The organism is Herbaspirillum sp. 1173 (assembly GCF_031455335.1).
Taxonomy (GTDB): domain Bacteria; phylum Pseudomonadota; class Gammaproteobacteria; order Burkholderiales; family Burkholderiaceae_D; genus Herbaspirillum; species Herbaspirillum huttiense.
Map to the genome: position 1 here is coordinate 172104 of NZ_JAVDSP010000004.1, position 228535 is coordinate 400638.

Sequence of the window (228535 nt, forward strand, 5' to 3'; positions counted from 1 at the left end):
AGCACAGGCCAGGCCGGCGGCCAGGCCCAGGCCTGCGATGAATTGAATCAACTGACGACGCTTCATGACTTTCCTTTCGAGCTTTGAGGTGGGCAGCGGATAGCTGCCGTTTTTTTGTAGTGAATGCGCTCAGCGGTGGCTGAGCTTGCGGACCAGCAGGTCTCCCAGGGATTGCACCAGCTGGACGAACACGATCAGGATCAGCACCACGGCCAGCATCACTTCCGGCAGGAAGCGCTGGTAGCCGTAGCGGATGCCCAGGTCGCCCAGGCCGCCGCCACCGATGGCACCGGCCATGGCCGAATAACCGACCAGGCTGACGAAGGTGATCGTGAGACCGGCGACGATACCAGCAAATGCTTCAGGCACCAAGACCTTGTAAATGATTTGCCAGGTGGTCGCACCCATGGCTTGCGCCGCTTCCACCAGGCCGTGATCGACTTCGCGCAGGGCGGTCTCGACCAGGCGCGCAATGAAGGGCGCGGCGGCGATGGTCAGCGGGACGATGGCAGCGGCCGTGCCGATGGAGGTGCCCACGAAGAAGCGCGTCATCGGGATCACCGCCACCAGCAGGATGATGAAGGGCGTCGAGCGCACCGCATTGACCAGCAGGCCGGCGATGCGGTTGAAGGCGACGTTGGGCAGCACGCCCTTGGATTCGGTGATGTGCAGGGCGATGCCGAGCGGAATGCCGAGCAGTGAGCCGACCACGCCCGAGATCACCACCATCATCAGCGTCTCGCCGAAGGAGCTGACGAACAGATCGATCAGTTCAGATGACATGGTTGAGCTCCTCGACGACCACGCCCTGCTCGCGCAGGTATTGCATGGCCTGGTTGATGTTGTCCTGGGTACCGTTGGCGAGGATCGCCAGCGAACCGAATGCCTGGCCCTGGATCTCGTCGATCTGGCCGTGCAGGATGTTGAAATTCAGGTTGAAGCGGCGCACCGCTTCCGACAGGTGCGGCTGGTCCACATCGTTGCCGGTGAAGGCGAAGCGGAACAGGTGGTCGGTGCCCTGGCCGACGTCGGCACGCGCCAGGCGCTCGCGCAGGCGGGCCAGCACGCCCTTGGGCAGCTCGTGGGCGATGACGTCGCCGATCAGCGCGCGGGTGACTTCATGGCGCGGCTGGCGGAACACCTCCAGCACTTCGCCCTGTTCGATCACCTGGCCGGCTTCCATCACGGCCACGCGGTCGCAGATCTGCTTGATGACTTCCATCTGGTGCGTGATCAGCACGATGGTCAGGCCCAGCTCCTTGTTGATCTTGCGCAGCAGTTCGAGGATGGAGCGGGTGGTTTCCGGGTCCAGCGCCGAGGTGGCTTCGTCCGAGAGCAGGACCTTGGGATCGTTGGCCAGAGCGCGGGCAATGCCCACGCGCTGCTTCTGGCCGCCGGAAATCTGTGCCGGATAGCGGTCGCGCAGGGCGGTCAGGCCCACCAGCTCCAGCAAGGGTTCGACCTTGGCGGCGATCTCCGACTTGCTCTTGCCGGCCAGTTCCAGCGGCAGCGCGATGTTGTCGTAGACGCTGCGCGAGGAGAGCAGGTTGAAGTGCTGGAAGATCATGCCGATGCCACGGCGCGCTTCGCGAAGTTGGGAGGACGACAGCGAGGTCAGGTCCTGGCCATCGAGGACGATACGTCCGGAAGTGGGACGATTCAGCAGGTTCAGGGTGCGCACCAGGGTGCTCTTGCCCGCGCCGCTGCGGCCGATGATGCCGAAGATCTCGCCCTTGCGGATCGACAAATCGACATTGCGCACCGCTTCGACATTGCCGAACCGCTGGGTGACAGCTTGTATTTCGATCATGATGGAAAAGAAGAATGGCAGCGGGCCCCCGGGTGCCGACGCCAGCGCGGCATCGTGGGACGCTGCGGGCGGGTCAGGACCTCAGGTCTCCACTGCCATCAATATTTTTATAAGAAGGCGCTATTTTAAGGCGGCAAGGTTATATAGGGAAAATAAATTTTCGCCTATGCATATAACCGGCGCGTCTTAGCATGCGGCGGGAACCCGCGTGCAGAGCGGCTTTGCGGGGCGATTTTCGCAGGGGAGCCGGTCCGGGGGAGCAGCGCTTGACTCGATGTTGAGCGAGAAAGTTGTCGAATAAGTTTTGTCGTTCACCTCATTTTTTCACTGAATGCCGTCCGTGACGGTGCCAGGGCTTATCTTCCTGAATTTTTTGTCCGGCGTGCTGCAGCGCGCCGGATCCAGCCCCGGAATCCTCCCCATGTATGCCTTTCCTGTCACTGACCTGGCCGAGCGCCTCGACGCGCTGCTGGAGCTGGCCGATATCGATGAAGTCATCCTCACCCGAGCGGGTGCCGGCAACCTGGTGCTGGTGCGCGAACCGGTCTGGCGCGGAGTGCAGGAAGCCCTGCACCTGCTGGGCAACGATCTCAATGCCGAACGCCTGCTGTGCAGCCTGTTGCAGCTGCGCGCCGAACTGCTGCCGCTGAAGGAGCAGCCTTGACCCCGCTCTGGATGACCCCGCTGGCGCGCGAGGACCTGGCCTGGTGGCGTCGCCATGACCGCCGGGTTGCGCGTCAATTACTTCATTTGATGCGACGGCTAAGTGAAGGGGCTTGCATTCCATCGGCCCGCCGGGTGGCTTTGCCCCTGCGCTTGCCCGGACTTTACGCGGTGCGCGTGCAGGGTGAACACCGGCTCGTCATCGAGTTGGTGGCGGGCCGGCTGGTGATTCATCAGTGCCGGTTTCATTACTGATGGGTAACAAAATGCGCTGACCTCTATGCGCGACATGAGTGGCTAGAAAACTACAGAAAAGTCTTATAAAGCATATCAATTCAAGGAATGATTCATTTGAGAAATAAAAGTCGGTTTAGATTTGCCGTGACTTCTTGATGTTTCTTTCAGAAGCCTGGGTGGTGCCCTCGTCGCAAGGTGATGTCCGCCCTCCAATCAACAGCAATCAAACCACTACGGAGTACTCTATGAAAAAGTCCATCCTGGCCCTGGCCGTGCTGGCTGCCTTCGGCGGCGCGGCGCACGCGCAGAGCAGCGTGACCATCTACGGTGCGGTCGACGCCAGCCTGTCCTACACCAACAAGATCTCCACCGGCGGCAAGGATACGGGCGGCCAGATGGCGCTCGATTCCGGCCTGATGAAGGGTTCGCGCCTGGGCGTCAAGGGCGTGGAAGACCTGGGCGGCGGTATCAAGGCGCTGTTCACCATCGAGAACGGTTTCAGTGTCGATACCGGCGACGCCGGTCAGAAGGGCGTGCTGTGGGGCCGTCAGGCGACCGTGGGCCTGTCGGGCAACTTCGGTACGGTGCTGGCCGGTCGCCAGAAGGATGTGTTGGATGACGTGGGCAGCATTACCTCCCCGGGCGACTTCGGTGGCGTGGTCAGCCGTGTTCATTCGCTGAACCTGGATCGTACCAACGGCGAGCGCGTCAACAACTCCATCCGCTACAACACCCCGAACTTCAACGGTTTCACCGGTAGCGTCATCTATGGCTTCGGTGAGCAAGCCGGCAATACCGGTGCCGGGCAGTCCTTCGGCCTGGGCGGTACCTATGCCAACGGTCCGCTGAACATCGGTCTGGGCTACTTCCAGAGCAAGATGGGCGGCAAGTCCGCCAGCGATGTCAACGGCGCGGCAGCCTGCAACGGTGGCGGCAAGTACGGCGATACCTGCCTGAAGACCTGGACCCTGGCTGCTGCCTATCAGTTCGGCCCGGCGCGTGTGTATGGTTCGTATTCGCGCGTGAAGCTGCCGCTGACGGCAGCGCGTCGCAGCTTCGATCCGAAGTTCGACAGCTTTGCCGCCTGGACCGACCCGAACAAGAAGATCGAGCGCTACGACGCTGTCGAGAAGGGCGACTACACCATCGGCGGTGCCAACAACGAGTCGAGCCAGACGCTGGACCTGGGCGTGAACTATCGGATCTCGCCGTCGCTGTCTTTGATCAGCAGCCTGCAATACACCCGTGCCAAGTTTGTCCGCACCAGCGATGGCCGCATGGTGCAGATCAACCTGACCTGCGTCGATAATTTGTAGCCAGTCAGGCAGTGAGTCGGTTGTCGATCATATTCGATTCCAGCCAGGCTCGACGGACCGTAGCTGGAGGTTGGTACTGATGTGCGCTATGCGGCCTGCGCTCGTTGTAGAACTGACGCCATCTTTCAATCAGCACTTTTGCCTCTGCCCGACTGCGGAACCACTCTCGGTTAAGCAGTTCGTCACGCAGTTTGCCATTGAAGCTTTCTACGAATCCGTTCTGCCATGGACTGCCCGGCGCAATGAAGGCTGGGCCAACGGAGGCATCCCGCAGCCAGCGCATGACCTTGGCCGCTGTGAACTCGGCTCCATTGTCCGACCGAACGTAGGCCGGCTTTTAATGTTATGACGCTTGCACAGATCTACCGTCGCAATCTCCTTGCTCTCTGCTTCTCGCAAGATGCTGATGATCTGTTCGTCCGTAAATCGCTTCTTCATTGAGTTCTCCTTGGCGTTAGCATAAAGAACTCACTTATCCGGTGGCTACAAAATTCGTCGCAGGTCAAACCTGGGTGCCAAGTATGACCTGTCCAAGCGCACTTCTACCTATGCCGTCATCCGCAACCTGCGTACGTCCGACATGTACAGCGTTGGCCTGGCCAGCGACCGCGTACCGGGTAGTGATCGCAGTCAGACCGGCATCAACGCCGGCCTGATCCACACCTTCTAAGTTCTGGCATTGCATCGGGCTCGTGGGAGCCCGATGTTTTGGCCCGCATCTGCAAGTTATTACCCCATGTAGCTCATACATAGTTTCAGTTTCAAGAGTGCGATAAAATTCCGGATAAAGATTAGTCGCAAAATCAACTCTGTTTTGTGTGCATAGATGTGGCGGTGTAACGCGGTAATAAACGTTACACCACCGTATCTGCGGCTGGTTTGGGCCAAGTGTAAGTTTCATTGCCGGTCCTTTGTGTGCACGCTGCGGGAGCGGGAAAATGATTTCCGCACTTAACTGGTACTAAAGGGGAAACCGGATGAATATGGAAGAAACAATCGATATCTCGATTGCTATGCGGAAATTGCACCGATTGCAGCTTGAAGAAGGTGATCTCGGTGCAGCGTACTGGCTATCAATATCCGAACTACTTCAGAGAACTAGCGACTACCGCAATCGAGCAATCGCAGCAGAACGAAAACTGCAGAAAATTCGCGAACTTCTTGAATAGCGGCCGTTTAGCCCACTAGGCACTCAACTATTCTAAAAATAATGCCGAAGAGTCGGTGTCGAATTGCATCCAAAGTTGGTCCATAGGACACAGTCCTCCTCAATACAGCGAGTAGGAGAGCGGAGTGATAGACACGATATTACTCGGGATCATTCGGCGCTGATACATCAAGAGATCGCGTCTCAATCAAGGAGATAGCCCCCAGGCTAGAGATCTCCCAACACACTGTTCGCCGCAACATTTGGTCCGAAGCCGTAGCCCTTCCTTCTACTCCAATAAGCAGTCACCGAGTTCGCTTGAACTGATGAAAAGATAAGGCCGCAGCTTCAAGTCGCGCTCGGCGCTAGTTCACAACGTCATCCTTGGCATATTTAAGCGGTTCGTTCGGAGTGAGTTTCAGGTGGAGAAAAATCGCTCTATTTCTGCTGATGAGCTACTAGTGGCAATTGGAATCATAATTGTTTGGGGCAAACGCCACATTATTGACGCACTAATTTGCGGGTAGCAAGTTAACGCGGCTCTATCGCGACAGCAATGTACGATATATCCATTTGTTGCTGAGCCGAACTCAACTGCTTATAAAATTTAATAGAAAATCTGGTCTACTTTGTTGTTGCTTCTAATGACCTCAAAAAAACAAATAGGGGAAAATGAAATTGGATAAAAAGATTTATCTACCAATCTGGCTAGAGGAACAAGCCTGGCAAAACGCAAATTCGCTACTGGCTAAGCCGATCTATGAAAAGATTGCTCAATTCATCGGCACTCACCTCGAACGCATTCAAAAGCCACGCACGTTAAGTTCGTCGCAAAATGCCCGGGCCCACGAGACTATCTTGATTTCAGGAGACCGCGGAACGGGTAAAAGCGCAGTACTCGCCAATCTACGGACATACCTGGAGCAGCAACAGCTGCCGTACGACAGGCTTTTGATATTAAATCCGGTAGATCCGACGCTTCTCGACTCCGATCACGATCTGCTATTGAACATCATTGTCGCCGCTATTATTCGCGACTCTGCTGTTTCGAAGAGACTTGATGACAATGACGATCATGTACAAGAATTCTATGCGAGCCTGCATAAGTTGGGGTCGGCTTTGGAAGTCGTCCAAACTCGTAGCGAAAAGTACGGGCTAGATCGCTTGCGGTCTTTCATGGGAAACCATGGGCTTGCAGATGAGATCCATAAGTTTTTCCATCAGACGCTAATACTGATGCAAAAAGATCTAATTATTCTTCCGATCGACGATGTCGATACGTCATTGAACCACGCGTTCGAAAATCTTGAAATCGTCAGAAAATATTTAGCAAGCAAATTAGTTCTACCAATCATCAGTGGCGATATCAAGCTTTACCATGAGGTGATCTGGAGAGATATGCACGGGCGGATGCTTAAAGAGAGTCGCGCGGAGGAATCAAACGCGATTCCAAAAGCAAAATCACTAGCTCAGGAATATGAAATTAAAGTTCTTCCATTATCCAGGCGATTGGCTATGCCTCGGATCGAAGAGTATCTGAAAAACAAGGACATCGTATTAGTTGATAACAGACCAAGAAAAGTACCGAAAGAATTGATGTCGCTTCCAAATTACATTGCTTGGATTGAGGCGCTGCTTAATGAACGGGTAAATGGTGTTGAAAATAGCCGTTTGACACTCCCGATTCGTAGTCTTCGTTTGTTGACGCAGGTGATCTCGACGACTCGCAATGAGATTCCCGAAATCTCAGACGCGTTACCAGACGACGCTGTTGCTATTCGTAGGTCGGTATTCATGCCAATAGAAATTCTATTGGAAATTAATGAGTTTTCGAACCAGCTCGCTAAGGCAAATTCTTCTTCACCTAGCGCGAAGCAGCGAATTCTAAATTTAGCTACCAAGTCATTATATATATTGGCGCAGAATGGCCCGAAGCAAGATCGGGCATCAATCCATCAGATATGGGCTCGCAATTTATCCGAGCACTTCAGGAGCCAGCACGATGCTGGTGCGCCATATTTGATTCTTTCAGCATGGCTCGCTTGGCTAGAACAAGGGCAGGATTCCAATGAGGATCTCCCCTATATCAAGATAATGGCCAATAGCCGAATTTTGAATCTGCCGCTATTTATGCCCACGATACAGCAGCCGTATGAAGAATTTGATCAGCAATACGAATTGAGATCGTCTTGGCGGAAACAAATCCCAGATCGATATGCACCGGAATCTTGGTTTTCCAAGTTGCCTGAACGCGCAATATTGCCGTATCCACTTCCAGAACTTGGCAGGCAAATGAGCTCTCTTGGCCAGTTTTCGCCGTCAAAAGATGACGCTCTAAGTGAGCGTGCGCAATTATTGCGACTAATTATGGTGCATCGGAATTTCTATTCACGAAGCGAAAAAACTGCAATGGTATTTTGCGGAAGACTATTTGAAATCGTTGTAAGCAGCTTTGTTCGCGATCTAACGAGGATAGAGCTTGCGACGATCCTAGATGATCATCCATTTTATTCCCTAACCATGCTTGCAAATACCAAGACGCTAGATTTTCATTCGGAAGAAGAAGAATTGCAGTCAACCACATCAGAACAATTGACTCGAGAAGATGAAAATCGGGCTCTACCCGATTACATAATTTCTGATCTTTTGACAAAAATACAAGCTTGGAGGAGGAAGAACAAACTCTCCATTCCACATCCTTGGATTTTCTATAACGTGATGAACAAATTCTTCAATCAAGTAGCGATCTTCAATCCTCGGGAAGCACGTAATAACGCGCCGGGCTCCATGCTTGAGATGGCCATCACAGCTTCGAAGGCATTCAACGCTCTATGGGCTACTTTCGGAAGTTTTGAGAAGGGACCGTTATTCGGCGTTGACACGACTATCGCATATCAAAATGTAGGCGCGGGAGAGTTTATCAAATCTCCGCTTTACTACATGAATGTGGCACCACTGGAACAATTGCCTCCCATTATGGGCTCATACACTCGTGCCTTAGCCACACACCCAATTCGCCAGTTAATCGCGAATGTTCGAGAAGAGCTATCTCCGCCCTCTGGGCCGGATACCGGAGTCTCCTCCAATAGACGGAGGGGACGTGGCGCAGCGTCGTAATGACTTCAATTTCTTTGAGAATTAGAGAGGCAGTAGTTGGCAACCCGAAAAAACATAATGGATAGAAACTCAGTCGTGATCCAAAGTACTTTCGGATAGGGGAATTACTATGCGTTCACTCTCACTCTACGAAATAGCATCTACCTCAGTCTTCTCAAGTGGATCTCTCATGGGAGTTCTGCAGGATGAGTTGTGCTCACATTTTCTTGCCACAAAAAAAGGCAAGGGAGATTTTTATAAAAACTGTTTGCACTCGTTGAGCAAAGATCTAGACACGATATTTGCACAAAGGATAAGGCTCAATGAGTTGTCCAGCATATATTCGTTGATCTGGCCTTCGACTATATTTTCAAACGGAAATATGCCATTACTCGATGACTTATTCGGCCGAAATTTTGAGACGGGAAATGGGCAGATAACAATCAATCCTGAGAGGATTCAGGACTTCGCTAATTTGAGCTCCCGTCTCGATCCTGCGGTCGTCGTCGGTTGGGGATTGGCAAAGAATTTATCTCAGCAAACCATGACTCTTGACGACATTCTGAATACGGCATTGAGTTCGCATGAAAGAATGTATCTCCCGCTATCTAGCGATCACAAGGTTTTGGCGGAGAATCACGTGCATCTAGGAGGAGCATATGGCATTGATTTATCATTCTTCAGTGGCATTTTCTCCCCAAACTTTTCCAGAGAGATATCGAGCGGATTTGAATCGCTTCGCCGGTGGTTGATAGAGTTATTCGGGTCAATTGATCCCACCAATAAAAGCGAGTCGGAGAATATCTTGAAAAAGGAATTTTCCGGTCGCTGGAGAAGTGATACGCCCTCCTTGCCGGATTGGAGCGGGTGGGCTAAACGTGCCGTAACGGGCGGTCACGCAGTTAGTTTTTCCAAAATTCGACGAGCCATTGCGATAGCTTGGAATCAAGAGGATGTCGATAGAGCTTGGCTAGGTATGTGGGTTTGGCTTTGGCTTTGCTACATGAGGACTACAAGTCGTCACATACGCATCGCGATAATGCTAGCGGTAATTACGATGATGAACGAGCGCAGTAAATTGATTATGCAAGGTGGGGGCCTTGCCCGCTTTATAAAAAATTTTCACAAGGCTTCCAGAAAACACGGAACGCCTGCTTTCCAAGAAAGGATGTCAGTCCGTCGGATCTTTGCAAATGAACGAGACGTCGCCGAGATAAAAGTTTCTTTTCATAATATCGAAAATCTGATACCGCAACTAACAGAAGCGATATCCCGTTTTCAATTAGAAAATCAAAATATGGGGCGCCTTGCCACAGTCTCAGAACAAGCTGCATCCCTAAGTCAGGCCGTTAATAGATGGCATTGTTGCGTTCATTTCTTCCGCATCAGAGACTATGCAGAAAATCCTGCGTTGATATTAGACGAGGCTCGTGAAATTGGTCGAAAACTCTCTTGTCGCCCGCAATGGAACCTTCCTGATGAACTTCTTCAGATGGATATGCCTTGGCTCAATTCGCGCCTCGGCGATTGGATCAGAGGTATCGATGTGGCAGGCGACGAGAATTTGATAAAAATTGAGTGCTTCTCTCCAGCCCTACGTATGCTCCGTGAGATTTTCTTTAAGCGAGATGAAAGTGGCCGGGAATATTACCCGATTCACTTTAGTTTGCATGCAGGAGAGGATTTTGCAGATATTCTCTCAGGCCTTCGCCATATCGATGAATCAGTCCAGTTCTGCAATATGACGAGGGGAGATAGATTAGGACATGCGCTTGCTCTGGGAATCGACCCTTTGGAGTGGGCGAACGGCAAGAAGAGCACGGTCTTAGATTTGGACGAACATGTCGACAATCTTGTTTGGTTGTGGAAATCCACTGCCGAGATGAAAATTGTTGACTTTGATGACGTCAAGTCGCTCATCGAAGAGCGCACCATGCTTCTTTTTAGGAAGTTGCCATGGATGATCGGATTCAGTGGAGAGGCGGCAGAGCAATGGACGATTGAAGATTTATCTCAAGAATGGGCTCTGCGTCGAAACTCGTTTGATCACTGGATAAGAATCTCAAAATCTGGATCGATTAATCCTATGGAAGACCACGTACTCGTTCCTGACGAAGACGTTCTTAATCAAGAAAATCGACGTGCATCCTCCTTGTTTTCGATGAGAGGGCGGTGGCTGCGAGATCGCTACCTCAAGGAACAAAAAGACTCTCGTAGCGCATCCGTCGCAATGATGCCCAAAGTATATGTTCGCTTTGCCGATGAGAGAGAGACACTAAGCTGCCGCGTTCAATTCAATGACCGCATAAATGATCTGATCGAAGACGTTTGCCATTCTCGGCAGCTGGAACTCCTTCATATTTTGCAAGACTCTCTTTATAGAAAATACGCTGCTGCGGGACTACAGATCGAAACAAATCCCACTTCAAACGTGTACATCGGCGAGTTCGATGGATACTCTCGGCATCCTATTTTCCGGTGGGAGAAACGAAACCCAAATAACACGGAATCGCATCAAGAAACGATTGCGAATGGTACAAATGCAATGAAGGTGACCGTCAACACAGACGATCCTGGCGTAATGCCGACGAATCTACGGCTTGAGTTTGCTCTTTTGAAAGAGGCGGCATGCCTTTCGGGGTTAAGCAGTGAAGAGGCACAGAGATGGATTTCAGAATTAGAATCTAGCGGACTGAACGAGTTCCAAGAAAAACATAAAGGCATGCGAACGTTTGTGCCCACAGAGGCCGCAGGTGCGCTGCTTGGACGTCACTAAAATGCCTGAGTCTGTTGGACGACGTCAACGGATTGGTAGGCTCTTTGTTTGCCAGAACTCTGTGGTTGAGTATATTTTTGAGTGCTGCAGTGTTTCGATGCGGCATGCTCGTGAAATCATTGCGGCCCGGCGACGAGAATACAATTCTGAAAGGCCGCATAGTTCTCTTGGGTACCTGACGCCGCAACAGTTTGCAGAGACTTTTTTAACCGCAGACTCCAAGTCGTTCTCGTACTAAATTGGGGAGCAGGTCAGCATAATCAGCGGCAGTATCACTCCGTGGCGCTGGACGCGCGCTGCGCGGCTCGCTCTGGGCCGGCCAGTGGGCACCGACTGGGAACTACAGCATGGCCTGGCTTTCGCGCACAATAGTCTCGCCAACGCCCTTAAACGGGCCGATCGGTTGGAACTGGCTGAGGCGCCTCCACCCCGGCGCCTAGCCGTTACATAGGTCGGTTTTGACTCAAATTTGCGTCAGGTGCCACCGCCCGCCCAGCCTGGCCCGAGGGCCCGCTCGACTGGAATAAAATCTGACGCGTTTCGACGCACGAAATTAGAACAATTTCAGCATTTAGGTCGGCACGCCCATGAGCCTTTCCAGTTCAGCTACTACCTCGCAGACCTGCTGGTAATAACGATAGATTCGCTCGTAGGTAATATCTGCTGACTGCCCATGAGCGATCGCATGTCTGAGCGAAATTACGCTATTGACCGCATCTTTTTTCTCGTCAATTAGAAATTCATCTATCGTTGTTTCCCAATTTTTATCAAAAGAACTGAAGAGTTTTTTTAGCTTTTCGGTAGTGAGATTTGTAACACGCTCTGTATCTTTTATGACGTAATTGGCAACAGATGGTGTTGCATGACTTCGGGCGTAATGTGCCGCAGCGTTTCTGATCGACTGCTCAAGGAAGCCCGAAACGAGTACACATAAATAGCGTGAAAAATGCGATCGCAATTCAATTTCAGCGTGATCAATTTCAGAAATGCGTTGGAATACAGCATCCAATTCGCTTTTTAATGAGAATGAACGCTTAGCCATTTAGATCTTGGAAAATGCGGCAATTGCTGCGCTAATTCGATTGCTCACTTGATCTTCGCGGGCAGTTGCTTTTCCAACCGCAGCTTGGTAGTTCTTATCGGCTAACAAAATTTCATACGCACGTGCAAAGTCTTCGGTTGCGATTTCTTGCCCTTGCGCTAGGCGCGTCGACAAACCGACCATGACCGAATCAAATACGGCTGCGTTAAATGCGGTCTTGATTCTGAATGCACGTCGGCCTAAAGCCTTTTCAATTAATTGCGTTGCTGACTGAAATGCTGTTTTCACCTCGTCAGCACTCTGAGCTATCAACGTTTGGTTATTCTGTGCGTACTTCGTTAAAAAATCCTTCATCGGACTCTGATAATGATCGCGCCAAAATCTCATTGCCAAAAATCGGAGTATTAATTCTTGGTCTTTCAAAGTTTTCGACGGAGGACCAAAGAGATTTCGCCAAGTAGGTTCCGTGTTCAAATCTCGGATTAAATTCATCAAAGGGCCTGGTACCAGCGCTACACGAATTTCGTGGGGTGATAGCTGTGTCCCTCCAGAATTAAGTCTCTCGAAGAGTGAATAAACGCTAGATAAATCCTGTGCGTTTTTTGTCTTACGAATTACGGTGGCATGAATAATCGAATCATCAAGGGTTCTTCGATTTTGTTCATCCATATCTTTATAAGTGAGACCCTTAAACTGAGGCTGAACATGCTCCAGGGAAAATTCGCGCTTATTGAAAATGCCAGAATAAAAAGCAGACAAGGTTAATAGTCGTTGCTGCCCGTCTAAAACGAGTAGTCTCTTATTACTTTGCTGAACAAGAAAAATTCCAGGTACCGGAAGGCCCAACAAAAGACTTTCGATGAATCGATCACACTGAATTTTCGACCAAACAAACTTACGTTGAAAGGCTTCAACATCTACGGCAAGATCACCGAATCGCGTTCCGGGTTGAGGTTGACGGCCTCAATGTGCGATCAGTTCGGCGTGTTGCCTTACCATCGCCGGGTTGCGCTGGCGGGTGTGTTGGTAAATCTCGTGGCGGGCTGCGAGGATTGCGATGTCTTCGCCTGCGTGGCGTCGGTGGTGCCACGGCAAGGAGCTGCAACAACGGCAGGCAATGCTTGGCGGCCTCTCCCGGTGGGTTGCCCCTAGAAGGCGCTGGCCGCGTTGCACATCAGGGCTGGCGGCACCACCGCCAGCCCTGACACACGCCTTGCCACCACACCTGCTGGAGGCAACGCATCTCGCAGATTGAGTGTGAACCGGCCCTAATCAAGCTAGTGATCTCGATTAGCGCGAGACAATCCAATATGCCTCGCGATTTCCAGTCGGGGCTTTTTTACCTTCTGAGCATCTCACTATTTAATCTGGTCGCCATACTCGGGATCTGGCCTAACCGGAGTGGGGCGATTTCACGAACCGGGCCACTATCCTCCAAATTTCCATTTGCTCTTCATCATATCTATGCGTTTCTACATAGTTGCTGCATGGAGCTATAGCTCAACAACATCAACCGTCGCGGGATGTTCCCTCGCCAACTATGTATGTTTAGGGTTCAAGAGCATTTGGATGCGGGTCTTTTTTTATGCAGAAACCTTTGTGAGGTCGATGCTCGGTCAACTCAGCTGCGCGAGCTCGGAGAGGAGGCCTTGCATTCCGGATCCGCTCCGATCGCCGCCCAACAAAAAACCCGCATCATCGCTGATGCGGGTTTTTTGCTTGCAGCACAGGCCATGCGATGCATGGCCTGCAGCCGGAAGGCCAATTACATCATGCCGTCCATGCCGCCCATGCCGCCCATACCACCCATGCCGCCAGGCAGGCCGGCCGGCTTGTCCTCGGTCACTTCGGCCACCAGGGCGTCGGTGGTCAGGATCAGGCTGGCCACGGAGGCAGCGTTTTGCAGGGCCGAACGGGTCACCTTGGCCGGATCCAGCACGCCCAGTTCCACCAGGTCACCGTAGGTGCCGTTGGAGGCGTTGTAGCCGAAGTTGCCCGAACCTTCCAGCACCTTGTTCACCACCACCGACGGCTCGTCGCCGGCGTTGAAGACGATCTGGCGCAGCGGCTCTTCGATGGCGCGCAGCACGATCTTGATACCGGCTTCCTGATCGGCGTTGTCGCCCTTCAAGTCCTTGACGTTGGCGCGAGCGCGCAGCAGGGCCACGCCACCGCCAGGCACGACGCCTTCTTCAACAGCAGCGCGGGTAGCGTGCAGGGCGTCTTCGACGCGGGCCTTCTTTTCCTTCATTTCGACTTCGGTGGCAGCGCCAACCTTGATCAGTGCAACACCGCCGGCCAGCTTGGCCACGCGCTCTTGCAGCTTTTCACGGTCGTAGTCGGAGGTCGCTTCGCCGATCTGGGTGCGGATCATTGCCACGCGAGCTTCGATGCCAGCGGCTTCGCCGTTGCCGTCGATGATGGTGGTGTTTTCCTTGCCGATTTCAACGCGCTTGGCTTGGCCCAGTTCAGCCAAGGTAGCCTTCTCCAGGGTCAGGCCGACTTCTTCGGCGATCACTTGGCCGCCGGTCAGGATGGCGATGTCTTCCAGCATGGCCTTGCGGCGGTCGCCGAAACCAGGAGCCTTGACGGCAGCGGTCTTCAGGATGCCACGGATGTTGTTGACCACCAGGGTAGCCAGGGCTTCGCCTTCGACGTCTTCAGCCACGATCAGCAGCGGACGGCCAGCCTTGGCGACTTGTTCCAGCACCGGCAGCAGGTCACGGATGTTGGAGATCTTCTTGTCGAACAGCAGGATGAAGGGATTGTCCAGAGCGACGATCTGCTTCTCTTGGTTGTTGATGAAGTACGGCGACAGGTAGCCACGGTCGAATTGCATACCTTCGACGATGTCCAGTTCGTTTTCCAGCGACTTGCCGTCTTCCACGGTGATGACGCCTTCCTTGCCGACCTTTTCCATGGCCTTGGCGATGATGTCGCCGATGTCCGCGTCGGAGTTGGCCGAGATCGAGCCGACTTGAGCGATTTCCTTGGAGGTGGTGGTGGGCTTGGCCAGGTTCTTCACTTCACCGACGATGGCGGTGACAGCCTTGTCGATACCGCGCTTCAGGTCGGTCGGGTTGAAGCCTGCGGCGACGTACTTGAAGCCTTCGCGCACGATGGCTTGAGCCAGCACGGTTGCGGTGGTGGTACCGTCACCGGCGTTGTCGGAGGTCTTGGAAGCGACTTCCTTGACCAGCTGGGCACCCATGTTTTCCAGCTTGTCCTTCAGTTCGATTTCCTTGGCGACGGAAACGCCGTCCTTGGTCACGGTCGGGGCGCCGAAGCTGCGCTCCAGCACGACGTTGCGGCCCTTGGGGCCCAGGGTGACCTTGACTGCGTTGGCCAGGATGTTGACGCCGTTGACGACCTTGGCGCGTGCTTCATCGCCGAAAATAACTTGCTTTGCTGCCATGTTGGATTCTCCAGAAATTCGGTTCAGTTCATGTCGCCGGGCTCGGGCCTGAAGATTCAGGGAGCACCGGCTGCTGTCTTGTTGCCGATGGCCTTCACGTTTTCTCTATCTATATAGAAGGAAAAGGAAGGCCGGATGCCGAATTACTTCTCGACGACGGCGAACAGGTCTTCTTCGCGCATGACCAGCAGTTCCTGGCCATCGATCTTCACGGCCTGGCCGGAGTACTTGCCGAACAGAACGCGGTCGCCGACCTTCACGGCCAGTTGGCGGACCTTGCCATCTTCCAGGATCTTGCCGTTGCCGACGGCCAGGACTTCGCCTTGGTCCGGCTTTTCGGTCGCTGCGTCAGGCAGAACGATACCGGAAGCAGTCTTGGTTTCCTGGTCGAGGCGCTTGACGATAACGCGATCGTGCAAAGGGCGAAGATTCATGAGAACTCCTTAATTTTCAATAAGTTAGCATTGATTGCGGCGATGCCTGCAACGGTTTTCTTCCAAATGCAGCAGACGTCACCGCATGAAAAAGGGGATTGCGCCCGGCGGCGCTGTTAGCACTCTGCCGTGACGAGTGCTAAGTATAGGGATGGGTTGGGGAATTTTCAAGGCGTCAATTGCCGTGTTTGCGCGCCTGGTCTGCGCAGCGGCACTCAAAAAAATTCGAGGTCAGTTAAGAGAAATGCAGGCATGGCTCTGAATATGTAAAAAATAGAATGCGAATCATTATTATTGCGGCTCTTTCGGATCAGTCCGGAAGAGCCTTTTTTTATAAGAAATGAACGGCGGAGGTTCGCCAGTATTTTTATTGGACCGAAATGCAATGAAGAACAATCAGGCCCCATTCAACCATGCACGCGATCTGCGTATCGCCACTTCAACCCTTGCCTCGCTCGTGATGCTCGGCTTCCCGCTGGCCGGCATGGCGCAGCAGTCCGCGGCGCCCGACGGGCCGACGGGGCTGGAACCGATCCAGGTCAGCAGCGATTGGCTCGGCACTGGCTTCGAGAGCAGCGTGAAGACCTATCCCGGTGCCCGCACCGTGGTCAAGAAGCAGGAGATCGACAGCACCGGCGCCGTCAGCATCGGCGAGGTGATGCGCCGCATTCCCGGCGTGCAGTCCAGCGACAGCGCCGGTAGCTCCGGCAGCGCGATCGCCTTGAACATCGGCGTGCGCGGACTGACCGGACGCTTTTCGCCGCGCTCCACCGTCCTGCTGGATGGCATCCCCTTGTCGGTGGCACCCTATGGCCAGCCCCAGCTTTCGTTTGCGCCCCTGAGCCTGAACAACATCGAATCGATCGATGTCATCCGTGGCGGCGGCGCGGTGCGCTTCGGCCCGCAGAACGTGGGCGGCATCATCAATTTCAAGACGCGCTCCATTCCGGCAGGCGAGGGTATCTCGGGTGATGCTTCGGTGCGCTACAACAGCTACGGCAAGGGCGGGGGCAATGCGCAGTACACCGCCTTCGCCGGCGGCCAGAGCGACAATGGCCTGGGCATGGCCTTCCTGTACTCGGGCCAGGACGGCAGCGGATGGCGCGACAAGAGCGATGAACATCTCAACGATTTTGCGCTGAAGATGCGCTACGAAATTTCCCCGCGTTCAGAACTCCACGCCAAGTTCAATTACTACGATGTGCTGAGCCGCACGCCGGGCGGCCTCACCACCGCGCAGTACGCCGCCGACCCGTTCCAGAACACCCGCCAGCGCGACAACTGGAGCGGTACCCGCAAAGGCTTCGACGTCGGTTACCTCAATACGCTGTCGGATCATCAGGAGCTGGAGATCCGGACCTACTTCAACCAGGCGACCCGCCAGAGCAGCTTGATCAACGTGACCGGCGTGCGCCTCTCGCATCAGCCGCGCAACTATGAAACGCTGGGCATCGAACCCCGCTACACGCAGCGATTCGCCTGGGGCGGCACTACGCACGATGTCACCGTGGGTTACCGCACCATCCGCGAGCGCGGGAATGACAACATCTACAACGAAGCGGTCCGCACCGGCGCGCTGAGCGGATTCACCCAGTTCCAGAACAGTACCGATGCCCATGCCGGCTACATCGACGACAAGATTGCATTCGGCAGATGGCGCATCACGCCGGGCCTGCGTTTCGAACAGGTGCGGTCAAGCCGCTACGAAATGGGCAAGAAGGATCCTTATGAAGTGGCCAACGACAAGCTGCTGCCCTCGATCAACCTGGCGTATCTGCTCACGGAGCAATTGACCCTGTTCAGCAACTACAACACCTCCTTCGGCGTGGTGCAGAATTCGCAACTCAACACCATGTCTTCCGCCAATCCGCTGTCGCCCGAACTGGCCCGGACGATGGAAGGCGGCATGCGCTGGAAGAGCGCACAGGCCTCCGCCGAAGCCACGGTGTTCCACATCAATTTTGACAACCAGATCGTGTCGGTGCAGGGAACGACGCCCAACGTCTTCCGCAACATCGGCCGCACCCAGCATGATGGCGTCGAACTGGCGATGGACTATGCCTTCGCTCCGGACAGCCCCCTGAAAGGCTGGTCGGTCTTCGCCAACTACACCTACACCCGCGCCCTGCAGAAGTCAGGCAGCAATCCAGGCAAGGACTTGCCGTTCTATGCACGCACGACCGATACGCTCGGGGTGCGCATGCAAACCGGTCCCTGGACGCTCAACCTGTCGACCACGCACCAGGGCCGACAGTTTGCCGATGAAGCCAACACCGTCGCCGAAAGCGCCGACGGCAGCATCGGAGAAATCCCGGGCGTGCGTCTCTGGAATGCGCAGGCGAGCTGGAAGGTGCCGGGCAAGAAGGGATTCGACCTCACCGCGGGCGTCAACAACCTGCTGGACCGGCGCTACTTCACCCGTACCGTGGATGGCAATCTGGGAAAGCTGGTCGGTGCGCCGCGGACCTTGTATGTCCAAGGACGTTACACATTCTGACCGTGCCGGGATGAATGAAATCGCGCACAGGCCACCGCGGCCATCGTTCATCTGGCCCTTCCGCAAGCAGGGTCCCGGATCCGGGGTCAAATGAAGAATAATTCCCGCAATACGAGAATTGATCCCCGGGAATGAGGCTGGCACCCCAATCCAGCCTCGTTACAAGTGCAGCTTTCTGCTATTTCCCCACCCTAATTGGTGCACTCCTTCGCATCCCGATTCAAAAAAGTGCATAAAACGTGCGATATGAATGAAGCGCCGCGTTGGCACGGAACTCGCTCTCCCAGCCGCACCATTACGGTGTATTCTGCCCGGCGGGGCGGTGTAATGGAGGAACTGCCCCGCCTGGCCTGGCGCTGCGGCCGGGCCGCTTGCCTGCTGTGGCTCCGTCCCTTTTTATCCGGGGATGCCCCTGGGGAAAGCGCCCGAGTGGCGATGCTGCAAGGCATGGCTCGGTTTTTGCAGTAGCAGAGTCCGCAAGCAAGAACCGGTCAGCGACTGGGAGGCGCTGCGGTGCTTTCCGATCAGGTTGCCGTCCACACGGTGGTCAGAATCGGTCAGCGCACATAACAAATGGCACAACGAACTGCGTTTTCAATCTTTCATTGGAAGTAATAGGAGCAATTCATGCAAAAAATCAAAATGATTCCTGTCGCTACGGCACTGGTGGCAGCGTTCTCGTTCGCAGGGGCAGCGCAGGCACAAGAAGTCATCAAGATCGGTCACGTCGCTCCTCTGACCGGTCCCAACGCGCACATCGGCAAGGACAATGAAAACGGTGCCCGCATGGCCGTGGACGAACTCAACGCCAAGGGCTTCGAGATCGGCGGCAAGAAGGTCACCTTCCAGCTGGTCCCCCAGGATGACGCTTCCGATCCGAAGCAAGCCACCACCGTGGCCCAGGCCCTGGTCGATGCCAAGGTCAAGGGCGTGGTCGGCCACATGAACTCCGGTACCACCATCCCGGCTTCCAAGATCTACTTCGACGCCGGCATCCCGCAAATCTCGCCCTCGGCGACCAACCCCAAGTACACCCAGCAAGGCTTCAACACCGCCTTCCGCGTGGTGGCCAACGATGGCCAGCTCGGTGGCGTCCTGGGCCGCTATGCCGTCAATGAACTGAAGGGCAAGAACGTGGCCGTCATCGACGACCGCACTGCCTACGGTCAAGGCGTGGCCGAAGAATTCCGCAAGAGCGCCCTGGCTGCCGGTGCCACCATCGTGGCTACCCAGTACACCACCGACAAGGCTACCGACTTCAACGCCATCCTGACCTCGGTCAAGTCCAAGAAGCCGGACCTGGTCTTCTTCGGCGGCATGGATGCCGTGGCCGGCCCGATGCTGCGCCAGATGGATCAGCTGGGCGTGTCTGCCAAGTTCATGGGCGGTGACGGTATCTGCACCACCGAACTGCCGAGCCTGGCCGGTGCTGGCCTGAAGGACAGCGAAGTGGTCTGTGCCGAAGCCGGTGGCGTGACCGAAGCAGGCAAGAAGCCGCTGGAAGACTTCAAGGCTGCCTACAAGAAGAAGTTCAACCAGGACGTCGTGATCTACGCACCGTACACCTACGATGCGCTGATGACCCTGGCTGACGCCATGAAGCAGGCCGGCTCGTCCGACCCCAAGGTCTACCTGCCGGTCCTGGCCAAGATCAAGCACAAGGGCGTCACCGGTGAAATCGCCTTCGACGCCAAGGGCGACATCCTGAACGGTACCCTGACCCTGTACACCTACAAGGGCGGCAAGCGTACCCTGCTGAGCGTGGTCAAGTAATTTGACATCAAGCTTCACCTCCGGGACCGTCACGGTTCCGGCGGGAGCAGCAGTGACAAGCCCCGGCCTTCGTGCCGGGGCTTTTTCTTTCATATCGACCAAAAACCGGGGCGACCCGCCGCCGCATTTACAGATTATAATGAGACACGTTCTCATTACATATTGCGGTCATGGCCGACCTCGCTCCCTCCCGTCCTCACGACATTGCTGGCATTTACACCGGGCATCACCGGTGGCTGCTGGGCTGGCTGCGCCGCCGTACCGACAATGCCGAGCTGGCGGCCGACCTGGCGCAGGATACCTTCGTGCGGATGATGGTCTCGCGCCGCGATTTCATCGTCGATGAAGTGCGCACCCTGCTGGCCACCATCGCGCGCGGCCTGATGATCGACCATTTCCGTCGCTGCGCGCTGGAAGCTGCCTTCCTGGAAATGCTGGCGCAGATGCCGCCCGAGCACCTGCCATCGCCCGAAGCGCAGCTGCTGGTGCTGGAAACCCTCAACGAAGTCGACGCCATGCTGGCCGGCTTGCCGCCCAAGGTGCGCAGCGCCTTCCTGCTGTCGCAGCTCGATGGCCTGGCCTATGCCGAGATCGCGGTGCGGCTGGAGGTGTCGCTGAGTTCGGTGCAGCAATACATGAAGCGCGCCTTCACCGCCTGCTACCGGCTGCAATATGGGCTCTGAGCGCACGGCCCCCAACGACGACATCGTCATGGCCGCCATCGACTGGATGGTGCGGCTGCAATCGGGCAGCGCCACCGATCACGAGCACGAAGCCTGCCGCCGCTGGCGTGCCGAACAGCCGCAGCACGAGCTGGCCTGGCAGCGGCTGCAGTCGCTCAGCGAGCGGGTCGCCACGCTGCCGCGCGCGCTGGCCCACGGCAGCATCGGTGCCAGCGAAGCCCGCACGCGCAACAACCGCCGCTTTGCGCTCAAGACCTTGTGCGTGGCGACCGGCGCGGGGCTGCTGGCGGCCAGTGCAGCACGATGGACGCCGTGGCAGGCCTGGATGGCCGGCTACACCACCCGCACCGGAGAGCGGCGCCGGATCACGCTCGCCGATGGCACCCTGCTGCAACTCAACAGCGCCACTGCCGTGGACGTCAGTTTCGACGAGCAGCAGCGCCTGATTCGCCTGTTTCGCGGCGAAGTGCTCATCACCACGGGACATGAAGAGCGCCCTTCCTATCGTCCCTTCCTCGTGCAGACACGGCTGGGGCAGGCGCGCGCACTGGGCACCCGCTTCCAGCTGCGCGATGCGGAGGAGGGCATGCGCCTTGCCGTTTATGAGGGCGCGGTGGAATTCCGTTCGCAAAATGAGAATGCACCTGTGCGCGTGGATGCGGGGCGTCAAGGGCTGTTCGATGCGCAAGGGCTGGTCGGCCGCCTCCTTGCCGCCAATGAACAGGCCATCGCCTGGACCGATGGTGTCATCGTGGCCGACCGCATGCCGCTGGGCCAACTGGTGGCCGAGCTGGATCGCTATCTCCCCGGCAAGCTGCGCTGTGATCCGGCGGTGGCCGGCCTGACCATCTCGGGCGTGTTTCCGCTCGACCAGCCGGCACGCATCCTGGCCGCGATTGCGCGGACCTTGCCGGTGCGGGTGGATTCCTTCACGGATTACTGGATCACCTTGCGGCCACGGACCGACACCTGAGGCCGGCATGGATATAAAACATTTTTAAAATTTTTCTGCAGGTTTTTGGATCTCGTTCGGTTTACCAGATAGCAAGCCCTCTGAAGCTCACCATCGAACGACATCCATGACCATCCGAACCTGCTTCCCCTCGCGTCCGACCCTGTCCCGACTGGCCATCCTGGCCGCCTTCGCCAGCCCCGTGGCCGGTGTGCAGGCGCAGGCCACCGATGCCCAGCGCCAGGCCTACGACATCCCCGCTGGTCCTCTCGACCAAAGCCTCAACAGCTTCGCCCGCCGTGCGGGCGTGCTGCTCTCTTTCGATCCGGCCATCACGCGCGACCGCCAGAGCGCGGGTCTTTCCGGCCGCTATACGGTAGCGGAAGGGTTTGCCGCGCTGCTCAACGGCACCCCGCTGCAAGCGATCCGCAACGCCGACGGCGGCTACACCGTCGCGGCACCGGCGGCCACCACCGGCAGCAATGCCAATGCCGTCCTGCCTACCGTCACGATCACCGAAAGTGCCGACCCCACCGCGCCCTACGCGGGTGGACTGGTCGCACGCGGCGGCAGCCTCGGTGTACTGGGCACGGCCAGCGTCATGGACACGCCCTTCAGCACCACCAACTACACCTCGCAAGGTATCGAGGATGTACAGGCGCGCGCCATCGGCGACGTCATCGCCAACGATGCCTCGGTGCGCAACACCAATGGCAATGGCGGTTTCGGCGACAGCTACCAGATTCGCGGCTTCACCATGTCGGCCAATGACGTGGCCTTCAATGGCCTGTATGGGATGGTGCCGCTCACGCGCATGCCCATCTCCATGGTCGAGCGCATCGAAGTGCTCAAGGGACCGGGCACGCTGATGTATGGCATGGGCCCGGCCGGCGGCGTGGGCGGGGCGGTCAACCTGATTCCCAAGCGTGCGCACGAAGATCCGATCTCCAGCGTTACGGCCACCTATCTTTCCAATTCGCAGTTCGGATTGAAGGCCGACCTCGGCCGCCGCTTCGGCGAGCAGCAGGAGTGGGGCATCCGCGTGAACGCGCTCTATGCCGATGGCAACACCGGCCTGTCCGGCAGCAACCAGCAGCAGAACATGGGCTCGGTCGGACTCGACTACAACGGCGGCCGCGTGCGCTGGAGTCTGGATGCCTACACCCAGCACGAAGATGCCCGCAACTTCCGTCCGCAATTCAGCATCAGCAGCCTGGTGATGCCGGAAGCGCCCTCGGGCAAGACCAACCTCTATCCCGGCACCACCCTGCAATCGGATGACAAGGCCGTCGCCACGCGCCTGGAATACGACATCAACGACTACCTGACCGCCTACGGTGCCGTCGGTTATCACGAGGCCACGTCCTCCCAGAGCTGGCCCAGCGCCACCATCCTCAATGCGGCCGGTGATACGGCGGCGCTCTACAACGGTTACTACGACCAGAAGGTCGTTTCCACTTCGGCCGACGTCGGCATGCGTGCTCGCTTCAACACCGGCGGCATCAAGCACACCGTGATGCTGGGCGTGAACATGCTGGATCAGCAGACCGATTACTTCTACCTCTCCGAGAGCAGCAGCGTCACCTCCAATCTGTATCGTCCGGTCGCCTTGCCCGCGGTCAGCGGCGCACGTGGCGAACCCACGCCGCAAAGCCAGATCCGCCTGACCAGCGTGGCGCTGACCGATACTCTGTCGCTGGCCGATGACCGCCTGCGCATCACCGCCGGCTTGCGTCGCCAGCAGGTGTATTCGCACAGCCTGGTGGATGCCACGCAGACCTCCAACAAGACCGCCATCTCGCCGGTGCTGGGCGTGGTCGTCAAGCCGGTGCAGAACGTTTCGCTGTATGCCAACTACACGGCGGCCCTGAGCGCAGGTGGGTTCACTTCGGCCAGCGACGGCAATCCCAACCAGCTCTTCCCGCCCTACAAGTCCAAGCAGGTGGAGACCGGAGCCAAAATTGACTGGGGCCGTATCACGACCACGGCGGCCGTATTTCAGATCGAACAGGCCAATGCCAGCACCACGCTGGTCAATGGCGTGAGCACCACCACCCAGGATGGCCGCAATCGCGTGCGCGGACTGGAACTGGCGGCCTATGGCGAACTGCAGCGCGGCCTGCGTTTCAATGCCAGCGGCACCTTCTTCAATGCCAAGCAGTACCACACCGACAATGGCACCAATGACGGCAAGGATGTCGGCGCGATCCCCAACAGCAACTTCAACCTGGGGCTGGATTGGGATGCGCCGTGGCTGCAGGGCCTGGCCTTGAATACGCGTGTCACCCGCACAGGTTCGATGTGGTACAGCAACGAGAACAAGCTCAAGGTGCCGGGCTGGACCCGCGTCGATATCGGTGCGCGCTACATCACCCGGGCGGCAGGGCAGGTCGTGACCTATCGCGCCAACATCGAGAACCTGTTCGACAAGAATTACTGGCTGATGCAGAACGGTTATGTGGGCACGTCATCGGGGCGGACACTGGTGCTGTCGGCGCAGGTCGATTTCTGATCTGAGTACGTCACTCACGCGCGTGAGGAATGCCTTGCTGCTGAAAAGCGGCAGGGCTTTTTTTTCAAGAAACGCTTAAAAGATTTAAATGATTTATCAGTTTTAAAATTGAGCCGATCAAAACCTGACGAGTCCATCAGGTTTCGATCAGGCCATTTTCTTGTCCATCTCGCGCGCACTTTCCAGAAACACCCGCCGCAACCATTCGATGCCCGGATCATTGGTGCGATAGCGATGCCACTGCATCATCTGATGCATCTCCGCCAGCGGCAGCGGACTTTCCTTGAGTACCACCGGCAATTGCGTGGCCAGCTTGCGCGCCAGCCGGCCATGCACGGTGGCGATGCGGTCGGTCCCCTGCACCAGCGCCACACAGGAGGCAAAGCTGAAGCTGGTGATCTCCACCCGCCGCGCAAAGCCCAGCTTGCTGGCCATCCACGCCTCCACCGAGGAGGCGTTGGCACCGGGCGGCACCATGACCACATGACCGGCCTCCATGTAGCGCTCCAGCGTCAGTTTGCCCTTGGCCAGCGGACTGTCGCGCCACACCACGCAGACGTGACGTTCGCGAAACACTTCCTCCGCCGGATGATCGGGCGTACAAAATTCCTGCGGCAGCACCAGCAGATCGACCTCTGCGCGATCCAGCGAACGGGTCGGATCCTGCACCTGCGGCATCAGCGCAAATCGGATCTGCGGCCCTTCGGCATGCGCGCGTGCGATCACGCGCGGGATCAGCACGTTGAGGCTGAAGTCGGAGACCGAGATGCGGAATTCCCGATGTGACTCCGCCGGGACGAAAGGGGGCTTGGCCGCGATCGATCCTTCGATACGCCGCAATACGTCATTGACCGCATCGCGCAGCACTTCGGCGCGCGGCGTGGCTTCCATGCGGCGGCCGACCTGGATCAGCAATTCGTCATCGAAATATTCGCGCAAGCGCGCCAGCGCATTGCTCATGGCGGACTGGCTCAGGTGGATCTTCTCGGCGGCGCGGCTGATGTTGAGTTCGGTCAGCAGCGCGTCGAGCGCGACCAGCAGATTGAGGTCGAGCTTGTTGAAACGCATTGGATAAGTCTCCGTTGTCGGGTGCCGGCCTTTCTTTTGTGCAAGGGTTGCAGGGCCGGTCATGTATTGATCCCGTCCATATCATGAATCAAAACAATCCATTTGATCAATATCAACCTCGACCTTAACCTTCATCCATCCGCTGCACGGCCTCGCAGAAGCATCCAAGAAAAGGCCGGCACGGCAAGCCGGTGGCGCCCTGCGCCATTGATCGGCCTGGCCCCGAGAAGACGCCGCGATGGCGAGACAACAAGCCAGGCAGGGTAGGAGACAAGGAGACAGAAGTGAAGAGAGGAACCGTACCAGCCCGGCGGCTGGGGAATCGTGCCGTCCTGGCCGTCGTGGCCATGATCGGGAGTGCCAGCATGCAGTCCGCGCAAGCCTTCGAAGGGGGCGTTTCGCCATTCCCCACCGGGTCCACCAGTGAATACATCGCCGCGCTGCCGCCCATCCCGGGCCTGTTCGCGGTAGAGCAGTTCAACTACAGCAGTGCCGACGGCCTGTACGACAACAAGGGCAACAAGCGCCCCATCCCCTTCAAGACCGATGTGTTCTCGGCCACCACGCGCCTGCTGACTTCCTATGGCGTCGAATGGATGGGCGCCAAGGTCTATTCGCAACTGGTGTTGCCGGTGGTCTCGCTGCATACCGAAGTGATGGGCCACGGCGAGAACCACAACGGCCTCTCCAACGTCACTGTCACGCCGCTGCTGCTGCGCTGGGATGTGGCCGCGCATACCAACGTCACCTTCGGCTTCGACTTCGCGCTCAAGACCGGTTCCTACGACCCCAATCGCACCAGTGTGGCGGTCGGCTACACCTCGTATCAGCCGGTGCTGGCGATCCGTCACAACGATCCCAACGGGCTGGACCTGGGTATCTCCAATCGCCTGCTCTTCAACGACAAGAACAGCGATACCAATTACCGCTCCGGCTCTGCCTACGTGGCGGACTTCATCGGTGGCTGGAACTTCGGCAAATGGAAAGTCGGCGTCACCGGTTCCTATCTGAACCAGTTCACCGATGACCGCCAGAACGGCACCGACATCACCGGCAACCGCACGCGCAGCTTCGCCATGGGGCCGACCGTGGCCTACAACGCCGGCACCTACAGCATCAACATGAACGTGCAGCGCGGCCTGTACGCCGCCAACACGGCCAAGAGCGATGCCATCTGGATCAACTTCGCCATGCCGCTGTGGATGGGAGGCCCGCACTGAGGCCGCGCAGCCGTCCATCCGTATCACTCATCATCAAAGGAGTTACACCATGTTCCGTTACTTCCCGACGAACTATGTCTGGAATCTTTCCGTCGATCTCGCCATCGAGATGGGCGCACGCATCGGCGAAATCGAAGCCATGTGCGCCCCCCTGCAGGAGGCGGCCAAACAGCCTGACGCCGAAGGCACCGCCGCCTTCCGCGCCACCTGGGCGGACATGGCAGAAAAGCTCTGCAGCCTGGCCGCCGAGGATGAAGCGCGCGGCCGGCTGCTCTCGGCCGGTGCCAAGTACAAGCGCGCGGCCAGCTACCTGCTGACCTGCGAACGCCTGCAGGGTCACGGTGCACCGGGCCGGCTTGAGCTGTATCGCCGCTTCCTGGAAGTGTTCCAGCGCGGCATCACGCTGGCCGGTGACAACTGCGAGCGCGTCGAGACTCCTTACGAAGGCAAGGTCATCTCGGGCCTTTATACCCGCGCGAACAATGTACAGGGGCCTGCCCCGATTCTGGTCCAGCTCAATGGCCTGGATTCGACCAAGGAAATGAAATACCTGGTCGGCCTGCCCGGCTGGCTGGCCGAGCGCGGGGTCTCGTCGCTGGTGATCGACCAGCCCGGCACCGGCGAAGCCCTGCGCCTGCACGGCATGACCGCACGTTTCGATGCCGAGCACTGGGCGCGCCACGTGGTGGACTGGCTGGAACAGCGCGACGATGTCGATGCCAGCCGCATCGGCTGTGAAGGCGTCTCGCTGGGCGGCTACTACTGCCCGCGCGTGGTGGCCATGGAGCCGCGCTTTGCCTGTGGTGTGGTGTGGGGTGCCAATCACGACTGGCGCGATGTACAGAAAAAGCGCCTGGAAAAAGAGGGCGATTTCCCCGTACCGCATTACTGGCAGCACGTCTGCTGGGTGTGGGGTGCCAAGGATATCGACGATTTCATGCGCATCGCCGAAGACGTGCATCTGGATGGCGTGGTCGAGAAGATCCGCGTGCCCTTCCTGGTCACCCACGGCGAGAAGGACACGCAGATTCCCCTGAAGTGGGCGCACCGCACCTACGAACAGCTGGTCAACAGTCCCAAGCGCGAATTGAAGATCTTCACCGACCGCGAAGGCGGCGCCCAGCACGCCAGCTTCGACAACTCCATCAACGCCGGCCATGTCATCGCCGATTGGGTGGCGGAGACCCTGGGCGGCCGCACCAAGCGCTGATGCGTTCCGTGCAGCAACGAAACACCGAGTCAATCACAAGGAAATCCGCATGAACATCATTGGACCCGATGCCCTGGTCTTTGGCGTGGACGATCTGCCCGCCTGCCGCCAGTACCTGCTCGACTATGGCCTCAAGGAGGGTGGTAACGACCGTTACGAAGCCCTCGACGGTACCGCCATCGTGCTGCGCGCCAAGGACGACGCCACGCTGCCGCCCCCCATGGGCACCGCCAGCCTGCTGCGCGAAACCGTCTATGGCGTGGCCGACGTCGCCACGCTGGATGCCATCGAAACCGAACTGCGCCGTGACCGCGAAGTCAGCCGCCGCGATGGCGTGGTGCGCAGCGTGGACGACATGGGCTTTGCGCTGGCCTTCCAGGTCACCGTGCGCCGTGCGCTCGACATCAAGTCGGAACGCGTCAACGGCCCCGGCGATGCCCAGCGCGCACCGAACCAGCTGGGCCTGCCCGCCGAGGGCGAAGCCCTGCCGCGCACGCTGTCGCACGTGGTGTATTTCGTGCCGGATGCGGCCAAGGCCGAGGCCTTCTATCAGCGCCTGGGTTTCGTCTGCACCGATCGCTTCACCGGCGTGGGTCCCTTCCTGCGTCCGGCCGGGACCCTGGATCACCACACGCTGTTCATGATCCAGACCCCGCCCTTCATGAAGGGCTGCGAACACTTCACCTTCCACATGGGCGGCCCGACCGAGGTGCTGCTGGCCGGCACCCGTTTCGTCGAAAAGGGTTATCAAAGCTTCTGGGGGCCGGGCCGCCATCGCTTCGGCAGCAACTGGTTCTGGTATTTCAATTCGCCGCTGGGCTGCCACGTCGAATACGACGCCGACATGGACCTGCACGACGATCAATGGGCCGCGCGCGAAGCACCGATGGGTGCCGATGCCTCGCAATTGTTCCTGTTCCAGTACCGCGAGAAGTGGGCACCGGGCGGCCCGCCGCCGCCTGGCGCAGCACACTGATTGCCGGGCATAGCGGGAGAGACAGCCATGTACCTGTGCCATGTTACGCAATTGCCCGAGGACGGCGCGCGCGGTTTCGATACCAGCGGGGCAGGGCAGGCCACCATCTTCCTGCTGCGCCGGGGCGACCAGGTACGGGCCTGGCAAGACAGCTGCCCGCACCACGGCACACCGCTGCCATGGCGGCGCGATGCCTATCTCGATGCCAGCGGGCAGCACGTGGTCTGTGCCGCCCATGGCGCATTGTTCGATCCGCTCACCGGCGTGTGCACGCTAGGCCCCTGCCTGGGCGACTCGCTCACGCCGGTGGCGCTGCGCATCGATGACGACGGCGGCCTGCACCTGGCCACCGGCGAAGACGATCCACTCATCAAGAAAAAGATTCAGGAGACACCATGACACTCGCAGCCCAACGCATCCTCATCATCGGCGGCGGTTTTTCCGGCGCATCGGCCGCCATTGACCTGCGCCGCCGTGGCGCCCAGGTCGACCTGGTGGAACTCGATCCCCAGTGGCGCAACTATGGTGCCGGCATCAGCCTCGGCCCGGCCACGCTGCGTGCGCTCAAGCAACTCGGGGTGCTCGATGCCTTCCTGCGCGAAGGCGCGGCCGGTGATGGGGTGCGCCTGTGCCTGCCGCACGGCCCGCAGATCGCCGAGCTGCCCACCCCTCGCCTGGCCTCGCCCGACGTACCCGGCGGCGGTGCCATCCTGCGTCCGGTACTGGCGCGCATCCTGGCCGATGCCACCCGCGCCTCGGGCACCGACGTGCGCCTGGGCTGCACTTTCACGGCGCTGCGTGAGATCGGCGACGAGGTCGAGGTCGACTTCACCGATGGCCAGACCCGCCGCTATGATCTGGTGATCGGTGCCGATGGCCTCTATTCCAAGCTGCGGGCCCATCTTTTCCCCAACGCACCCAAGCCGCGCTACAGCGGCCAGGCCGTGTGGCGCGCCATCCTGCCGCGTCCGGCGGAGATCACCACCTGCACCATGTGGATGGGGCCGCAAATCAAGCCCGGCGTCAATCCGGTGTCGAAAGACGAGATGTACCTCTTCGTCACCGAGCCGCGTCCGGTCAACGACCACGTCGATCCGGCCACCTTCGTGGCGCGCCTGCGCGGCCTGCTGGAAGACTTCAGCGCCCCGGTCTTGAAGACCATCCGCGACCAGCTCGACGACAACGCCCGCATCATCTTCCGCCCGCTGGAAGGCTTGCTGCTGCCGCGTCCGTGGTATCAGGGCCGCGTCGTGCTGATCGGTGATGCGGTGCATGCCACCACGCCGCACCTGGCCTCCGGTGCCTGCATCGGCATTGAGGATGCGCTGGTGCTGGCCGACGAACTGGCGCGCAACGGCAACGTATCGCTGGCCTTGTCGGCCTTCGAGGAACGCCGTTGGGAACGTTGCCGCATGGTGGTGGAGAACTCGGCCCGGCTGGGCGAGATCGAGGTCGGGGGCGGCGACAAGGACGAGCACTCGCGCATCATGCGCGAATCGCACGCGGCGCTGGTCCAGCCGATCTGATTTTTTTCATCAATATAAAAAATATAAACGATTAACGCTTAACGCTTCAGCAACCTGCGTACGACGCGAGGAGACAAGATGATCACGACCTATTCCAAGCGCGCCCTGGCTGCGCTGATGCTGGCGCACTGCGCCGGCATGATCGACCTGGTGGCGCTGCCGGTCTGGGTCGGCACGCTGGTGGCGCATTACCACTTCGATGCCCGCCAGGCGGGCCTCTTGGCCTCGCTCTTCCTGGGCGGCGCGGTGCTGGCCAGTGCCGTGCTGGCACCTCGCTTCGATCCCGAGACGGCACGCTGGAAGGCGGCAATCGGCTTCGGCCTCTCGGCCCTGTTGTTCGCCGTGGCGGCGCAGACCCAGCACTACCTGCTGCTGGCCTTGCTGCATGCGGCGTGCGGCATCACCACCGGGCTCTCGCTCAGTGTCACGCATGGCACCATCGCGCGCGGCAGCAATCCGCATCGCGGCTTTGCGCTGGTGGGTATCGCGCTGGGCTTGTTTGCCATCCTGTTCCTGGGCAGTGCGCCGCCGATCATCGCCAGCGTGGGTGGTCCTGCCTTGTTCTATCTCTTCGCGGGGGTGATGGCCATGGGTGCGCTGGCTTGTGCCCTGGCGTTTCCCCGTCCGGAGACGGATGGCCTGCCGCGTGTCGCCAAGCCGCGCGAGCCGGTGCCGCGCCAGGTCTGGTACGGCATTGCCGGCATCGCCTGCATGGGGCTGGTGCAATCGATGACCTTCAGTTTCCTGGAGCGCGTGGGCAGTGATCGCGGCTTCGGACTGGAAGCGGTCACCGGTGTGCTCATCGCGCTGGGCTTCGTCAACCTGCTGCCCGCACCGCTGGCCGCACTGCTGGAGAAGCGGCTGCCCGCCCGCAGCGTACTGATGGCCGGCCCGCTGGTGCAAGCGCTGCTGGTGGTGGTGATCATGAGTTCGTTGCGTTTTGCACCTTATGCGGCAGCGGCGTCAGTGTTTGCTGCCGTGATGATCTTCACGCACACCTTCGCCTTCGGCCTCATGGCCCGTCTGGACCGCAGCGGCCGTGCCATGGCTGCCACGCCCGCCATGCTGATGACGGGTGCGGCCATCGGCCCCATCCTCGGCGGCACGCTGGTGCAGGGCTGGGGCTATGGCAGCCTGGGTCCGGTGGCGGTGGTGCTGGGCGTGGGGGCATCGATCTGTTTCTCGCGGCTGCCGCGTGCAGTCGCCGTTCAACCTCAAGAGGCTCTGGCATGACCGCATCCCTGCAGACGCGTCGCCGTCATCGTTTCGTCGACCTGTCCATCTATCTTGAAAACGACGTGCTCTCCGACCCGCCCCCGCTGGCCCCGAAGATCACTTACCAGAAGCATGCCGACACCCTGCCCGAATTCATGGCCATGCTGCCCGGCACGCAGCCCGAGGATTATCCCGATGGCGAGGCCGCAGCGGCCGAATGGGTCACGCTGACCACGCACAACGGCACGCATCTGGATGCACCGTGGCATTTCCATTCCACGCAAGACGCAAAGAATGGCGGCGCGCGCCCCTCCATCACCATCGATGAAGTGCCGCTGGAATGGTGCTTCCAGGCTGGCGTGAAACTGGACTTCCGTCACTTCCCCGATGGCTACGTCGCCACCGCCGCCGATGTGGAGGCCGAACTCAAGCGCATCGGCCACGTGCTGCAGCCACTCGACATCGTCGTGGTCAATACCCGCGCCGGCTCGCGCTACGGTCACCGTGACTATCTCGGTGCCGGCTGCGGCATGGGTTACGAAGCCACCATGTACTTGCTCGAACGCGGCGTGCGCCTGACCGGCACTGATGCCTGGAGCTGGGACGCACCGTTCTCCTATACCGCGCAACGGGTAGCCGAGACCGGCGACAAGTCCCTGATCTGGGAAGGCCACAAGGCCGGCCGCGACATCGGTTACTGCCACCTGGAAAAACTGCACAACCTGGAAGCCCTGCCGGCGCATGGCTTCACCATCAGCTGCTTCCCGCACAAGATCCGTGGGGCCAGTGCCGGCTGGACGCGCGCGGTCGCGATCTTCGACGAAACCTGATACCCGCCGCCGCACGGACAGCCATCAGCAGATTCAAGCAATACAAGCGATTCAGACGATACAAGCGATTCAATGGAGCCCATGATGTCCTTCCCCCCGATACACCGCGTCGTCACCGGCCACGATGCGCAAGGCCGATCCATCATCAGCAGCGACGGTCCGCTGCCGACCGTGGTCGAAGTGGCCGCCATTCCCGGCACGCTGTTCCATGAGGTCTGGAGCACCAGCGCCACGCCCGCGCGCGTGGACAATGGCCCTGATCCCAGCCTGGGAGCACTGGTGCTGTCGCCCCCGGCGCGCGGCACACGCATGCGTTTCGTCGACATCCCGCCCGACACCGAGGAGTTTCTCGCCAGCGCCAACAGCAAGATGCACGAGGCCTTCAGCCAGATCGGCGAAGCTTCGGCATCCACCGTGCAGACCGACTCGCCCCATCCGCTCATGCACCGTACTGAATCGGTGGACTACGGCATCGTCATCGACGGCGAGATGACGCTGGTGCTGGATCGTGGCGAAGTCGCCCTGAAACCCGGCAGCGTGGTCGTGCAGCGTGGCACCAATCACGCCTGGGCCAATCGTTCCGGCAAGCCTTGCCGCATGCTGTTCATCCTGGTCGATGGCGAGTATGAGCCGGCCATTGCCGCCCAACTCGCCAAGGGAGCGTAAGCCATGAAGTTCGCCACCCTGCGCGACGGCACGCCTGATGGCGCGCTGGTACTGGTCGCGCGCAATGCCGCCACCGCCTTGCCGGTGCCGCAGATTGCGCGCACCCTGATCGATGCGCTGGCGCGCTGGGACGAGGTCACGCCCGCCCTGGCCGAGCGCTATCAGGCCCTCAATGAGGGCCGTGCCGATGGTGCCATCGCCTTCGATGCGCAGCTGTGCATGGCACCGCTGCCGCGTGCACCGCAATGGCTGGACGCGTCCGCCTTCCTCAATCACGGACGTTTGATGGAAGAAGCCTTCAAGACACCGCCGATTCCGTATTTCGATACCGTGCCCGTGATGTACCAGGGGGCCAGCGATGATTTCCTCGGACCGCATCAGGACGTACCGCTGCGGTCGGAAGCCGAAGGCATCGATTTCGAAGGCGAGTTCGGGGTGGTGGTCGGGCCGGTCGCCATGGGTGCGACACCGGACGAAGCCCTGCAGGCCGTGCGCCTGGTGGTGCAGCTCAATGACTGGAGCCTGCGCGCACTCGGCCCGCATGAGATGAAGACCGGTTTCGGCTTCCTGCAGGCCAAGCCCTCGACGGCCTTTGCCCCGATTGCCGTCACCCCCGATGAACTGGGCGATGCCTGGCACGATGGCCGCGTGCAGATGCGCTTGCAGGTGCAGTGGAATGGCGCGCGCTTTGGCGAACCGCACGGCGGTGAAATGAATTTTTCCTTCGGACAGCTGATCGCGCATGCGGCGCACAGCCGTCGCCTCACCGCGGGCTGCATCATTGGCTCGGGTACGGTCTCCAATGTGGCGCGCGCGGCCGGTTCAGCCTGCATCGCCGAGCGGCGCGTGATCGAGAAGATCGATCACGGCGAGATCCGTACCGGCTTCATGCATTTCGGCGATGAGGTGCGCATGCAGGCGCATTACGAGGATGGCCGTCCCGGTCCCTTCGGTATCGTTCAGCAACGCGTGGTGCAGGCAGCATGAGGGTCCTGGTCACTGGCGCGGGCGGCTTCATCGGCGCGATCCTGCTGCAGCTGCTGCAACAGGTGGGGCAGGTCGGCCAACAGCGTATTACGCGGCTGGCGGCGATGGATCGCACCTTGCCTTTGCTGCCCGAGTCCGTCGAATGCATCGAGGGTGAATTGCAGGATGCGCAGGTGCAGTCACGCCTGTCACAGTTCGGTGCCGATCTCTGCTTTCATCTGGCAGCGGTGCCGGGCGGTGCGGCCGAAGCCGATCCGGCCTTGAGCCGCCGCGTCAATCTGGATGCCACGCTGGATCTGTTCAACTTGCTGGCCGAAGGCAGGGCAAGGGGGAGTGCGCCGCCGGTGGTGGTGTATGCCAGCACCATCGCGGTATATGGCACGCCCCTGCCGGACCCGGTCACCCCGGCCACGCCCACGCGTCCGGCGCTGATTTATGGCGCGCACAAACGGGCTTGCGAAATCCTGCTGGCCGATGCCACGCGCCGTGGTGTGCTTGATGGCCGTTCGCTGCGCCTGCCGGGCATCGTGGCGCGTCCGCGTGCTGCCTCGGGATTGGTCTCGGCCTTCATGAGCGAGCTGTTGCATGCGCTGGCGGCGGGCGAGTCCGTGACGCTGCCGGTCGGACCGCAGGCCACTGCGTGGTGGATGTCGGCACAACGTTGTGCGGAGAACCTGCTGCATGCGGCGGTCATGGATCCGATGCTGGATACCGAGTGCCACATGGAACGCACCTGGGCCTTGCCCGTATTGCGGCTATCCATGCAGGAAGTGGTCGCAACGCTCTCGGCCTTGTATCGCGTGGATGGACCTGCGCTTGTGCGCTATGCCCCGCAAGAGCCGGTGGAGGCGGTGTTTGGCCGCTATCCCGTACTTGATGACCGCATCGCGCGCCGGCTTGGCTTGCGTGATGATGGTTCGCCTGCCGAACTGGTACGGCGCGCCTTGTCTCTCCATTCCTGATCTCTCCGGACGCGCAGTTGTGCTGCGCGTCCCGGCATTTGTGCTGCGCTGAATTATTTGCACGCCGGCCCTCCTTCCTGCCCTCAGGGCATATAGCTCCCCGCTGATCCATTGAGGACAATCAGTCCGTTTTCGTTGCCATACAGATTCATTGAGTTCACATCTCAGGGACTATTGGTGACTTTGCATCAATTAACATGATTTGCAACAGCCGAACGAATTCTTGTTTGGCGAGACTGTAAAGTTGGGTAAAATTGCCGCTCGGCATATTTTCCTTGTGGAAATGTCGCCGCAAACAGGCAGACGGACCATCAGGGGTGACAGGTCCGCACCCGTTCAGCACCGCCCGAACCACAACTAAAAATCATGAAACAAGATCCTCAGGGAGTCTTGCGGGGCCCTTCGCGCCCACGCAGGCTGGCGACCGCTTTGTCCTTCGCTTTCAGTCTTGGCCAGTGGGGCCTGGCGCACTACGCGCAGGCACAGACCGATCCGGCCACGCAGCAGTATCAGCGCGAGCAGCAGCGCGAACGCGCACTGCGCCGCCAGCAGGAAACCACACCGGACGTCCGCCTGCCCGCAGAGCCGGCCGCGCCCGCACTGCCGCTGCCTGCGCAGGAGACACCGTGCTATCCGATCCGGCGCGTGGAACTGCGGGGTGAGGAGGCTGCGCGTTTCGATTGGCTGCTCGGGGACGAGGCCTCAGTGGACGGGCGCTGCCTGGGCGTGCAAGGCATCAATGCCCTGATGACACGCCTGCAAAACGCCATCGTCGCGCGCGGCTACATCACCACGCGGGTGCTGGCCGAGCCGCAGGATCTCAACAGCGGCGTGCTGATGCTGACCTTGTTGCCGGGCCGCGTGCGGCAGATACGCTTCGCCGCCGATGCCGATCCACGCGGCACGCAATGGAATGCCTTGCCGGTCCGTCCCGGTGAGCTGCTCAACCTGCGCGACATCGAACAGGGTCTGGAAAATCTCAAGCGGGTCCCCACCGCCGAAGCCGACATCAAGCTTGAACCTGCGCAGGGCGAAGGCGCACTGCCCGGCCAGAGCGATCTGGTCATCAGTTACCGGCAGGCCTTTCCCTTGCGGCTGGCGGTCTCGGTCGACGACAGCGGCTCCGATGCCACCGGCAAATACCAGGGCAGCATTACCCTGTCCTATGACAATTGGTGGACCCTCAATGACCTGTTCTACGTCAGCGTCAACCATGATCTGGGCGGCGGCCATGCCGGCCCGCGCGGATCGCGCGGCAGCACCGTGCATTACTCGCTGCCCTTCGGCTACTGGAACCTGGGCTTCACCACCAGCAGCAGCGACTACCACCAGACCATCGCCGGCCTGACGCAGACCTATCTCTATCGCGGCCAGAGCGAGACCAGCGAAATCAAGCTCGCCCGCATGGTCTATCGCGATGCCTCGCGCAAGACGTCGGTCTCGGCCAAGGCCTTCCTGCGGCGTGCCAGCAATTTCGTCAACGATACCGAGATCGAGGTCCAGCGCCGCCGCACTGCCGGCTGGGAGCTGGGCGTGGCGCATCGTGAATTCATCGCCGATGGCGCGCTCGACCTGAGCCTGGCCTACCGGCGCGGCACCGGTGCATTCTCGGCCTTGCCGGCACCGGAAGACGTCTTCGGCGAAGGCAGCGCGCGTTTCTCGCTGGCCACGCTCGACCTCAACCTGAGCCAGCCCTTCAGCCTCGATGCGCCATGGGGACGACAGGCACTGCGCTACACGCTGGCCGCACGCGGCCAATGGAATGGTACCGCCCTGGCACCGCAGGAACGCTTCTCCATCGGCGGCCGTTACACCGTGCGCGGCTTCGATGGCGAGATGACCCTGCTCGCCGATCACGGCTGGTTCGTGCGCAATGAGCTGGCGGCCGCACTGGGCAGCAGCGGCCAGGAATTCTTCATCGGCCTCGACTACGGCGAAGTCGCCGGACCCTCGGCGCAACTGCTGGTTGGCAAGCACCTGGCGGGCGCCGTAGCGGGCCTGCGCGGCGGCTACAAGAGCCTGTCGTGGGAAGCCTTCGCCGGCACACCGGTTTCCAAACCTGAACGTCTTGAGACGGCCCGCCTCACGGCCGGCTTCTCCCTCACCTGGTCCTACTGATGCTCATGACACCCGCTCCCCGTTTCGAGATCCTCGCGCCGCGCCTGCTGGCGGGCGAATTCAACGAAGCCACCGCCTTCGGCTCGGCGGCCTGGCTGTGGCTGCATTCAGCGCGCCACCGCAATGTGCCGCTGCATACGCTCTCCACGCTGCTGCTGCCGGCGATCAAGGAAGGCCGCTTCGTGCTGGTCTCCGAGCGCGGCCAGCCGGTGTTCTACATGAGCTGGGCCGATCTCGACGAGGCGGCGGAAGCGCGCTACCTGCAGCACTCGCCGGAACAGATGCGGCAGGAAGACTGGAGCAGCGGCGAGCGCCTGTGGATCCTCGACTGGATTGCGCCCTTCGGCCACACCAAGCTGATGATGCAGCTGGTACGCAAGCGCCTGATGGCCACCCGCATCATGCGCACCCTCTATCACCGTGGCGCGGAGCGCGGCATGCGCATCATGGAGCTGCACGGCATGGCCGTTCATCCGCGCGAGGCGCGCGCCTGGTTCGCGTTGCATCCGCCTGCCACGCCTGCCATTGCCAGCGCCGCCGATCCTCTTGCCCTCTCTGCCTGAACCATGAACAAGCTCTGTTATCGCGTCATCTTCAACAAGACTCGCGGCCTGCTCATGGCCGTGTCGGAACTGGGCCGCAGCCATGGCGCGGCATCCGGTGCGGACGGCATGGCCACCAGTGCCGTGCCGCCGCTCAACGCTGCGCGCCTGCAGCCGCTGGCCTTCGCGGTGCTGGTACTGGCCGGCGCGCAACTGCTGACGCTCCCTGCCGCGCAGGCCCAGATCGTCGCCGATCCGTCGGCACCGCGCTCGCAACAGGCCGTGGTGGTGACCACCGCCAACGGCCTGCCGCAGGTCAACATCACCACGCCCAGCGCGGCAGGCGTGTCGCGCAATACGTACAGCCAGTTCGACGTCAACAAGCCGGGGGCCATCCTCAACAATGCCCGCAATGACGTGCAAACCAGACTGGGCGGCTGGATCCAGCGCAATCCCAACCTGGCCACCGGCACTGCGGGGGTGATCCTCAACGAGGTCAATTCGGCCAATCCCAGTTTCCTGCGCGGATACGTGGAAGTGGCTGGCGACCGTGCGCAGGTCATCATCGCCAATCCGTCCGGCGTGACCTGCGATGGCTGCGGTTTCATCAATGCCAGCCGCACCACGCTGACGACCGGCACGGCCATCATGAACAATGGCAATCTGGATGGATTCGTGGTCCGGCGCGGCACGGTCACGGTGCAAGGCGAGGGGCTGGACAGCAGCCAGTCCGACTACACCCACATCATCGCGCGCGCCGTCCGCATCAACGCCGGCCTCTGGAGCCGCGATATGCGCATTACCACCGGAGCCAACCGCGTCAATGCCGACAACCAGGTCGTCGAGAAACTCGACGGCGAAGGTGACACGCCCTCACTCTCCATCGACGTGGCGCAACTGGGCGGCATGTATGCCAACAAGATCGTGCTGGTCGGCACCGAAGCCGGTGTGGGCGTACGCAATGCCGGCACCATCGGCGCAGCCGCGGGCGAGGTGCGCATCAGCGTCGCCGGCCATATCGAAAACACCGGCAAGATCCAGTCCACGCAGACCGCCAGCATTGCGGCCACCAGCCTGGACAACCGTGGCGGCAAACTGCAGGCCACCAGCGATCTCGACGTGACACTGGGCAGCGGTGCCCTGGACAACCGGGCCGGCCTGCTCGATACCAGCGCCAACCTGCGCCTGCAGGCGGCCGGCATCGACAACCGCGACACCGGTGCCAGCGACCAGGGTCTCCATGGCGCGACCATCAGCGTGCAGGCACAGTCGCTCGACAACCAGCGCGGCAGCATGCTGGCCAGCCAGAGCCAGACCCTGCGCACCGAACGCAGCCTGGACAACAGCGGCGGCGTGATCTCCGCCGCCGGTGACCTCTCCATCAGCGGCAGCAATCTGGCACTCACCAATACGGGCGGCCAGATCCAGACCAATGCGGCATTGCAGGTACAGGCCGCCAGCATCAGCAATACGGGGACGAGCGGCGCTTCGCAAGGCCTGCTCGGCAAGCGCCTCACGCTTGATGCAGACGTGATCGACAACCGCCGTGGCAAGCTGCGCGCCGAGGAGGCGCTCGCCATCCGTGCCGCCACGTCCGTGGACAACAGTGCCGGCGCAATTTCTGCCAGTGCGGGTGTGAGCATTCAGGATCGCGTGGATGCGCCCCCGGCGCGCCGCCTCAGCGTGCGCAATGATGGCGGCCTGATCGAAACCGCCAACGCCCTGGACATCAAGGCGGCCGGCCTTTCCAACACTGACACCGGCGGCACCAGCCAGGGCCTGCGTGCCACCCGCATCAGCATTGATGCCGATCGCATCGACAATACGCGCGGTGCCATCCTCGCCAATGACAGCACCACCGTCAGCGCCAGCGGCAGCCTCGACAACAGTGCCGGCACCGTCTCGGCCGGCGGCGCACTGCGCATCGCCGACCGCAATGCCGACAGCGCCAGCGGCAACGGTGCGGTCAACAACAGCCGCAGCCTCGCCATCACCAATACCGGCGGCAAGCTCGATACCGGCACCACCAGCATCGATGCGGCTGCATTGGGCGGTGATGGCCAGGTATTGAGCCAGCAGGCCACGACCGTCAAACTGACCGGAGGGTTCAGCAACAGCGGCACGGTGCGCAGCAATGGCAGCATCGATATCGACAGTGGCGGCACGCTCGGCAACGACGGGCTGATACAGGCCGCAACGCTGCTCAGGATCAAGGCCCCTACCATCATGAACGGTGCGGGCGGCACGCTGGTCGGCAATCGCCTGCAGCTCAATGCCACTGATGCCCACACGTTGCTCAATCGCGGCCTCATCGACGCGCAGGAGACGGTGATCGTCACCCAGACCCTGCGCAACCTGGGAACCGGACGCATCTTCGGTGACCACGTCGCCATCGCTGCCACCACCGTGGACAACGAAGCTGAAACCGTCAATGGCGTCACATCCGCGCCGGTGATCGCCGCCCGTGACCGTCTCGACATCGGTGCAGAAAACGTCAACAACCGCGAACACGCCATGCTCTTTGCCGGTGGCGACAGATGAAACGTGCCGCCGGTCGCACCTCCGACGGACGGATGAAAGTATTGGCAGGGGCCTCCGCGGCACTTGCCGCGATGAATGGCTACGACGCGATAAAGAAGGGGGACGGACAGACGGTCTACACCAGAGACGCAGAGGGCAATATCACCGACAAGAAAGATGGCCAGATCGTGACCGGAGAAAAACCGGATGGAAATCTTGAGAGCCGGAATGCTAATGCTGCGGATAACCGAGCAGTCCGCGGTTCAGGCTGGCGATGGTGGTTTCCAGATCAACGTGGCTGACAATACCGACCTGAAGGGTGCCAAGATTGCCAGCAGCGTACAGGCGGAGAACAACGGAAAGAATGTCCTAAATACTGGCACCATCACAACCAGTGATATCCAGAATCGTGCTTCGGCCCAGGCGTCTACGAGTGGCGTTGGGCTTTCTACTGACATGATGAGCCAAGGAAGATACGGGGCAGCCAAGGCCGCGGTCAGTAATTTGATGAACAATGGTAGCGAGTCCGGCTCTTCTTCGGGCACTACCCGAAGCGCAGTTGGTATCGCAACGGTTACCGTCGGGAATAGCGAAAGGCAGCTGGCTCTTACAGGGAAAACAGCAGAACAGGCAGTCGCGGACCTCAATAGAGACACAGCCAATTCACATACTACTGCCGTAAAGCAGGATGTGCAGCCGCTGCAAGAAAAGGCAGAGGCTGGACGCATGATCAAGAATGAGTTCTTCAGGCAGATTACGGTTGATACTGATGCGGCTTATAAGTCCATGTTCAAGAAGGAGGCCAAGTTCTACAAGGTTACCTGTTCGGGAAGTGCCCGAGATTGCCTGAACAATCCTGAACTTATCGCCATGAAGGAAATTAGCAGCGACGATGCAAAGCGCGATGGTAGTGTCCTTGCCGTGAATGGCATCTTGAATGAAAAGGATCGCGCGGGACAACTCGCATATCAGAATGCGCCATTAGATGGTTCTGGGAACAAGCCGAAAGAAATTTCCTTGATGCATATTGCTCCGGCTGCTACTACGCTTGCCGAAGTTATTGTGGCTGGATATGAGAAACTTTTGTCTCCTATGTTGGGATACACAAATGCAGACATTACCTATGCTGAAACCTTGAAGGGAAGAGGGGGTAGTGAAACCTTGTCACTCGGTCATAGTAGAGGAACAATTGTGCAGCGGAATGCCTTCAATATAGCGGCCGATAACGGCTACGTTAACCCTAACCTTGTCGTAGAAGGCGTCGGTGGCGGTGTAGGTGCTCAAGACTATACAAATGCGGCCACTAGGGTCGTGACATCAGAAAGAAAAAATAAAATCAATTACACATATATGGCTAATGATCCTATACCAGTTATCGCCGCAGGAAATCCGGGTGATGTAATCGCTGCGCTTAAAGAATTCTATAACGTCATTGTTTCAAGCAATAGCGCACACAGTTGTTACGGAACAGGTGCGCGAGAATGTGCAAGTATCATGAACCCTGTCGCAAACGGACCTGTTCCTTCAAATCAGCAACCCGATCTGATACGTTCGTACAGGGGCGGCGTTCTGCTGACACCTTCAACTTCCCAGTCAAATCCATGAAAGAAATAACGTTTCAGCGCTTTTCAAAATTGTTTGGAGTAATTGTCCTATGCGTTGCCAGTGGTTGCACCATTCAGGAGCCCGGTGTTTATCGTGGTGGGCAACTTATACATCCAGCACCACTCGGAATTGAGGATCAGTATTCGTTCAGATTTGTTGATCGATGGAAAATCAGCCATCGTTGGCTCAGCGGGCCGACTCACCTCAGAGGATGTGCGGGATACCCGCTTAATCCTTTCAGGCGGCTGGGCGGATACGGGGAGCTAGGGGCCGAGATTAATGCTCCGATCGTTGAGAGAAATGGCCACTTGTCTTTTGTTGGTGAGCATAATCAGAAATGGACATTGAACGATTATCGCGAAGCTTTCTATGGTCTTGACGGATATGGCAAGTTCACGCGCTTCAGCGCATTATGTGGAGCGGCATTCTCCGACTCTTTGGATGCGATGGGGTTGTATATCGTAAAACCTGATCCAGCGAAAGGCACCGACCAGTGGGTCACTGACGCAAAGGAAGTCACGATCAATGGGCTTCGGTGGCGGCACAAGGAGATTCCAATTCAGGATTGGTCGGAGAGTAGGGAGAGTCTTTCTGGGCCAATTGAATTTTGGGTGCTTGAAATTCCAGAGACAAAGTACTGGTTGGCACTGCGGTTTTCCGCCACATCGTCAGCCAAGTTTGGCATGGGAGCCGACGCGTATCCGGAAAAACATCGGCGCTTGTTAGAGCTATTCCGTGAAATTGTGCAATCTGTGCGGCTAGAGCCAATCAGTCCTATCAACATTGATGGATTGGTCGGTCAGAAGTAGCGTAGCGATCGTCAATAGGATTAAAGATGCGCCGGTCTTGTCAGGTGTGCTTCTTTTTGCCGAATGCTGGCACAGCGCAGCGTGCCAGAGCATGCTGTCGGCTCGGATTATCTTCCGGTTTTCAGGTGAGAATGAATTTCTCGGTTTTGGCTGGTCGGACGGTCACTCAGCCTCCGCCTGCCACTTCTACATAATCGAGAGAAATGGCCGCGATGAACAAGGCGTCGAGGTAGAGTGGCAAGGTGGGCGCGCTGAGATCCGCATTGCCAATCTCGACCTGACGCTGCCCAATAATGCGCTCTTTCGCATCAATGCGGGTCCGGCGTAGCGCTTCCTGGTGCAGACTGATCCACAGTTCGTGGGCACGCGCAGCTGGCTGTCGTCGGATTCCATGTTGACAACAACTGCTCCGAAGCGAACCGGGTGTTGCTCAAGTTATCCTGCGTTAGGTAAAAAAAGTAAGGCTTAAAATGCTGCGATCACATGATGATGTCTTTGGTGATTTGGAGTATCAATATGGATGGACTCGCCCATATACCTATCCTCTTTTCGGGGATTTGATTAACGTTAAGTTGATCGTTCCATGCGACGTTGGAGCTGAGATAGAAGAAGAGCAGCGGGAGGCATTTCTAATTTTCGATAAAAAGAAAAGTCAATTGATGTTGTTGGCTGAACAGTATCTGTTCGATTATTACCAACGGATCTGCGACGAGTATCGCTCTATTGTCGGCGCGGAACTTTGTGACATGCGATGTCCAAAAATCGAGAATTCTTTGCAGCTAAAATCTCTGATAAGGCCAACGGAGATCGTGATTCAGCAATCGTTCGGTACGGGAGATAGAGTGGTCGGTGTGCTTTTTCAATGCATTTTGGAGCCGGAACTTGGCCTCGCCGTTAAGTTTGTTAATGAAGAGGTTGAAGAAGTGGGAACGCAAGATATTGTCCTGTAAATCGCATTCAATAAATTGCCGTCAACCCTCGTCGCAAGCCGAATCTGTTTCTAGTCACTAGTGGAAATTCTTCAATCCGTTCTAGGCATCATTGATGCCGAATTCGTCCTTTTGGGAGAAGTGATTTTTGCATGTATCTGAACATCGTTCTGCCGCAGAATCTTGGAACCCAACTTATGTTGGATCGTCGTCACATACCTTGCTTTTGCAAAATAGGGGGCAGCAAATTCGAGTTGTCATTTCATGATCCGTTGCCTGAGGCGACGGGGTTAATTTATGAATGGGATATAAAGAAAGTTGATCAGCGTGTTCCCGCTGGGGCTGGCGGAGCCTATACACATTACTGTTTTGCGACCGTGTCTCTAAAAAGAACTGATCGAAATCAGTACAAGATCATTGATCTCACATTTTTTAAAACCAGTTATCCTGGCTGGTTTCCGATCATCCAGGATGGTGAATGGGTAGAGCCAGTGTCGTTCCACACCCTCGAGGAACAGGCAGAAATCGCACGCATTGACGCGCTCTACCCGCCGGTGAAGCTGTCCAAAAAGCAGAGGCGACGCTTGCCCCGAGGCTCAACAGATTGAGCCCTGCATGACGAATCCGCCTCATTCCTGACAGCTCGCGAATCAATACGCGTCCATCCCGCACTCCTTCTCCACGCTGCTATTGGCGTAGTCGGCCACAGCGCCGGATCGAACTCCTGTGGTGCCTAAATCGTCATCCAGTATCGTTTGCATACGCCCTTCGTGAAAGCGAGTAATTGATGAAAGCGCTGAAAGATAGTGATTTAAGAGTTCTACAGAAGCAAGTGAACAACAATGCGCATCTGGAGACGACGGATCAGACGGGGCCTGGCAAGCGCATTGTCGGCTTCCGGGTCAACGGCTCGTCGCAGTTGCTGGGCTCCAAGTCGGCATGGCTCTATGTTTCCAGGAAAGACCTTTAAATATGTATTACCTAATTATTTGGGATAGACGGCTAGCCGCTACAGGTCAAGATGGATGCCTGAGGAAACTTGGGATACCAATCGATTTGGCGAAAATTTTTTTCCGATTGGAAAGTGGAAGTTTCCCAGTCCTTTCTCAACTAAGTTTTGACGACTACGATTTGTTTTCTGATACTCAGCTTGAATTGCTTATTCAAGAATTGCAGAATGTTCCGGCTACTGATCGATCCATCACTGATCAAATTCACTCAATGGTGCAGGTAATCCTCGATGCTAAGTCGTCAGGAAAAAGCATCTTATTTGATCCGTTTCGCAGAGACTAGTGTCCTGTCCCGCTGATACTTGAGCAAGTCGATGGAGCTTTTCGATGAATCAGATATGTTTGAGTGTGGGAGGGATTGTGTCCTGAGACGAATTTTGTAGCCACCGGCTAATCCAGTGGCGGACACGACTTGAGGATTAAATAATGGCGTGGAAAAAATTAGTTACGTTGGAAGACTGTGAGTACATCATGCATGGTGCAATTTTTCGGGTTAAAGGAGTATGGCCTTACGAAGAATTTGTCGATTTCATGTTGGTGGACATGGCGGATGATAGGACTAGACATGCTTTAGTCGTTTCGTCTGGCAGGAAGGCCGGCTTGGTTCTGGTGCGACTTCCCCTAGATTCAGGTTCTCCTACAGGGAACACTCTATCGAGAAAATGGCTCATCGAAAATTGGGGGAAATGGGTTTATCCGCAATGCTCGGTACAAGATGTTTTTTTTCTTCCACGCTACGAGGCTCAAGATCCTGAGTGAGTTCGGCTTAAAAATGCAATCCTTAGCATTGCAAATTGCTGGGGTAATCCCGTGTTCGTCATGAAACGTGGGAAATCACGGCACCAATCTCAACAACACCGGTCCGCTGGGCCGCCAGCGCGTGGTCTCGACCGGTTCGGCCAGCTACACCTACGTCAAGAGCCACACCTTCAGTGCAGATGATCGTCGCTATGACAATGCGCCGTATCAGTTGCAGGACATCGTCACCAACTTCCAGTTGGACATCACGCCGACCAGCGGAGCCGGACCTACTCGACAGAATTCGTTACTCGCGTTGGCATCGTCGGTATCGGGGGATTCGGTTGCGAGTGCGGCCAGCAAATTAAACAAGGAAGAAGGCTGAAATGAAAAAGGAAGAAAATTTGGATGTAGTGCAGGAGCTGTTTACCTCGCTGGCCAAAGATATAGGTTTATCAAGGGAAGAAATGATGGCTGAGAGTGGTAAACAATCCAGCTGGGCTCTTGACTATGGAATATCGCTTGATCAACAGTTCGGTAAGTATTTGGATAGACTAATTTTCTTATTCAGCCTATCTAAAAGAGCAAAGATGGAAAAAGATGATTTGGCAGCCTTTGCTGCTTTGCTAGGGGCTAGGTTGTATGCCCACAAGTTAATGAATCTCTTTGAAAATATTGAGGATGAAATTGATAAAGTCTTGTTCAGGGATGCCAGATTTATTTGGCCAGAAATTCCTGAAAACTACGATTTCCCCGACCATTACGGTGTTACTGGTTTTTGAAAACAATGAACTTGCAAAATTTGCTAACAGGAGAAGAAGATGAGATTGCTGCGGGGGCGGTTTTTCGAGTAAGGCGGAATGGCCGTACGAGGAAATTGTCGATTTTATGTTGCTTTATCTCCCTAGTGAGAGCAGTACGCACGCACTCATCGTTTGCACTGGGATGAAAGCAGGGCGAGTTTTGATAAAGTTACCTCCGGAGGCTGATTGCGGTGGCCGTGCTATCTCGAAAGATTGGTTAATTAGGAAATGGGATGAATGGGTCTATCCACAATGTGCGATAGAAGATGTTCTAGTTGCCAGGCGGTTCCGGGGCAACGGCTCGTCGCAGTTGCTGGACTCCAAGTCGGCATGGCTCTGTATTCCCAGGAAAGACCTTTTAAATATGTATTACCTAATTATTTGGGATAAATGGCTAGCCGCTACAGGTCAAGATGGATGCCTCAGGAAACTTGAGATACCAATCGACTTGGCGAAATTTTTTTTTCGATTGGAAAGTGGAAGTTTCCCAGTCCTTTCTCAACTAAGTTTTGACGACTACGATTTGTTTTCTGATACTCAGCTTGAATTGCTTATTCAAGAATTGCAGAATGTTCCGGCTACTGATCGATCCATCACTGATCAAATTAACTCAATGGTGCAAGTAATCCGCGATGCTAAGTCGTTAGGAAAAAGCATCTTATTTGATCCGTTTCGCAGAGACTAGTGTCCTGTCCCGCTGATACGTGAGCAAGTCGATGGAGCTTTTCGAGGATCGAGTCTGCGGTAGCGGTCCACTTGAACGGCTGGCAATTCGCGTTGTAGGGGGCGATACGCTGCACGAGTTGCTTGGCGCTGGTGAAGGATCTGCGGCGGATGGCCTTATCGGTGATTAGCGAGAAAAACCGTTCGACTTGATTAAGCCACGAACTGTATATCGGGATGAAATGCATATGCCAGCGTGGTCTGATGGCTAGCCAGGTCTTGATTTTCGGGTGGCTGTGAGTTGCGTAGTTGTCGCAGATGCAGTGAACGTCCAATTCGGCCGGATGCGCTACGAGATGCCGGACCATCTTGTCCGATTCGAGTTTTCAGACGATATGCGCGTCTACGCAGTGACCCTGATGCCTGAGCAGAATTCGTCGTTATAACGTAAAGCTGACGAGCATCGGCCGTATTGATAGCGACTGCTGTTTTGCCATGTCCTTGCAGATAAAGACCATGTATCTCACCATCCTCCTCCCTGACAACCTCAACACTGAATCGATGCTGCGCCAGCCGAATATCCCCTGCTTCTGCAAAAAGGGCGGCGGCAAGCTCGAACTGTCGTTTCACGATCCGTTGCCGGAAGCCACAGGCTTCATTCATGACTGGGATTCGGAGAAGATCGATCAGCGAGCACCCGCAGGCGGGGGAGGCGCCTATACGCACTATGGCTTTGCGATGGTGACGTTGCGGCGAATCGATAAGGACAATTACAACATCCTTGACCTATCCTTTTTTGAGACGAGCTATCCCGGCTGGTTTCCGATCATCCGGGATGGTGAATGGGCAGAGCCAGTGTCCTTCCACACCCCTGAGGAACTGGCAGAAATCGCGCGCATTGACGCGCTCTACCCGCCGGTGAAGCTGTCCAAAAAGCAGAGGCGACGCTTGCCCCGACGCTCAACAGATTGATCGATCCCTGCACGACGAATCCGCTTCACCCCACCCAGATCGCGAATCAACACCCGTCCATTTCCCCCTCATGCCACCCTTCCAGTACATCGCATCCCACCCCCACCTGCGCCCTCTTGAAGAACACTGGCAAAGCATCCGCGACGAATACCTGCAAGCCGCACATCGCGTCGTCGAGTGGCCGGAAAAAGATCTGCACAACGGCCTCTGGGATGTGCTCGGCGTGCATTACCCCGACCAGCGCATGCCCGGCGAAATGCTGTGCCCCGTTACGCACGCGATCGTGCGCCAGATTCCCGGGCTCTTCATGGCCGGGTTTTCCGTGCTGCGGCCGGGCGCGATGATCCTGCCGCACCGGGGAGCCGTCGAGGGAGTCTGGCGCGTACACCTGGGCCTGATCTGCCCACCGGGTGCCTGGCTGGAAGTGGAAGGACAACGCCACGTGGCGCGCGAAGGCAAGATCGTGGTGTTCGATGACCTGCGGATCCACGCCGCCGCCAATCAGGATGACAGCGACCGCGTCGTGCTCATCGTCGATGTCTGGAAAGACGGCCACAGCCCTTGAGCGCAAGCATCGCGCTCACGCCGCCAGGCCGAACTCCTCCAGCGTATAAGGCTGCCGCTGCTGCAGCACCTCGCGCAATTCCATCGCCTTGCTGAACAGCCAGCCCTGCGCATGAATCTGCGGTGCGATGCTGCGTATGAGCTGCAATTGCTCTTCCGTCTCGATGCCCTCGATGACCACCTTCAGCTCCAGCTCGGTGGCCAGGCGCAGCAGGTTGGGGACCACCGAGCGCAGCGGTGAACCGGTGCTCAAGGCACTGGTGAAAAGCCGGTCGATCTTGATGCCGTCGAACTGCGCATAGGACAGATGCGACAGATTGGCACTGCCGGTACCGAAGTCATCGATCCAGATCGCAAAGCCCGCCTGGCGCAACAGCTCGATGTTCTGTGTGAAAGTGGCCGAACGGATGTCGGCACGCTCGGTGACTTCCAGATGCAATTGCGGACGCAGGCCAGGCGTAGCCGCCGTCAGTTCGAGCGCGAATTCGATGAAGTCCGCATCCTCGATGTCGGCCACCTCGGTATTGACCGCCAGCACCAGCATCGGATCGGCCTGCAGCAGATCCTGCATCTCGCGCAGCGCACGCGCCAGTACCACCTTCGCGAGCGCCGTGCTGAGCCGGTTTTGCGCCGCCAGCGGGACGAAGATGTCCGGGCCGATCTCGGGTTCATCCGCCGGGCGCCAGCGCGCCAGCGCTTCGTATCCCTTCAGGCTCAGGTCGCGCACGCAGACGATGGGCTGGTACAGCAGCACGATCTCGTCATTGGCGATGCCCTCGCGCAGCTTCTCCACCACACCCTGATTGCGGCGCAGGCGCAGATGCATCAGGTAGGCCAGCGCACCCAGCAGGAAACTGCCCGCCAGCAGCGCCACAAAACTCAAGGGCTGGGCCAGCGCAAACCAGTGCAGGCGCGCGCTCGCCTGGGCGCACAGGGCCATGTCGCGGCTGCATTCGGTGATGTCGATGCCGGGCAGCAGGTCCATCGCGCCGGCCGGGTTGTAGCGCAGGCCGTCGCGCTCGGCATAGGTGTGCGTGCCGTTGCCGTTGGTGATGCGCAGCGATACATCCTGATAGAAACGATTGAGATCGAAGGTCGAGGGCGAGGCGATGGCCAGGCTGCGGTTCAGGGCCACCAGGTTGGTCTGGTAATGTGTCTGCAGCACTTCCTGATGGCTCCACACGCTGAAGCCGCCGCGCGCATGATAGTGCGGCTCAGGCAGGCGGGTGAGCTTGTCCAGTTTGCCCCACAGCGCCGTACAACGCACCACGCCCTGCTCGATGCGGCCCAGGTCGGCCACATAGCTGTTGGCATAGGTGATGTTGCGCAGGATGGTGAGGTCGCCCTCCGAGCACATCTCGAAGGGACTCGCTTCGGCCCGGCGCAGCGCATCGGCGGTGGCGCGTCCGGCGTCTTCCGCACGCTGCAAGGCCTGCATCGACGAGGCGTCGATGTGGCGGATCTCCGAAATGGTCAGCGCGAGCTGCGCCAGAAAGACGCCTCCGACCATGCTGGTGCAGGCCCAGAGGAGAATTTTCCAGGAGGAAACGCGCCGGAAGACTTTGCGATTCATTGCTGAGACAGTAATTATTTCGCGCAAGCTTAATTTAAAACCGCGTCTCCTTATTCGGTTTTTTTCGTTGGCGATTGTTTTGCATCGTGTTTTGCGACGATTTCCCAGCGCGCGGTAGAAACGCGCATCGCAAGTGATGCGCGCCATCCACGAATCTCGCCAGTCCTCGCTGCCACGCGGATTGGCTCACGCCATGCGCTATCGCGCCGGTCTCAGGAAGTGACCTTGACCGCGCGGCCGATGTAGAGGATGGGGCCGGTCGGACGGCCCGTGGGCGAGCCGGTACCCGGCTCCAGGGTGATCTCGAAGAGCTGGTCCGGCTGCAGCGGTGGCAGCTTGTCCAACGGGACTTCCTGGGTCTTGCCAGGCTTGACGATGCCCAGCGAGACCGGGCCGTTCCAGTTGGCCCCCTTGGTCCAGAATTGCAGCGCCTTCTCCTGCGGCACGGTCGCCACGCCCAGAGGGATCAGGTTGAGGCGGCCGCTGCCACCGGTCTGTACCACCCAGCCGGGGGCCTTGTCCTGCGGCGCCACCAGTACCACCATGTAGGCCGGCGCACGCGTCGGCGGCTCGGCACGCAGCATGAGCACGGCCAGCAGCACCGAGCAGGCCAGCGCCGCGCCGGTACTCCAGCGCCAGAATTGCACGCTCTCCCACCATGCATGCCAGCCGCCACGCTGACGTACCGGGGCCGGCATGGGCAGGCTGCGCTCGATGCGCTGCCACAGGCTGGCCGAGGGCTGCACCGGTTCGGCCAGTGCGGTCAGCGGATGCAGCTTGGTTTCCCATTCATCGACGGCGGCACGCAGTGCGCCGTCCGTGGCCAGGCGCTGCTCCACCGCCTGGCGCTGTGCGTGCGGCAGCGTCCCCAGCACGTACTGGGCCGCCAGCCATTGCAGTTCATCGTGTGATGCATTCATCCGATACACTCCCGCAGCGCGGCCAGGCCGCGCTTGATCCATGCCTTCACCGATCCCAGCGGCGCTTGCAGGCGCTCGGCGATTTCGCCATGGGTGCAGCCATCGACATAGGCGTAGACGATGCTGGCGCGTTTGGCATCGCTCAACTGGCCCAGGCACTCGTCCAGCCGGCCGAGGTCGGCTTGCCACTCGGGGGCATCCACGGCGGGCTCGGCGCGGTCGGCCAGTTCTTCCAGGTCATCACCGGCGGCGACTTCGTGCTGCATGGCGCGGATGCGATTGAGTGCCGTATGGCGTACTACCGTGTAGATCCACCCGCGTGCCGCTCCGCGCGCCGGGTCGAAGCTGGCGGCGCGGTTCCACAGATTGAGGAAGGCGTCATGCAGGACGTCCTCGGCCAGTGCGCGATCACGCACGATGCGCAAGGCCACCCCCAGCAGAGTGCGGCCCTCGTGTTCGTAAAGCGCCTGCAATGCACGGCGCTCGCCGCGCGCGCAGGCCAGCAGGGCGGCTTCATGATCGAAGGAGGCGGGGACGTCAGTCACGCGAAATCAGGCTCCGGGCGCAGGTTGCCCGGCCGGGACGTCCGGCCGGGGTGACCTGGATTATAGCGAGGTTATGGCCTGGATTACGCTCGCATCAGGAAGCCTTCCAGAAGATATAGTCGGCCTGATAGCCCACCTTCTGCTTGGCACCCGCCGAACCCATGTCGCAGCGATCAGCCGGTGCCACGCCACCCTTGGTGGCGACGCGCTGGATATAGGTCGTCTGCGTCATCGCACCCATGCCGGTAGCCGGATTGGCCTTGACCAGCTGATGCGGGATATTGCCGGTGCCAGCCGGGGCCACCGCGACCTGCGCACCGGTCACCTTGGAACCGTCGCTGCTCTCCCAGGTGGCCGGCGGGCCGTAGTAGCGGCCGACCTGCATGCCGCTGCGATCCTTGAGCACGGCATCGGGGCCGACGAAGGTCCATTCGAACTGGCCCGGCATGTCCTTCTTGGCGCGGCATTCATAGAGGATCTCACCCACGCCCACGGTCTGCAGGACCACCTTGTTGCCGGCCGGGACCTTGACGGCGTCCGGCAGGCTGTCCTGCGAATACATGGTTGACATGGGCGCGCAGGCCGCCAGCGTGAGGGCCGCGGCCAGGGGCAGGGCGATACGGAGGGAACGGGTAGACAGGATGGCAGTTTGCATGATGGGCTCCTTGTTTCTTGAAATGGATGGTCGTCTCGTGCAGCCCGCCGCCGCATGCGCGACAACGGGGCTGACATGAGGTACTACCCGCGAGGAGCCGATCTGGATGCAGTGATCTGAAAATATTTTTTAAAAAAGATGGACGGGAGAATTGGTGAGTATTTTTTAACGGGAAATTCTACTTCTCCCGCCGCAGCGCGAACACCGCACCCGCCAGCACGATGAAGCCGCCGATGATGGCTTTCTGCCAGGTACTGGGCACGCCGGCCAGGATCAGCACGTTGTTGATCAGGGTCACCAGCAGCACGCCCAGCAGGGTACCCACCACACTGCCATGGCCGCCCGTGATGCGCGCACCGCCCAGGACCACGGCGGCGATCACATCCAGCTCGCTGCCCACCAGGTCGAAGGGATTGGCCAGGCGCGTGCTGGAGACGTGCACGATGCCCGCCAGTCCGGACAGGAAACCGGCATAGCCGAACACGAACAGATGCACCGAACGCAATTTGTAGCCCAGCCGTTCGGCGATGGCCAGGCTGCCGCCCACGGCGTAGACGGCGCGCCCCATCAGGGTCTTGTTGAGCAGCCACCAGGTCAGCGCACTGGCCAGCACCAGCACCAGCACGGTGGCGGGCAGCACGGCGTGCAGGCCGCTGGCCGTGTCATGCCGCGCCAGGGCCAGCTTGCCGAACTGATCCATGGCATGCGGCACGTTCATGAAGAACACGGTCCCGACGAAGGTCAGCAGGATGCCGCGATAGAGATACTGGGTACCGATGGTGACGATCAGCGAGGGTGCCTTGAGCCAGTCCACCAGCAGCCCGTTGAGCACACCCAGCGCGGTGCCGCCAACCGCGCCGGCCAGCAGGATGACGGCGATGTGCGTCTCCGGGAAATACGTCATCACCACCTTGGTGATGGAATACATGGTGAGCGCCGCGATGGCCGCGAAGGAGACGTCGATGCCACCGGCGGCCAGCACGATCATCACGCCCAGCGCAAACAGGCCCAGCGTGGTGCAGGCGCGCACGATGTCGAACAGCACCGCCAGCTGGAAGAAGGCGGGATTGATCAGGGCCACCGTCACCACCACCAGCAGGATCAGGACGAAGGTGAACAGCGAAGGGTTTTTCTTGAGCAGCGCTCCCAGGCTGGCTGCCGCGCTGCGCGGGGGCAGGGCGGGACTGGTGTCGGTGTGGGCGTTCTGGCGGGTCAAAGTGCTTGCATCCATGCTCGGTTCTCAATGTTCGTGGCTTTGTTCGGAGACCAGGTCGTGCGCGAGGTCGCTCTCGGACAAGCCCTCCACCTCGAAGCGGCGCACGATGCGTCCGCGCTTCATCAGCAGCAGGTTGTCGCAGTTCTGCAGCAGCTCGGGCAGGTCGTCGCTGATGAGGATGACGCCCATGCCCTGTTTTGCCAGGTCCTGGATGATGCGGTAGATGATGTCCTTGGAACCCACATCCACGCCCACCGTCGGCCCGTGCAGGATCAGCACGCGCGGATTGATGGCCAGCCAGCGCCCGATCAGCACGCGCTGCTGGTTGCCGCCGGAGAGCGACTGCACCGGACGATCCACGTCCGGGGTGGCGATCTGCAATTGCCTGACCGTGTCCACCGAGAAGCGCTGGCAGGCCGCCGCATCGAGTGCGCCGAACTTGCCGCGCATCTTGCGCAGGATGGTGGTGATGATGTTGTCGCGAATCGATTTGTCGAGGAACAGGCCTTCGCTGATGCGATCCTCGGGTACGTAGCCGATGCCATGCGTGATCGCATCGCCGGGCGCGCGCAGCGACAGTCGCTGTCCGTCCAGCAGGATCTGTCCGCCATGCGCCGGTTCGACCCCGGCCAGCGCCAGGGCCAGTTCATTGCGGCCCGAATCAAGCAGGCCGGTGATGCCCAGGATCTCGCCTTCATGCAGCGTGAAGCTGACGTCCTCGAAGGCGGCGCGGCGCGTGAGGGCCGTGACTTCCAGGCGGGTCTTCTGCAATTGGGCGTCGACGCGATAGCGCTCCTCGCTCAACTGTTTGCCGGTCATCAGCTGGCCCAACTGGGCCTTGGTGAAGGTCTGGATCGGTCCTTGCGCGACTTTTTCTCCATCGCGGAAAACGATGGCCTGGCCGCCGATGGCAAAGCATTCATCGAGCTTGTGGCTCACGAACAGCACCGCCACGCCATTGGCGCGCAGGCCGTTGATGACCTTGACCAGCGCATCGACTTCCTTCTGGGTGAGCGAGGTGGTCGGTTCATCCATGATCACCATGCGCGCGCTGGTGGCAATCGCGCGGGCGATGGCGATCAACTGGCGGGTGGCGATGGGCAGCTCGTCCACGCGCGTATCGAGAAACGCCGCCGTGGCCGGCAGGTTGACCGCGCGCAGTGCGCGCGCCGCCGTGTCGTTCAGGGCGCCGCGATCGAACAGGCGTGCCAGCCGCCCCTGATGGCGCACCAGCTGGGCGCTCAGGGCAACGTTCTCGGCCACGCTCATGTTGGGCAGCAGCGAGAGATCCTGATACACCGTCTCGATGCCCAGCGACAGCGAGGCCAGCGGCGTGAGTTCGGCCACGCGTTCGCCCTGGATGAAGATTTCTCCTTCGCTGGGCGGCTGGGCCCCGGCGATGATCTTGATCATGGTGCTCTTGCCGCAGCCGTTCTCGCCCAGCAGGTGATAGATCTCGCCGGCGTGGATGGTGAGATCGATGCCGCGCAGGGCATGCACCCCGGCAAAGCGCTTGTGGATGCCCTGCAGCCGCAGGAATTCCTGGGCAGGCGCGCCGTCGGGGCGGGAAGTGTCTTGAGTGCTCATAGTCCAACGCGATGACGAAGGGCATCCGCCGTGGCCGGGATGATGATGCGGGCGCGCGGCGGATGTCCGGTGGGTCTGATCAGGCCGCGATCAGAACGCGTACTGCTTGTAGTTCTTCTTGTCCACTTCGACCCAGGCCTGGCCGGTGACGATCACGCCCACGCCCGGACCCTTCTTGACGCTGACCTTGTTGTAGCCGGGAATGCCCAGGTCCATGCCGTCGGTGATCTTCTTGCCCTGCACCAGCATCATGGCGGCCTTGTTCATGGCCAGGCCGGCATCCTTCGGATCCCAGAAGGCGATGCCACCCACGGCACCCGACTCCAGGAACTTGGCGGCTTCGCTCGGCAGGCCGGTGCCATAGACACAGACCTTGCCCTGCAGGCCGGCCTCTTCCACGGCGCGGCCGATACCCAGCACGTCGAGCGACGACGAACCCTGGAAGCCCTTGATGTCAGGATGCTTGCGCAGGATTTCCTTGGCCTTGGCGTAGGCCTTCTCGGCATCGTTGGCCGATTCGTTCTTGGCATCGACCAGGGTCATCTTGGGATACTTCTTGGCGGCATTGGAAGCGCCGCCATCGGCCCATTGCACCTGCGACTGGCTGCCCAGCGAACCGACCAGCGACGACCACTTGCCGGTCTCGCCCATGCAGGCGGCCAGGCGGTCATTCAGGCGGGCGCCATAGGCGGTGTTGTCGAAGGCTTCGATATCGACCAGAGTGTTCTTCTGGTTGTCGGCTTCATGGGTGACCACCTTGATGCCACGATCCAGGGCGCGCTTCAAGACCGGCTCCAGAGTGGGCGGATCCATCGACACCACGGCGATGGCATCGACCTTCTTGGCCACCAGGTCTTCCACCAGGCGTTGCTGCTGGGCGGCATCCGATTGGGCCGGGCCGATCTGGCGCGTGGTCACGCCGGGATTGGCGGCAGCGAATTCCTTGACGCCCACTTCCATGCGGTTGAACCAGCTGATGCCGGTGATCTTGACCACGGTGACGATATCGATGGGTTTGTTCTGCGCCTGCAGCGCGCTGGCAAAGCCGATGGCTGCCAGAGCCGAACCCAGTACGCAAGCCGATTTCTTGTTCATCATGTCTCCAGTTTCCCCACTATGTGGATGGATCTTGACAGGCGGGGTGCTGTTCAAGACTTGCGCAATTGCGCCTTTGAATTCGGGAAAAAATCACGCCAGCTGACCCGCGCCGAGGCCAGGAAACACAGCAGCAGCAAGCCCCAGGCGCAGTCGCGGAAGAAGTTGGAAATCTCCAGCAGGTTGAAGGTCGAGGACAGCAGCTGCAGCGCCAGCGCCGAGAAGAACAGGCAGACCATGCGCCCGTAGCCGCCTTGCGGACGGATGCCGGCCATCACCGCGATCAGGATGGCGATGAGCAGGTAGGAGTTGCCATAGTCGGCCTTCACGCTGGCAGTGCGTGCGGCGATGATGACGCCGGCCACCGAGGCCAGCACGCCGCTCAAGGTGTAAGTGGCAAAGCGCAGGCGATTCTGCGAGATGCCCGCGTAACGTGCTGCGCGCGCATTGGTGCCCAGCAGGTAGAGCTTGATGCCGAACAGGCTGTAGCGCATCAGCCAGCCCACGCCCAGCAGCAGCGCGACGAAGATGATGAAGGGGATCGGCACGCCCAGCACCGATTCATTGCCGATGGCCGAGATCGGATCGACCACGCTGATGCGCAGGCTGGAGCCATTGGTCAGCACCACGGCCAGTCCGGTGAAGATCATCTGCGTGCCCAGCGTACAGAGAATCGGCGTCAGATTGCCGCGCGAAATCAGCCAGCCGTTGAGTGCACCGCCCACCAGTCCGGTGACCAGTGCCACCGCGATGAAGCCCAGGGTGTAGGTCCACGGTGCCGCATCGGGCGCGGCCACCAGCAGCGGCATGGTGGCTGCGGCCACGACCCCGGCCAGATTGGCCAGGCCGATGCCGGAGAGATCGATGCCGCCATTGCCCGAGATCATCGCCAGCGCCACGCCGATGGCCAGCAGGCCCAGTTCAGGCAGCTGGCTGGCCATGGACTGGAAGTTGTAGAGGTCCAGGAAGTCGCCGCGCGAGAACACGGTGGCCACCAGCAGGATGGCCAGGTTGATGACCAGCAGGAACAGCAGTTGCGGGTCGGAGATCTTCAGTTTCATGGTCGGTTCACCTTGCGGGGGAATGTCATTGCGCCTGCGCCAGCGCACCGGCGTTGGCCTGCAGCAGAGCCAGCGCTTCCTGGCGGCTGGGCATGGACGGGGCGGTGCCGGGGCGGGTGACCGAAATGGCCGCCACCGCCGTGGCCAGCCGCGCGGCTTGTTCTGCGCTCATGCCTTCGGCCAGTCCGGCGGCGAACGCGCCGTTGAAGGCATCGCCCGCGCCAGCGGTCTCCACCACGGTGCCTGCGCACAGGGCCGGCAGATGCAGCGATTGCGAGCGGCTGTGCAGCAAGGCACCCTGCGCGCCCAGCGTGATGAGGGCGCAGCCCACGCCGCGTTCCAGCAGCACGTCGGCAGCACGGCGCGCATCGTCGACGGTGTGGATTTCGATACCGGTCAGCAGGGCCGCTTCATGTTCATTGGGGGTGATGAAATCGCACAGGCCATAGATCTGCGGCGGGAAGTCCAGCGCCGGGGCCGGGTTGAAGACGGTGGTGGTGCCCGCCGCCCTGGCGATCTGCAGGCCGGTGAGCGCAGCCTCGGGCGGCTGCTCCAGCTGGGTGACGAAGACACTGGCCGCTTCGATGGCCTGGTGTTCGCGTTCCACATCCTGGGTGGACAGTTGCGAGGCGGCACCCGGCACCACGATGATGGCATTGTCGCCGCTGGCATCGTTGACGTAGATGAAGGCTGCCCCGGTGGGTGCATCCTCGATCACGCGCACGTGCGGCGCGATGGTTTCCTGACGCCACAGCGAAAGCGCGAAGTCACCGAAGGAATCCTTGCCGATGGCCGAGATGAAGCGCACCGGCGCACCGACGCGCGCAGCGGCCACGGCCTGGTTGGAGCCCTTGCCGCCGGGGCCCATGGCGAAGCCGGTGCCGGCGATGGTCTGGCCCAGGCCGGGCATGCCCGGTGCGCGGAAAGCGAGGTCGGCCACGTAGATGCCCAGCACGGCCACGCCGGTCTTGTGCGAGAGGGAAGTCATGCTCACGCCTCCGGTGGCAATACACCTTTTTTGAGCAGGAAGCAGCCGTAGAAGCGGCGCTCGCCGGTGGCGATCACGCAATACGCTTTCTTGGCCGCTTCGTAAAAGGCGAAGCGCTCGATGGACCCGAGCGGACGTTCGCGGCCTTCAGCCTGGTTCACTTCCTGTTGCAGTTCCTGCTGTACCGGCGGGATGGTGGCGGGTTCGCCCATGATCTCCATGCGCCGCACCGGCTGCTCCACGGCATTGTCCAGCGGCAGCACCGAGAGGATGGCGCGCGCAGCTTCGGTGGTGCCCACGCCATCGATGCGCAGCACCTTGCCCAGCACCGTCTGGCGGGCCACCGAGTCGGCCGGGAAATTGGCGTCGCACAAGACCAGTTCGTCACCGTGCCCCATCGCGCGCAAGGCGTAGAGCACATCGGCATTCAATAAAGGATGCAGATTTTTAAGCATGTCGTCTCCTGTGGATTTTATAAGTATGCTTATAGAATAAATCTAAATCTTGTTGCTTGGGAGTCCTTGTTCAGCTTGATTGTTCACCGTAAAAAACTAATATTTCAAGATTTCATTTCTTTCGGTTTATTAGTCAGCATATCGTCAGGACTTCGTCAGGAAAACCGTATTGCGCTGAAGCACAAGGTTGTCATTCGCCATAAGGAATCCAGATGTTCTTGACGTGCGTGGCCTGGCGCAGATATTCGCTGCCTTCAGCTTGCGCAGCATCTTGCCAGTCGGTGACCTCGCCGTGATCCACGAAGCAGCGCTTGAGATTGCCGACGGACAGCCGCTCGGCCGTCGCCGAGAACTCGGCTGGTCCGCGTACCCACAGGGCATCGACCTCGTCATGCTCGGCCAGTACGGTGAGCAGCTCGGCGCTCTTGCCGGTGACGATGTTGATGACACCGCCGGGCAGGTCCGATGTATCAAGCACCTGATACAGATCGGTTGCCACGAGCGCTGCCTGCTGGCCGGGGACTACCACCACGCGGTTGCCCATGGCGATGAGCGGCGCCACCAGGCTGATGAAGGACAGCAGCGGCTGTTCTTCCGGACAGACCACGCCGACCACGCCGATGGCTTCCGGCATGGCCAGGGCCACGCCACGCAGGGGTGGCTGGTGCACGGCACCGTCGTACTTGTCGGCCCAGGCGCCATAGCTGAAGAGGCGCTTGATCGCGGCGTCCACTTCAGCCCGCGCGGCCTCGGTGGAGACCCCGGTGGTGAGGGCAATGCGGCGCGCGAATTCATCGGCGCGCGCTGACAGATTTTCCGCGATGTAATACAGCCCCTGGGCGCGGCGATGGGCAGTTGCGCTGCTCCAGCCACCGGCCTTGACGGCAGCGGCGACAGCATTGCGGATATCCTTGCGGTTGCCCAGGCCCACGTCTTCCAGACGTTCGCCACTGGCCGCGTGGCAAGCCGTGGAGACTTCGCCATCCGGACGGACCTGCTTGCCGCCGATGTAAAGCTTGGCGGTGCGGTCAACCAGGCCGCCTTGCAGCGGAGAGTCTTTGCGCGTGCCGGCCGGCGTGGCCGATGCAGTATTGCGTTGAGCGCGGTTCAGGCGATGGCGCGGCTTGAGGTATTCGTAGCAGCCTTCGCGTCCTCCTTCGCGGCCATAGCCGGATTCGCGCACGCCACCAAAACCGACGGCCGCATCGAACTGGTTGGTGCTGTTGATCCACACCACGCCCGCTTTCAGCTGCGGGGCCACGCCCAGGGCCAGGCCGATGGTCTCGCTCCAGACGCTGGCGGCCAGTCCATAGCGGCTGTTGTTGGCCAGTTGCACGGCTTCGTCGGGGGTGCGGAAACTCATCGCTACCAGCACCGGGCCAAAGATTTCCTCGGTGGCCACGGTGGCAGCGGGATGCACGCCGGTCAGCAGCGTGGGCGGATAGAAGCAGCCGCCGGGCGGCACATCGAGCGCCACCTGATGGCACTGCGCACCTTCACGCACACCCTGCTCGACCAGGCGGCGCACGCGTTCCAGCTGCACCGGGGAAATCAGCGCACCCATGTCGCTGCACTTGTCCAGCGGTGCGCCGACCTTGAGTTTTTCCATGCGTTTTTTCAGCCGCGCGATGAAGAGATCGTGGATGCCTTCCTGCACCAGCAAGCGGCTACCGGCACAGCAGACCTGCCCTTGGTTGAACCAGATCGCATCGACCACGCCTTCGATGGAGGCATCGATATCGGCATCATCGAAGACGATGAAGGGCGACTTGCCGCCCAGCTCCAGCGTCAGCGACTTGCCGCTGCCGGCGGTCTGTGCGCGGATCAGGCGGCCCACTTCGGTGGAGCCGGTGAAGGCGATTTTCTGGATGCCGGGATGCGCGACGATGGCCGCGCCCGTGCTGCCATCGCCGGTGACGATATTGAGCACGCCCGCTGGCAGCCCGGCCTGCTGTGCCAGTTCGGCAAAGAGCAGGGCCGTCAGCGAGGTGTCTTCGGCGGGTTTCAGGACCACCGTATTGCCCAGCGCCAGCGCCGGGGCGATCTTCCAGGCCAGCATCAGCAGCGGGAAATTCCACGGCACGATCTGACCGACCACGCCGACCGGAACATGATCAGGGAATTCGCTTTCCTGCAACTGCGCCCAGCCGGCGTAGTGATAGAAGTGGCGCGCCACCAGCGGTACGTCCACATCGCGTGATTCGCGCAGTGGTTTGCCGTTGTCCATGGTCTCCAGCACGGCCAGCAGGCGGGCGTGGCGTTGCACGGCGCGCGCCAGCGCATACAGGTGACGCGCACGGCCATGGCCGCCCAGCGCCTGCCAGCCGGCCAGCGCGGCCTGGGCGGCGTTGACGGCGGCATCCACATCCGCCGCCGAGCCTTGGGTGAGATGCGCCAGCCGCTTGCCGCTGGCCGGATCGAGATCTTCCAGCTGGCCGCCGGGCTGGGTGAAACGTCCCGCGATGAAGTGGCCGAACGAGGCCTCGTGGCTGGCCAGCCAGGCGCGGGCATCCTTGTCACTCTCGGGGGCGGGGCCGTAATCCATGGTGTCGAAATAGGTGGAAACGCTCATTGTGCTTGTCCGTGCAGGGTGGCTTAGCCGATGGCATGCCGGTTGAAGGCGGAGTAACGGCCGGTGACGTGGTGTTCCAGCTGGCGTTCGATATCGGCCAGCAGGCTGGAGGCTCCCACGCGGAACAGATCGGGTTGCAGCCAGTCGTCACCCAGTTCTTCCTTCATCAGCACCTGGTATTCGAGGACATCCTTGGCCGTGGCGACTCCCCCTGCGGGCTTGTAGCCGACCTGGATGCCGGTCATCTCCTGGTACTGGCGAATCATGCGCAGCATCACCAGCGAGACCAGCGGCGTGGCGTTGACGCTCTCCTTGCCGGTGGAGGTCTTGATGAAATCAGCGCCCGCCATCATGCAGACCATTGAGGCCTTGGCGACGTTGCGCAGGGTCTTCAGTTCGCCGGTGGCGAGGATGGCCTTGACGTGGGCGTCGCCACAGGCATGGCGGAAGTCGCGCATCTCGCGGTAGAGCGCTTCCCAATTGCCGGTGAGCACGTGTTCGCGAGTAATGACGATGTCGATTTCGGCGGCACCATCGCGCACCGAGGCTTCGATTTCCTTGAGCTTCAGGGCGTGCGGATTGAGACCTGCCGGAAAGCCCGTCGACACCGCCGCCACCGGAATATTCTTTCCTTCCAGCGCTTCCACTGCCGTCTTCACGAAGCGGTGATAGACGCACACCGCACCCGTGGTCAGCCCGCGTGCCTGCATGCCCAGCGCTTCCAGCAGATCGGCGCGCACCGGATTGGCGGCCTTGGCGCACAGGCGGCGCACGCGTTGCGGGGTATCGTCGCCGGACAGCGTGGTGAGATCGATGCAGGTGATGGCCTTGAGCAGCCAGGCGGCCTGCGCATCCTTCTTGACCGAGCGGCGGCCCTTCAAGGTGGCGACGCGCTTTTCGGCGGCGCTCAGGTTGATGCGCAAATGTTCGAAGGCGGCAGCGTCATAGGGCTGCACGCTGTTGCGCGGATGGCCGGCGGGCGCGCTATCCTCGCGCACGATGTCGGCCTCGCCCTGCGCACGGCGCAGGGAAGGGGTCTTGCTGGTCATGTTCATGGCTGCGTAACTTTTAGTTAATTACCGTAGGCTGATGCTTACGGGCAGTGTCTCTTCCATGTGCTGCTTGCGCTGGGTCAGGCTTGGCTCTTGCATGCATCGACGCCGTCCGCCGGCCTCGCTACAATGTGGCCCAACGCGCTAAATGTTTTGCAAATAACATTTAATGGCTGTAACGTTACATCCATAACTTTTAAGGCGCAACCTTTTTTTATCTGCAACATTTCCCGATCAGGAAAACGCCTCATGGCATCGATGACCCCGACGTCGACCGGAAAGCCGGTCCCTCAACCCACGCTGGGCGAACGCGCGCGCGCCCAGCGGCTGTCGCGCATGCAGGACATGATCCGCGAGCAGGGCCCGACACCACTGGCGCGCATTGCCGAAGTGCTGGGAGTGACGGTAATGACGGTGCGGCGCGACCTGGCTGCCGACGATTCGCCGCTGATCTGCCTCGGCGGCCACGTGCTGGAAAGCAGCCCCGGCGCTGGCGAGAACCGCTACTCGATCGACCGCGAAGCCGACCAGCACGCCCAGCGCAAGCGCCTGGCCTGCCAGCGCGCGGCGCAGCGGGTGCAGGAGGGGGACAGCATTTTCATCGACTGCGGCACCACCATGACGCATCTGGCGGAGGCCTTGCCGGTTGATATCGGCCTGAGCGTGATTTGTTATTCCCTGAACATTGCCAACATCGTCAGCCAGCGTCCCAATACGCAGGTGATCCTGCTGGGCGGGCTGTATCACCCGTCATCGGCCTCGTTTGCGTCCGAAGAGGGCGTGGCCTATCTCAAGCGGCTGGGCGTGAACAAGGCCTTCCTGTCGGCGGGCGGGGTGGATGCGCGGCGCGGCGTGAGCTGTTCCAACTTCCACGAAGTGCCGATCAAGCAGGCGGCCATTGCCAGCGCGGCGGAGTGCTACGTGGTGATCGACCAGAGCAAGCTGGGCCGTTTTCGTCCGGCCTTCTACAGCACGCTGGAAGTGTTTTCGGGGATCGTGGTGGGCGGGACGCCGGAACAGGATCAGCTGGACCTGTTCTCGGACTTTCCCATCGAGGTGGTGGCAGGCTGAGACCCGCCACCGGATTGATGCGCAGGCAGGTCAGTTGCGGGTGGCGATGGAAGGATAGTCGCCGCAGCCTTCCGGCCAGGGCGTGAGGATTTCATAGCCCTTGGCGGTGACCACCACCATGTGTTCCCACTGGGCCGACAGCGAGCCGTCAGCGGTCAGCACGGTCCAGCCGTCGTCGAGCTGGCGCGTGTGGCGCTTCCCGGCGTTCAACATCGGTTCGATGGTGAAGATCATGCCTTCCTTGAGCGGCAGGCCGCTGTTGCGCTGGCCGTAGTGCAGCACTTGCGGTTCATCGTGGTAGATGGTGCCGATGCCGTGGCCGCAATATTCACGCACCACCGAGAAGCCGTCGCGCTGGGCCACGGTCTGGATCGCGTGGCCGACATCGCCCAGGGTCGCGCCCGGCCGCACCGCGCGGATGCCCGCGCACATGGCCTCGTAGGTGGTGTTGACCAGCTTGCGTGCGGTGGCGTTGGGCGAACCCACGAAGTACATGCGGCTGCAGTCGCCGTACCAGCCATCCTTGATGACGGCGACGTCGATGTTGATGATGTCGCCATCCTTGAGCACCTGGCCGCCGGGGATGCCGTGGCAGATCACGTCGTTGACGGAACTGCAGATGGTCTTGGGGAAGCCGTGGTAGCCGATGTTGGCCGGAGTGGCCTGTTGCACCTTGACGATGTGGTCATGGCAGATGCGGTCCAGTTCGTCGGTGGTGACACCGGCCTTGACGTGCTCGGCCACGATATGCAGCACTTCGGCCGCCAGTTGCCCGGCCACGCGGGCCTGGGCGATTTCTGCGGCGTTGCGCAGCTTCACTTTTCTCATGCTTGTCTGTTCGGTGGGTGCCGCGCGGTGCGCAGCGGTCGTTCGGGCGACTATTTTAGCCGGGCTGGCAGGCGGCTGCCGCATCGGCACCCGGTAATGGCGATTTTTCGAGGCGCGGCGCAGACTTTTTTCCACAGCCGTGCTGACGCGGACTTGTCAGTAGAATCGATGCAGACCGCATGATTCATTCATCGCATTGATCAATCCAACAGCATTACCAACCAACACGAACCCATGGAACTGAGGCAACTGCGCCAATTCATCGCGCTGGCAGAAGAAAAAAGTTTTACCCGGGCGGCCACGCGCTGCCATGTGGTGCAATCGGCGCTGTCGTCCTCGATCCGCCTGCTGGAAGAAGAACTGGCGGCAGCGCTATTCGTGCGCACCACGCGCCGGGTGGAGCTGACGGCGGCCGGCGAGGCTTTCCTGGAGAGTGCCCGCCGTTCACTGGCGGCGCTGGAACAGGGGGCCACCAACGTGGCCGACGTCAATGCCATGCGGCGTGGCCGGCTGTCCATCGGCACGGTGCAGAGCCTGCCCTCCTTCGTCGATCTGCCGGCGCTGCTGGCGCGTTTCCACCGCCGCCATCCGGCGGTGGAGGTGCGGCTGTGCCAGGGCGCGGCCGGCGAACTGAATGAAAAGATCGATGCCCGCCAGCTGGACCTGGCCATCCTGCCCATCGAGGAGAGCGGGGAGGGTTTGCAGCAACACATCATCGCCTGCGACGAACTGGTGCTGGCCTGCCATCCCAGCCATCGTCTGTCCAAGGCGCGTTCGGTGACACTGGAACAACTGGCCGGCGAGGGCTTCGTCGATTTCGAAACCGGGCTGGGTACGCGTGCGCTGGTGGATCGCGGCTTCGCCGAGGCGGGCTTGCGGCGTCGCGTGGCCTTCGAGGTCAGTGATCTGGTGACCTTGCTTGATCTGGTCGGGCATGGACTGGGCGTCGCGCTGTTGCCGCGCGATCTGGTGCATGCACGGCGTGGCAAGCTGGCCAGCGTCAAGCTGCGCGGAGTGGAGCTGTGCTGGGAGCTGGTGGTCACGCACAAGACTGCGGCCCGCAATGGCGTGCTGGTGCTGGATGCGGCACCGGCAGCGTTTCTGGAGTTGTTGATGGAGCAGGCGCAGGCCCGGGAACAAAACTGAATCAGCGCCCCGGCAGCAGCGCCTGCTCCGCCAGCTCGGCCCATCCTTCCGGATGTTCGCTGGCCTGCATGGAGCGGGCAATGGCGTGGCAGCGTTGCGCCACGTCAGGCGCTGCCAGCAGGCGCGCCAGCGCTGCTTGCAGGCGTGCTGCGGAAAGGCGTTTGGCCGGAATGATCTCGCCCACCCCCAGCCGTCTGACCCGATAAGCATTGTCGAACTGATCGTAGGCAAACGGCACCACCAGCTGCGGTACGCCTGCCCGCAAGGCAGCGGCGGTGGTACCGATACCGCCGTGATGGACGATGGCGGCCACCTCCGGCAGCAGGGCATCGAAGCTCACATAGGACTGCCACAGCACGCCCTCGGGCAAGACTGCCGTCAGTTGTTCGCGATGCCGGGTCACCAGCAGTGCGCGGCGGCCCAGAGCCTGTGCAGCCCGTACAGCGCTGGCGAAGAACTGTGCGGCATGCTGGTGGCCGGAGCCTGGCGTAAAGACGATGGGTGCCGGACCAGCGTCGAGAAACTGCCGCATGGCCGGTGTCCAGTCCGATGGCGAAGACGATGCCGGAGGCGGAAATTGTCCGCTCAGGAAAGGCTGCGGCCAATCCGGCTGGACCGCGCCGAACCAGTTCGGGAACAATCCCAGCGATGCATCCGGTGCCTGCATCACGTGCGCAAAGAAATGCGCCACCGGCGGCAATCCCAGCCTGGCCCGCACGGCATTGAGCGCGGGCAGCGCGGGCGGATCGATCATCCAGCGGTGTGCCAGTGACCACAGGGTCTTGCGCCAGGGCAGCGGCAGCCAGCCGGGGACGGGCAGTGATCCCATGGCCAGCAGGTCATGGCTGCTGCACAGGTTGGAGGGGGCGAGATAGGTGGCGACGATGCGCAGTCCGGGACGCAGGCTGCGCGCAATGTCAGCCGCCGGGACCAGCAAGGGATGGCTGAGGATGACGCACTCTTCCTCGGCAGGCAATTGAGCCACCAGCTGGTGCAGGCAATCGATGTAGGGCGCGGCGGCCCGGCAGATCACCTGCCAGCCCCGGCGCTCATCCCACAGGTCCGGATTGGCCAGCACGGCCTGGAATTCTTCCACGCTGCCCAGGGGATGGCAGGACAGTCCCGCTTGCTCGAACAAGGCCGCATGAAAACGCGGCACCACCATCAGCACCCGATGTCCCCGCGCTTGCAGGCCGAGACCGAGCGAGAGGAAGGGCAGCATGTCGCCGGTGGTGCCGGTGGTGGCGAGGATCAGCAGGGGAGCAGGGCGGGCAGGCGCTGGCATGGGTGGTTTGGGGGCGAAATGAAGAAGGCTTCAGGGGTGCGCGCCACTGTAGCCGATTTCGCTTGCCCTCGCCGTCGTCAGATGAAGCGTTTGACCGCTCGAGGCCCGAACAGCGCCACCACCATCATCACCAGTGCCACCCCCACGAAGCTCACCCGCAGCCCCAGGTGCTCGGCCACGCCACCGATGCACACCGGTCCCAGCAGCATGCCGACGTAGGCGAAGCGCGCCACGGCGGCGATGCTCTCGGCGGCCGGCATGCCCGGTACGCGTGCTGCGGCCAAGAAGAAGATCGGCATCAGGTTGGCAATGCCCAGCCCGGCCAGCAGCAGGCCGGCCATGGTCGCCAGCGGTGTCGGCAAGGCCGCCGCCAGCGCGATGCCGGCAGCCCCTGCCACCCCGCTCCAGAGCAGCGTACGCAGGCCGCCGATGCGTGCACGGATGCGGTCGCCGGTCAGCCGCCCGGCCGCCATGCCGGTAGAAAACGCGGCGTAGCTGTAGCTGACCCAGGCGGCGGGCGACTGGGCGATGTCGCGCATGTACACGGCGGCCCAGTCATACATGCCGCCTTCGCACATGAGTGCCAGGAAGGAGATCACGCCCAGCACCAGGACCATGCGGCGGGCGGATTTGTCGGTGCCGGGCGTGCTCGCGGTTTCATCATGGACATCGTCGGGCAAGGCGAAGGGGCCGATGGACAAGGCCACCGACAGCGTCACCGCCGCCACCAGCGCGGCATGCGCCAGGGGCGACAGGCCGGGCAGGGCGCCCAGCGCCGAGCCGGCGATGCCGCCGATGCTGAACATGGCGTGCAGGGTGGACATGATGGGCCGGCTGCGGCCGTTTTCCACCAGCGCGGCCTGGACCGACATGGCCACGTCGAAGGCGGCCATGGCGCTGCCGAACACCAGCAGCAGCGCTACCAGCATCCAGAACTGCGGGGCCAGCGGGATCAGCAGCAGCGTGGCCGCGTAGAGCATGCCGGCCTGGCGCAGGGCGCGCGCGCTGCCCACGCGCGCGATCCACTTGCCGGACTGGCCCATGGTCAGCAGGGCACCGCCGGCCACCGCCAGCATGGCCAGCGACAGCACCGCATCCGACAGGGCGAAGCGATCCTTCACCGAGGGAATCAGGATGCCCCAGGTGGCGAAGGTGGCCCCGTTGACGAAGAACTGCGCCATGGTGGCACGGGTGGCGTTGCGGATGCGGTGCGGGTGGAAAGCGGGTGCGGATGAGCTGCCTGAATGCATGGAGAGGTCTGGCGAAAGTCAAAGATCGTCACTTTGCCAGTTTTTGATTCATTCGTTAAATGGATTATTCAGATCAGCTTGATCGATCCCACAGATGAATCACGCTGGCCCTCTGATGCCGAGCGCCCTCAGCCAGAGATCAATCTGGCCATAGGCATCTTGTTGCCATTGTTCAGGTGTACGTTCGCCGAGGACCTGCGACTGCTCGACGAAGTGGCGCACACAGGTAGGTCCGAAACCGTCGACGCTGTCGAATTTGCGGTCAATGAAACCGTAACCGGCTGCCGCGCTGGGATGCAGCAGCAGGGCGCGGCATTCTTCTGCAAGCACATCCGCCCCGCCCGGATAGTTGCGGATGCAGTAGTAGATGTCATAGGCATCCTTTTGCTTGTAGCGCCCTTCGATGGCGTGCCCTTTCATGGCCAGCAAGGCGGGGATCGAGCACACCGCGATCTCGACCCGATTGGTGCCGCCGGTCGGCATGGGTCCGCTGATGGCAACCCATTGATAGAAACGCAGTGCGAGATCGGCCCCATCGGCGCGCTGCACGGCGAAGTCGCTGATGAGCGGCGGGACGTTCTTGACGATCTCTGCATCGCGCGGCATGAGGAAGTCGACGATGATATCGATGGACGCGCCTTCGTCTTCGGTGGGAACTTGCCGCAGCAACTGGAAGCGGCGCAGGTCCCGGCGCTGCTGATATCCGTGTTCCTGCAAGGCTTCTACCAGCGTTGCGTATTCACCGTCACCCAGCGCTTCGGCATCAAGGCTGAGGTCAACGTCCACCGTGCCCACGTGCGGCATGTCGTCATTGCCCAGCAGCAGCCACGGAACCGCACCGCCGACGATGGCGAATTTGCCTTTGAAACTCCCGAGGATCTGACCGATTTCGATCAGGACTTTTTTGACTGCAGTACTTGTACGATCATCGTAATCAGTGGCGGATTGCGGTTCGCCGGGCGTCAGCTTTTCCATGTGAGCAATGTCTTTCGGAGATGGTCTGCGGCCTCCCGTCCGCGTTCGCCTGCGTGGTGCAGGTCTAGATAGGTTTGAATGGGACTGGTGCAGACCGCGCCGGGCGCGGGTTCCTGCGTGTCACGAAGAAGATCGGCGTCGTCAAGCAGGTTCACCATGACGTTCTCGCCTTTGGCCGCAGAGGACAGCTTCAGGGCGGACTGCAGTGATTCCAACCCGGCTTCGGTTGCCTGGAAATAATGGGTTCCGGTCCTGGCGTAGGGGGCCAGCCATTGCGCCGCCGAGAACGATGAAAATGCGGCTGCGGGGAGTTCGTCTTCCCGGTGACGGCGCATGGCGTGCCGTGCCGCCTGTTCAAAGGCGCTTCCGTGCAGGGGCGTGTAGAAAGCCAGACGCTCACCGGCAGGTGGTGTATAGGCATCCTGCCATTCATCCAGCAGGGCATCCGGTTCTGACAGGAACAGGCCACCCTCCGCCACCTGGGCCCATTCGCGCTCGAGCAGAGCCGTGCGCACATTGCTGACGTGGCCGAGGCTGACCGCCGCCGCCTGAGCCAATTCCATGACGCGCCAGGCGCGCTGCGGGTCGCGCAGCAACACCCGCAACACTTGCGCTGATTTCGGTTTGAACAAGGAGCGCAGTGCCCGTCGGTCGGCAACGGGTTTGCTGGCCACCTGCCGTTCGATGAAGATGCCGTCGAAGACCAGGCGGGCATTGCCTTCCAGATCCAGGAAGCCGGCTTCATGTTCACGGCACAGCGCCTGGGCATCGGGAGACAGGTAAGGGGCGATCAGGACGGGCGTGGCGTCCTTTGCGTGGTGCGACATGTAATCGCGCAGGGTCAGCAAGGCATGGCGCACATGGCGCGGTTGCCCCGAGGAATTGGCTTCGCACACCAATGCATGGCGTTTGCCTGCGACCTTGATCCGCGCCGTGAAATCGACGCCTGAATCCGCCATGGCGGTCTCGTGCTCGATGTCCAGCAACTTGAGCGCAGGCACCTGCAGCAGCAACGAGCGCAGGGCATGGGCTGCTTGGGTCTCAAACGATTTCATTGAATGATGTGTTTTCAGCATATGATGAAATTAGCACTTTCGATGAAATTGTCAACCCATGTTTTCAGTAAAGCGGTATATTTCAACATATGTTGAAATATGCGTTATTGGTGAAATATGCGCCGCTAATGTTCAGGCAGGATTATTGTTTGGCATCTCGGTAAACGCAAAAAAACCCGGCCAGCTTGCGCCGGACCGGGTTGAGGGACTACCGAGGAGGAAGTTTCGGCTTATCGCTTTACCATTCGGCAAAGCTGCCATCCTTGTGGCGCCAGATCGGGTTGCGCCAGCGGTGGCCGACTTCGGCGCGCTGACGGACATACTCTTCATTGATCTCGATGCCCAGGCCAGGGCCTTGCGGGATCTTCACGTAGCCGTCTTCATACGCGAACACGTTCTTGTCGCGGATGTAGTCCAGCAGGTCATTGCTTTCGTTGTAGTGAATGCCCAGGCTCTGCTCCTGGATGAAAGCGTTGTAGCTGCCGGCATCGACCTGCAGGCAGGAGGCCAGCGCGATCGGGCCCAGCGGGCAGTGCAGCGCCAGCGCCACGTCGTAGGCTTCGGCCATCATGGCGATCTTGCGGGTCTCGGTGATGCCGCCGGCGTGCGAGACGTCCGGCTGGATGATGTCCACATAGCCCTCGGAGAGGATGCGCTTGAAATCCCAGCGCGAATACAGGCGCTCGCCCAGGGCGATCGGGGTCGAGGTCAGGTGGGCGATTTCCTTCAGGGCTTCCGAGTTTTCCGACAGCACCGGCTCTTCGATGAACATCAGCTTGTACGGCTCCAGTTCCTTGATCAGGACCTTGGCCATGGGCTTGTGCACGCGGCCGTGGAAGTCCACGCCGATGCCCACGTTCGGGCCCACGGCTTCACGCACCGCTTGCACGTTGGCCAGGGTCAGTTCGATCTTGTCGTGGCTGTCGATGAATTGCAGTTCTTCGGTGCCGTTCATCTTCACGGCGGTGAAGCCACGGGCCACGGCGTTCTTGGCCGCTGCAGCGGTATCGGCCGGGCGGTCGCCGCCGATCCAGGAATAGACGCGAATCGAGTTGCGCACCGCGCCACCGAGCAACTGGTGCACCGGCACGCCCAGGGCCTTGCCCTTGATGTCCCACAGGGCCTGGTCGATACCGGCCAGGGCGCTCATGTGGATGGCGCCGCCGCGATAGAAACCGCCGCGATAGAGCACGGTCCAGTGGTCTTCGATGTTGCGCGGGTCCTTGCCGACCAGGTAGTCGGCCAGTTCGTCCACGGCTGCCGCGACGCTGTGCGCGCGGCCTTCCACGATGGGCTCGCCCCAGCCGACGATGCCTTCGTCAGTCTCGATCTTGAGGAAGCACCAGCGCGGGGGCACGATGAAGGTGGAGATCTTGGTGATTTTCATTGTTCGGTCCGGTTATGCGTTTAATCTGTCTGATCTATTGATCTGTTCTGTAGATGAATGATCGCGGTGCGATCGCTTACAACGATGAATCTGGTGTGCGGGAAATCAGCCCAGCGCCTTCCAGGCCGCCACGAAGGCCTGTGCACGCTGGCGCACTGCGTCGGCGGACAGGCTCGGCGTGTAGAGCGCCGATCCCAGGCCGAAGCCGGAGGCACCGGCCGCGCGGAAGACGGCCATGCCCTCGGGCGTGATGCCACCGACCGGCAGCAGCGCGATGTCGCGGGCGATCACGGCACGCCAGGCCTTGACCACCTGCGGACCCAGCTGTTCGGCCGGGAACATCTTGAGTACGTCAGCGCCGTTGTCCAGCGCCGCAAAAGCTTCGGTCACGGTGGCCACGCCCGGTGCGCTGTACAGGCCCGCATCGCGCGCGGCACGAATCACGGCGCCATCGCTGTGCGGCATGACGATCAGCTCGCCGCCGGCATTCTTGACGTCTTGCACCAGCGCGGGCTTCAGGACCGTACCGGCACCGACGATGCAGTCCGCCGGCAGGCTCTTGCGCAGGATGCTGATGCTGGCCAGCGGTTCGGGCGAATTCAGCGGGACTTCGATGATGCGGAAGCCGCTCTCGTAGAGGGCCGCGCCGATGGCTTCGGCTTCCTCGTTGCGCACGCCGCGCAGGATGGCAATCATGCCGGTGCTGCGCAGGGCGTCGTGGAATCGTTGGGAATGGGTGCTCATGGTCTTTTGTCCGGGTGCGTCGTAGGTGGTGCAGTAAAGGGGGCGATCAGGCCAGCAGGCCGGCGTGCTGCGCCAGGATCCACAGGCCCGCTTCGGTGGCGGCACCGGCCTCGGCGGCCGGGCCCAGTCCATACAGGTCCAGCGCCAGCTGGTAGCGGCGGCACAGGCCGGGGTCGCCGATCAGGACGATGGCCGGCGTGGTCGGATACAGATTCTTCAGGGCGGCGATCTCGTGGCCGATCAACAGGCCCGAGAGATAGTCGGGTTGCGCCTCGGCCGCCAGTTCACCGGTCAGGCCCAGGGTGCGGCTGCTGAAGATGTTGGAGAGCACGCCGCTCTTGCCTTGTGCGGTCCTGGCCACGCCGGCACCGCGCAGGAAAGCTTCGTCATCGGCCACCTCCGGTTTTTGCATGGTGCGGCCCAGGATGGTGTGGCCGCACAGCGCGCCATAGACTTCGCCGGTCATGAAAGTATCGAAATGTTCGATGCGGCCCTCGACCACGCGCACCCACTTCGAATGGGTGCCGGGCAGGCCGATCAGCAGCTCGCGCTCGGTACGGGTCTGCAGGGCACCGATGACCTGAGTCTCTTCGCCGCGCATCACATTGGGCAGGGCTCCGGCTTCCAGCAGGCCCGGCACGATCCACAGCGGACGGCCGAGGCCGGTGTCAACTTCGGTCAGCTGGCTGCCAATCAGCGCGGGGGCCAGCGGCACGTTCAGATAGGCGGCTTCACGCCAGCCCTGCTTGCTGCCGACCATGCCGGCCGCGATCAGAGGGGCGCCGGGCGCGGCCTTGAGCCAGTCGCCGCAGGCGGCTTCCAGCGCGGCACGGTAAGGCGCGTGGGCATCTTCGCCGTGGCCCACGGCCGGCAGGTTCATGATGCCCCAGGGATGGGCGCGGCGCTCCACCACCTGGCCGCTGCGATCGAAACGATAGCAGCGCAGCGAGGAGGTCCCCCAGTCGAGGGCAATCAGGGCGCAGTCTTGATTCAGTGCTTGGTTCATCGTCATTCTTTGCCGGCGTCAGCGCGCCAGGCTTGTCTGTTGGGTGGTGGCCTGGACTGGCTCCTGGGCGATCTCGCAGACCGTGAAGCGGGTCAGCAGCACCATGTCTTCTCCCGGTGCCAGCGCGATCAGGCCGGGCTGGTTCGGCTGGTGGAAGGCATCGATGGGATGCGTGACCGGTTCCAGGCAGAAATACGGCAGGCCATTGGGGCGGAACATCAGTACATAGCCGCTGCGATCCGTGGTGTGCATCTGCAGGCGCAGGCCGCGTGCCGGATCCTCGATCATGGCCAGACCGTCCCAGCCTTCGAAGCAGTTGTCGATCAGGCCGCCTTGCAGCGAGGCGGCGCGGTTGTAGTCCCAGCCGCTCGGCAGTTCCCGCGAGAAACCGGTGGGGATGCGGTCCGGCCCGGAGAGCCACACGCCGCGCGAACGGAATTGCAGGCGGGTTTGCGCGTCATGCAGGAAATAGGGATGCAGGCCCAGGCCGTAGGGCAAGGTCTCTTCGCCCGTATTGGTCACGCGCAATTCGATTTCCAGCGCGTTCTCGCGCAGGGTCAGCACCTGTCGCGCACGATAGACATAGGGGTTGCCGTCGCAGCGATGCGAATCCAGTTCCAGCGCCATGCGGTCGTCGGCCTGGGACACGATGGTCCAGGCCTGGCGCCAGCTGTCGCCGTGGATGGGATAGGGTTCGCCGGGACGATTGGGGCTCAGCGGATAATGCTTGCCGTTGAAATCGAAGCCGCCGCCGGTGATGCGGTTGGACCAGGGCAGCAGCGGGAAGCACGCGGTCGCGTACAGCTTTTCCGGGTCGGCACTCCAGGGGCGCAGCAGCGGCAGCCACTTGCGGTCACGCTGCCATTCCCAGCCGGCCAGTGCGCCGCCCAGCGTCGGCAGCACGTGCAGACGCTGGCGCCCTGACTGCAGGGTATGGATTTCCGGCAGCCCCTGGGAGCCTGCACGTTGGGCATCGCTTGCTCGGGATGGCATGGTGTCTCGTATCTTGTTATGGAGTGCTGCGTGCATCGTGGGCACGGGAACGCGTTGTCCATCGCGTCGTCCCCCTTGGGGCTGTCTGAAGTCGTCGGCAGGAAGAAGGAGTTGGCTCACGTGGGTTCGCGCCCGGTCTTCATGCAGTGCGCTTCAAAAAAATCTGGCTGATCCTATCACCGCACTCCGATAGGGAATAATGAAAAAATCATCGCAAACGATATCAAAAATGCGCGCCGTCCGCAGTGAGGCAGGCAGTGAGGCAGCATGCGTGGCCGGCATGCGCCAGCTCGATGCACAGGCGGGGCGCGCTGCCCCAACGATGTGCGAAACGATATCGAAAAACATTAAAAATTCATTGGATGCGAATTGGTCGCTTGCCTAATATGGAGCGCGAATCAAGGACGATCAGGGCTGTCCGCGATTCCAACCGCACCGCGCCGCTTCCAATTCATACCTACAAGTCCAACGCATTCCGGCGCAGCGCACCCCACGCATAGAACAAAGGGAAGTCCACAATTCCCTGTCAACGGAGACTGACAATGAATTCGAAGAGAAGAGCGCTTCTGGGCGCAGCCATTTGCATGAGCCTGGGCAGCGCCGTGAGCTTCCCCGCCTTTGCCGCCGACAAACCACTGACCATGGGCTTCTCCCAAGTGGGTGCCGAAAGTGAATGGCGCACCGCCAATACCGTATCGATCAAGGACGCCGCCAAGCAGGCCGGCGTCAACCTGAAATTCGCCGACGCCCAGCAGAAGCAGGAAAACCAGGTCAAGGCAATCCGCTCCTTCATCGCGCAAAAGGTCGACGTGATCGCCTTCTCGCCGGTGGTGGAATCGGGCTGGGAAACCGTGCTGCGTGAAGCCAAGGCCGCCAAGATTCCGGTCATCCTGACCGACCGCGCCGTCAACGTTTCTGACAAGTCGCTGTACGTCACCTTCATCGGTTCGGACTTCGTGGAAGAAGGCCGCCGCGCCGGCCGCTGGTTGCTGGACAAGGCCAAGTCCATGCCCGCCGGCGACATCAACATCGTCGAACTGCAAGGCACCGTCGGTTCGGCACCGGCCATCGACCGCAAGGCCGGTTTCGAGGAAGTCATCAAGAGCGAACCGCGCCTGAAGATCATCCGCTCGCAGACCGGCGACTTCACCCGCGCCAAGGGCAAGGAAGTGATGGAAGCCTTCCTCAAGGCCGAGGGCAAGAAGATCAACGTGCTCTACGCCCACAATGACGACATGGCCATCGGCGCCATCCAGGCCATCGAAGAAGCAGGCCTCAAGCCGGGCAAGGACATCACCATCATCTCCATTGATGGCGTCAAGGGTGCCTTCGAAGCCATGATGGCCGGCAAGCTCAATGTCACCGTCGAATGCAGCCCGCTGCTGGGCCCGCAACTGATGCAGATCGCCAAGGACATCAAGGCCGGCAAGGAAGTCCCCAAGCGCATCACCACCGAGGAAGGCATCTTCCCGGCCGAAGTGGCGGCCAAGGAATTCCCGAACCGCAAGTATTGATGCCTGCATGACGGCAGCGCGCGCACTGGATTGCCCAGGGCGCGCGCGGTGCTGGTGTGGCCTGATGGGAGTGCGCAAGACGGCGCGCGCCCATCAGGATTCCGATGCTTCTGATGGAGTTGCGATGACGATGTCTGTCGGGACGCAGGCGCGTCCCATGCTGGAATTGAGCGGTATCCACAAGGCATTCGCGGGCGTGAAGGCGCTCACCGATGTCGGCCTGCGGCTGTTCCCGGGGGAAGTGCATACCCTGATGGGACAGAATGGCGCAGGCAAGTCCACGCTGATCAAGGTCTTGACCGGCGTGCATGAACCCGATGCAGGCAAGATCGAACTGGATGGCCGCGCCATTGCGCCGGCCTCTACCCTGGAGGCGCAGTCGCTGGGCATCAGCACGGTCTACCAGGAAGTCAACCTGTGTCCCAATCTTTCCGTGGCCGAGAACATCTTCGTCGGCCGCTATCCCCGCCGTTTCGGCCGCATCGACTGGAAGAGCGTGCATGCACAGTCGAAGCAATTGCTGCAGCAGCTGCAGATCGACATCGATGTCGGCGCGCTGCTGTCGTCCTATCCGCTGGCGATCCAGCAGATGGTGGCGATCTCGCGTGCGCTCTCGGTCTCGGCCAAGGTGCTCATTCTCGATGAGCCGACCTCCAGCCTGGACGAAGCCGAGGTCCAGCAACTCTTCAAGGTGCTGCGCCGCCTGCGCGAGCAGGGGATGGCGATTCTTTTCGTGACCCACTTCCTGGACCAGACCTACGACATCTCGGATCGCATTACCGTGCTGCGCAATGGCGTGCGCGAGGGCGAATATCTGGTCGGCGATTTGTCGCGGCTGGACCTGGTCAACAAGATGGTCGGCGTGACCGCCGTCGATCACCGCAAGGTGGAAGCGGGTGCCGAGGCACTGGCTGCAGGGCTGTCGGCCGATGAAGCCGGCAAGGGCGAGGTCTTCCTGCAGGCGGATGGTTTCGGCCGGCGTGGCGTGCTGTCCCCGCAGGACCTGGAATTGCGGCGCGGTGAAGTCTTCGGCCTGTGCGGTCTGCTCGGTTCCGGACGGACCGAGATGGCGCGCCTGCTGTTCGGTGCCGACCGCGCCGATTGCGGGCAATTGCGCATCGAAGGCCGCAGCGTGAAGCTCGACAATCCGCGCGATGCGATCGCGGCGGGCATCGGTTTCTGTTCGGAGGATCGCAAGAAGGAGGGCGCGATCCTCGAACTCTCCGTGCGCGAAAACATCATCCTGGCGCTGCAGGCAAGGCAAGGGTTGTTCCGCGTGCTGCCGCGCAAGCGCCAGAACCAGATCGCCGCCGATTACGTCAAGTGGCTCGGCATCAAGACGGCCGACCTGGAAACGCCCATCGGTCTGCTCTCCGGCGGCAACCAGCAGAAGGCCTTGCTGGCGCGCTGGCTGGCCACCGATCCGGGCATGCTGATCCTGGATGAACCCACGCGCGGCATCGATGTGCGGGCCAAGCAGGAGATCATGGATTTCGTCATCGCCATGTGCCGCAAGGGCATGTCCATTCTTTTCATTTCCTCGGAGATTCCCGAGGTCCTGCGCTGCAGCGACCGCATGCTGGTGCTGCGTGACCGCCGCGCCTGCGGCGAGTACCGTCGCGGTGAGCTCGATGAGCAATCGGTCTTGCAGGTGATCGCGGGAGAGGCCGCATGAGTGCATCCATGGATTCCAAACTGATTCCCGACAGCGCCGCCAGCGGCAGCGCGCCGGTTTTTGCAGCACTGCTGCGTCACCCGCTGGTGCGTCCGCTGGCGGCGCTGGCCTTGCTGCTGCTGATCGATTTCCTGCTGGTGCCGGGCTTCTTCAAGCTGGAGATCAAGGATGGCCACCTGTATGGCGCACTGATCGACATCATCAACCGTGCCGCACCGCTGATGCTGGCAGCGCTCGGCATGACGCTGGTGATCGCCACGCGCGGGGTGGACATTTCGGTGGGCGCGGTGGTGGCCATCTCCGGTGCCGTTGCGGCCGTTCTCATCGGCGGCAAGATGGTGGTGGTCAATGGTGTCTCTGAATACGTCAGCAACGTGCCGATGGTGTGGGCCCTGTGCGCGGCGATGGGTGCGGCACTGCTGTGCGGAGCGTGGAACGGCTTGCTGGTGGCCGGTCTCGGACTGCAGCCCATCATCGCCACGCTGATCCTGATGGTGGCCGGACGCGGGCTGGCGCAACTGCTCACCGATGGCCAGATCGTGACGGTGTATTACAAGCCCTTCTTCTTCCTGGGCGGTGGCTACCTGTTCGGCTTGCCGTTCTCGCTCTACATCGCCGGGGCCATGTTCCTGCTGCTGGCATTGCTGATGAAGAAGACCGCGCTGGGCCTGTTCATCCAGTCGGTCGGCATCAATCCGGTGGCCTCGCGCCTGGCCGGCATCCGTACTGCCGCGCTGATCTTTTTCGTCTACATGTTCTGCAGCGCCTGCGCCGGGTTGGCGGGGTTGATGATCGCCTCCAACATCAAGAGCGCCGACGCCAACAACGCCGGCCTGCTGCTGGAACTGGATGCGATCCTGGCCGTGACCCTGGGCGGCACCTCGCTGGCCGGGGGCAAGTTCAGCCTGGTGGGCAGCGTCATCGGTGCGCTCATCATCCAGACGCTGACTTATACGATCTATTCGCTGGGGGTGCCGCCGGAAGTCAATATGGTGGTCAAGTCCATCGTGGTGTTCCTGGTCTGCCTGTCGCAGTCGCCGGAGTTCCGCCGCATGTTGAGGATGTCCAAATCATGATGCTTGCTTCTTCCTTGCGGCGCGCTTCGCACGCGCCGTGGTTCACCTCCATGGTTACGGTGGCGCTGCTGGTGCTGATGCTGGTCATCGGGGCGTTTGGCTACGATGGCTTCCTGTCGCCGCAGGTGATGCTGAACCTGCTGATCGACAATGCCTTCCTGCTGGTGGTGGCCATCGGCATGACCTTCGTCATCCTTTCCGGCGGCATTGACCTCTCGGTCGGGTCGGTGCTGGCGCTGACCACCATGGTGGCGGCTTTCCTGCTGCAGAACTGGCACTGGCCGCCGCTGCTGGTGATCGCGACCGTCCTGCTGATGGGCGCGGGCTTCGGTGCGGCGATGGGCGCGATGATCCATTACTTCAAACTGCAGGCCTTCATCGTCACCCTGGCAGGGATGTTCCTGGCGCGCGGACTGTGCTACCTCATCAGCATCAATTCCATCACCATCGATGAGCCACTGTTCGTGGAACTGTCGCAGTCGCGGCTGGAGTTCGGCGGACTGTTCATCTCGCCCAGCGTGGTCATCGCCCTGATCGTGCTGGCCGTGGCGATCTGGATGGCCCATGGCACCCGCTTCGGACGCGCCGTCTACGCCATCGGCGGCAGCGAGAGCTCGGCGCTGCTGATGGGCTTGCCGGTCGGACGCACCAAGGTTCTGGTGTATGCCTTCAGCGGATTCTGCGCATCGGTGGCGGGTGTGCTGTTCTCCTTCTACATGCTTTCGGGGTACGGGTTGCATGCGCAGGGTGTGGAACTGGACGCGATTGCGGCCGTGGTCATCGGCGGCACGCTCCTCACCGGCGGCTATGGTTACGTGGCGGGAACACTGACCGGCGTGCTCATCCTTGGCGTGATCCAGACCCTCATTGCCTTCGATGGCAGCCTCAGTTCGTGGTGGACCAAGATCTTCATTGGCGCGCTGCTGTTCGTCTTTTGCGTCGCGCAGCGTGTCATTTCCCTGGGAGCCCTGCGCGGCAAATCGGCCGGATCGGCGAAAGCCGCGCCAGCCGTGGCTTAGGCGGGATTTTTTAAGCTTAATTAAGATAACTTTACATAGAGGGAGTTATACCGAAAAACATATCCATTACGCTCAAAAAATCATTAGAAATGTATTGGTAAAGCAATTAATGTAGAGCCCGCAAAACAGTTGCTCTGCATGACATTCATCAGAAATCACGGCGCTGTTTTAGATAACTACAACACGCCATTCCAACAATGAGACTGGAGACTCGAAGCATGAAAATCAAATCCGTATTGAGCGGTATTGCCCTCGGCCTGGGCGTCACCCTGATGTCCATCAGCGCCCAAGTGAGCGCACAGAGCAAGCAGCTGGTCGGTGTGGCCATGCCCACCAAGTCTTCGGCACGCTGGATCGCTGACGGCAACAACATGGTCAAGGTCCTGAAGGAAAAGGGCTACCAGACCGACCTGCAATACGCGGAAGACGACATCCCCAACCAGCTGTCCCAGATCGAGAACATGCTGACCAAGGGCGCCAAGGTGCTGGTGATCGCCGCCATCGACGGCACCACCCTGACCGACGTGCTGCAGAAGGCCGCCGACAAGGGCGTCAAGGTCATCGCTTATGACCGCCTGATCCGTGGTTCCAAGAACGTCGACTACTACGCCACCTTCGACAACTTCCAGGTCGGCGTGCTGCAGGCACAATCGCTGGAAAAGGCCCTGGGCCTGAAGGAAGGCAAGGGTCCGTTCAACATCGAACTGTTCGGCGGTTCCTCGGACGACAACAACGCGTTCTTCTTCTACAACGGCGCCATGTCGGTCCTGAAGCCCTACATCGACAGCGGCAAGCTGGTGGTGCGTTCCAAGCAGATGGGCATGGACAAGGTTGCGACCCTGCGCTGGGATCCGGCTACCGCCCAAGCCCGTATGGACAACCTGCTGTCGGCCTTCTACACCAACGCCAAGGTCAACGCCGTGCTGTCCCCGTATGACGGCCTGTCCATCGGTATCCTGTCCTCGCTGCGCGGCGTCGGCTACGGCACCCCGCAACAGCCGTTCCCGTATGTCTCGGGTCAGGATGCGGAAGTGCCTTCGGTCAAGTCCATCATCCGTGGCGAACAGTACTCCACCATCTTCAAGGACACCCGCGAACTGGCCAAGGTTACCGTCGGTATGGTTGACGCCGTCCTGGGTGGCAAGCAACCCCAGATCAACGACACCAAGACCTACAACAACGGCGTGAAGGTTGTGCCTTCCTACCTGTTGAAGCCGGTCGTGGTCGACAAGTCGAACTGGAAGGAAATCCTGGTGGGCAGCGGTTACTACACCGAAGCACAACTGAAGTAATCCTTTGATGTAACACGCGGGCGGCCGGCATCTCCGGTGCCGCTGCCCGCAGCAAGATCGCAGTACCCAACAAGAACAATCAACACCGTAAGAAGAACAGCATGGTCCCGCTCTGTGCGGGACTAATTCTTTCAGGAAGTCGCGCTTGCCCCACCGCAACGCGCAAGAGACAAACAAGTCCGGCTACGTGATCCACGCAAGCCCGGCAAATGAGAGGTCAGCATCATGAGCAACATTCTGGAAATGCGCGGCATCGAGAAAAGCTTCCCGGGTGTGAAGGCGTTGAACAACGTCAACCTGGCCGTGCGCGAAGGCGAGATCCATGCGATCGTCGGTGAAAACGGCGCCGGCAAATCCACGCTGATGAAGGTGCTCTCGGGCGTCTACCCGCACGGCAGCTATTCCGGCGACATCGTCTACAAGGGTGAGGTGCGTGCCTTCAAGGATATCCGCGACAGCGAACACCTGGGCATCATCATCATCCACCAGGAGCTGGCGCTGGTGCCGCTGCTGTCGGTGATGGAAAACCTGTTCCTCGGCAACGAGCAAGCCCGCGGCGGCGTGATCGACTGGGAACAATCCTACGTGCGCGCCAAGGAACTGCTGGCCAAGGTCGGTCTGAAGGAATCCCCGCTGACCAAGGTTGGTGACCTCGGCGTGGGCAAGCAGCAGTTGATCGAGATCGCCAAGGCGCTCTCCAAGGAAGTCAAGCTGCTGATCCTGGACGAGCCGACCGCCAGCCTCAATGAAAGCGACTCCGATGCGCTGCTGGAACTGCTGCTGGAACTGAAGCGCCAGGGCATTGCCTCGATCCTGATCTCGCACAAGCTCAACGAAATTTCCAAGGTGGCTGATTCGATCACCGTGCTGCGCGACGGCACCACGGTCGATACCTTCGACTGCCGTGCTGAACCGATCAGCGAAGACCGCATCATCCAGCACATGGTCGGCCGCGAAATGGCCGACCGCTATCCGCAGCGCGATCCCAAGATCGGCGACGTGATTTTTGAAGTGCGCGACTGGCGTGTGCACCATCCGCTGCACTCGGATCGCCTGGCCATCAAGGACGTCAACATGACCGTGCGCGCTGGCGAGATCGTCGGCATCGCCGGGCTGATGGGTGCGGGCCGTACCGAGCTGGCCAAGAGCATCTTCGGCCGTGCCTACGGCAAGAAGATCACCGGCCAGGCCTTCCTGCACGGCAAGGAAGTGGACCTGTCCACCATCGAGAAGGCCATCGACAAGGGCATCGCCTACGTTACCGAAGACCGCAAGGGCGATGGCCTGGTGCTGGAAGAAGACATCAAGAAGAACATCTCGCTGGCCAACCTGGGCGGCGTTTCCGAACGCACCGTCATCGACGAAGCGCGCGAGTACAAGATCGCGGCCGATTTCAAGCAGCAGATGCGCATCCGCTGTTCCAGCGTGCTGCAGAAGGTGGTCAACCTCTCCGGCGGCAATCAGCAGAAGGTGGTGCTGTCGAAGTGGCTGTTCTCCCAGCCGGAAGTGCTGATCCTGGATGAACCCACGCGCGGCATCGACGTCGGTGCCAAGTTCGAGATCTACAACATCATCAGCAAGCTGGCGGCCGAGGGCAAGTGCATCATCATGATCTCCTCGGAAATGCCGGAACTGCTGGGCATGTGCGACCGCATCTACGTGATGAACGAAGGCCAGTTCGTGGGCCACCTGCCCAAGGCCGAAGCGACTCAGGAAAGCATCATGCGCGCCATCATGCGCAACAAGCGCATCGATGATCCGGGCCTGTCGCAAGCCGCCTGAACACCCATTATCAAGCCGGAGCCAAACCGGCAGCATCACCCATAAAGTCCATCAAGACCAGAGAGCACCCGAGGAGCAAGACAATGGAGAGCATTGACATGAGCAAGAAACCGGCCGTCGCCAGCGGCGCCGTCGAAAAGAAGGACTACGGCAGCTTCCTGAAGAACAACATGCGCGAATACGGCATGCTGATGTCGCTGGTGGCCATCATGGCCTTCTTCCAGATCATGACCGACGGCACGCTGATGCGTCCGCTGAACCTGACCAACCTGGTCCTGCAGAACAGCTACATCGTCATCATGGCGCTGGGCATGCTGATGGTGATCGTGGCCGGCCACATCGACCTGTCGGTGGGCTCGGTGGTGGGCCTGATCGGCGCACTGGCCGCCGTGCTGATGGTGGACTACGGCTGGGGCTTCGTGCCGGCCTCCATTGTCTGCCTGATCGCCGGCGCCCTGATCGGCGCAGCGCAGGGCTACTGGATCGCCTACTTCAAGATCCCGTCCTTCATCGTCACCCTGGCCGGCATGCTGGTCTTCAAGGGCATGGCGCTGGCACTGCTGCAAGGCCAATCCCTGGGCCCCTTCCCGCAGACCTTCCAGATGCTGTCCTCGGGCTTCATCCCTGAGCTGACCGACAACACCACCTTCCGCACCACCTCGCTGATCGTCGGCATCATTGCCGCCGTGGTGCTGATCCTGGTCAAGCTGCATGGCCGCCGCAAGCAGACCAAGCATGGCATGGAAGATGAACCGGCCATGTTCTTCCTGCTCAAGAACGGCGTCTTCGCCATCGCCATCATCGCCTTCAGCTACCTGCTGTCGACCTATCGCGGCATGCCCAACGTGCTGATCATCATGTTCGCGCTGATGGTGCTCTACACCTTCATCACCAGCCGTACCACCCTGGGCCGTCGCGTCTATGCCGTGGGCGGCAATGAAAAGGCGGCCAAGCTGTCGGGCATCAAGACCGAGCGCGTGTCCTTCTTCACCTTCGTCAACATGGGCGTGCTGGCGGCACTGGCCGGCCTGATCTTCGCAGCGCGTCTGAACACCGCCACCCCCAAGGCTGGCCTGGGCTTCGAACTGGACGTGATCGCAGCCTGCTTCATCGGCGGCGCATCGGCTTCCGGCGGCGTGGGCAAGGTCATGGGTGCAGTCATCGGCGCCTTCATCATGGGCGTGATGAACAACGGCATGTCCATCATGGGCATCGGCATCGACTACCAGCAGATGATCAAGGGCCTGGTCCTGCTGATGGCCGTCTGCTTCGACGTCTACAACAAGAACAAGTAATCCGGATCAAGCAAGGCGGGCCTGGCGCCCGCCTTTTGCATTCGGGTGCAAGCGTTTTTCGAGATCCTTCGTTTTCTGTCATTCGGGAATTCAACAATGAGTAGCGACAAAAAAGACAAGAGCCGCACCCTGCGCTCGGCCGGCTGGTTCGGTACCGCCGACAAGAACGGTTTCATGTACCGCAGCTGGATGAAGAACCAGGGCATCCCCGACCACGAGTTCCAGGGCAAGCCGGTCATCGGCATCTGCAACACCTGGTCGGAACTGACGCCCTGCAACGCCCACTTCCGCAAGATCGCCGAACACGTGCGTCGCGGCATCATCGAAGCCGGCGGCTTCCCGGTGGAATTCCCGGTGTTCTCCAACGGCGAATCCAACCTGCGCCCGACCGCCATGCTGACCCGCAACCTGGCCAGCATGGACGTGGAAGAATCGATCCGCGGCAATCCGATCGACGGCGTGGTGCTGCTGACCGGCTGCGACAAGACCACCCCGGCCCTGCTGATGGGCGCGGCCAGCTGCGACGTGCCGGCCATCGTCGTCACCGGCGGTCCGATGCTCAACGGCAAGCACCAGGGCCGCGACATCGGTTCCGGTACCGTGGTGTGGCAATTGTCGGAACAGGTCAAGGCCGGTGAAATCACGATCCACGACTTCATGGCGGCTGAGGCCGGCATGTCGCGTTCGGCCGGTACCTGCAACACCATGGGCACCGCCTCCACCATGGCCTGCATGGCCGAGTCGCTGGGCGTGTCGCTGCCGCACAATGCGGCGATTCCGGCCGTTGATGCGCGCCGCTATGTTCTCGCGCACTTGTCCGGCATGCGTATCGTCGACATGGTCTGGGAAGGCCTGACCCTGTCCAAGATCCTGACCCGCAAGGCCTTCGAGAATGCGATCCGCACCAACGCCGCCATCGGTGGTTCCACCAATGCCGTGATCCACCTGAAGGCCATTGCCGGCCGCATCGGTGTCGACCTGGAACTGGAAGACTGGACCCGCATCGGCCGTGGCACCCCGACCATCGTCGACCTGCAGCCCTCGGGCCGCTACCTGATGGAAGAGTTCTACTACGCCGGCGGCCTGCCTGCCGTGCTGCGCCGCATGGGCGAAGCCGACCTGCTGCCGCACAAGGATGCGCTGACCGTCAACGGCCAGACCATGTGGGACAACGTCAAGGATGCGCCGATCTACAACGATGAAGTGGTGCGCCCGCTGGCCAAGCCGCTGATCGAGGATGGCGGCATCTGCATCCTGCGCGGCAACCTGGCACCGCGCGGCGCCGTACTGAAGCCGTCGGCGGCTACGCCTGAACTGATGAAGCATCGCGGCCGCGCCGTGGTCTTCGAGGACTTCGCGCACTACAAGGAACGCATCAACGATCCTGATCTGGACGTCGATGCCAGCTGCGTGCTGGTGATGAAGAACGTCGGTCCCAAGGGTTATCCGGGCATGGCTGAAGTGGGCAACATGGGCTTGCCGCCCAAGGTGCTGGCTACCGGTGTGAAGGACATGGTCCGCATTTCGGATGCGCGCATGAGCGGTACCGCCTACGGCACCGTGATCCTGCACGTGGCGCCGGAAGCGGCTGCCGGCGGTCCGCTGGGCATCGTGCAGGATGGCGACTTCATCGAACTTGACGCCTATGCCGGCAAGCTGCAGCTGGACATCAGCGAAGAAGAGATGCAGCGCCGCCTGGCCGAACGCGCCAAGGTGCTGGCCGAACGCAAACCGGAGATGGCCGGCGGTTACCAGTCCCTGTACGTGGACCGCGTGCTGCAGGCTGACGAAGGCTGTGACTTCGACTTCCTGGTCGGTTGCCGTGGCGCGGCCGTGCCCAAGCACTCGCACTGATCTTCTTCCCGTCATCATGATGCCGGTGCCGCGCTGTGCGCGCGCACCGGCTTGCAAGGAAACCTCATGAGCAATACTCCCCAGAACGTGCAACTGGCGAACTTCCCCAGCCTCAAGGGCAAGCGCGTCTTCATCACCGGCGGCGGCACCGGCATCGGTGCCGCCATCGTCGAAGCGTTTGCGCAACAAGGTGCGCATGTGGCCTTCGTCGATATCGCCACCGAAGCCAGCGAAGCACTGTGCAATGACATCGCGGCAGCCGGTCACCCCAAGCCGCTGTTCCGTCATTGCGACCTGCGCGACATTCCCGCCTTCCAGGCGACCATCGCCGAGCTGCAAGGACAGCTGGGCGACTTCGACGTGCTGGTCAACAATGCCGCCAATGACCAGCGCCACAAGCTGGAAGAAGTGACGCTGGAATACTGGAACGACCGCATCGCCATCAACCAGCGTCCGTCCTTCTTCGCCGTGCAGTCGGTGGTGGAAGGCATGAAACGCCGTGGCGGCGGTTCCATCATCAACTTCAGCTCGATCAGCTGGCACCAGTCCGGTGGCGGCTTCCCGGTCTATACCACGGCCAAGGCCTCGACCCTGGGCCTGACCCGTGGCCTGGCGCGCGACCTCGGTCCGCACAAGATCCGCGTCAATACCGTGACACCGGGCTGGGTCATGACCGAACGCCAGATCAAGCTGTGGCTGGATGAAGAAGGCAAGAAGGCGATCGCGCGCAATCAATGCCTGCAGGGTGACCTGCTGCCCTGGCACCTGGCGCGCATGGTACTGTTCCTGGCGGCGGACGACAGCGCGATGTGTACCGCGCAGGAATTCATCGTCGACGCCGGATGGGTGTGAGCGGGTTGACGAAGCGCGTCTGCGCTGCGGACCAGAAAGAGTCGCCAAATGGCGACTCTTTTTTTTGCGCAAATTTTGCGCAAACGCCAAAAGAGTGTCGAAGCGGGAAGAGAAGTGAGGCCGTTTCAGAAAAAAGCTGTATGACAGCTTGAAAAAACTTAGTTTTTTACCTGCCTGAAGTGTTGTTTTTTTGCCGCGTTTTTTTAAAGTTTTGCGTCGCGTGAATTCAGTTTTGTTCCCGCGATTCCGGCCGTTTTCAGAGAGGCTTACGCTTCCTTACATTTCTTAATAAAACTCGGCGCAGGAAACCGACCCCGGCATGGCACATGCCCGGGCAGGCGGGGGAATCAGTAAATCATTTTCGCCACTTCGCGGATGGACTGCAGTACCAGGTTGGCCCCGGGCGAGAGCAGGTTGTCCTGGCGCGTGATGATGCCGAAGCCGGCCATGCGGCAGGGCAGTTCGATGGGCAGGATGTCCATCAGGCGGGCCTGGGTGTAGTAGCGCGCCACTTCGGTGGGCATGGCGTAGATGAAATCGGTCTGCTGCAGCAGGCTCGTGATGAACAGGATGGCGGTGGTGTCGACCACGTTGGAGGGCGGCGCCAGGCCTTGCTCGCGGAACATCTGGTCGCAGCGCGCGCGCAGGATGCTGCCCTTGGGGGCCATGATCCAGGCCTCGCCGGCGAGGTCGGCCAGGGTCAGGTCGGTGCGGGTGTGGAAGGGATGTCCCACCCGCGCCACGGCGCACACCGGCTCGTCGGCCAGCTCTTCATAGAGCAGGCCGCCACGGGCTTCCTCATCCAGGATGCGGCCGATGATGAAGTCCAGCTCGCCGTGCAGCAGGCGCGAGAGCAGGATGTTGCTGCTTTCCACTTCGACGCCGATGCGCAACATCGGGGCTTGTTCCTTGACCCGCGCGATGGCCGGCGGCAACAGGGCCATGCCGGGCGAGAGGATCACGCCCACATCGACCTGGCCGGACAGGCCGGACTTCAGGGCCACGATGTCCTCGTGCGCCTTGGACAGGCTGGTCAGGGCCATGCGCGCATGGCGGATCATGGCCTCGCCATAGATGGTGGGCCGCATGCCGCGCGGCAGGCGCTCGAACAGGGACACGCCCAGCATGTCTTCGAGGTCCTTGAGTTGCTTGGAAGCAGCCGGCTGCGTCATGTTCAGCTCGCTGGCGGCGCGGTGGATGTTGCGGGTGTCGTCGAGAGCGATCAGCAGCAGGAGCTGACGGGTCTTCAATCGCGCCCGCAGAAACCAGTTCGGGTCACTGTTTTTCATAAGTCTCCGGGGACGGTTTTCTAAATTTTTTCAATCGTTTTTTTATTAGGAATTGATGATATCAAATCGCATATCGGAATTGCTAAAGATTTCATTGGAAAGACATGAACTGAATACTTAGTATCTAGCCACATTCCGGGCTGTACAGGAGACAACCAGCACAGCAGCGGGATGAAAGAGAAGAAGGTCGGGCAGCATCAAAAACAACAAGTTGGGAGACTGTCAGGAGTCCGTCAGGATCCAGGGGTCTGAAGTGCAACGCTGCACGGCCAAGCCCACCGACGAAAAAAATTTTAAACGGCAATATCCACGGAGACTATTCATGAAGCAAGTGAAGCCATCCTTTATTGGAGCAAAGACCCTGTGCGCGCTCGCGCTGATGGGTGCGTTCTCGGCACAGGCGCAGGCGCAAAGCAGTGTCACCATCTACGGCCGTGTTGTGGCCGGCGTCGACTTCCTGACCAATGCCGGCGCCAACGGCACCGGTACTCGCTGGAGCGCTGCCAATAACCAATGGGGCACCAGCATGATCGGCTTCAAGGGCACGGAAGACCTGGGCGGCGGTACCAATGCCTTCTTCCTGCTGGAATCCGGTTTCAACTCGACCAAGGGCAGCTTCAACGGTTCTGATACCAGCAACGGTACCGCACTGTTCAATCGCCGTTCCTACGTCGGCCTGTCCTCGGCTTCCGCCGGTTCCATCAAGGTCGGCAAGAACCTGTTCATCAACAACGACATCTGGTACCTGGATCCGACCGGCCAACAAGCCATCGGTACTGCCAGCCTGGTCAACGGCCGCAACTGGCCGGGTGCATCGAACATCATCGAGTACAACAGCCCTGACATGGGCGGTTTCACCGTCGGCCTGCAGACCAGCCTGGGCGAAAAGCCGGGTTCGTTCAACGGTGGCGTGCCCAACGCTGGTTCCAGCGACGGCCGCAAGGACGGCATCTCGCTGGCCTACCAGAAGAACGGTCTGGAACTGCGCGTGATCTATGACACCGTGCGCGATGCGAACGGCAACTACAGCGACATCTGGAGCCACTCCAAGGAGCTGATCATCGGCGGTACCTACAAGTTCGACAAGCTGAAGATGTTCGCCGGCTGGGAAAACCTGCGCGCCAACGACGCTGTCGCCGGTGCTCCGGATCGTGCGAACCACTACTGGGTCGGCGCGAACTATGACGTGACCCCGCAATTCCAGCTGGTCGGCGCATGGTTCCACGTCAACGCCAACAACGCTTCGGTCAATGCGGCCGGCGTGGGCAACGGCGGTGGCACCTCCAACCTGTACATGGCTGGCGTGAACTACTTCCTGTCCAAGCGTACCCTGCTGTACGTTGACGTCGGTACCGTCCGCAACGGCACCGGTGCCAGCCACCAGCTGGAAAACGGCGGCAACCTGGGCGTGTCGGGCCTGAAGCAGACCGGCGGTTACTTCGGTATCGCCCACTCGTTCTGATGCAACGAACAGCAGTAATGTAATCCTTCCTGAGGTGGTCTTGATGTAGTTGAGGGTGGGCGCAAGCCCACCCTTTTTTGTCTTTGTGGCAGACGTTTCCGGTATCTGCCGCAGTCATGCCGAAAACAATTTATATTGTTTATCTTGTTTATTTCATTTTCTTGATTTGCAGGCGGAACCCCGATGAATGCGCAATTGCTGGTCGATGGACATCATGAACTGGGCGAAGGAGTACTCTGGTGCGAGCGCTCGCAGACGGTCTTCTGGACCGACATCCACGCCTCCCGCCTGTGGAACCATGATCCGGCCAGCGGTGCCACGCGCAGCTGGAGCATGCCGGAACGCCTGTGCTGCTTTGCCTTCACGGCCGATGCCCGGCGCCTGCTGATCGGGCTCGCATCGCGTCTGGCCTTCTTCGACCTGGACACCGGCAGCATCAGCCCGATCTGCCGCATCGAAGATGACCTGCCGACCACACGGCTCAACGATGGCCGTTGCGATCGCCAGGGCCGTTTCGTCTTCGGAACATTGAATGAGGACGCGGGCCGCGACCCCATCGCCAGCTTCTATCGTCTCAATGCCGACCTCAGCCTGGAGCGCCTGGCGCTGCCGGGCATCGCCATTTCCAACAGCATCTGCTTCAGCCTCGATGGCAAGCTGATGTATCACTGCGATTCCATGGCCGGCAAGATCATGGTGTGTGATTACGACACCGACAGCGGCGCGGTCAGCCATCAGCGCGTCTTCGCCGATCTGGCGCAGCAGCCGGGCGGCCCCGATGGGTCGACCGTCGATGCGGAGGGGTACCTGTGGAATGCCCAGTGGGGTGGTGCGCGCGTGGTGCGCTTCGCGCCCGATGGCAGCATTGACCGCATCGTCGAGGTGCCGACGGCGCAGCCGTCCTGCGTGGCCTTCGGCGGGGCGGCCTTCGATACCTTGTTCGTGACCACGGCGCACGAAGGCATGAGCGCCGAACAGCGCGCGCAAGACAAGCTGGCCGGTGGCTTGTTCAGCGTGCCGCATCCCGATGTGCGCGGCTTGCCTGAAGTGCGTTTCGCCGGCTGAGGCCGTCTGCGGCGTGGGGCTTTCGCTCCCCACGCCATCCTTTCATCGGGTCCGCTTCAGGACCCGAAACTCGAATCCCCCATCAGCCGCGACAGCCGTGCCGAGATTTCCTGAACGATGCCTTGCACCTCGTCCAGGCTGGGATTGACCTTCTTGTCGATGCGTTCGATATAGGGCACGTTCAAGGCCGCCAGCATGCGGTTGTTGGCCCCCATCACCGGATAGGACAGGTTGATCACGCCGCGGATCTGCCGGCTTTCCATGCGCGAGTGGCCGCGTTTGCGCGTGTCCTCGATCTGGCGCATCAGTTGCGCTGTCCCGATTTCCTGTTCGCCATCCATGCGCACGTGCGCGGCCAGCATGCTGGCGCGTTCGGCTTCATCGCGGAAGGCCAGCAACACGTGGCCGGATGCCGTGTCGGTCAGGCTCACCAGCGCCCCGACCTTCAGTCCGAAGGCCCAGCGTTCGGGACTGTCGACCTGCGCCACCACGATCACGCGGCCCGCTTCGTAGACCGTCAGGTGGGTGGACTGCATGGAGCGATTGGCCAGCTCGCGCATGTGGGGCAGGGCGGTGCTCACCAGCGAGCGGATCGGCTGATGATGATGGGCCAGCTCAAACAGTTTCAAAGAGAGCCGGTAATGGTCGTTGTCGGCCACCAGGTAACCGCGCTGTTCCAGCGTGACCACCATGCGGAAGATTTCATTGACGCTGCGTCCCAGTTGCCGCGAGATCTGGTTCAGGGTCAGCATCTGTTCCGAGCGACTCAGCAACTCCAGGATATCCAGGCCCTTGTCCAGCGCCGGCGCGGCGTAGCGCGTCTTGCCGGCAGCGCTGTCCTCTTCGTGGTCGGCGGCCGTCTGCACGGCGGGAGCCTCGGCGGGATTGAGTTTGCGGGTTCTGGGCATGGCGTTTTCCGGGTGCGACAGGGGACGATAGATCGCAAAAGCAGGCTTTTCTGGGGCCGGATTGTAGGGGATTTTGATGAAAAATCCATTTTATTCGTAAAATAATTTTTCATGCATGATCTCTTGACCTCGCCTCGTCATCCCAAAATCGATATCGGTCAGGTCGGAAACTTCATCGGACTGGCCCGGCAATGGGAGGATAATCAAGGTTATGCTCTGGCACTCACAGATGAAATGATATTTTACTTGTGAGAGAAAACAAAAGAGGGGCCTGGCCCCGGAGACGATCACCCCAGGCTGTCCGCCACGGATGGCCAGCCGATTGCGGCACGCCACCGCAGCGGCATCCACGCTAGAGACCGATGACCAAGATTACTGCCCTGCGCGTGCTGGACGTACGCTTCCCCACTTCGCAATCGCTGGATGGGTCGGATGCAATGAATCCGGATCCGGATTACTCCGCCGCCTACGTCATCCTCGATACCGACAATGAGCAACTGAAGGGCCACGGCCTGACCTTCACCATCGGTCGCGGCAACGAGATCTGTTGTGCCGCCATCCGCGCCATGGAGCACCTGGTGGTGGGCCTGGACCTGGACTGGATCGCCGCCGACATGGGCCGCTTCTGGCGTCACGTCACCTCTGACAGCCAGCTGCGCTGGATCGGCCCGGACAAGGGCGCGATCCACCTGGCCACCGGCGCAGTGGTCAATGCCGCCTGGGACCTGTGGGCCAAGGCGGCCGGCAAGCCGGTGTGGAAGCTGGTGGCCGACATGTCGCCCGAGGAACTGGTGCGCACCATCGATTTCCGCTACATCACCGATTGCATCACCCCCGACGAAGCGCTGGCCCTGCTGCGCGAAAAGGAAGCCGGCAAGGCCGAACGCCTGCGCATCCTGGAACAGGAAGGCTATCCCTGCTACACCACCTCGGCCGGCTGGCTGGGCTATGACGACGCCAAGCTGCGCCGCCTGTGCCAGGAAGCCATCGACCAGGGCTTCAATTACGTCAAGCTCAAGGTCGGCCGCGACCTGGAAGACGACAAGCGCCGCGTGCGCATCGCCCGCGAAGTGCTGGGCCCGGACCGCAATCTGATGATCGATGCCAACCAGGTGTGGGAAGTGGATCAGGCCATCGACTGGGTCAATGAATTGGCCTTTGCGCAACCCTGGTTCATCGAGGAGCCGACCAGCCCGGATGATGTGGAGGGCCATCGCAAGATCCGCGCCGGCATCGGCGCGGTCAAGGTCGCCACCGGCGAGATGTGCCAGAACCGCGTGCTGTTCAAGCAGTTCATCATGCGCGATGCCATCGATGTGGTGCAGATCGATTCCTGCCGTCTCGGTGGCGTCAATGAAATCCTGGCCGTCATGCTGATGGCCGCGAAATATGGCAAGGTAGTCTGCCCGCATGCGGGTGGCGTGGGCCTGTGCGAATATGTGCAGCACCTGTCGATGATCGACTACCTGTGCATCTCCGGCAGCAAGGAAGGGCGCGTGACCGAATACGTGGACCACCTGCACGAACACTTCGTCGATCCCTGCGTGATCCGCAATGCGGCCTACATGCCGCCCAGCCTGCCGGGGTTTTCGATCGAAATGAAGCCCGCTTCACTGGAGCAGTACCGCTTCCGGGGTTGAGACTGCATCCACCACGACAAGATGAACGAAAACGGAGACTGATGTGGATTTGAACCTGCAAGACAAGGTCGTCATCGTGACCGGCGGCGCCTCCGGCATCGGCGGCGCGATCAGCCTGCAACTGGCCGCCGAAGGCGCGATTCCCGTGGTGTTCGCGCGCAGCGAACCGGACCCGCAGTTCTGGACCCGCCTGACCGCCCTGCAGCCGCGCGCCGCGCTGTTCCAGCTGGAATTGCAGGACGAGGCGCGCTGCGGCGAGGCCGTGGCCGAGACCGTGCGCCGCTTTGGCCGTCTCGATGGCCTGGTCAACAATGCCGGGGTCAATGACAGCGTGGGCCTGGACGCGGGGCGCAATGAATTCGTCGCTTCGCTGGAACGCAACCTGATCCACTACTATGTGATGGCACATTACTGCGTGCCGCACCTGAAGGCCACGCGCGGCGCGATCCTGAACGTCTCTTCCAAGACGGCCCTCACCGGCCAGGGCAACACCAGCGGCTATTGCGCCTCCAAGGGCGCGCAACTGTCGCTGACCCGCGAATGGGCTGCCGCCTTGCGTGATGACGGCGTGCGCGTCAATGCACTGATTCCGGCGGAAGTGATGACCCCGCTCTACGAGAAGTGGATCGCCACTTTCGAGAATCCGCAGGAGAAGCTGGACGCCATCACCAGCAAGATCCCGCTCGGCAAGCGTTTCACGACCTCCGAGGAAATGGCCGACATGGCCGTGTTCCTGCTCTCGGGCCGCTCCTCGCATACCACCGGGCAATGGGTGTTCGTCGATGGGGGCTATACCCATCTCGACCGCGCCCTGACCTGAGGCCGCCATGCGTACCGTGCTGGCCCTCGATCTGAAGGATGATCCCGCGCTGATCGCCGAGTATGAACAGCACCATCAGCGCATCTGGCCCGAGATCGCCGCCCATTTGCGCCGACAGGGCGTGACCGCGATGGAGATCCATCGTCTCGGTACGCGCATGGTGATGGTGATGGAGACCGATGATGCGGTGTTCGACGCCGCCGCCATGGCAGCGGCCAGCGAGCGTGATCCCAAGGTGCAGGCGTGGGAAGCGTTGATGTGGCGCTTCCAGGCCGCGACACCCTGGACGCCGGCCGGAGAGAAGTGGGTGCCGATGACGCGCATCTTCGATCTGTCGGCGCAGGAAGACGGGAAAGATTAAGTTTCCATTGCAGCAAAGTTTAGTTTTTTGCAAATCGCTTTCTAAGTTTTTCGCAAGGCGGTACAGTAGGTAGCAGCAGGTAGCAGCAGGCAGCACGCAAGACCGTAGTCCCCGAACAGCAGCGACCGCAGAGTCGCGCAAACGATGGCCAGGACCTGTTCCGGCCAGCACTGCATCCGCATCCGAGGTGAGCATGCAACAAGAACACGAGACACAAGCCCGCGCAGCGGCATCGGCATCGGCATCCGCTACACCGCTGATCGCCCTGCGCAATGTCAGCAAGCGCTTTCCCGGCGTGCTGGCGCTGGACAATTGCCAGTTCGAACTGGTGGCCGGCGAAGTCCACGCCCTGATGGGCGAGAACGGTGCCGGCAAATCCACGCTGATGAAGATCCTCTCCGGCGTCTACCAGCGCGACAGCGGCGACATCCTGCTCGACGGCAAACCGGTGGAGATCGCCGAGCCGCGCCAGGCGCAGGCCTTGGGCATCGGCATCATCCATCAGGAACTGAACCTGATGAATCACCTGTCGGCCGCGCAGAACATCTTCATCGGCCGCGAGCCGCGCAAGGGTTTCGGCCTCATCATCGACGAAGAGCAACTGAACCGCCAGGCCGCCGCCATCTTCGCCCGCATGCGGCTCGACATGGATCCGCGCACGCCGGTCGGCGACCTGACCGTGGCGCGCCAGCAGATGGTGGAAATCGCCAAGGCGCTGTCCTTCGATTCGCGCGTGCTCATCATGGATGAACCGACCGCCGCGCTCAACAACGCCGAAATCGCCGAACTGTTCCGCATCATCCGCGACCTGCAGGCGCAGGGTGTGGGCATCGTCTACATCTCGCACAAGATGGACGAACTGCGCCAGATCGCCGATCGCGTCAGCGTCATGCGCGATGGCAAGTACATCGCCACCGTGCCGATGCAGGGTACCTCCATGGACACCATCATTTCCATGATGGTGGGCCGCGCGCTCGATGGCGAGCAACGCTTGCCGCCCGATACCTCCGGCAATGAAGTGGTGCTGGAAGTGCGCGGACTCAATCGCGGCCGCGCCATCCGCGATGTCAGCTTCAAATTGCGCCGGGGCGAGATCCTCGGTTTCGCCGGCCTCATGGGGGCGGGCCGCACGGAAGTGGCGCGCGCCATTTTCGGTGCCGATCCGCTGGAGTCGGGCGAGATCATCATCCACGGCGGCAAGGCCGTGATCCGCCAGCCGGCCGATGCGGTGGCGCATGGCATCGGCTACCTGTCGGAAGACCGCAAGCATTTCGGATTGGCCGTGGGCATGGACGTGCAGGCCAACATCGCGCTCTCCAGCATGGGACGTTTCACCAAGGCCGGCTTCATGGACCAGCGCGCGATTCGTGAAGTGGCGCAAGGCTACGTGCGCCAGCTGGCCATCAAGACCCCCTCGGTGGAACAGCAGGCGCGCCTGCTCTCCGGCGGCAACCAGCAGAAGATCGTGATTGCCAAGTGGCTGCTGCGCGACTGCGACATCCTGTTCTTCGATGAGCCCACGCGCGGCATCGACATCGGTGCCAAGAGCGAAATCTACAAGCTGCTTGATGCGCTGGCCGAGCAGGGCAAGGCCATCGTGATGATTTCCTCCGAGTTGCCCGAGGTGCTGCGCATGAGCCATCGCATCCTGGTGATGTGCGAGGGCCGCGTGACCGGTGAACTGGCGCGTGCCGATGCCACCCAGGAAAACATCATGCAACTGGCCACGCAGCGCGAATCGGCCGTGGCGCAATAAGCGCCACCGGGCCTCCAGACATTACAAGAGAGACAGACCGATCATGGCAAACCAAATCCACTCCGCCCCTTCCGCATCCACCATGGCCAATACCGCTTCCCCCTCGGGCCTGCGCGCCCGCCTGTTCAATCCGGCCGCACGCCAGAAGCTGCTGGCCTTTGCCAGCCTGCTGCTGATGATCCTGTTCTTCAGCTTCGCCTCGCCCAACTTCATGGAGGTGGACAACCTGGTCAGCATCCTGCAGTCCACCGCCGTCAACGGCGTGCTGGCCATTGCCTGCACCTACGTCATCATCACCTCCGGCATCGATCTGTCGGTGGGCACCATGATGACCTTCTGCGCCGTCATGGCCGGGGTGGTGCTGACCAACTGGGGCATGCCGCTGCCGTTGGGCATCGCTGCGGCGATCTTCTTCGGGGCGCTCTCGGGCTGGGTTTCCGGCATGGTGATCGCCAAGCTCAAGGTGCCGCCCTTCATCGCCACGCTGGGCATGATGATGCTGTTGAAGGGCCTGTCGCTGGTGATCTCCGGCACGCGCCCGATCTACTTCAACGATACCGAGGGCTTCTCGGCCATCGCCCAGGATTCGCTGATCGGTGACCTGATTCCCTCGCTGCCGATTCCCAATGCGGTGCTGATCCTGTTCATCGTCGCCATCGGTGCTTCCGTCATCCTCAACAAGACCGTGTTCGGCCGCTATACCTTTGCCCTGGGCAGCAATGAGGAAGCGCTGCGCCTGTCGGGCGTGAAGGTGGATTTCTGGAAGGTCGCGGTCTATACCTTCTCGGGAGCCATCTGCGGCATCGCCGGCCTGATCATCGCCTCCCGCCTGAATTCGGCGCAGCCTGCACTGGGCCAGGGTTACGAGCTGGATGCGATTGCCGCCGTGGTGATCGGCGGCACCTCGCTTTCGGGCGGGACCGGCACCATCCTCGGGACCATCATCGGCGCCTTCATCATGAGCGTGCTGGTCAACGGCCTGCGCATCATGTCGGTGGCGCAGGAGTGGCAGACGGTAGTGACCGGCGTGATCATCATCCTGGCCGTGTATCTTGACATCCTGCGCCGTCGCCGCCGCGCCTGAAATGATTTCTTCGTAGCAATGCAAGCCCCGCCGGAAGCGCCATTTCCGGCACTCCATCATCGATAACAAAAGGAGACGTACCGTGTTCAAGAACAAGTTACTGGCCGCTGCCCTGGGTCTGGCCTTCGCCGTCGGCACTTCGGCTGCGTACGCGCAGGAAGTGTATGTGCCGCTCATTTCCAAGGGCTTCCAGCACCAGTTCTGGCAGGCCGTGAAAGCCGGTGCCGACCAGGCCGGCAAGGATCTGAAGGTGAAGGTGACCTTCGAAGGTCCGGAAACCGAAGCCATGGTCGACAAGCAGATCGACATGCTCTCTGCCGCCCTGGCCAAGAAGCCGCAAGCCATCGGCTTTGCCGCGCTGGACAGCAAGGCAGCGATTCCGCTGCTGAAGAAGGCGCAAGCCGCCAAGATCCCGGTGGTCGCCTTTGACTCGGGCGTGGACAGCGACATCCCCGTCACCACCGCCACCACCGACAACCGTGCCGCTGCGGCGCTGGCGGCCGACAAGATGGCCGAGCTGATCGGCAAGGAAGGCGAAGTCGCCGTGGTGGCACACGACCAGACCAGCCGTACCGGCGTGGATCGCCGCGATGGCTTCCTGGAGCGCATCAAGGCCAACTATCCCAAGATCAAGGTGGTCAGCGTGCAATACGGCGCGGGCGACCAGCTGAAGTCGACCGAGGTCACCAAATCCATCCTGCAGGCCTATCCCAAGATCAAGGGCGTCTTCGGTACCAACGAAGGCTCGGCCATCGGCGTGGTCAATGGTGTCAAGGAGATGAAGCGCAAGATCATCATCATCGGCTATGACTCCGGCAAGCAGCAGAAGGATGCGATCCGCGACGGCCTGATGGCTGGTGCCATCACCCAGAACCCGGTGGGGATCGGCTACAAGACCGTGGAAGCGGCGGTCAAGGCGATCAAGGGCGAGAAGCTGCCCAAGGTCATCGATACCGGCTTCTACTGGTACGACAAGAGCAACATCGATGACCCCAAGATCAAGGAAGTGCTGTACGACTGATCCGGTCTGATGTTCTGTGGTTTCCCCGGAGTGATTCGGGGAAATCCTTAAGTTTCTGCTTTCCCGTTTCTAAGTTTTCATCCAGAAAAAACTAAGAGATGCGGAGACGCTTCATTCTCCTCCTCCCTCCCGAGACCGCGCCATGAAACCCCTTCGCATCGACGCCCATCAGCATTTCTGGCGCTATCGCGCCGACGACTATCCCTGGATCGGCAAGGGCATGGAGCTGCTGGCCTGTGATCGTCTGCCAGGGCAGCTGCATCCGGTGCTGGATGCCGAAGGGCTGCATGCCTCCATTGCGGTGCAGGCCCGCGTGGGACGTGAAGAAACCGGTTTCCTGCTGGACCTGGCGCGCGCTGATCGCCGCATCGCCGGCGTGGTGGGCTGGGAGGATCTGTCTTCGCCGCACCTGGCTGCCAACGTCGCGCAATGGGGACGGGACAAGCTGGTCGGCTTCCGTCATCAGATCCAGGATGAAGCCGACGTCACGGCCTTCGTCGAGGCCCCCGCCTTCAATGCCGGCATCAAGTGGCTGCAGCAGCAGGGCCTGGTGTATGACGTGCTGATCTACGCCAGGCAGATGGCCGAGGTGCAGGCCTTCTGTGCACGCCATGACCGCCACTGGCTGGTGCTGGATCACCTGGGCAAGCCGGCCCTCGTGGATTTCGGGCGAAGTGAAGCTTCCTTCAATGGATGGAAGCGCCAGCTGCGCGCACTGGCCGCCATGCCGCATGTGGCCTGCAAGTTGTCGGGGCTGGTCACCGAGGCGGATTGGCTGCGCGGATTGCGACAGAAGGATTACGACAATATTGCCCTGTGCCTGGATACGGCGCTGGAAGCCTTCGGGCCGCAGCGCCTGATGTTTGGCTCGGACTGGCCGGTGTGTCTGCTGGCTGCGTCCTATGCGACGGTGGCGGGCGTGGTCCGCGAGTGGGCGGCCACGCGCCTGTCGGCAGCGGAACAAGAGCAGCTATGGGGCGGGACCGCAGCGCGCTGCTACGGTTTGTAATACAGCAGAGCAGAAGAGGGCGGGTACCGCTGCTGGCCGCGGCGTGCCTGCCCTTTACTTCGTGAAGCCGTTGAAGGCCACGTGCAGCATGTATTTCACGATCTCGTCGCTGCTCATCTTGCTGAACTTCTGCAGGTAATCCACGGCCGGGTCACAGGTGCGGGCGTAGTAGCTGTACAACACCACATCACTGGGCAGGGCGGCATCGATCTCGCCGTTTTTCTGCGCCTCCTTCACCAGCTTTTCCAGTTGCCCGTTCAGCTTGAGCACGCGCATGACGTATTTCACGTTGCGCATGAGCATCTCGCGCACATGCGCGCTGGTCGAGGGCAGGAAGGGCAGACCCCCCTCCAGGCGCACCCGCAGCGCCCATTCCAGCATCGCTTCGAGCTTGCCGCGCGGGCTGGGAATCGGCTCCAGCTGCGCCAGCTGGTCGATCGCCCCGTCGACGAGACGGATCATGGTCTCGCCGATCAGCTCTTCCTTGGACTTGAAATGCTTGTACAGGCTGGGCTTGGAGATGCCCACTGCACCGGCCACGTCGTCCATGGTCATCAGGTCATAGCCCTTGCTGCCCAGTACGGACGTGGCGGCATCCAGGATGGCGTTCTCCCGTAATTTGTAGGCTTGGTCCTTGAAGCTCAGTTTGCCGAAAATACTCATTGGTAGCTTAAGTTACTAATTAGTAGATTTTATTTTTCTTTGGTAGTAATCTTAGCACCTAAATCAAGGATGAGAAGCAAATAAGCGGCGCAAGCGGCCAAAAAGGTCCGCGGCAAGCGCCGCCCCGGTCACCAAAGCAGCACGGGCCAGCAGGGCAGGGAAACATTCCCATGGACTGGCAACGGCAGAACTTCAATAACAAAGACATAGGCGGGCAAGTTTTCATGAATCCAAACGCAGCAGCCATCGAGCAGGGCACGGGACAGCGCATCGCCGTCATCGGGGCCGGTATTTCCGGCCTGGCGAGCGCCTACCTGCTGGCGCGCAAGCATCAGGTCGTGCTGTTCGAGTCCGCCCCGACGCTGGGCGGCCATGCCAATACCGTGGAGATCGCGCCGGAGGGCGTCCCCTTCCCGGTCGATACCGGGTTCCTGGTCTTCAATGACTGGACCTATCCCAACCTGATCGCGCTGTTCGAGGAGCTGAAGGTCGAGACCTACGATACCGACATGTCCTTCGGCGTCTCGATGGATGAAGGCAGTTTCGAATGGGCCGGCACCAATCTGGATACCGTCTTCGCCCAGCGCAAGCGGCTGCTGCAGCCGTCCTTCCTGGGCATGTTGCGTGACATCCTGCGCTTCAATCGTAGCGCGCACGCCAACCTTGCTGCCTGCGAGGGGCGTCCGGTGACCTTGCGGCAGTTGCTGGAAGAGGGCGGCTATGGCGTCCTGTTCGGTGATGCCTATCTGATCCCGATGGCGGCGGCGATCTGGTCCAGCTCGCCCTCGGACATTCTCGATTTCCCGGCGGCGACCTTCCTGCGCTTCTGCATCAATCACGGCCTGCTGCAGGTCAACAACCGTCCGCGCTGGCGCACCGTGCGCGGCGGTTCGCGCGAATACGTGCGCCGCATCGCCGCCACCCTTGACGATGTGCGCCTGGGCAGCCGCCTCATCAGCGTTACCCGCAACGAGCAGGGCGTGCTGGTGCGCAGTGGCGGTGCCGAGCCGCGCGAGGAACAGTTCGACGCGGTAGTCTTCGCCACCCACGCACCGCAGACCCTGGCGCTGCTGCAGGACGCCACCATCGAAGAACATCAGGTGCTGTCGGCCGTGCGTTATCAGGCCAATACCGCCTGGCTGCACAGCGACGTCTCGCTCATGCCGCAACTGGACAAGGTCTGGTCGGCCTGGAATTACCTTGGTTCGCGCCACAGCGATGGCAGCCGCGCGGTGTGCGTGAGCTACTGGCTCAACCGCCTGCAGGATCTGCCCTGCAAGACCGACATCGTGCTCACCCTGAATCCGCCCCAGCCACCCAACCCGGCGACGGTGATGGGGCGTTTCGATTACGAGCATCCGGTCTTCGACCAGCCCGCCATCGATGCCCAGCGCCGCCTGCCGGAGATCCAGGGCAAGCATCGTGCGTGGTTCGCCGGTGCGTGGACCGGTTACGGCTTCCATGAAGATGGCCTGAAATCCGCTCTGCGCGTGATCCGGGACTTCGGCGTGACGCCGGATTGGGCTGTGCTATGAGCACTTCGCTGACCTCCCGCACCGACGCGCCCGCGCTGTTGTTGAGCGGGCAGGTGATGCATCAGCGTTTGCGTCCGGTGCTGCACAAGTTCGTCTATCCGGTGTTCTGCGTGCGCCTCGATCTGGCGCGCCTCAACGAAGCGGGCAATGCCTGGTTCGGCGTGGATCGCCGCCGCCTGATGTGCGTGCGCACGCGCGACTATGGTCCGCGCGATGGCAGCGATCTCGCCAGCTGGGTGCGCGGTCATCTGCAACAGGCCGGGCTGCCGCACGATGGCGCGATCTGGCTGCAGACCTTTCCGAGGCTGTTCGGCTTCGTCTTCAATCCGGTCAGCTTCTTCCTGTGCCATGACCGTGAAGGTCAGCTGCGGGCGGTGCTGGCCGAGGTCAACAACACCTTTGGCGAGACCCAGCACTACCTGCTGTCGGCCCCCGGACAGGGCGTCATCGACGAGCACACGCGGCTGGTCTGCAACAAGCTCATGCATGTATCGCCCTTCTGCGAGGTGAGCGGTTTCTATCGTTTCCGCTTTCGCGACCAGGCACGGCATGAGGACGCGGGCGGGAATACCGCCTTCGTCGGCATCGACTATTACGACCACGGCCATCCGTCGGAAGTGGCGCAGGGTTTGCAACCCCTGATGCGCACCTCGGTCGGCGGCCATCTGCATCCCCTGACCGCGGCCACGGCCTTCGGCGCGCTGTGTGCGCAGCCGTTCCTGACGCTGGGCGTGGTCGTCCGTATCCACTGGCAGGCCTTGCTGTTGTGGCGCAAGCGCGTGCCCTGGTTCAGCAAGCCCGAGCGCGTCGCAGCCGCAGGTACTTCTTCTGGAAAGGAAACCCTATCGTGAACCGTATCCCCGCATTGCAGACCACCGGCCGCCGTGCCGGCCCGATTTCGGCCCGCCTGTTCCTGGCGATGCTGGAGCGCCTCAGCCACGGCCACCTGGAACTGATCACACCGCACGGCACCACGCTGACCTTCGGCGATCTGCGCCAGCCGCCCAGCGCGCAACTGCGCATCCTCGACTGGCGCGCCTGCGCTGCCATCCTGCGCGCCGGTGACATCGGTTTCGGCGAAGCCTACGGCAATGGCTGGGTGGAAACGCCCGACCTGGCCGCGCTGCTGCGCCTGGCCATGCGCAACCGTGCGATGCTCGCCAGCGCGGTCGAAGGCGGACGCCTGGCCTCGCTGTGGTACCGCCTGCGCCACCTGCTGCGCTCCAACACACGCAGCGGCAGCCGTCGCAACATCCATGCGCATTACGACCTGGGCAATGATTTCTATCGCCTGTGGCTGGACCCGACCATGACCTATTCGTCGGCCATCTTCACCGAGCCCTGCCAGAGCCTGGCCTCGGCGCAGGCCGCCAAGTATCAGCGCATCGTTGACCAGCTTGGCTTGCAGGCGGGCGATCGCGTGCTGGAAATCGGCTGCGGCTGGGGCGGCTTTGCCGAACATGCGGCGCGCCTGGGCATCCGTGTGCATGGCGTGACGATCTCGCCGTCGCAGCTGGCTTTTGGCCAGGAGCGCATGCGCCACCAGCAGCTCGATCATCTGGCGCATCTGGAACTGTGCGACTACCGCGATCTGGATGGGAAATACGATGCCATCGTGTCCATCGAAATGTTCGAAGCCGTCGGCGAGCGTTTCTGGCAGACGTATTTCGATACCGTGTCGGCCCGCCTGAAACCCGGTGGCCGTGCGCTGATCCAGTCGATCACCATCGATGAAGCGGTGTTCGAACGCTATCGCGACAGCGCCGACTTCATCCGCGAATTCATCTTCCCTGGCGGCATGCTGCCCAGCCATGAGCGCTTCTCGCGCTGCGCGCTGCGCGCCGGCCTGACCACGCGTGACCGCTTCCATTTCGGACGTGATTACGCCGAGACCCTGCGCCGCTGGAACGACGCCTTCCAGGCCCAGCGCGAGACCATCGCCGCGCAAGGTTTCGATGAGCGTTTCCGCCGCCTGTGGCAGCTGTATTACGTGTTCTGCGAAGTGGGCTTCGATGAAGGCCAGACCGATGTGGTGCAGTTCCTCTTGCAAAAGGAGTGAGTCATGAATGCCAAGCTGATGCGCACGGGCCTGCCCGCGCGGCTGTGGAAGGGGATCGCGCTGGCGCTGCTGGCGCTGGTGCTCGGTGGCTGCGCCTCGCAGCAGATATCGGACTACGCCGCCAAGACGCCGGTGTTCGATCCGGCGGTGTTCTTCAAGGGCCGCACTGAGGCCTGGGGCATGTTCCAGAAGCGCGGTGGCGAAGTGGCGCGGCGTTTCCATGTGGTCGTGACCGGTACCGTGGACGGCAACACGCTGACGCTGGACGAGCGTTTCCGCTATGACGACGGCGAGACCCAGACCCGCGTCTGGACCTTGGTGCGCCAGCCCGACAACAGCTGGCGCGGCCGTGCCGGTGACGTCATCGGCGAGGCCATCGGTCACACCGCCGGCAATGCCTTGCACTGGAATTACACGCTGCTGCTGCCGGTCAATGACAAGCAATACGAAGTCCAGATGGATGACTGGATGTACCAGATGGATGAACGCACCCTCATCAACCGCACCAGCATGAGCAAGTTTGGTGTGGAAGTGGGCCAGGTCACGTTGTTCTTCCGCAAGGAGGGTGTATGAATACCCAGTCCAAGCCCCTGCCCAAGGAGGCTGCCGGAGCCGCCGGCGAGCGTGCTCCGATCTCGCGCCCCGCCGTGTTGTTCGGCCCGATGAACCAGCCGGTCAGTGACCTGCGCGGCCTGCGCATCTGGCTGGTCGGTGCCTCCAGCGGCATTGGTGCCGAACTGGCGCGCCAGGCGCTGCAGGCAGGTGCCCGCGTGGCCTTGTCGGCGCGCCGTGCGGACGTATTGCAGGAGGTCGCGGCAGCCCACAAGAATGCCTTCATCGCGCCGCTGGATGTGCTTTGCCACGATGCCTGGCGCGACCAGCATGCGCGCATCGTTGAGGCCTTCGGCGGTGTTGACCTGCTGGTGTTCTGCGCGGCCAAGTATCGCCCGGAGCGCACATGGGAGGTTCAGGAGGAGGAAGCCGAGCACACCTTGCGCACCAACGTCGCCAGTGTGTATTCGGCGCTGGGTGCGGCGCTGCCCGACATGCTGGCACGTGGCAGCGGCGGCATCGCGCTGGTGGCCAGCGTGGCCGGCTATGTGGGGCTGCCGGGAGCGACCGTGTATGGTCCAGGAAAAGCGGCGCTGATCAATCTTGCGGAAATTCTTTATAGCGATTTGCGGCCCAAGGGATTGAACGTGTATCTGGTCAATCCGGGCTTCGTGAAGACCGACCTGACCGACAAGAACGACTTCCCCATGCCGGCCATCCAGACGCCGCAGCAGGCGGCCACCGCCATCTGGCGCGGAATCTCCGAAGGCCGCTTCGAGATCCACTTCCCACGGCGCTTCACGGCCTGGCTGAAGATACTGCGCCTGCTGCCGTTCCGGCTGCGCTTCATGCTGTTCCAGCGCTTCATGCTGAGCTGACCATGCAGCATCTTGACCGCTTGCTGGACTGGTATGGCGCGCTGGATCGCAGCAGCCTGGAACGGATTGGGGAATTTTATTCGCCGGAGGCTCTGTTCAAGGATCCTTTCAATGACATCAAGGGCCTGCGATCCATCCGCGCCATCTTTGCGCACATGTTCGAGACCACGGAGGATCCGCGCTTCGTGATTCTGGAACGCATGGGGCAGGGTGAGCAGGCCTTTGCCACCTGGCGTTTCGAGTTTCGGCTGAAGGGCCGCTTCTACACGGTGCTGGGGGCGACGCATTTCCGCTTCGATGCGGCGGGCCTGGTGACCGAGCATCGCGATTACTGGGATGCGGCTGAAGAGCTGTGGCAGAAATTGCCGGTCATTGGCGGGCCGGTGAAGTGGTTGCGGGGGAAGTTCAGGGCGACCACTTATTGATGGCGCGTCTGGTCTGTTCTGCCCGGAGCTGGCAACTTCTCAATGCCCCGTGTGTGGAAATTAATTCCACAATGCCGCCTGTCGATTCGCGTACCGGGTGCCAGTCAGGAACGGAATCAAGCGACTGACTGCAGGTCCGACTCTAAGGGCCATGCCGGATGCACCTACTGCGCGCTCTGCGGCAACTGCCGCAAGGCTTGCAATGAGGGCATCGCATTCCACGCCATCAAGGCCGCTTCCTGCTGCGGCCCATTGGCTTGCAACCATTGCGCCATGTCGTTGCCAGCCTGCTGCCCATAGATCCGATGTGAATGAATGAGGATGAAACCCGTCCCCTCCACCAGCACGAAGCGCGCGAAGACTGCCTCCAGAAAACCCGGATTGCCCAGCACTGCTGCGATGTAGTGTTCGGCGGGCCGGGTGTCGGAGCGGGGCAGCGAATTGATGCGGACCACCTTGCCCGCCGCCTGGTAGCGCTTGAGCACGAGGTTGGCAAGCTGCGCCAGTTTGTCGCCGTCGGTGGCCTGCTCGACGACATTGATGGTGACCATGTCGGTCCAGTGGTTCAAGTCCGTTTCCGCAGGTGGCGTAAATTCGTTCTGGCCATTCTTTGACCAGCGATGCACGTAGTTGACGTTGTCGAACGTCAATGCCTCAGCGCCGGCGGCCAGCGCCAGTGCAGGAATCAGGGTCAGGATCGCGGCGATGTTGCGCAGCGGGCGTAGCAGGAAAGTGGTTTGAGGCATGGCGAACTCCTTGTTCTTGCAGGAGGGAATTATAAGTTGACCGCCGCGCACTTGCCGTCAATCCGTCGTGCTCGGCGTCCAGAACGCCTGCTTCACGGCAGGCAAGGCCAGCAGACGTTCCACCAGCGCATCGAGTTCATCGCCATCCACGGAGGTCGCCGCCAGGGTGGCTTCGATTTCCACTTCATCCTCCGTAAAGGGCCGCACATCCAGTCCATGCGTAGGATGGCGGCTCTGTTCCAGCATGTCGGTGACGGCCATGAGCACGCGCTTCTGGTGCGCGCTTTCCACGATCAGGTGGATGGTGTTGGTCACTTCCACCGAAGGCACATCCAGCGGCTTGCGGTTGATGGTGTTGACCACCGGGCGCAGCAGGGTATTGGCGGCCAGCACGAAGATGGTGGCCAGGATCGCTTCCAGGATCAGGTCGGCCCCCGCCGCTGCTCCCACTGCGGCCGAGCCCCACAAGGTGGCCGCAGTATTGATGCCGCGCACATTGCCTTCCTCGCGCATGATCGCGCCCGCGCCAAGGAAGCCCACGCCCGAAACCACATAAGCCACCACATGCACCGCCCCTTCGTGACCGCCCATGCGATTGGCCATGTCGACGAAGACCGCCGCGCCCAGGGCCACCAGCACATTGGTGCGCAGGCCGGCAGTGCGTTGCCGGTACTGGCGTTCCAGCCCGATCAGGCCACCCAGGATGAAGGCGGCGGTGAGGCTGATCGAGGTATCGAGCAGGGATTCGAGATTGATGTTGGCGATGATTTGCATGGGACTTCCGGTACGTTCATGAGGCCGCACGAGGGCCGGGCTGCGCAATGGTGCGCGATGATGCCCCAGAAATGCAACAGGGACATGACAAATTCCGGATCATCCATTGCGCTTCTCGTCCCCTGCACGCGGCATCGACACGAACTACAATCGCCAATCCCGTGCGAGAGGTCGAATTTTCCGCGCGGCAAGATCACTTATCCACAAGGAGTTTCCATGAGCAGCAAAGTAGCCCTGATCACCGCCGCCGGCAGCGGCATGGGTGCCGCCGCCGCGCGCCGCCTGGCGGCCGATGGCTTCCAGGTCGGCATCCTGTCTTCCTCCGGCCGTGGCGAGGCGCTGGCCGCCGAGCTGGGCGGCATCGGCGTGACCGGCTCGAACCAGTCTGTGGACGACCTGCAGGCACTGGTCGACCAGGCCGTGGCCCGCTGGGGCCGCGTGGATGTGCTGGTCAACAGCGCCGGCCATGGTCCGCGCGCTCCCATCCTCGACATCACCGACGAAGACTGGCATCGCGGCATGGATACCTACCTGCTCAACGTCGTCCGTCCCACGCGCCTGGTGACGCCGCTGATGCAGGCGCAGGGTGGCGGGGCCATCATCAACATCTCGTCGGCCTGGGCCTTCGAACCCTCCGACATGTTCCCGACCTCGGCCGTATTTCGTGCCGGGCTGGCCGCGTTCACCAAGCTCTTCGCCGACAAGTACGCGCCGGAAAACATCCGCATCAACAACGTCCTGCCGGGCTGGATCGACAGCCTGCCACAACGTGAGGAACGCCGCGCCGGCGTGCCCATGCAGCGCTATGGCACCAGCGAGGAAGTGGCCGCGACCATCGCTTTCCTGGCTTCCTCCGGTGCGGGCTACATCACCGGCCAGAACATCAAGGTCGATGGCGGATTGATGCGTTCGGTGTAATACAGCCATCCCGACCGACACGACGGCCCTGCTTTGCAGGGCCGTTTTGCTGCGCGGCATCGTATTTCATTCTCCACCCCTTCTTGCGCAAAAAAGTATCAGTCCTTCCGCGCTGGTGATGTAGAAGCCGCAGCCAGAGGGGCACTAAGATGCAGCACATGATGAAAACTGACAACAGCGATTTGTCAGTTTCAATAAGGAAAATGCTCTCGATTGAGAGGAGACACGATGCAGCCCGACCTGGAACTGGTCCATATCCGCAAGGGCGAATCCTTTGCGGCATGGATGCACGGCTACCCCTTCCGTACCGTGCGCTGGCACTACCATCCGGAGTACGAGATCCACCTCGTGGTGGCGACCTCGGGACGTTTCTACGTCGGTGACCACATCGGCGACTTCGCGCCGGGCCAGCTCGTGATGACCGGCCCCAATCTTCCGCAGAACTGGATTTCCGACATCGGCCGCGATGAGGTGGTCCCCGTGCGCTCGCTGGTGATCCAGTTCCCCGAGCAGCTGGTGGATCAATGCGCCGCCAGCATCCCCGAGATGGAAGCCATCATGCCGCTGCTCGAACGCAGCCATCGCGGCCTGCTGTTCGATGCCGCCACCAGCGACACGGTGCGCCCGCTGATGCAGCGTCTGATCGACCAGCGCGGCTTGAAGCGCCTCGCCCTGTTCTGGGAAATCCTCGACGTACTGGCCAATTCGCCCGAGCCGGAAGTGCTGGCCAGTCTTTCCTACAAGCTCGACCTGTCGGGCGTGAACAGCAGCGGGCTCAACCGCGCCATCGCCTATCTGCGCGAACACCTCACCGATGACATCGGCGAACAGGACCTGGCCGACATGGTGGGGCAGAACCTGAGCACCTTCTCGCGCGCCTTCAAGCGCCACACGGGAACCACGCTGGTGCGCTACAAGAACCAGTTGCGCGTGGACCTGGCCTGTCTCGCGCTGCTCAACAATCCGGAAGCACGCATCACCGACATCTGCTACGAGACCGGGTTTTCCAATCTCTCCAATTTCAACCGCCACTTCCAGAAGATCAAGGGCATGTCGCCTTCGGAGTTTCGCAATACCTTTGCCAGCAACGGCCTCTTTGCCGCGACCGGGTAGCGTCGGACGCACGCCGTAAATCACTTAAATCATTTAAATCATTTAAAAATTTCCTCGCCAGGGAAAAACGCATTCAGGAAAGCCCCCGCTTTCCGGAACAGGACAGGTGTTGCCTGTCACTTCGCAACGAGCATGCCGGGTAATCCCGTCATCAAGCACACACCAACAACAATGGAGACTGCAATGAAGAAAGCACTGACCGCACTGGCCTTGTCCACCGCCACGCTGGTGGCATTCACCGCACCGGCGAGCGCCCAGGAACTGTCCAAGCTCAAGATCGGCATGAGCTTCCAGGAAATGAACAACCCGTATTTCGTCTCGATGAAAAAGGCCCTCGATGATGCGGCCAAGTCCTTCGGTGCCAAGGTCATCGTCACCGATGCTGCCCATAACGTGGCCAAGCAGATCGCCGACATCGAAGACATGCTGCAGCAGAACATCGACATCCTGCTCATCAACCCGACCGACTCCGCCGGCGTGGAAGCCGCAGTCAAAGCCGCCAAGGCGCGCAACGTGATCGTGGTGGCGGTCGATGCCAATGCCGCCGGTCCGGTGGACATGTTCGTCGGTTCCAAGAACAAGGATGCCGGCTACCAGTCCTGCCGCGCACTGGCCGATGCCATCGGTGGCAAGGGCGAAGTGGCGATCCTCGACGGCATTCCCGTGGTGCCGATCCTGCAGCGCGTGGAAGGCTGCAAGCAGGCCCTCGGTGAATACAAGGACATCAAGCTGGTGGCTACCCAGAACGGCCGCCAGGACCGCTCGGTGGCGCTGGGCGTGGTGGAAAATATGATCCAGTCGCGTCCCAACCTGAAGGGCATCTTCTCGGTCAATGACGGCGGTGCGATGGGCGCGCTGGCCGCCATCCAGGGCAGCGGCAAGGACATCAAGCTGACCTCGGTGGACGGTGCGCCGGAAGCCGTCAAGGCCATTGCCGATGGCGGCCCCTTCATCGAGACCACCGCGCAATTCCCGCGTGACCAGGTGCGCGTGGGACTGGCCATGGCGCTGGCCAAAAAGTGGGGCGCACGCGTGGTGCCCAAGGAAGTGCCCATCGACGTCATGCCGGTGACCAAGAAGAACGCGGCCGGCTTCAGCTGGTAAGCCGCTGGCGCGGCGGCCTTCGTCCGTCGCGCCTTCCTTTCCCTTGATGGAGGCAGCCATGCTCCAACTGACTGGTATCAAGAAAAACTTCGGCCCGGTGACGGTGCTGCGCGGCGTCGACCTGCAGGTGCGCGCCGGTGAAGTGCACGCCCTGCTGGGCGAGAACGGCGCGGGCAAGTCCACGCTGATGAAGATCCTGTGCGGCATCGTCACACCCGATGCGGGCGAGATCCGCATCGATGGACAGGCCTGCCGTTTTGCCAGCTATCACGAGGCCATCGCCGCCGGTGTCGGCGTGGTGTTCCAGGAATTCTCGCTGATCCCTTATCTGGATGCGGTGGACAACATGTTCCTGGCACGCGAGTTGCGCAGTCCGTTCGGCCTGCTGCAGCGTGCCGCCATGAAGCGCCGCGCGGCGCAGATCATCGCACAGCTGGGCGTGGAAATTCCGCTGGACGTACCGGTATGCAAGCTCTCGGTGGCGCAGCAGCAGTTCGTCGAGATCGCCAAAGCGCTGGCGCTTGATGCCCGCATCCTGGTGCTGGACGAACCGACCGCGACCCTCACGCCCGGTGAGGTCGAGCACCTGTTCAAGGTGATGCGCGGCCTGCGTGAGCAGGGCGTGGCGATCATCTTCATCTCGCACCACCTGGAAGAAATCTTCGAGATCTGCGACCGCATTACCGTGCTGCGCGATGGTGCGTACATCGGCAGCTGTGCCGTGAGTGAAGTGGACCAGGCGCGTCTGGTGGAGATGATGGTGGGGCGGCGCATCGAGAACTGCTTCCCGCCCAAGGCGACGGCCGTCCCTGCAAGCGACGTGGTGCTGGAAGTGCAGGCCTTGCAGCTCAAGCGCAATGGCCCGGTGTCACGTTTCCAGTTGCGGCGCGGCGAGATCCTGGGCTTTGCCGGCCTGGTCGGCTCGGGCCGCACCGAGACCGTGCTGGCCATGCTGGGCGCGCATCCGGCGGTGCAATGCAAGCTCTCCATGCACGGTGTGCCGCTGCGCTTTGCCGATCCGGCACAAGCTCTGCAAGCAGGCATCGGCCTGCTGCCGGAAAGCCGCAAGGAGCAGGGACTCATCACCAGCTTCCCCATCCTGCACAACATCTCGCTGAACAATTACGGCAAGTATCGCTTCGGCGGCCTGTTCCTAGATCGCCGCCGCGAAGCCGAAGCGACCCGCATCGCCATGCAGCGCGTGCGCGTGAAGGCGCCGGATGCGCATGCGCGGGTCGATACGCTGTCCGGCGGCAACCAGCAGAAGGTGGTGATCGCGCGCTGGATCAATCACAACATGCAGGTGCTGATTTTCGATGAACCCACACGCGGCATCGATGTAGGTGCCAAGGCCGAGATTTATCAGCTCATGCGCGAATTCACCGCGCAGGGCTATTCCATCATCATGATTTCTTCCGAGTTGCCGGAGGTGGTCGGCATGTCCGACCGGGTCTGCGTCTTCAAGGGCGGCGGCATCGTTGCCACCGTCGAAGGGGATGCCGTGACCGCCGAAGAAATCATGACCCATGCCACCACCGGGAGACTCCACCATGCAGCATGAAGCCAATACCCTGGGCAGCGCCCCCGTGCGCGCCTCATCGCAGGCGCGCTGGCGCGCCCTGATCCATTCACCGCTGGCACTGCCGCTGGCCGGGCTGGTCGTGGTCTCGCTCCTGATGGGGCTGGCCTCGGACAATTTCTTCACCGTCTCCAACTGGCTCAACGTGCTGCGCCAGGTGTCCATCGTCGGCATCCTCGCCGTGGGCATGACCTTCGTCATCCTCACCGGCGGCATCGATCTGTCGGTCGGTGCGGCCATGGCATTGGCCGGTACCTTGTCGGCCGGGCTGATCGTCAACAGCGGCCTGCCCGCGCCGGTCGCGCTGCTGGCCGGCATCGCACTGGCCGTAGGCATCGGCCTGCTCAACGGCGCACTGGTGGCCTGGGGCCGCATGCCGGCCATCATCGTCACGCTGGCCACCATGGGCGTGGCGCGCGGGGTCGGGCTGATCTACTCGGGCGGCTATCCGATCTCGGGTTTGCCGGGCTGGATCTCGTGGTTCGGCGTGGGCCGCATCGGCATGATCCCGGTGCCGGTGATCCTGATGCTGGTGGTCTATGCACTGGCCTGGGTGCTGCTGCAGCGTACGCCCTTCGGCCGCCATGTCTATGCCATCGGCGGCAACGAGATGGCGGCGCGTCTGTCGGGCGTGAAGACCACGCGCATCAAGCTGGCGGTGTACGCGATTTCCGGTTTCACCTCGGGCCTGGCCGCGATCATTTTGACGGGCCGCCTGATGTCGGGCCAGCCCAATGCGGGCGTGGGTTTTGAACTGGATGCGATTGCTGCCGTGGTGCTGGGTGGCACCGCCATCGCCGGTGGGCGCGGGCTGGTTGTGGGCACGCTCATCGGCGCGGTGCTGCTGGGCATCCTCAACAATGGCCTGAACCTGATGGGCATCAATCCCTACCTGCAGGACATCATTCGCGGCGTGATCATCCTGCTGGCCATCTATATCGCACGGGAATGGCGCTGAGCATTTCCATTCCTTTTTTTCATACTTGATTTCATTCACAAGGAGACAGAACATGCCCCAATCTCTCGCAGGCAAGATCGCCGTCATCACCGGTGCCGCCTCCGGCATCGGCCTGGCCACCACCGAAAAACTGCTGGCCAATGGCGTGACCGTGGTGATGGTGGACTGGAATGCCAAGGCCCTGGACGAACTGGCGGCCCGCCTCGGTCCGCAGGCCATCCCGCAGGTCACCAACCTGCTGGACGCCGACAGCTGCGCGGCGATGGTGCCGGAGATCCTGGCCAAGGTAGACCACATCGACATCCTCTATTGCAACGCCGGCACCTACATCGGCGGCGAGCTGGTCGATACCACGCCCGAGGCCATCGACAAGATGCTCAACCTCAACGTCAATGCGGTGATGAAGAACGTGCATGCCGTGGCACCGCACATGATCGCGCGCAAGACCGGCGACATCATCGTCACCTGCTCGGTGGCCGGGCATTTCCCGACTTACTGGGAGCCGGTCTATGCCGGTTCCAAATGGGCCGTCACCTGCTTCGTGCAGACCATGCGGCGCCAGATGATCCCGCATGGCGTGCGCGTCGGACAGGTCTCACCCGGCCCGGTGATCTCGGCGCTGCTGGCCGACTGGCCGGAAGAGAACCTGCGCAAGGCCAAGGAATCGGGCAGCCTGATCGAGCCCTCGGAGGTGGCCGATGCGATCGAGTACATGCTGACCCGCAACCGCAATGTGACCATCCGCGATATGCTCGTGCTCCCCACCAATTTCGATCGCGTGTGAGCAAGACAACGCGGCAGGTGGCCCTTTTCCAAACCAGCGAGGAAAGATGGAGACCTATCTGATCGGCATCGATGTCGGCACCGGCTCGGCCCGGGCCGGCGTATTTGATCGCAGCGGCAAGCTGTGTGGCAGTGCGAAACATGACATCGATCTCTTCCGCGACGAGCGCCGCGCGCGCGTCGAACAATCCAGTGCCCAGATCTGGGATGCGGTATGCCATGCGGTGCGCGGCGCCGTCGCCAGGGCCGGCATCGATCCGGAAAGCGTCACCGGCATCGGTGTGGATGCCACCTGTTCGCTGGTGGTGCAAGGCGCGCCGGCCGGCGTGGGCGATGCCGGCCATCCCGAGCGCGATGTGATCGTGTGGATGGATCACCGTGCGCTGGAGCAGGCGCAGCGCATCAATGCGGGCGCACATGCGGTGCTGTCCTATGTGGGCGGCGTGATTTCGCCGGAGATGGAAACGCCCAAGCTGCTGTGGTTGAAGGAGCATCTGCCGGAGGTCTATGACGGTGCTGCGCAGTTCTTCGATCTCACCGACTTCCTGACCTGGAAGGCGACGGGTTCGCTGCAGCGCTCGTCCTGCACCGTGACCTGCAAGTGGACCTATCTTGCCCATGAAGGGCGCTGGGATGCGGATTACTTCCGCCGCATCGGCCTGGGCGATCTGGCCGAGGAAGGCTTTGCACGCATCGGCCAGGAAGTGGTGTGGCCCGGTACCGCTTTGAATGGCGGCTTGTCGCCCGAGGCTGCGCAGCAATTGCAGTTGCGGCCCGGCATCGCGGTGGCGGCCGGACTGATCGATGCGCATGCGGGTGGCGTCGGCACGGTCGCCGCGCGCGGTGGTGCGGAGGATGCAGCGGCTTGCATGGCCTATGTGTTCGGTACATCGTCCTGCACCATGACCAGCAATGCCGAGGCAGTCTTCGTGCCCGGTGTGTGGGGCCCGTATTACAACGCCATGGCCCCCGGCATGTGGCTCAACGAAGGCGGACAGTCGGCCGCGGGTGCGGCCATCGATCATCTGCTGACGCTGCATCCGGCTACGCCGCAAGCGCGCCAGCTGGCCGCTGCCGAGGGAATGGAATTGCCGCAGTGGTTGGCCGCACGCGCGCTGGCCTCGGTGGCGCAGCCGGCGCAGGCAGTCTGGCTGGCGGGACAGATCAACGTGGTGCCGGAATTCCTCGGCAACCGTTCGCCGCTGGCCGATCCGCAGGCCCGTGCCGTGCTGCTGGGGCTGGGCATGGAACACGACATCGACAGCCTGGTGGCGCTCTACGTCGCCGGCTTGTGCAGCCTGGGGTATGGCCTGCGCCAGATCATCGAAGCGCAGGCGGCATGCGGTGTGCGCATCGCCAGCATTTCGGTCTCGGGCGGCGCGGGTACGCATCCGCTGACGCGCCAGCTGCTGGCCGATGCCACCGGCCTGCCGGTGGAAATCACCGCCTGTCCTGAGCCGGTGCTGCTGGGATCGGCCATGCTGGCGGCGGTCGCAGCGGGCACGCATGCCGATCTGCAGACCGCCATGGCATCCATGTCCAGCGTGGCCGGGCGCAATGCGCCGACAGGGGAGGCCATCGGCCGCCTGCATGAGGCGCGTTACCAGGCCTTTCTCAAGAGCCAGCAACTGGCGCGCGAGGTACGCGACAGCCTGGCCCCGCTGCTGGCGGCGCAGTCCGCGCCGGCCACAGCGTCTCACTGAATGGAGACAAGCAGATGGAATTTTCAGGAACATCGGTCATCATCACCGGGGCCGGCAAAGGCATAGGCCGCGCCTGCGCACGCTTGATGGCGCAGCGCGGTGCCGAGGTGATCGCCTTGTCGCGCACCGCCAGCGACCTGGCCAGCCTGCGCGAAGAAATCGGCTCACGCTCGGTGCAGGTCGACCTGGCCGATCCGGCCGCTGCCCGGCGCGCCATGGAGCAGGCCGGTACTGCGGACTTCCTCATCAACAGCGCCGGCATCAACGTTTTGCAATCCAGTACCGAGATGACCGATGCAGGCTATGAAGCCGTGCTGGGGGTGAACCTGCGCGCGGCCCTCATCACCTGCCAGTCCTTCGCCCGTGCGCGTATCGCGGCCGGTGGCGGCGGGGCCATCGTCAACATCACTTCCATTGCGGGCCATCGCGGCTTTGCCGAGCATCTGTGCTATGCCGCCTCCAAGGCCGGTCTGGAAGGGGCGACGCGGGTGCTGGCCAAGGAACTGGGCGCGCATGGCATCCGCGTCAATGCGGTCGCTCCCACCATCACCCTGACCGAACTGGCCGAGGCAGCCTGGAGCGATCCGGCCAAGTCGGCCCCGATGATGGTGCGCCATCCCTTGCAGCGCTTCGCCTCCGCCGAGGACGTGGCGCGCAGCATCGCCATGCTGCTGTCGGCGGATGCAGCCATGCTGACCGGGGCAGTGGTGCCGGTGGATGGCGGCTTCCTGGCGGTCTAGCGGTGCCTGCCATTACGTGCTTCAGACGCGACAAGGGCGACCCGAAGGCCGCCCTGGCGAAGCTGCTGCGGCCGTCGCCGCGCAAACTTGACGAAACTTGACGGGATCAGCGGCCGATCTGGTGACCGATCACACCGCCCACGGCGGCACCACCAGCCGTACCGATGCCGCTGCCACCGGTGAGGATGGCACCGCCGACGGCACCCACGGTGGCGCCGATGGCCGTGTTCTTGTCGCGGGTGCTCATGTTGCTGCAGCCGGTCATGGCGGTCAGCGCGATGGCAGTGACGGAAATGGCAGCGATCTTGTGAAGTGTTTTCATGATTTTTTCCTGATCGTAAATAAAGACTTGTTCCCGAAGTTTTTTGAATGAGGGTCCGGCTCGCGCATGCTGCCCGAGGGCGCCGTGCTTGCGAGAGCGGGTATGGCAATAGACCAGCTCGATCTCGAAAAGATTCGAGTTGCAACACGTTCTCTTACAGTTGTTACATACTCTGGCCTGCGCCGTACCAGCCCTTGGGAAGAGGGTGAGAGGGCGTGTAATTTTTACAATAATCGGACCAGAGAACCTCATGACTTTGACTTCAAGCCTGCGCCGGGCCGCCCGCCTGTTGCTCACCTCCGCCACGCTGCTGCTGGCGGCCGTTCCGCTGCACGCCGCCGAACCGCCCAAGCCGGTCGAAGGCAGCTGGGTGGCACCGCGCTTCCAGTTCCATAACGGCCAGACCCTGGACAACCTGCGCCTGCACTATGTCACCCTGGGCGAGCGCAGCAACCCCGCGGTACTGGTGCTGCACGGCACCTACCAGAGCGCCGGTGCGATGCTGTCCAAGGATTTCGGCGGCCAGCTCTTTGGCCCAGGCCAGCCGCTGGATGCCAGCAAGTACTTCATCATCATTCCGGACGGCATCGGCGTGGGCAAATCCACCAAGCCTTCGGACGGCCTGCGCGCGGCCTTCCCGCAATACAACTATGACGACATGGTGCTGGCGCAATACCGCATGCTGACCGAAGGCATGGGCATTTCGCATCTGCGCCTGATCATCGGCAATTCCATGGGCGGCATGCAGACCTGGATCTGGGGCGGCACCTATCCCGGCTTTGCCGATGGGCTGGTACCGATGGCCTCGCAGCCGAGCGAAATGGCCAGCCGCAACTGGATGATGCGGCGCATGCTGGTCGAATCCATCAAGCAGGACCCGGCCTGGAACAACGGCAACTACACCACCCAGCCGCCGTCGCTGCGCCTGGCCAACAACATGTTCGTCTTCGCCACCAATGGCGGCACGCTGGCCTACCAGGCCATCGCCGGCACCCATGCCCAGGCCGACAAGCTGGTCGATGAGCGCCTGGCCGCGCCGGTGACGGCGGATGCCAATGACTTCATCTACCAGTGGGGTTCCTCGGCCGACTACAACGCCGCGCCGGGTCTGTCGAAGATCAAGGTGCCGGTGCTGGCCATCAATTCCGCCGACGATGAACGCAACCCGCCCGAGACCGGCATCATGCAGGCCGCACTGAAGGACGTGCCGGGCGCACAGCTGCTGCTGATCCCGGCCAGCGCCGAGACGCGTGGCCATGGCACCACCGGCATGGCGCGCTTCTACGTGCGCGAGCTGACGCAGTTCATCCAGGGCCTGCCCGCCCGCTGACTCCGGAGCCAGTGATGCACAAGCGCAACGGGCGTGCCGGCCTGGTGCTGGCCGTGCTGCTGCTGGCCGCCGGGGTGCGGCCGGCGCAGGCCGGCACCGGCTACTACCTGGTCAGCGTCTATTCCGACCCCGGCCAGTGGACGCTGGATTACAAGTACTGGAACGCCAAGGCCAGCGTCGGCCCGCCGATCGGCTCGCCCGAGCTGGGGATCGCTTATGGCGTCAATTCGCGCTGGTACACCGAGCTGTATGGCGTGACCCAGCAGGATGCCGTGCAGGGCACGCAGATGCTGAGCATGAACTGGCAGAACGATGTCCTGCTCACGCAAGGGGAATATCCCTTCGACCTGGCCATCCACACTGATGTCGGCCAGTATCGCAACAGCCAGCGCGACGGCTATTCACTGGAGTGGGGGCCGGCGCTGCAAACCGAATGGTGGCGCACGCAGTTCAACGCCAACCTGTTCCTGCAGCGGGACTACCGCAGCCAGCAGAACGGGCCGACACAACTGGTCTATCAATGGCAGGTGCGTCAGCACTGGCGGCCCTGGTTCAACTTCGGGCTGCAGGGCTTCGGCGAGTTGGGACGATGGGATCACTGGGCCTCGCGCGATCAGCAGTCGCATCGCGCCGGACCGGCGCTGTTCGGCACGCTGCGCATGGGGCATCAGTTCGTGAAATACGAGGCCGCCTACCTGTTCGGTTCCAATGCCACCCTCAGTGCGCGTACCTTCACCATGCGGCTGCAAGTGGGCTTCTGACAGGCGCTCTGCGCCTTATCCTGCGGTGTAAAGTTCATATCCGCTCTTTCCCCGGTGCTTGACGTGATACATGGCGGCATCGGCCTGCTCCAGCAGGCGTGACAGGTCTTGCCCGTGGCTGGGATAAAGGCTGATGCCGATGCTGGCGCCCAGGACGAATTGCTGGTGCCCGACCTCGATGGGGGCCGCCAGTTTGGCCAGCAGCTTCTTGGCGATTTCCGGGGCCTGGTCCTGGCGTTCCAGCTGGGTGGCGATCACGGTGAATTCATCCCCGCCCAGGCGTGCGCAGATGTCGGTGCTGCGCACCGCTTCCTTGAGCCGCTGCGCCACGCACATGAGCACCTTGTCGCCGACCGCATGGCCGGCCTGGTCGTTGACGGGTTTGAAGTTGTCCAGATCGATGTAATACACCGCCACCAGATGATGCGGACGGGTGGCCAGCAGCAGCGCCTGGTCGAACAGGTTGTTCATGAAATGCTTGTTGTAGAGGCCGGTGAGCGGATCCTTGAAGGCCATTTTGAGGGCCTTGGCCTCGGCCTGGATCAGGCGGCGGTGGAACAGCGCCAGAATGGCCGTGAGCAGGCTCGTGTACTGCAGCGCTACCAGTGCCGTGCCCAGCAGGAAGCCGTAGCGCAGCCAGGGCGGATAGAAGTGTCCGATCAGCCCGCCGCTGGCCCAGTGCAGCGTCAGCGCAATACAGGCCGTGGCCATGCAGCGGCGGATCAGCGGCGGGCAGTCGAGTTTGTCGTGCAGGATCATCCACGACAGGCTGCCCAGCGCGAACACGTTGAAGAGGGCATAGCTGGTGCTCTTGATGAGCGGCAGCGCCAGCTGGTTGTCGGACCACAGCATCCACAGCCCGGCGGCGACTGCCGCCACTCCCACGGCGCGCACCAGCAGCGTTCTCTGCTGCAGATCGAAGAAGCGCACGAAGCCCATCACCAGCAGCACCTTTTCCAGGATGAGGAAACTGCCATACACCGGATTGGCCAGCGCCAGTTCACCCAGCGGCGTGAGATACAGCACCGCCAGCCGGCCCAGCAGGGCACAGCTGATGGCGGCGGCAAACCAGTTGGCACCGGGCGGTGTGCGCGGGATGCGCGCCGCCAGCAGGAACAGCGCGATGAAGACGCAATACACTCCGGCTCCGAAGGCGTGCACGATCTGATAATGCATAGCGTCCCCTTGCGCTTTGCTATCCGCCTGCCCCGGCAGGCTAGTCCCCTCTGGCGATCATAGCCAAGCGGAATGGGCGCGTACAGGGGGAAATGAAGGCTTCTTCACACATCCCTTCAGGCAATATTTCTGCTGCGCAAAATCGGGGTGAAAACGCAGGCCCCGTATGGCTCTCAGGCTAGCCGCGCCGCGCTGGGCGGATGGCCGATGATGCGCTTGAAAGCGCGACTGAACGATGCTTCCGAATCGTAGCCCAGCCGGTTGGCCACCACCGCCACCCGCAAGCCGTCGCGGGCGATCCAGTGGCGCGCCTGGAACATCTTGACGCGGGCCACGTACTTGGCCGGCGTCTCCCCCACCGTGGCCGAAAACTTCTCGATGAAGCTGGAACGGGAGGCCCCCATCAAGGCCGCCAGTTCATTGACCGACCAGTCGCGTTCCGGATGCTGGTGCACCGCCGCCAGCACCCGTCCGACCAGCGGGCAGCGTACTGCGGCGATCCAGCCACTGGCATCGCTGCAGGCACATTCCACCCAGCCACGGATGATGCTGGCGGCCAGCACGTCAGCCAGGCGCGCCAGGATGCCGCAGCCGCCGATGCGGTTGAGCGCCACTTCGCGCTCCATCGCATCGAGCAGGGCCAGCACCGCCGGATCGCGCTGGGCCAGGTCACAGGCGCGCATGGCCTCGGGCATCATCATCAAGAGCGGGTGCAGCGGGTCCAGGTTGAAGCGCAGCGTACCCGAGAACACCACGTGCGTCGGCGGCGCGGGGGCAGCATCGGATCGGGCATGCGCACTGTCATCGACCAGGAACAGATTGTCCGCCACCGCCTTGCGGGCCAGCTTGCCGATCTCCACCGTCGGCAGGGCGCGCGCACTGGCCAGCGCATGCGCCGAGCCGCGCGGCAGCAGTACCGCATCGCCCGCATTGAGCTGCAGCCAGTCGTCCTGGCCGACCTGCATCCAGCAACTGCCTTGGGCGATGAAGTGGAAGGTCGCCTCGCGCCGCGCCGGGAAGGCCACCGCCCAGGGCTCGTGCAGCACGTAGCGCGCGTACTCGACGCCATCGAGCCGCAGGCCCAGCAGGATTTCGGTCAGGGGATCGACGCCCTCGGCGGGACGCTCCTTGGGGGCGCACTCAGTGATTTCCGGGAGATTTGGACGAATAGTCATATCTTTGCGAAATATCGGCATGGAAAGTCCAGACATTTAACCATAGACTGCGCTACCCAGTCATGAAACGTCACAAGAAAGGTTTTCCCATGTCCAACCCCGGCATCATCGAGGCCCCGCTGACCGAGACGGCGGCCCCGGCCAGCGCCTCTGCGGCCCCTGCCCACAAGGCAGCGCAAGACCTCCCGGCCAACTGGAGCGGCATTGCCAGCCTGGCGCTGGGCGTCTTTAGCCTGGTCACCGCTGAATTCCTCCCCGCCAGCCTGCTGACGGCCATCGCCACCGACCTGCACGTCTCCGATGGCGCTGCCGGCCAGGCCGTCACGGCCACCGCCATCGTCGGTGCCGTGGCTGCGCCCAGCATCCCGCTGCTGACCCGCAACATCGATCGCAAGCGTGTGGTGCTGATGCTGACCCTGCTGCTGCTGGTTTCCAATCTCATGGCCGTGCTGGCCCCCAATCTGCCGGTTCTGCTGGTGGCGCGCGTGCTGCTGGGCGTGGCGCTGGGCGGCTTCTGGTCGATGGCGGCGGCGCTGGCCATGCGCCTGGTGCCGGATCACCTGTTCGCCCGGGCCATGTCGCTGATCCTCACCGGGGTCTCGGTGGCGACCGTGTGCGCAGCGCCCATCGGTGCATACATGGGCAACCTGTGGGGCTGGCGCAGCGCCTTCATTGCCGCCGGCGTGGTCAGCCTGGTGGCCTTCGCCATCCAGTGGATCGCGATTCCGCGCCTGCCGCCCAAGGACCATCCCAGCCTCAAGGTGCTGGCCGAACTGCTCGGCCGCAAGGATGTGCGGGTGGCGCTGATGGCGGTGCTGCTGGTGGTGTCCGGGCACTTTGCCGGCTTTACCTACATCCGCCCGCTGATGGAGCAGATCACCCACATGTCGGTGGCGACCATCTCGGCGGTGCTGCTGGGCTATGGCGTGGGCGGCTTCTTCGGCAACTTTGCCGGTGGCTTCATCGCCGAGCGCAGCGAACGCTATGCCATCGTCAGCGGCGGCACGCTCATCGCGCTGCTGGCGGCCTCCCTGTGGGTGGCCGGCAGTTCGCCGGTGGTGGCGGCCATCGCCATCACGCTGTGGGGCTTTGCCTTCGGTGCCTTCCCGGTGGGCTTTCAGACCTGGATCGTGCGCGCCGCGCCGGACCATGCCGAAGGCGCGGGCGGCCTGATGGTGGCGGCGTTCCAGGTGGCCATTGCCAGCGGCGCGATCGGCGGCGGCGTGCTGGTGGACCATGTGGGCGCGCTGGGCGGACCGATCTTCGCCGTCGTCGCCATCAGTCTCGGCACCTTGCTGACCCTGCGCTACGGCCCGCGTGGCGGCGCTGCGCCGGTCGCGGGCAATGCGCATTTCTGAACGGATGCGCCGGATCCCCTGATCCGGCGTCGGCACCTGACGGCTTTCGGCTCTTGCCGGAAGCCGTTTTCATTTCCGCCGCATTATTCCTCCCTGTGCAATAAAGAAGTGCCGACGGTACGGATTCTCTTCATCCGCGCTTGGCTCCACACTGGCATCACGGTCAAGGAACACCTTCCTGACCGAGCCAACCTACCAGGAGCCATGTCATGAAGATCCATCATTTCCCATTGTCCGGCCACGCCCATCGTGCCGTCCTGTTCGCTTCCCTCCTGGGCCTGCAGGCCGAGCTGATCGAAGTCAACCTGGCCGCTGGCGCCCACAAGCAGCCGGCCTTCCTCGCCCTGAATCCCTTCGGCCAGGTGCCGGTGCTGGAAGATGGGGATGTCGTTATCGCCGACTCCAACGCCATCCTGGTTTACCTGGCCAAGAAGGCGGGCCGCCCCGACTGGCTGCCCGAGGATGCCCAGGGTGCCGCCAACGTGCAGCGCTGGCTGTCGGTGGCCGCTGGTGAGCTGGCCTATGGTCCGGCTGCCGCACGCCTCATTACCGTGTTCGGCGCCCGTTTCAATCCGGAAGAAGTGATCCAGCGCGCCCACCTGCTGCTGGGTCGCATGGAACAGCATCTGGCAAACCGCGCATGGCTGGCCGCCGATCACCCGACCATCGCCGATGTGGCTGTCTACAGCTACCTGGTGGCGGCACCCGAAGGCAATGTCGACCTGAGCGGCTACCCGTCGGTGCTGCGCCTGCTGCAAGGGATCGAGGCACTGCCGGGCTTTGTGCCCTTCCCGAGGACGGCTGCGGGTCTGCGCGCGGCGCAGGCCTGAGTTTTCCAATAGTCACGTCATCCCGCGCCGCGTGTTTGCAGTTTCTTTTCGAGAGGTCCGCCATGAGTGCATCCCCCAAGTCCCCCGTCTGGCATGCCGGCGAGAAGCAGCTGCAAGCGCAACTCGGCGTGGCCGACAAGATGGAATCCGTAGGCCAGCGCGTGATACGCGACTTCATGCCCGAGCAGCACCGCGATTTCTACGGCCAGTTGCCCTTCATCGTGCTGGGCAGTGTCGATCCGTCGGGCGATGCGTGGGCGACGTTCCTTGAAGGCCATCCCGGCTTCCTGGCCTCGCCTGCGCCGACCCAGCTGGACATGCACGCCCATCCCGCGCCCGAAGACCCGGCCGCCGCTGGCATGGCCGCAGGGGCGCCGGTCGGCCTGCTCGGCATCGAGATGCACACGCGCCGCCGCAATCGCATGAATGGTGTGCTCGCACCGCTGGCCGACGGATGGCGCGTGCAGGTGGACCAGAGCTTCGGCAATTGCCCGCGCTACATCCAGCTGCGCGACTATTCCTTTGCCCGTGAGCCGGCCGAAGCGCACACCGGGCAGGGCGAGACGCTGTCCGCACTGGACGCACCGGCCCTGGCCTTGATCGCCGGCGCCGATGCCTTCTTCGTGGCCACCTATGCCGACCTGGAAGGGCGGCGCCAGGTGGATGTCTCCCATCGGGGCGGCAAGCCGGGGTTCGTCCGGGTCGATGCAGAGTGCGTGCTGACCGTGCCGGACTTCAACGGCAACCTGTTCTTTTCGACCCTGGGCAACATCGTGCTCAACGGCCGTGCGGGTTTGCTTTTTGTGGACTATGCCTCGGGCGATGTCTTGCAGATGACCGGGCAGGCCGAGGTGATCCTCGATTCCCCCGAGATCGCCGCCTTCGAGGGCGCCGAGCGCCTGTGGACTTTCCGTCCGCAGCGCATCGTGCGCCGCCGTGCGGCGCTGGCCTTGCGCTGGGCCTTCCAGGCGCAAGCCTTTTCGCCCTATGCGCTGATGACGGGGGACTGGCAGCAAGCCGCCGAGCGCCTGCGCGCCCAATCCCTGGCGGGCCAGTGGCGCAGCCTGAAGGTGGCGCGCATCGTGCAGGAAAGCGAGACCATCCGCTCCTTCCACCTGGTGGCCGACGATGGCGCCGGGCTGCTGCCGGCGTTGCCTGGCCAGCACCTGCCGATCCGGGTGCGTACCGAGGCCGGGGCCGCGCCTTTGATCCGCACCTACACCCTGTCGTCGGCACCGCATGAGGGGCATTACCGCATCAGCGTCAAGCGCGAGGGCGTGGTATCACAGTACCTGCATGCGCAGCTGCGCGAGGGCGACCGCATCGAGGCGCGTGCCCCGGCGGGAGACTTCACGCTCGATACCGCCACGGACAGACCGGTGGTGCTGCTGGCCGGTGGCGTGGGCATTACGCCGATGATGGCCATGCTGCGCCATATCGTTCAGGAAGGAGTGCGCCGCCAGCGCATGCGCCCGGCCATCTTGTTTCATGCCGCACGCACGCTGGGCGAGCGCGCTTTCGACGCCGAGCTGGCCGAGCTGGTGGCGGCCTCGCGCGGTGCGGTGAGACTGGTTCGCGTACTCAGTGACACCACCGGCGCGCGTGAGGGCGACGCGTTCGATGCCGCCGGCCGTATCGACATGAACCTGCTCTCGCGCAGCCTGCCGTTTGGCGATTACGAGTTCTACCTGTGCGGTCCGGGCGGCTTCATGCAGGGGCTCTACGACGGCTTGCGCGGCTTCGGCATCAGCGATGAGCGCATCCATGCCGAAGCCTTTGGTCCGGCCTCGCTCGCCCGCACCGGCAACACCGTCGCGGCGGCAGTGCCGCTGGCACCGGTGGCGGACACGGCTGTCCCGGTGATCTTCATGGAAAGCCTCAAGGAAGCCCGCTGGACGCCGGATTCCGGCAGCTTGCTGGAGCTGGCCGAAGCACGCGGCCTGTCGCCGGAGTTCAGTTGCCGCGAAGGCCACTGCGGCAGCTGCCGCACCCGCTTACTGGCCGGGGAAGTGACTTACCTGAAGCCGCCGCAGGCCAGCGTGGGCGAAGGCGAAGTGCTGCTGTGCTGTGCGCGCCCGGCCAAGCCCTCCGGAACCGATGCACCGCGCCTGGAACTGGCGCTGTGAGGGTGATATGAAGGCCTTGGCAAGTCCTCCGTCCTGATGCCGCTGAAGAGGGCATAATGCGACCTTCTCCGACAGGCAGGGAAGGAAGGCTCATGGACCGATGGCTGGCAATGCGAATCTTCGTGCAAGTGGCCGAGACCGCCAGTTTCGCCAAGGCGGCGAGGCAGATGCAGTTGAGTGCGCCGGTGGTCACCCGCACCGTGGCGGGGCTGGAAGAACTGGTCGGTGCACGGCTGCTGGTACGCACCACGCGTTCGGTCAAGACCACTGAAGCCGGGGCGCGCTATCTGGAAGACTGCCGTCGCATCCTCGCTGAAATCGCCGAAGCCGAAGCGGCTGCGGCCGGCCATTACGACCAGCCCTCGGGCACGCTGTCGGTGACGGCGGCCTTGCTGTTCGGACAGTTGCATGTGCTGCCCATCGTTACCGAATATCTCGATCTCTATCCGGGCATGCGGGCGCGCACTTTCTTCGTGGATCGGCCGGTCAACATCGTGGAAGAGGGCATGGATGTGGCGGTGCGCATCGGCCATCTGCCTGATTCGGGATTCACGGCCATCCAGGTCGGTTCGGTCAGCCGCGTGATCTGTGCCTCGCCCGACTATCTGCGCCAGCATGGCACGCCGGCTGCACCCGCCGATCTCAAGCAGCATCGCATCGTCACGTCCACCAGCGCCTGGGCTTCGCCGGAGTGGCGCTTTGCCGACGGCCAGCGCGTGGTGGTCGATGCGGCGCTGCAGACCAATACCAATGAAGCCGCCATCAGTACCGCCCGCCAGGGCTGGGGATTGACGCGCGTGCTGGCCTATCAGGTGGCGGCCGACTTGCAGGCCGGGCGCTTGCAGCGGGTCATGCGCGAGTTCGAAGAGCCGCCGCTGCCGATCCACGTGCTCTATCCGGAAGGGCGGCGCTCACCGGCCAAGGTGCGCGCCTTCATCGACCTGGCGGTGAGCCGCCTGCGGGCGCATCCTGCGTTCCACTGAGCGCAGCCGGGTTCATCCGTAATACGCAGGGTTGCGTACCGAAATACGCAGGGGGCGGTCCAACTGTCGCGTCCACGCTGCGTAGGTCTGGTCAGCGACCAGGCGCAGGGCGGCGATGCGTTCGGGCAGATGATCGAGGATCTGTGCCTGGCTTTGCGCAGCCGGGCCGTGTGCGCACAGCAGTTCGTCGCGTCCGGCCGCACACCAGTTGCGCACGCTCTCTTCGGTCACTTCCAGATGGCCCTGGAAACCCCATTGCTTGCCGCGCATGAATCCCTTGTTGAGGCAATGGCTGCCATACATGGTGCGCACCGCGCCGGTGGGAATTTCAAAGGTGTCGTAATGCCAGTTGAAGATGGTGACCTGGCGTGCCAGTCCCATGCGCTGCTGTGCTGGCGGCGTGACCCAGACCGGGCTCCAGCCGATGTTGGCGCAGAGGTTGCGGCTGACCTGCGCCCCCATGGCACGGGCCAGCAGCTGGGCACCGAAGCAGTGGCCCAGCACCGGCACGTCGCGGGCCAGGGCATCTTGCAGGAGGGCGTGTTCGGCATGGATCCAGGGCAGGTCTTCATTGACGCTGTGGTCGCTGCCCAGCGTGACGATGCCGGAAAACTGGCTGGCATCGCGCGGGGCATCGCCTTCTGCGGCGGGATGGAACAGGCGATAGGGCAGGGCGTGTTGTTCCAGATGATCCAGCAGGACACCGGGGCCCTGGGTGCTTTCATGCTGGAGGATGGCGATCGGTCTCATAAACGGGGGACGGGCTTGGGCCGGTCCGTAGTGGAGGAGACGTCAATGTAGGATGGGTGGCGTAAACGGCGGGTTGTATTTTTAATTGGGGGCGTAAACATCCTGTAAAGCCGCTGACCTGATCAAGGACGGGCAGGCCACACGGGAGCACTCATCGTGAAGAACGATGGTGTCGTTAAAATGACTTGTATGCGTAGTCATTTCGTTGCATGGTGTGAAAAGTTTTTGATCCAGGCCGTCGTCGTTTCATGAAGAGGTGATCCATGCAAGGCAACCCAGTATCCAAGACGGAATTCAAGGCCAAGGCGCTGGAATATTTCCGCCAGGTGGAAGCCTCCGGGGAAAGCGTAGTGGTGACCGACCACGGCAAGCCCACCGTGGAAGTCCGTCCGTTTCGGGCAGCCGAGCGTGCGCCGCTGATTATCCTGGCGGGCTCGGTATTACGTTACGAAGACCCTACTGAGCCGCTCGATGTGGTGTGGGAGGCGGGCCAATGATCGTTCTCGATACGCATGCCAAAGTTCGCGCCTACCCGCACGTCAAGACCATCTCGCAAAAAGGCCGCCATGATGGCGGCCTTCGACATGTGTGCCATGCAGCGGACGCTCTTAGATCCCCCCCATACACAAATACTTCACGACCAGGTAATCATCAATCCCGAAGTGCGACCCTTCGCGCCCCAGTCCCGACTGCTTGACGCCGCCGAACGGCGCGACCTCATTGGAGATCAGCCCGGTATTGATGCCCACCATGCCCGACTCCAGCCCTTCTGCCACACGCCAGATGCGGCCGATGTCGCGTGAATAGAAATAGCTGGCCAGCCCGAATTCGGTATCGTTGGCCAGGGCCACCGCTTCCTCATCGGTCTTGAAACGGAACAGCGGCGCCATCGGACCAAAGGTCTCTTCGCGGGCCACCTGCATGGCCGGTGTCACATCGGCCAGCACGGTCGGCTCGAAGAAGCTGTGGCCCAGCGCATGGCGCTTGCCGCCCAGCAGCACGCGGGCTCCCTTGCTGACCGCATCGGCGATATGCTGCTCCACCTTCTTGACGGCCTGCTCGTTGATCAGCGGACCTTGCGTCACACCGTTCTCCATGCCATCACCGACCTTCAGTTTCTTGACCGCTTCCACCAGCTTGGCAGCAAAGGCGTCATACACCCCATCCTGCACGTAGAGCCGGTTGGCGCACACGCAGGTCTGGCCGGCATTGCGGTACTTGGAGGCAATCGCACCTTCCACGGCGGCATCCAGGTCGGCATCGTCAAAGACGATGAAGGGCGCATTGCCGCCCAGTTCCAGCGAGAGTTTCTTGATGCTGGATGCACTCTGTTCCATCAGCAGCTTGCCCACGCCCGTGGAACCGGTGAAGCTGATCTTGCGCACGATGGGGTTGGAGGTCATCTCGCCGCCGATGTCCTTGGCACTGCCGGTGACCACGCTGAACACGCCGGCCGGAATGCCGGCGCGTTCGGCCAGCACGGCCAGCGCCAGTGCCGAGAAGGGCGTGGCTTCAGCGGGTTTCAAGACCATCGGGCAGCCGGCGGCGAGCGCCGGACCGGCCTTGCGGGTAATCATTGCAGCGGGGAAATTCCACGGCGTGATCGCCGCGCAGACGCCGATGGCTTCCTTGATGACCACGATGCGGTTCGACGGCGAGGGCGAAGGAATGGTGTCGCCATAGGTACGCTTGCCTTCCTCGGCAAACCATTCGATGAAGGAAGCGGCATAGCCGATCTCGCCCTTGGCCTCGGCCAGCGGCTTGCCCTGCTCGGCCGTCATGATCAGCGCCAGGTCGTCGGCATTGGCCATCATCAGCTCATACCAGCGGCGCAGGATGACGCTGCGTTCCTTGGCGGTCTTCTTCTTCCACGCTGGCCAGGCGGCGTTGGCGGCTTCGATGGCGCGGCGGGTCTCGGCCGCACCCATCATGGGCACGCTGCCCAGCAGGCTGCCGTTGGCCGGGTTGTAGACCTCGTGCTTGCCAGCGTGGTCGGCATCGCACCACTGGCCGTTGAGATAGGCCTGCTGGCGCAGCAGGGAAGGATCTTTGAGTTGTTGCAGCATGTCGGGTCTCCGTAAAAGTGGGGGGAGCAGGCTCAGAAGCGCGCGGCCGCCTTGTTGCGCCCGCGCAGCCATTCCAGGGCCAGCAGCAGGCAGGTCGAAAACAGAATCAGGATCGTCGCCAGGGCGGCGATGGTCGGGCTGATGTTGTCCTTGATGCCGGCAAACATCTGGCGCGGCAAGGTGGCTTGCTCAGGCCCGGCCACGAACAAGGTCAGAACCACTTCGTCGAAAGAAGTTGCAAAAGCGAACAAAGCCCCCGAGATCAGCCCCGGCGCGATCACCGGCAAGGTGATGCGGAAGAAAGTGCGCAGCGGACTGGCCCCCAGGCTCAGGCTGGCCCGCACCAGGTTGTGATTGAAGCCCTGCAGTGTGGCCAGCACCGTCGTGACCACGAAAGGCGCACCCAGCGCGGCATGCGCCAGGATCAGGCCGAGGTAGCTGTCGGACAGGCCAATGCGGGCAAAGAACAGATACACCCCCACGCCGACCACCACCACCGGCACGATCATGGGCGAGATCAGGATCGCCATCAGGATGCCCTTGCCGCGAAAGTCCGACTTGTTCAGTCCGACGGCGGCCAGCGTGCCCAGTACGGTCGCGATGACGGTGGCCGCCGGTGCGACGATGAAACTGTTCTTGGCGGCACGCACCCATTCATCGGAGCTGAACAGGTTCTCGTACCAGCGCAGCGAGAAGCCCTTGATGGGATACATCAGGAAACTGCTGTCAGAGAACGACAGCGGGATCATCACCAGGATGGGCGAGAGCAGGAACAGCAGCACCAGCAGGTTGAAGCCGCGCGAGGCAAAGAACCAGGCGCGTTCCACCAGCGAGGTGTAGGGCGGGAAGAGAGGCGGTTTGTTCATGGCGTACTCCTTGGATTCTTCAATGGCTCAGCTGATGCCCACATCGACCTTGGCAAAGCGGCGATAGACGCCATACAGCACCAGGGTCGCCGCCAGCAGCAGGGCACCCAGCGCGCAGGCCATGCCCCAGTTGATGGTGGTGTTGATGAAGTAGGCGATGAAGTAGCTCACCATCTGTTCATTCGGTCCGCCCAGCAGCGCCGGGGTGATGTAGTAGCCGCCGGCCATGATGAAGACCAGCAGCACGCCCGCACCGATGCCCGGATAAGTCTGCGGCACATACACGCGCCAGAAGGCGGCGAAGGGATGGCTGCCCAGCGAGACGGCGGCCTTCAGGTAAGTGGGCGGCACCGATTTCATGACGCTGTAGAGCGGCAGGATCATGAAGGGCAGGAGGATGTGCGTCATCGAGATATAGACCCCGACGCGATTGAATACCAGCTCCAGCGGCGACTGCGTGAGACCGGCCAGCATCAGCGCCTTGTTCACCAGTCCTTCGGATTGCAGCAGCACGATCCACGCGGCCACGCGCACCAGGATCGAGGTCCAGAAGGGAATCAGCACCAGGATCATCAACAGGTTGGCGCGGCGCTCCTGCATGGTGGAGAGCCAGTAGGCCAGCGGATAGGCCAGCAGCAGGGTGATGAGGGTGACCACTGCGCTCATCCACAGCGTGCGGCCGAAGATGGTGCGGTAGATCGCCGATTCAGGGGCGGCCGCTTCGATGTCGCCGAAGACGTTCTGGCGCAGGTCCAGCGAGGCCAGCAGATAGTAGGGGGAATAGACCGAGCCGTTCTGGGCGATCACGCGCCACACGTCCGGCTGGCCCCATTGTGCATTGAGGGCGATGATGGCCTCGCGCGCGGCGGCGGGGCTCAAGGCTTTGCCATCGGCATCGCGCAGCGGCATGGCACGCGCAGTGCCCATCACCAGCGAGCGCGAACCGGACAATTCGATATTGAGACGGCGCGCCAGGTTGCCGGCGGTGGTGTCTTCCTTGGCGCGGGCCAGATCTTCCGCGAGGGCTGAAAACGCCTGATCGGGCAGAGCCGATTTGCGATCCCACTTCGACAGTACCGCCACGGTCTGCGGCAGGGTAGCGGCCACTTCCGGATTCTCGATGGCGCGCTGCAGGAGGGCCACGATGGGGGCCACGAAGGTCAGCAGCAGGAAGATCGCCAGCGGTGCGATCAGGGCCAGCGCACCCAGGCGCTTGCGGGTCTGGGCGGCGCGCAGTTCGCGCTTGAGTTGCTGCGGATCAGGTTCGGCCAGGGGCATGGCGGCGGCGGAGCGGGTGGCGATGGTGGTCATGTCTCGGGTGTCCGGTGGCAGCGGAATTCAAGGCAGCGATCCCGCCGGTGAAGGCGGGATCGCTGTCGTTACGGCGTGCAGGCTTACTTGGCGATCCAGGCAGCGAAGCGCTGTTCCAGCTCTTCACCGTGGTCGGTCCAGAACTGCAGGCTCAGCTGCACCGCATCCTTGGCATTGGCCGGCGAGGTCGGCAGGTTGCCCAGGGTCTTGGCATCCAGTAGCTTCAAGGCAGCCTTGTTGACCGGGCCGTAGGCGATGTTGTTGGCGTAGACCTTCTGGTTCTCCGGCTGGCTGACGAAGTTGATGAACTTCTCGGCCAGTGCCTTGTTCGGCGAACCCTTCGGGATCACCCAGTAATCCAGGGTGTAGACGCTGCCGGCCCACACCACCTTCAGGTTCTTGCCTTCGCGCTGGGCGGCATCGATGCGGCCGTTGTAGGCGTTGGCCATGACCACGTCACCCGAGGCCAGGAACTGCGCCGGCAGGGCACCGGCATCCCACCACTGGATGTTGGGTTTCAGTTGATCCAGCTTCTTGAAGGCGCGATCCACGCCTTCCTTGGTGGCCAGGACCTTGTAGACATCCTTGGTCGGCACGCCGTCGGCCATGAGCGCGAACTCCAGGTTGTACTGAGCGCTCTTCTTCATGCCGCGCTTGCCGGGATACTTCTTGGTGTCCCAGAAATCGGCCCAGCCGGTCGGTGCGGTCTTGAGCTTGTCGGCGTTGTAGGCCAGCACGGTGGACCAGACGAAGGCACCCATGCCGCATTCGCTGACCGTGGCTTCGGGGATGTAGTCATCCTTCTTGATGGTCTTGGCCAGGTCGAGCTTCTCGATCAAGCCATCATCACAGGCGCGGGTCAGGTCGCCGCCGTCGATTTCCACCACGTCCCAGCTGACCTTCCTGGTCTCGACCATGGCCTTGACCTTGGCCAGTTCGCCGTTGAATTCGGCGGTCACGACCTTGGTGCCGGTGCTCTTCTGGAAGGGCTCGACGTAGGCCACCTTCTGGGCGTTGCCATTGGCACCGCCGAAATTGACCAGGGTCAGTTCCGCGGCGGAAGCCGCGCCGGAAAACAGCAGGCCCAGGAAGAGCGGGGACAGCAGGGCAGGTGTCAGGCGTTTCATTGTTGTTCCTCGTTGGTTATCGTGCGTGTTGACTGTGTTGAACTAAGGTAGAGCCGAGCGGCAATCTGAGTTGCCTCGCTCATCAAGCGGTACTGCATAACATCAGGTGCGACAAAAGAACAAAAACGGAATAACTCAAAAAACTAAGTAAACGGGGAGTGTGGAGAAATCAGAGGAAGCAGCGCAGACGATCCTGCGCCACATGCAGGACCACGCTGCTGCCCTCGCTCAGTCCCGCCAGTGCCGGGTCGGAGAGGGAGAGCTTGACGAAGCAGTCTTCCTGCCCCGTCACCGTGCATCGCACGCGCACGTGATCCCCAAAATAGATCAGCCCGGCGATGGTGGCGCGGATGCTGTTGGGTTCGGCACTGCCGCCTGCGGCCAGGCGGATGCGTTCCGGGCGTACGCAGGCGGTGATGCTTTGTCCGGCATGGGCGCGATGCACGTTCAGGCCGGTCACCACCGTGCCATCGGCCAGGCGCACCGTACAGTGTTCGCCCTGGACCGATTCCACGCTGCCCTTGAGACGGTTGTTGTCGCCGATGAAGTTGGCGACGAATTGATTGTCCGGATATTCGTAGAGCTCGGTGACCGGGGCCAGTTGCTGGATCACGCCCTGGTCGAAGACGGCCACGCGGTCCGACATGGTGAGCGCTTCGCTCTGGTCGTGGGTGACGTAGACGAAGGTCACTCCGAGGCGCTTGTGCAGGGCCTTGAGTTCGAGCTGCATGTGTTCGCGCAATTGCTTGTCGAGCGCGCCCAGCGGTTCATCCATCAGCACCAGTTGCGGATCGAACACCAGCGTGCGCGCCAGCGCCACGCGCTGCTGCTGGCCACCGGAGAGCTGGGTCGGATAACGGTCGCCGAATTTGCCCATCTGCACCATGTCCAGCGCCTGCTTGACCTTGGCTTCGCGGGTGGCGCGATCCATCTTGCGCACCGACAGCGGATAGGCCACGTTCTGCGCGATGGTCATGTGCGGGAACAGCGCATAGTTCTGGAACACCATGCCGATGTTGCGCTTGTGCGGCGGCACGCGATTGAGCAACTGGCCATCGAGGCGGATCTCGCCGCCGGTCGGAAATTCGAAACCGGCCAGCATCATCAGGCAGGTGGTCTTGCCGGAGCCGGACGGACCCAGCAGGGTCAAAAATTCACCGCGACGAATGTCGAGATCCAGATTCTTGACGATCAGGTTTTCGCCATCGTAGGTTTTCTTCACGCCGCAGAACTGCACCAGCACGTCATTGCCGCTGCCGGCGGCCGGCGCGTGTGCTTGCGCCGCTTGCTTCATTGCATAAGCTGCCATCATCGATCCTCTCTTGTACGCGGGGCCGCAGACTTGGTGCGGCCCGTCTTCCCTGTTCTGAAAGCTGCCTTGCAATGCAAGACTCAGGCCAGCTTGATCGCCTTGGCCAGGATGCCCAGCGCCTCATCCATGACGGTATCGGGAATCGTCAGAGGGAACAAGAAGCGGATCACGTTGCCGTAGCTCCCGCAGGTCAGCAGCAGCAAACCATTGTTCAACGCATGTTGCTGGACCTTCTTGGTGTAGTCCGCATCCGGCTTGCCGGTGACGGGATCGGCAAACTCCACCGCCACCATCGCGCCGACACCGCGCACTTCGGCGATCTGCGGCACGGCCGAACGCAATTCCTTCAGGTGCTCCTGCAGCTTGTCACCGAGGCGTTGGCCGCGGGCGACCAGCTTTTCTTCTTCCATCACATCCAGCACTGCCAGCGCCGAGGCGACGGCCAGCGGGTTGCCGGCATAGGTGCCGCCCAGGCCGCCAGGGGCGGGCGCATCCATGATCTCGGCGCGGCCGTTGACGGCCGACAGCGGCATGCCACCGGCCAGGCTTTTCGCCATGGTCATCATGTCGGGCAGGACGTCGTAATGTTCCATCGCAAATAATTTACCGGTACGGCCGTAACCGGACTGCACTTCGTCGGCGATCAGCAGGATGCCGTGCTCGTCGCAGATGGCGCGCAGGCCGCGCATGAAGTCGGCCGGGGCGGCATAGAAACCGCCTTCGCCCTGTACCGGTTCGAGGATGATGGCGGCCACGCGCTTGGCTTCGATGTCGCTCTTGAAGAGGCCGTGGACCGCGTCCAGTGCGTCTTCGGTGGTGATGCCGTGCAGGGCGCTGGGGTAGGGCGCATGGAACACGTCGCCGGGGAAGGGACCGAAGCCCAGCTTGTAAGGCGCGACCTTGCCGGTGAGCGCCATGCCCATCATGGTCCGGCCATGGAAGCCGCCAGCGAAGGCGATCACGCCGGGACGGCCGGTGTGGGCGCGGGCGATCTTGATGGCGTTTTCCACGGCTTCGGCGCCGGTGGAGAAGAAGGCGGTCTTCTTGGGATAGTTGCCTGGCGTCACCGCATTGATGCGCTCGGCCAGTTCGACATAGCTGGCGTAGGGCACGATCTGGTAGGCGGTGTGGGTGAACTTGTCGAGCTGGGCGCGCATGGCGTCGAGCAGCTTGGGATGGCGGTGGCCGGTGTTGAGGACCGCAATGCCGGCGGCGAAGTCGATGAAGCGACGGCCTTCCACATCCCACAGTTCGGCGTTCGACGCGCGCTCGGCGTAGAAGTCGCACATCACACCCACGCCGCGCGGGGTGGCGGCATTCTTTCGTTGTTGCAGCTCTTGGTTGGTGGCCTTGCTGGTCATGGCTTGCTCCGATCTTGCTTCGTTGAATGCGCCGCAGGGCGCGGAAATGTGCAGGAAATTGCTGAATCGGGAAACAATATAAAACCCCAGTGGCACTGTAATATAGAGCCAATTTCAATTATTTGATGGTGCCACTTGAAACTCGCCTCCTTGTCCGACTATCTGCTGCTGCGCATCAATCGCACCTCCGCCAAGGCCGCGCCGGGCAAGGGCAAGGCGGCGGCCAGCCGCGAAAGCGGCGCAGCGAAGACCACCAAAAACGTCAAGACCGGTAGCGAGCGCATGCCCGTCAACCGCCAGATCTACCAGTTGATCCGCGAAGCCATCCTGGCCCATACGCTACCGGCGGGCATGCAATTGCCGTCCTCGCGCGACCTGGCCCTGGAGCTGGGGACCTCGCGCAATACCGTGACCTATGCCTATGAACAATTGCTGGCCGAGGGTTATCTGGAAAGCCGTACCGGTGCCGGAACCTTCGTGGCCGATACGGCGCCGGACCAGATCCCCGAGGCGGTGGAGCGCAAGGAGCCGCTGACCGATCCTTCCGGCAAATCCGAACTGTCCGCGCGCGGTGCGCTGCTCACACGCCAGGCCGGCGTGGGCGAGCGGCAGTGGGGGGCCTTCATGCCGGGCGTACCGGACGTGACCTGCGTGCCGCACAAGATCTGGGGACGCCTGCAGAACAAGCACTGGCGTCGTTCCAGTTCGGACCTGCTGACCTACGGGCCAGGCGCCGGTTATGCCGGGCTGCGCGAGCAGATCGCCGAGTACCTGCGCGTGGCGCGTTCGGTCAACTGCACGCCCTCGCAGGTACTCATCACCACCGGCATCCACCAGTCCATCGACATCGTGGTCAAGCTGCTAGGCGAGCATGGCGATACTGCCTGGGTGGAAGACCCGTGCTACTGGGGTACACGCAGCGTGCTCAATTCGCTGGGCATCCAGTCGGTTCCGATTGCGGTGGACCAGGAAGGCATGCGCATGCGCCTGGCCAATTTGCGCCGGCCGCCGCGCTTCATCTGCACCACGCCCTCGCACCAGTATCCGCTGGGGATGGTGATGAGCCTGTCGCGGCGGCGCATGCTGCTGGAGTACGCGGCGACCCACAAGGTATGGATCATCGAGGATGACTACGACAGCGAATTCCGCTACGGTGGCCGTCCGCTGGCGTCGCTGCAGGGCATGGATACGCAGGACCGCGTGCTGTACATGGGCACCTTCAGCAAGATCATGTTTCCGGGATTGCGCATCGGCTTCCTGGTGGTGCCGGAGTCGCTGGCCAAGGCCTTTGCCACCGGCATTGCAGAGTTGTATCGCAACGGCCAGGTATTCCTGCAGGCCACGCTGGCCGACTTCATGGCCGAGGGACATTTTGCTTCGCACATCCGCAAGATGCGCGTGCTGTATGCCGAACGGCTGCAACTGCTGCAGCAGTCCATCAACCGCCACTTCGGCGAAAAGATGACCATTACCGGCGGCGAGGCCGGATTGCATCTTGTGCTGGGCCTGCCGCAGGAGTGCGACGACGTGCTCATCTGCGAAGAGGCGCTGGCCGCAGGCATTGTGGTGCGCCCGCTGTCGCGTTACTACATGCATGCACGCGGGGCGCGGCGGGGCTTGCTGCTGGGCTATGCGAGCGTGCCCAATGAGGAGATCGCGCGCGCCTTCGACAAGCTGGCGGCGGTGATCAAGCCGCATCTGGTGTAAGCGGTCACCTGTGCGGAGGCGGGGGCGGGTGCGGGATAGGGGTGGATTTTCGCCTGTATGAAGAAACTCTTTCGCGGGCCCGGGAGTGGTTGATCGGGTGGCGCTGTCCTAAGATGTCACCCATCTGTTGCTCATTATCGTGAAGGATTCAGCATGAAAGCCATAGTCACCAACCCGCAAGCCAAAGCCATCCATGACGCCGCCTCGCTGGCCGACACCACCTTGCCCGATCCCGTCGCTGGCGAGCATGACCTGCTGGTCGAGGTCAAGGCCATCTCGGTCAATCCGGTCGACACCAAGATCCGCGCCAGCGCTGGCGAAGCCCGCGTGCTGGGCTGGGATGTCAGCGGCGTGGTGCGTGCGGTCGGCCCGGCGGTCAGCCTGTTTGCGCCGGGCGACGAGGTGTTCTATGCCGGTTCCATCGTCCGCCCCGGTGCCAACAGCGAACTGCACGTGGTCGACGAGCGCATTGTCGGCCGCAAGCCCGCCAGCCTGGACCATGCAGATGCCGCCGCCATCCCGCTGACGGCCATCACCGCCTGGGAACTGCTGTTTGACCGCGTTGGCGTCGCCGAAGGCGCGGGGCAGGGCAAGCGTCTGCTCATCATCGGCGCAGCCGGCGGCGTGGGCTCGATCCTGACCCAGCTGGCACGCAAGCTCACGCAGCTGACCGTCATCGGCACCGCCTCGCGCCCGGAAACCGCGCAATGGGTGAGCGAGCTGGGCGCGCATCACGTGATCGACCACAGCCAGCCCTTCAAGCCGCAACTGGAGCAGCTGGGTTTCCCTGAGGTCGATATCGTCATCAGCCTGACCCATACCGACCAGCACTATGCGCAGATCATCGAGGCGCTGGCACCGCAGGCCCAGCTGGCGCTGATCGACGATCCGGCCACGCTGGATGCGGTGCCGCTCAAGCGCAAGAGCATTTCGCTGCATTGGGAATTGATGTTCACCCGCTCCATGTTCCAGACCGCCGACATGATCCGTCAGCACGAACTGCTGCAACGGGTTTCACAACTGCTGGATGAGGGCGTGCTGCGCACCACGACCGGCGAGCATTACGGGCGCATCAGCGCGGAGAATCTGCGGCGTGCGCATGCCCTGCTGGAGTCGGGCAAGGCCAAGGGGAAGATCGTGCTGGAAGGGTTTGCGGACTGAAGCGCGCGGGCTGTGGAGCGGCAGGTTGGCCGCTCCGCCTGCCTGCCTTCCTTCGCAGGCCACGCCATGGTCATGCAGATCACGCATAGATTACTTTTTTGACAACGAATCGGGTTCCATGCCACATGCATGGTAAATTACGGAGTCCGGACCGGCTCATGGCGTCCGGGCCCTCAGACAACCCCGATAGGAACCCTAGTTGGAAAACATATTACTGATCGTCGCGGCCTTCTTCCTGGTTGCGTTGAACGGTTTTTTCGTTGCAGCAGAATTCAGTCTGGTCAAGTTGCGTCAAACGCGCATCCGGGCCATCGCAAAAACACAAGGCATGCGCGGCCGCATTCTGGCCGTGGTCCACAATCAGCTGGATGCCTATCTCTCCGCCTGCCAATTGGGGATCACCCTGGCCTCGCTGGGCCTGGGCTGGATCGGTGAACCCGCCTTCGCACGCTTGCTGGAACCGCTCTTTTCGCTGGTCGGCGTGACCAATCAGGAGCTGATTCACGGCATCTCGTTCGTGTTTGCCTTCTTCGTCATTTCCTTCCTGCACATCGTGGCCGGCGAACTGGCACCCAAGTCGATGGCCATCCGCAGCCCGGAGAAACTGGGCTTGTGGTGTGCCGTGCCGCTGTACGGTTTCTACTGGGGCATGTATCCGCTGATCTGGGTGCTCAATGCCAGCTCCAACTGGCTGCTGCGCGTGGCCGGACTGGGTGCGGGCCACGGTCACGATGCCCATTATTCCTCGGACGAACTCAAGCTGATCCTGCGCGCCGGCAGCAAGAGCGGCAAGAGTGGCAAGTTCACGCGTGACGAGTGGAACGTGCTGGCGCAGAGCCTGAACTTTGCCGAACTGGACGTGGCCGACATCATGCGTCCGGCCAGCGAGATCGTGTCCCTGGGCGATGACAAGAGCCTGGAAGAGAACCTGGACATCATCTATCGCAACCGCTATTCGCGTTATCCCTACTTCGATGCCGAGCGCCAGCAGGTGCTGGGCCTGGTGCACCTGAAGGATGTGTTCCTGGCGCAGCAGGATGGGCGCGCCATCGGCAACCTGAAGGAATATCTGCGTCCGGTGCAGTTCATCTCGCCGGCCTTGCCGGCACTGGACCTGCTGCGCCGCTTCCGTACCGGCATGCCGCACTTTGCCATCATCGGCAAGAAGGGCCAGCCGCCGCAGGGTTTCATCACGCTGGACAACATGCTGAGTTTCCTGGTGGGCGAGATCCGCGACGAATTCCGCCACAACACCGGCGAGTGGAGCCGTCAGGATGACGGTACCTTGCTGGGCAAGGGCAGCCTGCCCATCGTGACGCTGGAGCACATGCTGGGCATCGACATCGAGTATGACGACAGCATCGACTCGGTCGGCGGCCTGGTGATGGAGAAGTTGGGCGACCTGCCCAAGGAAGGCCAGAAGATCGAGTTCGCGGCCTTTGATGTGGTCATCAAGCGTATGTCCGGACCGAAGATCGTGCTGGTGAAGGTGTATCCGAAGGGTGGGGACGTGCGCGAATAAGGAGAGCCAGCGCCTCTTTGCTTGCGCCTGTGGCAGGGTGATCGGGTGAGGCAGCCGGGTGCCGTGCGATCCGGTGGTTGAGCGTTCTTCAGCAACACCGTAAAGGCAGGCGATGGCGAGCGGTCATCGACTGCCTATTTTTTTGAGGCGGACCTGGCATCGTGTTTCTCCGTGCCCTCCACCAGAAAGCTCGCCGTATAAACAAGGAAGGCTTTGCCATTGGCATCGGCGCGCTGGTAGTCCTCCACCAGCGCGCCGATTTCGCGTTTGAGCAGGCTGGTGGTCGTGGCTGCGCTTTGGCCGCTGAGCAGCCAGGTGATATCGATGCCGAACTGTTCGCGCATGAGGCGCAGCAGCTTGCTACCGGGAATGCAGCGGCCGCGTTCGATCTGGCAGATGTGATTGGGCGCAGTGTTCAGGGCGCGGGCGAAGACGTTCTGGTTGATGCCCATCTTCAGGCGGATGGTGCGCAGGCGTTGGCCGATGGCGAGTTTGTGGTTATCCATGGTATGCGTGATGTGGGTGATATGCGCGTTGTTGGCATAGGGGTTGAGGGTGGCGATGCATCAATGCCGTGGCGATCTCTTGAGGGCATCGGCGTGACTGAACCAGTCCGGGGACAGGGTCAGGGCGCTGCTCCAGTAGTCGGCATCGGTCAGCTGGGGCAGCAGAATGAGGGTGTCGTCGAATGTCACCGGCAGCCTGGACGGGCCGGTGTCCGGACGTTCCGGCATGCTCAGCCAGGCGCGATCTTCGCGCTGCGCATGGAGGCGTTCCACCAGCATGGGGAGGTCTTCGTTGCCGGGCCGCCAGAGGTTGCGGCCGTCGCCTATTTTTCTGGACATACATCGGGTCTCCTTCCTTTCTGTCTTGCGATGATGGGGGGCAGCAGGGCCCGGCCCATGGATCATGGGCCGGGTTGCTGCGGGCAGTGTGAGGCGTGTTACAGACCGAAGAGGCTCTTGGTGTTGGTGTCGTAATTGAAGGCCACCGTGGGCAGGTAGAGGATGTACTTGTCCGTTCCTGCGCCAGCGCCGTCCAGATCGATCACCAGCTTGGTGCCGCTGCCGAATGCGCTCTGCTCGGCACGCGGGGCGAATTGTTGCCAGTTGGCGCTGGTGATGTTCTGGTAGTTCATCTTGTGTCCACCGTCGCGCAGGAACACCTTGACCTTGTCCATCTCTAGCTGGAAATCGCTGATGGTGGCCTCCAGGTTCGTGGCGGCGGTGCCAAACTTGCCTACGGTCACGGTATCCCGACCACTGCCCGTCTCAATGACGGTCGCTTGCCGATCCTTGGTGGTGCCGACCAGGATTTCATCATCACCCGGTCCGCCCTTGGCGTTTTCCAGCTTTTGCGCCACCCAGTAGTAGCCCAGCGTAAGATTTTGTACGGAGGTGGTCTGGCCCTTGCTTTCACTGGTGACGCCCTGGTCCAGACCGGCCTTGAGCACGGCCAGTTCGGTCAGTGCGGTGACGTTGACGTTCTGGTTGACGCCGCTGGCCATGACCAGTGCACGCAGCGGTGTGGGGCCCAGGTCGGTCAGCTGCAGGCTGCCTTCATCGATGTAGTTGTCGGCTCCGCCGGGAGTGTTGTCTCGCACCACCAGCATCATCGGGCCCTTGTAGAGCGGATGCTTGAGCGTCAGCGTGTACTTGCCGTCGACCACGGCCACGGTATCGCTGATGGCATTGCCGGCTGCGTCAAGACACCTTTCGGTGCGCGGTACGGGTGAACGTGAGCGAATGAAAAATCGTGCTCAGTGACAAACGCCTGCCATAGTGATGGCGTCGTTTTGTCCTGATAAGGGGATCAAGGGAATAAAACCGAAATACAAAAATTTAACGAAATACGGCTCTTCAGATTTCGAAGAATGTCTCGAAAATTTTCTTGAGTTTGATCGAATAAATTCAGAAAGCCTGCAGAGAGATGAATGTAACTGCCCGGAAAGCCGCGTCGGATGGGCCCTGGTGGAATCGAGTGGAGATTTTTTTGGGGTAAGTAAAGTGCGGCAATGAAAACTGATCGGAGTTCGAACAATTTTATTGTGCCGGAGTGAAAATAAGTTTTGATACCGGGTAGGCCGGTTCAGAGCGCTGCTTCAGGAAATGAACGTTTCTTGAAAAATGGCAGCCATCGTGCGGGAAGTGAAACGCGCTCCCTGATAAAAAATGGCTCCCGAATCATCGGGAGCCATGGTGCGGATCGGCAGCGGCCGGTCCGGTTTCGTGCCGGATAAAACGCGTGACGGGCAATCACATCAGCGCATCACTGCGTCAATCACCGATGCCTCAGAATCCCAGCGTACGTCCATCCGGATTGCGCGGATCCGAGAAGCCGTCAAAGCCATCCGGACGGATCTGGATGGTCTGGGTACGGCCCATGGAAGGCTGCACGCTGATCTTCTGGCCCTTGTCCTGCAGGATCTTGAGCGTATCGGCGGACAAGCCCTTTTCCACGCGCAGCTGGTCCGGTGCCCACTGGTGGTGGATACGCGGCGTGATAGTGGCTTCGGCCACGTTCATGTCGTGGTCGATCACGTTGAGGATGGTCTGCAGGGTGGTAGTGATGATGCGGCTGCCCCCCGGGCTGCCGGTGACCAGGAAGGGCTTGCCATCCTTGAGCACGAAGGTCGGCGACATCGACGACAGCGGACGCTTGTAGGGACCGACCGCGTTGGCGTCGCCACCGATGAGCCCGAATGCATTGGGCACGCCCGGCTTGGCGGCGAAGTCATCCATCTCGTTGTTCAAGGTGATGCCGGTACCGGTGGCGACGATGCCGCTGCCGAAGTTCAGGTTCAGCGTGTAGGTGGTCGCCACCAGGTTGCCGTCCTTGTCGGCCACCGAGTAGTGGGTGGTCTGGTCGCTTTCATACGGCTGCGGCTGGCCCGGCTTGATCTCGGTGGAGGGCGTGGCGCGGTCCGGATTGATCTTCTTGGCCAGCTCGTCGGCATAGGCGCGCGAAGTCAGGCCCTTGACCGGGACCTTGGTGAAATCCGGATCGCCCAGGTATTCGGAGCGGTCGGCATAGGCCAGCTTCATGGTTTCGGCCATCAGGTGGATGGTCTGCGCGCTGTCGGCACCGTATTGCTTCAGGGGATAGCGTTCCAAGATGTTCATCATCTGGATGATGTGGACACCGCCCGAGCTCGGCGGCGGCATCGACATGACCTGGTAGCCGCGATAGTTGCCGGAGACCGGCACGCGTTCGACGACCTTGTAGTTCTTCAGGTCCTCGGCGGTGATGAGGCCGCCGTGCTTGTCCATCTCGGCCACGATCTTCTTGGCGATGGCACCGTCATAGAAAGCCTTCGGACCTTCCTTGGCGATCAGGCGCAGCGACTTGGCCAGGTCCTTCTGGACCAGCATTTCCCCTTCCTTGAGCGGACGGCCTTCCTTGAAGAAGATCGCCTTGGAGGAATCCCACTGGCCCAGGTGTTCGCGCTCGGCCGAGAGGATCAGCGCCAGGCTGCGGCTGACCGGGTAACCCTTTTCGGCCAGTTCGATGGCCGGCTGGATCACCTGCGACAGCTTCATGGTGCCGTACTTGGAGAGCGCATGCGACAGGCCCGCGACGGTGCCGGGCACGCCCACGGCCAGGTGGGTGTAGAGCGAACGGCCGGGCACCACGTTGCCCTTGTCGTCCAGGTACATGTTGCGGGTGGCGCGCTGCGGGGCCATCTCGCGGAAGTCCAGCGCCACGTTCTTGCCGGTCTTGGCGTCGTGGATCATCATGAAACCGCCACCGCCGATGTTGCCCGCATTGGGCAGCACCACGGCCAGGGCAAAGCCCACGGCCACGCCGGCGTCGACGGCATTGCCGCCCTTCTTGAGGATATCCACGCCGACCTTGGTGGCCAGCTCCTGCTCGGTGGCCACCATGCCGTGCTGGCTGTGGACCGGGCTGATGATGTCATAGGTCAGGTCGTACTTGACGACCGGGGCCGATGGCGCTGGCGTCTGGGCCGAGGCCGGCAGGAAGGCCAGCGCGCCGCACAGCGGCAGCAGCGCCATGGCGGCGGGTTTGCAAAGACCGGTGAATGTCTGCATGAGGGTTGCTCCTGGTGATCTGGACTTGGTTATCTGCATATTATTTATAGAAATGCCGTCCGCGCTGCTGCATCCCTGCATCAGCGACCTGCTGTGCTGCTGCATTCTTGCAGAGGAGAACGACACCGGGAGATTGTAGAGAATGGCCATTTTCTGTCCAGAGCCGGGAGCCGCCGATGGATGGATTATTGGCGCCGATTCGTCCACGGATGTGGGGGATGCAGGTGAGCGCGTGAAGACGCTTGGGCTCAGGTACTCTCGCGCAGCGCCAACTCGAAGCCCAGGTCCAGCCGGCCCTTGGGAATGTCTTCGCCCTTGAGCTGGCGCACCAGCATCTCGGCCGACTTGTAGCCGATGTCGTAGCGCGGCGTGACTACGGTGGTGATGGAGGGGGTGGCGCAAGCCGCCCAGGACAGATCGTTGAAACCGGCAATGGCCATCTCGCGCGGCACGCTGATGCCCTGGCGCTGGCATTCGAACAGCGCGCCCAAGGCCAGGTCATCATTGCAGCAGAACACGGAATCGCATTCCGGATGCTGTTCCAGCACCCGCCGCAGCAGTTGCGCGCCCATGTCGACGGTGGTCGGCTCGGGCAGCAAGACTTCGATCTCGGGCTTGATGCCCGCTTCCAGCAAGCCTTTGCGGAAGCCCTCACGGCGCTTCATCATGCGCGGGTCGAGCTGGGCCGCCAGGAAAGCCGGGCGCCGGTAGCCGCGTTCGACCAGATGCCGGGCCACCGCATGCCCGGCACGTGTCTGCGAGAAGCCCACCGAGAAATCATGCTGGCTGCGCCCCAGGTCGAACATGCGCACCGCCGGGATATCCCGGCTGCCGGGACGGGCCTGCAGGATGTCGTGCTGCTCGCTGCTGGAGAGGAGGAAACCGGCCGGCGCATGGGCCAGGTAGGTGGCGATGAGCTGCTCTTCCTTGGCGCGCACGTAACCGGTCTCGCCGATCAGGAACTGGTAGCCGGCACCGGCCAGGTAGTCACGAATACCGGAAAGCGTCTCGATGAAGACCGCATTGGTCAGCGACGGCACCAGCACAGCGATCACCTGCGAGCGCGCCGAGGCCAGCGTCGAGGCCGCCTGGTTGGGCACATAGCCCAGGCGATCGATGGCTTCCAGGATGCGCTGGCGCGACTGTTCCTGCACCAGGCCGGGATTTTTCAGCGCACGGGACACCGTCATCGGGCTCACCCCGGCCTCGGCCGCCACGTCGATGATGGTGACGCGCCCGGTGGCACGGCTACCACGCACGGCGGGTGGGGACTTGGGCTTGGACTTCGGTGCTGCGCGCTGGGTCATGGATGCGGAGGAGGGCGGTCATTCAGGGTGGCGACATGATACCTGCTTGCGGGGCCCTCTTGGCATGCGGGAAGTCCTTTCGGGTATTTCCGCAAAACAATTTATATCGCACCGGCGCCCGCTCAACTCCCGCTTCTGACGCACCGCAACACAACAAGTGTTTGACCCGCGCAAAATGTTAGCGTTATCATCGCGCCCCATGTTAACGCTAACATCTGAACCTCCGGGCACACGGCGGCGGAGCTGGCGGCGGCATACCACACTCAGGAACGGAACTCAGTGCAGCCCTCGTGGGTTCCTCAATAAAACACTACGCAGATAGTGCAGATGCCCGTGCCTTCTCCAGGAGAGGCCGCAGGAGACGCTCGCCCTGGCGCCATGCGCGGGGCCGCGCCGCTGCGCTGAACCAGGGATCGTGCGCCATCGGCTATCGGCAATCGGAGATCCCATGCTGGGCATGAGCCACGACGCCACCTTGCTGTTCAATGCAGTCATTGCGATCCTCGCGCTGATCCTGATGATCACGCGCCTGCGCATCCATCCCTTCATCGCCCTGACCATCACATCGGGCTTCCTCGGCTTGATCTCCGGCATGCCGCTGCCCAAGATCGTCAAGTCCTTCCAGGACGGCTTCGGCGGCGTGCTCGGTTTCGTCGGCATCGTGCTCGGACTGGGCACCATGCTGGGCAAGCTGATGGCCGAGTCCGGCGGCGCTGACCAGATTTCGCAGACGCTGGTGCGCGCCTTCGGCCGCGAGCGCGTGCACTGGGCCATGATGATGGGGGCCTTCCTGGTCGGCATTCCCCTGTTCTTCGAGATCGGCTTCGTGCTGCTGATCCCGCTGGTGTTCATCGTGGCGCGCCGTTCCGGCGTGCCGCTGTTCAAGATCGGCATGCCCATGCTGGCCAGCCTGTCGGTGATGCACGGCCTGGTGCCGCCGCATCCGGGCCCGCTGCTGGCCATCGGCATCTTCGGTGCCGACATCGGCAAGACCATCTTCTATGGTCTGCTGGTGGGCCTGCCGACCGTCATCATCGCCGGCCCCCTGTTCGGTGCCTTCATTTCGCGCTACGTCGACATCAAGCCCTCCGAGGAACTGATGGCGCAACTGGCACGCGAGCCGCAGACCACCAACCTGCCCGGCTTCACCACCACGCTGGTGACGGTGCTGCTGCCGGTGTTCCTGATGCTGCTCAAGACCTTCGTCGACGTCACGCTGCCGGAAGGCCACGCCGTGCGCGACCTGATGGACTTCATCGGCAACCCCATCGTGGCCCTGCTGGCGGCACTGCTGCTGGCGATCTGGACCTTCGGCATCGCCCGTGGCTTCACCCGCCAGCAAGTGCTGAAATTCGTGGACCAGAGCCTGGCCCCCACTGCCGCCATCGTGCTCATCATCGGTGCCGGCGGCGGCTTCAAGCAGATGCTGGTGAACTCCGGCGTGGGCACTGCCATCGGCCAGCTGGCCGTGCATGCGCAGATCTCGCCGCTGCTCTTGGCCTGGTTCGTGGCCGGTGTGATCCGCGTGGCCACCGGTTCGGCTACCGTTGCGACCATCACGGGTGCCGGCATCGTCGCGCCGCTGGTGGCGCTGATCCCCGGGACCAACAAGGAATTGCTGGTGCTGGCCACCGGTGCCGGTTCGCTGATCCTGTCGCACGTCAACGATGCAGGCTTCTGGCTGGTCAAGGAATACTTCAACATGAGCGTCGGTGAAACCTTCAAGACCTGGACGGTCATGGAAACGCTGATCTCGGTTGTTGCTATCATCTTCATCATGTTGCTCAACCTGGTCGTCTAAGACTGATCGCAACGCCCGGCTGGTCCGGGCGTCTTGCTTTGTTTGTTAAGGAAACTGCATATGTCCTCTTCCGCACCCTACATGCTCGGCGTCGATATCGGCACCACCAGCACCAAGACCGTGGTCTTCACGCTCGATGGCAAGGTGGTCGCCCAGCATGCAGAGGAATACCCGGTCCTCTGTACCGAACCGGGCATGGCGGAACAGGACCCGGAGCAGATCGTGGCGGCCGCGCTGGCTTCCATCGCCGGTGCCGTCAAGGCCGCCAAGGCTGCGCCGCAGGAGATCGCGCTGCTGTCCTTCAGTGCCGCCATGCACAGCGTCATCGCGCTGGATGCCGACAATCGCCTGCTCTCCAACAGCATCACCTGGGGCGATATCCGCGCCTCGGTCTGGGCCGAACGCATCAAGCACGAGCACGACGGCAATGCCATCTATCGCCGTACCGGCACCCCCATCCACCCCATGTCGCCGCTGTGCAAGCTGATGTGGATGCGGCATGAAAAGCCGGAGGTCTTCCATCAGGCCGCGCGCTTCGTCGGCATCAAGGAATACCTGCTGTACCAGCTCTTCGGCCAGTGGGTGGTGGATCACTCCATCGCCTCGGCCACCGGCATGTTCAATCTGCGCGAGCTGGCCTGGGACCAGGGCGCACTGGAATTGCTGGGCGTACGTCCCGACCAATTGCCTACCCCGGTCCTGACCACGCACCGCCTGCCGGCCCTGTCGCCGGAGATGGCGCAGCGCCTGGGGCTGTCGGTGGAGACGCCCTTCATCATCGGTGCCAATGACGGCGTGCTGTCCAACCTTGGCGTGAACGCCATCGAGATCGGCCACGTGGCGGTGACCATCGGTACCTCCGGTGCCATGCGGACCGTGATCGATGAGCCGCTGACGGATCCGCATGGCCGCCTGTTCTGCTATGCACTGACCGAAAAACACTGGGTGGTCGGCGGCCCCGTCAACAATGGCGGCAACATCTTCCGCTGGGTGCGCGATGAGCTGGCCACCGCCGAAGCGGCGGCGGCGCGGGAAGAGGGCGTCGATCCCTACGAGGCCCTGACCCGTATCGCCGAGAAGGTGCGTCCCGGTGCCGAGGGTTTGCTGTTCCATCCCTTCATGGCCGGCGAGCGCGCCCCGCTGTGGAATGCCGACCTGCGCGGCTCCTTCTTCGGCCTGGCCCTGCATCACGGCAAGCACCACATGATCCGCGCCGCGCTGGAAGGGGTGATCTTCAATCTCTACAGCATCCTCCCGGCGCTGGAAGAACTGGTCGGCCCCACCAAGCGCATGATGGCCACCGGCGGCTTCGCTCGCTCGGCCCTGTGGCGACAGATGATGGCCGACATCTTCAACCGTGAAGTGGTGGTGCCGGAGAGCGTGGAGTCATCCTGCCTGGGCGCGGCCGTGCTGGGCGCCTGGGCGCTGGGCCTGCTGCCGTCGCTGTCGGTGATCTCGGGCATGGTCGGCTCCACCAATCATCACGCCCCCGAGGCCGAGGCGGTCGCCGTCTATGGCCGCCTGCAACCCATCTTTGCCGCCATTCCGGCCAAACTGGAGGCGGAGTATCACGCCATCGCCGCCTTCCAGCGCGCGACCGGAAAGCAGCACTGAGTCCTGTTTTGCGCCATCACGGGCAGGGCAGGGTTTGACAACGAAATTTCCGACAAGAAGAAAGAGACCACATGACCATCAAGACCACCCCGTTGCCCGCAGGTTTGCAGGGCTTTTCCCTCGAAGGCAAGCTGGCCCTGATCACCGGTTCTTCCGGTGGCATCGGCCTGGCGCTGGCGCGCGGCATGGCCCAGGCGGGCGCTGCCATCGTGCTCAACGGACGCGATGCCGGCAAGCTCGCCACCGTCGCGGCGCAATTGCGTGCCGAGGGCCACACCATCCATGAAGCCAGCTTCGATGCCACCGTCAATGACGAGGTCAAGGCGGCGGTGCAGAAGATCGAAAGCGAGATCGGTGCCATCGGCATCCTGGTCAACAACGCCGGCATCCAGCGCCGCAATCCGCTGGAAGAGTTCAAGGAATCGGACTGGCACGATCTCGTCAATACCAACCTGAACAGTGTCTTCTATGCGGCCCAGGCCGTGGCACGCCACATGATCCCGCGCGGTGCCGGCAAGATCATCAACATCTGTTCGGTGCAGAGCGAGCTGGGCCGTCCCAATATCGCGCCCTATACCGCCACCAAGGGGGCGGTGAAGATGTTCACCAAGGGCATGGCCATCGACTGGGGCAAGTACGGCCTGCAGGTCAACGGCCTGGGTCCCGGCTACTTCAAGACCGAGATGAACATGGCCCTGGTCAACGATGCCAAGTTCACCGACTGGCTGGTGGGCCGCACCCCGTCGCGCCGCTGGGGCGATGTGGAAGACCTGGTCGGTGCTGCCGTGTTTCTGGCCAGCGACGCGTCACGTTTCGTCAATGGCCACATCCTCTACGTGGACGGCGGCGTGACCGCTACCTTGTAAATCATTTAGCTCATTTCGGAGATACACATGCAACAAGGCCTCGTCATCCATGCACCGCACGACCTGCGCATTCAGCCGCTGGAGTCCGCTCCTCTTCAACCGCAGCAACTGAAAGTCAAGGTGAAGGCCGGCGGCATCTGCGGTTCGGACCTGCACTACTATCACCACGGCGGTTTCGGCGTGGTGCGCATCAAGGAACCGATGGTGCTGGGCCATGAAGTCTCGGGCCAGATCGCCGAAGTGGGTTCGGCCATCACCGACATCGCACCCGGTACCCGCATCGCCATCTCGCCCAGCCGCCCCTGCGGCGTGTGCAAGTACTGCCAGGAAGGCAAGCAGAACCATTGCCTGGACATGCGCTTCTACGGCAGTGCCATGCGCACCCCGCACGTGCAGGGTGCGTTCCGTCAGGAAATCATCATCGAACGTTCGCAGGCCCACATCGTGGCCGATCATGTCACGGATGGCGAAGCGGCCATGGCCGAGCCGCTGTCGGTGGCGTTGCACGCGGTGCGCCGCGCCGGTCCGCTGGTGGGCAAGCGCGTGCTGGTGACTGGCTGTGGTCCGATCGGCGCGCTGGTGGTGGTGGCCGCGCGCCGCGCCGGTGCATTGGAAGTGGTGGTCACCGATGTCGCCAGCATGCCGCTGCAAGCGGCCCTGCAGGTGGGCGCGGACCGTGCCATCAACATGGCCGAGACGCCCGATGCGTTGAAGGCCTATGCCATCGACAAGGGGACCTTCGATGTGCTCTTCGAAGCCAGCGGCAATGAACGGGCGCTGGTGGGGGCGCTGGAAGCGCTGCGTCCGCAAGCGGTCATCGTGCAGGTCGGCCTGGGAGGCGACATCCAGTTCCCGGCCAATCTGCTGGTGGGCAAGGAGCTGGACTGGCGCGGCGCGTTCCGCTTCCATGAAGAGTTCGCCATGGCGGTCGAGCTGATGAACCGCAAGCTGGTGGACGTGAAGCCCTTGATCACGGCGACCTATCCTATCGCCCAGGCAGTGGAAGCCTTCGAGATCGCCGGTGACCGCTCCAAGATGATGAAGGTGCAGATCAGTTTCGACTGAGCATGATGCGGGCGGTCCCGATGGCCCCGCCCAAGCGCCTTCCCCACTGATGCCGCCCGCTTCATTGCCGGGCGGCATTTTTTTGCCCGCCGCGCAAACGTTTTTCCAACAGCGTAGGACAGGCATTGCCGCCCGCTATAATTGCGTCGTCAAATCTGCAGGGGGGCCGCGCTGAGGGGCGGGCACCTTTTCATGCAGCCACCGTATTACCTCTGGGGGGAGGAAACCATGTCCAGGCCTGGGCTTCGTACGCTGACCGTCGGTCAGCGCCTGTCGGTGCTGATCCTGCTGGCCTTGCTGGGGCTGGTCGCAACAGCGGCCGTCAGTTTGCGTCAGATCGAAAACGTTTACCATGCGGCCAATTACGCGACGGTCAATACCGTGCCCAGCGTCACCACGCTCGATGATGCGCAGGCGGCCTTCAATGCCATCCAGGGGCGCATCTACCAATACCTGGTCAATCCCGATCCGCTTGACCGCGCGCGTCTGCTGAAGGAGATCGAGACACAGCGCGCACGCCTGAACCGGTATCTCAAGACCTACGCCGAGGCTTACATCACCGACGAGACCGACGGCCTCATGCTGGCCGATGACCAGGCGCGCATCGTCGCCTTCGACGAGGTGGTGCAGCGACTGTTGAAGGTCTCCGATGAGGACCGCATCGAGGACAGCTTGCCGCAGGCGATCCTGGAGTTCCGCGCCAGCATTGATGCCGTGCAGGTGACCTTCGGCCGTCACCGTTCCTACAACATCGCGTTGGGTGATGCCAGTGCACTCAGTGCGCGCGAAATGATCAGCGATGCGCTGCAGACGGTCAGCCTGCTGGCGGGCGGGATCATGCTGGTTCTGCTGGGGTCCGGTTGGCTGCTCACGCGGACGCTGTTGCGCCAGATGGGCGGCGAACCGGGGGATGTGGTGACGGTGATGCAGCGCTTGTCCGATGGCGACCTGGTGCAGCAGATCAGCGTGAAGGCACGCTACCGCGACAGCATGATGCACGCCATCCAGAAGATGATGGAGCGTCTCTGCCTGGTGGTGAGCGAGGTCCGTGGCAATGCCGAGGGGCTGGTCAGCACCGCCGAGGAGGTCAGCGCCACCGCGCAATCCTTGTCGCGCGCCTCCACCGAGCAGGCTTCCGGCGTCGAACAGACCAGTGCGGCGCTGGAGCAGATCCACGCCTCCATCCTCAGCACCTCACAGAATGCCCGGCTGACCGACCAGATCGCTGCGGCCGCTGCCATCGAGGCGCGCGCCTGCGCCGCTACCGTCAAGCAGATGGTGGAGGCCATCCAGCAGATCGCCGGCAAGATTGTCGTCATCGACGACATCGCCTACCAGACCAACCTGCTGGCATTGAATGCCACCATTGAAGCAGCGCATGCCGGTGAGCATGGCTCCGGCTTCGCGGTGGTGGCCGCCGAAGTGCGCCGGCTTGCCGAGCGCAGCCAGTCGGCCGCGCAGGAGATCGACGAGGTCGCGCGCAGCAATGTCGCCCTGGCCTGCGCCGCCGAGCGCCAGCTCAACGACATGGTGCCGACCATTGCGCGCACCTCGGCTCTGGTGCAGGAAATCGTCCACTCCTCGGAGAGCCAGTCGGCGGCGGTCAGCCAGATCAGCCAGGCGGCCAGCCAACTGGCCCAGGTGATTCAGCAGAACTCGCTCAGTTCGGAGGAACTGGCCGTGACCTCGGAAGAACTCAACCGGCGCGCCGTGCTGTTGCAGACCACGGTGAGTTTCTTCCAGTGCCAGCTGGCGCGCGGCATGCAGCCCCGGCTGGCATAGGCCAGGTGCCGTTGTCCTGACGGGAGATTTTCGTGAGGGCTGGTGAGAGCTCGTGAGGATGCCGTCGCGCAGCGTTGCCGGACGGTGTTTTCTTTTGCAGCGCATGAGAGGACAGCGCGGCCCCGATTGACAAGGCAGGTCGCCGACGATAATTTCATCGACAGCTCTGCAGCGCGCAGCAGCGAGGGGAGCGCGCCAACAACGCAGCCACAGCCTTGCCTCTGGGGAGAGGAATCATGTCCAGGCCCGGGTTTCGTTTGCTGACCGTCGGTCAGCGCTTGTTCGTGCTGATCCTGCTGGCGTCGATGGGGCTGGTGGCGACCGCCATCGTCAGCTTGCGCCAGATCGGCAATGTCTATGAGGCGGCCAGTTACGCACAGGTCAATACGGTGCCGAGCGTGACCACGCTGGACGATGCCCAGGCCGCCTTCAACGCCATGCGCGAGCGCGTCTACTTCTACCTCATCAACCTCGATCCGGCGGACCGTGCCCGCCTGGTGCAGGAGATGGACCAGCTGCGCGCGCATGAACGGGCATCTCAAGACCTATGGCGATGCCTACATCTCCGATGAGACCGATGGCGCCATGCTGGCCGAAGTGTATGCCCGCATTGCGGGTTTTGAGGAGGTCCGCAACCGCTTGCTGGTGGAGAGCGGAAGGAGCCTGGTCCATGACAGCCATACTGCGCTTGGCCTGGAATTTCGGACTGCCATCGACAGCGTGCAAGCCAGCTTTGCGCGCCATCGTTCCTACAACGTCGCACTGGGTGAGGCCAGCGCATTGAGTGCGCGCGAGATCATCAGCCATGCGCTGGAGTCGGTGGCTTTCGTGGCGGGCGCTGTATTGCTGGCGTTGATCGCTGCGGGCTGGCTGCTCACGCGCACCTTGCTGCACCAGATGGGAGGTGAGCCGGGCGAGGTAGTCACGGTCATGCAGCGGCTTTCCGACGGCGATCTGTTGCAGCAGATCCGGCTCAAGCCCGGCTGTGCCGACAGCATGATGCACGCCATCCGCAAGATGGTCGAGCGCCTGGGGCGGGTAGTGGCCGAGGTGCGCGGCAACGCCGAGGGCATGGCCGAGACCGCTGCCGAAGTCAGCGCCACGGCCCAATTGCTGGCCACGGCGGCCACCGAGCAGGCCAGCGGCGTGGCGCAGACCAGCACGGCCCTGAGCCAGATCCATGCCGCCATCCTCACCACGGCGGACAATGCCCGCCTGACCGACCAGATCGCTGCGGCCGCTGCCGTGGAGGCGCATCAGTGCGCGGATACGGTGGGTGAAATGGTCGCGGCGATCCAGGTGATTGCCGGCAAGATCGCCATCATCGATGACATCGCCTATCAGACCAATCTGCTGGCGCTCAATGCCACCATTGAAGCCGCCCATGCCGGGCAGCATGGTGCCGGTTTTGCCGTGGTGGCGGGTGAAGTGCGGCGTCTGGCCGAACGCAGCCAGGCTGCTGCGGAAGAGATCGACCAGGTCGCACGTGATCACACGGTCCTGGCCAGCCGGGTCGAACGGCAGCTCGGCGACATGGTGCCGACCATTGCCCGCACCTCGGCGCTGGTGCAGGAAATCGTGCAGTCGTCGGAGCAGCAATCGGCCGCCGTCAGCCAGATCAGCGTCGCGGCCAGCCAGCTGGCGCAGGTTGTTCAGCAGAACTCGATCAGTTCCGAGGAGCTGGCGGTGACCTCCGAGGAACTCAATCGCCGGGCCACGACCTTGCGTTCCTCGGTCGGTTTCTTCCAGTGTCAGCTGGCGCGCGGCATGCAGGCCAGCCTGGCTTAGGGCTTGAGCAGTACCTTGATCGAATCCATCGAGTCGGCCATCTTGATGGCGGCTTCCCATTCAGAAAGGGCATAGTTGTGCGTCACGATGCCGCGTGAGGTCACCAGGCCCCGCGCCAGCAGGTCGATGGCGATGGGATAGCAGTCTCCGCTGAGGTGCGCGCCGCGCAAGTCCAGTTCCTTTTCTTCACCGATGATGGACCAGTCCACAGTAGTGTCACGGCCAAAGACGCTGAACTCCACGAAGCGGCCCAGCTTGCGGATCATGTCCAGTCCTTGCGTCACGCCGGCGGGCGCGCCGGTGGTCTCGATGTAGACATCGCAGCCATATTGGCCGGTGGCTTCGCGCACGATCTTCTGCGCATCCTCGCGGCCCGGATTGATGACGATATCGGCCCCGTATTCACGTGCCAGTTGCAGGCGCTGGTCGGAGAGGTCGATGACGATCAGTTTCTTCGGCGTCTTGAGGTGCGCCACCTGGACCATCAGCAAGCCCAGCGTGCCCGCACCGGCAATCACCACCACGTCATCGAGCTGGATGTCGCCGCGGTTGACGGCATGGATGGCGCAGGACAGCGGTTCGGTCACGGCGGCATCTTCGAATGAGATGTGCTCGGGAATCTTGTGGATCACCGCCCGCGCCGACAGCCGCATGTAGTCAGCCATGCCGCCCTCGGCCACCTGGCGCTGGAAGCCGTAGACATCATGCACCTCGCACATCCAGCGATAGCCGGTCTTGCAGTAGCGGCACTTGCCGCAAGGCACGATCTGTTCGGCGATCACCCGGTCGCCCATGGCCACGCCGTGGTGCTCGGCTGCGCCCGGTCCCATCTCCACCACATGGCCCCAGAATTCATGGCCGGGAATCACCGGTGGCTTGACATAGGAGGGCTTGTTCTTGACCTCGTCGCCCCAGAAGCGCGCAGCACCGGCGAAGCACTTGCAGTCACCGGCACAGATGCCGCACGAGGCGATCTTGATGATGACCTCATTGGGACCGGCCGCCGGCCGCTTGACCCGTTGCAGGCGATAGTCGCGTGGTGCGTGGCAGACCACGGCCAGCATGTCGTCGTCATGGAAATGCATGATGGGATGTCCTTTGCTTGGGGATTAGTGGTGCAGGCCGGCCTGCAGCGATTTGGCCAGGCTGCCGAGGATCAGCGCGCAGGAACAGGCACCGGCATCGAGCACGCCGATGGAACGCTCCCCCAGCCGGCTGGCGCGGCCGATGCGGGCCTGCAGGGCGCGCGTCGAATCGCGGCCGGTGTCGGCAGCGTGCTGCATGGCCTGCAGGCAGGCGGCGAAGGGCAGGTCGCGGCCCAGTGAGAGGCGGAAGGCGTCGCGTGCCGGGATCAGGCTGTCCATCAGGGTCTTGTCGCCGACCTTGGCTTCGCCGATGGCCTGCACGGCGGCAATGCCCTCGTCCAGGGCCTTCAGGAAGAGCTGGCGGTCCAGTGTGGGCTGGCCTTCCAGCACCGTGCTCATGGCCATGAAGAAGCTGCCGTAGAGCGGACCCATGGAACCGCCGATGCCTTCCATCAGGGTGATCGAAAGCGTATCGAGGGCCGCCGCCAGCGAGGTTTCGGGATCTTGTTTGAGACGTTCACCGCACAGGCTGAAACCCTTGCTCATGTTGATGCCGTGGTCGCCATCCCCGATCGCGCCATCGACTTCGCTCAGCCAATCGCGGTGCTGGTTGATGGTCGACACCAGATCCTGTACCACCCAGGCAGCCTGGCGCATGTCGAATCCGGAGTTCATGGCTGGCCTCCCTGGCGCAGGCCGATACTGTCGCAGGGGGCGGCCAGGCATTGGTCCAGCTGCGCATCCAGGCGCATCAGGGTCAGCGTCACCCCCATCATTTCCAGCGAAGTGAAGAGATTGCCCACGAAGCTGTGCGCTACCTGCAGACCGGCTTCGCGCAGGCCATCGGCGACATCGGCATAGAGGATGTATTGCTCCATGAGTGGTGTGGCCCCCAGGCCCGAGAGCAGCACGGCGACCTTGTCGCCACGAGTGAAGGGCAGGTCGGGCAGCAGCTTGTCCAGCATCAGGCGCGCCATGTCGCGCGCTGGAACCACGGCCTGCACCGATACTCCCGGCTCGCCGTGATGGCCGATACCGACTTCCATCTCGCCATGCTTGATCGTGAAGTTGGCCTTGCCGACCGCCGGGATGGTGCAGGCCGACAGGCCGATGCCGATGGAGCGCGTGTTGTCGATGGCTTTTTGCGCGGCCTGTATCACTTCATCCAGCGTGCCGCCTTGCGCGGCCACCGCACCTCCGGCTTTCCACATCAGGATTTCACCGGCTACGCCGCGCCGCTTGCCGGGCTGGTCGGGCGGTGCCGAGGCGGCGTCGTCATTGGCCACCACGGTACGCACCTGGATGTCGGCGCGTTCGGCCAGTTTGATGGCCATCTTGACGTTCATGTTGTCGCCGGCGTAGTTGCCATACAGGCAGGCGATGCCCTGCCCGCCATGGGCGAGCTGGAAGGCGTCCATGAAGGATTTTGCGGTGGGTGAGGAAAACACTTCACCCACGGCCACGGCATCGATCAGGCCCTGGCCGACGTAGCCGAGAAAGGCCGGCTCATGGCCGGAGCCGCCGCCGGTGACGATGCCCACGCGGCCCGGCGTGCCGGCGCTGCGATGGCGCAGTACGCGCGGATTGTCAGGGTGGGCGGACAACCCGGGATGCGCGGCCAGCACGCCGCGCAGCATGTCCTCGACGACCAGGTCGGGGTTGTTGACGATGCGATTGAGAGTCATGAATCAGTCCTTGGAAAACGTCGGTCCACTGCAAAAACAAAGCGTCAGGTCACGGTGTAGCCGCCATCGATGAGGATGTTCTCGCCCGTGATCATGGTCGCCTGCGGGCTGGCCAGATAGGCCACCAGATGCGCCACTTCGTCGGGCTGGGCGAAGCGGCCCACGGGAATGCGCGCCCGCATCGCCACCCCCACCGCGCCGGCCCAGGCCTGCTTGCCCAGTTCGGTTTCCACCACCGTCGGTGAAATGGCATTGGCGGTGATGCCGTGGCGCGCCCATTCCAGCGCCAGCACGCGCGTCAGCGCCACCAGTCCGGCCTTGCTGGCGCAGTAGGCGGCATGCCGCTCCAGCGCTACCACGCTGGCCTGCGAGGCGAGGTTGATGATGCGTCCGCCCTGCTGGCGCTGCATCAGCGGAAACACCGCCTGCGCCAGCAGGAAGGGGGCCTTCAGATTGATGGCCATGGTGCGGTCCCAGTCGGCGCAGGTGGCCGATTCGGCCTCCTGCAACAAGGCCACGCCGGCATTGTTGACCAGCACGTCAATGCGTCCGTAGTGCTGCTCCACCTGGGCGATGGCGCCGCCGATGGCGGCTTCATCGCAGACGTCGAGCACCAGGCCCAGGTGCGCGTGGTCCGGCCCGAGCTGTCGGGCCAGCTGCAGCACGGCATCGCTACGGTCCACCAGCACCAGCCGGGCACCGCAGCGCGCCAGCAGCTGGCTGGTGGCCAGCCCGATGCCGGCTGCAGCCCCCGTGACCAGGGCCACGCGTCCGGAAAAATCATGCGGCCGCGTCATCGCATCGGCAGACAGGGCTGCGCTCATTTCTTGACCTTTTTCAGGAAGGCATCGGCGTTCTCCGGGGTGATGGTGGTCCAGGGCACGGTATAGGATTTCTCGGTGCCGCCCTTCCAGGGAAGCTTGTCGCCGTACTCGGTCCAGATCGTCGAGCGCGGCTGGTAGGACGGCCCCTTGATGGCCCGCAAGGCTACATCCAGCGCGCCTTGCGCCTGCGCTTGGGCATCCTGGAACTGGGTCACCATCTCGCCGCGCTTGACGGCGGCAATGGCATCGGCAATGCCATCGATGCCGACCACCGGGATGGTCTTGGGATCGATGCCTTTGGCCTTGATGGCCTGCAGTGCCCCCAGCGCCTCATCATCGTTCTGCGCCAGCACGCCCTTGATCTGGCCGGGATGGGCGGTGAGCCAGTTTTCCATCAGCGCCATCGATTCCGCGCGCGACCAGTTGCCGGTCTTGCGGGCCAGCACCTTGACGTCCTTGTTGCGCGCCAGCACTTCATCGTTGCCACGCGCACGCTCGATCTGCGCGGACTGGCCGATGGGCCCTTCGATCATGACGATGTTGCCCTTGCCGCCGATGGCCTTCATCAGCGCTTCCGCTTCGAGGCGGCCGGCCACCACGTCATCGTTGCCCACGTAGGACGTCAGCACATCGCCCTGCACGCGGGTATTGGAGCCGATCACCGGGATGCCGGCCTTGACCGCCTTCTGCACCGGTGCCGCGCCGGCCTTGAGGTCGATGGGCACGAAGATGATGGCGTCATACTTTTGCAGGATCATCGTGTCGAACTGGTTGCTCTGGGTGAGCGCGTCGTAGTTGCCGTCGAAGACGGTGACCTGCACGCTGCCATCCTGTACTGCCGGATGGGCTTTGAGCTGATTGCTCCACATCTGCATGAATTCGCCCTTGAGACCGTAGACGGCCGCGCCGATGCGCAGGGGCTTGTTCTGGGCGCTGACGCCGGTGGCCACGGCCATCAGCAGCAGGCTGGCGAGGGTTTTCTTGATCATGAATCGTCTCCGTGTGAGTTGTTGTGGGACTTCAGTTTTTCTTGCGCGAGGAATCCAGCAGGACAGCGCCGACGATGATCACGCCCTTGATGACTTGCTGGTAGTAGGAAGACACGCCGAGCAGGTTGAGCCCGTTGTTGATGACGCCGATCAGCAGCGCACCCACGACTGTTCCGCCCAGGGTGCCGGTGCCGCCCGAGAGCGAGGTGCCACCGATGACCACGGCAGCGATCGCATCGAGTTCATAGGACACGCCCGCCTGCGGCAGCGCCGCCGTCGTGCGTGCGGCCAGCAGGACGCCGGCCAGGCCGGCCAGCAGGCCGCTGGTGACGTACACCGCGAAGTAGACCTTGCGGGTATCGATGCCGCTGGTCTTGGCGCTGCGCGCATTGCCGCCGACCGCATAGATGTAGCGGCCATAGACGGTGAAGCGCAGCACGAACCACGACACCGCGATGACCACGCCGAAGATGACGATGGGCACCGGCACGTGCAGGATCTGTCCGCCACCGATGGACAGCAGGCCCGGCGGCAGGTCCGAGACCGGCATGCCGTCGTTGTAGATGTAGGTGGCACCGCGTGCGGCGCTCAGCATGCCGAGCGTGGCCACGAAGGAAGGCACGGCCATGCGCGCCACCAGCAGGCCGCTGATGGCACCCAGCCCGGCACCTGCGCCCAGTCCGGCCAGCACCGCGACCGCAGGCGGATAGCCGCCACCGGTCGCCAGCCACGCCGTGACCATGCCGGAGAAGGCCAGCAGCGCACCGACCGACAGGTCGATGCCGCCGGTCAGCACCACATAGGTCATGCCGATGGCGAGGATGCCGTTGATGGAGGTCTGGCGCAGGATGTCGGTCCAGTTTTCCAGCGTCATGAAATACGGCGTGGCCAGCGAGAGCGCGATGCACAGCACGATCAGGGCCGCCAGCACACCGTAGCGCGCATAGGCCTGGCGCAGGCTGGTGAAGGAGGGCGAGGCCAGCCGGCCGGCGGAGAGGGAAGTGGGTTTGGTCATCATGGGTTCGTCATGGATCGTCATTGGATCGTCGGTGGATCGTCATCGGGATACATCACACGGATATCGCAGACGGCTGCTCCATGGCAGGCACGCACTGCGTCCCGCGTTTACGAGGCCAGGTGCAGCAGTTCTTCCTGCGTGGTGGCATGCGCATCGACCACTTCCACCACGCGGCCGCGCTTGAAGATGGCGATGCGGTCGCACAGGTCGAGGATTTCCTGCGCTTCGGAAGACACCACCAGGGCGGCACCGCCGTCCTGCACGAAGCGGTCGATCAGCTGGTACACCTCGCGCTTGGCACCTTCATCGATGCCGCGCGTGGGTTCGTCGCACAGCAGGCAACGTGGCTGGGTCGAGAGGCAACGCGCCAGCACCACCTTCTGCTGGTTGCCGCCGCTCATGGAAGAGACCGGCAGATGCGGTGAACTCACCTTGATCTGCAGGCGCTGGATCATCTGCCGCACCAGCGTATCGACGCGGCTGCGCCGGATCAGCGGCAGGCGCGACATGCGCCGGTACGCAGCCAGCACGATGTTGTCCTGGATCGAGGCGCACAGCACCAGTCCGCTGTCCTTGCGGTCTTCGGTTACCAGTGACAGACCAGCGGCGATGCTGGCCGCAGGCCGGCCTGCGGGCAGGGGCTGCTGCCGGAGCGTGACGGCCCCCTGGTCGGGCCGGGTCAGGCCATAGATGCAATTGAGGTATTCGCTGCGGCCCGAGCCCATCAGGCCATAGATGCCGACCACTTCGCCCGCATGAACCTGCAGCGAGACCTGGTCGAATTCCCCTTGACGGCCCAGTGCTTCGGTCGACAAGATCGCCTCGCCACCCTGGCGACGGCGGCGCTCCTGCACCTGCAGCGTGCGGCCGACGATGGCCTTGACCAGGCTGGCGCGGTCGATGTCCCGGATCAGGCCGGTCTCGACGAAGCGGCCGTCGCGAAAGACCGTGTAGCTGTCGGCGATCTGGAAAATTTCGGAAAGACGGTGCGACACGTAGATGATACCGGTGCCTTGTGCGGCCACGCTGCGGATGGCGCGGAACAGGACTTCGGTCTCCTTCTCGCCGATGGCCGAGGTGGGCTCGTCCATGATCATCACGTCGCAGTCGTGGCTGAAGGCCTTGGCGATTTCCACCAGTTGCACCTGGGCCAGGCTCAGGTCCTGCATGCGGGAGCGCGCATCGACCTGGAATTGCAGGCGATCCAGCAGCGCCTGCGCCTGCCGTTCCATGGCGCGGGTGTTGACGCAGAGCCCTGCGACGCGGGGCTCGCGGCCGAGGTAGAGATTTTCTGCCACGCTCATGCCGGGGATGGGCGAGAGCTCCTGCGTGATGATGGCGATGTGGTGCTGCAGGGCTTCGGCCGGCGAATGGAAATCCACCGGCTGGCCCTTGAGGCGGATCTCGCCGCCATCCCGCCGCAGCAGGCCCATGATGATGGCCAGGAAGGTCGATTTGCCGGCACCGTTGCCGCCGCACAGCGCATGCACGCTGCCGCGCTTCAACTGCAGGCGTCCGTCGGCCAGCGCCACGACCTCGTGGAAGGACTTGCTCACTCCATGTGCTTCCAGCAAAAGCTCTGCCATGGCTGTCTCCATACATGCGCTGGTCAAATGTCCAGCGATGGGTAAATGTTTGTTGTGAGCCCATCATTGCAAAGAATTTTTTTGCTGTCAATGCTCATTTGCTCATCGCTTTAAATAACTTTTTCTTCTTTTTTGCGGTGCAATAATGCATTTATAAGGTATTAAAGCTGAATTACTGCAGTTTTTGTGGCGTGCAGAACACTTTTGCATTAGTCTCTTGATGAACAAATGCTCTTCGGTGAATAATTATTCTGGCCGAGCATGAGCAAGGCAGTTCATCGTCACCAGGAGACAAGGATGAAAATAGGTATCGGATGCGACGAAGCGGCGTATGCGCTCAAGGAGGTCATCAAGGCCCATCTGGCGGGAAAGGGCCTTGACGTGGTGGACTTCGGCACCCATGATACGGAGCCCGTGATTTACCCCGACATCGCCTTTGCGGTGGCCGAACAGATCCGGCAAGGGGCGATCGGCCGCGCCGTCCTGCTGTGCGGCACGGGGATCGGCATGGCGATCTCGGCCAACAAGGTGCCGGGGGTGCGCGCGGCGCAATGCCACGACACTTATTCCGCCGAACGGGCCAGCAAGAGCAATGACGCCCAGATCATCACCCTGGGCGCACGCGTGGTCGGGAGCGAACTGGCCAAGGCCATCGTCGATACCTGGCTGGCGGCGGAGTTTTCAGGTGGGCGCTCGACCGAAAAGCTGGAGCGCATCAAAGAGTATGAACATCATTTGCACAATACCAAGCGCCCATAGGCGCAGCGCTTCCGGGTGCAAGCCGGCAGCGACGCAGAGGCAAACGCAAGCCAAGGGGGGAATCCATGTCCATGGATGAATTGACGCGTCTGGCCACGCTGTATTACGTCGACGGCCTGACGCAGCAGGAGCTGTCGGAGCGCTTTTCGATTTCGCGCGCCTCGATTGCGCGCATGCTCAAGCGGGCGCAGGATGAGGGCATCGTGGAAATCCGCGTGCGCCATCATCCGGGCCAGACCATCGAGCTGGAACACGCGCTGATGCAGCGTTTCGGCATCGAGCGTGCGCTCATCTCGGTCAGCCACAACGACCAGGACCGCCAGCGCGCCATGCTGGCCGGTCTGGTGGCCAATCACCTCGACCGCAGCCTGACCGATGACAGCATCGTGGCCGTAGGCATCGGGCGCAACATCAATGCGGTGTCCGAACACGCGGTGTCCAACACGCGGCGCAGCGCCACCTTCGTCTGTGGTATCGGTGGTTACTATCGTGGTGGCGAAGCGATGAACTCCGATCACATCTGCCGTCGCCTGGCCTCGCGTTTCGGTGGCGACAGTGAAACGCTGTATGCCCCGGCACTGGTCAACAATGCGGCCATGCGCGATGCGCTGCTGGCCAATGATGCGGTCCGTCCCACGCTGGACAAGGCGCGCCGCGCGCACGTGGCACTCATCGGGGTGGGCGATATCCATGAAGACAGTCCGATGGTACGCATGGGCTGGTTCTCGCCCCAGGAAATCCTGGAGCTCAAGCGCCATGGTGCGGTAGGCGACATGATGGGCTACGACTTCATCAACATCCAGGGCGAACCCATCCGCACGGAGACGCACTCGCGCGTCATCGGCCTGACGGTGGATGACTTGCGGCGCATTCCCGACGTCATTGCGGTCGCCAGCGAAAGCGGCAAGGCCAGCGCCATGCTGGGCGCGCTGCGTACCGGCACCATCAAGACGCTGGCCACGACCGACAGCATTGCGCATACGCTGCTCACGCTGGAAGAAGCGACCAGGAAGAACGCCGCGTGAGCTGAATCGAAGGATTCCATTGCGCAATGAAGAAGGCCGCATCGTGCAGACGATGCGGCCTTCTTTTTTGGATCACGTTCGTGGACAAGGCGCAGCTGCGCCGTTCTCCTTAACGCAATGCGTCGACGATCTGCTCCAGCTTCACTGCATCAGCCGCGAACTGGCGGATGCCTTCGGCCAGTTTTTCGGTGGCCATCGCATCGCCGTTCAAGGCCAGGCGGAAGGCTTTTTCGTCCAGCGAGATGCGCTCGATATCGGCGGCATCCGCCGCTTCCTTGCTCAGCTTGCGCTCGACCGGGCCATCAGTGTCGGCCAGCTTCTGCAGCAGGTCCGGGCTGATGGTCAGCAGATCGCAACCGGCCAGCTCGACGATCTGCGAGGTATTGCGGAAGCTGGCACCCATCACTTCAGTGGCGTAGCCGAACTTGCGGTAGTAGTTGTAGACCGCCTTGACCGACTGCACGCCCGGATCATCGCTGCCGGTGTAGTCCTGGCCGGTGGACTTCTTGTACCAGTCATAGATGCGGCCGACGAAGGGCGAGATCAGCTGGACACGGGCTTCGGCGCAGGCAATGGCTTGCGGCAGCGAGAACAACAGGGTCAGGTTGCAGCGGATGCCATCCTTTTCCAGAATCTCGGCGGCACGGATGCCTTCCCAGGTGGAGGCGATCTTGATGAGCACGCGCTCGCGGGCAATGCCGGCTTCTTCGTACAGGCGGATCAGTTCGCGGCCCTTGGCGACAGTGCCTTCGGTGTCGAAGGACAGGCGTGCATCGGTCTCGGTGGAGACGCGGCCGGGGATCAGCTTCAGGATTTCCAGGCCGAAGGCGATCAGCAGGCGGTCGATGATTTCATCGGTGCTCTTGCCGGCGTGGGCCTTGACGACCGATTCCAGCAGCGGCTTGTACTCGGCCTTCTGCACGGCCTTGAGGATCAGCGAGGGATTGGTGGTGGCGTCCTGCGGGGCGAAGGCCTTCATCGCCTGGAAATCGCCGGTATCGGCCACGATGGTGGTGTACTGCTTCAACTGGTCAAGCTGGCTCATGGAAAGTCCTGTTGCTAAAGAGAATGAAGGGGACAACGGCATTGTACGCATTGGCGCTGCGCTGTCTGTCGGTCAATGACTGATCCTTGATCCGTCGCAGTCCTCTCAACGGAAGAAGGAATCGAATTGCATGTCGAATTTCTGCAGCGATTTCTGGGCGTTCTGCATCTTCTTGCGGAATTCCGGTCCACGTCGCAGGGCCAGGCCCACGGCGAGGATGTCGATCACCACCAGGTGCGCCAGGCGCGCCGAGATGGGCGTATAGGGATCGATGTTGAAGGACAGATCGATGGGCACCAGCACCGTCGCCAGTTCAGCCAGCGGTGTACCGGACGGGCCCAGCACGATGATGTCGGCACCGCCCTTGCGGGCCAGCTGGATCGAGCGCAGCAGGGCGGCATTGCCGCCACGCTGCGAGATCGCCACCACGCAGTCGCCGGCCTTGAGCAGCGAGGCTGCAATGCTGTGGATGTGCGGGTCGGAGTAGGCCACCGTGGGCACGCCCGAGCGGAAGAACTTGTGCTGGGCGTCGTTGGCCACGATGCCGGAGGTCCCCTGGCCGTAGAACTCGATCTTGTTGGCGCGCGCCAGCACGTCCAGCGCCAGCTGGATCGCATCCGGGTTCAGGTGATTGCGCAGATCCAGCAGCGTGTTGATGGAGCGGCTGCAGATCTTGTTGACCAGGTCAGCGGCGAGGTCATCCTGCGCCAGCGTTTCATCCGCACCGGGCAGGGCCAGTGCCAGGCTCTGCGCGAGCTTCAGCTTGAAGTCGTGCCAGCCCTCGTAACCGATGGCGCGGCAGAAGCGGATCACGGTCGGTTCCGAGACTTCCGCATTCTTGGCCAACGCCGTCAGGTTCTCCGCCAAGGCCAACTGCGGATTGGCGAGGATGGTGGCCGCCACTTTCTTCTCCGACTTGGAGAGGGAGTTGATGTGGGTGCGGATGGAATCAAGCAGCATGGACATGGCAGTGGCCTGGTGACGCTAAGCGTGTGGCCTCAGACCTCGGGCAGCGCTTCTTCGCGCCACTGCAGGCCATCGCGGCCGATCAGTGCGCTCGCGGCAGCCGGGCCCCAGGTGCCGGCGTTGTAGGGCACGGGGTCGGCTTCCTGCTGGTCCCAGTAGGTGAGGATGGGTTCGACCCATTCCCAGGCGGCTTCCAGTTCGTCGCTGCGCATGAAGAGCGTGAGGTGACCGCGCAGCACGTCCAGCAGCAGGCGCTCGTAGGCATCCATGCGCGGGGTCTTGAACTTCTCGCGGAAGTCCAGTTCCAGTTCCACCGGGCGCAGGCGCATGCCGTCGCCGGGCTGCTTGGCCATCAGGTTCATGTGCAGGCCTTCGTCCGGCTGCAGGCGGATCACCAGGCAATTGGGAGTGTCGTTCTGATGCGCGAAGATGGCGTGCGGCACGCTCTTGAAGCGCACCACGATCTCGGCCAGCGAATCGGCCATGCGCTTGCCGGTGCGCAGGTAGAAGGGCACGCCGGCCCAGCGCCAGGTATCGATCTCGGCCTTCACGGCGACATAGGTCTCGGTGCGCGAATCGGGATTGGCGTCGGCTTCCTTGCGATAGCCAGGTACGGCCACGCCATCGACGTGACCGGCGCGGTACTGGCCGCGCACCACGTTCATGGCCAGCGTGGTCGGGGTGAAACGCTTGAGCGAGCGCAGCACCTTCAGTTTTTCATCGCGCACGGCATCGGCCGAGTTCGATACCGGCGGTTCCATTGCCACGATACAGAGCAATTGCAGCAGGTGGTTCTGCAGCATGTCGCGCAGGGCACCGGAAGTGTCGTAGTAATCGAAGCGGCCACCGACGCCGAGCTCTTCGGCGATGGTGATCTGCACGTCGGAAATCCATTCACGGCGCCACAGGGGTTCGAACAGCACATTGCCGAAGCGCAGCGCCAGCAGGTTCTGCACCGCCTCTTTACCGAGGTAGTGGTCGATACGGAAAATCTGCGATTCCTGGAAGTAGCGGCCCACTTGCGCGTTGATGTTGCGCGCGCTTTCGAGGTCGCGGCCGAGCGGTTTTTCCAGCACCACGCGCGAGGTCGGCGTGACCAGGCCGGCCTTGGACAGGTTCTCGCAGATCGAAGCGAACAGGCTGGGCGGTGTGGCCAGGTAGAACACGCGCGCCAGGCCGTCGACTTCGCGCAGGGCTTCCTTCAGGTGGCTGAAGCTGCCGGCTTCCTTGGCATTGACCGAGGCGTATTGCAGGCGGTTGGTGAAGCGGTCCCAGACGCTGGCGTCCAGGTTGGCGGCCGGCACGTGGGGTTTGGAATCCTTTTCCACCAGCTTGAGGAAATCCTCACGCGATTTTTCATCGCGGCCCAGGCAGATGATGCGGGCATCGGCCGGCAGGTCGCGCGCGCGCTCGCGGGCGTACAGCGCCGGCAGCAGCTTGCGCATCGAGAGGTCGCCGGTGCCGCCGAATAAAACCAGATCGAAATCAGAAGTAGCCATGGTGTGTGTTGTCTCTTGTGCGTGAAGTAGCGGGTTGGCGCTACGTGGTTGCTAGCTTTGCTGCCCGGTGCGGGCTGCCTCGCGCGCCAGTGCGATCAGGGCGCTGGTGGAGGCATCATGCCGCGCGGCATCCGGTGCGGTGCCGGACTTCAGTTCGGCCAGGATGGTCTTGGCCAGGACCTTGCCCAGTTCCACGCCCCATTGGTCGAAGCTGTTGATGCCCCAGATCGCGCCCTGCACGAAAGTCTTGTGCTCGTAGAGCGCAATCATCGCGCCCAGTGCATGCGGGCTCAGTTCGGGCAGCAGCAGGGTGTTGCTGGGACGGTTGCCGTCAAAGGTTTTGTGCGGGATCAGGGCCGCGAGTTCCGCCTCCGGCACACCCTGTGCCTGCAGGTCGGCGCGCACTTCGTCGGCGTCCTTGCCGCGCATGAAAGCTTCCGACTGCGCGAAGCAGTTGGCCAGCAGCGCTTCCTGATGCTCGGCAATGGTGTGCGAAGGCTTGAGTACGGCGATGAAATCGATGGGCGTGATGTCCGTGCCCTGGTGCAGCAGCTGGAAATACGCGTGCTGGCCATTGGTGCCGACGTCGCCCCAGATGGCCGGGCAGGTCTGTACCGAGACCGGTGTGCCGTCACGGGTGATGCGCTTGCCGTTGCTCTCCATGTCCAGCTGTTGCAGGTAGGCCGGGAAGAAGCGCAGCCATTGGTGATAGGGCGCAATGGTGAGCGAGGCGCTGTCGAGGAAGTTGCGGTTCCAGATCCCGACCAGGGCCTGGATCACCGGCATGTTCGATTCCAGCGGTGCTTCGCGGAAATGGCGGTCCATCGCGTGGGCGCCGGCCAGGAATTGCGCGAAGTTGTCATAGCCGATCAGCAGGGCGATCGGCAGGCCGATCGCCGACCACACCGAGTAACGGCCACCGACCCAGTCCCAGAAGGGGAACATGTTCTCGGTATCGATGCCGAAGGCCGAGACTTCTTTGGCATTGGTGGAGACGGCCACGAAGTGCTTGGCCAGATCTTCGGACTTGCCATGCTGCAAGAACCACGCGCGCGCCGACTTGGCGTTGAGCATGGTTTCCTGGGTGGTGAAGGTCTTGGAGGCGACGATGAACAGCGTGGTCTCGGGATCGATGCGCGCGAGCACCTCATCCAGATCATGGCCATCGACGTTGGAAACGAAATGCGCCGTCAGGCGAGCGTGGCGATAATCGCGCAGGGCCGTGCAGACCATCTGCGGGCCGAGGAAGGAGCCGCCGATGCCGATGTTGACGATGTCGGTGATCTCGCGCCCGGTGTAGCCGCGCCATTGGCCGCTGCGTACGCGTTCGGAGAAGGCGCGGATGTGCTGCAAGACCGCGTGAACCTCCTGCGCCACGGGCTGTCCGTCCACTTGCGCGGTGCGATCATCAGCCGGTGCGCGCAGGGCAGTGTGCAGGACGGCGCGTTGTTCGGTAAAGTTGATCTTCTCGCCGCTGAACATGGCTTCGCGCAGGGTTTCCACGCCGCGCTCGCGGGCCAGGCTCATCAGCAGAGAGAGCGTGTCGGCATTGAGCCGGTTCTTGGAGTAGTCCAGCAGCAGCCCGGCGGCACGCACGTGCATGCGCTCGAAACGGTCGGGCTGTTGGGCGAACAGGTCGCGCAGATGCCATTGAACTGCCGTGGCGTGATGTGCTTGCAATGCCTGGAAGGCGGCCGTGTCGGTCAGGGCGGTGGTATGCATGAGTTGGGTGTCGGTTGGCTGTCTTGACCTGGTTGGCAGCGCGGCCGGCCGTGGTCATGTTCTCGGGGCAACGCGGTTGACTATACATCAAATGTCGCCAAAGTGGTAGTTTCACTACAGTTTATGACCGGCCCGTTACATTGCCGTGCGGCATCGGCGCGCTGCGCCCCAAAGCCGGAAGTGATAAGGGTTTTGAAGCGGAATGATGTTGACCAATGAAAAGACGGGCGCGACTGGCCTGCTGCAGTGCTCTAAGTGTATGATTTCATTCGGCCAAAATTGTGTAGTAAAATTACAGTGTTAACGCTAACAGGAAACCGACAATGTCTCTCAACGCTACCTTAGCCAGCGTCACCCAACGCATCGCCGAACGTAGCCGTCCTTACCGGACCGCTTATCTCGAACGCCTGGAAGCCGCGCGCCGCAAGGGCGCGCAGCGTGGCGCGCTGGCCTGCACGAACCTGGCGCACGGCTTCGCCGCCTTCCCCGCCAATGACAAGCTGAAGTTGAAGGAAGACAAGGCTCCGTCGCTGGCCATCGTCTCGGCCTACAACGACATGCTGTCCGCGCACCAGCCCTTCGAGCGTTTCCCCCAGATCCTGAAAGAAGCCGCGCGTGAAGCCGGTGCCGTGGCGCAATTCGCTGGCGGCACCCCGGCCATGTGCGATGGCGTGACCCAAGGCCAGAGCGGCATGGAGATGTCGCTGTTTTCGCGCGACGCCATCGCCATGGCCACTGCCATCGCGTTGTCGCACAACATGTTCGATGCGGCGCTGTACCTGGGCGTATGCGACAAGATCGTGCCGGGCCTGTTGATCGGCGCGCTGCATTTCGGCCACCTACCGGCCGTGTTCGTGCCCGCCGGTCCGATGACCAGCGGCATGAGCAACAGCGACAAAGTCAAGATCCGCCAGCTCTACACGGCTGGCAAGATCGGCCGCGCCGAGCTGCTGGAAGCGGAATCGAAGTCCTATCACGGGGCCGGTACCTGCACCTTCTACGGCACCGCCAACAGCAACCAGATGCTGATGGAAGCCATGGGCCTGCACCTGCCGGGTGCCGCCTTCATCACCCCCAATACCCCGCTGCGCGATGCGCTGACCGCTGCGGCCGCCAAGCAGGCTGCCAAGATCACCGACCTCGGTTCGCAATACACGCCAGTGGGCCGCATGATCGACGAGAAGTCCATCGTCAATGCCATCGTCGCGCTGCACGCTACCGGCGGCTCCACCAATCACACCCTGCACCTGGTGGCCATCGCCAAGGCCGCCGGCATCGTGATCGACTGGGACGACTTCGACAAGCTCTCGGCCGTGGTGCCGCTGATCACCAAGATCTACCCCAACGGTACGGCCGACGTGAACCACTTCCATGCGGCTGGTGGCACCGGCTTCGTGCTGCGTGAGCTCATCGATGCCGGCCTGATGCATGACGACGTCACCACCATCCTCGGCCAGGGCCTGCGCCAGCACTGCAAGGAACCGATGCTGGCAGCTGAAGGCGAGAACGGCCGTCCCGGCATCGTCACCTGGCACGATGCGCCCGCCACGAGCGGCGACGAAGGCGTGCTGGGCACGGTGGCCAAGCCGTTTGCGGCCGATGGTGGCCTGAAGCTGCTGCAGGGCAACCTTGGCCGCGCGGTCATCAAGATCTCTGCCGTCAAGCCCGAGCATCGTGTGGTGGAAGCACCTGCCGTGGTATTCCATTCGCAGGAAGCCTTCATGGCCGCCTTCAAGGCCGGCGAGCTGGACCGCGACTTCGTGGCCGTCATCACCTTCCAGGGTCCGCGTGCCAATGGCATGCCGGAGCTGCACTCGCTGACCCCGGCGCTGGGCATCCTGCAGGACAAGGGCCGTCACGTGGCGCTGGTGACCGATGGCCGCATGTCGGGCGCATCGGGTAAAGTACCGGCCGCGATTCACGTCACGCCGGAAGTGCTGGGCGGTGGTCCGCTGGGCCGCGTTCGCACCGGTGACATCATCCGCCTGGACGCCGATGCGGGTACGCTGCAAGCCAAGGTGGAGGCAGCCGAGTGGGAAGCACGTGGCCTGGACAGCAGCGACCTGTCGGGCAATCAGCACGGCATGGGCCGTGAATTGTTCAGTCTGTTCCGCAACGCGGTGGGAACCGCAGAAGAGGGTGGCGCCACCTTTGGCCTGCCGCCGATTTTTGAGAAAGAGAAAGTCACGGTATGAAGACCACACTGGAAATCATGCGCGCCTCGCCGGTCATCCCGGTGATCGCCATCGACAAGTTCGAACACGCCGTGCCGCTGGCACGCGCCCTGGTCGCGGGCGGGATCCGCGTGCTGGAAATCACCCTGCGCACCGAACACGGCCTGCCGGCTATCCGTGCGATTGCCGAGTCGGTGCCGGACGCCATCGTGGGCGTGGGTACGCTGACTTCGCCCGAAGAGTTCATTGCCTCGCGTGATGCAGGTGCGGTCTTTGGCGTCTCGCCGGGCCTGACCCCGGCGCTGATCGAAGCGGCCAAGCGCAGCGGCCTGCCGCTGCTGCCGGGCGTGATGACGCCGTCCGAAGTGATGGCTGCGCGCGAAGCCGGCTTCCGTCAGTTGAAGCTGTTCCCGGCTGTGCCGGCCGGTGGCGTGGGCATGCTCAACGGTATTGCCGGCCCCTTGTCCGATGTGTCGTTCTGCCCGACGGGCGGTATTACGCAAGAGACGGCACCGCAGTTCCTGGCGTGCAAGAACGTCGTGTGCGTGGGCGGCTCCTGGCTGACCCCGAAGGCGGCCATCGAGGCCGGTGACTGGGACAAGATCACCGAGATCGCCAAGGCGGCGGCTGCGTTGAAGAAGGCTTGAGTTTTCCACAGCCTTGAGAGAGGACGGTGACGGGTTTTTCCGGCCGTTTGATCGAATCAAAAAAGCCCCGGTTTGCAGCCGGGGCTTTTTGTTTTGGTCATTGTCTGCTGCCCAGCCAGTAGGCTGGTAGTGCGATCATTTCGCGAGCGAGGGAATAGAAATCACGGGCTTCAAAGTAGTTCGCATGTGCTGAATGAACGGTGTCGATGCCGACGCGGTGCAGCGCGTAACGGCTGCGCGGAATGTGGAAGAACTGCGTGACGACCAGGGCGCTGCGTAAACCCTGGGCCTGCATGATCGCTGCGCTGTTGACCGCCGTTGCCATGGTCGTGTTGCCCTGCTCATCCAGAAGGATGGCCGAACGGGGAACGGATTGTACTTCGCTCAGGTAGGCGGCCATGACTTGCGCCTCGCTGAAGCCTTCCTTGCCTGTGCCTCCGCTGACGATGATGTGCCGGAACATGCCTTGCCGATACAGTTCGGCGGTCTTGTCCAGTCTTGCGCGAAGGCGGTCAGAGGGCGTGCCGTCCGGCATGACCTTGGAGCCGAGTACGATGCCCGCATCGCTCTTCTGGATGTCATCGAGCAGGCCGGTCAGTACGATGCCCAGCAGGCATGTCATGACGATCAAGAGGACGCTTGTCGTGATGAGGATGAGTCGTTTCATTGGAGTGGTCAGAGGGTGATTGCAGGGTGATGAATCAAGAAAAAAGGGCGGGCGCGATGGATATCGCTGCCCGCCCTTTTTGCCTGTCTTTGTTTTTCTTTTACCAGTTTTTGCTTGTCTAGTTCTTGGCCACTACTGCCGGCTCCACCGGCGCTTGCGCCTGCTGCCTGAGCCTGTAAGCCAACACCAGCAAGATGATCCCCAGCACGATCATCGGCACCGACAGCATCTGCCCGGCCGAGATGGTGATGCCACCGAAATGCACCTCATAATCCGGCACGCGGAAATACTCGGTGAAGAAGCGCGCGCAGCCATACAGCAGCGAGAACATGCCCGCCACCGCCATGCGGGGACGCGAGTGGCGTGCGAAGATCCACAGGATGATGAACAGCAGGATGCCGTCGACCAGCATCTGGTAGATCGGCGAAGGATGGCGCGGGATGTTGTCGACGTTGGGCCAGATCATGGCCCAGGGCAGCGAAGGATCGGCCGGACGGCCCGGCAGTTCTGCATTGATGAAGTTGCCCAGGCGGCCGGCCGCGTACCCCAGCGGCACCATCGGTGCGATGAAGTCCATGATGTCCATCAGGTTGCGGCCGCGCTTGCGGCCCCACAGGTACATCGCCAGCATCACGCCCAGGAAGCCGCCGTGGAAGGACATGCCGCCCTTCCAGACCGCGATCATGTCGGCCGGATGCGCAAAGTAATACGCCGGGTTGTAGAACAGGATCTCGCCCAGCCGCCCGCCCAACACCACCCCGAGCACGCCATAGAAGAGCATGTCGTCGAGGTCCTCCTTCTTCCAGCCGACGGCGGCAATGTGCGGCTGCTTGATGCGCAGGCGTCCCAGCGCGATGAATTGGGCAAAGGCCAGCAGGTACATCAGGCCATACCAGTGGACGGCCAGCGGCCCGATGTGGATGGCGATCGGGTCGGGCATGGGGTGGACGAGCATGAGTTTGATCTTTCTGTTGTTGGGCGGAACGGCGGTTGGAGCGCGCCGGCTTGCGCAAGTTCGCGGCAGCCATTCCCATGCGGCGGGATCAGGCAGGCATGTCCAGCAGCTCCAGCAGAGCGCGCAGCACGCCGGACGGGTTGTCGCGCCGCCAGGCCAGGCCGGTCTGGATTTCCGGTGCCGCATCCGAGAGCCGGCGATAGTCCACGCCCGGGCGTTTCAAATTCGAGACGGATTGTGGCACAAGCGCCATTCCCATGCCAGCCGAGACCAGGCCGACGATGGTCTGCATCTGGATTGCCTCCTGGCCGATATGGGGCGTCACGCCCGCATCGCGAAAGCAGGACAGGATGGTGTCATGGAAGGCCGGTGCAATGCGGCGCGGGAAAATGATCAGCGGCAGCTCGCGCAGGCTCCTGAGCGACACCGGTCCGCGTCTCTTGACCGCGCCTTCGGGCAGCGCCGCAATCAGCGGCTCCGACAGCACCGGACGCACATCCAGCACGGCGGCGGCTTTCTCCGGCAGTGGCGGCAGCAGCAGGCCGGCGTCGATCTTGCCCTGCATCAGGTCTTCCAGCTGGATATCGGTGGTGGCTTCGCGCAATTCGATCTGAACTTGCGGATAACGCGCCCGGAAGCGCTGCAGGAGCGGGGGCAGGATGCTGTAGTCCGCACTCGATATGAAGGAAAGCGATAAAAGTCCGGAGGCCCCGCTGGCCGCGCGCCGGGCCAGGTCGGGCAGGGCGGCGGCCTGTTGCAGGATGCGCTGGACCTCCGGCAGCAATGCCTCGCCGGCCGGCGTGAGCGCCACGCTGCGCTTGGTGCGCTGGAACAGGGGCGTACCCAGTTGCTCCTCCAGCGCGGCGATGGTTTGCGATAGCGGCGGCTGGGTCATGTGCAGGCGCGCGGCGGCGCGGCCGAAATGCTTTTCTTCGGCGACGGCGGCAAAGTAGCGCAGCTGGCGCAATTCCAGGCGGGGATGGTCGGACATGGACTGATATCGGATCCGAATGAGTCGGGCGTCCATGATATCCCCGGCCTTGCAGGGCGACAAGGCGAGGGGGGCGTGATATTTCCGTCATGGAATTTGATCTATGACAGATATACGCGAGGGCAGATAGAGGGGGCGTGGCGAAGCCGGGTAGAATAGCCCCGCCTGCGAAGCGCCTGGAGAATGCCGCTGCAGGCCTGACCGTCGTCCACCGCTTGCTGAGGAGCCCCCATGAAATACCTGTTGTTGATCGCCACCCTGGTGGCCGGTTCGGCCATTTCCGCCGAAGCCATGGCCAATGCGCAACTGGCCAAGTCCAAGAATTGCATGGCCTGCCACTCGGTGGATGCCAAGATCGTCGGCCCCGCCTTCAAGGAAGTGGCCAAGAAATACGCCGGCCAGAAGGATGCCGAAGCCAAGCTGACCCAGAAGGTCCTCAATGGCGGCGGTGGTGTCTGGGGCGCGGTAGCGATGCCGGCCAACAAGGGCCAGGTGACCGAGGCTGAGGCGAAGGAACTGGTGAAGTGGGTGTTGAGCCTGAAGTAAGCGTCAGCAAACCGCCATGAAAAAAGGAGACCGAGGTCTCCTTTTTTATCGTCTGCGTTCTGGTCAGCGTCCGTATGCGCTGACAAGCGATTACTTCAACCACTCCCTGATCCGCCGGCTCAACACCTCGCAACTGATCCCATACCGGTCATGCAAGGTCGGCAGCGCTCCTGCATCGAGGAAGGCATCCGGTAGCCCGGCCATCTGGAAACCCGCCGGCTGCACGCGGTGGCGCATCAGCGTGGTGGCAACGATCTCGCCCAGGCCGCCGATGACCGAATGGTTCTCGGCTACCACCACCAGACGGTTCTTCTTGCTGACCTGCTCCACCACCGTGGCTTCGTCAAAGGGCTTGATGGTCGGGCAGTGCAGCACGCCCACGCTGACGTTGTCGGCTTCCAGCGCCTTGGCCACTTCCAGTGCGCGCATGGTCATGAAGCCGCTGGAGATGATCAGCACGTCGTTGCCATCGCGGATCTCTTTGGCTTTGCCCAGCTCGAACTGGTAGTCGTATTCATCCAGCACCAGTGGCACGTTGCCGCGCGCCAGGCGCATGTAGACCGGGCCCTGGTGCGCCGCGATCTGCGGCACCGCCTGTTCCAGGTCCAGCGCATCGCAGGGGTCGACGATGGTGAGGCCCGGAATGGCGCGCATCATCGCCAGGTCCTCGGTGGCCTGGTGACTGGGGCCGTAACCGGTAGTCAGGCCGGGTAGGGCGCAGCAGATCTTCACGTTCAGGTTTTCTTCGGCGATCACCTGGTGGATGAAGTCATACGCACGCCGCGTGGCAAAGACCGCATAGGTGGTGGCGAAGGGCACCAGTCCCTCCTTGGCCATGCCGCCGGCGGAGGCCATGAGCAACTGCTCGGCCATGCCCATCTGGAAGAAGCGCTCGGGATACGCCTTCTGGAACAGATGCAGGTCGGTGTACTTGGCCAGGTCAGCGGTGAGGCCCACGATCTCGGGGCGGTCCGCTGCGTATTCCACCAGGGCCTTGCCGAACGGGGCCGCCTGCACGCGCTGCCCTTCGGCGGCGATGGAGGCGATCATGGCCGAAGTGGTCAGGCGCGGTTTCTTCTCTGCGACGGTGTTCATGCTTGGCTTCCTTGTTGATAAGACTGGTCGAGGATGGACAGCGCCTGCTGCCATTCGGGCGGATCCACACGGATGAAGTGGTTCTTCTCGCGCTGCTCCAGGAAGGGCACGCCCTTGCCCATCAGGGTATCGAACAGGATCACGCGCGGCTTGGCGTCCTTGAGGTGGCGGGCATTGTCGAAGGCCTGCACCACGGCGGCCAGGTCGTTGCCATCGACCCGCTGCACGTACCAGCCGAAGGACGCCCACTTGTCGGCCAGCGGCTCAAAGCCCATCACCTTGCTGGAAGGACCATCGGCCTGCTGGTTGTTGATGTCGACCAGGCAGATCAGGTTGCCCAGCTGGTGGTGGGCCGCGCCCATGGCGGCTTCCCAGGTCGAGCCCTCATCCAGTTCGCCATCGGACATGGAGTTGTAGACGAAGGCCGGATTGTGGTTGTAGCGCAGGCCCAGCGCCATGCCCACGCCGATGGCCAGGCCCTGGCCCAGCGAGCCGCCGGAGATTTCCATGCCCGGCGTATAGGTCGCCATGCCCGACATGGGCAGGCGGCTGTCATCGCTGCCGTAGGATTCCAGCTCTTCATCGGGGACGATGCCGGCCTCGATCAGGGCGGCATACAGGGCGATGGCGTAGTGCCCGTGCGAGAGCAGGAAGCGGTCGCGGCCGCTCCATTCCGGATCATCCGGGCGCAGTTGCATGGCGTGCTTGTAGGCCACGGCCAGCACGTCGGCCCAGCCCAGCGCCTGGCCGATGTAGCCCTGGCCCTGGACCTCGCCCATGCGCACGGCATTGCGGCGGATGCGGTATGCGCTTGCGCGCAGGTTTGCCAAATTGTCAGACATTGCGAGTCCTTGCTAGAGGAATGAAAACGTAAAAAATCACAGGAAGCCAATCGAGAACCACGGCACGAAGGCGACGATCAGCAGGCCCACCACCAGCGCGCCGAGATACGGCCAGATGCGCTTGACGGCGACGTCCGGATGCACGCGGCCGATGGTGCAGGCGGCGTAGTAGCCCAGGCCGAAGGGCGGTGCGAACAGGCCCACGCCCATGGAGAGGATGATGACCATGGCGTAATGCACCTCATGCACGCCGATGGCCTTGGCCACCGGGAACAGCAGCGGCGCGAACAGCACCATGGCCGGGATTCCCTCCAGCACGCTGCCCAGCACGATGAAGGCGGCGATCGACACCAGCAGGAAGCCATACTTGCCCCCCGGCACACTGGTCATGGCCTCGGCCAGCGCATGCGAGAAGCCCGACTGCGTCAGCGCCCACGACATGCCGGTAGCGGTGCCGATGATGAACAGGATCGCGCCCGACAAGGCAGCCGTATCGACCAGCATCGGATAGAGCCGCTTCCAGTCGAACTGGCGATACACCAACAGACCCGCCACCACCGAATAGGCGATGCCGATGGTGGAGACCTCGGTGGCCGTGGCCACGCCTTCGACCACGGCAGTGCGGATCAGGATCGGCAGCAGCAGCGCGGGCAGGGCGATGATGAGCGTGCGCAGCACTACGCGGCCGGGCGCGCGCTGGATGCCTTCGAGAATCTCGGCGCTGCGCCAGCGTGCCAGGATCGCCAGCAGCACCGCCAGCACGATGCCCGGCATGATGCCGCCGGTGAACAGCGCCGCAATCGATACCCCTGCCACCGAACCGATGGTGATCAACACCAGCGAGGGCGGAATGGTCTCGGCCATGGCACCCGAGGCCGCCAGCAGCGAAATGAGTTCGCCCTCGTGATTGCCACGGCGCTTCATCTCCGGCAGCAGCACCGGGGCCACGGCCGCCATGTCGGCGGTCTTGGCGCCGGAGATGCCCGAGACCAGCAGCATCGCCCCCAGCAGCACGTAGTTCAGGCCGCCGCGCACGTGGCCCAGCAGCGATGCCAGGAAATCCACCATGGCCTTGGCCATGCCGGTCATCTCCACCAGATGGCCCAGCAGGATGAACAGCGGCACGGCAAGCAGGATCAGCGAGGACATGCCTTCGTCGAAGCGCCCCGCCACCACGGCCAGCGGACTGGTGGTGACCGTGAGCATGAAGGCCACCGTCGCCAGGCCGAAGCAGAAGGCGATGGGAATGCCCAGCAGCACCGACACCCCCAGCACCACTCCGAAGAACACCACCAGGTTCCAGTTGCCGATGGCCTGCAGCCAGCCTGCGCCCAGATACATGGCACCGGCCACCACGGCCAGCAGGACCACCACGCCGGCCAGGTCGACCAGCTTCTGGCGCGAGATACGCAGCAGCGACAGCGCAATCATCAGCGCCGCACCGACCGCCACGGCCGCCGCACGCACGGTGTTGGGCCAGCCCAGCGCCGGGGTCTGCACGAACATTTCGTCTTCGGCGTATTCCCACATCGGATGCATCAGGATCAGCAGCATCACGCAGGGCGCGATGATGGCCAGGGCTTCGGCCCAGGCCTTGCCGCGTTCGCTCATGAAGCCCACCAGCACGGTGGTGCGCATGTGGGTACCGCGCCGCAGGGCCACGGCCGCGCCCAGGTTGGCAAGCCAGAGGAAGAGGATGGACGCCAGTTCATCGGCCCAGGGGATCGGGTTGTTGAAGATGAAGCGCATGATCACGCCCGCCAGCAGGACCACCACCTCGCCCACCACCAGCGCCGCGGCAGGAATCTCGATGGCCAGGCCCAGCCAGTTTTCCAGGCGCGCCGCCAAGGAGCGATCATCCGTCACCGGCTGCTCCAGCGACAGGGCGCTCATCCCAGGCTCCCGACGGCGTTCTGCAGCAGCTTCCATGCATCGTCGCCGAACTTGGCGCGCATGTCCTTGTAGAAGTTGGCCTGCGCCAGTGCAGCCTTGAAGGAATCCTTGTCGGCCTCGATGATCTGCACGCCCTTGCCCTGCAGGTCATTGCGGGCGAAGCCGGCCAGCGAGGCGATGTCGGCGCGTTCATCCGTGGCGGCCTTGTCCAGTTCGCGGCGCACGATTTCCTGGATGTCCTTGGGCAGCTTCTCGAAGGCGCGGCGGTTGCCGAGGATCCAGTAGGCATCCCACACGTGATTGGAGATGGTGCAGAACTTCTGGACCTCGTACAGGCGTGCGGTGCTGATGATGGCCAGCGGGTTTTCCTGGCCTTCGACCAGCTTGGTCTGCAGCGACGAATAGACTTCGTTGAAGTTGATCGGCGTGGGGCTGGCACCGAGCGCGGTGAAGAGCGAAGTCAGCATCGGTGCCGCCGGCACGCGCAGCTTCAGTCCCTTGAGGTCGCCCGCAGTCTTGATCGGTTTGGTCGAGGTGGTGATCTGGCGGAAGCCATTGTCCCAGGGTTTGGACATGGTCAGCAGCCCCACCTTCTCGATCTGCGCACGCACATAGGCCCCCAGCGGGCCATCCATGGCCTGCCAGACCTCCTTGTAGTCGTGGAAGGCGAAACCGGTGTTGACGATGCCGGCTGCCGGCACCAGGGTCGACAGCACCACGCTGGCCTGGTTGAAGAATTCCACACCGCCATTGCGGATCTGCGACATCAGGTCGGTATCCGAACCCAGCTGGTTGGCCGGGAACAGCTTGATGTCCAGCCGGCCGCCGGTGGCTTCACGGATGCGGTCGATGGCCTGCTGCGCACGCTTGTTGACCGGGTGCGACGGATCCTGTCCGGTGGCGAACTTGTAGTTGAACTCGGCCGCATGGGCCGGACGGCTCATGATGGAAAACAGCGGCAGCGCCGCGCCCACGGCACCGGCCTTGAGCAGCTGGCGGCGGCTCAGGGTGGTCTTGCCGGGTTTGCTGTTGTCTTGGGTCATGTCTGGTCTCCTGTTTGTTCTGATAGCGGGAAAGATGCCGGCCAGGCCGGCGTGCGAGCATTAAGCTGTGTTTAATGAATCAGCATTCCACCATTAACGTCCAGCGTGATGCCGGTGCAATATTGCGAGAGGTCGCTGCCGAGGAAGACGCAGGCGCCGCCGATGTCGTCGGCACGGCCCAGGCGCGCCAGCGGAATGGTCTCGGCGATTTCGGCCTTCTTTTCTTCGGTGAGCTTGCCCTTGATGATGTCGGTGCCGATCAGGCCGGGGGTGATGCTGTTGACGCGGATGCCTTCCGGGCCGAACTCGCGCGCCATGGCACGCGCCAGCCCCAGCACGCCGGCCTTGGCCGCCGAATAGTGCGGCCCCCCCAGGATGCCGCCGCCGCGTTGCGCCGACACTGACGAGATGCAGATGATGGAACCGCTCTGCTGCGCACGCATGGCCGGCAGCACCGCCTGCGACATGTAGAGCGTGCCGCGCAGGCTGACATCGAGGATGCGGTCGTAATCCGCACCGGTGATCTCCAGCGTCTTGACGGGTTGGGTGATGCCGGCATTGTTGACCAGGATGTCGATGCGGCCGAACTGCTTGACGGCCTGGGCGATGGCCGCCTCGCAGGAAGCCTTGTCGGTCACGTCCGCCACCAGCCCCAGATGCTGGCTGCCGATGCGGGCGGCAGCACCGGCCGGATCGGCTTGCGCCAGGTCCAGCACCACCACGCGGGCGCCTTGTCCGGCCATCAGGCGCGCGGTGGCGTAGCCCAGTCCGTTGATTCCTGCACCGCCGGTGATGACGGCAACCTTGTCCTTGAGCAGCATGTCGTGTTCTCCAGATGTTTGCGTTGAAGTGAGCAACAGCGGAGACAGCGCGGATGCGCGATGGCGCGTGCAGCGTGCAGCATGCAGCATGCAGGGCTTTGACCATGTCTCCGTTTTTGTTCTGATGCGCATGGTCGAACTTTCCTCGCCTGACGACAAGCGAAGTCTCGTCATGTTAAAGTGACGGATCATCATCTTAGCCAGAGAGCCCGTCCATGGCCGTTCTCCCGCCGTTACCCAACCTCCAGGCCTTCGAAGCGGTGGCCCGGCGCAAGAGTTTTGCGCTGGCGGCGGCCGAGCTGCACCTGACCGCTTCGGCAGTAAGCCATCAGGTGGCGCGGCTGGAGTCCTATCTCGGCATTCGCCTCTTCGAGCGCAGCGCGCACGGCGTGCGCATCACGACGGCAGGGGAGAGTTACCTGGCGCGCATCCAGGGGGCGATCTCGGCCATCACGGCGGCCTCCATGGATGTGCGGCAGGGCGTCAGCAATACGCTCTACATCCATTCCGCGCCCAGCATCGCCAGCCTGTGGCTGATGGCGCGGCTCAATGATTTCGCGCGCACCTATCCGGAGATCACCTTCAATCTCTCGGCGGCGCATTCGCAGAGCAATTTTGAATTGGGCGAGGTCGATATCGACATCCGCTACGGCATTCCCAACTGGCCGGGACTGGTGGTGGAGCCGCTCTTTGAAGAGCGCATCGTGCCGCTGGCCAGCCCGGCTTTCATCCGTGAGTACAAGCTCAAAAAACCTGCCGATCTGCTGGGCGTGAAGCTCATTCGCAGCAACGTGAGCGTGGTGCAGTGGTCGGACTGGTTCGGGGAATTTGCGGACGTGCGTCCGCCGGAGCAGTTCGCGGTCCGTTTCGACCGCGCACAGATGTCACTGGATGCCGCTACCCAGGGATTGGGCGTGGCGCTGGAGAGCGCGACCGTGGCCGCGCGGCACATCGAGGAAAAGAAACTGAAACCGGTCTTCGGACTGGATCGCGCCATCAAGGTCAAGGCGCACTTTGCGGTCTACCCGGCGCATCATGCACGCCGGCCTGCGGTGGCTGCGTTCCTTGAGTGGCTGCGTGAGCAGGCCGAAGTGCAGGATTACTGAGCGGCCTTCTGCTGCCGCGCCACTTCCTTGCGCTTCATGGAGAGATAGTCCTCGCGGCTCACCTCATGCAACTGGCGGGGATATTGTTCGGTCGCACCGTACCAGGCCGTCAGCCGCTTCTCCAGCCGTTCTCCGGTCGGTGCTTCCAGGCCGGACAGATAGGCATCGATGGCCAGGTAATAGCGCATGGTATTGCGCTCCACCGTGGCGCGGCTGCCCGAGACATACTGCGGCTGTCCGTTGGCCTCGCGCTTGACCACGCTGAAACCGACCTTGTCGCGGCCGGCCGTCATCAGGTAGGCACGCAGCGCCAGCTTGCTGGCCATGCCATAGGAATAGGCATAGCTGAAATGCAGGAAGGAGCGCTTGTCATCCAGCGGAATGGCTTCAATCTCGATGCGATAGTTGGAGGTGTCCAGCGGTCCCTTGTCGGCCAGCATCGAGGACGAAAAATAATCGGCCGCGCTGGCCCCGCCGTGATAGCGCAGGTCGACGCGGTAGGTATCGTTGAGATCCTGTTCGGTCTTCTTGCCGACCTGCATGCGCAGGGTGGTCTTGCCGTTCTCGCGCATCATGCGGCAATACTTGGTGTTGAGGTGCAGGATGAGGATGTCACACCAATGATCGGGGTTGTCCAGTGATTCGCGGACTTGCGCAAAGGGATAGCTCAGCACGGCATAGATGTCGCCCTTGACGTTGCCGCCTTCCTCGCGCGAATTCAGGTAGAGCGGGCGATGGTAACCGTTGTTGCTGAGCTCGCCCTGCAATTCTTCGTAACGGCTCTTCATGGCGACCGCACCGGTCTGGGTTTGGGCATGTGCCCAGCTGCCGGCCGCCAAGGCACAGGTGGCAGCCAGCAACAAGCGTGAGGTCAGACGGGACAGCATCGATCGCAAACCGGACTCCTTCTCGATTTCAGTACATTCGTTCATTCACCGGCGTCTCCCGCCGCGCTCAAAGCAGGCGGGACCAGACGCTGGCACCAAATTCCTTCATCCTCTCACTGATCGGGCGCTGCTCCCATTGTTCCTTTGTGATCTCCTTGGAGGCGCCAAGATCCCGGTCGAACATGGTTTTGGTCTGGGCCCCGAATTGCGGGCTCAGGATCACGGCATTGATTTCCTGGTTGTAGACGAAGCTGCGCCAGTCGAGGTTGGTCGAACCGATGGTGGACCAGACGCCATCGATGAGCGCGGTCTTGGAATGCAGCAGCGCGTCCTGGCGCTCGTAGATGCGCACGCCCGCTTCCAGCAGTTCGCTGTAGAAGGAGCGCGAGGCATAGAGCACCAGCGAGGAGTCGCTGTGCGAGGGCAGGATCAGGCGCACATCCACGCCGCGCCGGGCCGCATCCTTGAGCGAATCGCGCAGTTGCGGATCGGGCACGAAGTAGGCATTGGTCAGGTAGATCGAACTCTCCGCATGTTGAATGGCCGAGATGAAGGTGGCGTAGATGATGCTGTAGGGATCATCGGGCGAGCTGCCGATGGCGCGCACGATCTCGTTGCCGGCGGGGGCGACGGGCGGGAAGTAGCGATGGTCCCCGAGGTCGGGACCGCGCTGCTTGCCCCAGGTCTCGATGAACAGCTTCTGAAATTCCAGCGCTACCGGGCCATCGATGCGCACCTGCGTATCACGCCAAGGGATCTGCTCGCCGTCCTTGTTGAGCTGCGGTTTTTTCTTGCGGGTGCTGAAGGACCCGCTGGAATACACGCTGCTGATGTTGATGCCGCCGACGAAAGCGGTCTTGCCATCGACCACCAGCAGCTTGCGGTGATCGCGCTGGTTGACCGCCCAGTCCTTGCGCAGCTGCGTCGGATTGAGCGGATTGAATTCCAGCACGTGCACGCCCGCATCGATCAGAGGCTGGAAGAATTCGCGCGGGGTATTGATGCTGCCCACGCTGTCATACATCAGGTTGACCTGCACTCCCTTCTTCTGCATGGCGATCAGCAGGTCGGCAAACTGGCGGCCGACCTCATCGTCTTCCATGATGTAGGTTTCCATGTTGATGTGATAGCGCGCGGCCTGGATCGCCTGCTGCATGGAGGCATAGGTGGCCGGGCCGTCGATGAGCAGCGTGACCTTGTTGCCGGTGACCAGCGGCGAGCCGGTGATGGCGCCTTCGATGGCCACGTGGCGGTCCAGCAGGGTGTTGTCGGCATTCTGCGCGCGCAGCTTGTCCAGCGCGGCCTTGGCCTGTGCCTCGGAGAGCACGCCACGTCCGCCCTTCATCTGGATGGTGCGGGCCGATTGCGTGTCCATGTCGGGCACGATGGTGGGCAGCGAGCTGCATGCGGCCAGCATCAGCGAGCTCAGCAGCAGCGCGAGCCCGGCGGCGGACCAGCTCCTCAATCTCATTTTCTTGTTGGTCATGGAAGGATCCCGGTTGGGCGCTGCCATGGACCGGGACGCTGTCCGGCGTCGGCAGGCAACGCTGTGCGGACGAGTATATGCCCGGCTGCAGCGCCGTAGCGCGGCCGCAGGCACGAATCGGAACTGTCCTACAAAGGAAAGCGGGGGCTGCCTACAGGGGGGCGCGGGCGCTGTTGCATCCCGCAGGAGGAGGGGCGGATGGATCGACGATCCATCCGGCGGGAATCATCAGTAAACGTCGCGGCGATAGCGATTCTGTTCGATCAGGGCATGCAGGCCGGCTTCGCCCAGCAGGTCCGTGAGGACGGCATCGACACCGGCGGCCATGCCTTCCAGGCTGCCGCAGACGTAGATGACCGCGCCCTGGTCCAGCCACTGGCGCAGCTCGGGCCCGGCTTGACGCAGGCGGTCCTGTACATACAGGCGTTCGCTCTGGTCACGCGAGAAGGCGAGATCAAGGCGCGCCAGGCGGCCGCGTTCCAGCCAGTCCTGCAATTCATCGGCATACAGGAAATCGTAACGTTCGTTACGTTCTCCAAAAAGCAGCCAGTTGCGGGACTGCGTTTCTGCGTGCTGCATGCGTGCGCGCAGATGGCCGCGCAAGCCGGCCAGGCCCGAGCCATTGCCGATGAAGATGGCCGGCGTATCGGCCGCGACCGGGGCGAAACCGGCGTTCTCCACCAGACGCAGATCGATGGAGGCATCGCCTGGTGCAAATTCGGTCAGCCAGCCGGAGGCCAGTCCCAGTCCGTCTTCATGCCGGACCTGGCGCACCAGCAGGTGCACCGCGCCATCCTGTGGGACCGAGGCCACCGAGTACGAACGCGCGGCCAGGGGCTGCAACTGGTCGGCCAGGGCTTGGGCTTCCCGTGCGGGATGCGTGGGAAGCACGCTGCAGGCCAGCGCGTCGGCCAGCGTCTTTTGGCGGCCTTGATGGCTCACCATGGTGCTGCCCTCCAGCTGCAGTCGCTGCAGCAGCAGGGCAATACGATCCGGGGCGTGGCGCGGCAGGATCTCAACCAGTGCACCGGCTTGCCAGTCGGGCAGGCTGCTGTCCTGCGGCTTTAATTCCACGTGATACAGCGGCGCACCCTGGCTGCCCGGATTCATGAGCACGCGTCGTGTCAGCTTCCATTGTTGCCATGCCGGTGCAGTGGTGGGCAGGAGTTCGCTCACATTCGCCTGCAGTCCGTGGGCGGCCAGTTCAGTTTCCCATTTGCGCAGCGCCACGCCGGCCATGCGATCCACTTCTACCAGCGGGAACAGCGGCTTGGCCCCGCACTGGCGCAGGCCGTGGTCGAGGGTATGGCCGAAGCCGCAGAACTGCGCGTAGTGACGGTCGCCCAGCGCCAGGATGGCGTAGTGCACGTGGGCCAGCGACTGCCCTGCGGCCTGGCGCAGGCGCTTTTCAAAACCGCGTGCACTGTCGGGTGCATCGCCTTCGCCAAAGGTGCTGGCGATGAAGAGGATGCGGCGGTGATGGCGCAAACTCTCCGGCGTGCTCTGTGCCAGCGCTTGCAGCTGCACGGCGATGCCGCTGCGGCGCAGGCCGGCGGCGGTATGCAGGGCGATGCGCTCGGCCTGGCCGGTCTGCGAGGCATAGGCCACCAGGACCGGTTCGCCTTCGGGAGCGGGTGCCGTGCCGTTGAGGCTGGCACGTTCGGCGCGCAGCGCGGCTTTTTTGCGGCGGCGGTCGAGATAGAGCATCCAGCCGGTAATGCCGAAGAGCGGCATCATCAGGCTGGCGATGGCCATGATGATGCGGCCCGGCAGGCCGAAGTAAGTGCCCATGTGCAGCGGATAGATGGCGGCGATCAGCTTGCCGCCATTGCTCTTGTCCTCGTAGCGTTCCAGCTGCCGGACCTCGCCGCTCTGCGGCAGGACCACCATGCGGCTGCGGGCGCGCTCATGGGGCGCACCGTGATCGAGGAAGAAGATCTGCACCGGCTGTGATCCCTGTTCCGGCAGGCGCAGCTGGGCGCTCTGGTAGTTGGGGGCCTTGGCCAGGAAACTGTTCCAGGCCTGGGTCAGTTCCAGCGGGATGGCTTCGTCCGCTGCGGGTTTCTTCTTGCCTTCGCCGCGTTGCATGGCGGGGCGGCGGCTCTCGCCGGCCAGCGTATTGAGGCCGTCCTTGAACCAGTCCAGCGCCCAGTAGGCCCCCGTGATGGAGAACACGACATACATCACCAGCGACCAGGTACCGATGACCGAATGCAGGTTCCACAGGAAGGAGCGGCCCTGCAACTGGAAGTCCAGCCGCAGCCAGGCGCGCAGCGACAGCGGGCGGCGCGGCCAGCGCAGGTAGAGGCCCGAAAGCGCCAGCACCAGCAGCGCCAGTGCCAGCGTGCCCAGCACGATCTTGCCGATCTCGGTGGGCAGCAGCAGCCAGCGGTGGAAGTGCTCGATGAACTCGAAGAATTCCGCGCCTGTCACCGGCGGCAGCAGCGCGCCGGTATAGGGATCGGCATAGCGCACCTCACCGCGCCGCACCCCGGGCGGCGGCGCGAAGACCACGCGGGCCGAGGCGCCGGGTTCAGAAGTGAGGGTGAGGGTGGTGACGCGCCGGGCCGGTTCGGCCTCACGCAGTTTGTCCAGCAGTTGCTGGGGCGTGAGCGTGGCCTGCTGGCGCACTTGCACATGCATCACGCCGGGGCTCAGGGCCTCCATGATTTCTTCGCGGAAAGCCAGCACGGCGCCGGTCACGCCGATGGTCATCAACAGGGTGCCGGCAGTAATGCCGATGAACCAGTGCAACTGGAACCAGATCTTCTTGAACATGTATCACTAGGGCGGCGAGAGGCGCGCATGCGCCTTGTTGGTCTTGTCTGCCGGGCCGCAGCGGGGGCGACCGGCGGGTCAGGCCGGTATTATAGTTCAGATGAAAATGATTCTTATTGTTGTTTTGGGTGGCGTGATGTAGCTGTCCGTACACAAAACTCTTCGAGCTCCACCATGAATTTTCCTTGAGGAAATTATTTGCCAGTCTTGCTGGTTAACCTGGCCGACCAAGCCAGGAGCGCATGTTGCCGGAAATTCTCCTGCCATCTTCAAAAAATTCCTTAAGTGGAATATAACTTCAGGGGAATAAAGCATGCAATGCGAGGTAGAATTTACCGATGAATTCGAAGACTGGTGGGATCGGCTCAATGATGCTGAGCAGACGTCCGTGGCTGCCTACGTCGGCCTGCTGGAGAAAAACGGACCCGCTCTCAGACACCCATACAGTTCTGGAATTCTCGGTTCCAGGCATGCGCACATGAGAGAGCTTCGGATCCAGCATGCCGGAAGACCTTACCGGGTGCTCTACGCATTTGATCCATTGCGGCATGCGATCCTGTTGATTGGCGGAGACAAGACCGGAAACCATCGTTGGTACGAGCACACCATCCCTCTCGCGGACAGGCTCTACGACGTTCATCTCGACACACTGAGCAAGGAGGCAGTCGATCATGGCAAAAAAATTTAGTGAATTGCGCGCCCGCATGCATCCTGAGGCGCAAGTGCAGGCAAACGCAAGAACCGAATCCATGCAGACCTGCATCAAATTGCAGGCATTGCGCAAGAGCCTGCAAGTGACGCAGGCCAGCCTTGCCGCGAGTTTGAATATTCAGCAGGCAGCCATTTCGAAGATGGAAAGTCGTGATGACCTGCTAGTGAGCAGCGTCATGGACTTCGTGCGGGGCTTGGGCGGTCAATTGGTGCTGACGGCAACGTTCCCAGGCAACAAGACGTTTGATTTGACACCCGAACCGGTGAAGGTCCTGCGCGCGCCCATTGCCGTTACGGAAAAGCCTCGAGCCAAGATGCGCCGACCGGGCAAGGCAAGCTGACTTCAGTGTCTCTCCGCTACAGCATCCAGCCACCGGGACGTAGCGTGGCTGGGGCGACATCGGCAAGCTCGTTTACCCCAACATCATCTTCAACAGGGTCCGAGTCAAACTGCTCCCGGTATCGGCCGCCACATCCACCACGCTCAGGTGATGTTGCCCGGGCAGCGGCAAGACTTCCACCGCATGTCCCGACTGCCGCAGCGTGGCCGCATAGAAATCGCGCTGGCGCAGGAATTCCGCCGATTCATCGTCGCCCGCGCACAGCAAGGCCTGTACCCCATTGGGCATGGCCAGCAGCTGCGGGCTGGCCTGCTGGGCGTCCGAGGGCGAGAGGTGCAGCACTTCGTTCAGATAGGACAGCCGCACCGGTTCCAGGTCATAGATCCCGCTGATGCCGCACACGCCGCGCACCGGCGCGGCACCCAGCGAAGCAATCAGCGCGGCCAGGTGGGCACCGGCCGAGTGGCCCATGAGCCAGATCGCATCCGGATCGAAGCGCAGCGCCGCGGCCTTGGCATACAGCATGCGCAGCGCGCGCCCGCAGTCGGCGGCGATGTCGCCCATGCGCACCTGCGGGGCCAGGCGGTAATTGATGAGGGCCACGTTGATGTCCTGGGCCAGGTAGGGCAGGGCCAACTGGCTGAACTGGTGCTTGTCCAGCGAGCGCCAGTAGCCGCCGTGGATGAAGACCAGCAGGGGCCGGCCATTGCTGCGCCCGGGAAAGAAATCCAGCGTCTGCAGCGCATCCTCGCCGTAAGGCACATCGGTCAGATGCGGATGCGCTTGCCGCGCCGCTTCTCCCTCGCGCGCAAAGCGGTCGAAATACGCCTGGAAATCCGTAATACGCAGGCGCACGTTGTACTGCTCGTCCAGCGCCTCGCGGTCATAGTCGCGGTAGATGTTCATGTTGTCTCCCCGGCCTTCTGGCCACAGTCGTTGTCCTGCCCGAATTCATTCGGCAAAGTGCGCCGAGATCAGGTTGCGCAGCCAGACATTGCCCTCGTCCTGATTGTAGCGGCGATGCCAGAACATGTTGGTCTGCAGCGCCGGCAGGCGCAGCGGCGGTTTGATGTAACGCAGTCCGAAGGGCGCGGCAGCACTCTCGGCGAGCTTGCGCGGCACCGTCACCACCAGCGCCGTGGTGCTGACGATGTAAGGAACCGCCGTGAAATGCGGCACCCGGAAGCGCACGCTGGGCAGCACGCCGGCCTTCTCCAGATTCTGGTTGATGCGATCATAAGGACTCTCCAGCGAAGACACCATCAGGTGCTCGGCTGCCAGGAATTCCTTCAGGCTGACTTCGCCGCGCTTGTCCAGCGCATGGCCGATACGGAACATGCTCACGTATTCCTGGCGGAACAATCGCCGCTGGTACAGCGCCTCCGACAGATTGTCGAACGCGCCGATGGCCAGGTCCACCCGACCCGCTTCCATTTCACTCTTCAGGTCGATTGCCCCGGCACGCACGGTCGACAGGCTCACGCCCGGCGCGACCTCGGCACAGGCTTCGATCAGGCGCGGCATGAAATACACCTCACCCACATCGGTCATGGCAATCGTGAAGCGGCGCTCGCTGGTCTGCGGCGCAAAGCCTTCCTGCAGGTTGAGAGCACGGGCTACCTGCTGCAGCGCCGCAGCCACCGGCTCGGCCAGCTGTTCGGCAAAGGGCGTGGGCTGCATCCCTTGCGCCGTACGCACGAACAGCTCATCGCCGAAGCTGCGCCGCAAGCGCGCCAGCGCGTTGGACACCGCCGGCTGCGACAGCCCCAGCCGACGGGCGACCGAGGAGATCTGGCGTTCCTGGAAGACTTCCTGAAATACCACCAGCAGATTGAGATCGATGTCGCGCGGTTCGATGAGGGCCATGGTCAGCTCGGCAGTACGGCAAACGCGTGCACTGCAATATTCATGAAATGAATGGATCGTATTTTCGTATTTATATCGTAAAAGAAGGGCGATTGCACTACAGTGACGGCGCGACAACACCATCAAGAGCCGCGCAGCAGCGTCTGCGCACACGGCCATGCAATCTGCCATTGTCGGCCGCATCGGCCCATGGATGGCAGGCAACACAACTAAAAAAACGTAAAGACAGACGAGGAGCACGACAATGAGTATCCACGCAAGTGGCGCTCTCCCCACGGTCCATGTGGACCAGGTGGTGGAGCAGGGCCGGTTCGGCACTTTTCAATTCGGCCTGCTGCTGCTGCTGTGCGGCCTGTGCCTCATCATCGATGGTTTCGACGTGCAGGCCATGGGCTATGTGGCCCCGGCCATCATCGCCGACTGGGGCGTGAGCAAGGCCAGCCTGGGACCGGTATTCGGTGCCGGCCTGTTCGGCATGCTGCTGGGCTCGCTGGTGCTTACCCCGGTGGGTGACCGCTACGGCCGCCGTCCGGTCCTGATCGCCTCGACCCTGTTCTTTGCGGTCTGCATGCTGGTGACGCCGCTGGTCACCACCATCGATCAGTTGCTGATCGTGCGTTTCATCACCGGCTTCGGCCTGGGCAGCATCATGCCCAATGCGATGGCGCTGGTCGGTGAATACAGCCCCTCGTCCTCCCGCGTGACCCGCATGATGCTGGTCTCCTGCGGCTTTACCGTGGGCGCTGCGGCCGGCGGATTCGTGAGCGCAGCGCTGATCCCGGCGCACGGCTGGCATGCAGTGTTCTGGGTGGGCGGTGCAGTGCCGCTGGTGCTGGGCCTGGCGATGCTGGTCTGGCTGCCGGAATCGATACAGTTCCTGGTGCTGCGCCGTCGTGCGCGCAGCCAGGTGGCGCGCTGGCTGCGCAAGCTCGATCCCGCCATCCGCATCGATGACAGCACCGAGGTCGTGGTCAAGGAAAGCAAGGCCGAAGGCATGCCGGTAGCCGCCCTGTTCCGCGATGGCCGCGCCGGTGTCACCGTGCTGCTGTGGCTGATCAGCTTCATGAACCTGATCAACCTGTACTTCCTCTCCAATTGGCTGCCTACGCTCATTCGTGACGCCGGTTATTCCACCAGCATGGCGGTGCTGATCGGCACCTCGCTGCAAGTGGGCGGCGTGGTCGGTACGCTGACCTTGGGCCGCTTCATCAACCGCTTCGGCTTCACCCGCGTACTGGGCAGCTGCTTCCTGCTGGCCTGCGTGTCCATTGCGCTGATCGGCAAGGTGGCGGCCATGCCGGTGCTGCTGTTCCTGGCGGTGATCGTGGCGGGCTTCTGCATCGTGGGTGGACAACCGGCCGTCAATGCACTGGCCGGTACCTTCTACCCGACCACGCTGCGCTCCACCGGCATCGGCTGGGCGCTGGGCATCGGCCGCATCGGCTCGGTGGTCGGGCCGGTCATCGGCGGCCAACTGATCGCGCTGCAGTGGAGCAATGGTTCGCTGTTCATCGCAGCGGCGGTGCCGGCGCTGATTTCGGCGCTGACCATCGCGCGCCTGCATCGTACTTCCCGAGGAGTGTCCGCATGAATACCGTCACCGATTCTTCCGTCAGCCATCACGTGCATACACGCGGCTACCAGTCCGGCTTCGGCAATGAGTTCGCCACCGAGGCCCTGCCGGGTGCGCTTCCCGCGCACCAGAATTCGCCGCAGCGTGCGCCCTATGGCCTGTATGCCGAGCAGATTTCCGGTACCGCTTTCACCGCGCCGCGCGGTCACAACCGTCGCTCGTGGCTTTATCGCATCCGTCCGGCAGCAGTGCATCATCCGTTCGAGCCAATGGAACGCGGCCTGCTGGTGAGTCACTTCGACGACGTCGCAGCGCCGCCCAACCAGTTGCGCTGGGACCCGCTACCCATGCCGACCGTGCCCACCGATTTCATCGAAGGGATGGTCACCATGGCCGGCAACGGCTCGCCGCAAGCCCAGAGCGGTTGCGCCATCCACCTGTATGCCGCCAATTGCTCGATGACCGATCGCTTCTTCTATTCGGCCGATGGCGAACTGCTGATCGTGCCGCAGCTGGGCCGCCTGCAATTGCGTACCGAGCTGGGCGTGATCGATATCGAGCCGCAGGAGATCGCCGTCATTCCGCGTGGCGTGCGCTTCCAGGTGCGCCTGCCGGATGGCGAGGCACGCGGCTACATCTGCGAGAATTTCGGCGCGCTGCTGCGCCTGCCTGATCTCGGTCCGCTGGGTTCCAACGGACTGGCCAATCCGCGCGATTTCGCCACGCCGCACGCCTGGTACGAAGACCGCGAGGGCGACTTCCAGCTCATCGCCAAATTCGGCGGCAATCTGTGGCAGGCGAAGATCGGCCATTCGCCGCTGGATGTGGTGGCCTGGCATGGCAACTATGTTCCCTACAAGTACGACCTGCGCCACTTCAACACCATCGGTTCGATCAGCTACGACCATCCCGATCCCTCGATCTTCCTGGTGCTGCAGTCGCAGAGCGATACGCCCGGCGTGGATACGATCGACTTCGTGATCTTCCCGCCGCGCTGGCTGGCTGCTGAAAATACCTTCCGTCCGCCCTGGTTCCACCGCAACGTGGCCAGCGAATACATGGGCCTGATCACCGGCCAGTACGATGCCAAGGAAGGCGGCGGCTTTGTGCCCGGCGGCGGCAGCCTGCATAATTGCATGAGCGGTCACGGACCGGACGCGGCCACCTTCGAGAAAGCCAGCCGCATCGATACCAGCACCCCGAACAAGGTCGACCACACCATGGCCTTCATGTTCGAGACCCGCAACATCCTTTGCCCGACCCGTCACGCCCTGTCCGCGCAGACCTTGCAGCGCGATTACCAGGACTGCTGGCTGGGCATCCAGAAGAACTTCAACCCGGAGCGCGCATGAGCCTGCCTAGCCTGAAAATGAACGAAACCCATGACACCTCGCTGCGTAGCTGGGTCCAGAGCGCCAATGCAGAAAGCAGCAGTTTCCCGATCCAGAACCTGCCTTACGGCGTGTTTCGCCGCAGTGGCAGTGAAGAAGCCTTCCGTGCGGGCGTTGCCATCGGCGACCAGATTCTGGACCTGCCGGCCGCCCAATCAGCCGGCGCCTTCTCGGGCTTCGATGAAGCCACGCGCACGGCAGCTCATGCAGCCTGCAGCGGCAGCAGTTTGAATGCCCTGATGGCGCTCACGCCGGCCGCCTGGTCGGCACTGCGCCTGGCGTTGTCGCGCCTGCTGCGCAGCGGTTCGGCGCACCAGACCGAGCTGGCCGCCTGCCTGGTGCCTCAGGCCCAGACCGAATACGATGTGCCGGCCGTGATCGGCGACTACACCGACTTCTACACATCGATCCACCACGCCACCACGATAGGCAAGCTGTTCCGTCCGGACAATCCGCTGCTGCCCAACTACAAATGGGTGCCCATCGGTTATCACGGCCGTGCTTCTTCCATTGGGATCTCGGGCCAGCAGTTCCGCCGTCCGGTGGGCCAGACCAAGGCCCCCGATGCAGACCTGCCCACTTTCGGTCCCTGCAAGCGGCTGGATTACGAACTGGAACTGGGCATCTTCATCGGCGGCGGCAATGCCCTGGGCGAGCCGGTCCCGATGGCGCAGGCCGAGGACAAGGTGTTTGGACTTTGTCTCCTGAACGACTGGTCCGCACGCGATGTGCAGGCCTGGGAATACCAGCCGCTGGGCCCCTTCCTGTCGAAGAGCTTTGCTTCCACCATCTCGCCCTGGATCGTCACGCTGGAAGCACTGGCGCCGTATCGTTGCGGATGGACGCGCCCGGCGGACGACCCGCAACCGCTGCCTTACCTGGATGCGCCGACCCTGCGCGAGAGCGGTGCTGTTGACATCGAACTGGAAGTGCTGATCCAGACCGCTGCCATGCGTGAAGCGGGCAGTGCGCCGCAGCGGCTCTCGCTGGGCAACTATCGGGATGCCTACTGGACCGTGGCGCAGCTGGTCACGCACCATACCGTCAATGGCTGCAACTTGCGTCCGGGCGATTTCTTCGGGTCGGGGACCTTGTCGGGTCCGGCACCGGACCAGGCCGGTTCGCTGCTGGAACTGAGCGGTGGCGGCAAGACCCCGCTGACCCTGGCCAATGGCGAGAAGCGCGTCTTCCTGGAAGATGGCGATACCATCATCCTGCGCGCAGTGGCTCGTCGCGATGGCTTGCCCAATATCGGTTTCGGTGAAGCGGCCGGCACCGTGTTGCCTGCACGCAGCCTGGCCTGATCCGATTGTCTTTCCTGAAGGAAGCAAGCGCATGACTACCCTCTACAGCTATTTCCGCAGCTCGGCCTCCTATCGCGTGCGCATCGCCCTGAACATCAAAGGCGTGGCTTACGAAACGGCGGCCGTGCATTTGTTGAATCAGGGCGGCGAGCAATTGCTGCCCGCCTTCACGCAGTTGAATCCGCATGCGCTGGTCCCGGTACTGGCCGACCAGGGCAAGCTGCTCACGCAATCGATGGCGATGCTGGAGTATCTGGAAGAGCGCTATCCGACGCCCTCCCTGTTGCCGGGCGATGCCTTTGCGCGAGCGCATATCCGCGAACTGTCGCTGGCCATCGCCTGTGAAATCCATCCGCTGAACAACCTGCGCGTGCTGCGTTATCTCAAGCACGCGCTGGCGGTGGATGAGGCGCAGAAGACGGCCTGGATCCAGCACTGGATCAAGCTCGGTTTCACCGCGCTGGAACAGCAATTGGCGGCCGATGCCACGCGTGGCCACTTCTGCGTAGGCGATGCACCGACCATGGCCGATTGCTTCCTGATTCCGCAGATCTTCAATGCGCGCCGTTTCGAAGTGGACATGGCGCCTTACCCGACGCTGTGCGCCATCGAGGCCGCCTGCAATGCGCTGCCCGCTTTCGAGCAGGCGCATCCGGCGCAACAGCCCGACGCCGCGTAAGCGATCAGCCCGGGCTGCGGCGCGGTACCAGCAGGTTGCCGGTCATGATGAGCACGGCTTCGTCGTGCTGGTTGTAAGTCGTCACGCGATGGTTGAGGAATCCCTGCTGCGGCTTGGATTGCGAAGTCTTGATGCCCAGCACTTCGGCTTCCAGGCGCAGCACATCGCCGGGACGGGTCGGACGCGGCCAGCGGAATTCATCGAAGCCGGCACCGATGATGCCGCCCTGGATGTGCAGGGTATCGACCAGCAGGCGCATGGTCAGCGCGGCGGTATGCCAGCCGCTGGCGGCCAGGCCACGGAAGAAGGTCTGCTGTGCAGCAGCGTCGTCGAGGTGGAAGGGCTGGGGATCGTACTGTTGGGCGAACTGCTTGATCTCTTCGGCGCTTACGGTGAGCGTGCCCGGCGAGCGAAATACCTGGCCCGGCTGGAAGTCATCGAGATAGTTGAGGGTGGTCACTGAGTCTCCATTCCTGGTATGCACGCTGTAACGTGCTTGTTGTCGTCATGGGGCAGGTAGCCAGTATAACGATACCGCGCTGCTTATGGACGGGCGGCCAGCCAGGTAGTGATTTGCTGGTGCTGATGCATCCTGCGGAAGGTCTGTGGCGAACGCCAAGCGATCAGTTGACCGATCAATTGATACTCGGCCTCCAGCGTACGGTGGAATATCGGCTCGTGATGGGCGATGCGGTTGCGCAATTGTCGGATCGTTTCAAGTGCGTCATGGATGGCCTTGCGATGTTGTGCCACGGAGCGGCGCGGATCGAGATATGGGAAGACGCGCCGCAGGTGAGGATTCCATAGTCGTCCATCATGCCTTGCGGCGAACATGCGCTGCCAGAAGACGAACTTGAGTTCCGCAATCACTTTGCCCGTCTGCCCGATCGGTAGTCCTGCCCGGGCCTTGGCCAAATCATGGCGCGCACCATACGCGATCGAACTGGCCGGCAAGCTTTGTTCAAAGGCGGAGGCCCATGGCCACGCAGCACCGTATTTGGCAGCAAGGGCGTCGTCCACCGCATTGCGCAGCACGACTTCACACAAGTGCAGGGGTGTCAGGAAGGCAGCGGAGACCTGCGCGTTCCACAGGTAGAGATTGAGTGCGGCAGGGTCGTCGGGGCCGTGGCAGTGGGTGGCCGCCGCGTAGGTCGAGATGCGCGCGGGCGAGAGTGCCCGGTGGATTTCCGCTATCTGTGCCTGAATTGACATTGCACCCGTTAACCCCTATAGTCGCCACGCGAGCCACGGGATCTGTTAGCGCAAGCTTCCCCCCGAGGACACACGAGAGTTTAACGACGAACCCCGCTTGCAGCGGGGTTTTTCCATTGGGCTTCGGATAAAGCGGAGCAACCTGGGATTTATTCGATGCAGCGGTGACGCGCAACCCGGTGTCACCGCTTCCTCTGCCACGCCATTCGGCACGGCCGTTCTCATCACGACGACTTGGACAACTTCGCCAGCTGCTGGGTCAGATAGCTCTGCCGCGACTGCATCGTCGCCAGCGTGACGTTGAGCCGGTTGAACTGGTTGGTGTAGTTGTCCTTCAGGGTTTGCAGCCGATCATTGGCCGCGGTCTGCTGGTCGGTCACGGTCTTGAGGCTGTCCTGCAGGCCCTTGGTCTTGGTGGCCAGCGTGCCGCTGTCGCCCAGGATGCTGTCCATCAGCTTCTGCAGCTTGGGCACGACGCCGGAGGTCCCGGTGAAGAGCTTGGCGACCGCGTCGAAATCCTTGTTGCCGGCCGTCGTCAGCTTGGCCGCATCCAGCGCCAGCGTGCCATCCTTCTGGAACGAGATCCCCACCTGCGACAGGTTCATACCGCCATCGTCGCCCAGTGCGCCCAGCATGGTGCCGCGGATCTGCGTCATCATGTTCAGCACGGAAGATTCCGCTGCCAGCGGCGAGCCGGTGCTGGCCTGGCCCTTGGTGGTGGACGGGGTCTGCTTGGTGAGGTTGGTCACGGCCTTGGCCAGGTTGTTGTAGGCCGTCACGAAACTGTTGGCCGCCGTCGACAGGCCGCTGGTGTCATTGGCGACGGACAGCGAGAAATTGTCCGCCGCCGTCGTCACCTTCGCCAGGTTCAGCGTCACGCCCGAAATCGCATTGCTGACCTTGTTGGTGGTGCTGGTCACCGCCACGCCATCGATGGTCAGCTTGGCATCCTGCGCCTTGGCCAATTGCCCCATGCTGCTGCCGGACAGGTTGGCATAGTCATTGCTGCCGACCAGCTTGATCGGATCCGTGCCGGCCGGCGTGAGCACCAGATGGTCATTGCTGCCGTCGTTGCTGATGCTGGCGGTCACGCCGGTATTGGCATCGTTGATGGCTTTCATCACGTCGTTCAGGCCGATGGCACCGCTGTTGTCGAGATCGGTCGGGGTGATGGTGAAGGACTTGCTGCCGACCTGCAGCGCCAGGCTGCCGCTGCTGTAAGTCTGGTTGGTCGCTACGCCCGTGGTGGTGACGGTGCCGCTGGGATCGAAGTTGAACACCGCAAAATTGCCGGTGCCGCTGACCCGCAGGCTGTTGGCCGCGCCGCTGTCCTTGGCGGTGAGCACCAGGTGATCGTTGGTGCCGTCGCTGACGATGGCCGCATTGACGCCCGCATCGCTGGCGTTGATGGCATCGCGCACACCGGCCAGGGTATTGGTCTTGGGCTGGATCAGCGTGGTCGAGCCATTGCCGGTCTTGATGGCCAGCACGCCATTGTCGAAGGTGGTGCCGGGCACGATGCCGGCCGAGCTGACCTTGACCGCCTGCGCCAGCTGGCTCACGCCGATGCTGTACTTGCCGGCGGCGGCCTTGGTGGCATCGCGCGGGGCCTGGATCTGCGTCACCGAGCCCGACACGCTGGGGTCATAGCTCAGCCCGGACAGCGAATTGTTGGCCGTGACCTTGATGGTGTTGGCCGTGCCGCCGGTATTGGATTCCAGGACCAGATGGTCGCCGCTGCCATCGGTGACGATGGAGGCCGTCACCCCGGCCTTGGAGGCATTGATGGTGTCGCGCAGACCCGCCAGGGTGGCATTGGCCTGCAGCGTGATGAAGGTGGGCGAGTTGGTGCCGATCTTGATGGCGATCGAGTCGCCGGCATTGAAGGTGGTGCCGCTGGCATAGCCACCGGATTTCAACTTCTGTGCCAGGACCTTGGTCGAGTCGTCACTGTTGGCCTCTGCCGTGAACGGATCGGTGGTCAGGCTGGTGCCGGTGCCGGCATTGGACACGGTGGTCTTCTGCGCACTGAAGCTGGCGGCCGTCATGACCTTCAGGGCGCTTTGATAGCTGGTCAGCGCATTCTTCAGCGAGCCATACGCGGAAATGAGCGTATTGAAGCCGCTTTCCTTGGTCTTCAGCGGTGTGAGCTTGGACTTGCTCTCGACCGCGATGAGCTGGTTGACCAGCGTCGAAACGTCAAGCGGACCGGCCGATGTCGAGATCGTCCCCGTGGAAGTTGCCATGTTGACCCCTAAGCAAACGTGATGTTCTTGTAATTTGAGAAACTGACCCTTCGTCAGCGCACCCGAAGGTTAACGGCACGTCTTTACAAAAGTAAAGGGGAGTTTGCTGACCAATAGTCGTGTTTTTCTGGGGAATTTGTGGAGATTGGATGGAGATGCCGCAATCCGGCCATCGCAGAGGGCATAAATGTAAAGATGAGGCCGAGGGCTTGCCGCGCTGGAAAAGGCTTGCTGTGCGGAAATTGACAGGGGGGTGTGCAAAAACGATCAGGAGGGTTCGCGATCGTCTGTACAGAAAAAAGGGCAGGAAAAAGGCGAGGATAAAGGCCAGCAAAACGTACCGAAAAACGGTGCAGACAGCGCAGCCGCCACATGCAGGGCGTGCCAGGCTGCCACCGCACGGTACCGGCCGGCGGTGGCCAGCCCACGGGGCTCAGGTCTGGATGAATTTTTCCAGCGGATAGTGATGCTTGATGAAGGGCGACTTGATGACGATGTAGCTGAAATACTTCTCGATGCGCAGGTTCTGTTCCAGCAGCGATTCGATCACGCTCTGGTAATGCACCACGCTGCGGGTCATGAACTTGAGCAGGTAGTCATAGCCACCGCTGACCAGATGGCATTCGATGATTTCATCGACGTTGCGGATGGTGGCTTCGAACTTGGCGAAGTCTTCGCGCCGATGGTCCGACAGCGTCACCTCGGTGAACACGATCTGGACGTCGGCCAGTTTCTCCAGACGGATATACGCGCCATAGCCGCTGATGTAGCCGGCCTTCTCCAGGCGCTTGACGCGGATCAGGCAGGGACTGGGCGAGAGGCCGACGGCGTCGGCCAGGATTACATTGGTAATGCGGCTATTCTGCTGCAGGTGACACAAAATCCTCAGATCGATCCGGTCCAGTTTCAACGCGCCGTTAGTCATCATGTTGCCTCGGGTTATTCGACTCAGCCTGCCGGTTTGCCTCGCGTATCGCACGCAGCGCAATCCGGCAGGATGTAGCAGGGCATTTTAACCCCTCCGGCGGCGATTTCCCCATCGTGCCGGAGGCGATACTCGCATGGGCCGGCTCAGCGCACGGCCTGGCGCACCTCGGGTTGGGCCAGCACTTCATCGAGGATGGCACGCAGGCGCGCAAACATCAGCGCGAAATCCTCTTCCGTGTAGCACAGCGCGGGCGCAAAGCCGAGGATGTTGTCGCCGAAGGCGCGGAACACCAGGCCATGGCGATAGGCCACCTGGAAGATGCGATCGTGCAGCTTCAGCTCGGGTGCAAAGCGTGCCTTGGTCTGCTTGTCAGCCACCAGTTCCAGTGCGCCCAGCAGGCCACGGCTGCGCGCATCGCCCACCAGCGGATGATCGAGCAGGGCGCGCAGGCCACCGGAGAAGACCGGTTCCAGGCGTCGGCCGTTTTCCAGCAGGCCGCCTTCCTCATAGAGCCGCAGGACCTCCAGCGCCACCGCCGCACTGACCGGATGGGCCGAGTAGGTCTGGCCATGGCCGACCACGGTGCTCATCGGTGCGCCATCGGCAATGCCGTTGTAGACACGGTCCGACATCATCACCGCGCCCATCGGCGCATAGCCGGCGGTGAGGCCCTTGGCCATGGTCATCAGGTCGGGCTGCACGTCTTCGTCCAGGCAGGCGAACATCGGGCCGGTGCGGCCGAAGCCGGTGATGACCTCGTCCACCACGAACAGGATGTCCAGCTGGTTGCAGGCCAGCTGCATGGCCTTGAGCCAGCCCTTGGGCGGCACCACCACGCCACCGGAACCCTGGATCGGTTCGCAGAAGAAGGCGGCGACATTGTCCGCGCCCAGTTCGGCGACCTTGTCGCGCAGCGATTGCACCGAGGCCGCGATGATCGCTTCATCGCCCTGCAGCTCGCTGCGGTAGGGATAAGGCGAAGGCAGGTAATGCTGGGTCGGCAGCGGCAGGTTGAAGTTGTAATGGAAATTGGGCAGTGCAGTCAGGCCTGCGCCCACCGAGGACGAACCGTGATAGCCACGCTGCAGCGAGATGAAATGCTTTTTGCTCGGTTTGCCGATGGAGTTGTGATAGTGCGTGATGTAGCGAATGGCCGCATCCACCGCATCGGAACCGCCCAAGGTGAAATACACGTGCTTGAGCGACGCCGGGCTGATGTCCACCAGTTTCTTGGCCAGCAGGATGGCCGGTTCCGAGGCGAAGTGGAAATAGCCGGTGGCATACGGCAGGCGCTGCATCTGTTCGGTCGCGGCGCGGATCACGCTTTCCTGGCCATAGCCGGTATTGACGCACCACAGTCCCGAGAAGGCATCCAGCAACTGCTTGTCCTGGTGATCGGTCAGGTAGGCACCCTGGCCCGACTTGAGGATGATGGGTCCCAGTTCTTCATGCTCGCGGAAGCTGGCAACGGGGTGGATCAGGTGGCTGCGGTCGAGCGCGGCCAGAGCGGAAGTTTGCATAGAGGTGGACTCGCTGAAGATGCGTTGAACAAGGCCGTGCAGGCAAACGGCACAACCGGCATGTGTTCTATCCTATGCCCCCGGCCGCGCAGGCGATGCGCAAGATGCGGGGCTGAAAAAGCATGTTCATGGGTTTTGCGCGCTGCTGCGGCATTTTCTGCGGCAGCAGTGCGGACACGTCAGTCCAGCCTCAGCCCAGCGCCTGGTTGACGATGGAAAACAGCTGCATGCCCGCATCGCGTACCGGTGGTTCACCCTTGCACATGCGCGTGACATGGTCCACGCAGGTCAGGCCCAGCTTGTCGAACCAGGCCGGCAGGCCGCTCGATTCGAAGACGTCGATGCGGATGAAGGAATCCGAATAGGTATTGATCCAGTGTGCGATCAATCCCTTGGCGCGTTCCGCGTCGGGTGCCACCACCGGCCCGATCACGCGGCCATGGCCGAAGCGGCGCACCAGCGCAAAGCCCAGCATCTCGCCATCGCGGTCCAGTGCCACGCCTTCGGATATCTCCAGCAGGGCCAGCAGCAGCTTGCTGCGATCCATGCCGGTGGCCTGCGCATCCAGTTCCAGCAGGCGATGGACATCATTCTTGCCCATCGGCCGCACGCGCTCGCCCGGTGGCAGCGACACCAGCACCGGCTGCGCTGACGAGCCCTGGAACTGGTGCAGCACATCCTGCTGCACGAAACCCAATTGCTTGTAGAGCGGCATGCCGGCCGCCGTCGCGTTGACGATCAGGCTACGGCCATTGACCTCGCTGGCCGCATGCTGCATCAGCCGCCGTCCCAGGCCGCGCCGCTGCAACTCGGTCTGCACCAGCAGCATGCCGATGACGGCGTGGTGCTCGCCATAGGTGGTGCAGACCACGCTGCCGACGGTGCGCAGCGCCGCGTCCGAGGCGGTGTTTTCCAGCAAGTAGCCTTGCCCCATCTGCAGCAGGAAATTCCAGTCTTCCAGCCGGTGCGGCCACTTGAAGCGCAGCGACAGCCGGTGGCAGTGGCCCAGGTCATCCGTTGCAATCGGCCGCAAGAGCAGGTCGGGCAAGGGCTCGCGGGCGGTCTCGGGCTCGTGGGTGGACAGCGCGGGCATGGTGGCTCCTGTTGGTTTCAGTGAGAGGGGCAGCTAGGCAGGGGAGGACTCAGAGCTGGCCCTGGCAAACGTATTTGGTGTGCAGGTAATCATCCAGGCCATGCACCGAGCCTTCGCGGCCATAACCGGATTCCTTCACGCCGCCGAAGGGCGCCGCTTCCGCTGCCAGCGCACCTTCGTTGACGCCCACGATACCGCTTTCCAGCGCATCGGTGACGCGATGGATGCGGCGCACATCGGTCGAATAGAAATACGCCGCCAGGCCGAAGGGCGTGGCATTGGCGGCGGCGATCACTTCCTCTTCCGTCGAGAAGCGGGTAATTGGTGCCACCGGTCCGAAGGTCTCTTCGCAGCTGCATTGCATCTCGCCGGTGACGTTGGCCAGCACGGTCGGGGCATAGTAGTTGTCGCTTTCGAAGCCGGCGCCCTGCAGGCGCTTGCCGCCGGTGATCACGCGCGCACCGCGTTCGATGGCATCGCGCACGTGCTGGTCGATCTTGCCAATGGCGCGGGCGTTGATCATGGGGCCGATCTGCGAAGCCGGATCGGTGGCCGGGCCGACCTTCAGTGCCGCCACGCGCGCCCCGAGCTTGGCCACGAAGTTTTCATAGACCTTGTCTTGCACGTAGATGCGGTTGGGGCTCACGCAGGTCTGGCCGCCATTGCGGAACTTGGCGGCCATCACGCCATCGATGGCGGCATCGATATCGGCATCATCAAAGACGATGAAAGGCGCATTGCCGCCCAGTTCCAGCGAGAGCTTCTTCAAGGTATCGGCCGAATGGCGCGCCAGGTGCTTGCCCACGGCGGTCGAGCCGGTGAAGCTGATCTTGCGCACGCGGCCATCGGCCAGCCACACATCGACCACTTCCGGGGTACGTTCGCGCGAGGCCGTGACGATGTTGATGACCCCGGCCGGCACGCCCGCTTCCAGTGCCAGGCGGATCAGCGCCAGCGACGTCAGCGGCGTGTCCTCGGCCGGTTTGCACACCACGGTGCAGCCGGCGGCCAGGGCCGGGGCGATCTTGCGGGCGATCATCGCTGCCGGGAAATTCCACGGCGTGATGGCCGCCACGACACCCACCGGTTCCTTCAACGCCATCATGCGGCGGCCGGTGACCGGTGCCGGGATGATGTCGCCATTGGCGCGCGTGGCTTCTTCACCGAACCATTCCACATAGCTGGCGGCATAGGCCACTTCGCCCTTGGCTTCGGCCAGCGGCTTGCCCTGCTCGCGCGAGATCAGGCGGCCCAGGTCTTCCTGGTGCGCCAGCAGCAGATCGTTCCAGCGCTTGATGATGGTGGCGCGCTGCTTGGCCGGCGTGGCACGCCAGGCCGGGAAGGCGGCCACAGCCGCATCGACGGCAGCACGCGCGTCAGCGGCGGTACCGTCCGGCACGGTGGCAAACACCTGGCCAGTGGCCGGGTCAGTCACGTCCAGTACGCGGCCATCGGCCGCTGCGCGCCAGTCGGCGCCGATCAGTTGGGCGCCGGGCATCAGGTCCTGGCGATGCAGAGTCAGAGAGGTCATGGTGAGCATTCAGCAAAAGTTAATGCAACTATCAACGAGCATTCAATAAAAGTTAATGCAGCCAGCGGCGCATCATCAGGCCAGCTTGTCCTTGAGCTGGTAATACAGGCCGATCACCGGCAGGAACCACGGCGGCCCGAAGTGGCCGGGGATGGCCGGCCATTCGCGTTCGCGCCAGGGATTGGCCAGCGCGTCACCCGCCATCACCTGGGCCATGCACTGGCCCATGTGCACCGACATCTGCGTGCCGTGGCCGCTGTAACCCATGGAGTAATACAGTCCGTCGCGTTCGCCGGCCTGCGGCAGGCGGTCGCGTGTCATGTCGACCAGGCCGCCCCAGCAGTAGTCCAGGCGCACCTGGCCTAGCTGCGGGAAGGTCTCATGCAGGCCCTGACGCAGGATCTCGCCGCTGGCCGCATCGGACTGCGGACTGGAAATCGCAAAGCGCGCCCGTCCGCCAAAGACCAGGCGGGTATCGGGCGTCATGCGGAAATAGTGATGGATGTTGGCCACCGTGGTGTAGGTGCGCTGCCTGGCCAGCATCGCGGCAGCGCGCTCGGCGCCCAGCGGTTCGGTCACCACGATGAAACTGCCGATGGGCACGATGCGCCGGCGCAGCCAGCCGAAGCTGCCATAGGCACCGTGACGGCTGGCTCCGGTGGCCAGCAGCACCTGCTTGGCCGTGATGGTGCCGCGCGCGGTGTGGACGCGATGCGCGTGGGTGTTGCCGATGCGTTCCAGGCGTCGCACTTCGGTACCGGTATGGATGGCCGCGCCGTGACGTTCTGCCGCCGTGGCCAGGCCCCAGGCGAAGCGGCCCATGTGCATCTGGCCGCTGCGCTTGTACAGCAGGCCGCCGTGGAAGCGCTCGCTTTGCACCTCGGCACGCACGCGGGCGGCATCGAGGATCTCCACATCGCTGTCCACGCCATCGGCGATGAGACGGTCGGCGCTGCGCTGCAGGGCGTCCATCTGATACGGTTTGGTGGCCATCTTGAGCTTGCCGTGGCGCAGGAAATCGCAGGCGATCTGCTCCTGCTCCACCAGCCGTGCCACCGTATCGACCGCATCGTCATAGGCGTGATACCAGGCGCGGGCACGCTCCACGCCGACCTTGGCGGCGACCTCGGCATAGTCCACCGCGAGGCCGTTGTTGACGTGGCCGCCGTTGCGGCCCGAGGCTTCCGCTGCCACATGGGGGCCGGCTTCCAGCACCACCACCGAGGCCCCGCGTTTGGCGAAAGCCAGTGCCGCCGACAAGCCGGTGAAGCCGCCGCCGACGATGGCCACGTCAACCTGCGTGGGCAGCTCGCGCGTGGGGGAGATGAACTGCGGGGCAGAATCGGTCCAGTAGGATTCCAGCTTCATGGTCGGGGCTTCAGGCAGGTGAATGGGGAAAGGTGAGGCGGCAGACGCACTGCGCCACGTCATCAAGGATAGAACGCATAAGCCAGCGCCGTGACGCGAACTGCCCGCCGCCAGCGGCATGGCATGCCGTTGTGGCGGGGCGGTTCGGCATTTTGTTTGCCATGCGGCATCTCCGGATGAAGTGGCGTGGAGGTATCAGTAACCGCGCTGGCGGTCGATCAGGCCCAGCAGCGGCAAGCCCTCGCGATGGCGGCGCAGGTTTTCCAGCACCGCATCGACCGCACCATCGGGCTGGGTCATGCTGGCGATGTGCGGCGTGAGCACGATGTCGGGATGGGTCCAGAAGGGATGGCCCTGCGGCAAGGGTTCGGTCTCGCACACGTCCAGTACGGCGGCGCTCAACTGGCCGTCATTCAAGGCGGCCAGCAGGTCGTCTTCCACCAGATGGCCACCGCGTCCGACGTTGACCAGCGCAGCACCGCGCGGCAATTGCGCAAACAGCTCGCGGTTGAGCAGGCCGCGCGTATCGTCGGTCAGCGGCACCAGGCACACCAGCACATCGGTACGCGCCAGGAAGTGGCGCAGGCCATCGCTGCCGCTGTAGCAATCGATACCGTCCATCTGGTGCGCCGAACGGCTCCATCCTGCGCAGGGGAAACCCAGTCCGTGCAACTGCTGCAGCACGGCGCGCCCCAGCATGCCCAGTCCCAGCACGCCGACGCGGCAAGCCGAGGCCGGGCGCACGCGATGGGCGCGCCACACCTGTTCCCGCTGCTGTCGCGCATACACGCGGCTGTCACGATGCAGGCCCAGCACCGCGTGCGTCACGTACTGCACCATGCCGGCGGCGATGCCGGGTTCGGTCATGCGCACCACCGGCAGGTCCGGGGGCAGGGTGGACATGTCGAACTGGTCGATGCCGGCCCCGACCGAGAACAGGATTTCCAGATGGGGGAAGCGCTGGGCGATATCCTCCGGCGGCGTCCAGGCGGCCAGATAGCGCACGCTGCTGCCATCGCCTTCATGCGGCCAGATATGGAAGGGCAGCTCGGGGGCCTTCTCGGCAAACAGTTGCGCCCATTCGGCACCGCGGACCGGATCGGCCTTGTAGAGAAAAGTCATGGTGGTTTCGTGCGGGCCGTTCAGCCCAGTGCCTGGTTGATCATGGAATAGGTGCGCCACGCGGTGGCGGGCGCGGGCGGAGTGCCGCGGCACATGCTGACCACGTTGTCCACGCAGGTCAGGCCGATCTCTTCGAGCCACGGTTTGAGGCCGGTCCGGCCCGGCACGTCGATGCGCAGATAAGCGCCGGGATAGGCGTTGATCCAGTAAGCGATGAGCGTCTTCGCATCTTCCACATGGCTGGCGATGACGGGGCCGATCACGCGGCCGCGCCCGAACTCGCGCAGATAGGCGACGCCCTTGACCTGGCCCGCCTGTTCCAGCACGGCCACTTCAGAGGTGTCCAGCAGCGGCACCAGCAGGGCGCTGCGGTCCATGCCGCTGGCCTGTCGGTCCAGTGCCAGCAGATAAGGCACTTCGTCCTTGCGCAACGGGCGGATGCGCGCGCCTGCGGCCAGCACCGGGGTGGCACGCGCGGTGGTGCTCTGGTGCTGGCTCAGGGTATCGGTGACCACGAAGCCCAGCTTCTCATAGAGCGGGCGTCCGGCCTCGGTGGCATTGAGGATGACGTTGCGCGTACCGGCATCCTGCAGCAGGCGCTGCATCATGGCGCGGCCCAGGCCACGGCCCTGCAGGGCATCGGTGATGATGACCAGGCCCAGCGAGGCATAGTCCTCGCCGAGCGGGCAGAGCATGCCGCTGCCGGCCACGCTGCGCGTGCCATCGGGTTCTTCCAGTTCCACCGCCCAGCTGCTGCTGACCTGATGATGGAACTGCCAGTCGGCCAGCCGGTGCGGCCAGTAGAGGTGCAGACTCATGGCGTGGCAACTGGCCAGGTCCTCGGGGCGCATGGGGCGCAGGGTGGTCTGTACGGTCTGTACGGCCTGACCGGCCGGGAGCGTGCTTTGGGTAGTCATGCAGCGTGTCCTTGTCGATACGGTGGCGATGCGGATGAGGCAGGGTCAATGGTCCCTGTTCCGTCAAATCCTATAAATATATAAATAGTTTGCTGGTTTCGGTCTTCTCGCGCTGCGGGCCGCGCCCGCTGGCCGGGTCCGCAACGCTACCCCAGCGATGATGCACCTGGCGCGGCATTGCGCGGCAGTTTTCAAGCCTGCCAATTCGCAATCTTATGGCGATCTGCCCCCTCTTCTCGGCACAAAATTGGGCGGCACCGGCAGTAGCATGATGCAGCCCCCGCAGGTTCTGCTTTGACAGGCCAGCGCGGTGCGCAAGCAGATGCGGAGCAGGCATCGCCTGCGCAAATGCAGTCCCGGACATGCGCCAGCCTGCGGACACGATCCGCACCAGCTTGGTGAAAATGCCCCAAAGCAGCGCACCCGGCTCGCATTGCTGCACTGCTCGGCAAGCTATGCTGATTGGACCGCAGAAAACACATATTTCTGTTTCGCGGCCCGGTCAAAAAGGAATAAATCGCAAGTTTCGCTATGTTGTAATCCTTCTCATGCAGTCAACCGCAATCCCGCAAGCAAGCAGCCTCCAGCGCAGGCCCAACAGGTGATGCGCCCCCTTTTTTGACAGGACGATTTTCCATGAGCATTTTCAAGCCCAAGTTCATTACCTTCGATTGCTACGGCACCCTGACCCGTTTCCAGATGTCGGAAACGGCACAAAAGATTTACGCCGATCGCGTCTCCGCCGAAGACATGCCGTTCTTCCTGCGCCAGTTCGCGGCCTATCGCCTCGATGAAGTGCTGGATCAATGGAAGCCCTACGAACAGGTCTGCAAGAACGCCATCACCCGCACCTGCGCGCGCTGGGGCATCAAGACCACCGACGAGGAAACCGGTGCCTTCTACAAGGCCGTGCCGACCTGGGGTCCGCATGCTGACGTACCGGCCGGCCTGTCCAAGGTGGCCAAGGAATTCCCGCTGGTGATCTTCTCCAATGCCGACGACAGCCAGATCATGCACAACGTCGAGCAACTGGGCGCACCCTTCCACAAGGTCTTCACCGCCCAGCAGGCACAAGCCTACAAGCCGCGCCTGAGCGCCTTCGAATACATGCTCGACAACCTGAACTGCAATCCGGAAGACGTGCTGCACGTGTCCTCCAGCCTGCGTTACGACCTCATGCCGGCCTCCGACATGGGCATCAAGAACAAAGTCTTCGTGGCCCGCGGCCATGAACCCTCGACCCCGTATTACGGCTACACCGAAATCAAGGACATCTCCGGCCTGCCGGGCGTGCTGGGTCTGTAAGGCGCTTGTCAGCAGTCAGCAGTGAGCGGGAGCTGCAGGGCTCCCGTGCAGTTTCCGTCATTCCCGGTGTGCTCCCGCCCTGGTATCAATGTTGCGAGGAGTGTGCCGGACCCAACAGGCGGCGTGCCCTCCCGAGGGATCTGCAACATGCAGACGGCAGGGCAGGCCGGTGGTCTTCGTGGTTGAACTTTTATCGTGAGGCATTTCATGAGCAAGCAGGAAAACGGACATCACCCCAAAGAGGGTTCCATCATCACCGGCGATGCGCTGGACCAGGCCCCTGGCGGCTTCACCCGTCGCGACATGATGCGCACCCTGCTGGCCGGCAGCCTCATGACGGTCGGCGGCACGGGCCTGCTGACGGCCAGCGGCAGCGTCATGGCACAGACCGGCAAGCGCGGCGGCAAGATGCGCATCGCCACCCAGACCAGCTCCACTGCCGATACCCTGGACCCGGCCAAGACCGCGCACTCCACCGACTACACCCGGGTGCACATGTTCTACAACGGCCTGACCAAGCTCGATGGCAAGCTCGCACCGCAGATGGTACTGGCTGAAGAAATGCTGACCACCGACGCCATCACCTGGACCGTCAAGCTGCGCAAGGGCGTGGTCTTCCATGACGGCAAGCCGTTTACCCCGGCCGACGTGGTCTACTCGATCATGCGCCACAAGGATCCGGCCACCGCCTCCAAGGTCAAGGTCGTGGCCGACCAGTTCGAATCGGTCAAGGCCACCGGCCCCAACGAAGTCCAGATCAAGCTCACCAGCGCCAACGCCGACTTGCCGGTGATCCTGGCGACCGCGCAGTTCCTCATCATCCGCGACGGCACCACCAACTTCAGCACCCCCAACGGGACCGGTGCCTTCAAGCTCAAGGAATTCACCCCGGGCGTGCGCACCATCGGCGTGCGCAACGAGAATTATTGGAAGACAGGCTTGCCCTACCTGGACGAAGTCGAACTCTTCGGCATCCCGGACGAAGCCGCGCGCGTCAATGCGCTGCTCTCCGGCGACGTGCACTGGATCAACGACGTCAACGCCCGTTCCACCGGCCGCGTCAAGGGCACGCCGGGCTACACCGTCATGGAAACCAAGTCGGGCCAGTACACCGACCTCGTCATCCGCCAGGACCAGGCCCCGGGCAACAGCATGGATTTCACGCTGGGCATGAAGTACCTGCTGGACCGCGAGCAGATCAAGATGGCCGCTTTCCGTGGCTATGCCGTGACCGCCAACGACCAGCCGATCGACCCGACCAACCGCTTCTACTTCGCCGGTCTGCCGCAGCGTCCCTTCGATCCGGAGAAGGCCAAGTTCCACCTGGAGAAGGCAGGCGTGCTGGGCAGCACCATCCCCATCGTGGCCTCGGTGGCCGCCACCGGTTCGGTGGACATGGCCGTGCTGATGCAGCAGAGCGCCGCCAAGATCGGCCTGAAGCTGGATGTGAAGCGCGTGCCAGCCGACGGCTACTGGTCCAACCAGTGGATGAAGGTGCCGGTCGGTTTCGGCAACATCAACCCCCGCCCCAGCGCCGACATCCTGCTCACGCAGTTCTTCAAGTCGGATGCGCAGTGGAACGAATCGGGCTGGAAGAATCCGCAGTTCGACCAGCTGGTGGTGGCCGCGCGCGGCGAGACCGACTTCACCAAGCGCAAGGCCATGTACGCCGACCTGCAGACCATGATCCACGAGAAGTGCGGCCTGGGTATCCCGGTCTTCATCATCAACCTGGAAGGCATGAGCACCAAGGTCAAGGGGATCGATCCGGTGCCGCTGGGTGCGTTCATGAACTACACCTGTGCGGAGTACGTCTGGCTGGACGCGTGAGTCCGGGAAAGTCTCACGCCTGACGTACGCTGTCAGTGGAAGTCGCGCGGGACCGGTCCATCTCGATGGCCGGCCCCGCCACTCGTTACCGAGGAAAGCTATGAATGGAATGATCCTGCGTCTGATCGTGCGCCGCCTGCTGCAGGCGGTGCTGACGCTGCTGCTGGTCTCGGCCGGCGTGTTCTTCATCACCAACCTGTTGCCGGGCGACGCCGCCCAGACCGCACTGGGCCAGGCCGCCACGCCGGAGACGGTGGCCGCACTGCGCCTGCAATACGGCCTGGACCTGCCGGCCCCGCTGCGTTATGCGCACTGGCTGGGCAACCTGCTCTCGGGCAACCCCGGCATGTCGCTGGTCAACAATGTGCCGGTGGCGCAGATGATCGGTGGCCGCCTGCCGACCTCGCTGATGCTGGCGGCCGTGACGGCCCTCGTATCGGTGCCGCTGGCGCTGTTCCTGGGCATCTTCTCGGCCATGTATCGCGGCTCCTTCTTTGACCGTGCCGTCAACGTCAGTGCCGTGTCGATGGTATCGGTGCCGGAATTCCTGGTGGCCACGGTGGCCGTGATGATCTTCGCGGTCAAGCTGCGCTGGCTGTCGGCGCTGTCGCATGCCAGCGATGCCGCCACCCTGGGTGCCTTCATCAAGGCCTATGCCATGCCGGTGCTGACCCTGTGCTGCGTGATCGTGGCCCAGATGACGCGCATGACGCGCGCCGCCGTGATCGATCAGTTGCGTTCGTCCTATGCCGAAATGGCGCTGCTCAAAGGCGTCAAGCGCACCCGCATCGTGCTGCGCCATGCGCTGCCCAACGCCATCGGCCCGATTGCCAATGCCGTGGCGCTGAGCCTGTCCTACCTGCTGGGCGGTGTGCTCATCGTCGAGAGCATCTTCAATTATCCCGGCATCGCCACCCTCATGATCGATGCCGTGACCACCCGCGACATGCCGCTGGTGCAAGCCTGTTCCATGATCTTCTGCACCGGCTACCTGCTGCTGGTGCTGACCGCCGATGTGCTGGCCATTGTTTCCAATCCAAGGTTGAAGACCCGATGAAAGCCCTCCACGACTCCACCGGCACCGAAGCGGGCGCGCCTGTCGCACCGGCTGCCGCAGCCACCGCACCCGCCAGGCGCGTGCGCCGCCATTCGACCATGGCCTGGATCGGCATGGTGATCGTCGGCTTCTGGATCCTGATGGCCATCCTCGGCCCCAGCATCTCGCCCTACGACGCCACTGCCATCGTCGATACCGACGTGTTCTCCGGCATGAGCCACAAGTTCCTGCTGGGCAGCGACTACCTGGGCCGCGACATGCTGAGCCGCATCCTCTTCGGCACCCGCGCCACCATCGGCCTGGCCTTGCTGTCGACCGTGGTGGCCAGCCTCTCGGGTACCGCCATCGCCTTGTTCGCGGCCTTCTCGGGCGGCTGGCGCGATGCCGTCATCAGCCGTGCGCTCGATGCCCTGATCTCGATTCCCAGCAAGATGTTCGCGCTGATGATGGTGGCCACTTTCGGCTCTTCCATGTTCCTGCTGGTGCTCACGGCGGCCATCACCTACATGCCCGGTGCCTACCGCATCGCCCGTTCCTTGGCGGTCAACGTGCAGGCCATGGAATACGTGCAGGCAGCGCGCGCTCGCGGCGAGGGCGTGTGGTACATCATGACCGTGGAAATGCTGCCCAACATGATCCGCCCGGTGCTGGCCGATTTCGGCCTGCGCTTCGTCTACGTGGTGCTGCTGCTGTCGGGCCTGAGCTTCCTCTCGCTGGGCGTGCAGCCGCCGGATGCGGACTGGGGTTCGCTGGTGCGGGAAAACATTTCCGGCCTGGGCGAAGGCGCCCTGGCGGTGATCATGCCGGCCCTGGCGATTGCCTCGCTGACCATCGGCGTGAACCTGTTGATCGATAACCTGCGCAGCAAGCGCGCTGCCAAGGAGTAAGCCCGTGAAGCAATTCGATATCTTCCTCGGCAAGGAAAGCGGCGTCGGTGCTGGCGCTGCGGCAGGCGGGGCGGCAGTGCGGCCCCTGGTGGAAGTGCAGGGCCTGCGCGTGAATGCCCGCAAGGACGACGGCACCCAGGTCGAGATCGTCAAGAACGTCAATTTCACCGTGGCCCCCGGCGAAGTGCTGGCCCTGATCGGTGAATCCGGTTCAGGCAAGACCACCATTGCACTCTCGCTGCTGGGCTATGCGCGTTCCGGTTGCCAGATCGCCGGTGGCCAGGTGCGCATCGGCCAGCGCCAGATCGACCAGATGGATGAGAAGGCGCTGCTGGCCATGCGCGGCCACCATGTGGCCTACATCGCCCAGAGTGCGGCGGCGGCTTTCAATCCGGCCCGTACCCTGATGGACCAGGTGATCGAAAGCGCCCTGCAGCACGGCGTGATGGACAAGGCCAGCGCCATGCGCAAGGCGGTCGAGCTGTTCCGCGCGCTGGCCCTGCCCAATCCCGACAAGATCGGTGAACGTTATCCGCACCAGGTCTCCGGTGGCCAGTTGCAGCGCGTGATGGCGGCCATGGCCCTGATCACCGATCCGGAACTGGTGATCCTGGACGAACCCACGACCGCGCTGGACGTGACCACCCAGATCGAAGTGCTGCGCGCCTTCAAGAAAGTGGTCAAGGAAATCGGCACCACCGCCGTCTACGTTTCGCACGATCTGGCCGTGGTGGCGCAGATGGCCGACCGCATCATCGTCCTGCGCGACGGCGCCGTGCGTGAAGTCGGCACCACCGACCAGGTGCTGCATGCCCCGGCCGACACCTACACCCAAAGCCTGATCGCCGCCGCCTGCCCGGCTGCGCGCGTGGTGCAACTGCGCGAGATACTGCCCGAGACCGTACCGGCCGCAGCCCGTGCCCCGCTGCTGCGCATCAGCGGCCTGGTGGCCGGTTACGGCGCACCGGACCGGCTGGGCCTGCCGGGCGTGCGCATCCTGGATGACATCAATCTCACCATCCAGCGCGGCAGCACCGTGGGCATCATCGGCGAATCCGGCTCCGGCAAGACCACCCTGGCGCGTGCCGTGGCCGGCATGATCGCGCCGGCGCGCGGCAGCATCCAGCTCGATGGCCAGAACCTGTCACCGACACTGGAAGGCCGCACCCGCGAACAATTCCGCCGCGTGCAGATCGTGTTCCAGAACGCCGACACTGCGCTCAATCCGGCGCACTCCATCGGCCGCATCCTGAATCGTCCGCTGTCCTTCTATCACGGCTTGAAGGGCGAGGCCATGCGCCGCCGCACGGCCGAACTGCTGGACCTGGTCAAGCTGCCTTCCAGCGTCATCGACCGCCTGCCCGCCGAACTGTCCGGCGGCCAGAAGCAGCGCGTGAACCTGGCCCGCGCCCTGGCCGCCAAGCCCGACCTGATCCTGTGCGACGAAGTGACGTCGGCGCTGGACACCGTGGTGGCCGCCGCCATCCTGGAGCTGCTGGCCGAGCTGCGGCGCGAGCTGCAGGTGTCCTACATGTTCATCAGCCACGACATCAGCACCGTGCGTGCCATTTGCGACGACATCGTGGTGCTCTACGCCGGCCGCATGGTCGCCAACCGTCCGCGTGAAGCCATGATGGCGCCGCCCTATCACCCGTATTCGCACCTGCTGCTGTCGTCGGTGCCGGCCATGCAGCAAGGCTGGCTGGAACAGGTGGCCGGGGCCGGCCAGCACAAGCTGCCGCCGATTGGCGCGGTCGATCCGTCGCCGGAGATCTGCGCCTTCCTGCCGCGCTGTGCGCAGCGCATCGATGGCGTCTGCAACGTGGTGCCGCCGCGCCGCCGCAACATGGAACACGGTGGCGAGATCCTTTGCCACCGTTCGGATTCCGACCTGCAGCAGTCGCAGATGCCGCTGGTGCCGGTGGAGGGCATCACCGTCTGACCCGGTGACCCACCCAGCCGCCTGCCTGGCCGCGCGCCATGGCGGGCAGGCAAGGCAGGCCACGAGCATTAAGCCGCATTTAATGCTGGATTCGTTGAGCATTAATCACAGGATCAGGCGCGGCTCGTAGCATCGTCATGGATTGCATGCCGCCGGCCCCGGCGCCGGCCATGAAGCAAAGATTCGGGCAGGACCGCAAGAGCACCGTGGAGTCGGTCTCGCATTCCTGCCCATCCCCAAGGAAACAGGAGAAGAAATGACTGCAGCGTTGGTGTTGTACCGTGCCTCCGGCACCCCCGTATCCACCCCCTTCCATCCGGGCGCGCTGGGCGCCTCCGACCCCTTTGCCGCCTCGCGCGAGATTGCCTGGCAGGGCATCGGCGGCATGAGCGCAGGCCGCCTGCGTTTCGAAGGCAGCCTCGACATCGCCCGCTTCCCGCACCAGGAAACCCTGGTCGTGGTGCAAGGCGAACTGCGTATCGAAGCCGAAGGTGCCGCACCGCTGGTGATCAAGCCCGACAACGGCGTGGTCATCGCCACCGGCGCCGCCGTGCGCATCACGGCCACGCAGCCGGCCCTCGTCATGTTCTGCGCTGCCGACTGCCCGCACCCCGTGCAGCCGGGCGTGTTCCCGCTGGTGGCCGAAGCCAACTTCAAGCCCTCGGCCAATTCGCTGCCCAAGGAAATCCTGTTGGGCGACGTGCCCACCTGCCGCAGCGACAACGTGATCGATGAAAGCTCCATCGGCTGCAAGATCGGCACCTGGGATTCCACCCCTTACCACCGCATCGTGCGCGCCCACCCGGTCAATGAATTCATGCACATCCTCGACGGCGGCGTGCGCTTTGCCGAACCCGATGGCAGCGTGGTTTCCGTGGAACGCGGCGACGCCGTCTTCGTACCGCTGGGTGCGGCCATCGGCTGGGAGAGCAGCGCACGCGTGGCCAAGTATTACGTAGTGCAGACCGTCGCCGCCGAGGGAGGAAAGTAAGATGTCGCCCCCGCTCGTGCAGGTCCAGAGTCCTACCATTCCGCCGGCCTCCGCTGATGTGGTCGTCATCGGCGGCGGCATCGTCGGCATCTTCACCGCCTACTACCTGGCCAAGCGTGGCATCTCGGTGGCGGTGGTCGAGAAGGGCCGCATCGGTGCCGAACAATCCAGCCGCAACTGGGGCTGGTGCCGCCAGCAGAACCGCGACGCCCGCGAACTGCCGATGGCCACCAAGAGCATCGACCTGTGGGAACAGTTCTCCGCCGAGACCGGCGAAGACACCGGTTTTACCCGGTGCGGCCTGCTCTATCTGTCCAACGATGATGAAGAAATCGCCCGCTGGGCAGCCTGGGGCGACTTCGCCAAGACCGCCGGCGTGACCACCTACATGCTCGATTCGAAGCAGGCGGCCGAGCGTGGCCATGCCACAGGGCGGGCGTGGAAGGGCGGCGTCTTCTCGCCCACCGACGGCACGGCTGACCCGGGCAAGGCGGCACCGGCCGTAGCGCGCGCCATCATGAAGCTGGGTGGCCACGTGATCCAGAATTGCGCCGCACGCGGCATCGAAACTGAAGGCGGCCGCGTCTCGGGTGTCATCACCGAAGCCGGTGTCATCAAAACCAAGGTGGCCGTCATGGCCGGTGGTGCCTGGGCCTCATCCTTCTGCCATCAGCTGGGTATTCGCTTCCCGCAGGCATCCGTGCGGCAATCCATCATGAGCGTGGCGCCCATGGAGCAGCCCTTGCCGGGCGCGCTCTACACCTCGGGCGTAGCCGTCACCCGCCGCAGCAACGGCTCCTATGCGCTGGCCATCAGCGGCCGGGCGCGGGTCGATCCGACCATGCAATTCCTGCGCTTCTCGCCGCAGTTCCTGCCGATGTTCGCCAAGCGCTGGCGCAGCCTGTCGCCGGGCGGGCTGGAAGCCTGGCGCAGCGGCCACGAGACCCTGTCGCGCTGGCGCATGGATGCGCCTACGCCGATGGAACGCATGCGCATCCTGGATGCGTCGGCCGATCCGGTCTCGATCCGGGCCACCCATCGCCGTGCGGTCGAATTGCTGCCGCAGCTGGCGCAGGCCAAAGTCACGCATACCTGGGCCGGTTATGTGGACAGCACGCCTGATGGCGTGCCCGGCATCGGTGAGCTGCCGCAGACGCCGGGCCTGATCCTGGCGGCGGGTTTCTCCGGTCACGGTTTCGGTATCGGGCCGGGTGCGGGTCACCTGATCGCGGACCTGGCCAGCGGTGTGGAACCCATCGTCGATCCGCGTCCCTATCACCCCAATCGTTTCTCGGATTCGTCCTGGGGCAAGGTCGCGGATTTCTGAAGCAGTTCAGCGCCGCCAGGGCACGGGCTGGAAGGCCCGCTTGGCGGCGTCGAGAAAGACGCGCTGGCGCAGCGTCAGCCCCTGGCGGCCCGGCAGCAGCGCCATGATGGGCGCGGGATCGAGTTGCCAGCCGGGCAGCACGCGCTTCAGGCTGCCATCGGCCACCAGGTGTGCGCAATCCCATTCGGAACGCGCCACGAAGCCTTCGCCATCGAGCGCCCAGTCGCGCGTGATGGTGCCGTCATTGGACGACAGCGCGCCATTGAGCTTGACCGTGAGCGCCTTGCCGGTACGGCGGCCGGCACTGTCGACGGGCGTGAAGCGCAGGCGGCTGAGGTCATCGTCGTTTTCGCGCAGGCTGAGGTAGGGATACTCGGCCAGGTCCGAAGGATGCTTGATGCGCTGCATGCGTTTGGCCAGCACCGGCGCGGCACACAGGAAGCGCGCATTGGGCGCGAGGAAGTGGCCGACCCAGGAGGAGCCCTTGACGCGCCCGATGGAGATGATGGCGTCAGCGCCGGTGGAAGCCGCCAGCGGACTTTCGGCCAGCAGCAGCGAGATGCTCAGTTTGGGATGGCTGCGGTGCAAATCGCGGATCAGCGGTGCCACGTAGCGACGCCCGAAGCCGAAGGGCGCGACTACACGCAGCGAACCGCTGACGTTGGCCAGGTTGCCACCGGCCCCGCGGTCCGATTCACGCGAGACGCTGGCGGTGATGGATTCGATGCGCTCCAGGATGTCCATGGCTTCCTGCACCAGGCGCTGGCCTTCGTCGGTGAGCGCGAAGCCGCGCGCGGCGCGATTGGCCAGACGCACGCCGACGCGGTCCTCGATGCGCTGCAGGCGCACCGTCACTGCCGGTGGCGTCAGGTCGAGCAGGCGGGCGGCACCGGCCAGCGAGCTGGCCGAGCCCAGGGCGCGCAGCAGTTGCATGTCATCGAGTTGCAGCATTAAAAATCTCTTAATGGTGAATTGAACGAACATTAAACATCGCTGAAGGTCTTTTGGCTACAGTCCATCACAGGAAATGCGTCGGTTATCCTGACCGGCCTTCCTGCCACTTCAGCCATGCCCATCATGAACAACAACGCACACACCGCCCCCGTCACCCTCAACCCGACCGGCCTGGCCACCCCGGGCGGCCACTACAGCCATGTGGCCATCGGCAACGGCATGGTCTTCATTTCGGGCCAGTTGCCCATCGATGCGAGCGGGCACAAGCTCACCGAGGCCAGCTTCGAAATGCAGGCACTGCAGGTGCTGGCCAATGTGGAAGCCGCACTCGCCGGTGCCGGCAGCGACATCGGCAAGCTGCTGCAGGTCCGCGTCTATCTCACCGATGTGGCGCACTGGCCAGCCTTCAACGACATCTACGCACGCTGGGCCGGCAGCGCCCGCCCGGCGCGCGCCGTGGTGCCGGTCCCGGCACTGCACTTCGGCCTGCAGGTCGAGGTGGAGGCCACGGCACTGCTGTGACACTGCGCCGTACGCGCAACCAACCCGAAACAAGGACAACCCGACATGACCCGCACCGCTTCCACCGACATCGTCTCTCCGCTGGCGCACCTCAAGCGCAACGGCCGCCTGGATCACTTCTACATCGACGGCCAGTGGCAGCGCCCGCAAGGCGACGGGGTCGCCGCCGTGGTCTCGCCTGCCACGGAGGAACGTGTCTGCGAGATCGCATTGGGCAACGCCGCCGACGTGGACCAGGCCGTGCAGGCCGCGCGCCGTTCGTTTGCCGCCTGGGCCGCGACCTCGCCGCTGGAGCGCGCCGCGCTGCTCGGTCGTGTGCACGCCCTGCTGGTGGAACGCACCGAACTGTTCGCCCAGGCACTGACGCTGGAGATGGGCGCCCCCATCACCTATGCCCGCACGGCCCACGTGCCGCTGGCGGCTGAACACCTGCGTGTGGCGCGTGACAACCTGGCGGACTATGCTTTCATCCGCCCGCGCGGCACCACGGCCATCGTGCGCGAGCCGATCGGTGTGTGTGCCCTCATCACGCCCTGGAACTGGCCGATCTACCAGATCACCGCCAAGGTCGGTCCGGCACTGGCAGCCGGTTGCACCGTGGTGTTGAAGCCGAGCGAACTGTCGCCGCTGTCGGCCTTGCTGTTTGCCGAGATCGTGCATGAAGCGGGCATTCCGGCGGGCGTCTTCAACCTGGTCAATGGCAGCGGGCCCGAGGTCGGTGCGGCCATGTCCTCGCATCCGCAGGTGGACATGATCTCGATCACCGGCTCCACCCGCGCCGGCGTGCTGGTGGCGCAAGCCGCTGCCGTCACGGTCAAGCGCGTGGCCCAGGAGCTGGGCGGCAAGTCGCCCAATGTGGTGTTGCCGGATGCGGACCTGGCGCGTGCCATTCCGCCGGGTGTGGCGGCGGCTTTCCGCAACATGGGACAGTCCTGCAGCGCGCCCACGCGTCTGATCGTGCCGCGTGCATCACTGGATCGCGTGCATGAACTGGCGCTGGCGACGCTGGCCCAGATGAAAGTGGGCGACCCCACCGATGAGGCGACAACCCACGGCCCGCTGGCCAACCGTGCGCAATTCTTGCGGGTGCAACAGATGATCGAAGCCGGGATGCAGGACGGAGCGCGCCTGCTGGCCGGTGGCGCCGGACGCCCGGACGGACTGGAGCAGGGTTACTATGCGCGGCCCACGATCTTCTCCGATGTGCACACCGACATGGTGATCGCTCAGGAAGAAATCTTCGGACCCGTGCTGGCCATCCTGCCTTATGACACCGTGGAAGAAGCCATTGCCATCGCCAACGACACCGTCTATGGCCTGGGTGCGCACGTGCAGGGCACCGACAAGGACCAGGTGCGCGCCGTGGCCGCCCGCATCCAGTCCGGCCAGGTGCACCTGAACTATCCGGCCTGGGATCCGCAGGCCCCTTTCGGCGGCTACAAGCAGTCCGGCAACGGGCGCGAGTATGGCGTGGAAGGCATGGAGGAATACATGGAAGTGAAATCGATCCTGGGCTACTACGCCTGAGCGCCTTCATCACCGCCGTCATGACGGCCTGAACACATGAGCATCATGGAACACACTGAACATTCGCACGACTCCTTGCACCAGCATCGCGCCCACTGGGCCGGCCTGCGCCGCGACCTGCACGCGCATCCCGAGCTGCGTTTCGAGGAACATCGCACCGCCGACGTGGTGGTGCAGGAGCTGCAAGCGCTGGGCTATGAGGTCACGCGTGGCCTGGGCGGCACCGGCGTGGTAGCCAGCCTGCCGGGCAGCGATCCGCAACGCGGCATCGTACTGCGCGCCGACCTGGATGCCTTGCCCATCGTCGAGGCCAATGATTTTGCGCACGCTTCCTGCAGCCACGGCATCATGCACGCCTGCGGCCATGACGGCCACACCGTCATGCTGCTGGGCGCGGCGCGCGTGCTCAAGCAGCAGCCGACCTTGCCGGGCAGCGTGCACTTCGTCTTTCAGCCGGGAGAAGAGGGCGGGGCGGGGGCGCGCAAGATGATCGATGACGGACTGTTCGAACAGTTTCCGACCGAAGCCGTGTTCGGCATGCACAACTGGCCCGGCTTGCCGGCCGGGCAGTTCGGCTTGCGTACCGGTCCCATCATGGCCGCCGGTTCGCGCCTGAAGATCACCATCACCGGCAAGGGCGCCCATGCGGCCCAGCCGCACCTGGGGCTGGATCCGATCCCGCTGGCCTGCTCCATGGTCCTGCAGTGCCAGACCATCGCGGCGCGTCACAAGGACCCGGTCGACCCTGCGGTCATTTCGGTCTGCATGTTCCATGCGGGCGATACCGACAACGTCATTCCGGACCGTGCCGAATTGCGCGGCACCATTCGCACGCTGTCCTCCACCTTGCAACAGAAGCTGCAGGAAGACATCCGCCGCATGTGCCATGCGCTGGCCGACGCCTACGGGGCCAAGGTCGAAGTGGAATTCTTCCAGTACTACCCGGCCACCATCAACACCCCGGCCGAGACCGACTTCTGCGAACGCGTGATTCGGCAGACCTTCGGTGATGAACGCATCCGCACCGGCATCCCGGCCAACATGACCTCCGAGGATTTCGGTTTCATGCTGGAGGAGCGGCCCGGTACCTATGTGTTGATCGGCAATGCGCCTCAGGACCGCGCCTCGCACTCGCTGCACCACCCGCACTACGACTTCAACGACGACATCATCGAAGAAGGCGTGCGTTACTGGGTGGCGCTTGCGCAGTCTTACTTCGGCAGCGGGCTCACGGGCGGAGCCGTTACCAGCCGTTGAAGCGCGGCCAGGTCGCCACGCTGCCATCGGCGGCGATGGCCTGGTATTGCTGGTACTGCGCACCGGTGGCACAGGCGTGATTGGGCAGGATACGCAGGCGCGTGCCGATGGGCAGGTGCTCTGCGATCTGCGCATCCGGACTGCCCTGGCGCGAGAGGATGCCGTGCTCCTGGTTGGCCCCGCTCATGAGGTAGCCTTCCAGCACCTTGCCATCTTCCGTGCAAACCTGCCCATAGCCGAAGTCGTGCTTGCGTCCTTGCGTGCCGCGGTCACGGCTCATCGCCATCCATCCGGCATCGACGATGGCCCAGCCTTTTTCGGGCTGGTGGCCGATCACGGTGGTCAGCACGCTCAGGGCGATCTCGTCCATGGTATTGACGCCCACGTTGTGCATCACCAGGTCGAACATGGCATAGACACCGGCACGCACTTCGGTCACGCCGCGCAGGTGTTCGGCGCGCAGGGCGGTCGGGGTGGAGCCGATGCTGACCACGTCGCAGGGCAGGCCGGCTTCGCGCAAACGTTCGGCGGCGCGCACGCAGCCGACGCGTTCCTGTTCGGCCACGGCGATGAGGGCGGCGTCGTTGTCGTAGTCATAGCTGGAACCGGCATGGGCGATCACGCCGCCGATGCGCATGCCGCCGGCATGGAGTACGTTGCCCACGGCCAGCAGGGTGGCGTCTTCCGGGGCGATGCCGGAACGGTGGCCATCCACGTCGATTTCAATCCAGACCTCGAAACATTCCTCTTGCGCCTGGCCGAAGGCCACGATGGCCTCGGCACAGACCACGCTGTCGGCCACGATCTTGAGATCGCAACCCTGGCGGCGCAGCGCCAGCGCCTGGCCCAGCTTGGTGGGCGCCATGCCGACGGCGTAGACGATATCGGTGATGCCGGCAGCAAAGAACTGTTCGGCTTCCTTGAGGGTGGAGACGGTGATGCCGCGCGCTCCGGCCTGGAGTTGCGCCTGCACCACCTGCTGGCACTTGGTGGTCTTGACGTGCGGACGGAAGCGCACGCCCAGCGCATCCATGCGCTGTTGCATGCGGGCGATGTTGCGCTCCATGCGCGAGATGTCGATCAAGGCGGCGGGCGTGGGCAGGGTGGCCAGGCTCATGGGGAACTCCTGAAGAGGGTAGGTCGATGAGCATCGACTATAGGAGATCAGGATTGCGCTGTGCTTAATGCTCGGTGAATCGAGCATTAAGCTGTGTTTAATGCACCGTCCGGCGGCCCAGCCGCCGCGTCAGGCTTCCTGGAACTGCCGTATCGTCTCCAGCACGTTCACGGTGGCCTTGTCCAGGTTGGGCAGGGCGCGATGGGCCACACCGATGTGTCGCTTGAGTACCGGCGACAGTGGCACGATGCGGATGTCCTTGTGGCGCCCCAGCTCGGCGGCCAGGGGTTGCTCCAGCGGCAGGATGGCCGCGCCGTAACCGGCGGAGACCAGGCTTTTCATGGCTTCGTTGTAGTTCAGTTCGATGCGCGCGCGCGGGTTTTCCCCGGCCTCGGCAAACCAGGCCATGGTGAGCCGGTACATCTGGGTGGTGGCATCGTTGAAGATCATGGGCTTGTCCATCAGCCAGCCCGGCTTGATGGCGGCGGGCGATTTCCAGGTGGCCGGCAGGAAAGCCATCATGCGGTCGCTGCGCCAGTGCGTGATCTGGATGTCCTTGGAGGCCGTGATGGGGATGGCGACCAGTCCGATGTCGAGCGTGCCTTCCTGCAGGCGCGCCATGGTTTCGTTGGAGCCCATGATGTTGACCTCCACGTCGATGCCGGGGTAGCTGTTTTCCAGCTGGCGCAGTACGCGCGGCAGCAGGTTCACCACCACCCCGGTGGAGGTGCCCAGCCGTACTCGGCCGACCTTGCCTTCCACATGTTTCCTGGCGACATCGAGCAGATCGTCGGCATCGCGCAACAGGCGCCGGGCCCGGTCGATCACCAGCGCGCCCAGCGCCGTGGCCTGTACGCGACGGCTGCCGCGCATGAGCAGGGCGCTGCCCAGGCGCTCTTCGAGGTCGCTGACATGCAGGCTGATCGTGGGCTGGGCCAGGTGCAGCGCATTGGCGGCAGCGGAGAAGGTGCCGAGGTCGACGATGGTGACCAGCGTGCGCAACTGGTCGAGGCTGAGTTCTCTCATCAGGTTTCCTGATAGTGGCTGTCATCAAACTCAATTTTACCAATGACTTCGATTGGCGGATGATCTGCGCATTCATCCAGGGAGAAGTCCATGCGGCACATCGTCAGCCAGGTCCTTGCCCGCGTCCTCGGGGACCGTCACGCTTCACAGGGGGGCGCCGCGCAGGAAATGCGGGAGATGGGCCCGCGCGAGCTCAATGACCTGGGCATAGGCGCGAGCGAGGTGCCGTTCTTCCTGAAAAAACAACCGAATGAGGACCGTCCTCGTCGCCAAAAGGAGCCTGTCCATGCAACATCTTGCTGAAGTGATCGCCCTGTCCGCCACGTTGAGCGTGGCCACCATGAGCCCCGGACCCAGTTTCGTGATGGTGGCGCGCACCTCGGTCGGAAGCGGACGAGCCAATGGCCTGCTGGCCGCACTGGGGATGGGCATCGGCGGCGTGCTCTTTGCCGGAGCGGCCTTGCTGGGACTGCAAGCAGTGCTGCTGGCAGTGCCTTCGCTCTATCTGGTATTGAAGTTCGGGGGTGGTGTTTATCTGGCCTACATGGGCTGGCGCATCTGGCGCGGGGCGCGTACGCCCTTGATGGCGGACGATATCGCACAGCGCGATGCATCACCATCTCTGTCCCGCCGGTCCCTGTGGCTGGGCCTGGTCACCCAGATCAGCAATCCGAAAACCGCCATCGCCTACACCAGCGTGTTTGCGGCCTTTTTGCCGGCCGAGACGTCCTTGCCTTTCAAGGGACTGACGCTGCTGCTGGTCTTCCTGATCGAAGCGGGATGGTATGGCCTGGTGGCCGTGGCGCTCTCGTCAGCGCGTCCGCGCCGCTGGTATGTGCAGGGCAAGCACTGGTTCGACCGCACCGCCGGCGCCGTCATGATGACGCTCGGGTTCAGGCTGCTGCTCTCGCGCATGGGGCCGTGACAGGGCGCGATTGACTGCACACGGGGCCAAGGCACGCCGCCGACGTCAGGCGATCCGACGTCGGCAAGGATGGCCTCACTCCAGTTTGAACTTCCCCACCACCGCCGCCAGATTCCCCGCCTGTCCCTTCAGCGAATCCGCTGCTGCCGCCGCCTGCTCGACCAGCGCGGCGTTCTGCTGCGTGGTCTCATCCATCTGCGTGATGGCGAGATTGACTTCATTGATGCCGCCGCTCTGTTCCTGCGTGGCCGCACTGATCTCGGCCACCACGTCCGTGACGCGGCGCACGCTGGCCACCACTTCGGTCATGGTGCTGCCGGCACGTTCCACCAAAGCGCTGCCGGCGCTGACCTTCTGCACCGAGTCGTCAATCAGTTCCTTGATCTCCTTGGCCGCACCGGCCGAGCGCTGCGCCAGTGAGCGCACTTCCGAGGCCACCACGGCAAAGCCGCGTCCCTGCTCGCCGGCACGCGCCGCTTCCACCGCGGCATTGAGCGCCAGAATGTTGGTCTGGAAAGCGATGCCATCGATCACGCTGATGATGTCGGCAATGCGGCGCGAACTTTCGGTGATCCCCTCCATGGTCTGCACCACCTGTCCCACCACGTCACCGCCCTGGCTGGCGATGTCGGAGGCGGTGGCCGCCAGCTGGTTGGCCTGGCGCGCGTTGTCGGCGTTCTGGGTGACGGTGGAGGTGAGCTGCTCCATGGCCGACGCGGTTTCTTCCAGCGAGCCGGCCTGTTGTTCGGTGCGGTTGGACAGATCCAGATTGCCACGGGCGATTTCGTTGGAGGCGGTGGCGATGGTGTCAGTCCCCTGGCGCACTTCGTTGACGATGTCGCGCAGGCTCTCGTTCATCACGCGCAGGGCTTCCATGAGGCGTCCGGTTTCATCGCGGCCGGCCGGGCGGATGCGCAGGGTCAGGTCGCCACGCGCCACGCGCTGGGCGATTTCCACCGCTTCCTTCAACGGGCGCGAGACATTGGCCGCCACCACGAAGGCCAGCAGCGAACCGATGGCCACCGTCGCCACCAGCAAGCCCACGATCCAGCGCTGCGCCGCACGGAATACGCCCGAGGCTTCTTCGTCAGCGCGCGCGCTGCCGCTGGCATTGAGCTTCACGATGGCGTTGAGGTTGCCCACCATCGCGGCGTAGAGCTTGGCGGATTCGCCATTGAAGAGGGCGCGTGTCTCGTCGTACTGCTGGTTGGCCGCCATCTCGGCCAGCTGTTCATCCACCTTCAGGTAGGCAGCCAGGTTCTTGCCGAATTGGGCGTACTGTTCCTTCTCCTCGGGCTCGGACATGCGCTGCTCGAACACCGCGCGCTGCTTGGCCAGCGCATCCAGCCGTTTCTTGATGGACTGGTTGGCAGCGCTGCGCTCCTGGGGCGTGACGGCGGTGACCAGTTCGAGCTCATTGAGGCGCAGCGGCGGCAGCGAACCCTGCAGCTCGCGCGCGGCATCCATGGTCGGCATCCACTTGTTGACGATCTCGCCGGAAGCACTGTTGACCTGCTTGAGTTCCTTCATGGCGAACAGGCCCTGCAACAGGGTCAGCGCAATCACCACCGCAAAGGACAGGGCCAGTTTTTTGGCGATGTTGAGGTTGTAGAACCAGATCATGTCTTCCTCGCATTCGATTTATATCGTTTTCAGTGTCGGATCCGAACGATGCGGTCGAACGTTTCTGCGAGGCCGCCCGTTTGGCGTGCGGGCGTCAAGAGCTGCAACCGGCCGGGGGACGTGGTTGCGGGAGCAATGAAGTGCTGGTGATGTCATGCTGTCATGCCGTCACGAAGCGTCGGCTTCCTGCCCATCCTGTCTCTCTTGTAGCCAGCGGCCTCCCTTGGCCGCCGGCGCTTGCTGTTCGATGGTCGCATGGCTGGATCGGGCTTGATCTTAACGACCGGCAAGATTTCCATCCAATGAAATTAATCATGCTGGCAATGCGTTAATTGATATCGATTGTTTGATATCGATGGTTGTCAGGATGTCGTACAAGATTATTCAAAGAGGCATGATGGAAGACGCCGCAGCTGCAGTAAGATGTGCATAAAATTCACTTCTCCGCCTTTTTCGCACGATGCGCCGAAAGATTCCCTCCACCCAGGCCATGGCCGTCTTCGAGTCGGCCGCGCGGCACCAGAGCTTTACCAAGGCCGCCCAGGAAATGGCGGTGACGCAGAGCGCGGTCTGCCGCCAGGTAGCCGCGCTGGAAGAATTCCTGGGCCTGAAGCTGTTTCGCCGCACCAAGCGCGGCGTGCGCCTGACCGAAGCGGGCGTGAGCTACAGCCACCAGGTCGGCCAGCGCCTGGATGAAATCGAGCGCGATGCCCTGCACCTGATGTCGCGCGATGGCCATGGCGATACGCTGGAGCTGGGCGTGATGCCGACCTTCGCCACCCGCTGGCTGCTGCCGCGCCTGCGCTCCTTCCTGGAGGCGCATCCGGGCGTGACCGTCAACCTGAGGCCGCGCACCCGGCCCTTCCTTTTCGAAGAGACCAATCTCGATGCCACGCTCTACGCCGGGCAAGCCAGCTGGCCCGGCACCGAGGGCGTGTTCCTGATGCGCGAGAGCATGGTGGCCGTGGCCAGCCCCGAGCTCATCGGTGCCGGCCGCAAGCTCACGCCCACCGAGCTGCTGGCCTATCCGCTCCTGCAGCAGAGCACGCGGCCCTATGTGTGGCGGCAGTGGTTCGCTTCCTTCGGCATGCAGGTGCAGAACGACCTGGTGGGCACGCAGCTGGAACTGTTCTCCATGCTGACCCAGGCCGCCATCGTGGGCATGGGCGTGGCGCTGATCCCGCGCTTCCTGATCGAGGATGAATTGCGGCGTGGCCTGCTGGTGGTGGCAGTCGATCACGATTATCTGAGCACGCACTCCTACTACCTGATCTATCCCGAGCGCACCTCGGAACGGCCCCTGCTGCGCCTGTTCCAGGACTGGCTGGAAGAGCAGGCCAAGGCGTATCGCCTGCCCAGCGGATTGGGTTGAGCCGGGTCCGGATCGGCTGTCTCGACAGGCGGAACCGGAGTGCGCAAAACGCACACGGTGATGCAAACAATTCGTTTGCGCCGTGGCGGGGCAGTCCGTATATTTTTGTCCACCGCCGCTGCGCGAGGACGGTCTGCGAAGACCGCGCTGCTGCAGCGATTCCTGATGCACAAAAGAGGCTTCCATGAGCAAAACGCAGCAACGACATGCATTCGATTACGCCGACCCCCTGATGCTGGAGCAGCAACTGAGCGACGATGAGCGCCAGGTGCGCGACGCCGCTCAAGCTTACTGCCAGGACCGCCTGGCCCCGCGCGTGCTGGAAGCCTTCCGTCACGAGAAGATGGATGTGAGCATCTTCCGCGAGATGGGCGAGCTGGGCCTGCTGGGTGCGACCATCGACGAGCAATACGGTGGTGCCGGGTTGAATTACGTTTGTTATGGCTTGATCGCGCGTGAAGTCGAGCGCGTCGATTCCGGCTATCGCTCCATGATGAGCGTGCAATCCTCGCTGGTGATGACGCCCATCAATGCCTTCGGCACCGAAGCGCAGAAACAGAAATACCTGCCCAAGCTGGCCAGCGGCGAATGGATAGGCTGCTTCGGCCTGACCGAACCCAACCACGGTTCCGACCCCGGCAGCATGATCACCCGCGCCCGCAAGGTGGACGGGGGCTACAGCCTGTCCGGCAGCAAGATGTGGATCACCAACAGCCCGGTGGCCGATGTCTTCGTGGTGTGGGCCAAGGATGACGAAGGCGAGATTCGCGGCTTCATCCTCGACAAGGGGGCCAAGGGCTTGTCGGCCCCGGCCATCCACGGCAAGGTCGGCCTGCGTTCTTCCATCACCGGGGAAATCGTGATGGACAACGTCTTCTGTCCGGAAGAAAACGCCTTCCCCGATGTGCGCGGATTGAAGGGCCCCTTCACCTGCTTGAACAGCGCTCGTTACGGCATCGCCTGGGGCGCGCTGGGCGCAGCCGAAGACTGCTACGAACGCGCGCGCCGCTACACCATGGAACGCCAGCAGTTCGGCCGTCCCTTGGCGGCCAACCAGCTGGTGCAGAAGAAGCTGGCGGACATGCTCACTGAAATCTCGCTGGGCCTGCAAGGCTGCCTGCGCCTGGGACGCCTGAAGGATGAGGGATATTCCGGTATCGAGCAGACCTCGATCATGAAGCGCAACAGCTGCGGCAAGGCGCTGGACATCGCCCGCATGGCGCGCGACATGATGGGCGGCAACGGCATCTCCGACGAGTTCGGCGTGGCGCGTCACCTGGTGAACCTGGAAGTCGTGAACACCTATGAGGGCACGCATGATGTGCATGCGCTGATCCTCGGCCGCGCCATCACCGGGCTGGCGGCCTTCTCCAACTGAAGCGACATCGCCTGCAAGCCGCCTGTACGGTGGCTTGCAGGCGATCTGTTTTCTCTTCCGCTCCTCTCTCGCTACAGTACGCCCCGCTCGCGCAACGCGGCGATCTGCGCTTCTTCCATCCCCAGCAGCGACTGCAAGACTTCTCCCGTGCCTTCACCCAGGGACGGCGGCGCCTTGCGCACCGGCAGGCGTTCGCCATCGAAACGATAGGGCGGCGTCAGCACCTGCACGCTGCCCGCTTCTGCATGCGGATGCGTGCTGACCAGGCCGGCCGAGGTGGCGCGCGGGCTGGTCAGGGCCTCATGCAGGCCCAGCACTTCACCGCAGGGAATGCCGGCCTGATGCAGCTTGGCCAGCAGGTCGGCACGCTTGCGGGCCTTGAGTTCGCGATTGATTTCCGGGACCAGTACGTCGCGATGCTGGCCACGGCTGACATTGGTCTTGAAGCGCGCATCCTCGGCCAGGTCGGGACGGTCGATGACGCTGTGGCAGAAACGCTGGTACTGGCTGTTGGTGCCTACGGTAATGACCAGCCTGCCATCGGCCGCATCAAAGACGCCATAGGGAATGATGGAGGGATGCGCATTGCCATAGCGCGGCGGATCGTCGCCCAGGATCAGCGCTTCCAGCCCGTAATACGAGGTGATCATGACGCCGCAATCGAACAGCGCCATTTCCACGTGGCGGCCCTGTCCGGTCTGCTGGCGCTGGTACAGCGCGGCCAGCACGCCTTGGGCGGAATACATGCCGGTGAACAGGTCCACCGCTGCCACGCCCAGCTTCAACGGCGGCTGGCTGGCCTCGCCATTGAGCGACATCAGCCCGGATTCGCCCTGGATCACCAGGTCATAGCCGGGCCGCGTGGCTTCGGGACCGCTGCTGTCGTAGCCGGTGATGGAGCAATACACCAGGCCGGGATTGTCCCGGCGCAGGGTTTCGTAATTGAGGCCAAATTTCTGTACGCCGCCGAACTTGAAATTCTGGATCACCACATCGCTCTTGCGGGCCAGCTGGCGCACGATGTCCTGGCCTTCCGCGGTCTGCAGGTCGACGCTGATGGAGCGCTTGTTGCGGTTGACGCTGTTGAAATACGCGGTCTCGGTCGAGCCGATGCGGGTACCCCAGTCGCGCGTGTCGTCGCCGCGTTCGGGGTGCTCGACCTTGATCACTTCGGCACCCAGGTCGCCCAGCACCATCGCACACCACGGGCCGGCCAGCACGCGCGAGAGGTCCAGTACGCGGACGCCGGCCAGCGGCAGGGATGCAGTCTGTTCAGTCATGTTGTCTCCTCATCGGCGGGATGCGTATTACGCTTTGTTCTTCTGTATTTCGGGGTTGCGCATCCCGGTACTGCTATTCGTTCGTTCTCTGCCGCAGCTGCCGGAAATCGGCGGGCCGTTTTTCGAGGAAGGCGTGAATGCCCTCGGCCGCTTCATCTTCGCCCTGCGAGAGCACCATGTGCTGCGCTTCCAGTTCCAGCTGTTCTTCCAGCGTGGCGCCGTAGGCATGCTGGCACAGGTGCTTGATGCGGGCCATCGCCTGTGCCGGTCCGTCGGCCAGGGTGGCGGCCAGTTGCACGGCGGCTTGCAGTGCCTGTCCCGCCTCGGCCAGTTGATTGACCGCGCCCATGGCATGCAGGCGTTCGCCATTGAAACGCTCGCCCGACAGGCACAGCTGGGTCAGCACCTGGCGCGACAGGAATTGCGCGAGGAAGGCCGTCACGCCTCCATCGGGCGTGAGCCCGACCTTGACGTAGGCCACCGAGAACTGTGCCTGGCGCGTGGTCACCAGCAGATCGCAGGCCAGGGCCAGCGAGAGCCCGGCGCCGGCCGCGCCACCTTCGACGGCCGCGATCACCGGCTTGCTGCAGCGGCCGATATGGCGGATCAGGTCGTGCAAGCCTTCCAGCTTTTCACGTCGTTGCGCGGGCGCCATGCTGCGGCGCTGGGCCAGCAGGCGCAGGTCGCCGCCGGAGCAGAAGAAGTTGCCGCCCCCGGCCAGCACGATGGCCCCTACCTGCGGATCGGCCTGGGCCTCGTCTAGCGCGGCCGTCAGTGCCACATACAGGTCGGCGTTGAGGGCATTGCGCGTGGCCGGATCGTGATTGATGAGCACGCGCACCGCGCCGCGCTGCTCGCAGAGGACCTCGCTCATGCCGGCACTTCGCGGCCCAGCGCGATGTAGCGTTGCAGGTGGTGGTCTTCGTCGCCGAGCTGGTGATCGATCATCACCAGGCGCTTGGCGTAATGCGACAGCGGCAGTTCCCAGGTCATGCCGATGCCGCCATGCAGCTGGATGGATTCTTCGGCCACCAGCGTGCCGATGCGGCCGATGCTGAACTTGGCCGCCGACAAGGCGCGTTCGCGCGTGAGGCGGTCGGCGTCCAAGGCGGCAGCGGCATTGATGACCGCCGAGCGCGCCTGTTCCACTTCGAGCAGCAGGTCGGCCATGCGGTGCTGCAGGGCCTGGAAGCTGCCGATGGGCAGGCCGAACTGCTTGCGGGTGCGCAGGTAATCGAGCGTGGCTTCCTTGGCCACTTCCATCGCGCCCAGCGCTTCGGCGCACAGGGCCAGCACGCCGCGTCCGAGAATACGTTCGAGCAGCGCAGCGCCATCGCCTGGGCTGCCCAGCAAAGCATCGGCGGGCAGGGCCGCATCCTGCAGCAGCAGGTCCGCTACGCGGCCACCGTCGATGGTGTCGCTGCCTTGCAATTGCAAGCCCGCCGTATCGGCCGGGATCAGGAACAGCGAGATGCCGTCAGTGTCATCGGTGGCGCCGCTGGTGCGCGCCGAGACCAGGAATACATCGGCCGCTTCCGCGTGCACCACGACCGCCTTGTGCCCTTGCAGACGCCAGCTTCCATCGGCCGATTGCGTGGCGCGCGTGGCCACGTGCGTGGGCGTGTAGTGGCTGTCGGATTCTTCATGGGCCAAGGCGGCCAGCGTCTGGCCGGCGATGATCTGTTCCAGCAGGGCTTTCTGCGCGGGCGTG

Annotated in this window: 202 protein-coding genes and 6 pseudogenes (2 of these 208 only partly in view); 115 read left to right on the forward strand and 93 right to left on the reverse strand. The window is 62.5% G+C overall.

Annotation, left to right across the window (positions count from 1 at the left end):
• The 3 genes from J2X56_RS15465 to J2X56_RS15475 all read right to left on the reverse strand — a co-directional run.
• Nucleotides 1-66, reverse strand: partial view of a MetQ/NlpA family ABC transporter substrate-binding protein gene (locus J2X56_RS15465; protein ID WP_121044522.1) — the 5' portion only. Its footprint begins 732 nt before the window's first position; only the first 66 of its 798 coding nucleotides appear in the window; the start codon lies at nt 64-66; the stop codon falls past the left edge of the window.
• Nucleotides 67-129: 63 nt separating this feature from the next.
• Nucleotides 130-783, reverse strand: a complete 654-nt coding sequence (locus tag J2X56_RS15470; RefSeq protein WP_034333917.1) for a methionine ABC transporter permease — start codon at nt 781-783, stop codon at nt 130-132.
• Complete coding sequence (locus J2X56_RS15475) at nt 773-1810, reverse strand: methionine ABC transporter ATP-binding protein (protein WP_204724928.1); 1038 nt, start codon at nt 1808-1810, stop codon at nt 773-775. The genes J2X56_RS15470 and J2X56_RS15475 overlap by 11 nt, the downstream gene beginning before the upstream one ends.
• 421 nt (nt 1811-2231) lie before the next feature.
• Here J2X56_RS15475 and J2X56_RS15480 point away from each other — a divergent pair, with 421 nt between their 5' ends.
• The 3 genes from J2X56_RS15480 to J2X56_RS15490 all read left to right on the forward strand — a co-directional run bounded on the left by J2X56_RS15480 (nt 2232) and on the right by J2X56_RS15490 (nt 4026).
• Nucleotides 2232-2474 (forward strand): type II toxin-antitoxin system Phd/YefM family antitoxin, encoded by a 243-nt coding sequence (locus tag J2X56_RS15480; RefSeq protein WP_310160747.1) that lies wholly within the window; start codon nt 2232-2234, stop codon nt 2472-2474.
• The gene (locus J2X56_RS15485) at nt 2471-2728 is read left to right on the forward strand and encodes a type II toxin-antitoxin system YoeB family toxin (protein WP_121044516.1); all 258 of its coding nucleotides are present in this window, start codon (nt 2471-2473) and stop codon (nt 2726-2728) included. Before J2X56_RS15480 ends, J2X56_RS15485 begins: the two co-directional genes overlap by 4 nt.
• Nucleotides 2729-2955: 227 nt before the next feature.
• A complete protein-coding gene (locus tag J2X56_RS15490; protein ID WP_310160750.1) occupies nt 2956-4026 on the forward strand; it encodes a porin in 1071 nt (356 codons plus the stop codon).
• Nucleotides 4027-4030: 4 nt separating this feature from the next.
• Here J2X56_RS15490 and J2X56_RS15495 read toward each other — a convergent pair.
• Together J2X56_RS15495 and J2X56_RS27045 are read right to left on the reverse strand one after the other, a co-directional pair.
• Nucleotides 4031-4360: pseudogene (locus J2X56_RS15495) on the reverse strand (transposase); the annotation flags it as partial.
• A 47-nt stretch (nt 4361-4407) separates the two neighbouring features.
• Nucleotides 4408-4464: pseudogene (locus tag J2X56_RS27045) on the reverse strand (hypothetical protein); the annotation flags it as partial.
• A gap of 539 nt (nt 4465-5003) precedes the next feature.
• On the opposite strand from J2X56_RS27045, the gene J2X56_RS15500 reads away from it, so the two are divergent.
• The 4 genes and pseudogenes from J2X56_RS15500 to J2X56_RS15515 all read left to right on the forward strand — a co-directional run.
• On the forward strand, nt 5004-5195 hold the full coding sequence (locus J2X56_RS15500; RefSeq protein ID WP_310160752.1) for a hypothetical protein: 192 nt from the start codon (nt 5004-5006) through the stop codon (nt 5193-5195).
• Nucleotides 5196-5845: 650 nt separating this feature from the next.
• Entirely contained in the window at nt 5846-8290 is a 2445-nt protein-coding gene (gene rdrA, locus J2X56_RS15505; RefSeq protein ID WP_310160754.1) for an antiviral RADAR system adenosine triphosphatase RdrA, read from the forward strand.
• Nucleotides 8291-8459: 169 nt separating this feature from the next.
• On the forward strand, nt 8460-11045 hold the full coding sequence (locus J2X56_RS15510) for a hypothetical protein (RefSeq protein ID WP_310160756.1): 2586 nt from the start codon (nt 8460-8462) through the stop codon (nt 11043-11045).
• A gap of 79 nt (nt 11046-11124) precedes the next feature.
• Nucleotides 11125-11283, forward strand: a pseudogene (locus tag J2X56_RS15515) (integrase core domain-containing protein); the annotation flags it as partial.
• A 333-nt stretch (nt 11284-11616) separates the two neighbouring features.
• Here J2X56_RS15515 and J2X56_RS15520 read toward each other — a convergent pair.
• The 4 genes and pseudogenes from J2X56_RS15520 to groES form a co-directional block, all read right to left on the reverse strand.
• Nucleotides 11617-12087, reverse strand: coding sequence for a HEPN domain-containing protein (locus J2X56_RS15520; protein WP_310160758.1), 471 nt, complete (start codon nt 12085-12087; stop codon nt 11617-11619).
• Nucleotides 12088-12990: pseudogene (locus J2X56_RS15525) on the reverse strand (DUF262 domain-containing protein); the annotation flags it as partial. It abuts the gene before it with no gap.
• 862 nt (nt 12991-13852) lie between these two features.
• Nucleotides 13853-15502, reverse strand: coding sequence for a chaperonin GroEL (gene groL, locus J2X56_RS15530; RefSeq protein WP_310160759.1), 1650 nt, complete (start codon nt 15500-15502; stop codon nt 13853-13855).
• A 143-nt stretch (nt 15503-15645) separates the two neighbouring features.
• Nucleotides 15646-15936, reverse strand: coding sequence for a co-chaperone GroES (gene groES / locus J2X56_RS15535; protein WP_008115200.1), 291 nt, complete (start codon nt 15934-15936; stop codon nt 15646-15648).
• A gap of 385 nt (nt 15937-16321) precedes the next feature.
• On the opposite strand from groES, the gene J2X56_RS15540 reads away from it, so the two are divergent.
• From J2X56_RS15540 to J2X56_RS15560, 5 genes are all read left to right on the forward strand, one after another.
• Entirely contained in the window at nt 16322-18433 is a 2112-nt protein-coding gene (locus tag J2X56_RS15540) for a TonB-dependent siderophore receptor (RefSeq protein WP_134137252.1), read from the forward strand.
• A gap of 627 nt (nt 18434-19060) precedes the next feature.
• Nucleotides 19061-20206, forward strand: a complete 1146-nt coding sequence (locus tag J2X56_RS15545) for a branched-chain amino acid ABC transporter substrate-binding protein (RefSeq protein WP_121044503.1) — start codon at nt 19061-19063, stop codon at nt 20204-20206.
• Between the two features lie 170 nt (nt 20207-20376).
• Nucleotides 20377-20889, forward strand: coding sequence for a sigma-70 family RNA polymerase sigma factor (locus J2X56_RS15550; RefSeq protein WP_034331954.1), 513 nt, complete (start codon nt 20377-20379; stop codon nt 20887-20889).
• Nucleotides 20879-21862, forward strand: coding sequence for a FecR domain-containing protein (locus J2X56_RS15555; RefSeq protein WP_310160768.1), 984 nt, complete (start codon nt 20879-20881; stop codon nt 21860-21862). The genes J2X56_RS15550 and J2X56_RS15555 overlap by 11 nt, the downstream gene beginning before the upstream one ends.
• A 106-nt stretch (nt 21863-21968) precedes the next feature.
• Nucleotides 21969-24353, forward strand: coding sequence for a TonB-dependent receptor (locus J2X56_RS15560; protein ID WP_310160770.1), 2385 nt, complete (start codon nt 21969-21971; stop codon nt 24351-24353).
• Nucleotides 24354-24500: 147 nt separating this feature from the next.
• On the opposite strand, the gene J2X56_RS15565 is transcribed toward J2X56_RS15560, so the two are convergent.
• A complete protein-coding gene (locus J2X56_RS15565) occupies nt 24501-25421 on the reverse strand; it encodes a LysR family transcriptional regulator (RefSeq protein ID WP_310160772.1) in 921 nt (306 codons plus the stop codon).
• Between the two features lie 365 nt (nt 25422-25786).
• Between J2X56_RS15565 and J2X56_RS15570 the strand changes: the two genes are divergently transcribed.
• The 24 genes and pseudogenes from J2X56_RS15570 to imm45 (J2X56_RS15685) form a co-directional block, all read left to right on the forward strand.
• Nucleotides 25787-26641: a transporter gene (locus J2X56_RS15570; protein ID WP_310161000.1), complete on the forward strand. Its 855-nt coding sequence runs from the start codon at nt 25787-25789 to the stop codon at nt 26639-26641.
• Between the two features lie 49 nt (nt 26642-26690).
• A complete protein-coding gene (locus J2X56_RS15575) occupies nt 26691-27851 on the forward strand; it encodes a prolyl oligopeptidase family serine peptidase (RefSeq protein ID WP_310160774.1) in 1161 nt (386 codons plus the stop codon).
• A gap of 49 nt (nt 27852-27900) precedes the next feature.
• Entirely contained in the window at nt 27901-28827 is a 927-nt protein-coding gene (locus J2X56_RS15580; protein ID WP_121044492.1) for a VOC family protein, read from the forward strand.
• Nucleotides 28828-28854: 27 nt separating this feature from the next.
• Nucleotides 28855-29226 carry a Rieske (2Fe-2S) protein gene (locus J2X56_RS15585; RefSeq protein ID WP_034331963.1) on the forward strand — a complete coding sequence of 124 codons (372 nt, stop codon included), beginning with the start codon at nt 28855-28857 and terminating at the stop codon, nt 29224-29226.
• Nucleotides 29223-30353: an FAD-dependent oxidoreductase gene (locus J2X56_RS15590; RefSeq protein ID WP_310160777.1), complete on the forward strand. Its 1131-nt coding sequence runs from the start codon at nt 29223-29225 to the stop codon at nt 30351-30353. Before J2X56_RS15585 ends, J2X56_RS15590 begins: the two co-directional genes overlap by 4 nt.
• A 78-nt stretch (nt 30354-30431) precedes the next feature.
• Nucleotides 30432-31586, forward strand: coding sequence for an MFS transporter (locus tag J2X56_RS15595; RefSeq protein ID WP_204724936.1), 1155 nt, complete (start codon nt 30432-30434; stop codon nt 31584-31586).
• The gene (locus tag J2X56_RS15600; RefSeq protein WP_034331966.1) at nt 31583-32398 is read left to right on the forward strand and encodes a cyclase family protein; all 816 of its coding nucleotides are present in this window, start codon (nt 31583-31585) and stop codon (nt 32396-32398) included. The genes J2X56_RS15595 and J2X56_RS15600 overlap by 4 nt, the downstream gene beginning before the upstream one ends.
• Before the next feature lie 84 nt (nt 32399-32482).
• Entirely contained in the window at nt 32483-33064 is a 582-nt protein-coding gene (locus J2X56_RS15605; RefSeq protein WP_310160782.1) for a cupin domain-containing protein, read from the forward strand.
• A gap of 3 nt (nt 33065-33067) precedes the next feature.
• Nucleotides 33068-34051 carry a fumarylacetoacetate hydrolase family protein gene (locus J2X56_RS15610; protein ID WP_310160783.1) on the forward strand — a complete coding sequence of 328 codons (984 nt, stop codon included), beginning with the start codon at nt 33068-33070 and terminating at the stop codon, nt 34049-34051.
• Nucleotides 34048-35013: an NAD-dependent epimerase/dehydratase family protein gene (locus J2X56_RS15615; RefSeq protein WP_209567858.1), complete on the forward strand. Its 966-nt coding sequence runs from the start codon at nt 34048-34050 to the stop codon at nt 35011-35013. Before J2X56_RS15610 ends, J2X56_RS15615 begins: the two co-directional genes overlap by 4 nt.
• Nucleotides 35014-35379: 366 nt before the next feature.
• Entirely contained in the window at nt 35380-37131 is a 1752-nt protein-coding gene (locus J2X56_RS15620; protein WP_209567856.1) for a ShlB/FhaC/HecB family hemolysin secretion/activation protein, read from the forward strand.
• A 5-nt stretch (nt 37132-37136) separates the two neighbouring features.
• Nucleotides 37137-37694 carry a toxin-activating lysine-acyltransferase gene (locus J2X56_RS15625; RefSeq protein ID WP_310160787.1) on the forward strand — a complete coding sequence of 186 codons (558 nt, stop codon included), beginning with the start codon at nt 37137-37139 and terminating at the stop codon, nt 37692-37694.
• 3 nt (nt 37695-37697) lie between these two features.
• On the forward strand, nt 37698-40214 hold the full coding sequence (locus J2X56_RS15630) for a filamentous hemagglutinin N-terminal domain-containing protein (RefSeq protein ID WP_310160789.1): 2517 nt from the start codon (nt 37698-37700) through the stop codon (nt 40212-40214).
• Entirely contained in the window at nt 40211-40495 is a 285-nt protein-coding gene (locus tag J2X56_RS15635) for a hypothetical protein (RefSeq protein ID WP_310160791.1), read from the forward strand. Before J2X56_RS15630 ends, J2X56_RS15635 begins: the two co-directional genes overlap by 4 nt.
• Complete coding sequence (locus tag J2X56_RS15640) at nt 40488-41798, forward strand: hypothetical protein (protein WP_310160792.1); 1311 nt, start codon at nt 40488-40490, stop codon at nt 41796-41798. The genes J2X56_RS15635 and J2X56_RS15640 overlap by 8 nt, the downstream gene beginning before the upstream one ends.
• Nucleotides 41795-42607 (forward strand): hypothetical protein, encoded by an 813-nt coding sequence (locus tag J2X56_RS15645; protein WP_310160794.1) that lies wholly within the window; start codon nt 41795-41797, stop codon nt 42605-42607. The genes J2X56_RS15640 and J2X56_RS15645 overlap by 4 nt, the downstream gene beginning before the upstream one ends.
• Nucleotides 42585-42935 carry a hypothetical protein gene (locus tag J2X56_RS15650; protein WP_121044454.1) on the forward strand — a complete coding sequence of 117 codons (351 nt, stop codon included), beginning with the start codon at nt 42585-42587 and terminating at the stop codon, nt 42933-42935. The genes J2X56_RS15645 and J2X56_RS15650 overlap by 23 nt, the downstream gene beginning before the upstream one ends.
• A gap of 142 nt (nt 42936-43077) precedes the next feature.
• Complete coding sequence (locus tag J2X56_RS15655; RefSeq protein WP_121044451.1) at nt 43078-43557, forward strand: DUF6985 domain-containing protein; 480 nt, start codon at nt 43078-43080, stop codon at nt 43555-43557.
• Nucleotides 43558-43688: 131 nt separating this feature from the next.
• Nucleotides 43689-44144, forward strand: a complete 456-nt coding sequence (locus tag J2X56_RS15660; RefSeq protein ID WP_199725115.1) for a hypothetical protein — start codon at nt 43689-43691, stop codon at nt 44142-44144.
• A 179-nt stretch (nt 44145-44323) separates the two neighbouring features.
• Nucleotides 44324-44506, forward strand: a complete 183-nt coding sequence (locus J2X56_RS15665) for a hypothetical protein (RefSeq protein ID WP_121044449.1) — start codon at nt 44324-44326, stop codon at nt 44504-44506.
• A 466-nt stretch (nt 44507-44972) separates the two neighbouring features.
• Nucleotides 44973-45305 (forward strand): Imm45 family immunity protein, encoded by a 333-nt coding sequence (imm45, locus tag J2X56_RS15670; protein WP_310160797.1) that lies wholly within the window; start codon nt 44973-44975, stop codon nt 45303-45305.
• A 67-nt stretch (nt 45306-45372) separates the two neighbouring features.
• Nucleotides 45373-45669 carry a hypothetical protein gene (locus J2X56_RS15675; protein ID WP_310160799.1) on the forward strand — a complete coding sequence of 99 codons (297 nt, stop codon included), beginning with the start codon at nt 45373-45375 and terminating at the stop codon, nt 45667-45669.
• Between the two features lies 1 nt (nt 45670).
• The gene (locus J2X56_RS15680; protein ID WP_310160801.1) at nt 45671-46066 is read left to right on the forward strand and encodes a hypothetical protein; all 396 of its coding nucleotides are present in this window, start codon (nt 45671-45673) and stop codon (nt 46064-46066) included.
• 88 nt (nt 46067-46154) lie between these two features.
• Nucleotides 46155-46772 (forward strand): annotated as a pseudogene (imm45, locus tag J2X56_RS15685) (Imm45 family immunity protein); the annotation flags it as partial.
• Here the strand turns inward: imm45 (J2X56_RS15685) and J2X56_RS15690 are convergent.
• Nucleotides 46769-47100: pseudogene (locus J2X56_RS15690) on the reverse strand (transposase); the annotation flags it as partial. The pseudogenes imm45 (J2X56_RS15685) and J2X56_RS15690 overlap by 4 nt on opposite strands.
• A gap of 166 nt (nt 47101-47266) precedes the next feature.
• Between J2X56_RS15690 and J2X56_RS15695 the strand changes: the two are divergent.
• Together J2X56_RS15695 and J2X56_RS15700 are read left to right on the forward strand one after the other, a co-directional pair.
• Nucleotides 47267-47722 (forward strand): hypothetical protein, encoded by a 456-nt coding sequence (locus tag J2X56_RS15695; RefSeq protein WP_227022796.1) that lies wholly within the window; start codon nt 47267-47269, stop codon nt 47720-47722.
• Nucleotides 47723-47792: 70 nt separating this feature from the next.
• Complete coding sequence (locus tag J2X56_RS15700; protein ID WP_310160803.1) at nt 47793-48287, forward strand: aspartyl/asparaginyl beta-hydroxylase domain-containing protein; 495 nt, start codon at nt 47793-47795, stop codon at nt 48285-48287.
• Nucleotides 48288-48302: 15 nt separating this feature from the next.
• On the opposite strand, the gene J2X56_RS15705 is transcribed toward J2X56_RS15700, so the two are convergent.
• The 12 genes from J2X56_RS15705 to deoC all read right to left on the reverse strand — a co-directional run bounded on the left by J2X56_RS15705 (nt 48303) and on the right by deoC (nt 62008).
• A complete protein-coding gene (locus J2X56_RS15705) occupies nt 48303-49859 on the reverse strand; it encodes an EAL domain-containing protein (RefSeq protein ID WP_252697376.1) in 1557 nt (518 codons plus the stop codon).
• Nucleotides 49860-50071: 212 nt separating this feature from the next.
• A complete protein-coding gene (locus tag J2X56_RS15710) occupies nt 50072-50779 on the reverse strand; it encodes an anti-sigma factor domain-containing protein (protein WP_134137231.1) in 708 nt (235 codons plus the stop codon).
• On the reverse strand, nt 50776-51324 hold the full coding sequence (locus tag J2X56_RS15715) for a sigma-70 family RNA polymerase sigma factor (protein WP_204724949.1): 549 nt from the start codon (nt 51322-51324) through the stop codon (nt 50776-50778). The genes J2X56_RS15710 and J2X56_RS15715 overlap by 4 nt, the downstream gene beginning before the upstream one ends.
• Before the next feature lie 94 nt (nt 51325-51418).
• Nucleotides 51419-51979 (reverse strand): DUF3455 domain-containing protein, encoded by a 561-nt coding sequence (locus J2X56_RS15720; RefSeq protein WP_039789139.1) that lies wholly within the window; start codon nt 51977-51979, stop codon nt 51419-51421.
• A gap of 178 nt (nt 51980-52157) precedes the next feature.
• Nucleotides 52158-53210, reverse strand: coding sequence for an ABC transporter permease (locus J2X56_RS15725; RefSeq protein ID WP_204724950.1), 1053 nt, complete (start codon nt 53208-53210; stop codon nt 52158-52160).
• Nucleotides 53211-53219: 9 nt separating this feature from the next.
• On the reverse strand, nt 53220-54782 hold the full coding sequence (locus tag J2X56_RS15730; RefSeq protein ID WP_310160805.1) for a sugar ABC transporter ATP-binding protein: 1563 nt from the start codon (nt 54780-54782) through the stop codon (nt 53220-53222).
• Between the two features lie 90 nt (nt 54783-54872).
• Nucleotides 54873-55880 carry a substrate-binding domain-containing protein gene (locus J2X56_RS15735; protein ID WP_034331985.1) on the reverse strand — a complete coding sequence of 336 codons (1008 nt, stop codon included), beginning with the start codon at nt 55878-55880 and terminating at the stop codon, nt 54873-54875.
• Between the two features lie 50 nt (nt 55881-55930).
• Entirely contained in the window at nt 55931-56938 is a 1008-nt protein-coding gene (locus J2X56_RS15740; protein WP_134221499.1) for an ABC transporter permease, read from the reverse strand.
• A 25-nt stretch (nt 56939-56963) separates the two neighbouring features.
• On the reverse strand, nt 56964-57926 hold the full coding sequence (gene rbsK, locus J2X56_RS15745) for a ribokinase (RefSeq protein WP_034331986.1): 963 nt from the start codon (nt 57924-57926) through the stop codon (nt 56964-56966).
• A 2-nt stretch (nt 57927-57928) separates the two neighbouring features.
• Nucleotides 57929-58381 carry an RbsD/FucU family protein gene (locus J2X56_RS15750; RefSeq protein WP_039789135.1) on the reverse strand — a complete coding sequence of 151 codons (453 nt, stop codon included), beginning with the start codon at nt 58379-58381 and terminating at the stop codon, nt 57929-57931.
• Between the two features lie 190 nt (nt 58382-58571).
• Nucleotides 58572-60953 (reverse strand): aldehyde dehydrogenase family protein, encoded by a 2382-nt coding sequence (locus J2X56_RS15755; RefSeq protein WP_310160808.1) that lies wholly within the window; start codon nt 60951-60953, stop codon nt 58572-58574.
• Nucleotides 60954-60976: 23 nt separating this feature from the next.
• A complete protein-coding gene (deoC, locus tag J2X56_RS15760) occupies nt 60977-62008 on the reverse strand; it encodes a deoxyribose-phosphate aldolase (RefSeq protein ID WP_204724954.1) in 1032 nt (343 codons plus the stop codon).
• 246 nt (nt 62009-62254) lie between these two features.
• Between deoC and J2X56_RS15765 the strand changes: the two genes are divergently transcribed.
• Entirely contained in the window at nt 62255-63076 is an 822-nt protein-coding gene (locus J2X56_RS15765; RefSeq protein ID WP_034336049.1) for a DeoR/GlpR family DNA-binding transcription regulator, read from the forward strand.
• Between the two features lie 30 nt (nt 63077-63106).
• Here J2X56_RS15765 and map read toward each other — a convergent pair whose 3' ends face one another.
• Nucleotides 63107-63904 carry a type I methionyl aminopeptidase gene (gene map, locus J2X56_RS15770; RefSeq protein ID WP_034336051.1) on the reverse strand — a complete coding sequence of 266 codons (798 nt, stop codon included), beginning with the start codon at nt 63902-63904 and terminating at the stop codon, nt 63107-63109.
• Between the two features lie 234 nt (nt 63905-64138).
• Between map and J2X56_RS15775 the strand changes: the two genes are divergently transcribed.
• Nucleotides 64139-65050, forward strand: a complete 912-nt coding sequence (locus J2X56_RS15775; RefSeq protein WP_134137225.1) for a LysR substrate-binding domain-containing protein — start codon at nt 64139-64141, stop codon at nt 65048-65050.
• A 1-nt stretch (nt 65051) separates the two neighbouring features.
• Here the strand turns inward: J2X56_RS15775 and J2X56_RS15780 are convergent, their stop codons facing one another.
• From J2X56_RS15780 to J2X56_RS15815, 8 genes are all read right to left on the reverse strand, one after another.
• Nucleotides 65052-66335, reverse strand: coding sequence for a glycosyltransferase (locus J2X56_RS15780; RefSeq protein WP_209567825.1), 1284 nt, complete (start codon nt 66333-66335; stop codon nt 65052-65054).
• Nucleotides 66336-66412: 77 nt separating this feature from the next.
• Nucleotides 66413-67585: an MFS transporter gene (locus J2X56_RS15785; RefSeq protein WP_209567823.1), complete on the reverse strand. Its 1173-nt coding sequence runs from the start codon at nt 67583-67585 to the stop codon at nt 66413-66415.
• Nucleotides 67586-67684: 99 nt separating this feature from the next.
• Nucleotides 67685-68560, reverse strand: a complete 876-nt coding sequence (locus tag J2X56_RS15790) for a nucleotidyl transferase AbiEii/AbiGii toxin family protein (protein WP_209567821.1) — start codon at nt 68558-68560, stop codon at nt 67685-67687.
• The gene (locus tag J2X56_RS15795) at nt 68548-69636 is read right to left on the reverse strand and encodes a type IV toxin-antitoxin system AbiEi family antitoxin (protein WP_209567819.1); all 1089 of its coding nucleotides are present in this window, start codon (nt 69634-69636) and stop codon (nt 68548-68550) included. Before J2X56_RS15795 ends, J2X56_RS15790 begins: the two co-directional genes overlap by 13 nt.
• Before the next feature lie 217 nt (nt 69637-69853).
• A complete protein-coding gene (gene dgoD / locus J2X56_RS15800; protein ID WP_088755358.1) occupies nt 69854-71002 on the reverse strand; it encodes a galactonate dehydratase in 1149 nt (382 codons plus the stop codon).
• Between the two features lie 105 nt (nt 71003-71107).
• Nucleotides 71108-71746 carry a 2-dehydro-3-deoxy-6-phosphogalactonate aldolase gene (locus J2X56_RS15805; protein WP_310160817.1) on the reverse strand — a complete coding sequence of 213 codons (639 nt, stop codon included), beginning with the start codon at nt 71744-71746 and terminating at the stop codon, nt 71108-71110.
• A gap of 46 nt (nt 71747-71792) precedes the next feature.
• On the reverse strand, nt 71793-72752 hold the full coding sequence (locus tag J2X56_RS15810) for a 2-dehydro-3-deoxygalactonokinase (protein ID WP_134137218.1): 960 nt from the start codon (nt 72750-72752) through the stop codon (nt 71793-71795).
• Nucleotides 72753-72770: 18 nt separating this feature from the next.
• Nucleotides 72771-73745: an aldose 1-epimerase gene (locus tag J2X56_RS15815; protein ID WP_209567817.1), complete on the reverse strand. Its 975-nt coding sequence runs from the start codon at nt 73743-73745 to the stop codon at nt 72771-72773.
• Nucleotides 73746-74287: 542 nt separating this feature from the next.
• Between J2X56_RS15815 and J2X56_RS15820 the strand changes: the two genes are divergently transcribed.
• From J2X56_RS15820 to J2X56_RS15860, 9 genes are all read left to right on the forward strand, one after another.
• A complete protein-coding gene (locus tag J2X56_RS15820) occupies nt 74288-75259 on the forward strand; it encodes an ABC transporter substrate-binding protein (protein WP_039789112.1) in 972 nt (323 codons plus the stop codon).
• A gap of 124 nt (nt 75260-75383) precedes the next feature.
• Nucleotides 75384-76934 (forward strand): sugar ABC transporter ATP-binding protein, encoded by a 1551-nt coding sequence (locus tag J2X56_RS15825; RefSeq protein WP_034336094.1) that lies wholly within the window; start codon nt 75384-75386, stop codon nt 76932-76934.
• Complete coding sequence (locus J2X56_RS15830; RefSeq protein ID WP_121044384.1) at nt 76931-78010, forward strand: ABC transporter permease; 1080 nt, start codon at nt 76931-76933, stop codon at nt 78008-78010. Before J2X56_RS15825 ends, J2X56_RS15830 begins: the two co-directional genes overlap by 4 nt.
• A complete protein-coding gene (yjfF, locus tag J2X56_RS15835; protein WP_121044381.1) occupies nt 78007-79029 on the forward strand; it encodes a galactofuranose ABC transporter, permease protein YjfF in 1023 nt (340 codons plus the stop codon). Before J2X56_RS15830 ends, yjfF begins: the two co-directional genes overlap by 4 nt.
• A gap of 218 nt (nt 79030-79247) precedes the next feature.
• A complete protein-coding gene (chvE, locus tag J2X56_RS15840) occupies nt 79248-80321 on the forward strand; it encodes a multiple monosaccharide ABC transporter substrate-binding protein (RefSeq protein WP_034336091.1) in 1074 nt (357 codons plus the stop codon).
• 225 nt (nt 80322-80546) lie between these two features.
• Nucleotides 80547-82103, forward strand: a complete 1557-nt coding sequence (mmsA, locus tag J2X56_RS15845; protein ID WP_039789107.1) for a multiple monosaccharide ABC transporter ATP-binding protein — start codon at nt 80547-80549, stop codon at nt 82101-82103.
• Between the two features lie 83 nt (nt 82104-82186).
• Nucleotides 82187-83398, forward strand: coding sequence for a multiple monosaccharide ABC transporter permease (gene mmsB / locus J2X56_RS15850; RefSeq protein ID WP_039789105.1), 1212 nt, complete (start codon nt 82187-82189; stop codon nt 83396-83398).
• Nucleotides 83399-83494: 96 nt separating this feature from the next.
• Nucleotides 83495-85252 carry an IlvD/Edd family dehydratase gene (locus J2X56_RS15855; RefSeq protein WP_039789103.1) on the forward strand — a complete coding sequence of 586 codons (1758 nt, stop codon included), beginning with the start codon at nt 83495-83497 and terminating at the stop codon, nt 85250-85252.
• Between the two features lie 66 nt (nt 85253-85318).
• Nucleotides 85319-86104, forward strand: coding sequence for an SDR family NAD(P)-dependent oxidoreductase (locus J2X56_RS15860; protein WP_039789823.1), 786 nt, complete (start codon nt 85319-85321; stop codon nt 86102-86104).
• A 347-nt stretch (nt 86105-86451) separates the two neighbouring features.
• Here J2X56_RS15860 and J2X56_RS15865 read toward each other — a convergent pair whose 3' ends face one another.
• Nucleotides 86452-87393, reverse strand: a complete 942-nt coding sequence (locus tag J2X56_RS15865; RefSeq protein ID WP_121044378.1) for a LysR family transcriptional regulator — start codon at nt 87391-87393, stop codon at nt 86452-86454.
• A gap of 322 nt (nt 87394-87715) precedes the next feature.
• Here J2X56_RS15865 and J2X56_RS15870 point away from each other — a divergent pair, with 322 nt between their 5' ends.
• Nucleotides 87716-88855: a porin gene (locus J2X56_RS15870; RefSeq protein ID WP_134137215.1), complete on the forward strand. Its 1140-nt coding sequence runs from the start codon at nt 87716-87718 to the stop codon at nt 88853-88855.
• Between the two features lie 183 nt (nt 88856-89038).
• Nucleotides 89039-89920 (forward strand): SMP-30/gluconolactonase/LRE family protein, encoded by an 882-nt coding sequence (locus J2X56_RS15875; RefSeq protein WP_134137214.1) that lies wholly within the window; start codon nt 89039-89041, stop codon nt 89918-89920.
• A 56-nt stretch (nt 89921-89976) separates the two neighbouring features.
• On the opposite strand, the gene J2X56_RS15880 is transcribed toward J2X56_RS15875, so the two are convergent.
• Nucleotides 89977-90828, reverse strand: coding sequence for an IclR family transcriptional regulator (locus tag J2X56_RS15880; RefSeq protein ID WP_134137212.1), 852 nt, complete (start codon nt 90826-90828; stop codon nt 89977-89979).
• 362 nt (nt 90829-91190) lie between these two features.
• Here J2X56_RS15880 and J2X56_RS15885 point away from each other — a divergent pair, with 362 nt between their 5' ends.
• The 7 genes from J2X56_RS15885 to J2X56_RS15915 all read left to right on the forward strand — a co-directional run bounded on the left by J2X56_RS15885 (nt 91191) and on the right by J2X56_RS15915 (nt 98519).
• Nucleotides 91191-92468, forward strand: a complete 1278-nt coding sequence (locus tag J2X56_RS15885; RefSeq protein WP_121044366.1) for an L-fuconate dehydratase — start codon at nt 91191-91193, stop codon at nt 92466-92468.
• Nucleotides 92469-92511: 43 nt separating this feature from the next.
• The gene (locus tag J2X56_RS15890) at nt 92512-93288 is read left to right on the forward strand and encodes an SDR family oxidoreductase (protein ID WP_134137211.1); all 777 of its coding nucleotides are present in this window, start codon (nt 92512-92514) and stop codon (nt 93286-93288) included.
• A 7-nt stretch (nt 93289-93295) separates the two neighbouring features.
• Nucleotides 93296-93649: an L-rhamnose mutarotase gene (locus tag J2X56_RS15895; protein ID WP_209567814.1), complete on the forward strand. Its 354-nt coding sequence runs from the start codon at nt 93296-93298 to the stop codon at nt 93647-93649.
• Between the two features lie 193 nt (nt 93650-93842).
• Nucleotides 93843-95405 (forward strand): sugar ABC transporter ATP-binding protein, encoded by a 1563-nt coding sequence (locus J2X56_RS15900; protein WP_310160836.1) that lies wholly within the window; start codon nt 93843-93845, stop codon nt 95403-95405.
• 43 nt (nt 95406-95448) lie between these two features.
• Nucleotides 95449-96489: an ABC transporter permease gene (locus tag J2X56_RS15905; RefSeq protein WP_121044357.1), complete on the forward strand. Its 1041-nt coding sequence runs from the start codon at nt 95449-95451 to the stop codon at nt 96487-96489.
• An 82-nt stretch (nt 96490-96571) separates the two neighbouring features.
• Nucleotides 96572-97510 (forward strand): ABC transporter substrate-binding protein, encoded by a 939-nt coding sequence (locus tag J2X56_RS15910; RefSeq protein WP_310160839.1) that lies wholly within the window; start codon nt 96572-96574, stop codon nt 97508-97510.
• Nucleotides 97511-97652: 142 nt separating this feature from the next.
• Nucleotides 97653-98519 (forward strand): amidohydrolase, encoded by an 867-nt coding sequence (locus J2X56_RS15915; RefSeq protein ID WP_121044349.1) that lies wholly within the window; start codon nt 97653-97655, stop codon nt 98517-98519.
• Between the two features lie 54 nt (nt 98520-98573).
• Here J2X56_RS15915 and J2X56_RS15920 read toward each other — a convergent pair whose 3' ends face one another.
• Nucleotides 98574-99182, reverse strand: coding sequence for a TetR/AcrR family transcriptional regulator (locus J2X56_RS15920; protein WP_121044346.1), 609 nt, complete (start codon nt 99180-99182; stop codon nt 98574-98576).
• A 224-nt stretch (nt 99183-99406) separates the two neighbouring features.
• On the opposite strand from J2X56_RS15920, the gene J2X56_RS15925 reads away from it, so the two are divergent.
• From J2X56_RS15925 to J2X56_RS15950, 6 genes are read left to right on the forward strand one after another with little or no spacing between them, the layout of a single operon-like run.
• Nucleotides 99407-100717, forward strand: a complete 1311-nt coding sequence (locus tag J2X56_RS15925; protein WP_204724965.1) for an NAD(P)/FAD-dependent oxidoreductase — start codon at nt 99407-99409, stop codon at nt 100715-100717.
• Nucleotides 100714-101568 carry a DUF1365 domain-containing protein gene (locus J2X56_RS15930; RefSeq protein WP_209567811.1) on the forward strand — a complete coding sequence of 285 codons (855 nt, stop codon included), beginning with the start codon at nt 100714-100716 and terminating at the stop codon, nt 101566-101568. Before J2X56_RS15925 ends, J2X56_RS15930 begins: the two co-directional genes overlap by 4 nt.
• The gene (locus J2X56_RS15935; RefSeq protein ID WP_209567809.1) at nt 101565-102776 is read left to right on the forward strand and encodes a cyclopropane-fatty-acyl-phospholipid synthase family protein; all 1212 of its coding nucleotides are present in this window, start codon (nt 101565-101567) and stop codon (nt 102774-102776) included. Before J2X56_RS15930 ends, J2X56_RS15935 begins: the two co-directional genes overlap by 4 nt.
• 3 nt (nt 102777-102779) lie before the next feature.
• The gene (locus J2X56_RS15940; RefSeq protein ID WP_121044334.1) at nt 102780-103349 is read left to right on the forward strand and encodes a DUF3833 domain-containing protein; all 570 of its coding nucleotides are present in this window, start codon (nt 102780-102782) and stop codon (nt 103347-103349) included.
• Nucleotides 103346-104206: an SDR family NAD(P)-dependent oxidoreductase gene (locus tag J2X56_RS15945; protein ID WP_034340269.1), complete on the forward strand. Its 861-nt coding sequence runs from the start codon at nt 103346-103348 to the stop codon at nt 104204-104206. The genes J2X56_RS15940 and J2X56_RS15945 overlap by 4 nt, the downstream gene beginning before the upstream one ends.
• 2 nt (nt 104207-104208) lie before the next feature.
• Complete coding sequence (locus tag J2X56_RS15950; RefSeq protein ID WP_039789077.1) at nt 104209-104631, forward strand: nuclear transport factor 2 family protein; 423 nt, start codon at nt 104209-104211, stop codon at nt 104629-104631.
• Between the two features lie 164 nt (nt 104632-104795).
• Here J2X56_RS15950 and J2X56_RS15955 read toward each other — a convergent pair whose 3' ends face one another.
• Nucleotides 104796-105377, reverse strand: a complete 582-nt coding sequence (locus J2X56_RS15955) for a hypothetical protein (RefSeq protein WP_209567807.1) — start codon at nt 105375-105377, stop codon at nt 104796-104798.
• Nucleotides 105378-105434: 57 nt separating this feature from the next.
• Entirely contained in the window at nt 105435-106151 is a 717-nt protein-coding gene (locus tag J2X56_RS15960; RefSeq protein ID WP_121044325.1) for an MgtC/SapB family protein, read from the reverse strand.
• Between the two features lie 216 nt (nt 106152-106367).
• Between J2X56_RS15960 and J2X56_RS15965 the strand changes: the two genes are divergently transcribed.
• The 8 genes from J2X56_RS15965 to J2X56_RS16000 all read left to right on the forward strand — a co-directional run bounded on the left by J2X56_RS15965 (nt 106368) and on the right by J2X56_RS16000 (nt 115049).
• Nucleotides 106368-107069 (forward strand): SDR family oxidoreductase, encoded by a 702-nt coding sequence (locus tag J2X56_RS15965; RefSeq protein WP_310160849.1) that lies wholly within the window; start codon nt 106368-106370, stop codon nt 107067-107069.
• A 228-nt stretch (nt 107070-107297) separates the two neighbouring features.
• On the forward strand, nt 107298-108182 hold the full coding sequence (locus J2X56_RS15970; protein WP_034340275.1) for an AraC family transcriptional regulator: 885 nt from the start codon (nt 107298-107300) through the stop codon (nt 108180-108182).
• 183 nt (nt 108183-108365) lie between these two features.
• Nucleotides 108366-109286 (forward strand): ABC transporter substrate-binding protein, encoded by a 921-nt coding sequence (locus J2X56_RS15975; RefSeq protein ID WP_134221530.1) that lies wholly within the window; start codon nt 108366-108368, stop codon nt 109284-109286.
• A 58-nt stretch (nt 109287-109344) separates the two neighbouring features.
• The gene (locus tag J2X56_RS15980; RefSeq protein WP_121044319.1) at nt 109345-110847 is read left to right on the forward strand and encodes a sugar ABC transporter ATP-binding protein; all 1503 of its coding nucleotides are present in this window, start codon (nt 109345-109347) and stop codon (nt 110845-110847) included.
• On the forward strand, nt 110813-111823 hold the full coding sequence (locus J2X56_RS15985; RefSeq protein ID WP_375163941.1) for an ABC transporter permease: 1011 nt from the start codon (nt 110813-110815) through the stop codon (nt 111821-111823). The genes J2X56_RS15980 and J2X56_RS15985 overlap by 35 nt, the downstream gene beginning before the upstream one ends.
• Nucleotides 111824-111875: 52 nt before the next feature.
• Nucleotides 111876-112607 carry an SDR family oxidoreductase gene (locus tag J2X56_RS15990; RefSeq protein WP_121044313.1) on the forward strand — a complete coding sequence of 244 codons (732 nt, stop codon included), beginning with the start codon at nt 111876-111878 and terminating at the stop codon, nt 112605-112607.
• Between the two features lie 46 nt (nt 112608-112653).
• A complete protein-coding gene (locus J2X56_RS15995; RefSeq protein WP_121044310.1) occupies nt 112654-114309 on the forward strand; it encodes an FGGY-family carbohydrate kinase in 1656 nt (551 codons plus the stop codon).
• A gap of 14 nt (nt 114310-114323) precedes the next feature.
• Nucleotides 114324-115049 (forward strand): SDR family oxidoreductase, encoded by a 726-nt coding sequence (locus tag J2X56_RS16000; protein WP_134137198.1) that lies wholly within the window; start codon nt 114324-114326, stop codon nt 115047-115049.
• 106 nt (nt 115050-115155) lie between these two features.
• Here J2X56_RS16000 and J2X56_RS16005 read toward each other — a convergent pair whose 3' ends face one another.
• Nucleotides 115156-115371, reverse strand: coding sequence for a glycine zipper 2TM domain-containing protein (locus J2X56_RS16005; RefSeq protein ID WP_006465163.1), 216 nt, complete (start codon nt 115369-115371; stop codon nt 115156-115158).
• Nucleotides 115372-115621: 250 nt separating this feature from the next.
• Between J2X56_RS16005 and J2X56_RS16010 the strand changes: the two genes are divergently transcribed.
• The gene (locus tag J2X56_RS16010; protein ID WP_121044308.1) at nt 115622-116701 is read left to right on the forward strand and encodes an alpha/beta fold hydrolase; all 1080 of its coding nucleotides are present in this window, start codon (nt 115622-115624) and stop codon (nt 116699-116701) included.
• A 14-nt stretch (nt 116702-116715) separates the two neighbouring features.
• Nucleotides 116716-117462: a hypothetical protein gene (locus J2X56_RS16015; RefSeq protein ID WP_121044305.1), complete on the forward strand. Its 747-nt coding sequence runs from the start codon at nt 116716-116718 to the stop codon at nt 117460-117462.
• A 15-nt stretch (nt 117463-117477) separates the two neighbouring features.
• On the opposite strand, the gene J2X56_RS16020 is transcribed toward J2X56_RS16015, so the two are convergent.
• Nucleotides 117478-118638, reverse strand: a complete 1161-nt coding sequence (locus J2X56_RS16020) for a GGDEF domain-containing protein (RefSeq protein ID WP_039789058.1) — start codon at nt 118636-118638, stop codon at nt 117478-117480.
• Between the two features lie 173 nt (nt 118639-118811).
• Nucleotides 118812-119813, reverse strand: a complete 1002-nt coding sequence (locus tag J2X56_RS16025) for an AraC family transcriptional regulator (RefSeq protein WP_310160858.1) — start codon at nt 119811-119813, stop codon at nt 118812-118814.
• Between the two features lie 89 nt (nt 119814-119902).
• On the opposite strand from J2X56_RS16025, the gene J2X56_RS16030 reads away from it, so the two are divergent.
• The 4 genes from J2X56_RS16030 (at nt 119903) to J2X56_RS16045 (ending at nt 125110) form a co-directional block, all read left to right on the forward strand.
• Nucleotides 119903-121171, forward strand: coding sequence for an MFS transporter (locus J2X56_RS16030; protein ID WP_310160860.1), 1269 nt, complete (start codon nt 119903-119905; stop codon nt 121169-121171).
• Between the two features lie 209 nt (nt 121172-121380).
• The gene (locus J2X56_RS16035) at nt 121381-122001 is read left to right on the forward strand and encodes a glutathione S-transferase family protein (RefSeq protein ID WP_121044296.1); all 621 of its coding nucleotides are present in this window, start codon (nt 121381-121383) and stop codon (nt 121999-122001) included.
• Between the two features lie 62 nt (nt 122002-122063).
• Nucleotides 122064-124127 carry a pyridoxamine 5'-phosphate oxidase family protein gene (locus J2X56_RS16040; RefSeq protein ID WP_121044293.1) on the forward strand — a complete coding sequence of 688 codons (2064 nt, stop codon included), beginning with the start codon at nt 122064-122066 and terminating at the stop codon, nt 124125-124127.
• A gap of 92 nt (nt 124128-124219) precedes the next feature.
• Complete coding sequence (locus J2X56_RS16045; protein ID WP_121044290.1) at nt 124220-125110, forward strand: LysR family transcriptional regulator; 891 nt, start codon at nt 124220-124222, stop codon at nt 125108-125110.
• A 12-nt stretch (nt 125111-125122) separates the two neighbouring features.
• On the opposite strand, the gene J2X56_RS16050 is transcribed toward J2X56_RS16045, so the two are convergent.
• A complete protein-coding gene (locus tag J2X56_RS16050) occupies nt 125123-125860 on the reverse strand; it encodes a type 1 glutamine amidotransferase (protein WP_121044287.1) in 738 nt (245 codons plus the stop codon).
• Between the two features lie 263 nt (nt 125861-126123).
• On the opposite strand from J2X56_RS16050, the gene J2X56_RS16055 reads away from it, so the two are divergent.
• The gene (locus J2X56_RS16055) at nt 126124-126357 is read left to right on the forward strand and encodes a type II toxin-antitoxin system prevent-host-death family antitoxin (RefSeq protein WP_310160862.1); all 234 of its coding nucleotides are present in this window, start codon (nt 126124-126126) and stop codon (nt 126355-126357) included.
• Between the two features lie 111 nt (nt 126358-126468).
• Here J2X56_RS16055 and gabD read toward each other — a convergent pair whose 3' ends face one another.
• From gabD to J2X56_RS16085, 6 genes are all read right to left on the reverse strand, one after another.
• The gene (gene gabD / locus J2X56_RS16060; RefSeq protein ID WP_166675602.1) at nt 126469-127926 is read right to left on the reverse strand and encodes an NADP-dependent succinate-semialdehyde dehydrogenase; all 1458 of its coding nucleotides are present in this window, start codon (nt 127924-127926) and stop codon (nt 126469-126471) included.
• A 32-nt stretch (nt 127927-127958) separates the two neighbouring features.
• The gene (locus tag J2X56_RS16065) at nt 127959-128792 is read right to left on the reverse strand and encodes an ABC transporter permease (RefSeq protein WP_034341087.1); all 834 of its coding nucleotides are present in this window, start codon (nt 128790-128792) and stop codon (nt 127959-127961) included.
• A gap of 27 nt (nt 128793-128819) precedes the next feature.
• A complete protein-coding gene (locus J2X56_RS16070; RefSeq protein ID WP_121044281.1) occupies nt 128820-130103 on the reverse strand; it encodes an ABC transporter permease in 1284 nt (427 codons plus the stop codon).
• Nucleotides 130104-130186: 83 nt separating this feature from the next.
• Nucleotides 130187-131230, reverse strand: coding sequence for an ABC transporter substrate-binding protein (locus J2X56_RS16075; RefSeq protein WP_121044277.1), 1044 nt, complete (start codon nt 131228-131230; stop codon nt 130187-130189).
• Between the two features lie 169 nt (nt 131231-131399).
• A complete protein-coding gene (locus tag J2X56_RS16080; protein ID WP_227022807.1) occupies nt 131400-132539 on the reverse strand; it encodes an ABC transporter ATP-binding protein in 1140 nt (379 codons plus the stop codon).
• A gap of 83 nt (nt 132540-132622) precedes the next feature.
• A complete protein-coding gene (locus tag J2X56_RS16085) occupies nt 132623-133903 on the reverse strand; it encodes a 4-aminobutyrate--2-oxoglutarate transaminase (RefSeq protein WP_121044271.1) in 1281 nt (426 codons plus the stop codon).
• 135 nt (nt 133904-134038) lie between these two features.
• Between J2X56_RS16085 and J2X56_RS16090 the strand changes: the two genes are divergently transcribed.
• The 3 genes from J2X56_RS16090 to J2X56_RS16100 all read left to right on the forward strand — a co-directional run bounded on the left by J2X56_RS16090 (nt 134039) and on the right by J2X56_RS16100 (nt 138293).
• Nucleotides 134039-135610, forward strand: a complete 1572-nt coding sequence (locus J2X56_RS16090; protein WP_039789037.1) for a PLP-dependent aminotransferase family protein — start codon at nt 134039-134041, stop codon at nt 135608-135610.
• 153 nt (nt 135611-135763) lie between these two features.
• Nucleotides 135764-136771: a zinc-binding alcohol dehydrogenase family protein gene (locus J2X56_RS16095; protein WP_310160867.1), complete on the forward strand. Its 1008-nt coding sequence runs from the start codon at nt 135764-135766 to the stop codon at nt 136769-136771.
• 199 nt (nt 136772-136970) lie between these two features.
• The gene (locus tag J2X56_RS16100) at nt 136971-138293 is read left to right on the forward strand and encodes a hemolysin family protein (RefSeq protein WP_039789033.1); all 1323 of its coding nucleotides are present in this window, start codon (nt 136971-136973) and stop codon (nt 138291-138293) included.
• A gap of 134 nt (nt 138294-138427) precedes the next feature.
• Here the strand turns inward: J2X56_RS16100 and J2X56_RS16105 are convergent, their stop codons facing one another.
• The 5 genes from J2X56_RS16105 to J2X56_RS16125 form a co-directional block, all read right to left on the reverse strand.
• Nucleotides 138428-138799, reverse strand: coding sequence for a helix-turn-helix domain-containing protein (locus tag J2X56_RS16105; protein ID WP_134137182.1), 372 nt, complete (start codon nt 138797-138799; stop codon nt 138428-138430).
• 60 nt (nt 138800-138859) lie between these two features.
• On the reverse strand, nt 138860-139138 hold the full coding sequence (locus J2X56_RS16110; protein ID WP_121044260.1) for a hypothetical protein: 279 nt from the start codon (nt 139136-139138) through the stop codon (nt 138860-138862).
• A 98-nt stretch (nt 139139-139236) separates the two neighbouring features.
• Nucleotides 139237-139968: a M10 family metallopeptidase C-terminal domain-containing protein gene (locus tag J2X56_RS16115; RefSeq protein WP_310160870.1), complete on the reverse strand. Its 732-nt coding sequence runs from the start codon at nt 139966-139968 to the stop codon at nt 139237-139239.
• Between the two features lie 616 nt (nt 139969-140584).
• Nucleotides 140585-142345 (reverse strand): gamma-glutamyltransferase, encoded by a 1761-nt coding sequence (gene ggt, locus J2X56_RS16120; protein WP_209579574.1) that lies wholly within the window; start codon nt 142343-142345, stop codon nt 140585-140587.
• Nucleotides 142346-142593: 248 nt separating this feature from the next.
• The gene (locus J2X56_RS16125; RefSeq protein ID WP_121044251.1) at nt 142594-143652 is read right to left on the reverse strand and encodes a LacI family DNA-binding transcriptional regulator; all 1059 of its coding nucleotides are present in this window, start codon (nt 143650-143652) and stop codon (nt 142594-142596) included.
• Between the two features lie 448 nt (nt 143653-144100).
• Between J2X56_RS16125 and J2X56_RS16130 the strand changes: the two genes are divergently transcribed.
• From J2X56_RS16130 to J2X56_RS16160, 7 genes are all read left to right on the forward strand, one after another.
• Nucleotides 144101-145453 (forward strand): GntP family permease, encoded by a 1353-nt coding sequence (locus tag J2X56_RS16130; RefSeq protein WP_034334060.1) that lies wholly within the window; start codon nt 144101-144103, stop codon nt 145451-145453.
• Nucleotides 145454-145513: 60 nt separating this feature from the next.
• The gene (gene gntK, locus J2X56_RS16135; protein WP_310160872.1) at nt 145514-147067 is read left to right on the forward strand and encodes a gluconokinase; all 1554 of its coding nucleotides are present in this window, start codon (nt 145514-145516) and stop codon (nt 147065-147067) included.
• 71 nt (nt 147068-147138) lie between these two features.
• Nucleotides 147139-147933: an SDR family NAD(P)-dependent oxidoreductase gene (locus J2X56_RS16140; protein WP_134221554.1), complete on the forward strand. Its 795-nt coding sequence runs from the start codon at nt 147139-147141 to the stop codon at nt 147931-147933.
• Nucleotides 147934-147960: 27 nt separating this feature from the next.
• Nucleotides 147961-148998: an L-idonate 5-dehydrogenase gene (locus J2X56_RS16145; protein ID WP_121044242.1), complete on the forward strand. Its 1038-nt coding sequence runs from the start codon at nt 147961-147963 to the stop codon at nt 148996-148998.
• Nucleotides 148999-149226: 228 nt separating this feature from the next.
• Complete coding sequence (locus J2X56_RS16150; protein ID WP_310160876.1) at nt 149227-150780, forward strand: methyl-accepting chemotaxis protein; 1554 nt, start codon at nt 149227-149229, stop codon at nt 150778-150780.
• Nucleotides 150781-151016: 236 nt separating this feature from the next.
• Nucleotides 151017-151352 (forward strand): MCP four helix bundle domain-containing protein, encoded by a 336-nt coding sequence (locus tag J2X56_RS16155; RefSeq protein WP_310160877.1) that lies wholly within the window; start codon nt 151017-151019, stop codon nt 151350-151352.
• Nucleotides 151306-152568: a methyl-accepting chemotaxis protein gene (locus J2X56_RS16160; protein ID WP_310160878.1), complete on the forward strand. Its 1263-nt coding sequence runs from the start codon at nt 151306-151308 to the stop codon at nt 152566-152568. Before J2X56_RS16155 ends, J2X56_RS16160 begins: the two co-directional genes overlap by 47 nt.
• Here the strand turns inward: J2X56_RS16160 and J2X56_RS16165 are convergent.
• The 7 genes from J2X56_RS16165 to J2X56_RS16195 all read right to left on the reverse strand — a co-directional run bounded on the left by J2X56_RS16165 (nt 152565) and on the right by J2X56_RS16195 (nt 159755).
• Nucleotides 152565-153653, reverse strand: coding sequence for an alcohol dehydrogenase catalytic domain-containing protein (locus tag J2X56_RS16165; RefSeq protein WP_034334064.1), 1089 nt, complete (start codon nt 153651-153653; stop codon nt 152565-152567). The genes J2X56_RS16160 and J2X56_RS16165 overlap by 4 nt on opposite strands.
• A gap of 24 nt (nt 153654-153677) precedes the next feature.
• On the reverse strand, nt 153678-154328 hold the full coding sequence (gene dhaL, locus J2X56_RS16170; protein WP_121044239.1) for a dihydroxyacetone kinase subunit DhaL: 651 nt from the start codon (nt 154326-154328) through the stop codon (nt 153678-153680).
• Entirely contained in the window at nt 154325-155338 is a 1014-nt protein-coding gene (locus tag J2X56_RS16175; protein ID WP_310160883.1) for a dihydroxyacetone kinase subunit DhaK, read from the reverse strand. The genes dhaL and J2X56_RS16175 overlap by 4 nt, the downstream gene beginning before the upstream one ends.
• A 44-nt stretch (nt 155339-155382) precedes the next feature.
• Nucleotides 155383-156162 carry a GolD/DthD family dehydrogenase gene (locus tag J2X56_RS16180; protein ID WP_310160885.1) on the reverse strand — a complete coding sequence of 260 codons (780 nt, stop codon included), beginning with the start codon at nt 156160-156162 and terminating at the stop codon, nt 155383-155385.
• Nucleotides 156159-157148, reverse strand: a complete 990-nt coding sequence (locus tag J2X56_RS16185; protein WP_371925506.1) for a substrate-binding domain-containing protein — start codon at nt 157146-157148, stop codon at nt 156159-156161. Before J2X56_RS16185 ends, J2X56_RS16180 begins: the two co-directional genes overlap by 4 nt.
• A 34-nt stretch (nt 157149-157182) precedes the next feature.
• Nucleotides 157183-158169: an ABC transporter permease gene (locus tag J2X56_RS16190; protein WP_310160886.1), complete on the reverse strand. Its 987-nt coding sequence runs from the start codon at nt 158167-158169 to the stop codon at nt 157183-157185.
• Between the two features lie 107 nt (nt 158170-158276).
• A complete protein-coding gene (locus J2X56_RS16195; protein WP_121044230.1) occupies nt 158277-159755 on the reverse strand; it encodes a sugar ABC transporter ATP-binding protein in 1479 nt (492 codons plus the stop codon).
• A 297-nt stretch (nt 159756-160052) separates the two neighbouring features.
• Here J2X56_RS16195 and rpiB point away from each other — a divergent pair, with 297 nt between their 5' ends.
• Together rpiB and J2X56_RS16205 are read left to right on the forward strand one after the other, a co-directional pair.
• Nucleotides 160053-160514 (forward strand): ribose 5-phosphate isomerase B, encoded by a 462-nt coding sequence (gene rpiB / locus J2X56_RS16200; RefSeq protein ID WP_034340041.1) that lies wholly within the window; start codon nt 160053-160055, stop codon nt 160512-160514.
• 65 nt (nt 160515-160579) lie between these two features.
• Nucleotides 160580-161539 carry a sugar-binding transcriptional regulator gene (locus tag J2X56_RS16205; protein ID WP_121044224.1) on the forward strand — a complete coding sequence of 320 codons (960 nt, stop codon included), beginning with the start codon at nt 160580-160582 and terminating at the stop codon, nt 161537-161539.
• Nucleotides 161540-161648: 109 nt separating this feature from the next.
• Here J2X56_RS16205 and tal read toward each other — a convergent pair whose 3' ends face one another.
• The 4 genes from tal to pgi all read right to left on the reverse strand — a co-directional run bounded on the left by tal (nt 161649) and on the right by pgi (nt 166771).
• The gene (gene tal / locus J2X56_RS16210; protein WP_034340035.1) at nt 161649-162584 is read right to left on the reverse strand and encodes a transaldolase; all 936 of its coding nucleotides are present in this window, start codon (nt 162582-162584) and stop codon (nt 161649-161651) included.
• Nucleotides 162585-162689: 105 nt separating this feature from the next.
• On the reverse strand, nt 162690-163544 hold the full coding sequence (locus J2X56_RS16215; RefSeq protein WP_034310514.1) for an SIS domain-containing protein: 855 nt from the start codon (nt 163542-163544) through the stop codon (nt 162690-162692).
• Nucleotides 163545-163582: 38 nt separating this feature from the next.
• Complete coding sequence (gene zwf, locus J2X56_RS16220; RefSeq protein ID WP_121044221.1) at nt 163583-165049, reverse strand: glucose-6-phosphate dehydrogenase; 1467 nt, start codon at nt 165047-165049, stop codon at nt 163583-163585.
• A 51-nt stretch (nt 165050-165100) separates the two neighbouring features.
• Complete coding sequence (gene pgi / locus J2X56_RS16225; RefSeq protein WP_134137176.1) at nt 165101-166771, reverse strand: glucose-6-phosphate isomerase; 1671 nt, start codon at nt 166769-166771, stop codon at nt 165101-165103.
• Between the two features lie 323 nt (nt 166772-167094).
• Between pgi and edd the strand changes: the two genes are divergently transcribed.
• Together edd and J2X56_RS16235 are read left to right on the forward strand one after the other, a co-directional pair.
• Nucleotides 167095-168966, forward strand: coding sequence for a phosphogluconate dehydratase (edd, locus tag J2X56_RS16230; RefSeq protein WP_134137175.1), 1872 nt, complete (start codon nt 167095-167097; stop codon nt 168964-168966).
• On the forward strand, nt 168963-169592 hold the full coding sequence (locus J2X56_RS16235) for a bifunctional 4-hydroxy-2-oxoglutarate aldolase/2-dehydro-3-deoxy-phosphogluconate aldolase (RefSeq protein WP_121044213.1): 630 nt from the start codon (nt 168963-168965) through the stop codon (nt 169590-169592). Before edd ends, J2X56_RS16235 begins: the two co-directional genes overlap by 4 nt.
• A 97-nt stretch (nt 169593-169689) precedes the next feature.
• Here the strand turns inward: J2X56_RS16235 and J2X56_RS16240 are convergent, their stop codons facing one another.
• From J2X56_RS16240 to J2X56_RS16250, 3 genes are all read right to left on the reverse strand, one after another.
• Nucleotides 169690-170259, reverse strand: a complete 570-nt coding sequence (locus J2X56_RS16240) for a YdcF family protein (RefSeq protein WP_134137174.1) — start codon at nt 170257-170259, stop codon at nt 169690-169692.
• A 118-nt stretch (nt 170260-170377) separates the two neighbouring features.
• Nucleotides 170378-171214 (reverse strand): prolipoprotein diacylglyceryl transferase, encoded by an 837-nt coding sequence (gene lgt / locus J2X56_RS16245; protein WP_121044207.1) that lies wholly within the window; start codon nt 171212-171214, stop codon nt 170378-170380.
• Between the two features lie 88 nt (nt 171215-171302).
• Complete coding sequence (locus tag J2X56_RS16250) at nt 171303-172205, reverse strand: LysR substrate-binding domain-containing protein (protein WP_199725112.1); 903 nt, start codon at nt 172203-172205, stop codon at nt 171303-171305.
• 231 nt (nt 172206-172436) lie between these two features.
• Here J2X56_RS16250 and J2X56_RS16255 point away from each other — a divergent pair, with 231 nt between their 5' ends.
• Nucleotides 172437-172751 (forward strand): c-type cytochrome, encoded by a 315-nt coding sequence (locus tag J2X56_RS16255; RefSeq protein WP_088755289.1) that lies wholly within the window; start codon nt 172437-172439, stop codon nt 172749-172751.
• A gap of 90 nt (nt 172752-172841) precedes the next feature.
• On the opposite strand, the gene J2X56_RS16260 is transcribed toward J2X56_RS16255, so the two are convergent.
• From J2X56_RS16260 to J2X56_RS16280, 5 genes are all read right to left on the reverse strand, one after another.
• A complete protein-coding gene (locus J2X56_RS16260; RefSeq protein ID WP_310160891.1) occupies nt 172842-173846 on the reverse strand; it encodes a transketolase C-terminal domain-containing protein in 1005 nt (334 codons plus the stop codon).
• Entirely contained in the window at nt 173843-174688 is an 846-nt protein-coding gene (locus J2X56_RS16265) for a transketolase (protein ID WP_252697317.1), read from the reverse strand. Before J2X56_RS16265 ends, J2X56_RS16260 begins: the two co-directional genes overlap by 4 nt.
• Nucleotides 174689-174724: 36 nt before the next feature.
• A complete protein-coding gene (locus tag J2X56_RS16270; RefSeq protein WP_121044201.1) occupies nt 174725-176581 on the reverse strand; it encodes a TRAP transporter large permease subunit in 1857 nt (618 codons plus the stop codon).
• On the reverse strand, nt 176578-177624 hold the full coding sequence (locus J2X56_RS16275) for a TRAP transporter substrate-binding protein (RefSeq protein WP_121044199.1): 1047 nt from the start codon (nt 177622-177624) through the stop codon (nt 176578-176580). Before J2X56_RS16275 ends, J2X56_RS16270 begins: the two co-directional genes overlap by 4 nt.
• Before the next feature lie 71 nt (nt 177625-177695).
• A complete protein-coding gene (locus J2X56_RS16280) occupies nt 177696-178445 on the reverse strand; it encodes an SDR family NAD(P)-dependent oxidoreductase (protein ID WP_034332119.1) in 750 nt (249 codons plus the stop codon).
• 215 nt (nt 178446-178660) lie between these two features.
• Between J2X56_RS16280 and J2X56_RS16285 the strand changes: the two genes are divergently transcribed.
• Nucleotides 178661-179551, forward strand: a complete 891-nt coding sequence (locus tag J2X56_RS16285) for a LysR substrate-binding domain-containing protein (RefSeq protein WP_121044196.1) — start codon at nt 178661-178663, stop codon at nt 179549-179551.
• On the opposite strand, the gene J2X56_RS16290 is transcribed toward J2X56_RS16285, so the two are convergent.
• The 3 genes from J2X56_RS16290 to J2X56_RS16300 all read right to left on the reverse strand — a co-directional run bounded on the left by J2X56_RS16290 (nt 179545) and on the right by J2X56_RS16300 (nt 184702).
• A complete protein-coding gene (locus tag J2X56_RS16290) occupies nt 179545-180483 on the reverse strand; it encodes a hypothetical protein (protein ID WP_310160892.1) in 939 nt (312 codons plus the stop codon). The two genes, J2X56_RS16285 and J2X56_RS16290, sit on opposite strands and share 7 nt — an antisense overlap.
• Before the next feature lie 22 nt (nt 180484-180505).
• A complete protein-coding gene (gene cls / locus J2X56_RS16295) occupies nt 180506-181924 on the reverse strand; it encodes a cardiolipin synthase (RefSeq protein ID WP_204724996.1) in 1419 nt (472 codons plus the stop codon).
• Between the two features lie 228 nt (nt 181925-182152).
• Nucleotides 182153-184702, reverse strand: a complete 2550-nt coding sequence (locus J2X56_RS16300; RefSeq protein ID WP_310160893.1) for a PepSY domain-containing protein — start codon at nt 184700-184702, stop codon at nt 182153-182155.
• A 313-nt stretch (nt 184703-185015) separates the two neighbouring features.
• Here J2X56_RS16300 and J2X56_RS16305 point away from each other — a divergent pair, with 313 nt between their 5' ends.
• Both J2X56_RS16305 and J2X56_RS16310 read left to right on the forward strand, forming a co-directional pair.
• The gene (locus J2X56_RS16305; protein WP_134137167.1) at nt 185016-185390 is read left to right on the forward strand and encodes a type II toxin-antitoxin system RelE/ParE family toxin; all 375 of its coding nucleotides are present in this window, start codon (nt 185016-185018) and stop codon (nt 185388-185390) included.
• Nucleotides 185374-185754, forward strand: coding sequence for an XRE family transcriptional regulator (locus tag J2X56_RS16310; protein WP_121044185.1), 381 nt, complete (start codon nt 185374-185376; stop codon nt 185752-185754). Before J2X56_RS16305 ends, J2X56_RS16310 begins: the two co-directional genes overlap by 17 nt.
• A 72-nt stretch (nt 185755-185826) precedes the next feature.
• On the opposite strand, the gene J2X56_RS16315 is transcribed toward J2X56_RS16310, so the two are convergent.
• The gene (locus J2X56_RS16315) at nt 185827-186660 is read right to left on the reverse strand and encodes an alpha/beta hydrolase (protein WP_209567777.1); all 834 of its coding nucleotides are present in this window, start codon (nt 186658-186660) and stop codon (nt 185827-185829) included.
• Between the two features lie 45 nt (nt 186661-186705).
• The gene (locus tag J2X56_RS16320; RefSeq protein WP_121044179.1) at nt 186706-187620 is read right to left on the reverse strand and encodes a LysR substrate-binding domain-containing protein; all 915 of its coding nucleotides are present in this window, start codon (nt 187618-187620) and stop codon (nt 186706-186708) included.
• Nucleotides 187621-187864: 244 nt separating this feature from the next.
• On the opposite strand from J2X56_RS16320, the gene J2X56_RS16325 reads away from it, so the two are divergent.
• The 4 genes from J2X56_RS16325 to maiA are packed head-to-tail and all read left to right on the forward strand — an operon-like array spanning nt 187865 to nt 192567.
• Nucleotides 187865-189211 carry an MFS transporter gene (locus tag J2X56_RS16325; protein ID WP_310160894.1) on the forward strand — a complete coding sequence of 449 codons (1347 nt, stop codon included), beginning with the start codon at nt 187865-187867 and terminating at the stop codon, nt 189209-189211.
• On the forward strand, nt 189208-190545 hold the full coding sequence (gene hmgA / locus J2X56_RS16330; protein WP_310160895.1) for a homogentisate 1,2-dioxygenase: 1338 nt from the start codon (nt 189208-189210) through the stop codon (nt 190543-190545). The genes J2X56_RS16325 and hmgA overlap by 4 nt, the downstream gene beginning before the upstream one ends.
• Nucleotides 190542-191888, forward strand: a complete 1347-nt coding sequence (gene fahA, locus J2X56_RS16335; protein WP_204725000.1) for a fumarylacetoacetase — start codon at nt 190542-190544, stop codon at nt 191886-191888. Before hmgA ends, fahA begins: the two co-directional genes overlap by 4 nt.
• Nucleotides 191889-191919: 31 nt before the next feature.
• Nucleotides 191920-192567, forward strand: coding sequence for a maleylacetoacetate isomerase (maiA, locus tag J2X56_RS16340; RefSeq protein WP_121044168.1), 648 nt, complete (start codon nt 191920-191922; stop codon nt 192565-192567).
• Between the two features lie 4 nt (nt 192568-192571).
• On the opposite strand, the gene J2X56_RS16345 is transcribed toward maiA, so the two are convergent.
• From J2X56_RS16345 to J2X56_RS16390, 10 genes are all read right to left on the reverse strand, one after another.
• A complete protein-coding gene (locus J2X56_RS16345; RefSeq protein WP_134137161.1) occupies nt 192572-193027 on the reverse strand; it encodes a MaoC family dehydratase in 456 nt (151 codons plus the stop codon).
• 83 nt (nt 193028-193110) lie between these two features.
• Complete coding sequence (locus J2X56_RS16350) at nt 193111-193779, reverse strand: hypothetical protein (protein WP_245202103.1); 669 nt, start codon at nt 193777-193779, stop codon at nt 193111-193113.
• A gap of 224 nt (nt 193780-194003) precedes the next feature.
• Entirely contained in the window at nt 194004-196025 is a 2022-nt protein-coding gene (gene fliD, locus J2X56_RS16355; RefSeq protein WP_209567768.1) for a flagellar filament capping protein FliD, read from the reverse strand.
• 433 nt (nt 196026-196458) lie between these two features.
• Nucleotides 196459-196953, reverse strand: a complete 495-nt coding sequence (locus J2X56_RS16360) for an Lrp/AsnC family transcriptional regulator (protein ID WP_081486017.1) — start codon at nt 196951-196953, stop codon at nt 196459-196461.
• Between the two features lie 143 nt (nt 196954-197096).
• Nucleotides 197097-198473: an aspartate aminotransferase family protein gene (locus tag J2X56_RS16365; protein WP_121044159.1), complete on the reverse strand. Its 1377-nt coding sequence runs from the start codon at nt 198471-198473 to the stop codon at nt 197097-197099.
• Between the two features lie 190 nt (nt 198474-198663).
• Entirely contained in the window at nt 198664-199566 is a 903-nt protein-coding gene (locus J2X56_RS16370; RefSeq protein ID WP_121044156.1) for a GNAT family N-acetyltransferase, read from the reverse strand.
• A 49-nt stretch (nt 199567-199615) separates the two neighbouring features.
• Nucleotides 199616-201097, reverse strand: a complete 1482-nt coding sequence (locus J2X56_RS16375; protein WP_280920985.1) for an NAD-dependent succinate-semialdehyde dehydrogenase — start codon at nt 201095-201097, stop codon at nt 199616-199618.
• A 75-nt stretch (nt 201098-201172) separates the two neighbouring features.
• Entirely contained in the window at nt 201173-202465 is a 1293-nt protein-coding gene (locus J2X56_RS16380) for an FAD-binding oxidoreductase (RefSeq protein ID WP_209567764.1), read from the reverse strand.
• A 195-nt stretch (nt 202466-202660) separates the two neighbouring features.
• Nucleotides 202661-203587 carry a glyoxylate/hydroxypyruvate reductase A gene (locus J2X56_RS16385; RefSeq protein ID WP_209567762.1) on the reverse strand — a complete coding sequence of 309 codons (927 nt, stop codon included), beginning with the start codon at nt 203585-203587 and terminating at the stop codon, nt 202661-202663.
• Nucleotides 203588-203607: 20 nt separating this feature from the next.
• Entirely contained in the window at nt 203608-204504 is an 897-nt protein-coding gene (locus tag J2X56_RS16390; protein ID WP_134221585.1) for a GNAT family N-acetyltransferase, read from the reverse strand.
• A 636-nt stretch (nt 204505-205140) separates the two neighbouring features.
• Here J2X56_RS16390 and J2X56_RS16395 point away from each other — a divergent pair.
• From J2X56_RS16395 to J2X56_RS16425, 7 genes are all read left to right on the forward strand, one after another.
• Nucleotides 205141-205809, forward strand: coding sequence for a haloacid dehalogenase type II (locus J2X56_RS16395; RefSeq protein WP_034332087.1), 669 nt, complete (start codon nt 205141-205143; stop codon nt 205807-205809).
• A 207-nt stretch (nt 205810-206016) separates the two neighbouring features.
• The gene (locus J2X56_RS16400) at nt 206017-207639 is read left to right on the forward strand and encodes an ABC transporter substrate-binding protein (RefSeq protein WP_039785964.1); all 1623 of its coding nucleotides are present in this window, start codon (nt 206017-206019) and stop codon (nt 207637-207639) included.
• A gap of 100 nt (nt 207640-207739) precedes the next feature.
• On the forward strand, nt 207740-208696 hold the full coding sequence (locus tag J2X56_RS16405) for an ABC transporter permease (RefSeq protein WP_310160900.1): 957 nt from the start codon (nt 207740-207742) through the stop codon (nt 208694-208696).
• Nucleotides 208693-209583 (forward strand): ABC transporter permease, encoded by an 891-nt coding sequence (locus J2X56_RS16410; RefSeq protein WP_134137152.1) that lies wholly within the window; start codon nt 208693-208695, stop codon nt 209581-209583. Before J2X56_RS16405 ends, J2X56_RS16410 begins: the two co-directional genes overlap by 4 nt.
• Nucleotides 209584-209587: 4 nt before the next feature.
• Entirely contained in the window at nt 209588-211525 is a 1938-nt protein-coding gene (locus J2X56_RS16415; RefSeq protein ID WP_310160902.1) for an ABC transporter ATP-binding protein, read from the forward strand.
• 256 nt (nt 211526-211781) lie between these two features.
• Nucleotides 211782-212516, forward strand: a complete 735-nt coding sequence (locus J2X56_RS16420) for a cupin domain-containing protein (RefSeq protein ID WP_310160903.1) — start codon at nt 211782-211784, stop codon at nt 212514-212516.
• A gap of 1 nt (nt 212517) precedes the next feature.
• Nucleotides 212518-213843: an FAD-binding oxidoreductase gene (locus J2X56_RS16425; RefSeq protein WP_134137148.1), complete on the forward strand. Its 1326-nt coding sequence runs from the start codon at nt 212518-212520 to the stop codon at nt 213841-213843.
• A gap of 6 nt (nt 213844-213849) precedes the next feature.
• Here J2X56_RS16425 and J2X56_RS16430 read toward each other — a convergent pair whose 3' ends face one another.
• Nucleotides 213850-214794 carry a LysR family transcriptional regulator gene (locus tag J2X56_RS16430; RefSeq protein ID WP_034332077.1) on the reverse strand — a complete coding sequence of 315 codons (945 nt, stop codon included), beginning with the start codon at nt 214792-214794 and terminating at the stop codon, nt 213850-213852.
• Between the two features lie 126 nt (nt 214795-214920).
• On the opposite strand from J2X56_RS16430, the gene J2X56_RS16435 reads away from it, so the two are divergent.
• From J2X56_RS16435 to J2X56_RS16445, 3 genes are read left to right on the forward strand one after another with little or no spacing between them, the layout of a single operon-like run.
• The gene (locus J2X56_RS16435) at nt 214921-215319 is read left to right on the forward strand and encodes a RidA family protein (RefSeq protein ID WP_310160907.1); all 399 of its coding nucleotides are present in this window, start codon (nt 214921-214923) and stop codon (nt 215317-215319) included.
• A gap of 45 nt (nt 215320-215364) precedes the next feature.
• Nucleotides 215365-216846, forward strand: coding sequence for an aldehyde dehydrogenase family protein (locus J2X56_RS16440; protein ID WP_310160909.1), 1482 nt, complete (start codon nt 215365-215367; stop codon nt 216844-216846).
• A 45-nt stretch (nt 216847-216891) separates the two neighbouring features.
• Complete coding sequence (locus J2X56_RS16445; RefSeq protein WP_121044784.1) at nt 216892-218103, forward strand: M20 aminoacylase family protein; 1212 nt, start codon at nt 216892-216894, stop codon at nt 218101-218103.
• Here the strand turns inward: J2X56_RS16445 and J2X56_RS16450 are convergent.
• Nucleotides 218090-219220, reverse strand: coding sequence for a DSD1 family PLP-dependent enzyme (locus J2X56_RS16450; protein WP_134221594.1), 1131 nt, complete (start codon nt 219218-219220; stop codon nt 218090-218092). The two genes, J2X56_RS16445 and J2X56_RS16450, sit on opposite strands and share 14 nt — an antisense overlap.
• 129 nt (nt 219221-219349) lie before the next feature.
• Nucleotides 219350-220246: a LysR family transcriptional regulator gene (locus tag J2X56_RS16455; RefSeq protein ID WP_310160914.1), complete on the reverse strand. Its 897-nt coding sequence runs from the start codon at nt 220244-220246 to the stop codon at nt 219350-219352.
• Nucleotides 220247-220336: 90 nt separating this feature from the next.
• Between J2X56_RS16455 and J2X56_RS16460 the strand changes: the two genes are divergently transcribed.
• Nucleotides 220337-220549 (forward strand): hypothetical protein, encoded by a 213-nt coding sequence (locus tag J2X56_RS16460; protein WP_310160917.1) that lies wholly within the window; start codon nt 220337-220339, stop codon nt 220547-220549.
• Entirely contained in the window at nt 220533-221171 is a 639-nt protein-coding gene (locus tag J2X56_RS16465) for a LysE family translocator (RefSeq protein WP_310160918.1), read from the forward strand. The genes J2X56_RS16460 and J2X56_RS16465 overlap by 17 nt, the downstream gene beginning before the upstream one ends.
• 75 nt (nt 221172-221246) lie before the next feature.
• On the opposite strand, the gene J2X56_RS16470 is transcribed toward J2X56_RS16465, so the two are convergent.
• Nucleotides 221247-222794, reverse strand: a complete 1548-nt coding sequence (locus J2X56_RS16470) for a methyl-accepting chemotaxis protein (protein ID WP_310160921.1) — start codon at nt 222792-222794, stop codon at nt 221247-221249.
• A 460-nt stretch (nt 222795-223254) separates the two neighbouring features.
• Between J2X56_RS16470 and J2X56_RS16475 the strand changes: the two genes are divergently transcribed.
• Both J2X56_RS16475 and J2X56_RS16480 read left to right on the forward strand, forming a co-directional pair.
• Nucleotides 223255-224166: a LysR family transcriptional regulator gene (locus tag J2X56_RS16475; RefSeq protein WP_034332540.1), complete on the forward strand. Its 912-nt coding sequence runs from the start codon at nt 223255-223257 to the stop codon at nt 224164-224166.
• Between the two features lie 184 nt (nt 224167-224350).
• Nucleotides 224351-225544 (forward strand): acyl-CoA dehydrogenase, encoded by a 1194-nt coding sequence (locus J2X56_RS16480; RefSeq protein WP_088755249.1) that lies wholly within the window; start codon nt 224351-224353, stop codon nt 225542-225544.
• A gap of 71 nt (nt 225545-225615) precedes the next feature.
• Here the strand turns inward: J2X56_RS16480 and J2X56_RS16485 are convergent, their stop codons facing one another.
• From J2X56_RS16485 to J2X56_RS16495, 3 genes are all read right to left on the reverse strand, one after another.
• Nucleotides 225616-226824: a CaiB/BaiF CoA-transferase family protein gene (locus J2X56_RS16485; protein WP_310160925.1), complete on the reverse strand. Its 1209-nt coding sequence runs from the start codon at nt 226822-226824 to the stop codon at nt 225616-225618.
• Nucleotides 226825-226897: 73 nt separating this feature from the next.
• Nucleotides 226898-227698 (reverse strand): oxepin-CoA hydrolase, alternative type, encoded by an 801-nt coding sequence (locus J2X56_RS16490; RefSeq protein ID WP_310160926.1) that lies wholly within the window; start codon nt 227696-227698, stop codon nt 226898-226900.
• On the reverse strand, nt 227695-228535 hold the 3' portion of the coding sequence (locus tag J2X56_RS16495) for an acyl-CoA dehydrogenase (RefSeq protein ID WP_310160929.1). 305 nt of this gene lie beyond the right edge of the window; only the last 841 of its 1146 coding nucleotides appear in the window; its start codon lies off the right edge, out of view — the gene reads right to left on this strand; its stop codon occupies nt 227695-227697. Before J2X56_RS16495 ends, J2X56_RS16490 begins: the two co-directional genes overlap by 4 nt.

Excerpts from the sequence above, each read along its gene's own strand:
- J2X56_RS15470 (WP_034333917.1), bottom strand. The coding sequence starts at position 783 with ATGTCATCTGAACTGATCGATCTGTTCGTCAGCTCCTTCGGCGAGACG.
- J2X56_RS15475 (WP_204724928.1), bottom strand. The coding sequence starts at position 1,810 with ATGATCGAAATACAAGCTGTCACCCAGCGGTTCGGCAATGTCGAAGCG.
- J2X56_RS15480 (WP_310160747.1), top strand. The coding sequence starts at position 2,232 with ATGTATGCCTTTCCTGTCACTGACCTGGCCGAGCGCCTCGACGCGCTG.
- J2X56_RS15490 (WP_310160750.1), top strand. The coding sequence starts at position 2,956 with ATGAAAAAGTCCATCCTGGCCCTGGCCGTGCTGGCTGCCTTCGGCGGC.
- J2X56_RS15500 (WP_310160752.1), top strand. The coding sequence starts at position 5,004 with ATGAATATGGAAGAAACAATCGATATCTCGATTGCTATGCGGAAATTG.
- rdrA (WP_310160754.1), top strand. The coding sequence starts at position 5,846 with ATGAAATTGGATAAAAAGATTTATCTACCAATCTGGCTAGAGGAACAA.
- J2X56_RS15510 (WP_310160756.1), top strand. The coding sequence starts at position 8,460 with ATGGGAGTTCTGCAGGATGAGTTGTGCTCACATTTTCTTGCCACAAAA.
- J2X56_RS15520 (WP_310160758.1), bottom strand. The coding sequence starts at position 12,087 with ATGGCTAAGCGTTCATTCTCATTAAAAAGCGAATTGGATGCTGTATTC.
- groL (WP_310160759.1), bottom strand. The coding sequence starts at position 15,502 with ATGGCAGCAAAGCAAGTTATTTTCGGCGATGAAGCACGCGCCAAGGTC.
- groES (WP_008115200.1), bottom strand. The coding sequence starts at position 15,936 with ATGAATCTTCGCCCTTTGCACGATCGCGTTATCGTCAAGCGCCTCGAC.
- J2X56_RS15540 (WP_134137252.1), top strand. The coding sequence starts at position 16,322 with ATGAAGAACAATCAGGCCCCATTCAACCATGCACGCGATCTGCGTATC.
- J2X56_RS15545 (WP_121044503.1), top strand. The coding sequence starts at position 19,061 with ATGCAAAAAATCAAAATGATTCCTGTCGCTACGGCACTGGTGGCAGCG.
- J2X56_RS15550 (WP_034331954.1), top strand. The coding sequence starts at position 20,377 with ATGGCCGACCTCGCTCCCTCCCGTCCTCACGACATTGCTGGCATTTAC.
- J2X56_RS15555 (WP_310160768.1), top strand. The coding sequence starts at position 20,879 with ATGGGCTCTGAGCGCACGGCCCCCAACGACGACATCGTCATGGCCGCC.
- J2X56_RS15560 (WP_310160770.1), top strand. The coding sequence starts at position 21,969 with ATGACCATCCGAACCTGCTTCCCCTCGCGTCCGACCCTGTCCCGACTG.
- J2X56_RS15565 (WP_310160772.1), bottom strand. The coding sequence starts at position 25,421 with ATGCGTTTCAACAAGCTCGACCTCAATCTGCTGGTCGCGCTCGACGCG.
- J2X56_RS15570 (WP_310161000.1), top strand. The coding sequence starts at position 25,787 with ATGCAGTCCGCGCAAGCCTTCGAAGGGGGCGTTTCGCCATTCCCCACC.
- J2X56_RS15575 (WP_310160774.1), top strand. The coding sequence starts at position 26,691 with ATGTTCCGTTACTTCCCGACGAACTATGTCTGGAATCTTTCCGTCGAT.
- J2X56_RS15580 (WP_121044492.1), top strand. The coding sequence starts at position 27,901 with ATGAACATCATTGGACCCGATGCCCTGGTCTTTGGCGTGGACGATCTG.
- J2X56_RS15585 (WP_034331963.1), top strand. The coding sequence starts at position 28,855 with ATGTACCTGTGCCATGTTACGCAATTGCCCGAGGACGGCGCGCGCGGT.
- J2X56_RS15590 (WP_310160777.1), top strand. The coding sequence starts at position 29,223 with ATGACACTCGCAGCCCAACGCATCCTCATCATCGGCGGCGGTTTTTCC.
- J2X56_RS15595 (WP_204724936.1), top strand. The coding sequence starts at position 30,432 with ATGATCACGACCTATTCCAAGCGCGCCCTGGCTGCGCTGATGCTGGCG.
- J2X56_RS15600 (WP_034331966.1), top strand. The coding sequence starts at position 31,583 with ATGACCGCATCCCTGCAGACGCGTCGCCGTCATCGTTTCGTCGACCTG.
- J2X56_RS15605 (WP_310160782.1), top strand. The coding sequence starts at position 32,483 with ATGTCCTTCCCCCCGATACACCGCGTCGTCACCGGCCACGATGCGCAA.
- J2X56_RS15610 (WP_310160783.1), top strand. The coding sequence starts at position 33,068 with ATGAAGTTCGCCACCCTGCGCGACGGCACGCCTGATGGCGCGCTGGTA.
- J2X56_RS15615 (WP_209567858.1), top strand. The coding sequence starts at position 34,048 with ATGAGGGTCCTGGTCACTGGCGCGGGCGGCTTCATCGGCGCGATCCTG.
- J2X56_RS15620 (WP_209567856.1), top strand. The coding sequence starts at position 35,380 with ATGAAACAAGATCCTCAGGGAGTCTTGCGGGGCCCTTCGCGCCCACGC.
- J2X56_RS15625 (WP_310160787.1), top strand. The coding sequence starts at position 37,137 with ATGACACCCGCTCCCCGTTTCGAGATCCTCGCGCCGCGCCTGCTGGCG.
- J2X56_RS15630 (WP_310160789.1), top strand. The coding sequence starts at position 37,698 with ATGAACAAGCTCTGTTATCGCGTCATCTTCAACAAGACTCGCGGCCTG.
- J2X56_RS15635 (WP_310160791.1), top strand. The coding sequence starts at position 40,211 with ATGAAACGTGCCGCCGGTCGCACCTCCGACGGACGGATGAAAGTATTG.
- J2X56_RS15645 (WP_310160794.1), top strand. The coding sequence starts at position 41,795 with ATGAAAGAAATAACGTTTCAGCGCTTTTCAAAATTGTTTGGAGTAATT.
- J2X56_RS15650 (WP_121044454.1), top strand. The coding sequence starts at position 42,585 with ATGGATTGGTCGGTCAGAAGTAGCGTAGCGATCGTCAATAGGATTAAA.
- J2X56_RS15655 (WP_121044451.1), top strand. The coding sequence starts at position 43,078 with ATGCTGCGATCACATGATGATGTCTTTGGTGATTTGGAGTATCAATAT.
- J2X56_RS15660 (WP_199725115.1), top strand. The coding sequence starts at position 43,689 with ATGTATCTGAACATCGTTCTGCCGCAGAATCTTGGAACCCAACTTATG.
- J2X56_RS15665 (WP_121044449.1), top strand. The coding sequence starts at position 44,324 with ATGAAAGCGCTGAAAGATAGTGATTTAAGAGTTCTACAGAAGCAAGTG.
- imm45 (WP_310160797.1), top strand. The coding sequence starts at position 44,973 with ATGGCGTGGAAAAAATTAGTTACGTTGGAAGACTGTGAGTACATCATG.
- J2X56_RS15680 (WP_310160801.1), top strand. The coding sequence starts at position 45,671 with ATGAAAAAGGAAGAAAATTTGGATGTAGTGCAGGAGCTGTTTACCTCG.
- J2X56_RS15695 (WP_227022796.1), top strand. The coding sequence starts at position 47,267 with ATGTATCTCACCATCCTCCTCCCTGACAACCTCAACACTGAATCGATG.
- J2X56_RS15700 (WP_310160803.1), top strand. The coding sequence starts at position 47,793 with ATGCCACCCTTCCAGTACATCGCATCCCACCCCCACCTGCGCCCTCTT.
- J2X56_RS15705 (WP_252697376.1), bottom strand. The coding sequence starts at position 49,859 with ATGAATCGCAAAGTCTTCCGGCGCGTTTCCTCCTGGAAAATTCTCCTC.
- J2X56_RS15710 (WP_134137231.1), bottom strand. The coding sequence starts at position 50,779 with ATGAATGCATCACACGATGAACTGCAATGGCTGGCGGCCCAGTACGTG.
- J2X56_RS15720 (WP_039789139.1), bottom strand. The coding sequence starts at position 51,979 with ATGCAAACTGCCATCCTGTCTACCCGTTCCCTCCGTATCGCCCTGCCC.
- J2X56_RS15725 (WP_204724950.1), bottom strand. The coding sequence starts at position 53,210 with ATGGATGCAAGCACTTTGACCCGCCAGAACGCCCACACCGACACCAGT.
- J2X56_RS15730 (WP_310160805.1), bottom strand. The coding sequence starts at position 54,782 with ATGAGCACTCAAGACACTTCCCGCCCCGACGGCGCGCCTGCCCAGGAA.
- J2X56_RS15735 (WP_034331985.1), bottom strand. The coding sequence starts at position 55,880 with ATGATGAACAAGAAATCGGCTTGCGTACTGGGTTCGGCTCTGGCAGCC.
- J2X56_RS15740 (WP_134221499.1), bottom strand. The coding sequence starts at position 56,938 with ATGAAACTGAAGATCTCCGACCCGCAACTGCTGTTCCTGCTGGTCATC.
- rbsK (WP_034331986.1), bottom strand. The coding sequence starts at position 57,926 with ATGACTTCCCTCTCGCACAAGACCGGCGTGGCCGTGCTGGGCATCTAC.
- J2X56_RS15750 (WP_039789135.1), bottom strand. The coding sequence starts at position 58,381 with ATGCTTAAAAATCTGCATCCTTTATTGAATGCCGATGTGCTCTACGCC.
- J2X56_RS15755 (WP_310160808.1), bottom strand. The coding sequence starts at position 60,953 with ATGAGCGTTTCCACCTATTTCGACACCATGGATTACGGCCCCGCCCCC.
- deoC (WP_204724954.1), bottom strand. The coding sequence starts at position 62,008 with ATGAACATGACCAGCAAGACCCCTTCCCTGCGCCGTGCGCAGGGCGAG.
- J2X56_RS15765 (WP_034336049.1), top strand. The coding sequence starts at position 62,255 with ATGGCATCGATGACCCCGACGTCGACCGGAAAGCCGGTCCCTCAACCC.
- map (WP_034336051.1), bottom strand. The coding sequence starts at position 63,904 with ATGAGAAAAGTGAAGCTGCGCAACGCCGCAGAAATCGCCCAGGCCCGC.
- J2X56_RS15775 (WP_134137225.1), top strand. The coding sequence starts at position 64,139 with ATGGAACTGAGGCAACTGCGCCAATTCATCGCGCTGGCAGAAGAAAAA.
- J2X56_RS15780 (WP_209567825.1), bottom strand. The coding sequence starts at position 66,335 with ATGCCAGCGCCTGCCCGCCCTGCTCCCCTGCTGATCCTCGCCACCACC.
- J2X56_RS15785 (WP_209567823.1), bottom strand. The coding sequence starts at position 67,585 with ATGCATTCAGGCAGCTCATCCGCACCCGCTTTCCACCCGCACCGCATC.
- J2X56_RS15790 (WP_209567821.1), bottom strand. The coding sequence starts at position 68,560 with ATGGAAAAGCTGACGCCCGGCGAACCGCAATCCGCCACTGATTACGAT.
- J2X56_RS15795 (WP_209567819.1), bottom strand. The coding sequence starts at position 69,636 with ATGCTGAAAACACATCATTCAATGAAATCGTTTGAGACCCAAGCAGCC.
- dgoD (WP_088755358.1), bottom strand. The coding sequence starts at position 71,002 with ATGAAAATCACCAAGATCTCCACCTTCATCGTGCCCCCGCGCTGGTGC.
- J2X56_RS15805 (WP_310160817.1), bottom strand. The coding sequence starts at position 71,746 with ATGAGCACCCATTCCCAACGATTCCACGACGCCCTGCGCAGCACCGGC.
- J2X56_RS15810 (WP_134137218.1), bottom strand. The coding sequence starts at position 72,752 with ATGAACCAAGCACTGAATCAAGACTGCGCCCTGATTGCCCTCGACTGG.
- J2X56_RS15815 (WP_209567817.1), bottom strand. The coding sequence starts at position 73,745 with ATGCCATCCCGAGCAAGCGATGCCCAACGTGCAGGCTCCCAGGGGCTG.
- J2X56_RS15820 (WP_039789112.1), top strand. The coding sequence starts at position 74,288 with ATGAATTCGAAGAGAAGAGCGCTTCTGGGCGCAGCCATTTGCATGAGC.
- J2X56_RS15825 (WP_034336094.1), top strand. The coding sequence starts at position 75,384 with ATGACGATGTCTGTCGGGACGCAGGCGCGTCCCATGCTGGAATTGAGC.
- J2X56_RS15830 (WP_121044384.1), top strand. The coding sequence starts at position 76,931 with ATGAGTGCATCCATGGATTCCAAACTGATTCCCGACAGCGCCGCCAGC.
- yjfF (WP_121044381.1), top strand. The coding sequence starts at position 78,007 with ATGATGCTTGCTTCTTCCTTGCGGCGCGCTTCGCACGCGCCGTGGTTC.
- chvE (WP_034336091.1), top strand. The coding sequence starts at position 79,248 with ATGAAAATCAAATCCGTATTGAGCGGTATTGCCCTCGGCCTGGGCGTC.
- mmsA (WP_039789107.1), top strand. The coding sequence starts at position 80,547 with ATGAGCAACATTCTGGAAATGCGCGGCATCGAGAAAAGCTTCCCGGGT.
- mmsB (WP_039789105.1), top strand. The coding sequence starts at position 82,187 with ATGGAGAGCATTGACATGAGCAAGAAACCGGCCGTCGCCAGCGGCGCC.
- J2X56_RS15855 (WP_039789103.1), top strand. The coding sequence starts at position 83,495 with ATGAGTAGCGACAAAAAAGACAAGAGCCGCACCCTGCGCTCGGCCGGC.
- J2X56_RS15860 (WP_039789823.1), top strand. The coding sequence starts at position 85,319 with ATGAGCAATACTCCCCAGAACGTGCAACTGGCGAACTTCCCCAGCCTC.
- J2X56_RS15865 (WP_121044378.1), bottom strand. The coding sequence starts at position 87,393 with ATGAAAAACAGTGACCCGAACTGGTTTCTGCGGGCGCGATTGAAGACC.
- J2X56_RS15870 (WP_134137215.1), top strand. The coding sequence starts at position 87,716 with ATGAAGCAAGTGAAGCCATCCTTTATTGGAGCAAAGACCCTGTGCGCG.
- J2X56_RS15875 (WP_134137214.1), top strand. The coding sequence starts at position 89,039 with ATGAATGCGCAATTGCTGGTCGATGGACATCATGAACTGGGCGAAGGA.
- J2X56_RS15880 (WP_134137212.1), bottom strand. The coding sequence starts at position 90,828 with ATGCCCAGAACCCGCAAACTCAATCCCGCCGAGGCTCCCGCCGTGCAG.
- J2X56_RS15885 (WP_121044366.1), top strand. The coding sequence starts at position 91,191 with ATGACCAAGATTACTGCCCTGCGCGTGCTGGACGTACGCTTCCCCACT.
- J2X56_RS15895 (WP_209567814.1), top strand. The coding sequence starts at position 93,296 with ATGCGTACCGTGCTGGCCCTCGATCTGAAGGATGATCCCGCGCTGATC.
- J2X56_RS15900 (WP_310160836.1), top strand. The coding sequence starts at position 93,843 with ATGCAACAAGAACACGAGACACAAGCCCGCGCAGCGGCATCGGCATCG.
- J2X56_RS15905 (WP_121044357.1), top strand. The coding sequence starts at position 95,449 with ATGGCAAACCAAATCCACTCCGCCCCTTCCGCATCCACCATGGCCAAT.
- J2X56_RS15915 (WP_121044349.1), top strand. The coding sequence starts at position 97,653 with ATGAAACCCCTTCGCATCGACGCCCATCAGCATTTCTGGCGCTATCGC.
- J2X56_RS15920 (WP_121044346.1), bottom strand. The coding sequence starts at position 99,182 with ATGAGTATTTTCGGCAAACTGAGCTTCAAGGACCAAGCCTACAAATTA.
- J2X56_RS15925 (WP_204724965.1), top strand. The coding sequence starts at position 99,407 with ATGAATCCAAACGCAGCAGCCATCGAGCAGGGCACGGGACAGCGCATC.
- J2X56_RS15930 (WP_209567811.1), top strand. The coding sequence starts at position 100,714 with ATGAGCACTTCGCTGACCTCCCGCACCGACGCGCCCGCGCTGTTGTTG.
- J2X56_RS15940 (WP_121044334.1), top strand. The coding sequence starts at position 102,780 with ATGAATGCCAAGCTGATGCGCACGGGCCTGCCCGCGCGGCTGTGGAAG.
- J2X56_RS15945 (WP_034340269.1), top strand. The coding sequence starts at position 103,346 with ATGAATACCCAGTCCAAGCCCCTGCCCAAGGAGGCTGCCGGAGCCGCC.
- J2X56_RS15950 (WP_039789077.1), top strand. The coding sequence starts at position 104,209 with ATGCAGCATCTTGACCGCTTGCTGGACTGGTATGGCGCGCTGGATCGC.
- J2X56_RS15955 (WP_209567807.1), bottom strand. The coding sequence starts at position 105,377 with ATGCCTCAAACCACTTTCCTGCTACGCCCGCTGCGCAACATCGCCGCG.
- J2X56_RS15960 (WP_121044325.1), bottom strand. The coding sequence starts at position 106,151 with ATGCAAATCATCGCCAACATCAATCTCGAATCCCTGCTCGATACCTCG.
- J2X56_RS15965 (WP_310160849.1), top strand. The coding sequence starts at position 106,368 with ATGAGCAGCAAAGTAGCCCTGATCACCGCCGCCGGCAGCGGCATGGGT.
- J2X56_RS15970 (WP_034340275.1), top strand. The coding sequence starts at position 107,298 with ATGCAGCCCGACCTGGAACTGGTCCATATCCGCAAGGGCGAATCCTTT.
- J2X56_RS15975 (WP_134221530.1), top strand. The coding sequence starts at position 108,366 with ATGAAGAAAGCACTGACCGCACTGGCCTTGTCCACCGCCACGCTGGTG.
- J2X56_RS15980 (WP_121044319.1), top strand. The coding sequence starts at position 109,345 with ATGCTCCAACTGACTGGTATCAAGAAAAACTTCGGCCCGGTGACGGTG.
- J2X56_RS15985 (WP_375163941.1), top strand. The coding sequence starts at position 110,813 with ATGCCACCACCGGGAGACTCCACCATGCAGCATGAAGCCAATACCCTG.
- J2X56_RS15990 (WP_121044313.1), top strand. The coding sequence starts at position 111,876 with ATGCCCCAATCTCTCGCAGGCAAGATCGCCGTCATCACCGGTGCCGCC.
- J2X56_RS15995 (WP_121044310.1), top strand. The coding sequence starts at position 112,654 with ATGGAGACCTATCTGATCGGCATCGATGTCGGCACCGGCTCGGCCCGG.
- J2X56_RS16000 (WP_134137198.1), top strand. The coding sequence starts at position 114,324 with ATGGAATTTTCAGGAACATCGGTCATCATCACCGGGGCCGGCAAAGGC.
- J2X56_RS16005 (WP_006465163.1), bottom strand. The coding sequence starts at position 115,371 with ATGAAAACACTTCACAAGATCGCTGCCATTTCCGTCACTGCCATCGCG.
- J2X56_RS16010 (WP_121044308.1), top strand. The coding sequence starts at position 115,622 with ATGACTTTGACTTCAAGCCTGCGCCGGGCCGCCCGCCTGTTGCTCACC.
- J2X56_RS16015 (WP_121044305.1), top strand. The coding sequence starts at position 116,716 with ATGCACAAGCGCAACGGGCGTGCCGGCCTGGTGCTGGCCGTGCTGCTG.
- J2X56_RS16020 (WP_039789058.1), bottom strand. The coding sequence starts at position 118,638 with ATGCATTATCAGATCGTGCACGCCTTCGGAGCCGGAGTGTATTGCGTC.
- J2X56_RS16025 (WP_310160858.1), bottom strand. The coding sequence starts at position 119,813 with ATGACTATTCGTCCAAATCTCCCGGAAATCACTGAGTGCGCCCCCAAG.
- J2X56_RS16030 (WP_310160860.1), top strand. The coding sequence starts at position 119,903 with ATGTCCAACCCCGGCATCATCGAGGCCCCGCTGACCGAGACGGCGGCC.
- J2X56_RS16035 (WP_121044296.1), top strand. The coding sequence starts at position 121,381 with ATGAAGATCCATCATTTCCCATTGTCCGGCCACGCCCATCGTGCCGTC.
- J2X56_RS16040 (WP_121044293.1), top strand. The coding sequence starts at position 122,064 with ATGAGTGCATCCCCCAAGTCCCCCGTCTGGCATGCCGGCGAGAAGCAG.
- J2X56_RS16045 (WP_121044290.1), top strand. The coding sequence starts at position 124,220 with ATGGACCGATGGCTGGCAATGCGAATCTTCGTGCAAGTGGCCGAGACC.
- J2X56_RS16050 (WP_121044287.1), bottom strand. The coding sequence starts at position 125,860 with ATGAGACCGATCGCCATCCTCCAGCATGAAAGCACCCAGGGCCCCGGT.
- J2X56_RS16055 (WP_310160862.1), top strand. The coding sequence starts at position 126,124 with ATGCAAGGCAACCCAGTATCCAAGACGGAATTCAAGGCCAAGGCGCTG.
- gabD (WP_166675602.1), bottom strand. The coding sequence starts at position 127,926 with ATGCTGCAACAACTCAAAGATCCTTCCCTGCTGCGCCAGCAGGCCTAT.
- J2X56_RS16065 (WP_034341087.1), bottom strand. The coding sequence starts at position 128,792 with ATGAACAAACCGCCTCTCTTCCCGCCCTACACCTCGCTGGTGGAACGC.
- J2X56_RS16070 (WP_121044281.1), bottom strand. The coding sequence starts at position 130,103 with ATGACCACCATCGCCACCCGCTCCGCCGCCGCCATGCCCCTGGCCGAA.
- J2X56_RS16075 (WP_121044277.1), bottom strand. The coding sequence starts at position 131,230 with ATGAAACGCCTGACACCTGCCCTGCTGTCCCCGCTCTTCCTGGGCCTG.
- J2X56_RS16080 (WP_227022807.1), bottom strand. The coding sequence starts at position 132,539 with ATGGCAGCTTATGCAATGAAGCAAGCGGCGCAAGCACACGCGCCGGCC.
- J2X56_RS16085 (WP_121044271.1), bottom strand. The coding sequence starts at position 133,903 with ATGACCAGCAAGGCCACCAACCAAGAGCTGCAACAACGAAAGAATGCC.
- J2X56_RS16095 (WP_310160867.1), top strand. The coding sequence starts at position 135,764 with ATGAAAGCCATAGTCACCAACCCGCAAGCCAAAGCCATCCATGACGCC.
- J2X56_RS16105 (WP_134137182.1), bottom strand. The coding sequence starts at position 138,799 with ATGGATAACCACAAACTCGCCATCGGCCAACGCCTGCGCACCATCCGC.
- J2X56_RS16110 (WP_121044260.1), bottom strand. The coding sequence starts at position 139,138 with ATGTCCAGAAAAATAGGCGACGGCCGCAACCTCTGGCGGCCCGGCAAC.
- ggt (WP_209579574.1), bottom strand. The coding sequence starts at position 142,345 with ATGCAGACATTCACCGGTCTTTGCAAACCCGCCGCCATGGCGCTGCTG.
- J2X56_RS16125 (WP_121044251.1), bottom strand. The coding sequence starts at position 143,652 with ATGACCCAGCGCGCAGCACCGAAGTCCAAGCCCAAGTCCCCACCCGCC.
- J2X56_RS16130 (WP_034334060.1), top strand. The coding sequence starts at position 144,101 with ATGCTGGGCATGAGCCACGACGCCACCTTGCTGTTCAATGCAGTCATT.
- gntK (WP_310160872.1), top strand. The coding sequence starts at position 145,514 with ATGTCCTCTTCCGCACCCTACATGCTCGGCGTCGATATCGGCACCACC.
- J2X56_RS16140 (WP_134221554.1), top strand. The coding sequence starts at position 147,139 with ATGACCATCAAGACCACCCCGTTGCCCGCAGGTTTGCAGGGCTTTTCC.
- J2X56_RS16145 (WP_121044242.1), top strand. The coding sequence starts at position 147,961 with ATGCAACAAGGCCTCGTCATCCATGCACCGCACGACCTGCGCATTCAG.
- J2X56_RS16150 (WP_310160876.1), top strand. The coding sequence starts at position 149,227 with ATGTCCAGGCCTGGGCTTCGTACGCTGACCGTCGGTCAGCGCCTGTCG.
- J2X56_RS16155 (WP_310160877.1), top strand. The coding sequence starts at position 151,017 with ATGTCCAGGCCCGGGTTTCGTTTGCTGACCGTCGGTCAGCGCTTGTTC.
- J2X56_RS16160 (WP_310160878.1), top strand. The coding sequence starts at position 151,306 with ATGAACGGGCATCTCAAGACCTATGGCGATGCCTACATCTCCGATGAG.
- J2X56_RS16165 (WP_034334064.1), bottom strand. The coding sequence starts at position 153,653 with ATGCATTTCCATGACGACGACATGCTGGCCGTGGTCTGCCACGCACCA.
- dhaL (WP_121044239.1), bottom strand. The coding sequence starts at position 154,328 with ATGAACTCCGGATTCGACATGCGCCAGGCTGCCTGGGTGGTACAGGAT.
- J2X56_RS16175 (WP_310160883.1), bottom strand. The coding sequence starts at position 155,338 with ATGACTCTCAATCGCATCGTCAACAACCCCGACCTGGTCGTCGAGGAC.
- J2X56_RS16180 (WP_310160885.1), bottom strand. The coding sequence starts at position 156,162 with ATGAGCGCAGCCCTGTCTGCCGATGCGATGACGCGGCCGCATGATTTT.
- J2X56_RS16190 (WP_310160886.1), bottom strand. The coding sequence starts at position 158,169 with ATGATGACCAAACCCACTTCCCTCTCCGCCGGCCGGCTGGCCTCGCCC.
- J2X56_RS16195 (WP_121044230.1), bottom strand. The coding sequence starts at position 159,755 with ATGGCAGAGCTTTTGCTGGAAGCACATGGAGTGAGCAAGTCCTTCCAC.
- rpiB (WP_034340041.1), top strand. The coding sequence starts at position 160,053 with ATGAAAATAGGTATCGGATGCGACGAAGCGGCGTATGCGCTCAAGGAG.
- J2X56_RS16205 (WP_121044224.1), top strand. The coding sequence starts at position 160,580 with ATGTCCATGGATGAATTGACGCGTCTGGCCACGCTGTATTACGTCGAC.
- tal (WP_034340035.1), bottom strand. The coding sequence starts at position 162,584 with ATGAGCCAGCTTGACCAGTTGAAGCAGTACACCACCATCGTGGCCGAT.
- J2X56_RS16215 (WP_034310514.1), bottom strand. The coding sequence starts at position 163,544 with ATGCTGCTTGATTCCATCCGCACCCACATCAACTCCCTCTCCAAGTCG.
- zwf (WP_121044221.1), bottom strand. The coding sequence starts at position 165,049 with ATGGCTACTTCTGATTTCGATCTGGTTTTATTCGGCGGCACCGGCGAC.
- pgi (WP_134137176.1), bottom strand. The coding sequence starts at position 166,771 with ATGCATACCACCGCCCTGACCGACACGGCCGCCTTCCAGGCATTGCAA.
- edd (WP_134137175.1), top strand. The coding sequence starts at position 167,095 with ATGTCTCTCAACGCTACCTTAGCCAGCGTCACCCAACGCATCGCCGAA.
- J2X56_RS16235 (WP_121044213.1), top strand. The coding sequence starts at position 168,963 with ATGAAGACCACACTGGAAATCATGCGCGCCTCGCCGGTCATCCCGGTG.
- J2X56_RS16240 (WP_134137174.1), bottom strand. The coding sequence starts at position 170,259 with ATGAAACGACTCATCCTCATCACGACAAGCGTCCTCTTGATCGTCATG.
- lgt (WP_121044207.1), bottom strand. The coding sequence starts at position 171,214 with ATGCTCGTCCACCCCATGCCCGACCCGATCGCCATCCACATCGGGCCG.
- J2X56_RS16250 (WP_199725112.1), bottom strand. The coding sequence starts at position 172,205 with ATGTCCGACCATCCCCGCCTGGAATTGCGCCAGCTGCGCTACTTTGCC.
- J2X56_RS16255 (WP_088755289.1), top strand. The coding sequence starts at position 172,437 with ATGAAATACCTGTTGTTGATCGCCACCCTGGTGGCCGGTTCGGCCATT.
- J2X56_RS16260 (WP_310160891.1), bottom strand. The coding sequence starts at position 173,846 with ATGAACACCGTCGCAGAGAAGAAACCGCGCCTGACCACTTCGGCCATG.
- J2X56_RS16265 (WP_252697317.1), bottom strand. The coding sequence starts at position 174,688 with ATGTCTGACAATTTGGCAAACCTGCGCGCAAGCGCATACCGCATCCGC.
- J2X56_RS16270 (WP_121044201.1), bottom strand. The coding sequence starts at position 176,581 with ATGAGCGCCCTGTCGCTGGAGCAGCCGGTGACGGATGATCGCTCCTTG.
- J2X56_RS16275 (WP_121044199.1), bottom strand. The coding sequence starts at position 177,624 with ATGACCCAAGACAACAGCAAACCCGGCAAGACCACCCTGAGCCGCCGC.
- J2X56_RS16280 (WP_034332119.1), bottom strand. The coding sequence starts at position 178,445 with ATGCTGCTCAAGGACAAGGTTGCCGTCATCACCGGCGGTGCAGGAATC.
- J2X56_RS16285 (WP_121044196.1), top strand. The coding sequence starts at position 178,661 with ATGGCCGTTCTCCCGCCGTTACCCAACCTCCAGGCCTTCGAAGCGGTG.
- J2X56_RS16290 (WP_310160892.1), bottom strand. The coding sequence starts at position 180,483 with ATGAACGAATGTACTGAAATCGAGAAGGAGTCCGGTTTGCGATCGATG.
- cls (WP_204724996.1), bottom strand. The coding sequence starts at position 181,924 with ATGACCAACAAGAAAATGAGATTGAGGAGCTGGTCCGCCGCCGGGCTC.
- J2X56_RS16300 (WP_310160893.1), bottom strand. The coding sequence starts at position 184,702 with ATGTTCAAGAAGATCTGGTTCCAGTTGCACTGGTTCATCGGCATTACT.
- J2X56_RS16305 (WP_134137167.1), top strand. The coding sequence starts at position 185,016 with ATGCAATGCGAGGTAGAATTTACCGATGAATTCGAAGACTGGTGGGAT.
- J2X56_RS16310 (WP_121044185.1), top strand. The coding sequence starts at position 185,374 with ATGGCAAAAAAATTTAGTGAATTGCGCGCCCGCATGCATCCTGAGGCG.
- J2X56_RS16315 (WP_209567777.1), bottom strand. The coding sequence starts at position 186,660 with ATGAACATCTACCGCGACTATGACCGCGAGGCGCTGGACGAGCAGTAC.
- J2X56_RS16320 (WP_121044179.1), bottom strand. The coding sequence starts at position 187,620 with ATGGCCCTCATCGAACCGCGCGACATCGATCTCAATCTGCTGGTGGTA.
- J2X56_RS16325 (WP_310160894.1), top strand. The coding sequence starts at position 187,865 with ATGAGTATCCACGCAAGTGGCGCTCTCCCCACGGTCCATGTGGACCAG.
- hmgA (WP_310160895.1), top strand. The coding sequence starts at position 189,208 with ATGAATACCGTCACCGATTCTTCCGTCAGCCATCACGTGCATACACGC.
- fahA (WP_204725000.1), top strand. The coding sequence starts at position 190,542 with ATGAGCCTGCCTAGCCTGAAAATGAACGAAACCCATGACACCTCGCTG.
- maiA (WP_121044168.1), top strand. The coding sequence starts at position 191,920 with ATGACTACCCTCTACAGCTATTTCCGCAGCTCGGCCTCCTATCGCGTG.
- J2X56_RS16350 (WP_245202103.1), bottom strand. The coding sequence starts at position 193,779 with ATGTCAATTCAGGCACAGATAGCGGAAATCCACCGGGCACTCTCGCCC.
- fliD (WP_209567768.1), bottom strand. The coding sequence starts at position 196,025 with ATGGCAACTTCCACGGGGACGATCTCGACATCGGCCGGTCCGCTTGAC.
- J2X56_RS16360 (WP_081486017.1), bottom strand. The coding sequence starts at position 196,953 with ATGATGACTAACGGCGCGTTGAAACTGGACCGGATCGATCTGAGGATT.
- J2X56_RS16365 (WP_121044159.1), bottom strand. The coding sequence starts at position 198,473 with ATGCAAACTTCCGCTCTGGCCGCGCTCGACCGCAGCCACCTGATCCAC.
- J2X56_RS16370 (WP_121044156.1), bottom strand. The coding sequence starts at position 199,566 with ATGCCCGCGCTGTCCACCCACGAGCCCGAGACCGCCCGCGAGCCCTTG.
- J2X56_RS16375 (WP_280920985.1), bottom strand. The coding sequence starts at position 201,097 with ATGACCTCTCTGACTCTGCATCGCCAGGACCTGATGCCCGGCGCCCAA.
- J2X56_RS16380 (WP_209567764.1), bottom strand. The coding sequence starts at position 202,465 with ATGAAGCTGGAATCCTACTGGACCGATTCTGCCCCGCAGTTCATCTCC.
- J2X56_RS16385 (WP_209567762.1), bottom strand. The coding sequence starts at position 203,587 with ATGACTTTTCTCTACAAGGCCGATCCGGTCCGCGGTGCCGAATGGGCG.
- J2X56_RS16390 (WP_134221585.1), bottom strand. The coding sequence starts at position 204,504 with ATGACTACCCAAAGCACGCTCCCGGCCGGTCAGGCCGTACAGACCGTA.
- J2X56_RS16395 (WP_034332087.1), top strand. The coding sequence starts at position 205,141 with ATGAGCATTTTCAAGCCCAAGTTCATTACCTTCGATTGCTACGGCACC.
- J2X56_RS16400 (WP_039785964.1), top strand. The coding sequence starts at position 206,017 with ATGAGCAAGCAGGAAAACGGACATCACCCCAAAGAGGGTTCCATCATC.
- J2X56_RS16405 (WP_310160900.1), top strand. The coding sequence starts at position 207,740 with ATGAATGGAATGATCCTGCGTCTGATCGTGCGCCGCCTGCTGCAGGCG.
- J2X56_RS16410 (WP_134137152.1), top strand. The coding sequence starts at position 208,693 with ATGAAAGCCCTCCACGACTCCACCGGCACCGAAGCGGGCGCGCCTGTC.
- J2X56_RS16420 (WP_310160903.1), top strand. The coding sequence starts at position 211,782 with ATGACTGCAGCGTTGGTGTTGTACCGTGCCTCCGGCACCCCCGTATCC.
- J2X56_RS16425 (WP_134137148.1), top strand. The coding sequence starts at position 212,518 with ATGTCGCCCCCGCTCGTGCAGGTCCAGAGTCCTACCATTCCGCCGGCC.
- J2X56_RS16430 (WP_034332077.1), bottom strand. The coding sequence starts at position 214,794 with ATGCTGCAACTCGATGACATGCAACTGCTGCGCGCCCTGGGCTCGGCC.
- J2X56_RS16435 (WP_310160907.1), top strand. The coding sequence starts at position 214,921 with ATGAACAACAACGCACACACCGCCCCCGTCACCCTCAACCCGACCGGC.
- J2X56_RS16440 (WP_310160909.1), top strand. The coding sequence starts at position 215,365 with ATGACCCGCACCGCTTCCACCGACATCGTCTCTCCGCTGGCGCACCTC.
- J2X56_RS16445 (WP_121044784.1), top strand. The coding sequence starts at position 216,892 with ATGGAACACACTGAACATTCGCACGACTCCTTGCACCAGCATCGCGCC.
- J2X56_RS16450 (WP_134221594.1), bottom strand. The coding sequence starts at position 219,220 with ATGAGCCTGGCCACCCTGCCCACGCCCGCCGCCTTGATCGACATCTCG.
- J2X56_RS16455 (WP_310160914.1), bottom strand. The coding sequence starts at position 220,246 with ATGAGAGAACTCAGCCTCGACCAGTTGCGCACGCTGGTCACCATCGTC.
- J2X56_RS16460 (WP_310160917.1), top strand. The coding sequence starts at position 220,337 with ATGCGGCACATCGTCAGCCAGGTCCTTGCCCGCGTCCTCGGGGACCGT.
- J2X56_RS16465 (WP_310160918.1), top strand. The coding sequence starts at position 220,533 with ATGCAACATCTTGCTGAAGTGATCGCCCTGTCCGCCACGTTGAGCGTG.
- J2X56_RS16470 (WP_310160921.1), bottom strand. The coding sequence starts at position 222,794 with ATGATCTGGTTCTACAACCTCAACATCGCCAAAAAACTGGCCCTGTCC.
- J2X56_RS16475 (WP_034332540.1), top strand. The coding sequence starts at position 223,255 with ATGCGCCGAAAGATTCCCTCCACCCAGGCCATGGCCGTCTTCGAGTCG.
- J2X56_RS16480 (WP_088755249.1), top strand. The coding sequence starts at position 224,351 with ATGAGCAAAACGCAGCAACGACATGCATTCGATTACGCCGACCCCCTG.
- J2X56_RS16485 (WP_310160925.1), bottom strand. The coding sequence starts at position 226,824 with ATGACTGAACAGACTGCATCCCTGCCGCTGGCCGGCGTCCGCGTACTG.
- J2X56_RS16490 (WP_310160926.1), bottom strand. The coding sequence starts at position 227,698 with ATGAGCGAGGTCCTCTGCGAGCAGCGCGGCGCGGTGCGCGTGCTCATC.